Genomic DNA, 227,977 nt, shown 5'->3' on the forward strand with positions numbered 1-227,977 from the left:
GTCCTGGACGAGGTGATGGGTGAGGAGGCCGACGGGCGCCTCGGCCGGCGCGTCTGCGACATGGGCGGTGAGGCGGGCGAGAAGCTCCCCTTCGTCCGCGAGCCCGCGCCCGCCATGCCAATCGATGGGATCGCAGTGGGTATTGGCGATCACGAGGTTCGGCGCGCCGCCCTGACGGCCGAAGGTGGACAGGCCGCGATAGCCGAGTTCCGGCAGAACCGGGACCAGCGCCGGCGATACCCGGTTCCACGGCGGCACGAAAACCGGCACGAGCTGCTCCCCAAAGCCCGCCCGCAGGATCGAGAGGGCGGCGCTTGCGTCCGCCACTAGCGCGGCGAGGGGTCGATGCGGCCCGAACTCGGCCTTTTTCTCGCCCAGCGTTGCATGATTCTCGTGGCGAAGCCCGTGGACGAGCAAATCGACGGCCGGCTCGCCCTTCAGCCGCTCGGCCAGGGCAGGTTGCGCGGCAGCCGGGATCACGGCGAGCGCGAGCGGCAGGTGATAGCCCCTGGCCATGACGAGGAGGCGGTCGAGAGCTGGCGTCGGCGCGATGGCGTCGTCGTCGCGCCACCAGAAGCGAAGCGGCTGGCCGGCATCGGCGCGGGCCTTGAGCGCATCGTCGAGTTTTTGCCAGGCGCCGCTGCGCGCACCCTTGGCCCGTTGCGGGGCGCCACTGCCGGCTGCGATCGCCTCGATGAGCGTCACGCTGCGGGCGAGCCCCTGGCGGTCGATGGATGCGGCCGGCGGCGGCGGGGCCGCGAGTGCAGCGCGTATGGCGGCCGCCAAGGCCTCGGGGCTGAGGTCGGCCTGGGGAACGAGTGTCAACAGCCCCTCGCGGGCGAAGCGTTCGGCACGCAGCCGCTGCTCGGTCTCGCCTGCCTCCTCGAAGGGCACGACGACAGCGCGTGTGCCGGCGCGCAACAGGTCGACGGCGGTATTGTAGCCGAACTGGCTCACCGCGACGGCAGCCTGGCCGAGCAGCGCCGGAAAATCCGGCCGCGCGCGCTCGACCGTGACATGGGCTGGGGCATCGGCGCGGAGGTCGAGGAAATCGTTCTCGCTGACCCCGGCCCCGACCAGAATCCGCCAGCGGCGACCGGCGATCTCGCGTGCCGCGGCCACGGCGCTGCGGTAGAGCGGCAGGGAGGCGGCGCTGCCGCCGCCGGAGACGAGGATTTCGCCCGCTCCACCGGCTCCGGCGATTTCGGCCGCACGCCCATCGTCGATATAGCCGGTGTAGCGGAGGAGGGGGCGTAGGTCGTCGGCGATGGGCCAGCTCGCCTCGAGCGGCAGCACGGCTGGATCGCCATGCACGAGCACGGCGTCGTAAAAGGCGCGGAGGATGTCATGCGTCTCGGCGATGCGCTCCCGCTTCGACGAGGCGACCAGCACGTCGCGCACCGAGGCGAGCACGGCCGGGCGCGGGTTCATGCGCCTCGCCGCCGCAACGAGAGCGTGATTTTCCGCGGCGAGCGCCCGCCGCCCGAAGGGATAGAGCTCGGTGATCACCACCTTCGGCCGCGCCGTTTCGAGCGCGGCGAGAAGCGCCTCGCGCCGGCCCGCGAGATAGCTGGGCGAGGCGAGCTCCCCGTCCGGACTCAGAAGGCGCGAGAAGGCCGTGCCGGCGACCTTCACCGGCGGCAGCTGCACGAGGCGCACGTCGCCGGCCGCGAGCAGCGGCGAGGGCAGGCCGCCCGAGACGAGCGTGACCTCGTGACCCGCTTCCGCCAGGGCCCGCGCGATCGTCGCGGCGCGGTTCAAATGCCCCACGCCGAGGAGATGTGTGACGCTGAGGAGGACGCGGAGGCTCATGGTGCCCATGCCGTCGCGACGAACCGGGCCGCAACCAGCGGCGACAGGGTCTCGCGCAGGATCGCGGCCGCCCCTTCGAGCGACCGTTCCTGCCTGACGAAAGCGGCCGCAGTCCGGCCCATGACGCTACGGCGCTCGGGTGCGCCGAGAAGCGCGGCGACCGCCGCCGCAAAGGCGTCGACATCGCCCGGCGGCGTCAGAATGCCGGTCTCGCCGTCCTTTACGACGCCGGGGACGCCGCCGAAGGCCCCCGCGATCACGGGGCAGCCGGTGGCCTCAGCCTCCAGAAAGACCATGCCATAGGCCTCGTTGACCGCGGGCCAGACGAAAAGATCGGCCTTCGCATAGATCCTCGCGAGCACGGCCGGATCATCGACGGCGCTGGTCATCATCACGCGCTCGCCGAAGGGCGCGAACAGCCTCTCGACCTCGATCCGGGCCGGGCCGTCGCCGACGATCGTGAGGCGCCAGGGCAGGGGGGCGATCCGTTCCAGTGCGGCGGCGAGCAGGCGATAGCTCGCCAGTTTGTCGCCAGCCCGCATCATCGCCACCGTGAGAAGCTGCGGCTCATCGTTATCTCGGCGCGGATCGCGGGCGGCACAGTCGCCGGTCTCGATGAAGGGTGGCAGATTCGCGAGGCTCTGACCCGAAGGACGTGCCACTTCCAGGGCCGGCCTGTCGACCGCCGCCATCACGAAAACGATCTCGGCGGCATCGAGCGCGGCCTCCGTGCCGCGATGGCCGACGGCCCAGGGACCGCCGGCGCGTTTCGGCGCGCGCGTGCCCTCGGCCACGACATAGGGAATGCCGAGGGCGGCCGCGACCCGCGGGCCGATCCAGTCGGGCGCCTTGTAATAAACGTGGTAGGTGAAAAAGAGCCGCGGCCGTGCTTGCGCCGGTGCGGCCCGCCAGCGGACGATGAGGCGTTCGGCTTCGGCCTCGGCCGCCGCCTGCAGGGCGCGCTGCCGCTCTAGGTTGCCCGCGCCGTCGTAGCTTGTGAGGCGGCTCGCGAGCTCAGGCGCAAAGCCGGCCTCCGCGAGCGCTCTCATCAGAAGCTGCGCCATCCGTCGGTCGCCGGAGGGAACGGGATGATCCGGCGGCTTCAGCGGCGCATAGAAGGCGACCGGGATCGTCATTCCGCCATCGCTTCCTCCGTCGAGCCGGGCGCCGTCACCGCCGGGGACTGGCCGAGCGCCGCCTTCAGCTTCGCCGCGATGACGTCGATGCCGGCCTCCATCGAGAAGTCGCGCGTCAGCCGCTCGGCCGCAGCCGCCCCCAGCGCGGCGCGCTGGGCGGGGGCGCGGGCGAGCAGATTGATGGCATTGGCGAGGAGATCCCAGCGGCCGGGCGGCACGAGAACGCCCTCGCGCCCATCGCGGATGAATTCGGGAATGCCGGCGAAATCGCTGGCGATGATGGCGAGTCGCTGGCTCGCCGCCTCCATGATGACATTGGGTAGCCCGTCGCGATCGCCGGACGTCCCCTCCTTGGCCGGCAGCACGAAGAGATCGGCGTCGCGCATCAGCGTGATGATGTCCGGCTGCGCCTTGGGCCCGAGAAACACCACCTTTCCGGCGATCCCTTCCTGGGCGGCCTGCCGCTTCAAGGCGGGCAGCAATTCGCCGCCGCCGACATGGGCGAGCCGCCAATGCAGCCCGTCCGGCAGGGCCGCGAGTGCTGCAAGCAGGTCGTCGAAGCCCTTTTTCGCCACAGCCCGGCCCACGGTGACGAGGCGCAGGGGATCGGCGGGATCGGCGCCGTCGCGGAGCGGCCGTTCCGGCGGTGCGGGAAAGCGGCTCAGGTCGAGGCCGTGGTAGACGAGGGCGAGCCGTGCCTCCGCCTCCGGCGAGAGGTCGGTGAGACGTGCCTGACCGCCGCGCGTGCAGGTGACGCCCCAGAGACTGTCGGCGATCTTCTCGGTCAGTTCCCAGCCGGGCGTCGTCCAGATGTCCTTCGCATGGGCGGAGAAGCTCCAACTGAGCCCGCGCAGCATCGCCGCATAGCGCACGACCGAGGCCGGGGTGTGCAGGTAGTGCACATGGAGATGCCGGACATGGGCCGGCATCTCGCGCGCCAGCACGAAGGCCTGGCCAAGCCGGCGGCCGCGGTTCGGCGTCAAGTCGCGCTTCAGGTCGCGCCAGAAGGACGCCAGCATCGGCCAGGCGGACGGCTGACGCAGGCCCCACAGCACCCCCTTCAACACCCGCAGGGGCTCCTGGTAGAGATATTCCGGCAGGTAATGCGCCTTCGCCCGGATCTGCCTGTGCATGGGATGCACGGCCTTCTCGGTGGGATGGCGGAGCGACCAGATGTCAAGCGCCAGCCCACGCGCTTCGAGCGCCAGGATCTCCTGGGCGATGAAGGTCTCCGAAAGGCGCGGATAGCCCTTCACGACCACCGCGACGGACGGCTGCATCACTCGGCGGCCTGGCGCACAAGAGGTTCCGGACGCTCTTCGAGCCAGGCCGCGAACCGGCGCTGGATGACGTCGAGCCCACCGAGAAGCCCCGGTACGACGACGTCCGAGGGACGCTTCTGATGGGGAAGCTCGGAAATGGCGCGCGCCATGCATTCGGCGCTGCCGTCGCCCTGCACGAGCATGCGCAGCAGGCCGAGCCGCTCCGCCTGGGCCGCACGGATATATTGTTCGAGCCGCGGCGACATGCGCGGCACGATCAGCGCCGGCTTGTCGAGCGAAAGGAGCTCGCAGAAGGTGTTGTAGCCACCCATGGCGACGACGGCCGCAGCGCGGTCCATGAGGAGCTCGAGCTTCGAATCGAAGGTGATCGCGGCGAGTTTCGGATGCCGCGCGATGCGCGCCATGAAGCTGCGCCGCCGCTCGCGGTTGATGAAGGGGCCGAATACGATGAGCGCCGGGATATCCGGGCAAGAAGGCGATTCATAGGCGGCGATGGTCCAGTCGATGAGGTCGTCGCCGTCGCCGCCACCGCCCGTGGTGACCAGCACGAAGGGGCCGCGGGTGATCTTGGGGTAGTTCGTCAGGCCAGCTTCGCGCGGCAGCCCGCGGCGCAGATAGCCGGTGTAGAGGATGCGGCTCTCGACCTCCGGCGATAGTGGCAGGCAGGCGAGGGGCTCGTAGAATTCCTTGAGCCCATAGACCCAGATTTCGTCATAGAAGGCGGCGAGCGCCTCGAGCGCGCCCTTGCGCTCCCACTCGGGTTTCAGGAGCGCCGGCTCGTCCATGACATCGCGGATGCCGAGGACGAGGCGCGAGCCATGCCGCTTCAGAATGTCGAGCGCCGGCAGGATTTCGCCGCGAAAGCCGGTCGGCTCCTTGTCGACGATGACGAGATCGGGGCGGAATGTCTCAGCCGTCTGGGCGATGATCGCTGCCCTCAGCCGCGTTGTCTCCTCGATCCCGATATTGAGATTGAGGCTGCGATAGTCGCCATTGCGCAGTTTGACGACGCCGGGAACGCGCACATGGTCGACCCCCGGCCCGAACTCGAAATTGCCGATGACGGGCGAGCCTGAGATGATCACGACCGAGACGCCCGGCGTGTTGGCCGCGAGCGCGTTGGCAATTGCGCGCGAACGCCTGAGATGCCCCAGCCCGAAGGTATCGTGGCTGTAAATGAGCACACGGGCGCGCTCGCACGCGACCTCCTCCGGGAGGTCGCGCGCCAGAGCGTCGGCGCTGGCTACCCCGTCGTCGAAAAACGCTGCCGACATGGCAGCCTCCCGGCCCGTTGATCTCACGACCGGTGAGTTATGGAGTGTTTCGCCCGGTCCGTCCATCCGTCGAAAGGCTTGGAATGCCATTGTGGGGCGGGAACCCGGGACTAGCATCCGATGGTCGAACGTCCTATCTCTGCCGTTGCGTCGCAATACGGGCCGGATGCGTGGACAAAAGCCTTTTCCGCTATATCTGGAAGTTCTCCCAACGCGATCAGCTCGTCATTTTCGCGGTCATCATCGCGTCGCTACCTTTCTACTTTTGGTCGCTCGACCTGCCGAAGCGGATCGTCAACGACGTCATCCAGGCCGGCGCCTTCAAGGACGGCAAGACGAGCGCGGTCTTCATGGAGATCGGCTTCACGCCGCCCGCGTTCCTGGGCGGAGGGCCGCATGTCGTTCTCTTCCACGGCTTCACCGTCGATCAGCTCGGGCTGCTGTTCGGCCTCTCCAGCCTTTTTCTGCTGCTCGTCCTGATCAACGGGGCGTTCAAATACTGGATCAACGTGGCCAAAGGCGCGCTGGGCGAACGCATGCTCCGGCGCCTGCGCTTCGACCTCTTCGCCTTAACCCTGCGCTTCACGCCGGACACGCTGCGCACCGTCAAATCGTCCGAGACCGCCACGATCATCAAGGATGAGGTCGAGCCGATCGGCGGCTTCATCGGCGACGCCTTCGTCCAGCCGCTGCTGCTGGGCACCCAGGCGGCGACGGCGATGGCCTTCATCATGATGCAGAATATATGGCTCGGGCTGCTCGCCGGGGGCGTGGTCGGCGTGCAGTTCACCGTTATTCCGCGCATGCGCCGCGTCCAGCTGAGGCTTGGCAAGCTGCGTCAGATCGCCTCGCGGCGCCTCGCCGGGCGCATCGGCGAGATCGTCGACGGCATGGAGGCGGTGCATGTGCACAACACGACCCGCTGGGAGCGGGCCGAGATCGCCGAGCGGCTCTATTATCTCTTTGACCTGCGTTTCCGCATCTACAAGTGGAAATTCATGGTCAAGTTTCTCAACAACCTTCTCGCGCAGATCACGCCCTTCTTCTTCTACATGGTGGGTGGCTATCTCGCGCTGAAGGGGCGCCTCGACATCGGCCAGCTGGTGGCGGTGATCGGCGCCTATCGGGATTTGCCGCCGCCCCTGAAAGAGCTGATCGATTGGGACCAGCAGCGGCTCGATGTGCAGATCAAATACGACCAGATCATCCAGCAGTTCATCCCGGAGCGGCTTCTGCCGCAGGACGCGATCGACGCGCCCCTCGAGGAGGTGCCCTCGCTGCGTGGGCCTGCCAAGTTGAAGGACCTCCATGTCACGGACGTCCACGGCAGCGTTCTTCTCGACGGCGTGACGTTCGAGTGGCCCTATCCAGCTCGGGTGGCCCTGATGGGGGATGCGGGCCTGGCGCCGAGCGTCGCCGCCCGCGTGCTCGCGCGCCGCATCGTCGACTATACCGGATCGGCCAAGATCGCCGGGCTCGAACTGTCGCAACTGCCCGATCCCATCGTCGGGCGGCGGATCGGCTATATGGGCAGCGAAGCCGTGCTGTTCCCCGGCAGCTTGCGCGACAATCTCGTTTACGGCTTGCGCTACCAGCCGAACGGAACGACGCGTGACGAAGACAAGACCGAGGAGATCAGGAGACGCGAGGCCGAGCGCACCGGCAATCCGCTGGATCGTCCGGACGACGATTGGGTCGATTACGAGGCGGCCGGCGTCAGCGGGCCGGACGAGCTCGACGCGAGACTGATCGAGACGCTGACGCTGCTCGAACTCGCCGATGACGTCTACCGCTTCGGCCTCTCGGGGCTCGTCGATGTCGAACGTCAGCCGGAGCTCGCCGACGATGTCGTCAAGGCGCGCCGTCTCCTGCGTGAAAAGCTGCACGAGCACGGACTCGAGCGTCTCGTCGAGCCCTTCGACCAGAACCGCTACAACCGGCAGGCATCGATCGGCGAGAACCTCCTGTTCGGCGCATCCATCGCGTCGACCTTCACGGGCCGTGGGCTCATCGCCAATCCCTTGCTGCGCCAGACCCTCGACAGCGAGGGCCTGACCGATGACCTGATCGAACTCGGCGCGCGCATCGCCGAGACGATGACCGAGATCTTCCGCGATCTGCCACCCGGCCATCCCCTGTTCGACCAGTTCTCCTTCATCGCGGCCGAAGACGTGCAGGACTATGAGGAGATCCTGCGACGGCGGTCGGCGCGCGGCACGGGCGCGCTCAACCGCGAGCAGCGCAGCCGGCTGCTGGCGCTCCCGCTCGACTATATCGAGCCGCGCCATCGCCTCGGCTTCCTCGACGACAATCTGCGTGACCGCATCGTGGCGGCGCGACAAGTGCTGCGCGACCATCTGCTCGGCAGCATCTTCGCGGCCGATCTCGCCCTCTATGATCCGGATAAGCTGTGCCGCGCGGCGCCGCTGCGTGACAATCTCCTGTTCGGCCGGGTCGCCCATGACATTGCCGATGCGCAGGCGCGCGTCAGCAGCCTGATCGCAGAGGTCGTGGACGAGCTCGGCCTGCGCGAGGCCATCGAGATCGTCGGCCTCGATTATCAGGTCGGCCCGGCCGGACGGCTGCTGACGCCGCAGCAGCGGGCGGGCATCAGCCTCGCCCGATGCATCGTCAAGCGGCCGGATTACCTGATCCTGGACGGTGCATTGGCGGCCTATGGCGAAGCGCAGGCGCGCCGGCTGCTCGGGCGCTTACTCGACAGTCATCGCGATCGGTGTATCGTCGTGGTCATGCGGCAGGTGCGCACTGTCGAGGACTTCGACGTCATCGTCGAGTTCGAGGGAGACAAGGCGCGCGTGACGCGCATGCCGGAGGCGGCAGAGACCGTCCCGGCCGAGGCTGCGGACTCCGAAAAGGAGCCCGCGGCTGCTGATGAAAACGGACGTCGGGTGTCCGGTGGCAGGTAGGGGAACCGTGGTAAGACAATCATGACGCTGGAATCGGAAGTTCAATCCCTTCGCCAGGTGCCCATGTTCCGGGAAATCGACCCGGCGCGGCTGAAGCTCCTGGCTTTCACCAGCGAACGGGTGGGCTTTGCATCCGGTCAGCGCTTCTTCAGCCAGGGCGATGCCTCGGACGCCGCCTATGTCATCCTGTCGGGGCGCGCCCATGTGGTCCTCGATCTGCCGACGGGCGCCTTCAAGATCGCCGATCTCGGCACCAACGACATCGTCGGCGAGATGGGCATCCTTTCGGAAACGCCGCGCTCCGCGAGCGTCGTGGCCGAGGGAGAAGTCACGGCGCTCAGGATCGACAAGCGGGTTTTTCTCGAGCTTCTCGGCCAATTTCCGCAGATGTCGATCGCCGTGATGCGCGAACTCGCCAAGCGCCTCGAGCGCACCAATGCCCGTCTCGCCGAAAGCTCGACCTGAGCGTCAGGTCCTGGTGAGGAGCCATTCACCGTCCGGATAGGCGGTGCCGGCCGTCAGTTCCCGTGTGTTCTGGGGTTCGCCCGCGCCGGCATCGCCGATGCGGCGGGCCTGCCAGCCGGCGAAGGGCGCAAGTGCCGCACGGGAGAGGGCAGCGAGACTGTCCTGCGGCCGCGCCTCCGAGACAATCTGTGGATGGAACGACACGACCACCATTGCCGCGGGACGGGCGACGAGCGGCGCCAGCACCGGCAGAAGCTGATATTCCCCACCTTCGATATCCATCTTGATCACCGGCCGCTCCCGCGGCTTCACCATCGCGGCCAGTTCCGCCGGCGTCACCGTCTCGGCCGACCAGGTAACTGATGCCTCTGCCGCCAGGAGCGTGCTCGACATGGAGTCGCCGGGCTTCCGGCGCGCTCCGAAGGACACCGTGCCAGCTTGGGCATGCACCGCCCGCTCGAGCACCGTGATGCGATCGGCGAGCGTCGGATTGGCCGCGATATTCCGCCGCAAGGCGGTGAGGGCGGCGGGATCGGCTTCCACCGCGATCACCCGCGCGCCGCAGGCGGCGGCAAAGAGGCTCGTCGGCCCGATCCACGCGCCGAGATCAAGGAAGAGGGTGTCCGGTCCAAGCACTGCGGCCATGACGGCGAGCGTGCCGGGCTCCCATCGGCCCGCATCGGCCTTCTGCCAGAAGGTCGGGTAATCGTCGGCGACAGTGATGGCTGCCCCGCCGAGCCGGACGACGCGAGCAGTCTGGTCCATGGCCTCTACCGTCGGTCGAGTCTGATGGTCGCGCATGGGCCGACTGTAACCGGCAGCCGCGGCGCCGCAAGCATGGCTGATGCCGAGCCCCGAGAACTTGCCCCGAGAACTTGCCACAAGAACTCGCCGCGAGGGTTTTGCCACGAGAGCCTGTTTTGACAAGCTGCAGCGGGCGCGGCAGAGATCGCGTGGAGGTGCCCGATGAGCGATCCCGTTCTCGTCAATGTCTTTCGCGGCCGGCAGGTCGAGTCCCGCCACCATGGCGCTGTCGCCGTGCTCGACGCCGACGGTGAGGTCCTCCTCGCGCTCGGCGATATCGACAGGCCGGTATTCCCACGCTCGGCCGTCAAGGCGATCCAGGCGCTGCCCTTGATCGAAAGCGGCGCCGCCGACCGCTTCGGGCTGACATCGGCGGAGCTTGCGCTTGCCTGTTCCTCCCATTCCGGGGAACAGCGCCACACCGACGCCGCGGCCAGCATGCTGGCGAAATCCGGCCACGACTTCACCTGTCTCGAATGCGGCGCCCATGCTCCCATGGCAGCGGAGGCCGCCGCCGATCTGCTGCGTCGGGGCATCGATCCCACGGCGATCCACAACAACTGTTCTGGCAAACATGCCGGCTTCGTCTGCCTGTCGACGGCTTTGGACGTGGATGTCGCCGGCTATGTCGGCCCCGACCATCCCGTCCAGCGGGAGGTGAAGGCGGCGCTCGAGGACCTGACCGGCGTGGCCCATACCGACGCCATCCGCGGGACTGACGGGTGTTCCATCCCGACCTACGCCGTGCCGCTGCGCTCGCTCGCGCTCGCCTTCGCGCGTTACGGCACGGGACAGGGCCTCGGCTCGGCGCGAGCCGAGGCCGCAGAACGGCTGCGGCGGGCGGTCGCCGCCAATCCCTTCATGATCGCCGGTACCGGGCGGCTCGACACGCGGCTCACGGAGCTTTTCGGCGAGCGGCTTTTCCTCAAGACCGGAGCCGAAGGCGTCTATTGCGCGGCGCTGCCGGAGATCGGGCTCGGCCTCGCCGTCAAATGCGAGGACGGCACCAAGCGCGCGGCCGAGGTCATCCTGGCGGCGCTCGTCGCCCGCTTCCTGCCGCTCGACACGGCTGGCGAGGCTGCACTTCAGCCGCTCGTCCGGCCGGCGCTCACCAACTGGCGCGGCATAGAGGTCGGCTCGCTCGCGCCGGCTGATGCGCTCGCCTCATGAGCCGACGGCATTGCCCTCGACCCGGATACCGGAGGCGCGTTCGTCCGGCGCCTTTGTCAGATCGCCGGTGACCGCTTCCTCGTAGCGGAAGCCGACGACCGCACCTTTGGTCGCCCCGGCGATCACGTTATTGGCGATAAGTGCGTTGCGGACCTCCGGCACGATGCTGACGGAAATCCCGACGGGTGAGCCGCGCACCATATTGCCGGTGACCGCGAGATTGCGCATCGCATAGGACCAGCCTGCGCTGATCCCGATGTCGGAGGCGCCTTCCACCGCATTGCCCGCGACGGCGGCTTCTGCCTCCACATGGATGCCGACCCCGCCGCCCGGCTTGCCCGTATAGGGCAGGGGACGGCGGGTCGTGTTGCGCACGAGATTGCCGGAGCAGACGGCAAGCCGCCCGCCGTAGTCGAAATTCGTGATGGAGATGCCCGTCGCGGCATCGTCGATCACGTTATTGGCGATGATGGCGCCCTGGAAGGCGAATTCCGAATAAATCGCCATCTCGCCGGAGCGGGTGCAGCTATTGCCGATCATCTGGCAGTTCGCGCCGGAATTGTTGCGGATGGCCGTCAGGGCGCAATCGCGCACCACATTGCCCTCAATGAGCACGCCGCCTGCCCGGAAGACGCTGATGCCATTGCCGTTCTGGCCCGTGCCGCCGGCATCGAAGTGAATGTCGGAGACGCGGTTGCCGCGCACGATCGTGCGGTCTTCGCCGGCTGCCGAGCGCCAGATCTGGATGCCGTTGTTGCGGCAGGTCGCCACGACATTGTCGAGGATCGCAAGCCCGGTTGCGTCCAGTGTGAACAGTGCCGAAGACCCCATGTCGGTGAAGCGGCACCCGGTGACCTCTCCGCCGCTGCGCCGCATCACGAGGCCCGTGTCGCCGGCGGCCGTCAGCACGCAGCCGTCGATCACCGCATCGGCGGTGTCCTCCATCTCGGCGAGCCCGCGTCCGTCGGCGACCCGCCGCGCCATGCCGTCGAGAATGAGCGATTGCAGCCGCAGGCGCTTCAGGCCGCCGGCGGTGAGGATCGGGCCGTCGCCGGCTTGAACGAGACGCGCCTGATCGCCGAGCCCGATGAGCACGGTGCCGTCCATGAGTGGCACGGCGCTTGCGCGGTACCGTCCGGGGGGCAGCACCAGCGGTGCCTGCCGCCGCGCCGCCGCGACGATCGCCCGCCCGAGTGCCGCGCTCTGGTCGTCGGGGCTTCCCGGATTGAGACCGAAGGCCGTGGCGTCGAGCCCGAGATTGCCGGCCGGGCCGTTCGCGGGGCGGGACCTCCCGCGGTCCTGGGCAATGGCCGGCGCGATCCCGAGCGCGGCTGCGCCCAGAGTGGCAGCCCCCCCGGCGGCGCGGACGAGAACGGCGCGTCGGCTTTCATCCATGGTGGTCTCCCTCCGGCGGGTGCATTTGCGGCTTTGCTGCCATATCAGCGATGAAAAGCGAAGGGAAAGAGGTGGCGGCCCGTTACCGCCGCGCGATTGCCGCATTCGCCGAGCCTTATCAGCCCCCGTTTCATGGGTCGCCTGTCAACATGTCGTCCGATTCCAACATCTCCCGCCGTCTCTTCTTGCGTCTCGCCGCCGTCCAGGGCGGTGCATTGGCCTTGTCCGCCTGCGGCGGAGCCACGGCGGACTTTACGACCGCATCCGCCGGCGGTTCTCGGCGCGGCTTCATCGTCGACGCCGTTACCAACCGGAAGCCGGTGGACGGGGCCGATTCCTCGCCATGGTTCGGAAGCGAGCGCAGCGGTTCCGTGCGCGCGGTCAAGGTGGAGTTCGCGGCGCCGCCGACCTCCTTGTTCGGTCGGGCATCGGCCAGTCTGACCGGCCGCTGGCAGATCTCCGGCGTGGAGCCGAACGGCTCTCCGGATCCGATCGCCGGTATTGCCGCACGCGCCACGGGTCGCGACGTTCTGCTCTACATTCACGGCTACAACGAGTCCTTCGAGTCGGCCGTCATCAGCGCCGCCGAATTGTCCACCGGCATCAAGTTCCAGGGCCTGACGGTTGCCTTTTGCTGGCCCTCGAAGAGCGGTCTGCTCGACTATGTGTATGACCGCGAGAGCGCGCTGTGGTCCCGCGATGCGCTGCAGGACCTGCTCGAAGCGCTCGTGCGCAACGGCTCCATCGGCCGGGTGCATATCGTGGCGCACAGCATGGGCGGGCTGCTCCTTCTGGAGACGCTGCGCCAGATCTGGGCGATCGGCACCGCCGACATGGCAAGCCATTTCGGCGCCATCGTCTTTGCCGCGCCGGATGTGGACGTCGATCTCTTCGCGGCGAGCTTGAAGCGCATCGGCCCGCTTGCGCAGCACATCACCGTCATCACCTCGGCCGACGATCGCGCCCTCGGCGTTTCCCGGCGACTGGCGGGTGGCATCGCGCGTGTCGGTGGCGCTGATCGCACCATCCTGGAGCCGCTCGGGGTCAAAGTGGTCGACGCCACCGGCTACGGCTGGGGTGTGATCGGCCACGATGTCTTCTTGTCGAACAACGATGTGCGCGCCGTGATCGCCCGCGAGATCGAGCGCCACAGCGTCGTCGCGTCGAGGTAGCGCGCCCAAAGATAGAGCTCCCCAGACAAGTTGGGGTGACCCCAACTTGTCCATTTCGAGGCTATTCGTGCCCGCCGCCCCCTCCTTGAAGGGGGACCGGACGGCCATCGCTCGACGCGATCTGCGCTCTCAGTAGACCATCATGGGCGAGAGGCCCTTGGCCTGCTCGATCCAGCCCGCGACGACCGTCTCGGGCGGAAGAGCGCGGACGAGCTTTCTCTTCTCGTTCGCGGCGGCGAGCGCCAGGGTGAGATTGGCGGGGTTACGGTGCTTGAGCTCGTTGACCGTGTCGACGCCCGCGGCTTCGAGCAGCTCGGAATATTCCTCGCCGACGCCCCTGACGCGCATCAGATCGGCCATGTTGGCCCATTTGAGCACACGGCTTTCCTCGATCCCGGTGGTGGCCGCAAGTTCCTTGCGTCCTTTCGGATCCTTACCCCGTTCGAGCAGTTCGTCGGTGGTCTTGATCCCGACCTTCATGAGCTTTTCCGCCATGAGGGTGCCGACACCTTCGATCGAGATAATGGGATAAGATGCCATTCTTTCCTCCGCCTTTCGGCCTCGACGGGAATGTCGAGGCCTCCGTGACCTGAGTCGCGCTTTGCGATCAGACGAATTGAGCAAGTCCGGGAACGGAGCCGACAATCGGCCCCATCACATCCTCGCCGGCCTTTTCGCGGCCATAGGCGAAAAGCTCCCGGCCGAGCGTCTGCATCTGGCCCATCGAGAGACCAGCGGCCGTCAGCTCGCTGCCGAGCGCCATGATGCCACCTCCGCCCATCAGGCTTCCCAAGGAGGCGATGACACCGCCTGACGGCGCCGCTTGCGCCCCCGCGATGGCCTGGTCGGCACCGGGCAGGGCGGCAATGAGGGCATTGACCTCGTCGGTCGGCCCTTCGCGCTGCAGGAAGTCGAGGATGATGCCGATCGCGCGCTGAGCGAGCGCCGCGTCGATACCGACCTTCTGGCTGATCAGGGTGACGAGTTCGTCCATGATGGCTCCTCCATGGTCGGGTATTCTCTCACGCTTACGCTTGAGATCAACATGTTGCAGAAAAAAGACGCCGGTGGGTTGGGTGTAGCCGCTCTGGCAAGCTCAGTCAGCTCGCACTATGCTCGGGGCCGATGATTTCGGCGGAATCCTGGGTGACGCAATGACCGACGATGGCACGATCCTTATCGGGAAGAGCACCAAATTCGAAACGCTTCTGCTGCGTCTTGCGAATCGCCACGGCCTCGTGACCGGGGCGACCGGCACCGGCAAGACCGTCACCCTGCAGCGGCTGGCAGAGGGTTTCTCCAATGCCGGCGTGCCGGTCTTCGCCGCCGACGTGAAGGGGGATCTCTCCGGCATTTCGCAGCCGGGTGACAGCAAGCCGCCCTTCGTGAAACGCGCGAAGGACATCGGCATCGACTATGTGCCCGATCGCTTCCCCGTGACCTTCTGGGACGTCTTCGGCGAACAGGGACATCCCATTCGCGCGACCATCTCGGAGATGGGGCCGCTGCTGCTCGCGCGCCTGCTCGATCTCAACGACACGCAGGAGGGTGTACTCAACATCGCCTTCCGGGTCGCCGACGATCAGGGCTTGATGCTGCTCGACCTGAAGGACCTGCGCGCGCTGCTCACCTTCGTGGCGGACCAAGCGAGCGAGCTCACCACCCACTACGGCAATGTCTCCGTCCAGTCGATCGGCGCCATTCAGCGCCAGCTCCTCGTGCTGGAGAACCAGCAGGGCGAGAAGTTCTTCGGCGAGCCGGCGCTCGACATCAACGACCTCATCCGTACCGATCGCGACGGCCGCGGCATGGTCAATATCCTCACCGCCGACAAGCTGATGGCCAATCCGCGGCTTTATGCGACCTTCCTGCTCTGGCTCCTGTCGGAGCTGTTCGAGCAGCTGCCGGAGGTCGGCGATCTCGACAAGCCGAAGCTCGTCTTCTTCTTCGACGAGGCGCATCTCCTGTTCAACGACGCCCCGAAGGCGCTGCTCGAGGCGGTCGAGCGCGTCGTGCGCCTCATCCGATCGAAGGCGGTCGGCGTCTATTTCGTCACGCAGAATCCGCTCGACGTGCCCGACAGCGTGCTCGCCCAGCTTTCGAACCGGGCGCAGCATGCGCTGCGCGCCTTCACGCCGCGGGACCAGAAGGCGGTGAGGGCGGCGGCCGACACATTCCGCCAGAATCCGGCCTTCGACACGGCCAAGGCGATCCTCGAGCTCCAGGTCGGCGAGGCGCTCGTCTCCACGCTCGATGAGAAGGGCGCGCCGTCGATGGTCGAGCGCACGCTGATCGCGCCGCCCTCCGGCCGCGTCGGTCCCTGCACGCCCGAGGAGCGGCAGGCGATCATCGCGGCGAGCGCCATGCGTGGCAAATATGATCAGGAGATCGACCGCGAATCTGCCTATGAGGTGCTGGCCAAGCGCACGGCAGAAGCTGCAGCACCGGCCGACCAGGCCCAGGGCGGCTTGCTCGGCAGCATCGGCGGCATCGTCGGATCCGTGCTCGGCACCAGCACGCCGCGCGGTACGCGCCTGTCGACGACCCAGGCCATTGCCCGCGACGTGACCCGGAGCGTGGTCGGCAGCATCGTGGGTGGCCTCGCGGCCCAGATCGGGCGCTCCGTCGGCGGTTCGACCGGCGGGTCGGTAGGCCGTGCCATCGTGCGCGGCATGCTCGGCGGCATCTTGAGGCGATAAGAGGCCCCGGAACGGATGCTGGTGTGCCGGATGAACGCGCCGGTACAGGCGGTTGAACATGCTTCGCTTCTCGCTCCCGGGCACCGCATGAGTTCGGTTCGCAGATGCGACGTGGTGCTCCTCATAACGCGGCCGTGATCGGCCGCTGGGATGACCTTGCACCCAGGCTCGCTTAACCTTCGCTCCCGTCGGTAACGTCCGGGGTGATGGCCATGCTGAAGCCTTTCGTGTTTCTCGCCACTGCCGTTCTCATGGCATCGAGCGGCACGGCCGAGGCACGGGAGGAGGTCGATCTCGAACTTGTCCTGGCTGCCGACGGCTCCGGCTCGATCGACGCGGACGAACTCAGGTTGCAGCGCGAGGGCTGGGCTGCGGCGCTGACGAGCGACGAGGTCCTCACCGGCATTCGGGATGGCCTCACCGGCAAGATCGCCATTGCCTATGTCGAATGGGGCGGACCGTCGTCGCAGGTGACGATCGTCGATTGGCAGATCGTCTCGGATGCCGCGAGCGCCACCGCCTTCGCGGAGAAGCTGAGGACCCGCCCGCGCGGCGCCGAGGGCTACAATTCCATCTCCAACGCCATCGACTACTCCGTGAATCTTGTCGAAACGAACGACTTCGATGGCACGCGCAAGATCATCGACGTCTCGGGCGACGGCCCGAATATCGGCGGCCGGCCACTCGCAGCCGCTCGCGGCGATGCGCTCGCGAAGGGCTTCACGATCAACGCGCTGGCCATCCGCCGGCCGGGTGGGCGGCCCGGCGGGCCGGGCGGCATGGCGCTCGAAACCTACTATGCCGACGCCGTGATCGGCGGCCCCGGCTCCTTCGTCGAGATCGCCGACAGCGAGCGCCCGTTCGCCATCGCCGCCAAGCGCAAGCTCGTGCAGGAGATCGCGGGCCGCACGCCTGAGAGACCCGTCACGCGCCTGTCAACGATCCGTTAACGAACTGACATCGGCACGCGAGAGAACGAAGCCCTCACTTCTCGGAGGGTTCAGCCATGCGCGCGCTTGCTGCCGCACTTCTCGTCTCGGTCTTCGCCTCACCGGCGCTTGCCGACCAAAACTTCCCCGCGACGGTGCAGGGCCATGCCGTGCTGCCCGCGGCGACCTTCCAGAAGGCGCCGGCGGATGCACCTGCCTTCCTCGCGACCTCCGGCAAATTCGCGGGCGCGGCGCCGACACGCATCGAAGGCGTCGGCACCGTTCCGGGCATGGCCGGAGCGCGGCCCACGGGACTGTCGCTGCCCTTCGAGGGCCAGCCCGTGCAGGGCTTTTCCGGCATCGAGACGATGCCGGACGGAACCTTCTGGGTCCTGACCGACAACGGCTTCGGCAGCAAGGCTAATTCGCCGGACGCCATGCTGACGCTCGGACACTACCGCATCGACTTCAAGACCGGCGGCGTGGAGCGGATCGAGGGTATCTATCTGTCCGATCCGGACAAGAAGGTGCCCTTCCGCATCGTCACCGAAGCGACGGACGAACGCTATCTGACCGGTTCCGATTTCGACATCGAGTCCTTCCAGATCATCGGCGACAAGATCTGGTTCGGCGACGAATTCGGTCCCTATCTCCTGCGCGCCGACCGCTCCGGCAAGGTGGAGGCCGTGTTCGAAACCCTGGCGGACGGCAAGCCGGTGCGCTCGCCGGACAACCCGCTCGTCTCCACCCCGGCCACTCCTGACGGCAAGGTCGTGTTCAACGCCCGACGCTCCAAGGGTTTCGAGGGCATGGCGGCCTCGGCCGACGGCAAGCTCCTCTACGCGCTGCTCGAAGGCCCGCTGTGGGATACGCAGAAGGGCGCCTACGAGAACGACGGCGGCAAGCAATATCTGCGCATTCTGGAATTCGATGTGGCGGGTCAGAAGTGGACCGGCCGCTTCTGGAAATATCCGCTCGAGGCGAACGGCAACGCCATCGGCGACTTCAACATGATCGACGCCACCACCGGCCTGATCATCGAGCGCGATGACGGCGAGGGCACGGTCGACCAGGCTTGCCCGACGGGGCAGACGCGGGCCGACTGCTTTCCCACGCCGGCGAAGTTCAAGCGGGTCTATAAGATCGAGCTGAACGACGCCAATGCAGGCGCGGCGGTGCGCAAGGTCGGCCATATCGACCTGATGGCCATGCGCGATCCGGAAGGCATTGCCCGCCAGGGCGGCAAGGACGGCACGCTGACCTTCCCCTTCCAGACCATCGAGAACGTCGATGTGATCGATGCCACGCATATCATCGTTGGCAACGACAACAACCTGCCGTTCTCGGCCGGACGCCGGATCGACAAGGCCGACGACGGGGAATTCGTGCTGCTCGAGGTCGGCGACTTCCTGAAGGCGCGTTGATCACAGGCCATCGCGCCGGGAATTAAACTCCTGGCGCTGGCTCAGATCCGCCGGAGCGACAGCCTGAGCGCGCGGAAGGCGATCAACATCGCCGCGCCATAGACGATGCCGCCGACGAGCGCGTCGGCGGCAACAAGCGCCTCCGCATTCCAGCGCGGCAGGGTGGCGGTCCAGGGCGCGGCCATGCGATGGGTGGCGAGCGTCGCGACCGCAAGCGCCGCACAGGCGATGCCCGTGGCGAGAATGGCGCGCAACAGCTCCGTGCTCGGTGCCGTCCAGCCGCGCTTCAGGGCAATGCCGTAGAGGATCCCGACATTCGCCCAGGCCGCGATGGCGGTGGCGAGCGCCAGGCCCGAGGCGCCGAGATGCCGGGCGAAGACGATCTTCAACCCGACATTCACGGCAATGACCGACAGCGAGACGATCGCGGGCGTCGCCGTGTCCAATCGTGAGCGGAAGCTCGCGACCACGCTCGAGATGAGGACGATGGCGGGCAGGCCGACCGCATAGGCCGCCAGCACGGCGCCTGAAGCTTCCGCATCGGCGGCGGTGAAGGCGCCGCGCCCGAAGATCGCCGCCATGATCGGCGCGGGCAGCAGGAAGAAAGCGACGACACAGGGCGCCGACAGTGCAAGCGAGAAGATGAAGGCCCGGTTTTGCGCGCGATGGGCGGCGACCGTGTCGCCCGCCGAGATCCGGCGGCTCATCTCCGGCAGGAGTACCGTGCCGGCGGCGATGGCGATGACCCCGACGGGCAGCTGATAGAGCCGGTCGGCATAATAGATGGCGGCCACCGCGCCGGTCGGCAGCAGCGAGGCGATGATCGTGTCGGCGAAGACCGCGATCTGCACGCCCGCCGAGCCGATGACGGCCGGGGCGAGCGCCTTCAAGAAGACCTTCATGTCGGCGTCGAGCCGCGGCCGGACGAGGCGCGGGGCGACACCGGCCGCATGGGCATCGGCGAGAACGAGCAGAAGTTGCGCCAGTCCCGCGACGCTGACGCCCCAGGCGGCGGCATGGCCGGCGCTCGGAAAGAAGCCGGCAAGCGCCAGCGCCGCGATCATCGCCAGATTGAGCAGGATGGGCGAGGCCGCGGCGGCAGCGAAACGCTCGACCGAATTGAGAATGCCGCTGACCAGCGTCACCAGGGTGATGAAGAAGAGATAAGGGAAGGTGATGCGCGTCAGCGTGACGGCGAGCGCAAATTTCTCCGGCTCGTCCGAGAAGCCGGGCGCCAGCGCGGTGACGAGCCAGGGCATGCCGACGAGGGCGATGACCAGGATTGGCGCCTGGACGACAATCATCAGCGTCCAGACGCGGCTCGCGAAGTCGGCCGCCGCCGTCGGCCCGCCGGTCTCACGCAGGCGCGTGACGGACGGCACGAAGGCCTGATTGAAGGCGCCTTCGCCGAAGATGGCGCGGAAATGGTTCGGCAGCCTCAACGCCACGAAGAAGGCATCGGCGAGCGCGCCGGCGCCCATGACGGCCGCGGTCATGAGATCGCGCATCAGGCCGGTGAGGCGCGAGATCAGCGTGAAGCCGCTGACGGACAGAAGTTTCCTCAGCATGGAGACGCCGCCGGCGGGATGTCGCTGTCGGTCTTGTGAGGCACGGGCAAGGCCGACTGTTCCATGGGCATGATCAGTTTAACCGTGTGCCGCCATCAAGACGGCCTTTGACGGCGACGGCAAGGGAGGAGGGTGGCGAATCGCTGGCGATCAGAGAGACTGCACCGCAGAGCCTTTGCACCGGTTTGCGCGCACCGCGGGAGGCCCACTCGTCGCCGCCCGCAAAGGCATCCACAGCTTTCGGCGGATCGGCGACGCTTTCCCGAGCCGGCGTGGCGCTGCGACACCTCGCTTGACCGCGGATAAGAGAATGGGGCCGCAAGGGCCCCATCCGATAACGCCTGGGCGGTCGTGCCTCAGCGAGCAGCGCCGTAGAGCTCGGCCACATATTCCCAATTGACGAGATTCTCGACGAAAGCCTTGAGATAGTCCGGCCGGCGGTTGCGGTAGTCGATGTAGTAGGAGTGCTCCCAGACGTCGACGCCGAGAATGGGCGTGGCGCCGTGAACGAGCGGATTTTCGCCGTTCGGCGTCTTCATGACGACGATCTTGCCGTCCTTGACCGCCAACCAGGACCAGCCGGAGCCGAACTGGGTGACGCCGCCCTGAATGAAGTCTTCCTTGGCCTTCTCCACGGAGCCGAAGTCCTCGACGAGCTTCTTTTCGAGCTCACCGGGGATCTTGCCGCCGCCGTTCGGCTTCATCCATTTCCAGAAGTGGATGTGATTGAAGTGCTGACCGGCGTTGTTGAAGAGGGGCACGTTCTTGCCGTAGGCGCCCTTGACGACCTCCTCGACGGATTTCCCCTCGAACTCGCCGCCCTTCATAAGATTATTGCCGGTATCGACATAGGCCTTGTGGTGCTTGTCGTGATGATACTCGAGCGTCTCCTTCGACATATAGGGCTGCAGCGCATCATAAGCGTAAGGCAGATCGGGAAGTGAGAAGGACATCGCGGACTCCTTTTGCGTTGCCTGGATTGATGGTGCATCTCGACGGGATCGAGTAGCCGATCAGAGCCTTGGGGCCGGCTGAAGAGCGACTGTGAGACGTTTCGCTGCCCCGTTGTAGCAGCTTTGCGGCTCAATCATCTTCGCCATCCCTGCGGGATTCTGAGAGAACAATCCGACTGTTTCTAATTATGGCCCCGAAGGCTTGGCGGCAAGCGCGGGGTGGTCGGAATGCGGGAGTTGGCAGAACCGGCTGAAAACTCTAATCTAGCGGGCTCTTACCGACGATAGTGCAGAAGGAATTCGTCACCTGATGATCGTGATCTGCTTGCTTGTAGGCTGCCTGATGGTGGCCGGCGGCGTCACCGCGGTGACGACCGGAATGGGCATCATCGTCCTCGAACGCGGCTGGTCGATGGTCATCAGCGGGAGCGTCGTCGCCACGGGCGGCGCGCTTCTCATTGGAATCGCTCTTCTAATTCGCGAAATCCGCCGCCTCCCCACCCAGATCGCGACATTCGATCAGCAGGAGGAATGGGAGACGGCGGACGCCGAAGGCAGGCACCGCCACATCGGTCACCACCACCACGCGCCCGCACCGGTGGGCGAACCGGTTCCACCATCCAGGGAGGCACCGGCGCAGGCCCCAGCCGAGCAGCCGGTTGCGGCGGCCCCTGCCGCCTCGGCCATTGCGGCGGCGGCGGTTGCTGCTGCCTTCGATCTCAAGGCTTCGGCGCGGGACCAGGCGGACCGCACAGCGGCAGCACCCCCGCCGGCCGAGCCGGCGCATACAACGCCTGCATCCAACGATCTCGACCGTGCGCTCGCCTCCGTCGAGGAGGCGCTTGCCGCCAATTTCGACCTGACGGCGTCGCCCGCCAAGGACGAAGAAACGGAAATGCCGCAGGCGAGGGACTTTGCCTTCGACAGGCGACGCGACCGCGCCTTCGACGGGGAAGCGCCGGAGCCGCCGTCGCGCGCCCCGGACTTCGCCACGTCCTCCGGCGAGATGGCCGCCGAGTCGCAGGCACCGGCCGAGGCGCCAAAGCCGCGCTGGTTCTCGGAACGCTTCTCCCGCTGGTCCGGCTCCGCGCCGGTACCACAGGAGGAGGCGAGGGAAATGCCGCTCACCCCCGCCGAGCCCGCGTTCGAACGGGACGAGGAAACGCCGCCGGCTTCTGAAGAGAGAACCGCTCCTTCCTTCGCAGCCGAGCCGACGCTTTCACCCCAGGCTGCACCTGAGCCTGCCCCCGAGCCTGAGCCTGAGCCGGCGTCCGAGCTACGGGCTGAGCGGAGCGATGTCCCGCCTGCCTCGGTCGAGAAGACTGCCGAACAGGCGGCAGCCGAGCGCAAGGCGCGCTGGTCGCTGTTCCGTCGGCGTCCCGAGGCCGATGAACATCAGGAGACGGACGACGAGCGCGCCGCGCGGATTGCAGCCGCCGCGCTCGCCATTACGCCCAAGCCGCCGCAGCCGGACGAGAGGCCCGCACCCGACCTGGGCTTCGATATCTCCGGGCTGCGCCGCGGTGGCGATGACCGCTTCGCCAGCGCGGTGGGGGCGGCGGACGAGACTGCTGCGGCCGAACCCGCGGCGGCTGAGGACGAGCCGACCTTCGTCGGCTTCGAAGAAGCGCAGCAGCCGGCGGCCGCCGTGAGAGCGGAGGAGGACACCGAAGCGACGGGCGAGACGCGTGCCGGCTCGGCTCCAGAGATTGATGACGACGTTTTCTTCGCCGGCATCTCTCACCAAGAGGCCGTGGTGGAGACGGAGGCGATGGTGAAGACCGACACCGTGGCGGTGGCGGAACCCGAGCCGGCCGCCCCGGAGGCGGAGACCGAGATGGCGGACCTCGCGGTGGAGGAGGAGCCGGCCGCTTCGGAATTCATTCCCGATCCCGTGCCGACGGTGGTCGGCACCTACAGCGCCGGCGGCAATCTCTACGTGATGTTCTCGGACGGCTCGATCGAGGCGGAAACAAGCCGCGGAACCTTCCGCTTCCGCTCGCTCGACGAACTGAAGGCCTATGTGGCCGCGAGCGAGCAGGGGGGCACCGAGGAGCAGCCGCAGGCTGCCCCCGCGGAAGCCGAGAACGATCCCGAGGACGATCGTCAGCTGGAGCCTGAAGGCAGCGCCCCCTGGACGACGCCCAAGGCGAACCCGTAGCCGAGCGCCACTTCCTCCAGCCGGTCGAAGCGGCCGGCAGCGCCCCCGTGGCCGGCTTCCATATTCGTGCGCAGCAGAAAGGGCCCGCCACCCGTGGCAGTCGCCCGCAGCCGGGCGATCCATTTCGCCGGTTCCCAATAGGTGACGCGCGGGTCCGACAATCCGCCGAGGGCGAGGATCGCGGGATAGTGCTGTGCCTTCACCTGGTCATAGGGCGAGTAGGCGCGGATCGTCGCGAAGGCCTCGGGATCGCTGATGGGATTGCCCCATTCCGGCCATTCCGGCGGCGTGAGCGGCAGTTCGCCGTCCAGCATGGTGTTGAGCACGTCCACGAAGGGTACTTCGGCAAGGATCGCGGCGAAGAGATCCGGCGCCATATTGGCGATCGCCCCCATCAGCATCCCGCCGGCGCTGCCGCCATGGGCGACGATGCGGCCGGGACGCGTGTAGCCTTCGGCCACGAGATGCCGGGCGGCGGTGATGAAGTCCGTAAAGGTGTTCGGCTTCTTGCCGCGCTTGCCGTCGGTGTACCAGCGCCAGCCTTTTTCCGTTCCGCCGCGGATATGGGCGACGGCATAGACGAAGCCGCGATCGACCAACGACAGCCGATTGGTGCTGAAGATCGCCGGAATGGCATGGCCATAGGCGCCATAGCCATAGAGAAGGCAGGGGGTATCGGCGTCGAGCACAAGGTCGCGCCGATGCAGAAGCGAGATCGGCACGGTCTCGCCATCCGGTACGGCGGCAAAGAGCCGGCGGGTGACATAGGACGCCGGATCATGGCCTGACGGAATTTCCTGGCGCTTGCGCAGCACACGCTCGCGCCGGACCATGTCGTAATCATAGGTCTCGGACGGTGTCGTCATCGACGCATAGGTGAAGCGCAGGACGTCCGTGTCGAATTCGAGCACCTCCCCCAAGGACAGATGGTAGGCCTCCTCGGGCATGGCGATGGCGTGTTCCTCGCCGGTCGCGAGGGTGCGGATGACGATCCGCGGCAGTGCATTCTCGCGTTCCAGGCGCACATGCTGACGAGCAAGCACCAACTGGCCCAGCAGGAGAATGCCTGGCCGGTGCGGGACGACATCGCTCCAGCGGTCCCGGCCGGGTGACGCAAGCGGCGCCCTGACCAGCTTGAAGTCCTCCGCGCCATCCGCATTGGTCAGGATAAGGAGCTCTTCGCCGTGGTGCTCGACACTATAGCGGACGCCCGCCTCCCGCGCCGCGACGAGCCGCGGGACTGCGGAGACATCGGAGAGGTCGAGCAGATAGGCCTCCGACGTCTCGTGATCGCTGATGGAAACAATCGCGAATCGGCCGGACTGGCTGCGGTTGAGATTGATGAACCAGCCGGGATCGTCGCTCTCGAATATGAGGGCATCCTCGGCCGGATCCTGTCCCACCACATGGCGAAAGACCTGCGAGGGCCGGTGGTTCGCATCGAGCTTCACGTAGTAGAAGGCCGAGCTGTCGCTGGTCCATACGACGTCGTCGCCAGCCTGTTCGATGCGGTCGGCGAGGTCCTGGCCGGTCGCAAGATCACGCACGCGGATGATGTTGAATTCCGCGCCGGTCTCGTCGGCCGCCCAGGCGAGACGCTGATGGTCCGGGGCATGTTCGCTCGCGGCGAGATCGAAAAATGCCTTGCCGGAGGCGAGCGCGTCGCCGTCGAGGAGTATGGCCTCGGCGTCACCCTGCCGGCTGCTCCGGCAGATGAGGGGATGCTGCCCGCCCTCGCGATAGCGGCTGTAATAGGCGAAGGGGCCGTCGGGCGCCGGCACGCTGGCGTCATCTTCCTTGATGCGGCCACGCATCTCCTTGACCAAGGAGACCCTGAGGCTCTCGATGGGCGCAAGCACTTCCGCGGTGTAGGCGTTCTCCGCCTCGAGATAGCCGCGGATCTCGGCCGGGAGCGCGGTCGGGTCCGCCAGCACCTCCCGCCAATTATCCGCCTTGAGCCAGGCATATTCGTCGCGCAGCACCGAGCCGTGAACCGTGATTTCCCGCTGGCGCTTCGGAGCCGGAGGCGGCAGATGGGCGGGGGAGGGCTGTTGATCGGTCATAACTCGCCTTCGCGTTGCAAGCCGGCATGTCCGCGCTTTCTAGCGGGTTCGATCTGCCCGTTCGAGAGCAAATGACGCCGATGAGGCGCCGGTCTTCACCCGTGCCCTATCCACAACCGCCCGTGTCGTCGGCAAGCCGATAAAGGTCTGTCGGTCAGAACGGGCCGTTTCGGATGCTCTTGCGGAGCTGGCTGTCCGCTCGCCGGGCGCTATAGCTTATCGTGAGACGAGGGGAAGGCCAGAGCTTGGCACATGTCAGTATTGCGGGCCGGCCGGCTGGAACGCGCGACCGACGCCTGCCCGCTATGGCCGGGCCATGCGTAGGCTCGTCGTTTCCGATAATGCTGAGGCTAAGTCGACCCCTGCGCTTTGAACCGTGATACAAGCAACGTGGCGTGGATTGTTCTTGTTTCAGTGCGACATCACCCCCTATGCTAGGCGGTATCCTCTTCCGAAACACATGAAAGCCTTATTGAAACTGATCGTGAACGTTGTAAATAACCGCGTTTCTTGTATTGCATCGAGCAAAACTTTAGCATATTTGCTAGGGAAATGGATAGCGATTCCGCGAAGTGACGCATCCATAGTATGTTTTTTGAGGATGATTGATTGAGCTGGTCCGCCGCGGTGCGTCTTGAACAAACCGAGACGGAAGAAGGGAAGCCAAGCGTGATGAACGAGACCGACAACACAGCAAGCTATATTGAGCTCGCCGCCGATATCGTGTCGGCTTATGTGAGCAACAATTCCGTTCCATCCAATGAACTGGCCGCCATGATCGGCGATGTTCACGCTGCTCTGTCGCGGGTTGCCCAGGGCAATGTAGAGGCGCCGGCCGAGGCACCGAAACCCGCCGTTCCGATCCGCAAATCGGTAACGCCGGACTTCATCATCTGCCTCGAAGACGGCAAAAAGTTCAAGTCGCTGAAACGGCACCTGCGCACGCAGTACAATATCACGCCGGAGCAGTACCGCGAAAAATGGGGGCTGCCGCCGGATTACCCGATGGTCGCGCCCAATTACGCCAAGGCGCGCTCACAGCTCGCCAAGGACATGGGCCTCGGGCAACAGCGGCGCAAACGTCGCAACGCCCGCGCCTGAACAGTCCGGTCTTCAGGAACGTCCCGGTTACGGGACGTTCCTGCGGATCGAGCACCAGGGCGTGTCGAAGCCCATCAAGTGAATTCGCGTAATTGCAGCGTAGATGGGCAGCGGCCGGATTGGCCGTGTCCGACGCTTGACGGGTGACGCCGCCTCTCCGGGCCGATCGAGCGCGTGCTCTCGGCTCTCTGCCGTAAGCCGGCGCCTGTTTATCCCTGAAGATCTTGTCGCTGCCTCGCGCGACGTCTCCTTGCGACCGGCTGGAGCCTCGGAGCTCGCCCCGCACCTTCCCGATGTCCATCACTCCATGCTCAGCACCGACCGGATCACCCTGGATGATCCGGTCGGCCGAATTTGCTTGCAATTTACGCGTTAAGTATTTATTCCTATTCCCCTTGGCGCGGGTTTCCTCGCGCCCTCTCACTATAAGAACAAAACATGAACATTGCGACAGGTGAATGATGACGTTCGATCGCAGGTCTCAAGGAGGGTCGAGAGGAATGCCGGCGAGCAAAGCCGCCAGCCGCCTTCTCGCCCATCTCGCCCGGCCCGGCCACACGGCCCGGCTACTCCCCGAAATGCCAAATGATATCAATATTTTCGTGACTCGGAAGGGCATGACCTTGGGGGCGGGGCGGCTGCCGCTCTCCACCGCCGAGAAGCTCGTCGCCGCCGATCTCGCGGTGTGGGCGGGCGCCGGACCGCGCCGCACTCTGGAGATTACGGCGGCAGGGCGGGCGCATCTGCGGCGGGCGGAAGCTGCGCCCGGTGAAGCCTTCCTGGAGCAGCATCGATCTTCGCGCGACCGGCGCGTCACAATCGATGGACCCGAACGACCGGTGCGGGTGAACGAGGCGGAAAGCCCGCTCGCCTGGTTAAGATCCCGCCGCGACCGCTCCGGACAGCCTTATGTGGATGCGGCCGGCTTCGAGGCCGGTGAGCGGCTGCGCGCCGACCTCACGATCGCGCAGATGCTTCCCCGGGTGACCATGAGCTGGAGCCTCGGGCCGACCGGTTCGCCCGGCGCGCAGGGGCCAGCAGCCGCCTCCGACGCGATGATCGCGGCGCGCCAGCGCGCCCGCCGCGCCCTTCAGGCGGTGGGCGCGGATTTTGCCGGCCTTCTGATCGACGTCTGCGGCTTTCTCAAGGGACTCGAGACGATCGAGCGCGAGCGCGGCTGGCCGGCGCGTTCCGGCAAGGTCATCCTGCGACTGGCCCTGCGCCGGCTCGCCGAGGCCTATGGCCTGGCGGCCGAGGCGCGTGGACCGTCTCGGTCACAGACCGTCAGCGTCTGGCGTGCGCCGATCGATGCCGGCTGACGCATTCACGGCAGCTCCCTCCAGTACGCCGCGCGCATCGCTCTTGATGCGCTCGACCATGGACCGCAGGCCATTGGAGCGCTGCGGGGTGAGGTGTTCCCCAAGTCCGAGCTTCTGGAAAACGGCATGGGCGTCGGTCGCGAGAATGTCGGGCGCGGGCCGGCCGGAATAGATCGCAAAGGCGAGCGCGATCAGGCCGCGCACGATATGGGCGTCGCTGTCGCCGCGGAAAACGATGGCCGGCTCGCCCGAACGGCTGCGGTCGACTGTCGTTTCGAGCCAAACCTGGCTCGCGCAGCCGCGCACCTTGTTCGCCTCCGTATGCGCCTCCCCGGGCAAGGGATCGAGCATGCGACCGAGCTCGATCAGATAGCGGTAGCGATCGTCCCAATCGTCGAGGAACTCGAAATTGTCGAGTATCTCGTCGAGCGGCGGCTGCATCGGTCTCGTCCCTGGTTCCGGATCACCATGACCTCGGCGTGAAGATCCGCGGCCAAGTTCATGATGGTCCTCATATATATGCGCGGCCGCATGGGCAAAGCCGCACGCTGCCGCGCCAGCCCGCCATGCGACGGTTCACAGGGCATATGGGCCTTTTTGATGCAAAGGGCCAGCCCGGCGGGCGGTTATCGTGCCGATGGCGGAGATCCATCGGATCGATCGTCGGATTGCGCGCCAAGGAGCGAGTCGACGAGCTTATGGCGGGTTTTCGCATCGAGCGCCTTGAGAAGGCGCGCCGCCTGTTCGGCCATCGCCGGACCGCCGACGTCGAGCTTGTCCTTGTTGCGAAGGCTTCCGGTGATCACCGCCTCGAGCGATGCTCTGTCAGCCGCCGTCGCCCCCTCCGCGCGGCCGGGCTTCTGTGAGCTGGTCGAGACGGGGGAGAGCCAATAGACGACGGCGATGCAAAAAGCGCAGCGCAAGAAGAAGCTCACGGCGCATCCCCTGTTGCAAAATCGTCCAATGAAATGGCCGTCACCGCTTTTCGGCCCAATGCCCCGCCATTCTGCGCCGATTTCTTTCAAGACGGGTTAACCACGACCGCAGCGGGCGATGTCTCCGCCTGCCCGGCAGCGCGCCAGCGGCCGGATACGTCGCGCCGCCAAGGCCTTCTTAGCGTTCGTTTAAGCCGATCCTGGCATGGTGAGGTTATCGACTGCGGGGAGGCACGCTGCTGCGTGCGGCGGATGTGGCTATGTCGTTGTCAGGAGTGTTCATGCGAGAGCGTTTGGCCGGACTGGTCCATGCGTCCGTTGCCGATGACGATGAACGCGCCCGCCATGAGCATTTCATCGTCACCCGTCTGATCATTGCATTCGTGGCCCTGGCGGCCTTGCCGCTTTACCTGGCGATGTTCGGCGTTCCCTCTCTCACGCAGACCCTGGTGCTCGCCTTTCTCGCTGCGCCGCTCGGGGCGGTCGCAGTGCTGTCCCAGACCGGCCGGCTCGGGCTCGCCCATAGCCTATCCTCGGCGTCCTTCGCCGCGCTCATCACCATTCTCGCCTCGATCTCCGGCGGCGCCTCGTCCCCGGCCTTGATCGGCCTGGTCGCCCTGCCGGTGCAGGCTCTCTCGACGGGCTCGCCGCGCATGGTCGTCGGCGCGAGCCTCATGGGCATTGCCGGCGCCGTCATTGTTGCGGCGCTCCAGATGCTCGGCATCACGCCGGCGGCGGCCGCGCAATCGGCCTTGGTCGCCCCGCTCTGCCTGTCCGCGGCGATCGGCTATGTGGCGGCCGAGGTGCTCGCGGCGTGCCGCCGCGCCGCAGCCGGCAAGGCCGTCCTTGCGCGCTATGCGGCGCGCGATCAGGTGGTGCTGGAAACCATCGGCGATCTCGTCACCTGGCACGACCGCACCGGGGCGGTGGTCTTCGTCAGCGCGGCCGCAGAGACCTTGATCGGCGCGCCGGCGCGCTGCCTCGACGGTCGCGGCTTCTTCGAGCGCGTCAATGTCGCCGACCGTCCGGCCTTCATCAAGGCGCTGACAGATGCGGTGTTCTGTCCGGGGCCCGTCACCGTGCAGTTCCGCCTGAACGTTGCCGCGCGCAGCGCCGCTGCCGGCGAGCCGTCGCCTGAATTCATCTGGGTGGAAATGACCGTCAAGCGCGCTGCCGATGCAAACGGAGTGCTGTTCGACGAAAGCTGCGCCGTCGTGGCGGTGACGCGCGATATCACGCGCCTCAAGCAGCACGAGGCCGAGCTCGACCGCGCCATCGCGCAGGCCGACAGCGCCAACGAGGCCAAGAGCCGCTTCCTCGCCACCGTCAGCCACGAGCTGCGCACGCCGCTCAATGCCATCATCGGCTTTTCGGAAATCCTGGCGAGCCCGGCGCTTTCGCCGCTCGATCAGGCTCGCCAGCGCGAGTATGCCCATATCGTCCAGAATTCCGGGCGCCATCTCCTGGAGATGGTGAATATGCTGCTCGACATGTCGCGCATCGAATCCGGCAATTTCGAGCTGGAGCTCGAGCCTTTCGATGCGAGCGACGTTCTGAACGACTGCTGCGACTTGATGCAGCTCAAGGCCAAAGACGCTGAGCTCGAGCTGCGGCGGCAGTTCGATCGTAACGATCACCTGCTGGTCGCCGATCAGCGCGCCTGCCGCCAGATCGTGCTCAATCTCATCGCCAATGCGATCAAGTTCACGCCGGCCGGCGGCGACGTCTCCGTGACGGCGAAGGTCACCGCCAATACCTTCGTGCTCACGGTCGCCGATACCGGCATCGGCATTGCCCAGGAAGACCTGCCGCGGCTCGGCGCGCCTTTCTTTCAGGCGCGATCGTCCTATGATCGTCCCTATGAGGGCACCGGGCTCGGCCTGTCAGTGGTGCGCGGGCTGGTTGCGCTGCATCACGGCGCGATCACCATCGACAGCACGCCGGGGGAAGGCACATGCGTGACCGTGTCGCTCCCGCTCGACGGCAGGCGTCCGGACGCGTCGCCTGATGGGCGCGGTCTGGATATAAGAAGGGCCATGAGCCGTATAGCGCGTGGCAGTGCCGACTACGGAAAAGACAGTCGCGGCAGTGAGGTTGTGAAGCGTCGTGCGTGAAGTTCTTGCTCGTTCTGATCATGACGTGCGGGTCTATGAGGGCCCGCCTGCGCGCAAAAGGGCGCCTGCCCGTACGGGACGGGGGCGGGCGCCTGCCTCGGGCGTCGTCTGGCGTCTTGTGCGGGCGGCGGTCACGCCAGTTCTGCGCAAGCCGGCCACGGCGCTCGCGACCGTGCTGCTGACGGGATTTGCCGCAGCGATCGTCGTCAATGCGCTCACCCTCCAACCGCGGCGCCATCCGGCGCCGCTGTTCGGTGCGGATCGCGGCAAGGCGATGGACATGCCGGTGAGGCGGGCGCCGGATGCGGTGCGGACCGCAGCTCCTTCTCCCGCTCCGGTTTCGGCAGCGCCACCTGCCGTTCTGCCGCCGGCGCGGCCCGAACGGGAGGCACCGCCCGCGACCTCGGTTGCCCTGCCGCCGGCGCGCCCGGACCTGATCGGTGACCTGATCCGCGGCGGTGCGTCGCCGACGACGAGCCATCCGACAGGGCCGGCGCAGGCCTCGACCACCCTGCTCAACGTGCAGCGGGCACTGGTGAAGCTCGGCTATTCGCTGAAACCGGACGGAATGATGGGGCCAGAGACGCAGCATGCCATCGAGAGCTTCGAGCAGCGGTCCGGCCTGCCCGTCACCGGCGACCTCAATACCCGCATGCTGAAGAGCCTCGCCACGGCGAGCGGGATGCCGGTCGAGTGAGCGGCCGGTGAGGCTGCGCTCCGATATCTGGGTCGCGGCCTATCTGCGCCGCTGTACGGTCGAGGGCGCCTACGCCGTCCTGCGCCGGCGCGGCGCCGCAGAGGCGGGCTCTGTTTTCGTCAAGATCGATCCTCTCGACGGTTCCTGCAAACTCTTCGGCCCGGCCCCGCAAAGCTTGGCGGCTGACCAGCCGGAAGAGCGCTTTTTCGTGGCCGTGCCGCTTCCCGAGCCGACGCCACTCGCCGCGGAGGAACGCCTCAAGCGTGAGATCTCATTCGATCCCGATCTCTGGATCGTCGAGGTGGAAGACCGGGCCGGCCGTCATTTCCTCGACCTGGCCAAAGAGTAACGATCTGGCGAAGGATTAGCTTGATCGGGCTCAGCCGGTCTGGCGGTTGCGGCTGCGCTCCGCGGGCTGCTCGGCGGCATTCTCCTGCCGCGGCACGGGGCGCGCGCCCGTTCCGCTCGGCGCCAGTGCCGGGACATGCTGGCCTGTGCGACGCGGCGTGGCGATATCGTGCCCCACCACCGCCGAAGTGACGCGGCTGGCGGTTTCGCGCGATACGCTCCGGACGAGGGCGGCCAGGCTGAATACGCGCTCGACCGATTGCGCAATGACCGGATCGAGCGTCAGGAAGATCCGGATCGCATCGGTTTCGTCGATGCCGACGGCAACGAGCGCAAGCGCCAGGAGCTCACCGAGCGGGTCGGTGCAGAGGGGCAGGGCCTCTTCGGGGGAGACGCCGAGCGCCTGCGCCAGCACCTCGGCGAAGGATAGGCGGTCGCCGCAGGCGGCTGCGCCGATGGCGCGGTCACGGGCCGCAGCCTCGAGGAAGGCGGCAGTCCGGCGCCGGCCTTCGAGTGCCACGAAGCCTTCCACCTCATCGAGAATGGCGGCGCGCTGCTCCCGTGTCGCATAGCCGAACAGCGGCGCCTTATCCATGCCGGTGAGATCGGCACGGGCGACCAGGAGGCGCGCGAGCTCCGGCCGCGTCCGCGCCCGGCCGAGCAGCATATCGAGAGCTGGCCGGGATATGACAGCTGCGGGATTGGCCGCAAGCGCCTCGTCGACCTCTGCCTCGTTCCGATCGATGAGAAGCTCGACATGCCAGGGCGTGAGATCCGTCCGTCCGGCCACGGCGCTGGCATGGCGGGGGTCGGAGCCGACGGTGGCGGCCATGATCCAGTCCGGATTGATGTCGCGCGCCGACGCGAGAACGATGGCGCAGGCCTCGCCGCCCGCAGCATGCAGAGCCGTCAGGATGCCGCGCGGCGTATCGGGATGGGGCGCGAGCCTTTCCGCGATCTGGATGAGCGTTGCCGTGTCGACCACACCGATGAGCGCGGTCGCGAGCATCTCGAAATCGGCTTTGGCTTCTGGGGAGTGGGACGACGCGCTGAGAAAGAGCTCCGTCTGCGCCCGAAGCAGAACCGGCCGCAGATCGCCGACTCCACCGCGCGCCAAGTCCGCGAGGCTCGAGAAGTCGTCTGCGAGTTTGGGGAGGCCGGTTGAAAGGAGCTCGGTCATTGGCAATCGTCAGATGCGGCTATCCCCTCTCAATGACACATCGGCATTAGCGGAGGATTAACTCTGCTTTCTGCGATCGATCACGGCCGGGCCAACCGGTGACCGGCTGAGCGCCCTTTGATGTGTCCGATCGCCGGAAGTATCTGCAAATCATAGATCCCGGCCATTGATACAACTTATGGTTGAATTTTTGCGGATGCGATCACCCTCGACTTAAGGAACCTTTAACCATGCTGCGCGCTTCCTAAAGCCGGACGGGAATGGAATCGGCTTTGGCCCATATCCTGCTCCGAGGTGTAGACGCGATCACGCAGCCGCGCATTGATCCACGGATTCGCGCCTAACGTGATCGGAGCGGTGGTCGGAGACAGTCAGCTTCGGTGATCGCACGGAGACTGCCATGAACGATGTCGGTGAAGCCGTCTCGGCGAAAGTTGTTCAGCTGAAGGAAACGGCCGCATTCAAGCAGCGGATGCACCAGCCGACCCAACGGGTCGCTGGACACCGCGGCGAGGTCTTGCTGTTCACGGGTGTCCGTTACGAGCGTGATGGCGGACGACCGCGCGATGTGCCGGCACGCGGCTCGCGCCCGGATCGTGGACGGGCGCCCTCCCGCGGATGACGGAGCGTCTGCTCCGTTTGCCCTTACTCAGTTTTCCTCTGCTGTGGGCTGCGGCTCGCAGGTGAGGGACGATGCCGCCCGCTGGGCGCCGGGCATCTGACTCGGCCAAGCGGCGAGTGCCCGTATCACGACCAGCCCCTTGGTTGCCGGCGTAATAAAGCGCAGCGTGTCGGCCGAGGCCTCATCGGTGCCGCTCACATAATCATCGAAATAGGCTTGCGTCATCAAGGTCAGCGATATCTGGCCGCGGACGGCGGCCTCGTCCGTGACGGCATAATAGACGTGTCCTCTCCGGCCGTGCACGGACAGGGACGCGAAGCCGGGCTCTACATTCGCACGGACGATGACCGGGCCGTCGGTGACGTCGAATGCGCAGACCGCCACGGCGACCGCCGGATCGGGTTCGGGGAGTTCCGCTCGTCCTGCCTGGGCCGGGTAGAGCAGGGTGCTCTGACCCGTGGGCGGGCCAAACCGCGCATAGGCATTGCGGGTGGCGAGCTGCGGAATGGCAAAGATCGTCACGATATGAACGAGCACCCCGAGACACAGCCCAGCGACGATGACGAGGAGAAACGAACCGAGCTGGCGGCGCATCAGCAGGACACTCGGGTGAGGGCCGGCAGCGCCAGATTGCCGATGGGCCCCGATGTCGGCGAGAGCGACGTCTCGTAGAGACGGAGCACGACACTGAAGGTGGGCGTCTCCGGAAGCGGCAGCCAATTTCCGGGGGCCGCCTGGCGGGCGAGCGTGATGAGAACCGATCCGTCGGTGCCGCGGATGATCTCGCGCGCGGTGAAGCCGTTGCGATTGAGCGGATTCGGCTGGAGCTGGCCATTGCCGTCATAGATGACGAGCGTCCAGATCCGCGACGGCGGTATGACGCCGGCTAGTCTATAGGCGCAGCTGCTGTCGAGCGGCCGACCGGCGTCGTCGCTATGAGTGGTGAAGGCGACGCCTTCGCCGGAGGCGAGCGGCAGGCGTGCCGAGCGCGCCAGATTGGCGAGCGAATAGGGATCGATATTGGCTGTTCCCAAATTGGGCCAGGTCACCCATTGCCCGATCTGCACCGCGCCGAATACCGGCTCTCCTTCGACCGCGCGATAAGCCGAGCCGAGGCCAGTTGCGGCGCCGATGGCGAAAATCAAAGGCAGGGCGATGAATGAGCGCACGAGGGGGCGAATCCGGAGGATGGGCCGGCGACAGTTGCCGCCATCAAGATGGAAGCCCGCGGCGGGCGTCAACCCTGCCGCGACGGGTGGCAGAGGTAATGCATGCGGTCTGATTGTCACGGCTCCCCGACAAGGGTTTCGTTGAAGCGCCGCAGTACCCGTCGCGTCCGCGGGCCCGACCGGAGGCCGGTAACGGAGGCGAGGTGAGAGCTTGCGCGGCCGCACGCCGTATCATCAACAGGACCGCCGGTGACGTTCAGGGTAGAGCGATGGTCTCGGCCGCCGAACCGACCACGCTGATCCCCGGAAGGGCGTTGGGCGGCAGAGTGGCTGCCGTGCGCCGTGACGCCGGACCTGCGGCCTTGATCAGGTCGCTGACGCCGGTCAGCACCTCGTAGGAGCGGCGCGACAGCATCATCGGCGCCCGGCCGACCTCCGCCACTGGCGTATTTTGCGCCTCCGGCGGCTTTGCCGGAGTGCTCGGCTTCTGATCCAGGCCGAGGAGGGGCTTTTGCTCGACGCCCTGCACGAGCGGTAGCATGGCATCGTGCCAGATCTGCGCCGGCAATACGCCGCCGGTGAGATTGCGGGTCGAGGAATAGTCGTCATTGCCGAGCCAGACGCTGGCGACCAGATTGCCGGTGAAACCGACGAACCAGGCATCACGATAGGCATTGGTCGTGCCCGTCTTGCCGCCGACCGTAACGCCGGGGATTTGTGCCCGCCTGCCGGTGCCGCCCTCGACGACGCGGTTCAGCATGAAATTCATGTCGGCAATGACGGACGGAGCGACCACCTGCTGGGGCGGCCCTTCGTTGTCGTGCCGCCAGACGACCTCACCGCGGCCGTTGCGGATCTCGATTGCCGCATAGGGCTTGGCGCGCTTGCCGCCGTTGGCGAAGACCGAATAGCCGGATGCCATGTCGAGCACGGTGACGACGCCCGCGCCGATGGGCAGGGATGGCGTGTCCTCGAGATCCGTGGTGAGCCCCATGCGATGGCTCATTTCGATGATCTTGGCGCGGCCGACCTTCGAATTGCCTTTGCCGAGCGCAATCGACATCCGCACCGGGATCGTATTGATCGACTTGGCGAGGGCGGTGACGAGCGGAATGGCTCCCGCATAGGAGCGCCCGTAATTGTGAGGGCACCAGTTGCCGATACAGGTTGGGGCGTCGACGACGATGCTGTTCGGCTTGTAAAGCCCGGCCGAGAGCGCCGCCGTATAAACGAAGGGCTTGAAGGACGAGCCCGGCTGGCGCAGCGCATTGGTGGCGCGATTGAACTGGCTGGCGCCGTAGTCACGCCCGCCCACCATGGCGCGCACGGCCCCGTCCGGCTCCATGACGACCATGGCGCCCTGGCTCGCGTGGAAGCGTTTGCCGTCGCGGCGCAGATTATCCTCCAGCGAGCTTTCGGCGCTGTGCTGCGCGAAGACGTCAAGCCCGGTTTTGACGGTGAGCACACGATCGTCGCCGAGCTTACCCTCGTCGGAGAGATGCTTGACCTCCTCGAAGGCCCAATCGAGGTAATAGTCGGGGCTCATCTCGTGATGCCGGTCGATCGGCGTCGCCGGATTGCGCCGCGCCATCTCGGCCTGGCCCTCGCTCAGTACATTGGCTGCGACCATATTCGTCAGGACGTCGCTGGCGCGGGCCCGCGCCGCCGGCAGGTTCACGTGGGGCGCGTAGCGGGTCGGCGCCTTGAACAGCCCGGCGAGCATCGCCGCCTCGGGCAAGGTGATGTCCTTCAGCGGCTTGCCGAAATAGAAATCAGCGGCAGCGGCGACGCCGAAGGTGCTGCCGCCCATATAGGCGCGGTCGAGATAGAGCTTGAGGATCTCGTTCTTCGTCAGGCGCGACTCCAGCCACAGGGCGAGAAAGGCCTCCTTGATCTTGCGTTCCAGCGAGCGCTCGTTGTTGAGAAAGAGGTTCTTCGCCAGTTGCTGGGTGAGGGAGGAGCCGCCCTGCACCACGCCTTCAGCGCGAGCATTCGCGAAGGCGGCGCGAAAGGTGCCGACCACATCGATGCCGAAGTGGTCGTAGAAGCGCCTGTCCTCGGTGGCGAGGACCGCCTTGATCAGGATGTCCGGAATATCGTGGATCGAGAGCGTATCGTCATGCCGAATGCCGCGCTTGCCGATCTCGTTGCCGTAGCGGTCGAGGAACGTGACGGCGAGTTCCGGCTGCTTCAACCAGTCGTCGCTCGTTTGCCGGAAGGCTGGAATGGCAAGTGCAACCATCAAGACGCCGCCGGCGAGCCCGAGCGTCAGCCCCTCGCAGGCGAGCTCATTGGTGAGCCGCCACAGGCCGCGCGCCTTCATCCGGTCGGAATAGGCGCATATCCTGAGCCAGATTTCATTGAAATCCCGACCGGCGTCATAAAGTCCGGAATCGACTTTGGAATCGAATGCCAACGCCCGACGTCTCAAGCGTTTCCAAAAGGAGGTCCCACCGAACGACAGCACCCGACCCGCCCCTAAATATGTGTTACGCCCGATATATAGTAACGGGCTGAGAATAGCGCTTATTCCAGCCATACACGATGCAAAACACCGCTATGGTGGTGCAATAAGCGTCGCTTTCGATGCTGCGGTTAGCGCACGATAGCGACAACCGTTATACCCGCTACAAGTTTCCCGTCGGTTGCGGCAACACACACGAAAGTGCGGTAATATCCCAGCGGGTGTTGCACGCATGCCTCTGTCATCAGGGCAGGGCGTGATTGGAGGAGTGGACGATCATATCCGACGAAATGGATCCACCGCCGTTCTGGCGGACGAAACGGCTCGAACAGATGACCGAGGCAGAGTGGGAATCTCTCTGCGACGGCTGCGGCCGTTGCTGCCTGGTGAAGCTGGAAGACGAAGACACCGGAGAGATCCATTTTACCGATGTCGCCTGCCGGCTCCTCGACAGCACGACCTGCCGGTGCCGCGATTATGCGAACCGGCAGGCCCATGTGCACGATTGTATCCGCCTGACATCTGCGGAGGTGGGCCGGCTCTCCTGGCTGCCGCCGACCTGCGCCTATAGGCTCGTGCGCGAAGGATCCGACCTCTACTGGTGGCATCCCCTCGTCTCCGGCGACCCCGAGACGGTGCATATGGCCGGCGTGTCGCTGCGCGGCCGGGAGGTGACGAGCGAAGGCGACTTGCCCGTCGACCAGTTTCCTGAGCGGATCGTGCGCTGGCCGAACCGGGTGCCGAAGGCGGCGCGTCGCCGCGCTTAAAGGCGCTGGGTGCCGATCAGGCCTTGAGCACAACGACCTTGGTGCCGACGGGCACGCGCCCGTAGAGGTCGATGACGTCCTGATCGATGAGCCGGATGCAGCCCGAGGATACCGCATGGCCGATCGTCCAGGGCTCGATCGTCCCGTGGATGCGGTAGAGGGTGTCACGGTCGCCCTGATAGAGATAGAGCGCCCGGGCCCCGAGCGGATTATCCGGACCGCCCGGCATGCCGGAGGCATATTCCCTGAGCTCGGGCTGGCGCTTGATCATCTGGCTCGGCGGCGTCCACGTCGGCCATTGCGCCTTGCGGGCGACCCGGGCCGTGCCGTTCCAGCCGAAGCCCTCACGCCCGACGCCGATGCCATAGCGGATCGCGCGGCCGCCGGGACGCACGAGGTAGAGAAAGCGTTGGCCGGGATCGACGACGATCGTGCCCGCGGGCTGGGGCGTGCTGTAGTCCACCTCGCGACGGAGGAACTGCGGATCGATCTGTTCGAGATCGACGGCCGGCACGGGGAATGGCTCCGTGTCGATGGCGCCGTAGATACGCTCATAGGATGGGTCCCAGGCCGGCGCCAAGGATTGGGGGGGGCGAGTGACGCAGCCTCCCAGCGCCAGCAAACCGCTACCCATCACCATTCGGCGTGTCAAACCAACCATCATCGACCTCTGTTCGGGAAATCTGTGGGGGAAAGCGCGACTCCGCAGAGTGCGGTCACGTCTAGACGTATGAATACGGCGAAAAGTTCCTTGAGCGTGGCCGCACTGTGGCAAACGGTACTCACGGATGGGTGATGCTGACGAGTTTGTCGGGAGTGTGGCGTAAAGGACGCACTTATTCCGAGGCAGGCGAGCGTGCTGAGCGATCGGACTATAGGAATAAACTCCTTGACAACGTGACGCTGCGCAGCTAGAGTTTCCGCAGGCTCCAGAGTTGCGTCCGAGCGGGGCGCTCCAGGCATGCCGCTGGATAATCTGGATCGAGGCATGTTCAGGCCGACGTGAAGCGGATCGTGCATTGTAGATAGGAAAAAATTCCTTGACAGCGTGACGCTCTTCCTGTAGGGTTCAGTCATGCTCCAGAATTGGGATTGAGGCAGGAACATCGGTTCGAGCATTGCGCTCCGGCGGTGCCGGTTCGGCCTCATCCATTCGCTGACCACGGCCCCGTATCGGGGCCGTTTTGCTTTTCATGATCAGGATGACACGATGACCTCACCGACGCCGGACGAGGCGGCGGCCGTGCGCCGTCGCCGTGCCGAAGGGGCCTCCATCGCCCGCATCATGGCCGAGACCGGGCTTGGGCGGCGCGCCGTCGCCGCCATGCTCGCGGCTGCGGAGGAGGGCGCCGGGGCGCCGGCGCTCTCCACTGCTATCAAGAAGCGCGGCGCCACCGCGCGCAATCCGGCCGCGCGGACGCCGGCCGCGCCTAAGACCACGCGAAAGGCGACGGCTCTCAAGGCTGCCGCCCGCCAGGGGCCGTCTAAGGCGGCCGCGGTGAAAAGCCCGACCAGGAAGCCGGCTATGAACCTGGCCGAGAGCCCGACCCCGTCCGGCGACCGCGGCGCGCTCGTTTCGCGCCTGTGGCACACGGCCGAGGCGCAGCTGCGCGAAGTGGCCCGGCATCTGAAGGACGGCGTGGCTGAGCCGTCCGAACGCGAGAAGGACGCGCGCACGCTCGCCGTGCTCGTCAAGACCTTGCGCGAGTTGATCGCGCTCGAAGCCGAGCGACAGGCCGGAGCGGCGCCCAGCGAGGAGGAGAGCGATGTCCGCGACCTCGACGATTTCCGACGCGAGCTTGCGGAACGCATTGATCGCCTCCGCCAGGCAAGGGACGCTGACGGCGCTGCTGGCGACCTGTAACGAACCGCAGCTGACCTGGCTCATGCACCATTGGCCGCTCTATGCGCGGCCGGACCAGCTGCCGCCGGAGGTCAGCGGCGGCCGGAGCGACTGGACGGTCTGGCTGGTGCTCGGCGGGCGCGGTGCCGGCAAGACGCGCACCGGCGCCGAATGGGTGAGGGGGCTCGCCCTCGGTCATCAGCCCTTCGCCGCCGCACCGGCAGGGCGCATCGCGCTCGTCGGCGAGACGGCGGCGGATGTGCGCGATGTCATGATCGAGGGGGTCTCCGGCCTTCTCGCCATTCACCCGAAAGCCGAGCGCCCCACCTGGACGGCCTCCCGCCGGCGGCTCGAATGGCCGAACGGCGCGGTGGCCCAAGCCTTTTCCGCCGAAGACCCGGAGCAGCTGCGCGGGCCGCAATTCGAGGCGGCCTGGGCGGACGAATTGTGCAAATGGCGCCACGCCGAGGAGACCTGGGACATGCTGCAGTTCGGTTTGCGCCTCGGCGCGCGCCCCCGCCAGGTGGTGACGACCACGCCCCGCCCAATCCCCCTTCTGAAGAAGCTGATGGGCGATCCGCGCACCGTCGTGTCGCGGGCGGCGACGCGCGCCAATGCCTATCATCTGGCGCCGGCCTTTCTCGACGCGATCGTCGGCCGCTATGCCGGCACCCGGCTTGGCCGACAGGAGCTAGACGGCGAGATCGTGGAGGAGAGGGCCGACGCCTTGTGGAACCGCGGCATGATCGAGGCCGCCCGGGCGGAGCAGGCACCGCCCTTGGCCCGTATCGTCGTGGCGGTCGATCCGCCGGCCTCGTCGGGCCAGCGGGCCGACGCCTGCGGTTTGGTCGCCGCGGGCATCGATGCCGAGGGCCGGGTCTTTGTCCTGGAGGACGCGACGTTGGAGCGGGCCCGGCCTGCCGAATGGGCAGCGCGGGCAGTGGCGCTTTACCGGCGCCACCAGGCCGATGCGCTGGTGGTCGAAGTCAACCAGGGCGGTGAAATGGCAACCGCGGTCATCCGCGAGGTCGATGCGACCGTGCCGGTGACGAGCGTGCGCGCCACCCGCGGCAAATATCTGCGCGCCGAGCCGGTAGCGGCGCTCTACGAACAGGGGCGCATCCACCATGTCGGCAGCTTTCCGGCGCTCGAGGACGAGATGGCCGATTTTGGCCCGGGCGGTTTGTCGTCCGGCCGCTCGCCCGACCGGCTCGATGCGCTCGTCTGGGCGGTGACGGCGCTCGCGCTCACCGGCCGCGGCGAGCCGCGGGTGCGGCGGTTGTAGCCTTCGTTTTGATCGTTCGATTGCACCTTCCCCGTCATGGCCGGCCTTGTGCCGGCCATCCCGATCGGTAGGGCGCCGTGCCTTTCCAATCGGGATCCCCGGGACAAGCCCGGGGATGACGCTGCTGGATTGGCCGACGTCCCGACCTCCAGAGAGCATAACATGCCCAATTTCCTCAGCCGCCTGATCGGGCGTGCGGTGAGCGCCCCCGCGCGCGCCGCGTCCGACGCCCAGACCTTGGAAGAAAAAGCCTCGCGCGTCGGGCCGCTGCTCGCCCTCTACCAGGTCGGGCGGCCGGTCTGGACCCCGCGCGACTATCACGCGCTCGCCCGTGAGGGCTTTCAGCGCAATGCGGTAGTGCATCGCTGCATCAGGCTGATCGCTGAATCCGCCGCCTCGGTGCCGTGGATTCTCCAGGAGGGCGGGCGCGAGCTCGACGAGCACCCGCTGCTGCAACTGCTCGCCCGGCCGAACCTCCGCGAGGCCGGCACCGCCTTCCTCGAGGCGGTCTACGGCCATCTCATGGTGGCCGGCAATGCCTATGTGGAAGCGGTCAGCGTCGATGGCGAGCCGCGCGAGCTTTATGCGCTGCGGCCGGACCGCATGCGCGTCGTGCCCGGGCCGAGCGGCTGGCCGGAGGCCTATGATTATACGGTCGGCGGCGCGACGGTGCGCTTCCGCCAGACCGTGGAGGGCGTTCCGCCTATCCTGCATCTCGCGCTCTTCAACCCGCTCGACGACCACTACGGCCTCTCGCCCATGGACGCCGCAGCGGTGGCGCTCGACATCCACAATGCGGCGGGTGCCTGGAACAAGGCGCTGCTCGACAATTCGGCGCGGCCGTCCGGCGCACTCGTCTATGCCGGGCCGCAGGGCACTAATCTGACCGATGCGCAGTTCGAGCGGTTGAGGGAAGAGCTCGACGAGCAGTTCCAAGGCGCCGGCAATGCCGGGCGGCCGCTTCTGCTTGATGGCGGGCTCGACTGGAAACAGCTCTCGCTCTCCCCCAAGGACATGGATTTCATCGAGGCGAAGGCCGCGGCGGCACGCGAGATCGCGCTCGCCTTCGGCGTGCCGCCGCTGATGCTGGGGCTGCCCGGCGACAACACCTTCGCCAATTTCGCGGAAGCCAACCGTGCCTTCTGGCGCCAGGCGGTGATCCCGCTCGTCAAGCGCACGGCCCAGAGCATGGCCCAGTGGCTCGGCGCCGCCTATGAGGCGGATCTCACCTTGGTGCCGGACCTCGACAATATCGAGGCGCTGGCGAGCGAGCGGGAGGCGCTGTGGCGGCGCGTTGCCGCCGCCGACTTCCTCGACCGCGACGAGAAGCGCGCCGCCGCCGGCTATGGCCCCGCCGCGGGCCCCGCGCCGAGCGGCTCCTGAAGGAGACGGAGATGGGGAGCGTCACCGAGATCTTCATCACGCGTGGCGACCTCGCCCATCTCGCGCTTTTTCTCTGGGCGAGCGCCGCCTCGGCGCTGGCGCTCGGCCTCGTGCGTGAGCTCGCCGCCGCCAACCGCCGCTTCGATGCCTTCGTGCGGGAGCTCGCGCGCTTCAACCTCCGCCACATGGATGATGAAGGAGATGAATGACATGAGCCGATCATCCGGGGCCGCGCCTCCGCCGGCCCGGTCGAAACGAGGGCGTAGACGAAGCCCGCAATCCGACGAGGCGATCGCCACCTTCGTGCGCGTGCTGGAGCGGCTGGAGGCCAGCGTGGGCCAGGTGACGGCACGCTCCGGCCCGCCGCGGGGGGCGACGTCGTGAGCCTGCCGCAGCCTGCAGCGGGCGCCCGGCTCATCGATGCCGCGGCTGAGCCCGGCCTCTTCGAGGGCTATGCCAGCCTCTTCGGCGTGGCGGATCTCGGCCGCGACGTGGTCGAGCCCGGCGCTTTCCGCGAGAGCCTCGCCCGGCGCGGCATGCGGGGCATCAAGCTCTTGTGGCAGCATGATCCGGGTGAGCCGATTGGCCGCTGGCTCTCGCTCGCCGAGGACGCCCGCGGCCTGAAAGTCCGCGGCCAGCTCAACCTGGCGGTCGGCCGCGCCCGCGAGATCCACGCGCTCATGCGCGAAGGCGCCATCGACGGGCTCTCCATCGGCTTCCGTACCGAGCGCGCCCGCACCGATGTCAAAAGCGGTCTGCGCCGCCTCGCCAAGATCGACCTGTGGGAGATCTCGGTCGTCACCTTCCCGATGCTGCCGGGGGCCCGCGTCGGCGCCGTGAAGCGCACGGCGGTGCCGGCGCCCGATCCCGTATCTCAACTCGCCGACGCCGTGCGCGCCGCTACGGCCCGCCTCGCCGCGACCTTCTGATCCCTACCAACGAGGAATAGCTTTATGAGCATGGACCCTGTCACGCCCGAGACGAAGGCCGTCGGCACCGACGTCGCCAATGCCTTCACCGAATTCGCCTCGACCTTCGAGGCCTTCCGCGAGGCCAATGACGGCCGCATCGCCGAAATCGAGACCCGCCTCTCCGCCGATGTCGTGACCGAGGAGAAGGTCGCGCGCCTCAATGACGCCCTCGACGAGACCAAGCGCAAGCTCGATCGCCTGGTGCTCGACCGCAGCCGCCCGGCGCTCGGCGCCCCTGCAGGCCGGGACGGGGAGGAACCGGCGGCGCGCGAGCACAAGACGGCCTTCCTCGGCTATATGAAGAGCGGCGAGGCCGCCGGCCTGAAGCAGCTCGAGGAAAAGGCGCTGTCGGCGGGCTCCGGCCCCGACGGCGGCTATCTCGTGCCGACCACCATCGAGCGCGAGGTGCTGCGCCGGCTCGCGACGATCTCACCGATCCGCGCCATCGCCTCGCAGCGCGTGATTTCCGGCGGCCTCTACAAGCGCGCCTTTTCGACCACCGGGCCCGCCTCCGGCTGGGTAGCCGAAACCGCCGCGCGGTCCGAGACCACGGCGCCGGCGCTCGCCGAGCTCGCTTTCCCGGCCATGGAGCTCTATGCCATGCCGGCTGCCACCCAGACGCTGCTGGACGACGCCGTCGTCGACATCGAGCAGTGGCTGGCGGACGAGGTGGAGACGGTCTTCGCCGAACAGGAGGGCGCGGCCTTCGTCAACGGCGACGGCAACAACAAGCCGAAGGGCTTCCTCACTTATCCGACGGTCGCCGATGCCACTTGGAGCTGGGGCAATATCGGCACGGTCGCGACCGGCGCGGACGGTGCCTTCGCCGCCGAAAACCCTTCCGACGTGCTGGTCGATCTCGTTTATGCGCTGAAGGCCGGCTATCGCCAGAACGCCACCTTCGTGATGAACCGCAAGACGCAGAGCCTCATCCGCAAGTTCAAGGACGCCCAGGGGCATTATCTCTGGCAGCCGCCCGCGAGCGCCGGCCAGGCGGCGACGCTGATGTCCTTCCCCCTGGTCGAGGCCGAGGACATGCCCGACATCGCCGCCGGCAGCCTCTCGCTCGCCTTCGGCGACTTCCGCCGCGGTTATCTCGTGGTCGACCGCGCCGGCCTGCGCGTGTTGCGCGACCCCTATTCCTCCAAGCCCTATGTACTGTTCTACACGACGAAGCGCGTCGGCGGCGGCGTGCAGGATTTCGCCGCCATCAAGCTCCTGAAATTCGCGGCGAGCTGAGCAGCGACGCGCGTGAAGCGGTCGGCTTCGCCGGCCGCGTACTCGCTCGCTGCACTGCGCCTGTGGAACGTAGCTCAGCATTGGTCGTTATGTTTTAGAAGGAGAATTGCTATGCCTTTTGAACGGTTGGGCGATCAATCCGAGCATCCGGATCCGGATGCGCTTCAGCGGGCTGGTTCGTTTCTGCGAGAGCTAACCGATTTATCGCACAAATATCGGATTGGGATATCAGGCGCTCCTACCCTCTTCGTTATGGAAGAGGAGGATATACCGCTTCAGTACAAGATGGATCGCGAAAGTAACGTTACCTTCGGCTAAAGACTCAGTCTTGCGGTTAAGCCAGAATTAGGGCCAGGCGGCAGACCAAGAGCGGGCTCCATTCCGATTGCCTCTCTGAGGTCCCGAAGTACGGCTTCAGGGTTATACCTCTGTCCGATCTTGCTTTCGGAGTCTGGTCGTGGATTGACGACTGTCTTGCCTCGATAGATCTCAATTTCTTTGCCAGCTACTTGGGCTCTGCGGCACAGACCCCGCACATAGAATCGGTTGAACTCTCCCTCCGCTATCGTTTCGGGCGCGGTCGAGGGGATTCGATACGTTGTCATGCCGCCGGATGGTTTGCGCCGCTGGGCTTCAGTGTTTAGACGCCCGTACCTTCTCAACTCACTCGCAAGCCAGTCGTCAGTTTGAGTAGCCGCAGCCTCCCGTAAGAGATCTGTCCAGTCATCTTTTCCTCTATTGCTAAGCCAAGAGCTGATGTAAAGTTTCTCGCTGGCAATATCAATGCTTATCTCGTCAAGCATGTATTTGCGAGTTTCTGAATCAAGATTCTCATATAGAAGCCCCATAACCAATCCCCCAAATCGCGAGTCAGGCCATCGAATCACAGTTAAGGTGATGGTGTCTAGCTATCACATGTATTCATACTCACCCGTGCTGAGTTGCACTCGAATGGCGGCTCACCGCCTTCAATACGGCGCTCGCCTTCGATGACTTCCGCCGCAAATACAGCCCCACCTGCCCGCGTGCCGGCCGGCAATCCCGACGGCGGGCAATGGACCGACGTCGGCGGCGGAGGGGACGGCGCTTCACACTCGCGTCCGATGGTACGGCCGTCTTCGCCGACCGCTCTGGGAACTCCGACACATCCTCACCCCACCCCGGCTCGCTTATCGCTCGCCGACCCTCTCGAGGGGAGGGTAAGAAGACCCCTTTGCGACGCTGATCGCGATCAATGGCGGTTGGGCTAATCCCCTGCCCATTGCGCCTGGCGGCCCCAGCGGGCGAGCGTTCCATCGATGAAGGCGCGTTGCGGGCCGAGCAGAACGCCTTGGCTCACGAGCCCGCAGGCCTTGCGGCCCTGGCCCTTCGACCAGGTGCTGACGGCGATGACGGCGCCCGAGGACAGCGCGATCGGCCCGCCTGAATCGCCTTCGCAGGCGCCGGCGCCCGGCTTCTTGCCGAGGCCGCGCGGGTCGGCCGCCCAGACGAGAATGTGGCTCTGGCCATAAGGCTCGACCGCGACGAGCGAGGCCGTGCGGAAGGTGCCGCTGGAGCGGCCGTCGCCCTCGGCCGTAACGCCCCAGCCGCCGAGCACCAGCGTCGTGCCGGCCGGCGGCGAGGCTTCGGCCGGGGCGAGCACGGCTGGCGCAAAGCGGCGCGGAAGCGGCGTTGCAACCCGCACGAGCGCGAGATCGATCGAGCGCTGGCGGGTCTTCACCGCGTCGGCCCGATAGCCCGGATGAACGGCGATCCCCGCCGGCTCCAGTAGCACCGGCTGACCCGACGGATCGCGAAAATGCACGCGGAAAGCATCCGCGCCCGTCACGCAATGGGCGGCGGTCAGCACCACGTCGGGCGCGAGCACGACGCCGGAACAGACGCTGCCGCGGGAGCCGAGCACCATCAGGCTCACCGCTTCGAGCGCACCGCCCTGCCTGCCGCCGACCACGGCACGCGCTGCCTGCGGCAAGCCTGCCAGCGCTATTGCCACCAACGCCGGGGCGATCCGCCCGCGCACTAAACGAGCCTGCATTCCATGCCCTCCAGGGGCTTTCACGCATAAGCGCCGGCGCGGCGCAAGGAAAGAGCCGAGATGAGAGACAGAGCCATAGCCTCGGTGATGATCGAGGGGCCGGCGAGCGAGCCCGTATCGCTCGCCGAGGTGAAAAACTATCTGCGCGTCGTCGACGATAGCGATGACGACCTCATCGCGTCGCTCATTCAGGCGGCCCGCGCGGCCGTCGAGACGGCGACCGGGCGGCTGCTGATCCGCCAGACCTGGCGGCTCGTGCTCGACGCCTGGCCGGAACGCCGCATTCTGCGCGTGCCGCTCGCGCCCTTCGCAGGGCTCGCCGCGGCGCGGGTCGCCGATGCGAGCGGTGGGAAGGCCGACATCCCGCCCGGCTATTTTGTCGTCGACAGCCTGTCGGAGCCCGGGCGCATCGCCGCCGGCCCCCTGGTGCCGAGCCCCACTGCCGCCACAGCCGGCATCGAGCTCGATATCGTCGTCGGCTACGGCAGCGCGCCGGAGGCGGTGCCGATGCCCCTGCGCCAGGCCGTGCGCCAACTCGCCGCCGGCTTCTACGAGCGCCGCGGCGATGAAGCGAGCGCAGCGACGCTGCCGGCCGAGATCGCGGCGCTCGTCGCGCCCTATCGCCGCGCGAGGCTCTGACATGGCGACGATCGGACAGATGCGCCGCGCTCTCCGGCTGGAGGTCGCGGTCGATACACCCGACGACGTCGGCGGGATCACGCGCAGCTGGGCCGATCTCGGCCCTGTCTGGGCAGCGCTCGAGCGGCCCGGCGACGGCAGTGCCGAGCGCGACCACGCCGACAGGCGCGAACTCGCCACGAGCTACCGCGTGACCATGCGCTGGCGCGGCGACATCACCGGCAACCACCGCCTGCGCGAGGGCGAGCGCGTTTTTGCAATCCGCAGCGCTGCCGATCCCGATGGACGCCGGCGCCGGCTCGTCTGCACGGTCGAGGAGGTAACGCCATGAGCGACATCACCGCGGCGGAAGCGGCGAGCCCGGTGCTTGCGCTGCGCCGCGCCATCATCGCCCGCCTTGCGGCCGACGCCGAGCTCGTCGGGATCCTCGGCGGGCCGCGCATCTACGACCCCGTGCCGCGTGCGGCCTCCGGGGTCTATGTGGCCTTCGGCGATCTCAACTGCCGCGACTGGTCGACCGCGAGCGACCAGGGCCATCAACAGGAGGCGGCCCTCGTCGTCTGGTCGAAGACCGGCGGTGCCAAACCGGCGCTGGCTGCGGCGGCCCGCATCGCCGCGCTGCTGCACGATGCCGATCTCGCGCTTGTCGGCCACCGCCTCGTGAACCTGCGCGTGACGGCGACGGAAGCCCGCCGCGACGCGCGCTCCGACCTCGACCGCGTGACGCTGCGCCTCAGCGCCGTCACCGAAGTTCTTCCGGCCGCATAGGCCTGCAACAGGATGATGCAATGAGCGCTCAAAAGGGCAAGGACCTGATCCTGAAGGTCAATGACGGCACCGGCTTCGTGACGGTTGCAGGGCTGCGCAGCCAGCAAATCAGTTTCAATGCCGAGACCGTCGATATCACCCACGCGGAATCCGCCGGGCGCTGGCGGGAACTGCTCGCCGGAGCGGGCGTGCGCCGCGCCTCGGTCACCGGCTCCGGTGTGTTCAAGGACGAGGCCTCGGATGCCCAGACGCGTCAGATCTTTTTCGCCGGCGATATCATCGCCTGGCAGATCGTGATCCCGAGCTTTGGCACGATCGAGGGGCCGTTCCAGATCACCGCGCTCGAATATGTTGGCGAACATGCTGCCGAGGTGACCTTCCAGCTGACGCTCGAGTCGGCCGGCGCGCTCACCTTCGCCGCGCTGTGAGGCCCGTCATGGCCAATCGTCATCGCGGCGAGGTGGAAGCCGTCTTCGCCGACCGCCGCTATACCCTCTGCCTCACGCTCGGCGCCCTCGCCGAGCTCGAAACCGCCCTGGGCGCGGACGGCCTCGCTGGGCTCGGGGCGCGGCTCGGCGCAGGACTTTCGGCACGCGACGTGATCAGCATCCTCGCCGCTGGCCTGCGCGGTGGCGGCACGGCCGTGAGCGACGAGGAGGTCGCGCAGTTCCCGCTGGCCGATTTCGCCACCTATGCGGAGGCCGTGCGGGCGCTGCTCGCCGCCACCTTCGGGGAGAGCGGAGCATCCGAGAGCGAAGCAAACCCTTGACCGCCGCAGGACGCTTCGAGCCGCCGCCTTTTCCTTGGGCGGAGGTGATGGCCTTCGGGCTTGGCGTCCTGCGGCTCAACCCGCGCGAGTTCTGGGGGATGACGACCCGCGAGCTCGCGGCCGCGATCGACGGCGCATCGGGAAGGCGCGCGCGTGTGGCGCCGATGACCCGCGCGGATCTCGCGGCACTCATGCACGCCTTCCCCGACCAGAGCGGCGATTGCCAGTAGCCGAGCTCACGAATATGGTGAAGCATTGATATTTATTCTTATGCTGGACCTTTCATGCTTCGCCTTTTCATTCTCACGGTGGTCTTTTCTGGCCTTGCCGCGTGTCAGACGGCCACGCCGACGACAACTTTCGATGCGACCGCGGCGAGCCGGATCCTCAAGCAGGGGACGGGCCGCGTCGAGGGCAGCCTTTTCTTGCGGAGTTATCGCGGCCGCATCGTGCGCGGCGCTGGGGAGGAGGTCGAACTCGTCCCCGTGACGGCCTATGCCGAGGAGCGAATGGCTCTCATCTATGGGCGCGACAAGTATCGTCCGGTTCTTCTTGTTGGACGAACCACGCCGCCGGACCCAGTCTACGAGACATATAAGCGCAAGACGAAAGCCGATATCAAGGGCAATTTCGCCTTCGACCATGTGGCGCCCGGGGACTATTTCGTCGTTGGCTCCGTAACCTGGCCAGATCCGGACAGCTTGTTGCCAGGCGGTGGATTCATCTATGACCGCGTGACGGTGATGAATAACGAGACTTCGAAAGTGGTGCTGTCGGGCCACTAACCGCCGTCGCCGCTTCGGTCATTCTCATCAACTTGTCCAAGTTCCCGGCGCAAGCATGCCGTCGTGATCCACGACGGCCGAAGGCCGCTCAATGGCTCGTCAATGATGTTTATGGAACAAACAAAGAACAATTTCAGGAGATCGTGCTATGGCCGCAGACTTTGAGCCGATATCCGGGACCAATCTCGATGCCCAGGAAGAAAAGCTGAAAAGCATCACCGATCTGGCGCGCAAATTCGGCCAGTCCTTGTCGGATGCTTTCGTCAAAGGCACGACGAGCGGCAAGAGCTTCGACGGCGTGCTGCAGAGCGTCGGCAAGAGCCTGATCGGTTTTGCGACGAACCTCGCCTTAAAGCCTCTGGAGAAGACGATCACCGGTGGACTGGACACGCTGCTCTCCGGGCTCTTTTCGGGCGCGGGATCGAGCTCGGGGCTGTCTGGCCTTGGCGGCGGCTTCGGGGGGCTCTTCAAGAGCGCCAACGGCAATGTCTTCTCGGCGGGGCGCATACGCCCCTTTGCCAATGGCGGGGTGGTCGCGGCGCCAACCTTCTTTCCGATGACGAGCGGTCTCGGACTGATGGGGGAGGCGGGACCGGAGGCTATTATGCCGCTTGCGCGTGGGCCCGATGGTCGGCTCGGCGTTCAGGCCGGCGGCAATGCCCGGCCGGTCAATGTCACCGTCAATATCGCCGCCAATGACGCGGAGAGTTTCCGACGCTCGGAGGCCCAGGTTTCGGCTGCGCTGGCGCGTGCCGTGGCGCGCGGCCAACGCGCATTGTGAGCAAACACCATGCCCACCGACTTTCACGAGATCCGCTTTCCGCTCGATGTCGCGCTGGAAGCGAGCGGTGGTCCGGAGTGGCGCACCGACATCGTCGTGCTCGGCTCGGGCCGCGAGCACCGCAATGCCCGGTGGGAGCGCTCCCGCCGGCGCTATGACGCCGGCTATGGCGTGAAGTCGCTCGATGCGCTCGCCGCCGTCGTCGCCTTCTTCGAAGAGCGGCGTGGCCGCCTTTACGGCTTCCGCTGGCACGACCGGCTCGACGGCAAGTCCTGCGCCCCCTCCGCCGCCCCAGGACCAGGCGACCAGGCGATCGGAACCGGTGATGGAGCGAGGCGCGACTTCCAGCTCGTCAAGACCTATGGCGCGGCCCACGCGCCTTACCGGCGCGCGATCGCCAAACCCGTGGATGGCACGGTTCGCATCGCACTCGCCGGCGTCGAGCAGGTGGCCGGCACCCATTACACCTGCGATCCGACCACGGGGTGGGTGACATTCGCAACGGCACCGAGCTTCGGCGTGACAGTTACGGCGGGATTCGGATTCGACGTGCCCGTGCGCTTCGATGTCGACCAGCTCGACATAGACCTCGCCGCCTTCACCGCCGGGATCATCCCGAAAATTCCGCTCGTCGAGCTCATCGACTGACGAGGCCCTCCATGCGCACACTCGATCCCGGCCTTGCCACCCATCTCGGCGAAGGCGTCACGACCCTTTGCCATTGCTGGAAGCTCCTTCGCCGCGACGGCGTGGTGATGGGCTTCACCGACCACGACCGTGACCTCGGCTTCGCCGGCGTCGTCTTTCAGGCCGGCACCGGCCTCGAGGCGGCCGAAGTCGCCTCCGAGCTCGGCTTCGCCATCGGCGGCGGGGAGGTCTCGGGCGCGCTGACGGCCGCCAGCCTCACGGAAGACGACCTCGCCGCCGGCCTCTATGACGATGCCAATGTGGAGGTTTGGCTGGTCAATTGGGCCGATGCCGATCAGCGCCTCCTGCTCGAGGTCGGCTCCACAGGCGAAGTCAAGCGCAGCGAACATGCCTTCACGGCCGAGGTGCGCGGCCTCATGCATCGCTACAACGAGGAAAACGGCAGGATCTACCGCACGACCTGCTCGGCCGATCTCGGCGATGCCAAATGCCGGGTCAATCTCGCGGATCCGGACTTCTCCGCGACCGTAACGGTGACGGTAAGCGACGGCCATCTCGGCTTCGGCGCCGAGGGCATCGCGTCCTTCGCCGACGACTGGTTCACGGCGGGGCAGGTGACATGGCTCTCAGGCACCAATACCGGCTCGGCCGTCGATGTGAAGGCGCATCGCGCCGTTCCAGGCCGCGGCGAGATCATGTTGTGGCAGCCGCTGTCGCGCGCCATTGCGGTTGGCGACAGCTTTCGCATCACGGCCGGCTGCAACAAGCGTTTCGACACATGCCGGGCGAAATTTGCCAATGGCGCGAATTTCCGCGGTTTCCCGCATATGCCCGGCAACGATTTCGTCGTGCGCTATCCGCTCTCGGGTGAGCCCGGCTTCGACGGCGGCAGCTTCTTCCGATGACCTTGGCAATACTGGCACGACGCGAGGTGGTTGCGGCCGCCCGCGCCTGGTGCGGCACGCCCTATCGCCATCAGGCCTCGCGACGCGGCATCGGCACGGATTGCCTCGGCCTGGTGCGCGGCCTGTGCCGCGATCTCTTCGGTTGCGAGCCGGAGGCGCCGCCGCCCTATGCGCCCGACTGGGCCGAGGCTGGCCGGCGCGAGATGTTGGCCGAGGGGCTCGGCCGGCACTTCGGGGCGATCGACCCGGCGGCTTTCGGCGCCGGCGACGTGCTGCTCTTCCGCTGGCGGGCGCATCTGCCGGCAGGTCATCTCGGCATTGCCACCGGCGCGGGGCGGATGGTCCACGCCCACGCGGGGGCTGCCGTCGCGGAAGTCGCGATCGGCCGTTGGTGGTCTCGCCATCTCGCTTTTGCCTTTTCCTTTCCGGGGATATCCGACTAATGGCCACACTCGTGCTCCAGGTTGCCGGCGCCACCTTGGGTGGGATCATCGGCGGGCCGATCGGCGCCATCATTGGTGGGGCCATCGGCGGCCTTGCCGGTTCCGTTGTCGATAACGCCGTCCTGTCCTCGATGAGCGGGAGCCGCCATGTCGAGGGGCCGCGCCTTTCCGACATGCAGGGGCTCGCCTCGACGGAAGGGGCGGGCGTGCCGCGCGTGTATGGCCGGGCGCGGGTGGGCGGTCAGCTCATCTGGGCGACGCGGCTCGAGGAGCTCGTCAATGTCAGCAAGTCGAGTTCCGGTGGCGGCAAGCTCGGTGGCGGCGGTGGTACCGTCACGACGAATTACAGCTATTCCGCCAATCTGGCTGTCGGCCTCTGTGAAGGGCCGATCGCCTTCGTGCGCCGCATCTGGGCCGATGGCCGCGAGCTCGACCAGAACAATTTCGTCATGCGCGTGCACAGCGGCGGGGAGGACCAGGAGCCGGATCCGCTGATCGTCGCCAAGGAGGGCGCGGAGAATGCGCCCGCCTATCGCGGCCTCGCCTATGTGGTCTTCGAGCACCTGCCGCTCGCCGATTTCGGAAACCGCATTCCGCAATTCTCCTTCGAGGTGGTGCGGCCGGTCGCCGGGCTGGGCGAGGCGGTGCGCGCCGTGGACCTCATCCCCGGCGCAAGCGAATTCATCTACGAACCCTCGCCCGTCACGCAGATGCTCGCCCCCGGCGTGACGCGCCCGGAAAACAGGCACCAGCTCTTTCGGGCGAACGACGTCATCGCCTCCCTCGACGTGCTGCAGGCGCTCTGCCCCAATCTCGCGCGCATCGCGCTCGTCGTCAGCTGGTTCGGTGACGACCTCAGGGCCGGCGAATGCACCGTCGCGCCCCGGGTCGAGAACCGAACGAAGAGGACGCAGCATCTCCCGACGCAGTATCTTCCCTGGTCGGTCGCCGGCCTGACCCGAGCGATCGCCCGGGAGGTGAGCCAGGTCAACGGCCGGCCGGCCTATGGCGGCACGCCGGCCGATGCCGCCGTGGTCCACCTGATCAGGGAGATCAAGGCGCGTGGCATCCAGGTGGTGCTCTATCCCTTCGTGATGATGGACGTGCCCGCCGGCAACGGCTTGCCCAATCCCCTGACCGGGGACGCCGGCCAGCCGCCCTATCCCTGGCGCGGTCGCATTACCTGCGACCCCGCGCCGGGCCGGGCCGGGTCGCCGGATGGAACCGAGGCGGCGGCGGAGCAGGTCGCTCGTTTCTTCGGCAGCGCCGCGCCCGGTCAGTTCAGCCGCCTGGGCGAGACCGTCGTCTATAGCGGGCTGCCGGAATGGACCTTCCGTCGCCAGATTCTCCACTATGCCAATCTTGCGGTGGCGGCCGGCGGCGTCGACGGCTTCATCATCGGCTCGGAATTCGTCGGCCTGACGCGCGTGCGTCGCGGCGCTGGCCTCTATCCCGCCGTCGAGCAATTCGTGGCGCTTGCGTCCGACATACGCAGCGTGCTCGGGGCTGGCACCAAGATCCTCTATGCCGCCGATTGGACCGAATACGGCAGCCACGTCATCGGCGATGAACTGCGCTTTCCGCTCGATCGGCTGTGGGCTTCGCCCGCCATCGATGCGGTCGGCATCGACTACTATCCGCCCTTCACCGATTGGCGCGACGGTACGAGCCATCTCGATGCCGCCGAGGCCTATGCGATTTATGACCCGGCCTATCTCGAAAGACGCGTGACGGCTGGCGAGGCCTTCGACTGGTATTATGCGAGTGACGCCGATCGCACGGCCCAGAACCGGACACCGATCACCGACGGCGCCTATGGCAAGCCATGGACCTACCGCCCCAAGGACCTCGTGGGCTGGTGGTCGAACGCGCATGTCGAGCGGGTCGGAGGTGTGGAAACCGCTGCGACCGCGTGGATTCCCGGCTCCAAGCCGATCTGGCTGACGGAGATCGGCATTCCCGCAGTCGACAAGGGCACCAACGGGCCGAATGTCTTCCCCGATCCGAAGTCGGCGGAATCGGCCTATCCGCCCTTTTCGCGCGGCATGCGCGACGATCTCATCCAGCGGCGCGGGCTGGAGGCGATCCTCCGCCACTTCACGGCGGGCGGGGTGGAAGCCAACCCGATGTCACCGGTCTATGGCGGCGCGATGATCGATCCGACGACGATCTTCATCTGGGCCTGGGACGCGCGGCCATTCCCTGCCTTTCCCGACCAGGACGACATCTGGGCGGACGGTGCCAATTGGGAAACCGGTCACTGGCTGACGGGCCGGCTCGAAGGTGTGCCGCTCGACGGGCTCATCGCCAGGGTGCTCGACGACTTCGGCGTGGCGCCGGCATCCGAAATCACCGTCGACGGCTTTGTCGACGGCTATGTGGCGGACCAGCCGATGAGCCTGCGGGCGGTCATCGAGCCGCTCGCGCAAGTCTTCGGATTCGATGCGGTGGCGAGCGGCAGCGCTGTGCGCTTTCGCAGCTCCGGCCGCTCCACGCCAATTGCCATCGCCGCCGACGAGCTCGTGCCGAACGAGGACGGCACGGGCATTGCGCTGCGGCGCCTGCAGGAGACCGACCTGCCGCGGGAGTTCCGCATCGGATTCACCGACGGCGAGCGCGACTATCGCCGCAGCGCGGCCGCGTCGCGGCGCCTCAGCGCCGGCAGCCGACGCGAGAACGGCCTGGACCTCGCCCTCGTGACGCGCGAGGCGGAGGCGCAACGCCTCGCCGATCTGACCTTGCAGGACAGCTGGGTGGCCCGCGAGACCGCCGAGCTTTCCTTGAGCCCGCGGCGGGTCCCGGTCGAGGTCGGCGATCTCCTGTCGCTTCATCTCGGCAGTGGGACGCGCATCTATCAGGTGACGCGTATCGCGGACGGCCCGCAGCGGCAGCTCAGCCTGCGCTCCATCGAGCCGACCCTGCACGACGTGCCGGCGCCCGCCTTGCCCCGGCAGGGCAAGCCCTCTCCGGCGATCGCCGGGCCGCCCGCGGCGGTCGTTCTCGACCTGCCGATGGTAACCGCGACGCCGCCCGTACTGCAGCATATGGCCGTCTTCGCCGATCCCTGGCCAGGCGGCGAGGCCGTGTGGCGATCGGCCGACGGGGCATCGTTTGCCCTCGAGGCGACCGCTGACATGGCCGCCACCATGGGCGAGACTTTGGAGCCCTTGCCGGCTGGGCCGCTCTGGCGATGGGACCTCGGCAACAGCGTGACGGTGCGGCTGAATGGAGGCTTGCTCACAAGCGTCGACGACCTGCAGGCGCTCGGCGGCGCCAATGCCCTAGCGCTATGCGGCGCCGACGGACAATGGGAAATCCTGACGGCGGCGAATGTCGAGCTGGTGGACAGCGGCGTCTTCCGCCTGCGGCGGCTCATTCGCGGCCTTGCCGGGTCGGAGGACGCAGCGCGCCGGTCGGCACCCGCCGGGGCGACCATCGTCGTGCTGAACAGGGCGGTCCTGCCGCTGACCGACGCCGTCGGCGATATGGGGCGGGCGTGGCGCTATCGCATCGGTCCGGTGGGCCGCGACCATGGCGATCCCGCCGCGATCGAACTGACCGCCACCGTCCAGCCCGTCGCCCTGTTGCCGCTGGCGCCGGTGCATGTGAAGGCGCGCCGCGGACCGGACGGCATTGCGATCAGCTTCATTCGTCGCAGCCGTGTCGGCGGCGACGCCTGGGATCTCCTTGAGATCCCGCTGGGTGAGGACAGCGAAGCCTATCAGGTCGACATCCTCGACGGCGCGGAGCTTCGTCGCACCCTGGCCAGCAATACGCCTTCAGCACTCTATCCGGACGCCGACGAACTCGCCGACTTCGGAGTTGCCCAGGCAACGCTTTCGCTGGCCGTCGCCCAGGTGAGCCCGGTGGTCGGCCGCGGCTTCACGACCCGGGTCACCGTTCCCATCCTCTGAGCGAGGTTCCTATGAGCGAAACACCCAATCTGGCGCTGCCGCTGCTGGCGGCCGCGCAGGCGCAGAAGCACGTCACCCACAACGAGGCGCTGCTCAGGCTCGACGTCCTGATCCAGCTCGTCGTGATTGATCGCAATCTGGCGAACCCGCCGGCATCGCCCAGCGACGGTCAGTGCTGGATCGTCGGCGGCTCTCCGTCGGGCGCCTGGGCGAACCATGCCGGTGAAATCGCCGCCTTCCAGGATGGCGCCTGGATGTTCTACGAGCCACGTCCGGGCTGGAAGGCCCGCGTGCTCGGCGACGGCAGCGATGTGATCTGGACAGGCAGCACCTGGGAGGAGGCCGGCGGGGGTGGGGGAGGCAGCAGCCTGCCGACCGCTCCGCACGGTGCCAATATCGGTTTGGGCGTCGTGGAAGAAGAACTCACGCTGTCCGGCGCGAGCGTTCAGTCCACGATCGCCATTCCGGACCGGGCGATCGTCTTCGCAGTGACGGAAAGGGTGACGGCCACCGTAACGGGAGCCTCGTCCTTCTCCGTCGGAATTGCCGGAGAGGCGACGAAATTCGGCAACCAGCTCGGGCTCTCGGTCGGTTCCGTCAATATAGGCGTGATCGGTCCGACTGCTTTCTATCAGGACACGCCGATCGTCGTGGCAGCTATCGGCGGGGATTTCACAGGCGGCAAGGTGAGGATCGCGATCCACTACGCGACCTTCGCCGCGTCAACCTCCTGACAGCCACGCTTCGATCAGTAGCGCGGCTGGCCGAAGCTGTCGGACGCGCGCTGGCGCGTCTGCACCTGGACATATTCCGGCACTTCCCCAGCCCGTTGTTCTCGGCGCAACGCATCGGCCTGCGGGTTGGCGCAGGCGGCGACGGCCCAGGAGGCGACAGCGGCGCCGAGCGCCAGGACGATTTTCAGCATTCTCGAACCTTCACGGTGGTGCGGCGCATCCGCGCGTACCGATCCAGCGCAGACCGACTCGGGGAGCGCCGAAAGGGCGAGCCTATTTAGGGGGCCCCGATCATGGTGGCAATCAACTTCAGCCGCTGCGTAGACCTCATTCTCGCGAATGAGGGCGGCTATGTCGACGATCCGCAGGATCTGGGTGGGGCGACCAATCTCGGTATCACGCGCGCCACCCTCTCTGCCTACCGGGGACGCGCCGTCACCAAGGACGAGGTGCGCGCCCTGCGTATCGGTGAAGCCAAGACCATCTATCGCCGGAACTATTGGAATGCGGTCAGCGCCGATGACCTGCCCGCCGGGCTCGATCTCGCCGTCTTCGACTGTGCCGTGAACTCCGGCGCCAAGCGCGCCGCTCTCCTGCTGCAGCAGGCACTCGGCGTGAAACAGGACGGCATCATCGGCCCGATTACCCTGGAGGCGGCCGCTGCGGCTCGCCGGGTCGTGGAGACGATTGCCCGCTACGACGAGCTGCGTCTCGCCTTCCTCGCAAGGCTCCCGACCTTCCCGAGATTTGGCAAGGGCTGGCGCAAACGCGTCGAAACCGTCGAACGCGAAGCGCTCACTCTCGCCGCATCCGGGCCCGCATCTGCGGGCTCACCATCCCCAATGCCGCAAAGGAGCGGAACCTTCATGATCGACCTCAAGAAGATTCTCCTGAACCGCCCGATCTGGGCCAATCTGGTAGGGCTCGCTTCGATCGGGCTCTCCCTGTTCGGCATCGACACGAGCGGGCTCGATACCGCCGGCTTGTCCGATTCGATCCTGCAGGTCGTGGCGGGCGCGAGCTTCATCGTCTCGAGCGTTCTCCATTTGCGCCAGCGCACATCCTGACGCAGCGATTGCACGGCGGCATCGAGGCGTGAGATGAAAGGGCATTCAGGCGGTGTTCACTGCGGTCCCGCGATGTTGGAGCCCATGCCAATCTTGTCGAGCCGCTTGTCGCCGGCCCTGCTCATCGTGCTTATCGCCCTTTTCGGAGGGCCGCCGGCTGCCGCCGCGCAGCCGGCCGCCTGTCTCTCGCCCAGGGAAACGCGCGAGACGGTGGCCCGGAAACTCGTAATGCAGCCCGCGGCCGCTCTGCGCGCGGCCCGCGCGACGGCGGGAGGCGGTCAGGCCCTGCAGGCGCGGCTCTGTCACGGTGAGGGTGGTTTAGTTTATCACTTCGCCATCTTGCGACCGGATGGCAAGGTCGTGCGCCTCACGCTCGATGCCGTCACGGGAAAGGTCCAGCGGCGGCAAGAAGGCGCTGGGCCGAGGCGAATAGACCGGGCCATGCCCGGGCAGTCCGAGAGGCAAGGAGCTGCCGGGCAGGTCCGGAGAGGACATTTCTGAGCCTGAGCTGCGGCTGCCTGGGATAGGAAAACGTGCGCATTCTGATCGTTGAAGACGACAAGGACATCAACCGCCAGCTTGCCAATGCCTTGACGCAGGCCGGCTATGCCGTCGACAGGGCCTTCGATGGTGCCGAAGGGCAGTTTCTCGGCGATACCGAACCCTATGACGCGGTCGTTCTCGACATGGGGCTGCCGACCATGGACGGCATTGCCGTGCTCCAGTCCTGGCGAACGGCAGGCCGCACCATGCCCGTTCTCATACTCACCGCTCGCGATCGCTGGAGCGACAAGGTGCAGGGTTTCGATGCCGGCGCGGATGATTATGTCGCAAAGCCCTTCCACATGGAGGAGGTGCTCGCGCGGCTTAGGGCGCTGCTGCGCAGGGCTGCCGGCCACGCAACCAGCGAGCTGATTTGCGGCCCTGTGCGGCTGGACACGCGTTCGGGCCGGGTGGTGGTGGACGGCGCTGCCGTGAAGCTGACCTCGCACGAGTATCGTCTCCTGTCTTATCTGATGCACCACACCGGTCGCGTGATCTCGCGGGGCGAACTCGTGGAGCATCTCTACGATCAGGATTTCGACCGTGATTCGAATACGATCGAGGTGTTCATCGGCCGGCTGCGGCGCAAGCTCGGGGTCGATGTCATCCATACGGTCAGAGGCCTCGGCTACAGGATCGATGCGCCGGAAGCTGGGTGAGCTTCGATGAGCGGCGATTCGAGCATGTTGCAGGCGGGGCGGGGCGACCGGCGATGGTGACGCGTTTCGCCGCCTTTCGGCAGCTCGCGCCGCGGTCCATCGCGACGCGTCTGCTCGTATCGGGCGGGCTGCTGAGCATCATTATTCTGCTCCTCGCCGGACTTGTTCTGTCCGCCCTCTACCGTCGAACGACGGAGGGCGGCTTCGATGAGCGCTTGAACGTCTATCTCACCGATCTCGTCTCCGATCTCGCCGTGGCGGGACCGCTCGAGCGCAAGGACTTGAGCGTACAGGCGGAGCCGCGGTTCGATCTGCCGCTGTCGGGCTGGTATTGGCAGGTCGTGCGTCTCGGTGCCGAGGGCGAGATCAGAACCTCCCGTTCGCTGTTTGGCGGACAGCTGGCTGAGCTTCCACCGGGTAAGGGCGACAATCCCGGCGCGATCCGCAAATCCTACATGGTCGGTCCCGACGATCGCGAGCTCAGGATGATCGAGCGTGTGATCGATGTGGGCGAGGAAGGGCGTTATCGGGTCACCGTTGCAGCGCCGGCCGATGAAATCGATGCCGAAACCCGCCGCTTCAGCATCACGCTTGCCGTGACCTTCGTCTCGCTCGGCCTGGCGCTTGCGCTCGTCACCTTGGCGCAGGTGCGGTATGGTCTGCGGCCGCTGGCCCGCTTGCGCAGCGCCGTTGCCGACGTCTGGAGGGGGGATGCCGCCCGCATCGAGGGGACGTTCCCCCGCGATATCGCCCCGCTCGCCGACGAGCTCAATCTCCTCATCGAAGCCAACCGCGAAATTCTCGAACGGGCGCGCACCCACGTCGGCAATCTCGCCCATGCCTTGAAGACGCCGCTCAGCGTCATCCTCAACGAAGCCGATTCGACAGGCGGGCCTCTGGCCGAGAAGGTACGCGATCAGGCGACCGTCATGCGCGACCAGATCAACTACTATCTCGACCGCGCGCGTGCCGCGGCCGTCGCCGGTGCCTTGGGTTCCCTGACCGATGCCGTCGGCGTCGTCGACGGGTTGCAGCGGGCGCTGGAGCGCATCTACCGCCAGCGCGCCATAACCATCACCACCTCCCTGCCGGCGGGCGTGCGGTTCCGTGGCGAGAAGCAGGACTTCGAGGCGATGGTCGGCAATCTCCTCGACAACGCCTGCAAATGGGCCGAGTCAACCGTCGTGCTGCGCGGCGACGTCGAGCCGATCGGCGACCGGTCCGTGCTCGTCCTGACCATCGACGACGATGGCCCCGGGCTCGTGCCGGAGGCGCGCTCGGAGGTGTTGCGCCGCGGCCGCCGGCTCGACGAATCGAAACCCGGCTCGGGCCTCGGACTCGCTATCGTGGTGGAGCTCGTCGGGCTCTACGATGGATCGCTCCAACTCGATGCGTCGCCGCTCGGCGGGTTGCGAGCGGTGCTGCGTCTCCCCGCTCTCGCTGCCGCGCCCCAATGAGGCGGAGGACAAGCCGATGCGGTTCGGCTGCGTACCTGGACCGCTCCGATGAAAGACTTGCCGAATGGCGGCCGAGCTCAACTTTCCATGATTAAAGGCGCCCTCCGGCACGGTTTGTCGTCGCTCGCTGCCGATCAGGGAGGTGAATGCGACGATGTGTACAGAATAAGATCTCGATAAGACCTGCAAAGGCGGTACGAGCGGCCGCCGCGGCCCCGCCGCACAGCCCCGTGCAGCGCATTTCGAGCTTTGCTAAATCACTGAGAACAAGGAAAAAATTTTCCGCGACAGTATGTCGCCCGCCGCCGCCATGAAGTAGGCTCTTCTTCTGCGGTAGAGATGGACACATGGCGCTTTGGGTTTTCTTTGCCTTGATGACGGGCGCGGCAGTCTTTGCCGTGCTGTGGCCGCTGTCGCGGCCAGCGCTGGCGGTCACGCCGGCGGCGGACGATCGCGCCTTCATCAAGGATCAGATGGCCGAGATCGAGCGCGATGTGTCGCGCGGCCTTCTCTCCCCTGCGGAAAAAGACGCCGCGCTGGCGGAGATCGCCCGACGGTTCCTCAGGGCGGTCGGCCATGCGCCTGCCGGGGCACCCTCGCAAGGCGAACCGGCGTTGCGGCGCCGACGGGCGGCCGCCACCGTCGCACTCTCGATGATTCCGCTCATTGCCCTGGCCATCTACGGTGCGCGCGGCTCGCCCCATCTGCCGGCGACGCCTTTTGCGGAGCGCATGGCGAACTCCTCGCGCATGGATATCGCGCAAGCCATCGCGCAGATCGAGGGGCATCTCGCCAAGACGCCGGAGGACGGGCGCGGCTGGGAAGTCATCGCGCCGATCTATATGCGTCTCGGCCGGGCCGATGATGCCGTGCGTGCCTATGCCGCGACGCTCCGCCTGCTCGGGGAAGCGCCTGCGCGGCGGGCCGACTACGCCGAGGCGCTGGTCGCCGCGGCGAACGGCCTCGTGACCTCGGAAGCGCTCGCGAGTTTTCGCCGTGCCGCGGAGGCCGATCCCAACCTGCCGAAGCCGCAGTTTTACCTGGCCCTTGCCGCAGAGCAGGACGGACGGCGCGCGGAAGCGCTCGACCTCTACAAGAAGCTGCGCGCATCCGCGCCTAGCGACGCGCCCTGGGCGGCGATGGTCGATGCGCGGATCGCAGGACTCGAAGGCACCGACCAGGCGGGTGCGATCGCCAATATGCCGGCGGATCAGCGCAACGAGGCCATCCGTGGCATGGTCGCCGGTCTTGCAGCGCGGCTGGAGACCAATGGCCATGATCTCGATGGCTGGTTGCGGCTCATCCGCTCCTATATCGTGCTGGGATCGAGACAGGAGGCCGAGGCGGCACTTGCAAAGGCACGGACGAATTTCGCCGGTGACCAGACAGCCTTGGCCCGTCTCGACGGTCTCGCCGAGGATCTGAAAGGGGCTGCGACGCCCCCGGCAACGACCCCATGAAGCAGCCCAGCCGATGACACGCAAGCAGCGCCGCCTCACCTTGATCCTCGTTGGACTTGCCGTCCTGGCGGTCGCGCTCGGCCTCGTGCTCTTCGCGATGCGCGACACCATCGTCTTCTTCCGTGCGCCGAGCGATGTGGTTGCGATGGACATCAAGCCGGGCACGCGGCTGAGGCTCGGCGGGCTGGTCGCGGAGGGTTCGGTGGTGCGCGAACCCGGACAGAAGGTCGTTTTTGTTGTGAGGGACGCCCATCACGCCATCACCGTTCACTACACGGGCCTGCTGCCGGACCTGTTCCGGGAAGGGCAGGGCGTGATCGCGGAAGGGGTGCTCGAGGGAGCGGGCAGCTTCGCCGCCGATAGCGTGCTTGCCAAGCACGACGAGCGCTACATGCCGCGCGAGGTCGCCGACGCCTTGAAGAAGCAGGGTCTTTGGCAGGAGGACGGCGCCGCGTCCAAAGAGGGGCCGACGCAATGATCATCGAGCTCGGCCATTATGCGCTCACTCTCGCGCTGGCATTGTCGCTCGTGCAATGCATCCTGCCGGCCTGGGGTGCGCGCGCCGGCGATACGGCCCTGATGAGCGTTGCGGCGCCCGCGGCTCTTGCGACCTTCGTGGCGATCGCCTTCGCCTTCCTGGCGCTCGTCTATGCCTATGTGACCTCCGATTTCTCCGTGCTCAACGTGGTGGAGAATTCGCACTCGCTGAAGCCGATGCTCTACAAGGTCACCGGTGTTTGGGGGAACCACGAGGGCTCGATGCTCTTGTGGATCTTCATCCTGGCGCTGTTTGCGGCTTTGGTCGCGCTTGCCCGGCGCTCGGTGCCGCTGCGTCTGCAGGCGCTGACCTTGAGCGTTCAGGCCCTGATCTCCAGCGCCTTCCTTCTCTTCATCCTGATCGCCTCCAATCCTTTCGTGCGCGTGGATCCGCCGCCCTTCGAGGGCCAGGATCTCAACCCGATTCTTCAGGACATCGGTCTCGCCATTCACCCGCCGCTGCTCTACCTCGGCTATGTCGGCATCTCGATCTCCTTCTCCTTCGCTGCCGCCGCTCTCATCGAGGGCCGCATCGATGCGCTCTGGGCTCGGGCTGTGCGTCCTTGGACGCTGACGGCCTGGATTTTTCTTACACTCGGCATCGCGATGGGCTCCTACTGGGCCTATTACGAACTCGGCTGGGGCGGCTGGTGGTTCTGGGATCCGGTCGAGAACGCGTCACTGATGCCGTGGCTCGCGGCCACTGCGCTTCTCCACTCGACGATCGTCATGGAAAAGCGGGACGCGTTGAAGGTCTGGACCATCATGCTGGCGGTCCTTGCCTTCTCGCTCTCGCTGCTCGGCACCTTCCTGGTCCGCTCGGGCGTGCTGACGTCGGTGCATACTTTCGCGACCGATCCGACGCGCGGCATCTTCATCCTGGCGATCCTCGTTTTCTTCATCGGCGGGGGCTTTGCGCTCTTCGCCTGGCGGGCACCGCTGCTGCGCCCCGGCGGGTTGTTCGCGCCGATCTCGCGCGAAGGCGCGCTCATTCTGAACAATCTCTTCCTGGCGACGGCCTGCGCGACGGTCTTGATCGGCACGCTCTACCCGCTCGCTCTCGAGGCCGTGACCGGCGAGAAGATTTCCGTCGGCGCGCCCTATTTCGAGGCGACCTTCCTGCCGCTCGTGCTGCCGCTGATTGCGCTCGTGCCGTTCGGCCAGTCGCTGGCCTGGAAGCGCGGTGATCTCCTGGGCGCCGCGCAACGGCTGATGAGCGCCTTCGCGCTGGCGATCGTCGCCACGGTCGCGATCATCGCCGTCACCGAAGGCGGACCGGTGCTCGCCGCGCTCGGTATCGGGCTCGGGTTCTTCGTCCTTCTCGGCGCTCTCGTCGATATCATCGGCCGGTGCCGGCCAAAGGGAACCACGTGGTCGGTGGCTTTGCGGCGTGCCGCGGGACTGCCGCGCTCGGCCTGGGGAACCGCCATGGCGCATGCCGGCATCGGCGTTCTCGTCATCGGCGTCGCAGCCTCGGCCTGGAGCGCGGAACGCCTCGTCGTTCTGAAGCCTGGAGAGAGCACAACGGTGGGGCCATACAGCCTCAAGCTCGACGGGATTTTTCCACGGGCCAATAACAACTACCGCGAAGACGTGGCTCGGATGTCCATCTCGCGATTCGGCACTCCCATCGGCGTCGTCGAGCCCTCCAAACGGCTCTATACGACGCGGGAGACGGCGACGACGGAAGCCGGCATCAAGACGATCGGGCTCGGCCAGCTCTATGTGAGCCTTGGCGAGAGCCACAGCGACGGCTCGGTTGGTTTGAGGGCTTATTGGAAGCCCTATGTCACGCTCATCTGGCTCGGCGCTCTCGTCATGGCGGCGGGGGGCGGCTTGTCACTCACGGATCGCCGCATTCGCGTCGGTGCGCCGCGTCAGCGCATGCCGGCCGTGCCTGTGCCGGCGGAGTAAGGGGCATGCCGGATAGGCTCGGACCTGCATCGGCTGGCAGGCCGTCCCGCTCCAGGTGGCGGATGCCGCTCGGCGCTGCCTTGCTCGCGCTTGCCATGGCGCTTGCGCCCAGCCTTGGCCATGCCGTCGAGCCGGACGAAGTTCTCCCCGACAAGGCGCTCGAATCGCGTGCGCGGGTCATTTCCGAAGGTTTGCGCTGCCTCGTCTGCCAGAATCAGTCGATCGACGATTCCAATGCGCCCCTCGCGCGCGACCTGCGCATTCTGGTCCGTGAACGTTTGAAGGCGGGCGACAGCGACGAGGCAGTCCGCGACTTCATCGTCGCCCGCTATGGCGAATTCGTTCTTCTCAAGCCGCCCTTTACGATCACCACTGTCCTGCTGTGGTGGGGGCCCTTCCTCATCCTCCTGGCTGGGGGCGGCGCGATTGTCGCAGGGGTGCTTCGCCGCCGCAGGCTCGACGCGCCCAAGCCGTTGACGGACGAGGAAAAGGCGCGATTGGCAGCGTCGCTGGACGGCGACTGAGCCGCCGTCACCGTCGAAAATTACGAAGATTTCATGCGGTCGTGAGAGCGCCGTAAGGCGACATCCACCATCTTCCATTCCAACGAAAGGGCGCATGTTGCGCCGCGTGAATGGAGATGGTCATGTTCGATATCCTTCCGCCTTCCGACAAGAAGACGGCGCAGAATGCTTCCGGTGACCGCCTGAGCCGCTTTGCCCGGCGCAAGTCGCTGCTGCTCGGTGCCGTCGCCCTTGCAGCCGTCACCTCCGTCGGCGTTCTCGAGGGTGTCGCCATTCCACCCTATAAGGAGGCCTTCGCGCAGCAGATCACGCCGGCGCCGAACGCCAATGTCGCCGCGCTGCCGTCCTTCGCCGACCTGGTCACCCGGGTGAAGCCCGCGGTCGTCTCCGTTCAGGTAAAGATCGCCGTGGACAACGCCAGCAGCAGGATGCCCGATATGGAGCAGTTCGGGATCGAGCCGGGCAGCCCCTTCGAGCAGTTCTTCCGCCGCTTCGGTGACCAGAATCGCGGGCAGCAGCAGCCCCGTCGCTTCGGAGAGGCGCAGGGTTCGGGCTTCTTCATCAGCCAGGACGGCTACATCGTCACCAATAACCACGTGGTCGAGAAGGGCACGAAGGTTCAGGTCAAGACCGACGATGGCCGCACGCTGGATGCCAAGGTCATCGGTACGGACCCCAAGACCGATCTCGCGCTCCTCAAGGTCGAGGGTGACTCCTTCCCTTACGTGCCGCTGGCCAGCGCCATGCCCCGCGTCGGCGACTGGGTGATGGCCGTCGGCAACCCCTTCGGCCTCGGCGGAACGGTGACCGCCGGCATCGTCTCGGCCCGCGGCCGTGATATCGGCGCCGGTCCCTATGACGATTTCATCCAGATCGACGCGCCGATCAACAAGGGCAACTCGGGCGGCCCGACCTTCAATCTCGCCGGTCAGGTGGTCGGCGTGAACACCGCCATCGCTTCGCCGTCGGGCGGCAATGTCGGCATCGCCTTCGCGATCCCGTCGGAAACAGTGCAAACGGTGGTTGCGCAGCTCAAGGAGCATGGTTCGGTGCGGCGCGGCTATCTGGGCGTCCAGATCCAGCCCGTTACCCCCGACATCGCGGCGAGCCTCGGCCTGGAGAAGTCGGAAGGCGCGATCGTCGCGCGGGTTGAGGGCGATGGTCCGGCGGGTGATGCCGGTATCAAGACGGGCGATGCGATCATCGCGATCGAGGGCAAGCCCGTGTCCGATGCCCGCTCCCTGTCACGCGAAGTGGCGGCGCATGCGCCTGGCTCCAATCTGTCGCTGACGGTCTGGCGCGATGGCAAGACTGAGACGATGACCGTCAAGCTCGCGAACATGCCCGGCGACAAGACCGCCTCGGCCGATGACGACGCCGCGCCGAGCAAGGAAGCCAGGCTTGGCCTGCAGCTCGCGCCTGCATCGAGCATCGATGGTGCGGGCAAGGATGGCGTGGTGGTCGTCGGCGTCCAGCCGGGCAGCCCCGCCGACGAGCGTGGGCTGAAGTCGGGCGATGTCATCGTCGAGGCCGCGGGCCAGAAGGTCGAGAGCCCGTCCGACGTGGTCAAGGCCATCTCGGAAGTCCGGAAGAACGGGCGCAAGGCGGTGCTCTTCCGCCTCAAGACGCAGGACGGCACGCGCTTCGTCGCGCTTCCCCTCGCGTAATGGTTTGACCGTCGGCGATCTATTGCCCCGCGTAGCCGGCGGTCGGGGGAGGCGGCAGGCTGGAGCCCATCATCCAGCCTGCCGTTCTTTTTTTGTCGGTGAGGTCGCGAGCGGTGCTGAACTTGATCTTGGCTGCCTCGTTGACCGGAAAAACTTTGGTTCTAAAGTCATGGACATGCGGATTCTCGTTGTCGAAGACGATCAGGAAGCGGCGGCCTATCTCGTGAAGGCCCTGCGTGAGGCCGGCCATATGGCCGACCACGCCCCCGATGGGCTCGAAGGCTATGCCTTGGCACGGGAGGGGAACTACGACGTCTTGGTCGTGGATCGCATGCTGCCGAAGCTCGACGGGCTGTCCGTCATCCGTTCCCTGCGGGAGCAGGAGATCGACACGCCCGCGCTGATCCTGTCGGCGCTTGGGCAGGTGGACGACCGGGTGAAGGGGCTGCGTGCCGGCGGCGACGACTATCTGCCCAAGCCCTATGCCTTTTCGGAGCTCCTGGCGCGCATCGAAGTGCTCTCACGCCGCCGGGCGGTGCCGGCCGGCGAGCCGACGAGCTATCGTATCGCCGACCTCGAGCTCGATCGCCTGTCGCACCGCGTAACGCGCGGCGGCCAGGAGATCGTGCTGCAGCCGCGGGAATTCCGGCTGCTGGAATATCTCATGCGTCATGCCGGGCAGGTGGTGACGCGCACCATGCTGCTCGAAAATGTCTGGGACTACCACTTCGACCCCCAGACCAATGTCATCGATGTCCATGTCTCGCGTCTGCGCTCGAAGATCGATAAGGGGCATGAGCGGCCGCTGATCCAGACGATCCGCGGCGCGGGATACATGGTTCGTGACGGCGCTCACTAAGCTTTTCCAGGCGACTGCCTTCCGCCTTTCGGTCGCTTATCTCCTCGTCTTCGCGCTCTTCGCAGGTTTCATTCTGGGCTATGTCGCCTGGAATGCCCGCCAGGTGCTCGACGACCAGATCCAGGGCACCATTGAGGCCGAAATCACCGGCCTGAACGAGCAGTACCGGATCGGGGGGATCAGGCGCCTGGTCGGCGTCATCGAGCGGCGCACGCGCGAGCCGAGCGCCTCCCTCTATCTCGTCACCACCTTTAACGGCGAACGCCTGGCAGGCAATGTCGGCGCGCTGCCCACGGGTGTGCTCGACGATCCCGGCGTGCGCGAAACCGATTATCGCCAGAACGAGCCCGATGCGGCCACACGCCGGGCGCTCGTGCGCGTCTTCGTGCTCCCCGGCGGTTTCCGCCTGCTCGTCGGGCGCGATGTCGAGGAACGGGAGAGGCTGAGCGAGGTCATCCGCCGAGCGCTCGGGCTGTCGCTCGCTCTCGTCACGATTCTCGCCTGCCTCGGCGGCTGGTTCGTCACTCGCCGTGTCCTGAAGCGCGTCGATGCCATGACGGAAACGACCCGCACCATCATGGCCGGTCATCTTGACGGTCGGCTCGCGGTCGCCGGCAACGGCGACGAACTCGATCGGCTCGCAGTCAATCTCAACGCCATGCTCGACCGCATCGGCGAGCTCATGTCCGGGATGAAGGAGGTCTCGGACAACATCGCCCATGATCTGAAGACGCCTCTGACACGGCTGCGCAACCGCGCCGAGGACGCCCTGCGGACTGCGAAATCGCCCGACGATTATGCCCGCGCGCTGGATGCCGTCATCGACGAATCGGACGGTCTCATCCGCATCTTCAATGCCCTTCTGATGATCGCGCGGCTGGAGGCGGGCAATGCATCCGCGACGATGTCCGATTTCGACGTGGGGGAGGTCGCCGCGAGCGTCGCTGAACTCTATGACGCGGTGGCGGACGAGGCCTCGATTCCGCTGGAGGTGGCGGTCGAGCCCGATCTGACCATCACCGGCAACCGCGAGCTGATCGGCCAGGCGCTCGCCAATCTCGTGGACAATGCCCTCAAATACGGAACCGCCAACGGGGAGGCCGAAGTCGAGCCGTCCATCGTCATGGCCGCCAAGCGGGCGGGCAATGGTGTGGAGATCTCGGTGGCAGATCGTGGTCCCGGCATTCCCGAACACGAACGCGGCCATGTGCTCGAACGTTTTACGCGCCTGGAAAGCGCGCGCTCGCGCCCGGGCTTTGGCCTGGGGTTGAGCCTCGTCGCGGCCGTCGCGCGCCTCCACGGAGGCGAATTGCGCCTCGAGGACAATTCTCCCGGACTGAAAGCCGTGCTAGCTCTGCCCGTCAAGACGGGGTGAGGAGCGGCAAGGACAGGCTTCATGGGCAAAGGAAAAGCCGGCGCAACGGCACGGGTTGCGCTCGGCGCACGCATCGCGCCGGGCGCCCTGCCGCTCAAGCAGCGTCAAGCCGCCGGGCGGCTCAAGGACCTCCTGGCCGAGGATAATGCGGCGGCGCCGCTCGCCTCCTATCTCGAAGCCCGGCCGGCCGTCCGCGACCTCCTGCTGGCATTTGCCGATCACTCCTCCTTCCTCTGGGGGCTCGCCGCCGCCGACCCGGCGCGGCTCCACGCCCTTCTCGATGCGGATCCGCAGGCGAGCCGCGCCCGCCTGGAAGTGGCGGCTCGCGACGGCTGGCGTGAGGCGGCGGATCAGGCCGAGTTGATGCAAGGGCTCCGGCAGTTGCGGGGCGAGTATGCTCTGCTTGTCGCACTCGCCGACTGCGGCGGCGTCTGGACGCTCGAAGAGACCACCTCTGCGCTAACGGCTTTCGCCGATGCGGCCGTCGGGGCGACGGTGCGGTTCCTCTTGAAGGAAGCGGGCGAAGCCGGCCGGCTCACGCTCGCTGAGCCCGACGACCCCGAAAAGGGGTCCGGCTTCGTCGTGCTCGCGCTCGGCAAGCACGGTGCCGGCGAGCTCAATTATTCCAGCGATATCGATCTCGTTGTTTTCTACGACCCCGAGAGGATGCCGGTTGCGGGGCGGGCCGAGCCGCCGGCGCTTGCCGTCCGGCTCACGCAGAACCTCGTGAAGATCCTGCAGGAACGGACCGGCGACGGCTATGTCTTCCGCGTCGATCTGCGCCTGCGCCCGGACCCGGGCTCGACGGCGGTGGCCGTCTCGCTGCCGTCCGCCTTCACCTATTACGAGACGGTCGGACAGAACTGGGAGCGCGCCGCCTTCATCAAGGCGCGGCCGGTGGCCGGCGATCTTGCCCTCGGCACGCGCTTCCTCGAAGAGCTCACCCCCTTCGTCTGGCGCAAATATTTCGACTTTGCCGCCATCGCCGACGTCCATGCGATGAAGCGCCAGATCCACGCGGTGCGCGGCCATGAGACGATTGCCGTGGCTGGCCACGACATCAAGCTCGGCCGCGGCGGCATTCGTGAGATCGAATTCTTCGTCCAGACCCAGCAACTCGTCTTCGGCGGCCGCAGGCCTGCGCTGCGCGGCCGGCGCACGCTCGACATGCTCGACGCCCTCGTCGACGAAGGCTGGATCACCGCCGGCGCGCGGGACGATCTCGGCAAGGCCTATCGCTTCCTGCGCATGATCGAGCATCGCCTGCAGATGGTGGCCGACGAGCAGACGCAGCGCCTGCCGCGCGAAGCCGAGGATCTCGCCCATATCGCCGCCTTCGCGGGCTTTGCGAGCACCGAGGCCTTTGCCGAGGCTCTGACACGCGAGGCCGAGGCGGTGCAGAAGCACTATGCGCTGCTGTTCGAGGAAGGGCCGGAACTGGCGACCGACATCGGCAGCCTCGTCTTCACCGGCACGAGCGACGATCCCGAGACGCTGGAAACGCTGCAGCGGCTCGGCTTTCATGATCCGGCGCGCACGGCCGAGACGATCCGCGGCTGGCATTTCGGGCGGCGGCCGGCTGTGCGCTCCGCCCGCGCCCGCGAAGTCCTCACCGAACTAACCCCCGCTCTTTTGACTGCGCTCGGCCGCACGGCCGATCCCGATAGCGCGCTCGCAGCCCTCGACCAGGCCTTCGGCCATATGCTCGCGGCGGTCGAACTCCTCTCCATGCTGAAGTCGAGCGAGCGGCTGCTGACGCTCTTCGCCGATCTCCTCGGTAGCGCGCCACGGCTTGCCGATGTGGTGGCGTCGAGCCCCCATGTCCTCGACGCCGTCATCGATCCCGCCTTCCTCACGCCGAGCCGCGACGAGGCGGCGGTCGCGGCCCGGCTCGCGGCGCTCGTCGGCGAGCCGGCGTCCTTCGAGGATTTCCTCGACCGCATCCGGGGGGCTGCCCGCCAGGAAAACTTTCTCGTCGGCGCGCAATTCCTCACCGGCATTCTCTCGCCCGAGGAGGTCGGCGAGGCCTATGCGGCCGTGGCGCAAGCGGTTATCGGCCTCAGCCTCGATGCGGTCGAGTCGGAGTTCTCAGCCCAACACGGCCGCGTGCCCGGTGGCCGGGCGGTCGTGCTGGGGCTCGGCCGGCTCGGCGCCCGCGAGATGACGGCCACCTCCGATCTCGATCTCATCGTTCTCTACGATTTCGAGGAGAACGCCATGAGCGACGGACCGCGCTCGCTCGAAGCGGTCGTCTACTACACGCGCCTCACGCAGCGGCTGGTGAGCGCGCTGACCGTACCGACCCGGCGCGGGCGCCTCTACGACGTGGACATGCGGCTGCGGCCGTCCGGCAGCAAGGGCCCTGTCGCGACCCAGTTCCGCAGCTTTCTGGCCTATCACGACGGTGATGCTGAGACCTGGGAGCGCATGGCCCTGACCCGCGCGCGGGTCGTTGCCGGCCATGCCGAATTTGCCCAAGAGGTGGAGGCGGCGATCGCCGGCATCCTGCAGCGCCCGCGCGCCGCGCGAGAGGTCGCGGCCGATGTCGTTGCCATGCGCAGCCTGATCGCCGAGGAGAAGGGCGATGCCGGGCCCTGGGATCTCAAGATGGCGCCGGGCGGCCTCGTCGATCTCGAATTCATCGCGCAGTATCTGGTGCTCGCCCATGCCGCCGCCCATCCGGATATCGTGGATGGGATCGGCACCCGGCGTGTTCTGGCCTATGCGGCCACCAAGGGACTTCTCGCGAAAGAGGAGGGGGCGGCGCTACGCGCGGCCTGCGCGCTCCTGTCGGACGTCTTCCACTGGCAGCGTCTGACGGTCGAGGGCCCCTTCGATCCCGCGACCGTTGCGCCCGCCGTGGTCAACCGCATCGCGACCGCCCTCGGCATGCCCGATGCGAAGGTGCTGGCGAGCGATCTCAAGGAAACCCGGGCGCGCGTGCGCGCGGTCTTCGGGAAGCTGCTCGGCCCCGTGCACAAGGCCAAGGCGAAGGCCTGAGGCGACTTCGGCTTACCTCTTCCTCAGCAACTGGAAGAAGGGAGGCAGGTGGGCTGCGGAGACAACCTCAAGCGGCGCGGCGCATTTCCTGCAGCGGCAGGTGGACGAGCACGATCGTGCCGGCCCCGACATTCGAGCGGATGCGCAGCGAACCGCCGTGCAGCTCGGCGAGCGACCGCGCAATGGCGAGTCCGAGGCCCGAGCCCTTGTAGCTCTTCGAAAGCTCCGTCTCGACCTGTTCGAAGGGTCGGCCGAGCTTCTTGATCGCCTCGCCCGGGATGCCGATGCCGTTGTCCTCGACATAGATATTGACCGCATCGGCGGCGAGCCGGGCGCGGACCGCGACGCGCCCGCCATCCGGCGTGAACTTCACCGCATTGCGCAACAGATGGATCAGCATCTGGTGCATGGCGCGGCGGTCGGCATGGAGCGCGATGCCGGGCAGGGGCTCCATCTCCACCACGATACCCTTGGCTTCCGCATCCTGCAGGACGGCCTGCGCGGCATCGGTGACCATATCTTCGATGCTGAGATCTTCCTTCTCCAGGCGCAGCCGTCCGGCTTCGATCCGCGCCATGTCGAGAACATCGGTGATGACGTTGAGCAGATACTGCCCGCTCGTGCGGATGTCCTGGCAGTATTCGGTATATTTCTCGCTGCCGAGCGCTCCGAAGATCCCGCTCTCCATGATCTCGGAGAAGCCGATGATGGCATTGAGCGGCGTTCTCAGCTCGTGGCTCATATTGGCCAGGAACTCGGATTTGGCGCGGTTGGCGCTTTCGGCGGCCGCCTTCTGCTCGAGATAGCGCTCGGCGAGGTCGGCGAGTTCCTTCGCCTGGGCTTCGAGCTTGTGGCGCGAGCGGCGCAGATCCGAGACGGTCTGCAGCAGCCGGCGCTCGGAATCCATGAGCCGCTCTTCATGGCGCTTCAGGTCGGTGATGTCCGTGCCGACGGAGACGTAGCCACCGTCCTTGGTGCGGCGCTCGTTGATCTGCAGCCAGCGTCCGTCGGCGAGCTGGGCCTCGAAGGAACGCGCGCCGATCTCGCCCGGCGCCTCGGCCAGAAGATGGGCCTGCATCGGCGGCGGATTGCTCGCCGCCATGAGCTCTTCATAGGCCATGCCGATGACGGTCGCCTCAGCCGGCAGTCCGCGCAGCCTCTGGAACTTCGAGTTGCACATCACGAGCCGGTTGTCCGCATCCCACAGGACGAAGGCTTCCGAGATCGTCTCGATGGCGTCGCGCAGGCGCATGTCGGCGGTGGCGGTGCGCTCGGCGAGGCGCCGCTGCTCGGTGATGTCGACGGCAATGCCGACGAGATGCGGGCCTTCGCCCTGCTCGCCCTCGACCAGTTCGGCGCGAGCCTTGATCCAGACCCAATCCCCGGCGGCGTTGCAGATGCGGAAGTCATGGTCGATCGCCGTGGCGCGCGAGGACGCGAGCATGTCGGCGAGGCCGTAGAGGTTGGTGTCTTCGGGATGGACGAGCCGGTTGACCTCGCCGAACGATAGAAACTCGTTGCGCCGTTCGTAGCCGAGGATGGAATACATCGAATCCGACCAGTAGATCCGCCCCCGGGCGATGTCCCAGTCCCACAGCCCGCAGCGGCCGCGGTTGAGGGCCGCGTCCACCCGGTCCTTGACGCGCTCACAGACATCGTCGGCGGCGCGCGCCCGCTCGGCCTGCATGAAATAGGCGAGCGCGATCGAAATGAGCACGAAGGCGGCCGCGGCGAGCAGCGTCGCCTGGCCGTAGAGCCGCGTCTTCCAGTTCGCGAGCACACCGGACATCGGCTGGATGATGGCGATCTGCCCGACGGAGGGCACGTTGCGCACGGTCGCGAGAACGTCATGGCCGCTGGGCAAGGTGACGCGCATGACGCCGGCGCGGTCGGCAAAAGTGGTGAGCGGCTGGCCTGGGCCGATGAGATCGACGAGCGAGGTCCCTTGGCCCGCCCCTTCGGGCAGGGATGCAACGATCCGCCCGTCCATATCGGCGACGAGAACGATTTTCTGGGCCGCGATCACATGTTCCGGGATGGCCGCGAGCACGGTCCGGGCGGTGGCTGAGAGGTCGGACGCGCCGGCGGCATGCCGTGCGAGCTCGCTCTCGGCGAGCGCCGCCACCGTGTCGACGGTGCGGATCGCCTCGGTGACGGTGTCTTGGCGGCTGTCGAGGGCCTGCAGGACGGCCCCGGTAATCAGCGAAGTGAGAAAGACGGCGAGAAGCGCTGGCACCGCTAGACGAAGCCAAGGCTCCATCGTTGCAAGGTGCCGGTAGGCGGGATTGGCGATTGATCGCGCTATCCCCAATATCGTGCCCGCGCGCGCGGGCACGCACGTCGCGTCGACGCGCGCCATGCCTTGCCCCTCCGGAATCCAAACGTCGCTTCGGTTCGACGTGCCGCATCTCTCCGAATCAGGACCATCTGAATCCTCTCTGAAGGATTTGTCCAGAGTCTTGATGAAGGGTTTACGCGAAATAAAAAAAGCCCGGGGTGGAGCCCCGGGCTGCTGTGCCATTCTGAATCAAGGTCGCTATTGCAGCGATCGTCCGGCGATGTCCGCGACGTCCGGGGACAGACTCGGGCTGGCCGCGACCTGCCGCAGCGCCGCCTCGGCTTTTTCGCGCCGGCCAGCTTCCAGCATGCGCCAGGTGCGGAAAGCCGTGAGCAGACGGGCCGCGATCTGCGGATTGCGGCGGTCGAGGGTGATCACGGTCTCGGCGATCAGGTCGTAGCCCTTGCCGTCGGGGCGGTTGAACTGCGTGGCATTAGTCATGGCGAAGCTGCCGAGGAGGGCACGCACGCGGTTCGGATTGCCCATGGAAAAGGCCGGATGGCGCATCAGGTCCTTGATCCGCTCCAGTGTCTCCGCCTCGGGGATCGAAGCCTGCAGGGCGAACCACTTGTCGAGGACGAGCGGATCGTCCCTGTAGCGGGCGGCGAAGGCGGCGAGCGCTTCCTCGCGGCCCGAGCCCGGGATGAGCGCGAGCACCGCCAGCGCGCCGAAGCGCTCGGTCATGTTGTCGGCATCTTTGAATTGCGTCCCCGCGAGCTTTTCGCCCGCGGCTGGATCGCCGGCGGCGATCAAGGAGAGCGCTGCATTGCGCAGGGCCCGTCGGCCTGCACTTGCCGCATCGGGGCTGTAGGGCGCAGACGAATGCAACTTGGCATAGAGCGCTTCGAGGCGTTCCCCGAGTGCCGCGCCGATGCGGCTCTTGACCATCATATGGGCGTCGAAAATGGCAGCCGGGTCGATATCGCGGCCGATCTCGCGCGCGATGTCCGCTTCGCTCGGCAGCGCGAGCACCTGCGCTGCAAAGGCCGGGTCGCTCTCGGCCCGCTGGTCGAGGAAATGGACGAGCGCCTCGGTGAAACGCGCGTCCACATCGTCACGTGCGCCGCGCACGGCCTCCAAAATGAAGCGCGTCGCCAGCGTCTGCGAAGCCTGCCACTGGTTGAAGCCGTCGCTGTCGTGGCGGAAGAGCACGAAGAGATCGGCCTCGGCGAGGTCGGTCTCGAGCTTCACCGGCGCGGAAAAGCCGCGCAGCAGCGAGGGGACCGGCCGCTCGTCGACGCCGGTGAAGGTGATGCTTGCCGAGGCACCGTCCAGAACGAAGAGGCCGTTTTCGATCAAGTTGCCCTCGGCGGTGGTGAGAGTAAGCTCCCGTCCGCTCTCGCCGATGAGGCCGAGGGCGATCGGGATGACCATGGGCTGCTTCTCCGCCTGGCCGGGCGTCGGGGGCGTCTTCTGCGTGAGGTCCAGGCGAAAGCTTCGGGCGGCGGGGTCATAGTGGCCGGCGGCAGTCACCACCGGCGTGCCCGCCTGCTCGTACCACTGTGCGAAATGCGTGAGGTCGCGGCCGCTCGCCTCGGCGAAGCAACCGAGGAAATCCTCGATCGTTGCCGCCGTGCCGTCGAAGTGCGCGAAATAGAGGTCCATGCCGCGGCGGAAGGCGTCGGCGCCGATCAGCACGCGCAGCATGCGCACGATCTCCGCGCCCTTCTCATAGACGGTCGCCGTATAGAAATTGTTGATCTCGCGGTAGCTGCGCGGGCGGACGGGGTGGGCGAGGGGGCCTGAATCCTCCGCGAACTGCTGCCGACGCAGGCCCCGCACATCGGCGATGCGCTTGACCGGGCGCGAACGCTCGTCGGACGAGAACTCCTGGTCGCGGAAGACGGTCAGGCCTTCCTTCAGGCACAACTGGAACCAGTCGCGGCAAGTGATTCTGTTGCCTGTCCAATTGTGGAAATATTCGTGGGCGATCACCGTTTCGATGCCGGCATAATCGGCGTCGGTCGCGGTATCGGAGCTGGCGAGAACATATTTGTCGTTGAAGACGTTGAGACCCTTGTTCTCCATCGCCCCCATGTTGAAATCCGAGACGGCGACGACATTGAACACGTCGAGGTCGTATTCGCGGCCGAAGACGCGCTCGTCCCAGCGCATGGAGCGCTTCAGGGCATCGAGCGCATAAGCCGCCCGGTCGCGCTTGCCCGCCTCGACATGGATCGCCACCTCGACCTCGCGGCCGCTCGCCGTGATGAAGGTCTCGGCGAGCGTATCGAGCCGCCCGCCGACGAGCGCGAACAGATAGGAGGGCTTGGGGAAGGGATCGTGCCAGACGGCGAAATGCCGGTTGGTGCCGGCGATTTCGCCCCGCTCGATGAGATTTCCGTTGGCGAGAAGAAGCGGCGCATCGTCCCGGGCGGCTTCGATCCGTGTCGTATAGACGGAGAGCACGTCCGGCCGGTCGAGGAAATAGGTGATGCGGCGGAAGCCCTCCGCCTCGCATTGCGTGCAGTATATGCCGCTGGATCTGTAGAGCCCCATCAGCTTGGTATTGGCCGAGGGGTTGATCTCGGTTTCGATGGTGAGCGTGAAGGCCTCCGGCAACGGCGCTTCGATAGCAAGCCCCTGCGGGTCGGCCTTGTAGCGATTTGGCGCCAGCCGCTCGCCGTCGAGCGATATCGCCAGGAGCTTGAGCTCATCGCCCTGCAGCACCAGGGGGCTTCCCGGTCGCCCGGCCGGATTGCCGCGGACCGCAAGCACCGCGGTGACGCGGGTCGCCGTCGGCTCGAGAACGACGTCGAGCGAGACCTTGTCGATCAGGAAGTCGGTCGGACGATAGTCCTCGAGCCGGATGACGGGGGCATTCTCTGTGCGCATCATGATCGCGAGGTCTCTTTCGAGGGGCTGACGGTCGGGCGGTCGCTGAGCTTATTCATGTCGGCATCGGCCGTCCCGCCGGCAATAGGTCGGGCAGCAAGGGCTCGGCATGGCCGACCATCCGGCAGATCTCCGGATGATCCTCCCGCACCAGACGGTCCAGCAGATCCACCTGGTCGTGCACGTCGGCCACATTGAGCGAGGGATCGGCGCGGCAATGATAGTTGACGACGAGGCCGGCCGGCGTCTCGCGGACGCGCACGCTGTGCACGCCGCGAATGGCGCTGGTCGCCGTGGCCTTGGCAGCGAGCGCCAGCGCGATGCGTGCGACCGTCTCCGCACCCGCCTCCCGCCCGTCCAGAGGTGGTACGAGCGGCTCGATATGGCTTTCCACCTCGACCTGCGGCCCGAGCTCGTTACGAATGGCGCTCTCCACCCGGCTCGCGATGGCATGCGCCGCCCCCAGCGTCAGGCCCGCGTCGACCTCCAGGTCGAAGCTGACCGACAGGCGATGCGACAGACTTTGCACGGTGACATGGTGGAGCTGCACGTGCAGCCGCGCGGCGATCAGCATGACGCGCTCGAGGATCGTCTCGTCGTCGAGCTGCACCGGGCTCGTCGTGATCGTGAATTCCGATCCGGGGTGGTCTTCCCGCAGCGTGTCCTGGATCCGATCCTTCAGCGCCTGCACGCCTTCGAGCGGCAAGGTGCGGGAGACACGCACGCCGACTTCCCCGATGACATGAGCGCCGGCCGGGCGCACGCGCACCCGGTCCACCGAGACGACGCCGGGCAGGGCGGCGACATTCGTGGCGATGGTCTCGCCGACGCCCTGCGGCGCGGTGTCGAGCAGGGTGTTGATCGTCTTGCGCGCCAGCCGGAAGGCGGCGATGGCGATGAAGACCGAAACGCCGATTGCAATGAGCGGATCGGCTTGCGGATAGCCCATATAGGCCGCGCCCAGCGCGATCAGCACGAAAATCGAATTGACGAGGTCCGAGGAGAAGTGGAGCGCATCGGCCGCCAAGGCCTCGCTGCCGGTCTCTCGCGCCACTTTCTTCAAAGTCCACCAGCGCCAGCCGTCGACGAGGATCGAGCCGATGAGGATGGCGATCGCCAACCAGGAGAAGGTGATGGCCGACTGGCCTGTGGACAGCCGACGCACGCCTTCAAAGGCGACCGCCCCGGACAGAAGGAAGAGAAAGGCCGTTTCGATGAGCGCCGACAGGGATTCGAATTTGCCGTGGCCGTAGTGATGCTCGGCATCGGCGGGCTTATGTGCGGTGCGAATGGCAAGCCAGGTCATCGTCGTCGCCGCGACGTCGAGCAGGCTGTTGGCCGCATCCGAGAGGAGCGACAGCGACCCCGTGGCGAGCCCCGCACCGCCCTTCGCGATGGTCAGAAGCGCCGAGACGAGAATGGAGACGAAGGCAACGCGTTCCTTGCGCCTTTCGCCGGCGCGCAGCGGGTCGCCGTCCAGCCGACGTTCGGTCCGTGGGGAGTTCCCAGTCGCCGCGTTCATGGCACCTATACCCGTGAGGAGTTTGACAGAAAGCCCTCGAAACTGATCCTGTGCGCACAATCAGGCGGAGGACGGCACGATGCGGTATGTCCATACAATGGTTCGGGTCACGAACCTCGACGAGGCCCTCGACTTCTATTGCACCAAGTTCGGGCTGGTGGAAACCCGCCGAACGGAGAACGAAAAAGGACGATATACGCTGGTCTTCCTGGCCGCGCCGGAGGACGTCGAGGCGGTGCGTGAGAAGCGCGCGCCGGAGCTCGAGCTGACATATAATTGGGACCCGGAGACCTATACCGGCGGTCGCAATTTCGGGCATCTCGCCTACCGCGTGGAGGACATCTACGCGTTCTGCGATCGGCTGATGAAGGCCGGTGTGACCATCAACAGGCCGCCGCGCGACGGCAATATGGCCTTCGTGCGCTCGCCGGACGGCATTTCCATCGAAATTCTCCAGGAAGGCGAGGCTCTGCAGCCGCGGGAACCGTGGATCTCGATGCCGAACACGGGTAGCTGGTGAACTGTCGGGCGTCCGGCCGCGGGCTGGACGTGCAATGAAAACATGTGCGTAGAGGGGGGCTGATGTCCGTCAGACAATTCGGCGAGATTGACGGCGTGCCGGTGTGGGAAGTCACGATTCATTCCTCGGCCGGCGCGGAAGCGAAGATCCTGAACTGGGGAGCGGTGGTCCGCGATCTGACCCTGCCCATCCATACGGGCGAAGCCCAGCGCGTCGTCCTCGGCCTGAACAGCATAGAGGACTACGTCCGGCACTCCGCTCATTTCGGCGCCATTGCCGGCCGCGTCGCCAACCGCATCGGCCAGGGCCGCTTCACCCTGGGTGGCCGAACCTATGAGCTCACGCGCAACTTTCGTGACAAGCACACGCTGCATGCGGGCAATAGCACGGGCAAGAATCTCTGGCAGCTTGCCCATCACGACGCCTCCAGCGTCACGCTGACCTATCTCTCGCCTGATGGCGACAGCGGCTTTCCCGGCAATCTGCTTATTGCCTGCACCTACCGCCTCACCGAGCCGGCGACGCTTCGCGTGGAACTCACCGCGACGACGGATACCCCGACGCCGGTCAATCTCGCCCAGCATTCCTATTTCAACCTGGACGGCTCGGCCTCGATCCTCGATCACCGGCTGACGGTTTCGGCGGATTTCTACACGCCTGTCGATGCGGACCTCATCCCCACCGGGGAGATCCGCTCCGTCGAGGGCACGCCTTACGATTTCCGCACCAACCGCAGTGTGCGCTTCCCCGACGCCGAGACCGGCGCGGCCTACCACTACGACATCAATTTCGTGCTCCGCCGTCAGCGTCTGGAGGCGTCGGGCGTGCCCGGTCTCGATCTCGCCCACGCGGCGAAGCTCTCTTCCCAGCGCAACAAGCTCGCGCTCGACGTCTGGACGACGGAGCCGGCGGTCCAGCTCTATGACGGGCAGAAGCTCGACGTGCCCGTGCCCGGGCTAGACGGCACCTTCTACAAGGCGAGTGCTGGCCTCTGCCTGGAGACCCAGCACTTTCCCGACAGTCCGAACCGGCCGCATTTCCCATCGACGATCTTGATGCCAGATGCGGTCTACCGTCAGATTACCGAATACCGGTTTCTGACGATCTAGGCGCTTCGACTGTTGGCAATGACCGGCCGCATGCCTTAAGAGCCTCCGCCGGAGGGATCACGATGACAGCCTCGACGAGTGGATCGCTGGATATTCTCGCTTTCGGTGAGCCGCTGATGGAATTTGCGGAAACCGAACGCGCCGGCGAGCCGCTCTATCTGCCGGGCTTCGGCGGCGACACGTCCAATGTTGCGATCTCCGCCGCACGCCAGGGCGCCAAGGTAGGGTTCTTCACCGCGCTGGGCGACGATGCTTTCGGGACGAATTTCCTGAAGCTATGGGATGCTGAGGGCGTCGATCGGTCCCATGTTACTATGCGACCCGAGACGCGCACCGGCATCTATTTCATCAGCTATGGCCCGGAAGGTCATATTTTCAGCTATTTCCGCGCGGGCTCCGCGGCGAGCCTCGTGAAGCCGGCCGACCTGCCGCTCGATCTTGTGGCCTCTGCCAAAGTGCTGCACGTCTCCGGTATCAGCCAAGCGATTTCGTCCTCCGCGACCGATGCCGTCTTCGCGGCCATCCGCCATGCCAGGCAAAATGGCGTCACGGTGAGCTACGACACCAATCTGAGGCTGAGCCTTTGGCCGCTCGACCGGGCGCGGGCCACCATCCACGCGGCGGTCGCCATGTCCGACATCGCCCGCCCCGGTCTCGACGATGCCCAGAAGCTCACCGGTCTCGAAAAGCCCGACGACATCTGCGACTTCTATCTCGGCCTCGGTTGCCGCATCGTCGCGCTCACACTCGGCAAGGAAGGCACAATGATCGCCGTGCCCGGCGAGCGCCGCATCGTGCCGGCGAAGCCCGTTCAGGCGGTCGATGCAACCGGCGCGGGCGATGCCTTCGGGGGCGCCTTTCTGGCGGAATGGCTGAGATGCGGCGATCCCTTCGCGGCCGCCGTCTACGCCAATGCGGCGGCCGCATTGTCCACCCTCGGCAAAGGTGCCGTGGCGCCCCTTCCGCGCCGCGCCGCGGTCGAGGCTTTTCTCAAGGATGGAACGCTTCCGGACTGAACGCCCCACCCACCACTTCCCGCGTGGCGATGTGATTGTCGTCGCGATCTCGGACAACCGAACAAGGACAGGCGGCACAATGATGAAGGATCTTGCAGGCAAACGTGTTCTCATCACCGGTTCGAGCACCGGCATCGGTGCGGCAGCGGCCAAGGGCTTCGCCGAGGTCGGCGCGCGGGTCGTCGTGCACGGCAACGCCAGCCGCGAGGCAGCCGAGGCTGTCGCCGCCGATATCCGCAAGACCGGCGGCGAGGCGCATCTCGTATTCGGCGACGTCAGCCGCACGAGCGAGGCGCACCGTGTGGTCCAGGAGGCGGTCGCGGCGCTCGGTGGGCTGGACGTGCTCGTCAACAATGCTGGGGCGCTCATCCGCCGGTCGCCCCTGGCTGAGGTCGAGGATGAACTCTTCGACGCCGTCATGGACCTCAATGTCCGCTCGGTCGTGATGGCGACCCAGGCGGCCATCCCGCATCTGCGGCAGGCCGGTGGCGGCTCCGTCATCCATACGAGCTCGATCGCCGCGCGCCATGGCGGCGGCCCGGGCTCCGTCCTTTACGGCGCCGCCAAGGCTGCGGTCTCGAACATCACGCGCAACATGGCCAAGGAATTCGCGCGCGAGAACATCCGCGTCAATGCGGTGGCTCCCGGTGTGATCCTTACGCCTTTCCACGAGCGCTTCTCGACCGCGGAGCAGTTGGAAGCCATGCGCCAGACCGTGCCCATGGGCCGGCTCGCCGCGCCCGAGGAATGCGTCGGCGCCTTCCTCTTCCTCGCGTCGCCCGCCATGAGCGGCTATGTCACCGGCCAGGTGATCGAGGTCAACGGCGGCCAGCTGATGCCTTGAGGCCTTTACCCTTCCCTCAAGGGGGAGGGTGGCCCGCGGGGCCGGGTGGGGTGGGGCGCAGAGCCCTGTCCCCCAACACCGCCTCGCTTATCGCTCGCCGGCCCTCCCTCTCGCGGGGAGGGTTGCGGGGCGTATTACGCCGCGCTTTTCAGCCCGCCTTTGCGCTCGATGAAGCCGGCGATCTCGGCCACGCCCTGACCGGCGCGCAGATTGGTGAAGACATAAGGCCGCTCGCCGCGCATTCGCTGCGTGTCGCGCTCCATGACGGCGAGGTCGGCCCCCACATGCGGGGCAAGATCGATCTTGTTGATGACCAGCAGGTCCGAGCGCGTGATGCCCGGCCCGCCCTTGCGCGGGATCTTCTCCCCGCCCGCCACATCGATGACATGGATCGTGATGTCGGCGAGTTCCGGCGAGAAGGTCGCCGCGAGATTGTCGCCGCCCGACTCGATGAGCACCAGGTCAAGGCCCGGAAAGCGCTGGTTCATCGTCTCGACTGCGGCCAGATTGAGCGAACAGTCCTCGCGGATCGCCGTATGCGGGCAGCCGCCGGTCTCAACCCCCATGATGCGCTCGGGCGGTAGCGCGCCGGTGCGCGTCAGGATCTCCGCATCTTCTTTGGTGTAGATGTCGTTGGTGATGGCGCAGAGATTGTAGCTGCCGGCAAGCGCCTTGCTCAGCGCCTCCATCAGCGCGGTCTTGCCGGAGCCGACGGGGCCGCCGATGCCGACCCGAAGCGGGCCATGGGGGGAGGATGCGCGCGTCATGAGCGAAAGAGCCTCGTATACTGGGTTTCATGGCGAAGGGAGGCGAGATCCGAGCGAAAGGCCGCGCCGCGGATATCGTCGAGCGTAGCAGCCGCGGCAGCCTTTGCGACCTTGGTGACCTCGGGCAAAAGCCCGGCGATGACCCGCTGCCCGTCGGTCTGGCCGACGATTGAAAGTCTCACCGCAGCCGAGACGAGATTGCCGACGACGGCGAGCACGAAGGCGTCCAACGCCGGTTCCAGCGGCAAGCCGTGGCCGCCCGTGGCGGCGCCCACCGCGACCGGATAGGCGATGTCGCCATCCCATGTGGCGCGCACCGTCTTGAAGGCCTCGCAAGGCGAGACCTTTTCGAGCGTCGCCAGGAAGGCATTGCCCTGCGTGACGGCTTCGAGCCGCCGCTCGCGGCTGCCGGCGAGCGCGAGTGCCAGTTCCGCGACGGCGGCAAGTCGGCTGCCGTCGCCCTCGGCGGCCGCGCGATGGGCTTCCGCCATCAGGATGGCGTCATTGCGCGGTGCGCCGAGATCGAGGAGTGCAGTGAGCCAGCCGCTCAGCGTCTCGGCACCGGTCAGGTCGCCGGCTTCGGCCGCCCATTCCAAACCATGGCTATAGGCGAAGGCCCCGACCGGAAAGGCCGGCGACAGCCAAACCAGCAGCGGAAGAGGCATAGACGGCGTCATGCCGAGACGGCCCGCAGGATCGAAGCTGGGATCCGGAGGCGATGTCCGAGGTCGGCTTGCCGCGATCCCGGGCAGCGTTCGCCGCGTTCCGGCGCTGGCCGGCATGCCACCTCAGCCGTGCTTGTGGCCATGGTGGTGATCGTGGTCATGCCCGTCGTGATTATGGTCATGGCCGCAGGCCTGGCGATGCGCATGCTCATGTCCATGCGCAGGGTGTTCATGGCCGTGATGATCATGTTCGTGATGGTGTCCATGGCCGTGATCGTGTCCATGGTCATGCCCGTGATGATGATCACCATGATCGTGGTGATGGCCGTGGTGATGATCATGGCCGCAGTCGTGATCATAGGCGCCGCGCTCGGGCCGGAAGGCGCGGGTCACGGCGGCAAGGCTGCAGCCCTGGCCGCGCACCATCTCGGCGATCACGTGGTCGTCTTCGATATAGATCGCCTCGGCGGTGATCTCGGCCGGCGTATGGCGGTTGCCGAGGTGCCAGGCGATCTTGAGCAGCCGGAGCGGATTCTCGGCGCGGACCTCCAGGAGCTTTTCCTCGGCCGCCTTGATGGCGATGAGCCCGCCGTCTTCGAGCTTCAGGGCGTCGCCGTCGTTGAGGACGGTCGCCTTCTCGAGATCGATCAGCACCTCGAGACCGCCGTCGGCCGTCAGCGCCACCCGGCGGCGCTGGCGGCCTTCATGGTCGAGAGTGAGCGTGTCGACGACGCGCTCGGGCTTGACGGCGGCCTTGCGGACAACGGCTATGGCGCGCGGCATGGGCTTTCTCCAAACGATCGGGTGATGGCCGAAACGACCAGGTTAGTAGCAGAAACCGGCATTTGTGCTACTAACCCCTGTCCACCTCAGCTGCTACGGCCGTCGAAGGGCGCCGGGCTGAGGCTCGCGACGTCCACTCCGTCGAGGCAGCGCACATTGACGGCGCGCACGGGCGTGCCGTCCGGCATGGAACCCTCGCCGAACGTCTCGACGCCGCAGCTGCCGCAGAAGCGGTGGCGGATGCGCATGGTGTTGAAGCGGTAGTCCTTCAGCGCGTCTTCACCCGCCGCGAGCGTAAAGCGCTCAGCAGGCACGAAGGTGAGCAGAAGGCCGTGCTTGGAGCAGATGGAGCAGTTGCAGGAGATTACCTGCGCGAGGTCGGCTTCCGCAGAAAAGCGCACGGCGCCGCAATGGCACTGCCCGTCGTAACGCCTCGTTTCATTCGCCATGATGCACCGGGTTAGATGTCAAAACAGAAAATAGCGTTGCGCCATAGGTAGCACGCTGGCCGGCTCGCAGACCAGGAGCTCGCCGTCGGCGGTCACCGCATAGGTCTCAGGGTCGACGGTGATCTCCGGCGTCGCGCCGTTATGGACCATCGACGCCTTGGAGATGCCGCCGCGGGTGTTCTCCACCGCCACGAAGTCCTTGGCGCAGCCGAGCCGGTCCTTGAGGCCGTTCTCGACGGCGGCCTTTGAGACGAAGGTCACGGAGGTCGCGGTGAGCGCCTTGCCGAAAGCGCCGAACATGGGCCGGTAATGCACCGGTTGCGGCGTCGGGATGGAGCCGTTCGGGTCACCCATGGCAGCCGCCACGATCATGCCGCCCTTGAGAACGATGTCGGGCTTCACGCCGAAAAAGGCCGGCGACCACAGCACGAGATCGGCGAGCTTGCCCACCTCGACCGAGCCGATATGCCGTGAAACGCCATGGGCGATCGCCGGATTGATCGTGTATTTCGCCACATAGCGCTTGGCGCGCAGATTGTCGTTGCTGCCTTCTCCGGGAAGGGCGCCGCGCTGCACCTTCATCTTGTGCGCGGTCTGCCAGGTGCGGGTGATGACCTCGCCGAGCCGCCCCATGGCCTGGCTGTCCGACGACATCATCGAAAGCGCGCCGATGTCGTGCAGGATGTCCTCCGCCGCGATCGTTTCCTTGCGGATGCGGCTCTCGGCGAAGGCGAGGTCTTCCGGAATCGAGGGGTCGAGATGATGGCAGACCATGAGCATGTCGAGATGCTCGTCAATGGTGTTCACCGTGAAGGGTCGGGTCGGATTGGTGGAGGAGGGGAGCACGTTGGGGAGCCCCGCCACCTTGACGATATCGGGCGCATGGCCGCCGCCGGCGCCCTCCGTGTGGAAGGCGTGGATGGTGCGGCCCTTGAAGGCGGCGACGGTATCCTCGACGAAGCCGGATTCGTTCAACGTGTCCGAGTGGATCATCACCTGAATGTCGTGCTCGTCGGCGACGGACAGGCAATTGTCGATCGCCGCGGGCGTCGAGCCCCAGTCCTCGTGCAGCTTCAAGGCGCAGGCGCCCGCCTCGACCTGTTCCACCAGTGCGCCGGGAAGCGACGCATTGCCCTTGCCCGCGAGCCCGATATTGATCGGCAGCCCGTCAACAGCGCGAAGCATCATCTCCATATGCCAGGGGCCGGGGGTGCAAGTGGTGGCCTTGGTGCCTTCGGCCGGGCCGGTGCCGCCGCCGAGCAGGGTCGTGACGCCCGACATCAGCGCGTCGTCCACCTGCTGCGGGCAGATGAAGTGGATGTGGGAATCGAAGCCGCCGGCCGTGAGAATCCGGCCTTCGCCGCCGATGACCTCCGTGCCCGGCCCGATGATGATCGTGACGCCCGGCTGGATGGCCGGATTGCCCGCCTTGCCGATGGCCGCGATGCGCCCGTCCTTCAGCCCGATATCGGCCTTCACGATCCCCCAGTGGTCGAGGATCAGCGCATTGGTGATGACGGTGTCCATCGCGCCCTCGACGCGCGTCAGTTGCGACTGGCCCATGCCGTCGCGGATCACCTTGCCGCCACCGAATTTCACCTCCTCGCCATAGATGGTGAAGTCCTTCTCCACCTCGATCACGAGCTCGGTATCGGCGAGGCGCACCTTGTCGCCGGTGGTCGGGCCGAACATGTCGGCATAGGCGGAACGGGGAAGGCGGGCGGGCATGGGCTGATCCTTCAATCGAGGCTGGTGAAGGAGGGACACTTGGCGGCATCGCGGTCGAACGTCACTGTTGTCGTGCAGCCAGCGGCGAGATTCATCTCAGCGATGAGATAGTCGGCGAAGTCGGCCGGTCCGATCCCGTACAACTCGACGGCACGTTCCGTAGCCTCCGGAAATGGCACGACGAACTCCGGGGCCTGAACCACTCCTTGCAAACGCCGGTGAATCGCGGCGCGGTCGAGCTTGTACGTCTGTTTCAAGGTCCAGGCGAATTCCGCCAGGACGACCGGACCGATAAACACGGGCGACTGATCACGGAGGAGCTTTTGCGCTGCGGAGACCTGCGCTGCATCGTCATCGCTGGAAAAAATGCGCAGTAGCACATTGGTGTCCAGGCCGATCACCGTCGACCCCGCCGGCCGGTCGAGGTGGCTTTCTCGAGCCGTTTCACTTGCTCATCCATGGCTTGACCGACAGCGTCGTCGATGTCGCCTTGGGCAAGGGGGCGGCCCAGCGAGGGTAGCTTCAGGCTGTCGAGTTGGTCGAAGATGCTGCGCCTCGGGCGTGGCTCCACGCTGAGCTTGCCCGAGTCGCTGAGCTTGAACCGCAGCTTGTCGCCGGGCCGCAGATCGAGCCGCTCCCGAATTTCCGCGGGTACGGTCACCTGCCCCTTCGAGGTGATCGTCGTTTCTATGTCGTAAGGCATGTTGGTGCCTCCTTACATCTGACGATCATGCTACTCTTGGCGGCCGAAAGGAGCAATCACAGCCGCCCCATCACCTTCTGCTGGAAGCCGTAGACCACGCGCTCACCGGTCAACGCGACCAGCGTCACATCGCGGGTCTGGCCAGGCTCGAAACGCACGGCCGTGCCGGCGGGAATGTCGAGGCGCATGCCGCGCGCCTTGTCGCGCTCGAAGGAAAGCGCCGCATTGGCTTCGTAAAAATGGTAATGCGAACCTACCTGGATCGGCCGATCGCCGGTATTCGAGACCGTGAGCGTCACGGTCTCGCGGCCTTCGTTCATCACGATCTCGCCGGGCTTCGTTTCCACCGCGCCTGGCGTGAGGCTGCCTGTTGCACCGCGGATCGGATGATGCACCGTCACGAGCTTCGTGCCGTCGGGAAAGGTCGCCTCCACCTGCACGTCCGGGATCATCTCGGCAATCCCGTCCATCACCTGGTCGGGGGTGAGCACATGCGCACCCGCTTCCATGAGCTCGGCCACGGAGCGGCCGTCGCGCGCGCCTTCCACGACGAAATCCGTGATGAGCGCCACCGCTTCGGGGTAGTTCAGCTTCACGCCACGTTCGAGGCGACGGCGGGCGACCATGGCGGCCATGGCGACGAGCAGCTTGTCCTTCTCGCGCGGGCTCAAATTCATCGAGTTCCTCTCCCTGTTACCAACTGCGCGGCATAGGCCGCATACGGAAGCCTTCGAGAAAGCGGACGAGATCCCGGCGCAGCACCGCCGCATCCTGCGCGAGGAAGCGCAGGACGAGAAGCCCGTCCCAGGCGCTGGCCCCGCATTCGCTGCCGGCCGTCTCCAAGAGCGCGCGTGCATCCTCCAGCCGCGCCTCGGCATCCGGCGTGATGTGCAGCACGGTGGCGACCGCCCGCGCGCCTTGCCCGACAGCCGGCCGGGCGAGCGTCGCCGCAATGTCCCGTGCGAGGCTGACGCGCTCCTCCCAGATGAGCCGGCCGTCGCGGCGGATCGACCAGCGATCGCGGAAGGTGCCGGAGGCCAAGCTCTCGCCCATGGCGCTGCGGCCGAAAAAGACCGTTTCGGCGAGCGTCAGCGAGGCGCGGCCCGCCATATCGACCGACAGTTGCCGCTCAACCGCCGCACCGTCGAAAAGGATCGTCTCCTGCGGCAGCCAGGCGAGCCGGCTTTCCGGGCCGATATCGAGTGAGACTGAGATCGTCGTAGGCAGGTCTTGCGCGCGATAGATCTTTTCTGCCGCCTGCGTCGTGACGACCGCCTCGGCGCCTGCCGCCAGCGAAATGTCGATTGCAAGCCGGTCGCCGCCGGCCATGCCGCCGCCCGTATTGATGAGCACGGCCTCGCATTCCTCGCTGCGCGGAAAGCGCGCGCGGTAGCCGCCGCTTTCGGCGATTCGCATCGCCTGCGTCCGGCGGCCGACAGGGGCGAAGTCAAGGCGCACGCCCCCCGCCGCCCGGATAAAGGCGGGGAGTGACGCTGGGGCCGTCGCGAGATCACACGGAGAGATGGCGCCTAACTTCACTGTCGACCATCGCCTCCCGCGTGCCGGCCAGCACGATTTGCCCGCGTTCCATGACGGCGAAGTTATCGCACAGATCGCGTGCAAATTCGAAGTACTGTTCAACGAGCAGGATGGCCATGTCGCCCTTGCGCCGGAGATAATCGATGGCGCGGCCGATATCCTTGATGACGGAGGGCTGGATGCCCTCGGTCGGCTCATCGAGCACGAGGAGCCGCGGTCGCGTGACGAGCGCCCGGCCGATGGCGAGCTGCTGCTGCTGGCCGCCGGAAAGGTCGCCGCCGCGCCGGTGCAGCATGTCCTTCAGCACCGGAAAGAGATTGAAGACCTCTTCCGAGATCGTCTGGTCCCGGCGCTTCAGCGGCGCAAAGCCCGTTTCGAGGTTTTCCCTCACGCTGAGCAGAGGAAAGATTTCCCGGCCTTGCGGCACGAAGGCGATGCCGCGCCGCGCCCGGTCGTAGGGCGGCAGGCGCTTGAGGTCCTTGCCGTCGAAGCTGATGGCGCCGCGCGAGATCGGCTGCTGCCCGACGATGGCGCGCAAGAGCGAGGTCTTGCCGACCCCGTTGCGGCCGAGCACGCAGGTCACCTTGCCGGGCTCGGCGGTGAGCGAGACGCCGCGCAGTGCCTGCGCCGCGCCATAGTGGAGATCGATGGCGTCAACGGTGAGCATGAGGGGACTCCGCCCCTCCCCCTTGTGGGGATGGGTAGGGGGTGGATGAAAAAGTAGGGGCCGAAGGCAGGAAGCGAATAGTGCCGCGACCGCGCATGAGCACGTCAGCAAACGCTTTTGGTCCGCGGACCCCCACCCCTGACCCCTCCCGACAAGGAGGAGGGGCGCCGGCGCGTTTCGGCTGGAGGCAGGACATCATCTCACCGCCCCAGATACACTTCGATCACCCGCTCGTTGGCGGAGACCGCGTCGATGGAGCCTTCGGCGAGCACGGAGCCCTCGTGCAGCACCGTGACCTTGCAGCCGAGGTCGCGCACGAAGGCCATGTCGTGCTCGACCACAACGACCGTGTGATCCTCGGCGATGGCGCGCAGGAGGCGGGCGGTTTCCTCGGTCTCGGCGTCGGTCATGCCGGCGACCGGCTCGTCGACCAGCAGGAGCTTGGGGTCCTGGGCGAGCAGCATGGCGATCTCGAGCCATTGCTTCTGGCCGTGGCTGAGATCTGCCGCGGGGCGGTCGCGGTGGTCGGTGAGGCGCACCGTCTCCAGCACCGCGTCAATCCGCTCGCGCGCGATGCGGTTGCGCGCGCCGAATAATGCCGACCAGGGGCCACGCTCGTCCTTCAGCGCGAGTCGGACATTGTCGGCGACGGTATGGTTTTCGAAGACCGTCGGCTTCTGGAACTTGCGGCCGATGCCAAGCTCGGCGATGGCCGCTTCGTCGAGCGCGGTAAGATCGACCGTCCCGTCGAACATGACGTCGCCTTCATCCGGCCGGGTCTTGCCGGTGATGACGTCCATCATGGTCGTCTTGCCCGCGCCGTTCGGGCCGATGATGGCGCGCATCTCGTTCGGCGCGATGGCGAGCGAGAGGTTGTTGAGGGCGCGGAAGCCATCGAAGGTGACATTGACGCCGTCGAGATAAAGCAGGGCGCTCGTCAGGGCCGCTTGGGTCATGGCGTCACTCCGCCGCCGTCTGGGGGAGGGCGCCGTCGGCTTGCGGCTGTGTCGGTGCCGGCTTGCGGCGCATGAGCCGCCCCTCCAGCGTGCCGACGATGCCCTTCGGCAGATAGAGCGTGACAACCACGAAGAGCGCGCCGAGCGCGAACAGCCAGATCTCCGGTAAGGCGCCTGTCAGCCAGGTCTTGGCAAAGCTGACGACGACCGCACCGAGCGCTGCGCCCACGAGCGTGCCACGGCCGCCGACCGCCACCCAGATCACCGCTTCGATGGAATTCGCGGGCGCGAATTCCGATGGATTGATGATGCCGACCTGCGGGACGTAGAGCGCGCCGGCGATGCCGGCCATCATCGCCGAGACGGTGAAGGCGACGAGCTTGTAGCGCTCGACGCGATAGCCAAGGAACCGCGCCCGCGATTCCGCGTCGCGGATGGCGACGAGCACCTTGCCATAGGTGGAGGTGACCATGACGCGCGCCACGAGATAGCCCACCGCAAGAGCGGCCGCACTCAGCGCGAAGAGCGTCACGCGCATACCCTGCGCCTGCACGTTGAAGCCGAGGAGATCCTTGAAATCGGTGAGGCCGTTGTTGCCGCCGAAACCCATGTCGTTGCGGAAGAAGGCGAGCATCAGGGCAAAGGTCATGGCCTGGGTGATGATCGAGAGATAGACGCCCGTGACGCGCGATCGGAAGGCGAGCCAGCCGAAGAGGAAGGCGAGAAGCCCCGGCACGACGACGACCATCAGAAGCGCGAAGGGAAAGGAGGAGAAGCCCCACCAGTACCAGGGCAGCTCCTGCCAGTTCAGGAAGACCATGAAATCCGGCAGGACGGGATTGGCATAGACGCCGCGCGCGCCGATCTGGCGCATGAGATACATGCCCATGGCATAGCCGCCGAGCGCGAAGAAGGCGCCGTGCCCGAGCGAGAGGATGCCGCAATAGCCCCAGACGAGATCGAGGGCCAAGGCGAGCAGACCATAGCAGAGATACTTGCCCATCAGCGACACGGCATAGGTCGGCACATGGAGCGCCGAGGTCTCGGGCAGGGCGAGATTGCTGAGGACGATGGCCGCAGTCGCAACAGCCAGCACGGCAAGGAAGATGCGACCCTTGCCGTCGAGGAGCGAGAGGAGGATAGGTCGGCGGCTCATCGGTCCGCTCCGGTGGTGCAGGGCGGCCGCGCGATCCTTCTCCTCAACGGGAAGTTTGTCGCATCCACCGGGCGGGACGCCTTTTCACCTCTCCCCGGCGGGGAGAGGTCGGCTGCGGAGCAGCCGGGTGAGGGGAATTTTTCGGTCAGAGTGCAACGGTCATCCCCCTCACCCTGTCCCTCTCCCCGTCGGGGAGAGGGGAAGACCGAGCAAGCAGACGCGATAGCGCTGCGCTCGGAAGGCAAAGAGACGCCGGAGGTCCGGCAGATCGCCGAGGCCATTTCCATCGTCATGCCTCCACCGACCGGCCCTTGAGGGCGAAAAGCCCGCGCGGCCGTTTCTGGATGAACAGGATGAGGAGCACGAGGATGAGGATCTTGCCGAGCACCGCCCCGGCGTAGGGCTCCAGGAACTTGTTGGCGACGCCGAGCGTCAGCGCGCTGACGAAGGTGCCCCAGAGATTGCCGACCCCGCCGAAGACCACGACCATGAACGAGTCGATGATGTAGCTCTGGCCGAGATTGGGCGAGACATTGTCGATCTGCGACAGCGCCACCCCGGCGATGCCGGCGATGCCGGAGCCGAGGGCGAAGGCCAGCATGTCGATGCGCGGCGTGCGGATGCCCATGGCGGACGCCATGCGCCGGTTTTGCGTCACGGCGCGCATCCGAAGGCCAAAGGGCGTGAGCTTGAGCACGGCGAGCAGGCCGAGGAAGACCGAGAGGCTGAAGACGATGATCCACATCCGGCCATAGGTGATCGTCATGCCGCCGAGATCGAAGGCGCCCGCCATATAGGAGGGGGCACCGACCTCGCGGTTCGACGGGCCGAAGATGGAGCGCACGGCCTGTTGCAGGATGAGGCTGATGCCCCAGGTCGCGAGCAGCGTCTCCAGCGGCCGGCCGTAGAGATGGCGGATGACGAGCCGCTCGATCAGCGCGCCGATGCCGCCCGCCACGAGAAAGGCCAGCGGAATGGCGACCGGCAGCGACCAGTCGAACAGCGCGGGAAAGCGTGTCCGGCAAAGCTCTTGCACGACGAAGGTCGTGTAGGCCCCGATCATCACCATCTCGCCGTGGGCCATGTTGATGATGCCCATGACGCCGAAGGTGATGGCGAGGCCGATGGCGGCGAGCAGCAGCACCGAGCCGAGCGACAGGCCGTACCAGACGTTCTGCAGCATGGCGGCGATTTCGAGCCGCCGCTCGATGCCCTTGATCGCCGTCTCCGCCGCGAGCTTCACAACGGGCGAGCCGCGCTCGGCCGCCTGCCGCAGGATAGCGAGCGCATCCGGGTCGGCGCGCTCTGCGACCACGGCGACAGCCGAGATCCGGTCGGAATCGGCCGCCCCGTCGCTCGTCAGCTGGATGGCGGCTTGCGCTTGCGCCAGCACCGTCTTGACCTGCGGATCGCCCTCGGCGGCGATTGCCTTGGAGAGTACCGGCAGGGCGGCCGCGTCGCGCGCCTTGAAGACGGCGTCGGCAGCTGCGAGGCGCTTGGCAGGATCCGGCGACATCAGCGTCAGCGTGCCCATGGCCGCCTCGACGGCGCGCCGGACGCGGTTGTTGAGGCGCACGGGCTTCAGTCCCGTCGGCGCGGGCTCGACCGCAGCGCCGGTCCGCGCATCATGGAAGACGCCCGCCGCATCCTTGTAGAACAGGGCCTTGTCGGATGGACGATAGGCGAGGCGGTTGTCGCCGAGCGCTGCAATCACCGCTTCGGCCGTCGGCGCGCCGCTTTCGGCGACGGCCGCCACGCCCTTCTCGATCGCCGCGTAATTGTCGGTCGCGAGTTGGGCGAAGGCATCATCCTGCGCCGCCGCCGGTTGAGCGAGAGCAGCGAGCACGAGGCCGAGGAGCGACAAAAGCCTGATGAATGCGAGCATGAAAACGGGGCCTTTTCACCCTCCCCTTGAGGGAGGGGCAATCGCCTGGTGAGTTCGGGTCCCCTCTCCCCATTGGGGAGAGGGACAGGGTGAGGGGGAGGATGTCTATAGGAAAGGACCTTCCCCCTCACCCGGCCGCTCCGCGGCCGACCTCTCCCCAGGGGGGAGAGGTGAGCGGGCCGTCCGCTGGTCACAAGCGGTACCTCTCCCCTTCGAGGGGAGGGGCGCAGGCGTCGCACCCGTTTACTTGGCTGCGGCTTGCTGGCCCTGGCCGCCGCATTTGCCGGTCTTGACGTTGAAGTTCCCGCAGGAGAGCGGCGCCCGCCAATCGGAGATCAGATCCTTCGAGCCTTCGAGATAATCGGACCATTCATCGCCCATCACGAGGCCGGGCGTCTGCGACACGATGTTGAACTGGCCGTTGTCCTCGATCTCGCCGATCAGCACGGGCTTCGTGATGTGGTGGTTCGGCATCATCGTCGAATAGCCGCCGGAGAGATTGGGCACGGAGACGCCGACGAGCGCGTCAATCACCTTGTCCGGGTCCGTCGTGCCGGCTTTCTCAACCGCCTTCACCCACATGTTGAAGCCGATGTAATGGGCCTCCATCGGGTCGTTGGTCACGCGCTTGTCGTTCTTGGTGAAGGCGTGCCACTTGGCGATGAAGTCCTTGTTCTCGGGCGTGTCGACGGATTCGAAATAGTTCCAGGCCGCCAGATGCCCGACGAGCGGCTTGGTGTCGATGCCAGCGAGTTCCTCCTCGCCCACCGAGAAGGCGATGACGGGAATGTCCGTCGCCTTGATGCCCTGGTTGGCGAGCTCCTTGTAGAAGGGCACATTGGCGTCGCCGTTGATCGTCGAGATCACCGCGGTCTTCTTGCCCGTGGAACCGAATTTCTTGATGTCGGCGACGATCGTCTGCCAATCGGATTGTCCGAAAGGCGTGTAGTTGATCATGATGTCGTCTTGCTTGACGCCTTTCTGCTTGAGATAGGCCTCGAGGATCTTGTTGGTCGTGCGCGGATAGACATAATCCGTGCCGGCGAGCACCCAGCGCTCGACCCCCTCGTTCTCCATCAGGTAATCGACGGCAGGGATCGCCTGCTGGTTTGGAGCCGCACCCGTATAGAAGATGTTGCGCGAGGATTCCTCGCCCTCATACTGTACGGGATAGAACAGGAGGCCGTTCAATTCCTCGAAGACGGGCAGGACGGATTTGCGGGAAACGGAGGTCCAGCAGCCGAAGACGGCCGCGACCTTGTCCTTGGTGAGAAGCTCGCGCGCCTTTTCTGCAAACAGCGGCCAATCGGATGCCGGATCGACCACGACCGCTTCGAGCTTCTTGCCGAGCACGCCGCCTTTCTTGTTCTGCTCGTCGATGAGCATCAGCATCGCGTCCTTCAGCGTCGTCTCGCTGATCGCCATGGTGCCGGACAAGGAATGCAGGATGCCGATCTTGATGGTGTCGTCCGCGGCCCGGGCGGCGCCTCCCGAGACGGTAAGCCCGGCCGCGAGGGCCAGCGCTGTGCAGGCGCATCTCAAACCCATTGTCATGTTTGGCGTCTCCCATCCTCTGCAAATGTTGGCCTGCAAGGCCTCGCAAGGCTTGTGCCAGGGCGAAGCTGGAGGTGGGGACGGAGGTTCAGCCCCGGCAGCCGCCGGGTTTTGCCGGTTTTTCGGGACTCGACCGACGAGGCTCCGGCAGAGGCAGTTCACACTGACCAAGTTTCGGGCACCGGGTCTGCCTAAAATGACGGCACGCTCGCGAAGGGCCGGCCCTTCTGCTCGCCGATCGAGCAGTAAGGCTACTGGCGCGGCATTTTCCGGGAGCAAGAGTGCGGCGACAGGTGCAATCACTCAAAATTGAGCGCTCCCCGTCGACCGGCGATGCCGGGATCGCCCATCCGCAATTGGGGCTGCATACCGCTTCGGCGAGGTCTGCATCTGCCGGACCGCACGTCTGTAGTTTTAGTTTAGAATAAACAAAAACTGGAACTATTCTATTGTTTCGCGCCTGCATTGCCTTCTTCTGCAAAATATGACCAAGAGAAATCGGCCGCGGTCGTTTCCTGCGGCGGCAAGGAGGTGCTCATGACCATCGCTCGACTTTTGCGCATGGCCTGTCTCATCGGCATGGCCGGCTTCCCGACCCTCGCCTCGGCGGCCGAAGAGGTGACGCTGTACACCACCCGCGAGCCGGGCCTGATCAAGCCGCTGCTGGACGCTTTCACGGAAAAATCGGGCGTCAACGTCCGCACGCTGTTCGTCAAGGACGGGCTCGCCGAACGCGTGGCGGCCGAGGGTGCCAATTCACCGGCCGACGTGCTGATGACGGTCGACTTCGGCAATCTCATCGACCTCGTCGACAAGGGCGTCGTTCAGCCCGTGAAGTCGCCGGCGCTCGAGGCCGCAGTCCCCGCCAATCTCCGCGATGCGGAAGGGCGCTGGTTCGCGCTGTCCCTGCGCGCGCGCGTTCTCTACGCGTCGAAGGAGCGAACGAAGCTCACCAGCTTTACCTATGAGGAGCTTGCCGATCCCAAGTGGAAGGGCAAGGTCTGCATTCGCTCCGGCCAGCATCCCTACAACACCGCCCTCATCGCCAATTACATCGCCAAGCACGGCGAGGCGAAGACGGAAGAATGGCTCAAGGGCGTCAAGGCCAATCTGGCGCGCAAGGCCGGCGGCGGCGACCGCGAGGTGGCTCGCGACATCCTCGGCGATATCTGCGATATCGGCATCGGCAATTCCTATTATGTCGGGCTGATGCGCTCCGGCAAAGGCGGCCCCGACCAGGTGAAATGGGGCGAGGCGATCAATGTGGTTCTGCCCACCTTCGCCGGCGGCGGCACGCATGTGAACATCTCGGGCGCCGCGGTCGCGAAGAATGCGCCCAATGCGGACAATGCCGTGAAGCTTCTCGATTTCCTCGTCTCCGACGAGGCTCAGGAGCTCTATGCCAAGGTCAATTTCGAATATCCGGTGAAGGCGGGCGTTCCCGCCGACCCGATCATCGCGAGCCTCGGCACGCTCACGGTCGATCCCTCCGAGCTCACGGCCATCGGCCGCTATCGCAAGGTCGCGAGCGAGCTCGCCGACAAAGTCGCCTTCGACGACTGAGGAGCTCGGCCTTTTCACCTCTCCCCGCTTGCCGGGAGAGGTTGGCCGCAAAGCGGCCGGGTGAGGGGGATATCTTGCCATTTAAGAATCACACACCTCACCCTGTTCCTCTCCTCGCAGGGAAATCGGATATATCCGACTTCCTGACGGAAAAAGGCGCAATTCGGAGCCCCCGAATTGCGCCGGGGAGAGCGGACGCCAGCGCTTCGCCGTGACTAAGTCCGCGACGTTCCGTTCGGTCGGCCCGCGCCGGCCGCGGCAGGCTGCCGCCGGTTGGCTCGCGGCCTCCGCGGTCATTGCGCTTCTCGCGGTGGCGCCGCTTCTGGCCGTCCTGCTGGTGGCGAGCGGCAGTTCGGACGGCCTGTGGCCGCATCTTCTGGCTTATGTGCTGCCGGAGGCTGCCCGCCAGACGGTCATCCTCCTTCTCGGTGTCGGCATTCTCGTCACGGTCATCGGCACGGGCCTCGCATGGCTCGTGGTCGCCTATGATTTCCCCGGCCGTCGCTTCATGGAATGGGCGCTGCTGCTGCCGCTCGCCATGCCGACCTATATCGTGGCCTTCGCCTATCTCGACCTTCTCCATCCGATTGGGCCGGTTCAGAGCCTGCTGCGTGCCGTGCTCGGCCTGTCGAGCCCGCGTGACCTCAATTTTCCGGACATCCGCTCCATGCCGGGCTGCATCCTGCTGCTCAGCTTCGTGCTCTATCCTTATGTCTATGGAACGGCACGGGCGGCATTCCTGCTTCAGGCGCGCGGCGTGATCGAGGCCGCCCATTCGCTGGGGGCAGGGCGCTTCGCTACCTTCGTCCGTATCGCCGCGCCGCTCGCCCGCCCAGCCGTTGCGGCCGGCGTGAGCCTCGCCCTGCTGGAGGCGCTCAACGACATCGGTGCATCGGAATTCCTGGGCGTGCGCACGCTGACAGTGTCGATCTACGCCACCTGGGTGAACCGGTCGAGCCTTGCCGGCGCGGCGCAGATTGCGCTCTTCATGCTCGCCTTCGTCATCATCCTCATGTTTCTCGAACGCGGGCTGCGCCGCAACCGCCGCTATGCGGACGCCGAGCCCGGCCGGCTGGTGCCGAAGCGCCTCCACGGCATGGCCGGCGTGCTCGCCGCCACCATCTGCGCGCTGCCGATCATCATCGGCTTCGCGGCACCTGCGCTCCACCTCGTCAACGAGGCGCGCAAGCGCCTGCAATTCGCCGGGCTGTCACCGAGCCTCGTCGAGGCCATCGGCAACACCGCCTCGCTCGCGGCGGTTGCGACGCTGGTTACCCTGCTGCTCGGTCTCTGTATCGCGGCGACCCTGCGGCTTGTCGGCGGCCGCCTCGCCGCCGCCCTCGCGCGCACCGCGAGCCTCGGCTATGCGGTGCCCGGCACCGTGCTCGCCATCGGCCTGATGATGCCGCTTGCCACCGTCGACAATGCCGTCGATAGCTTCATGCGGGCGACATTCGGTTTCTCGACCGGGCTGCTTCTTTCCGGCACGGGCGGTGCTCTCGTCTATGCCTATGTCGTGCGCTTCCTGCCGCTCGCCGCCGGCGGCCTGGAGGCGGGCTATGCCAAGCTGCCGAAAACGCTCGACGACGCCGCGCTGACGCTCGGCGCTTCCTCCGGCGGGCTCGTCGCGCGAATCCATCTGCCGCTGCTCTGGCCCGCTCTTCTCTCGGCGGCCGCGCTCGTCTTCGTGGACTGCGTCAAGGAGCTCTCGGCGACGCTTCTTCTGCGGCCGCTTGATTTCGAGACGCTCGCCACCCAGCTTTACGCGGAAGCCTCGCGCGGCACCTACGAGGACGGCGCCATCGCGGCGCTCCTCATCGTCGCCGTCGGCTTCCTGCCGGTGATGCTGCTCGCCCGGCTCGGGCGTGAGGGTTGGCGGCGTGAGCGCGAAGCCACTGCCGCCGTGATACCGGAGATGCCGGATAGCAGTGGATTTCCGGCCGCTCGCGAAGGAGTGCTTTGACTTCTCGACCGTTTCAAGTAGCTTGCCGGCCTGCCACAGCGGGAGAGACTCGGGGCTTAACGTCCCGGGCGCCGAAGGAGCAACCGCCCCGGAAACTCTCAGGCAGAAGGACCGCTGTGGAGAATGACATCTGGAGAGAGGCGCGAGCTCGAGAGCTCCGGCGCCCGCCGACGGGATAACACTCTCAGGCAAACAGACAGATGGGGCGCATAACGGAGGCCGCGATGGCCGAAGGAAGCGTGCCCGTTGCCATGCCCGGACGTGACGTCCGGCTCGCCCGCCGACAACCATGTCTGCGGCGGGTGGTGGCGCGTGGCTTGCTTCCGGCGGACATGCGGATCTCCGTTCCGAGCCGGTCTCCGGCGTCGCGCGTACCCCTGCTGCCAGATGGTGCCTCCGATGACTGATCTGAACTCCCTTCTCGGCCGGACCGGGTCCGGTTTCGCGCGGCGCCATATCGGCCCGTCGGCGACGGACGTCGTCGCCATGCTGCAGGCGGTCGGCACGCCCGATCTCGACGGCCTGATCGCCGAGACGGTGCCGCGCGCCATCCGCCAGGCGGAGCCGCTGCCCTTCGGCCGCGGCCTCACCGAGAGCGAGGCGCTCGCCGAACTCGGCCGGATCGCCGGGCAAAACGAGGTCTTCACCTCGCTCATCGGCCAGGGCTATTACGGGACGGTCACGCCGCCCGTCATCCAGCGCAACATCCTGGAAAATCCAGCCTGGTACACGGCCTATACGCCCTACCAGCCCGAGATCAGCCAGGGCCGGCTCGAGGCGCTCGTCAATTTCCAGACCATGGTCGCCGATTTGACCGGCCTCGACGTCGCCAATGCCTCGCTTCTCGACGAAGGCACCGCCGCCGCCGAGGCGATGACCATGGCCAAACGTGTCGCCAAATCCAAGGCGACGGCCTTCTTCGTTGATGCCGGCTGCCATCCCCAGACGATTGCCGTGGTGCGCACCCGCGCCGAGCCGCTCGGCTGGACGGTCGTGGTGGGCGATCCCGAGCGTGATCTCGACGCCAGCGCCGTCTTCGGCGCGCTCTTTCAATATCCAGGCAGCGAGGGCCATATCCGTGACCTCGCCAAGCCGATCGCCGCCGTGAAGGCCGCCGGCGGCATCGCCTGCGTTGCCGCCGATCTCCTCGCCTTGACGCTTCTCGCCTCGCCGGGTGAGCTCGGCGCGGATATCGCCGTCGGATCGAGCCAGCGCTTCGGCGTGCCGATGGGCTTCGGCGGCCCGCATGCCGCTTTCATGGCGACGCGCGACGCCCATAAGCGCTCGCTCCCCGGCCGCCTCGTCGGTGTCTCGGTCGATGTGCGCGGGGCGCCCGCCTACCGGCTCGCCCTGCAGACTCGCGAGCAGCATATCCGGCGCGAGAAGGCGACCTCCAACATCTGCACGGCGCAGGTTCTGCTCGCCGTCATCGCCTCCATGTATGGCGTCTATCACGGCCCTGAGGGCCTGACCGCCATCGCCGGCGATGTGCATGCCAAGACGGCACGGCTTGCGGCCGGCCTCGCCAAGCTCGGCTTCCCCGCCGAGCAGAAGACTTTTTTTGATACGCTCACGGTTTCGACGGGCGCCCGGCGCGACGAGATCGTTGCGCGCGCCGCGGCAAGCCGCATCAATCTCCGCGTCCTGCCTGGCGAGGGCGGCCGGCTCGGCATCTCGCTCGACGAGACAACGACCGAGGCGAATGTCGAGGCTGTCTGGGCGGCCTTCGGCGGCGCGCTGCGCTACGGCGAAGTCACGGCCGAGAGCGCGCTGCCGGAGAACCTGCGCCGCCGCTCCACCTTCATGACGCATCCCGTCTTCCACCGCTATCGCTCGGAAACGGAGATCCTGCGCTATATGCGCCGGCTCGCCGACCGCGATCTCGCGCTCGACCGCGCCATGATCCCGCTCGGCTCCTGCACCATGAAGCTCAATGCGACCGCCGAGATGATGCCGATCACCTGGCCCGGCTTCTCGTCGCTCCATCCCTTCGCGCCGGCCGAACAGGCCAACGGCTATGCGGCGCTGATCAAGGATCTGGAAGACAAGCTCGCGGTCATCACCGGCTATGACGCCGTGTCGCTGCAGCCGAATTCCGGTGCCCAGGGCGAATATGCGGGGCTTCTCGCCATCCGCGCCTATCACCTCAGCCGCGGGGAGGGCCACCGCCGCGTCTGCCTCATCCCATCCTCGGCGCATGGCACCAATCCCGCCTCGGCGCAGATGGTGGGCATGGAGGTGGTGGTCGTTGCCTGCGACCAGTCCGGCAATGTGGATCTCGCCGATTTGCGCGCCAAGGCGGAAGCCCATGCGGGCGATCTCGCGGCGATCATGATCACCTATCCCTCGACGCATGGCGTCTTCGAGGAGGAGATCCGCGACATCTGCGACATCGTGCATGCCAACGGTGGCCAGGTCTATCTCGACGGCGCCAATCTCAACGCCCAGGTCGGCATCGCGCGGCCGGGCAAATACGGCGCCGATGTCAGCCATCTCAACCTGCACAAGACCTTCTGCATTCCGCATGGCGGCGGTGGTCCGGGCGTCGGGCCGATCGGCGTGAAGGCCCATCTCGCCCCCTTCCTGCCGGGCCATCCCGAGCGGCCAGAACTGGGCTCCGTCGTCGGACCGGTTTCGGCGGCCCCCTTCGGGTCGGCGTCGATCCTGCCGATTTCCTACGCCTATATGCTGATGATGGGGGCGGACGGGCTCGAACTCGCGACCAAGGTCGCGATCCTCAATGCCAATTACATCGCCGCCCGGCTCGGCCCCTATTATCCCGTGCTCTATGCCGGCCGGAACGGCCGGGTGGCGCATGAATGCATCCTCGACCTCCGGCCGCTCAAGGAGACCTCGGGCGTCACGGTGGACGACGTCGCCAAGCGCCTCATCGACTTCGGCTTCCATGCGCCGACCATGAGCTTCCCCGTGCCGGGCACGCTCATGATCGAGCCGACGGAATCGGAATCGAAGGCCGAGCTCGACCGCTTCATCGACGCCATGATCGCCATCCGCGCCGAAATCCGCGCGGTGGAGGAGGGGCGCTGGCCGGTGGAGCAGAGCCCGCTGCGGCATGCGCCGCACACGGTGCACGACCTTGCGGACGACAATTGGAACCGGCCCTACAGCCGCGCCGAAGGCGCCTTCCCGCGCGGTGCCCAGCGGCAGGACAAATACTGGTCGCCGGTCAACCGCGTCGACAATGCCTATGGCGACCGCAACCTCATGTGCTCCTGCCCGCCGATGGAGGAATACCAGCAGGCGGCGGAATAGGGGCGGGGGGGATCCATCGAGCGCCGGATCGTTCTGTGGTCATCCCGGAACGGCCGAAGGCCGTGTCCGGGATCCAGAACCGATGCGGATCAACGATTGAACGCGTTTCCGAGCGACTGAGCCAGCGACGAGCGACATCGTTTCTGGATCCCGGACGCCTCACTCCGCTCGGCTCCGGGATGACGGCGTGAGCGTTTCACCCCCGGCTCTTCAGCGTGAAGCCGACGAGCCCGCCCATGACGGCGGCAAGGCCAAGCCAGCCGAGGAGGTTGGGCGCCGGCGCGCCGAGCCAGAGCATCTCACCCAAGAGCGCAAAGCCCACTTCGCCCGACTGCGTCGCATCGACGGCGGCGATCCGGTAGGGATCGCGCGAGAGATTGCGCGCATAGAGGAAGAGCGTCGTCGCGAGCCCGCCGGCGACGAGCGCGATGACCGCCGTGCTGGCGATCTGGCCCGTGCTCGGCGGCGGTGGCAGGGTCACTCCGACGAGCACCGCGAAGAAGGGGAGCGAGCCGAGCGTCAGCAGCAGCACGGCCGCCACCGGATCGGCGAGGAGGGCGCCATCGGCGCCGCCGGCGTGCTTGGCGCGGTTCAGAAGCTGGTTGCCGACGGGATAGGCGACGGCCGCGACCAGCATCGGCAGGACGCCCGCGATAATCTGGTGCGGTTCGGCGCCACGGGCGATCTGGTTGAGATTGATGATGACGATGCCGGCGAAGATCACGACGAGAAAGATGATGCCGCGCAGCGGCACGCGCTCGCCGAAGGCGCGCAGCACGAAAGGCGTGGCGAGGATCGTGCACTGCCAGGTGGCGGCGATGATCCAGCCCGGCGCGTGGTCGGCGGCGAAGCAGCAGGCGGCGTAGAAGACGCCGAAGCCGATGCCGCCCGCCACCAGCCAGAACTTGAGCCGCCGCCAGAAAAGCCGAAGCACCTCGGCGAGATAGCCCGGCCCGCGCCGCACGAGCAGAAAGCCGCCGAGCAGGATCGCCATGTCGAGATAGCGCAGCGAGGCGCTCCACACCCAATGGCCTCCATCCAGGCTCATGGCCCGGTTGAGGACGAAGGTGACCGAGAAGAACGCGGCGGCGGCGAGCCCGAGTCCGATGAGCCGCGGCATGCGCGGCTCGCCGGTCGCCATCGCCGGCACGCTATCGGTGGTGGAGACCATGAAAACCGCTCCCGCCCAGGGCGCGTCAGTTAAGCGCGATTCCGTGCCGGGCGGAAATGGGCGATGTCACCCCAGGGCCGAGCGAAGCGAGGCGCCCGGGATGACTTAGCCTCACCGCATCGTTGGGATGGAGAACTCCGCGCCCTCCTTGACGCCGGAGGGCCAGCGCGAGGTCACCGTCTTCGTCTTCGTATAGAAGCGGAACGAGTCCGGCCCGTGCTGGTTCAAGTCGCCGAAGCCGGAGCGCTTCCAGCCGCCGAAGGTGTAGTAGGCGAGTGGCACCGGGATCGGCACGTTGATGCCGATCATGCCGACCTCGACCTTCGAAGCGAAGTCGCGCGCCGCATCGCCGTCGCGCGTGAAGATGGCGACGCCGTTGCCGTATTCGTTCTCGCTCGGCAACCGCAGCGCCTCGGCGTAATCCTTGGCGCGCACCACCGAGAGCACCGGACCGAAGATCTCATCCTTGTAGATGCGCATGTCCGGTGTCACCTCGTCGAAGAGGCAGCCGCCGAGGTAAAAGCCGTTCTCGTAGCCCTGCAGCTTGAAGCCGCGGCCGTCGACGAGGAGCTTGGCGCCTTCCTCCACGCCGAGGTCGACATAGGCTTTGACCTTGTCGAGATGGGCGCGGGTGACCAGCGGGCCGTAATCGGCGGTTGGATCGGTCGAGGGGCCGATCTTCAGGCTCTCGACCCGTGGCACGAGCTTTTCGATGAGCCGGTCGGCGGTGGCCTGGCCGACGGGGACCGCGACCGACACGGCCATGCAGCGCTCGCCGGCCGAGCCGTAGCCTGCGCCGATCAGCGCATCGACCGCCTGGTCCATGTCCGCGTCGGGCATGATGATCATGTGGTTCTTGGCGCCGCCGAAGCATTGCACGCGTTTGCCGTTCGCCGCCGCACGCCCGTAGATATATTCGGCGATCGCCGAGGAGCCGACGAAGCCGACCGCCTGGATGTCGGGATCGTCGAGAATGGCGTCGACCGCTTCCTTGTCGCCGTTGACCACATTGAAGATGCCAGGCGGCAGGCCGGCCTCCAGGAAGAGTTCGGCGAGCCGCATCGGCACGGACGGGTCGCGCTCCGACGGCTTGAGAATAAAGGCATTGCCGCAGGCGATCGCCGGGCCCGCCTTCCACAAGGGGATCATGGCCGGGAAGTTGAAGGGCGTGATGCCGGCGACCACCCCGAGCGGCTGGCGGATGGAATACATGTCGATGCCGGGCCCGGCGCCTTCGGTGAATTCACCCTTCATGAGATGCGGCACGCCGCAGGCGAATTCCACGACTTCCAGGCCGCGCTGGATATCACCCTTGGCGTCGGGGATCGTCTTGCCGTGCTCGCGGGCGAGCAGCTCGGCCAGGGAGTCGTATTCCTGGTGGACGAGGTCGAGGAACTTCATCAGCACGCGCGCCCGGCGCTGCGGATTGGTTGCGGCCCAGGCCGGCTGCGCCGCCTTGGCATTCTCGACGGCGGCCCGCAGGTCGGCCTTGGAGGCGAGGGCGACCCGGGCGCGCACCTCGCCCGTCATGGGCTCGTAAACCTCGCCGCTGCGGCCGGAGGTGCCTGGGACGGTGTTGCCGCCGATGAAATGGCCGATGTCGCGCATGGTGGTCCTCCCGGATCTTGCTTTATGGACTGAACTCCATTTATGGCTGCACATCAACGAGCAGGAATTCGCAATCGGATTGCAGATTTTGGCGTAAGCTTTAACCTCCGAGGCTGAGCATCGGCCCACCTCCCCCTCGAGGGGGGAGGTCGACGCGGCTTTGCCGCGTCGGGAGGGGGTGATGAGGAAGTCAGCCAACACCACCGCACCCCACCCCGGCTCGCTGAGCGCTCGCCGACCCTCCCCCTCAAGGGGAGGGTAAGCCTTTGAAAACGCCGACGAAACGTCAAATCGATTGCTGCTGGACCCCTAGGCCGCCCCGGGATGACGGCGGGAGGAGTTGACCTGCATGGACTGGGACCACGCCCGCGTCTTTCTCGCCGTCGCCCGCTCCGGGCAGATGCTCGCGGCCGCGCGCAAGCTCGGGCTCGATCATGCAACCGTCAGCCGGCGGCTCGCGACGCTCGAGGCCTCCCTCAAGGCGAAGCTCGTGGAGCGCAGCACGGCCGGCTGCGTGCTGACGCCGGCGGGAGAGCATTTCCTCGCCGCCGCCGAGCGCATCGAGCACGAGATGCTGCAGGTGCAGACCTCCCTCGGCAATGCCGATCTTGCGCTCGCGGGTGCGGTCCGGGTCGGCGCACCCGACGGCTTCGGCAGCTATTTCCTCGCGCCGCGCTTCGGCGCCTTCATTGCGCGCCATCCCGATCTCACGATCCAGCTCGTGCCGCTGCCGCGCACCTTTTCGCTCTCGCGGCATGAGGCCGACATCGCCGTCACGCTGGAGCGGCCGGAGAAGGGCCGCCTCGTCTCCCGCAGCCTAACCGACTATCGGCTCAGCCTCTATGCCTCGCGCGACTATCTTGCGAGCGCGCCGCCGCTCGCGAGCAAGGAGGATCTGCCGCGCCATACCCTCGTCACCTATGTCGACGACCTCATGTTCAGCCGCGCACTCGACTATGGCGCGGAGCTTGCAGCCCTGATGCCGCGCCGCTTCGAATGCGCCGGCGTCACGGGCCAGGTCGAGGCGGTGAGGGCAGGGGTCGGCATCGGCATTCTGCATGACTATGCCGCCCGGTCCTATCCCGACCTTCAGGTGGTGCTGCCCGACGTCACCTTCACCCGCAGCTATTGGCTCGTCATGCATGCCGAGGGCCAGAAGCTGAGGCGGGTCACGGCGGTCGCCGATTTCATCGCGGGAGAGGTGCGCGCCAACCGCAGGTTGTTCTCCTGAGCCGTAACGTGATCTAGGCGGGTGGATTGTGACAACTGCTTCGGCCAGATTACCGCCCGATGCCGGCCGGGGGCAGGGAACGAGCGATGCTGGATCAAAGCCCGACGCTGGCGTGTGGCTTACCGAGCGAGGATGCCTTCCGGCTCCTGGCGGGGCGCTGTCTTGCCGCCGTCGAGACGGAGGCCGAGGCCTTCGTGGCGACCGAACAGCCGGACGCGCTGCATCGCACGCGCGTCGCGCTGCGGCGTGTGCGGGCCATTCTCTCCCTGTTCAAGGAGCTGGTGGGCGGCGAGGACGCCGATGCGGTGCGGCGCAGGCTGGGCGAACAGGCGCGGATCTTGGGCGTGGCGCGCAATTGCGATGTTTATCTCGCCGAGACGCTCGCGCCCGTTCAGGACGCCTATGACGATCTACCCGGCCTCGCCGGTTTGGAGGAGAGCGTCCGTGCACGCCGGCAGCAGGCCTATGATGCCGCCCTCGACGGACTGCGTGGCGGGGCGCTGACTGAAGCGCTCGCCGAATGCCGCGCCTGGCTCTTGGGCGGCGCCTGGACCTTCGATCCTGAGCGGGCCGATCTGCGCGCCGAGCCGGTCGAGGCCTTCGCCGCCCGTGTGCTCAGGCGCTGGCGGCGACGCATCCGCCGCAACGGCCGCCATCTCGCCGGCATGGACGGAGACACGCGCCATCGCCTGCGCATCGCGGCGAAGAAGCTGCGCTACGCCGCCGAGCTTTTCGCGGAGCTCTTTCCGGGCCGTGAGGCCCGCAGCCGTTATCGGGCGTTGGTGACGGCGCTACGCAATGTCCAGGATCATCTCGGCAGGCTCAACGACACCGTTGTGGCCTATCGCGAGGTGGATGCCCTGATCGGCGACGCCAGCGGACCCCACAGCTTTGCGGCGGGTTTCGTTGCCGGCCGCAAGACGCGCGGCGACGAGACCCACCTCACGAAAGCCCTGGCCGCCTACGAGCGCTTTGCCGCGACCAAGCCGTTCTGGAAGGCGTGACGCCGCGCGGATCGCGGGCCTTCTTGAATTTGAATCAGAACCGCAAGATCGGCCGCCAAGGGGCTGGCGCGATTCCGAAATGTGCCCGCGTTCGTCAGCCTGTGAGCAGCTCGGCGGTTCAGAAAGAGCGCTTTCCAGTGACGCCCGTCATGGCCGGGCTTGTCCAGGCTGATTGGCAATAACGTGCAACTTTTCGGTTGCGCGTGAGGCGGGATTGCGCGATGGTATGCGCAACCAGGAGGTTGCGAAAATGACCGATCGTATCGAAAAGACCATCGACCTGAAGGCGCCGATCGAACGTGTCTGGAAGGCACTGACCGACCATGAGGAGTTCGGCACCTGGTTCCGGGTGAAACTCGAGGGTCCCTTCGTGCCGGGCGAGGTCTCGACCGGAAGGATCACCATTACCGGCTACGAGCACGTCAAATGGAACGCCCGGGTGAAGGCTATGGATGCGCCACGCTATTTCGCCTTCACCTGGCATCCCTATGCCGTCGATCCTGATGTCGACTATTCCGGCGAGACGCCGACGCTCGTCGAGTTCCGGCTCGAGCCGACGCCGGCCGGCACGCGCCTGACGGTTACCGAATCCGGCTTCGACGCGCTGCCGCCGCATCGTCGGCCGGATGCCCTGCGCATGAACACCATGGGTTGGGAGGGGCAGGTGAAGAATATCCAGGCCCATGTTGAGCGCTGAAGCCCGCGCCGCCGATCCGGCGCCTGTCTTTGCCGCGCTGGGGGACCGGACGCGTCTGTCGCTGCTCCGCAAGCTCAGCGATGGCCGGCGCCGTTCGATTACGGCGCTGTCGGCCGACACGAGCCTCACGCGCCAGGCCGTCACCAAGCATCTCCGGGTGCTCGAAGACGCAGGGCTCGTGACGATGAGCCGCGTCGGCCGCGAGAGCCATTTCGCCTTCCGCCCCGAGCCGATCCTCGCCGTCAGGTCCTATCTCGACGAGGTCTCGGCGCAATGGGACGATGCCTTGGCACGGCTGCAGTCTTTCGTGGAGCGGTGAACACCCCGGCATCGGTGCTGCCACGCTGAATCAGGATGGCAGCACCGGGCCGCAAGTCATCGGTAGGACTCGCGAAATAGCGGCGGGAACCCCCGGTTTCGGAGAATGGTTCATCCGCGGGAGCTATGCCCACCGCCCATTGCCATCGAGATACTTCAAATCTAAAATAATTACCGTCGATCGGAGGCGGGCGATGAAGATCACCGTGGTGGGCGGCGGACCGGGCGGCCTCTATTGCGCGCTCCTCGCCAAGAAGGCGCGGCCGGACTGGACGGTCGAGGTCTTCGAGCAGAACCGCGCCGACGACACCTTCGGCTTCGGCGTCGTCTTCTCCGATGACACGCTGGAGGAATTCCTGGCACGCGATCCCCAGTCCTATGCTCGCATCCGCGATCATTTCGCCTACTGGGACGACGTCGCCATCCACTACAAAGGCGAGGAGATCCGCTGCGCCGGCAACGGCTTCTGCGGCATCGCCCGCAAGGAGCTGTTGGCCGTTCTGCAGGGGCGGTGCCGCGAGGCGGGGGTGGCGCTCACCTTCTCGGCCCGCATCGATCCGGCCGAGCTCGCCACGCGCTTTGCCTCGTCCGATGTCATCGTTGCGGCCGACGGCATCAATTCGCCCATCCGCGAGCATTTCCGCGAGGCTTTTCGCCCAGCTCAGTCGCTGAAGTCAAACCGCTTCTGCTGGATGGGCTCGACCCGGCCGATGGACGAGTTCAACTATTTCTTCCGCGAGACGCCGCATGGCGTCATCTGCGCGCATACCTACCAATACGCGCCCGGCCGCTCGACCTGGGTCTTCGAAATGGACGAGGCCTGCTGGCAGGGCCACGGCTTTTCGGAATTCGACGAGGAAGGCTCAAAGGCCAAGCTCGAAGCGATCTATGCCGAGGAGCTCGATGGCCATCCACTCCTCCTCAACCGCTCGCATTGGCGCCGCTTTCCGCGGATCTTCTGTGAGCGCTGGTGGCACGGCAAGATCGTGATGCTCGGCGACGCCAAGGCCTCGGCGCATTTCTCCATCGGCTCCGGCACCAAGCTCGCCATGGAATGCGCCATCGGGCTGGCCGATGCTCTCCTCGCCCATGCGGAGACGAGCGTAGAAGCGGCCTTCGAGGCCTATGATCAGGCACGGCGCACTCCCTGCCAGATCGTTCAGCACAATGCCGATGTATCGCTCGCCTGGTTCGAGCACATGAACCGCTCCTTCGACATGGAGCCCATGCAATTCGCCATGACGGTGATGTGCCGGGCGAAGTCGATCACCTACGACAACCTTCTCGTCCGCGATGCGCGCTTCGTCGAGCGCGCCGATACGGAGTTCTACGAGCGGCTCTATCGCGAGACCGGCGATGACTACCGCCGGACCCGGCCGACGCCGATGTTCACGCGATTCCGGCTGCGCGGCATGGAGCTCGCCAACCGGGTCGTCATGGCGCCGATGGCGCAATATATGGCCGACCCGAACGGCAATCTGACGGATTGGCATTTGGTCCACTACTGCTCCCACGCCCTGGGCGGGATGGGGCTCATTTTCGTCGAGATGACCTGCCCGTCGGCGGACGCGCGCATCACGCCGGGTTGCCCCGGGCTCTGGACGGATGAGCACGAGGCGGGGTGGGCGCGTATCGTCGAATTCGTCCACAGCCATTCCAAGGCGAAGATCGCCATGCAGCTCGGCCATGCCGGGCGCAAGGGCTCGACCCAGCGCGGCTGGGAGAAGGCCGAGCACCCGCTGGAGGAGGACAATTGGCCGCTCGTCTCCGCCTCGGCGCTGCCCTGGCTCGATGGCGTCAGCCAGGTGCCGGCCGAAGTCGACCGCGCCATGATGGACAGGGTCAAGGCGGATTTCGTCCAGGCCACCCAGCGCGCCGCGCGGGCCGGCTTCGACATGCTCGAGCTCCATTGCGCGCACGGCTATCTGCTCGCCTCCTTCCTCTCGCCGCTCACCAACCAGCGCAGCGACGCCTATGGCGGCTCCATCGAGAACCGCCTGCGTTATCCGCTCGAAGTCTTTTCCGCGATGCGGGCGGTCTGGCCGGCGGAGCGGCCGATGTCGGTGAGGATCTCCGCTTGCGACTGGAAGGAGGGCGGCATCTCCGAGGCCGAGACCTTCGCCATCGCCGAGGGGTCTCGCGAGGCGGGCTGTGACCTCATCAGCGTCTCCGCCGGCCAGACCGTGCCGGACCAGGCGCCGGTCTATGGCCGCATGTTCCAGGTCGGCTTCGCGGAGGCCATCCGCAACGTGCCGCAGATGGCGACGATGGCGGTCGGCGCCATTACCGAGCCGGGCCAGGTCAATACCATCCTGCACACGCGCCGCGCCGACCTCGTGGCGCTCGCCCGGCCGCATCTGTGGAACCCCTATTTCGCGCATCAGGCGGAAGCCTGGTACGGCGCGCGCAACCAGGGCTGGCCCGATCCCTATCTCGCCGGGCGCAACCAGGCCCATCGCGAGATGGAGAAGATGCGCGAGAAGCAGATGGCGCTGCAGGTGAAGGCACGGCCTGCCCGCCACGCACCGCATCTGGCGGCGGGCAAGCTGGCAGCGGAGTAGGATGGCGGCGGAGTAGGGCAGGCACGGCGCAATCCCCTCTCCCCGGCGGGGAGAGGGTTAGGGTGAGGGGGCCGCGGCGGCTCTCACCCTCACCCGCGCCTTCAGCGCGACCTCTCCCCACAGGGGAGAGATAGGTGGTCGACCTTTATAACTGTCAGCCCCCTGTCAGCCTTCCGCCAGCGTCTGCCGGGCGATGATGACTTTTTGCACCTCGCTCGCGCCCTCGTAGATGCGCAGCGCCCGCACGTCGCGGTAGAGCTCCTCGACCTTCGATCCCGTGCGCACGCCGTCGCCGCCGTGGAGCTGCACGGCCGCGTCGACGACCCGCTGGGCGGCCTCGGTCGCGACGAGCTTGGCGAGCGCTGCTTCACGGGTGATGCGCGCGGCACCGGCGTCCTTTGTCCAAGCGGCGCGGTAGACCATGAGCGCGGCGGCCTCCACATCGGCCACCATATCGGCGATCGTTCCCTGCACCATCTGCAGGTCGGCCATCGGCCCGCCGAAGAGCTGCCGGCGGGTGACACGTCCCAGCGTCTCATCGAGTGCCCGGCGGGCAAAGCCGAGTGCCGCCGCCCCGACGGTCGAGCGGAAGACGTCGAGCGTCGCCATGGCGATCTTGAAACCCTCGCCGGGGCCGCCGATGCGATTGGCGACCGGCACGCGGCAAGCATCGAAGGCGAGGCGGGCAAGGGGATGCGGCGCGATGGTCTCGAGCCGCTCTGCGATGGTGAAGCCGGGCGCGCCGGCGTCGACCACGAAGGCGGAGATGCCCTTGGTGCCCGGAGCCTCGCCCGTGCGGCAAAAGACGACGTAATGGTCGGCGATGCCGCCGTTGGAGATCCAGGTCTTTTCGCCGGTGAGCCGCACATGGTCCGGTCCGTCGGGCTCGGCCGATGTGACGAGCGCCGCGACATCCGAGCCGGCCTCCGGCTCCGTTAGGGCGAAAGCCGCGAGCGCCTTGCCTGCCGCCACCGGCGGCAGATACCGCCGCTTCTGATCCTCCGTCCCGAACAGGGTGATCGGCCCGGTGCCGAGCCCCTGCATGGCGAAGGCGAAATCGGCGAGGCCGGCGTGGTAGGCGAGCGTCTCCCGAATGAGGCAGAGCGCGCGCAGGTCGAGCCGCGCGGCATTGCCGCCATGCGGGGCGATCACCGCATGGCGCAGGATGCCGGCATCGCCGAGGGCAGCCACCAGGCGCCGACAGGCGCCGTCGACGTCGCGGTGGTCGATGAGCCCGGCCAAGGCCTCCGCGGCGAAGGCGGCGACCTCCGCATGCAGCGCGCGATGGTCGGGGGTAAAGAACGGCCAGTCGAGAAAGCGCGTGTCGGCCATCTCAATTGCCCTGGAATATCGGCTTTTCCTTCGCCGCGAAGGCGCGATAGGCCCGGGCGAAATCCTCCGTCTTCATGCAGAGCGCTTGGGCGACCGCCTCGGCCTCGATGGCGTCGTCCACACTCATCGCCCATTCCATATGAAGCATGCGCTTCGTCATGGCATTGGCGAAGGTGGGGCCGGCGGCGAGCTGGGCTGCGAGCCCCGCGGCGTCCGCGAGCAGGCCGTCCCGGGCGACGATGCGGCTGAAGAAGCCCCAGCGCTCGCCTTCCTCCGCCGTCATCGCCCGCCCGGTGAAGAGAAGTTCGCTCGCCCGACCCTGGCCGATGATGCGCGGCAGGATGGCGCAAGCGCCCATGTCGCAACCGGCGAGCCCGACGCGGTTGAAGAGAAAGGCGACCTTGGCCTCGGGCGAGGCGAGGCGCAGGTCCGAGGCCATGGCGATGATGGCGCCGGCGCCGGCGCAGACGCCGTCGACAGCGGCGATGATCGGCTGCGGGCAGGCCCGCATGGCCTTCACGAGATCGCCGGTCATTTCTGTGAAGCGCAGCAGCTCGACCGTCGACATGCCGACGAGCGGCCCGATGATCTCGTGCACATCGCCGCCGGACGAGAAATTGCCGCCGGCGCCGCTGACGACGAAGGCCTTCACGCTCTCGTCCGTACGCGCCGCGCGGAAGATGCCGGTCAGCTCCGCATAGGATTCGAAGGTCAGCGGGTTTTTGCGCTCTGGCCGGTTCAGGGTGAGATGGGCGACGCTGTCCGCCACATCGAACAGCAGATGCCGTGCCGCATAGGCGGCGAGGGGGCCTGTGACGGTCATTGCTTGTCTCCCCGTTCGATCCCGTCCCTCACGGATGCCTTGAGCTTGGCGAGAAGCCTCATCAGGCCGTCTATATCGGCGGGGGTCAGCCCCTCGAACATCAGGCCGATCCACTCGCCGTGTTCCTCCGCCATCTCCTTGAAGGCGGCGCGCCCGGCCGGCGTCATGCGCACGATCTGTGTGCGCCGGTCCTGCGGAGCGGCGGTGCGGGTGATATGGCCGCTGTCGAGCAACCGCTCGACGATCGCCGTCACATTGCCGGCCGAGACCATCAGTCGCTTGGAGACTTCGCCGAGCACCAGCCCATCCTCGGCCTTGTCGAGCTGGGCGAGCAGGTCGAAGCGCGGCAGCGTGAAATCGAAGCGCTCACGCAGGCGGCTGCGGATCTCCGTTTCGATCAAGTTCGAGCAGGTGAGGAGCCGGAGCCACAATCGCAGTTCCGCCCGGTGGTCGGCGGGCGCCTCGGCGACCTTGGTTTCGGCGTCGATCCACGCTTCGGCGTCCGCCATGCTCACAATTCTCCTCCCGCGACGACGATGGCCTGGCCTGTGACCGCCGCCGCACCCTCGCCGGTGAGCCAGAGCACGGCGTCCGCCACCTCCTGCGGCCTGATCAGCCGGCCGAGCGGGTTCGACCGCTCGAAATGGGCGCGCGCCTCCACCTCCGAGCGTCCCGTCTTGGCGACGATGCCGCGCACGCTCTCGGCGACGAGATCGGTGTCGGTATAGCCCGGGCAGACGGCGTTCACCGTCACCCCGCTTTTTGCCACTTCGAGCGCGACCGAGCGCGTCAGCCCGACGAGGGCATGTTTGGCGGCCGCATAGGCCGAAGCATAGGCATAGCCCTTGAGCCCCGCGGTGGAGGCGACATTGATCACGCGCCCGAAGCCGCGCTCGATCATGCCGGGCAGGGCCGAGCGCATGGCCTCCGCCGCACTCTCCACATTGAGCGCCAGCATGCGCCGCAGCAGATCGCGGTCGCTCTTGAGAAAGGCCGCGGTGGCCGCACCACCGGCATTATTGACGAGGATATCGAATGGGCGTGCGCCAATAAAGGCCGACAGGGCGTTCGCGTCGGTGACGTCGATGGCTTCGGCTTCGACGGCGACTCCGTCCCGCAGCGCCTCGCCCAGGGGCCCCGGATCGCGGCCGAGGATGGTCACCCCATGCCCGGCATGGGTCAGCGTAGCCGCAATGGCCCGGCCTATTCCCCGGCTGCCGCCGGTCACAAGCGCGCGCAGAGCGGCCATGGCACTTTCATCGTCTGAGCCGTCGCAGGGTGCCGGATAGTAAGCGGGCCAGCAGTGGCTCGCAAGAACGTTTTAAGCTCAAAATATTTCGCTGCGGTCTTGCTGAAGCTGGCGCAAACCTGGTTGCGCCCCATATCATGAAAAGGTATCACCGACCCGAATCTTAGGTGCAACCGGCGGGGCAGCTGGCATGAGCGCGACGACCATCGGCGTGAAAGTGAACGACGAGCTCAAGGCACGGCTCAAAGCAGCTGCCGAGGCGATCGGGCGCTCGCCCCATTGGCTCGTCAAGCAGTCGCTCGTCGCCGCAATCGAGCGCATCGAGCGCGGCGAGACGCGCGACCTTGTGCCGGACGGGCCGCTGGCGGTCGATGTGGTCGAGAATGCCGACGAACCCGAGCCTCGGCCCTTCATCGCCTTCGCGCAATCGGTGCAGCCGCAGAGCGTGCTGCGCGCCGCCATCACCGCGGCCTATCGCCGGCCGGAACAGGAATGCCTGCCGGCGCTCATCGCCGGCGCGAGCCTGCCGGCGTCCGCGAAGGAGAAGGTCCGCGCCCGGGCGCGGGATCTGGTCCTGGCCCTGCGCGCCAAGAACGGCGGCGGCGGCGTCAAGGCGCTGATCAACGAATATTCCCTGTCGAGCCAGGAGGGCGTCGCCCTCATGTGCCTCGCCGAGGCGCTGCTGCGTATTCCCGACCGGCCGACGCGCGATGCGCTGATCCGCGACAAGATCGCGGCGGGCGACTGGCAGACCCATGTCGGCCATAGCCCGTCGCTCTTCGTTAATGCGGCGACCTGGGGCCTCGTCGTCACCGGTAAGCTGACGGCGACGACGAGCGAGAGCGGCCTGTCGAACGCGCTGACGCGCCTCATCGGCCGCGGCGGCGAGCCCCTGGTCCGCGCCGGCGTCGACATCGCCATGCGGATGATGGGCGAGCAATTCGTCACCGGCCAGACGATCGCCGAGGCGCTCGCCAACAGCCGCGCGATGGAAGCCAAAGGCTTCCGCTATTCCTACGACATGCTCGGCGAGGCGGCGACAACGGCCGCCGATGCCGCCCGCTATTATGCCGATTACGAGCAGGCCATCCGGGCCATCGGTAAGGCCGCGAACCGCCGCGGCATCTATGAGGGACCGGGCATCTCCATCAAGCTCTCGGCGCTTCATCCGCGCTACGGCCGCGCCCAGGCCGAGCGCGTCATGAGCGAGCTCCTGCCGCGCCTGAAGGCGCTCGCGGTGCTGGCACGCGAGCACGATATCGGCCTCAATATCGACGCCGAGGAAGCCGACCGGCTCGAGCTCTCGCTCGATCTCCTCGAAGCGCTCTGCTTCGACCCCGATCTCGCCGGCTGGAACGGCATCGGCTTCGTCGTCCAGGCCTATCAGAAGCGCTGCCCCTTCGTGATCGACTATCTTGTCGATCTCGCCCGCCGCAGCCGCCGCCGCCTGATGGTTCGCCTCGTCAAGGGCGCCTATTGGGATTCGGAGATCAAGGCGGCGCAGGTCAATGGGCTCGAAGGCTTCCCCGTCTTCACCCGCAAGGTGCACACGGACGTCTCCTATCTCGCCTGCGCCCGCAAGCTTCTGGCCGCGCCGGAGGCGGTTTTCCCGCAATTTGCGACCCACAATGCCCAGACCGTCGCCGCGATCATGGCCATGGCCGGCGAGAACTATTACGCTGGGCAATACGAATTCCAGTGCCTGCACGGCATGGGCGAGCCGCTGTACGAGGAGGTGGTCGGGCCGCAAAAGCTCAATCGACCTTGCCGCATCTACGCCCCGGTCGGCACGCACGAGACGCTGCTCGCCTATCTTGTCCGCCGGCTCCTCGAGAACGGCGCCAATACGTCCTTCGTCCATCGCATTGCCGACCCCGCCGTTCCGGTCGAGGAGCTGATCGCCGATCCCGTCGAGGTGGCGAGCGCCATCGAGCCCTTGGGCGCCCCGCATCCCAAGATCGCCCTGCCGCGCGAGCTCTACGGCAATCGGCCGAATTCGGCCGGCCTCGATCTCTCCAACGAGCAGCGGCTCGCCTCGCTGTCGGCCGCGCTCTTGGCGAGTGCCGAGACGGAGTGGACCGCCCGGCCGATGCTCACTGAAGGCGAGGGGGAGGGGACCTCCCGGGCCGTGCTCAATCCCGCCGATCATCGGGACCGCGTCGGCACGGTGATCGAGGCCGACCCCGAAACCGTAGCGCACGCCTGTGCGGCAGCCGCCTCTGCTGCACCCATCTGGGAGGCGACGCGCGCCGAAGAGCGCGCCGCGGCGCTCGAACGCGCCGCCGACCTCATGGAGAGCCGCATGCCCGTGCTCATTGGCGTGATGGTTCGCGAGGCCGGCAAGTCCTTCACCAATGCCATCGCCGAGGTGCGCGAGGCGGTCGATTTCCTGCGCTATTACGGCAGCGAGGCGCGGCGCCTGCTCGATGACCGCCACCGCCCTCTCGGGCCGGTTGCCTGCATCAGCCCGTGGAATTTCCCGCTGGCGATCTTCACCGGCCAGGTGGCGGCGGCGCTCGCCGCCGGCAATCCGGTGCTCGCCAAACCCGCCGAGGAGACGCCGCTGATCGCCGCCGAGGCGGTCAGGATCCTGCGCGCCGCCGGTGTGCCGCATGCGGCATTGCAGCTCCTGCCCGGCGACGGCAAGGTCGGCGCCGCCCTCGTCGGCGATGCCCATATCCGCGGCGTCATGTTCACGGGCTCGACCGAGGTTGCGCGGCTCATCCAGCGCGTGCTCGCCGAGCGGCTCCTGCCGGACGGGCGGCCGATCCCGCTCATCGCCGAGACCGGCGGCCAGAACGCGATGATCGTCGATTCCTCCGCCCTCGCCGAGCAGGTCGTGCTCGACGTGCTGCAATCGGCCTTCGACAGCGCCGGCCAGCGCTGCTCGGCGCTACGCATCCTCTGCCTGCAGGAGGACGTCGCCGAGCGCACGCTCACCATGCTCAAGGGGGCCCTGCGCGAGCTCGCCATCGGCAATCCTGACAGGCTCTCGACGGATGTCGGCCCGGTGATCACGGCGGAGGCACGCGACAATCTTCGCGCCCATATCGAGGTGATGCGCGCCCGCGGCCATCGCGTCGAGGAGGCGCCACTGCCGGAGGAGACAAAGCACGGCACCTTCGTTCCGCCAACCATCATCGAGATCGCAGAGGTTTCCGATGTCGAGAGGGAAGTCTTCGGCCCGGTGCTGCATGTGCTGCGCTACCGCCGCGCCAAGCTCGACCGGTTGATCGCCGACATCAACGCGACCGACTACGGCCTCACCTTCGGACTGCACACGCGCATCGACGAGACGATCGCACGTGTGACGAGCCGCATCGAGGTGGGCAATATTTACGTCAATCGCAACGTCATCGGCGCCGTCGTCGGCGTGCAGCCTTTTGGCGGCCGCGGCCTCTCCGGCACCGGGCCGAAGGCGGGCGGGCCGCTTTACCTGACACGGCTGCTCGCGGTGCGGCCGGAGGCCCGGCCTCTCGAGGCCAAACCCTCCGAGCAGGCGATCGCGCCCGCCCGTGCCTTTCGCGATTGGCTCGCGAGCCATGGCCGCGCGGCCGAGGCGGAGCGGGTCTCGGCCTATCTGGCACAGTCGACCGTGGGCGGCACGACCGAACTCACCGGCCCCGTCGGCGAACGCAATGTCTATACGGTGAGGCCACGCGGCCGCGTCGCCGCACTCGCGCAAACCGAAGCCGGGCTCCTCATCCAAGTCGGCGCGATCCTCGCCACCGGCAATTCGGCGATCCTGCCGAAGGGCGCGCAAACGGCCGCTTTCAAGGGCCTGCCCGAAACGGTTGCCAGGCATATCGAGACGGTCGAGGATTGGGCCGCCGGCCCGCTCGCTGCTGTGCTCTTCGAGGGCGATAGCGACGCCCTGCGCGAGATCAACCGCAAGCTCGCGACCCTGCCGGGCCCGGTTGTCGCGCTACAGGGGGCTTCCACCGCCGGGCTCGCCTCGGGCAGCGAGGACTATTGCCTCGATTGGCTCATCGAGGAACTCGCGATCAGCACCAACACCGCTGCTGCCGGTGGCAATGCCAGCCTGATGAGTGTCGGATGAGCCAAGACAACCAACACAAACAAGACAATCGGGACGCTTTGCCGCTCTGGAATGATCGAATGCGGGCATGATCCGTTAGGTCGATAAGGATAAACTTGTTCGACCTCACAACCACGCCCGAAGAACATGACCGACACGCCACCGCCTAACGACGCGCAAATCAAATCACCCTCCTATCGCATTGCCGCGCTCGACCAGGACTTTCTGCTCGGCGATTCCATGCGCGGCGTGCGCTTCCTGCTGGAATATGCCAAGGCCGAACAGGCGCTGCGCGCCTGGAGCGTGAATTCCACGATCGTCGTCTTCGGCAGCGCGCGGGTGCACGAAAACGGCCCCGGCCGGCACGCCTATTGGTATGAGCAGGCGAGGGCCTTCGCCCGGCTCGCCTCCGAGCGCGGCGGAGCGCTGAAGCCGCACGGCAATATCCGCGACAATGTCATCGCGACTGGCGGCGGGCCAGGGATCATGGAGGCCGCCAATCGCGGCGCGGCGGAGGCCGGTGCGCCCTCCATCGGCTTCAACATCACCCTGCCGCACGAGCAGGAGCCCAATGCCTATTCCACGCCGGATCTCACCTTCCGCTTCCATTATTTCGCGATGCGCAAGATGCATCTCGCCATGCGCGCTAATGCGCTCGTCGTCTTTCCCGGCGGCTTCGGCACGCTCGACGAGCTCTTCGAGATCCTGACCCTGCGGCAGACCCAAAAGGCGCCGCTGGTGCCGACCGTGCTCTTCGACAGAGGCTATTGGGAATCGGTCATCAATTTCGATGCCATGCAGGCAGCGGGAACGATTTCCCCGCAGGACCGTGAGCTCTTCGGCTTTGCCGACGACGCGGAGGAAGCCTGGGCGACGCTCCTGGAACATGGCCTCGCCGTGGCGACGGCCACGCGCCCCTCCGACGATCTCAGTTGACGTTGCCGGGCTGGTCGCGGGCGAGGCCTGTGCTAAGTATTCGCAGGAGGCGGGGGCCTTGCGCTCATCGTCGGACCTGTAGACCGTTCCGCCAGACAACATCGTGAGGAGTTGATCCATGGCCAGGGCATCCGCCAAATCCGTCGCCAAGCCAGCCGCAAAGACCCCAACCAAGTCACCCGAGAAGGCGGCTGCGCCTGCCGCAGCCAAGCCGAGCCGGGGAACGGCGGGCGCGCTCGACACGCCGACCGATCTGTCGCAAGGCGCAATCGCCGCAGTATCGGAGGCCCTGAACGGCGTCTTGGCCGATGCCTTCGCGCTTTATCTCAAGACCAAGAACTTCCACTGGCACGTCAGCGGCCCGCATTTCCGCGATTATCATCTCATGTTCGAAGAGCAGGCGGCCGAGATCATCGGCGTGACCGACGAAGTTGCCGAGCGCGTGCGCAAGATCGGCGGCACGACGCTGCGCTCCATCGGCCATATCGGCAAGCTGCAGCATATTGCCGACAACGACGCGCCCTTCGTCTCGGCGGCCGACATGCTGCGCGAGCTCATCGCCGACAATAAGGCGATGGTCACGTCGTTGCGCGCCGCCCATGACGTTGCCGACGAGCATGACGACGTCGCTACCGAGAGCCTCCTTGAGAACATCATCGATGCGACCGAAAAGCGCGTCTGGTTCCTCTTCGAGGCGAGCAGGGGCGCTGACAGCACCGGCCACTGACGGTCGCAGAGCGCGGCTTGCACCGCAGGCATGGAGGGGAGGCGCCCTGCGCAGTTGCGCGATGAGGGGCGCCGTCCCATCTGCCTAGATCGAGATCGGCTCCAGCCGATCTCCGTCCGCGCCCAGGAGACCGATATGCCGAATTTTTCCGTCCTCGATCTCGCCCCCGTTTCCGAGGGCGCGACACCTGCCGATGCACTGCACAATTCGCTCGACCTCGCTCAGCATGCCGAACGCTGGGGCTATCGGCGGTTCTGGGTGGCCGAACATCACAATATGATCGGCATCGCGAGCGCGGCGACGGCGGTGGTCATCGGTTATATCGCCGGCGGCACCAAGACGATCCGCATCGGCTCCGGCGGCATCATGCTGCCGAACCACTCGCCCTTGGTGATCGCCGAGCAGTTCGGCACGCTCGAATCGCTTTATCCCGGCCGCATCGATCTCGGCCTCGGGCGCGCGCCGGGCACGGACCAGCGCACCGTGCGGGCGCTGCGGCGCGATCCCGCGGCAGCCGACACCTTTCCGCAGGACGTGCTGGAGCTGCAGGCGTTGCTCGGGCCGCTGCAGCCGGGCCAGGTGGTGCGGGCGGTGCCCGGCACCGGGCTCGATGTGCCCTTGTGGATTTTGGGCTCCAGCCTCTTCGGCGCGCAGCTCGCCGCGATGCTCGGGCTTCCCTACGGCTTCGCCTCGCATTTCGCCCCTGAGGCGCTGATGGACGCGCTCGCCGTCTATCGCGAGCGGTTCGAGCCCTCGGCGCAGCTCGACAAGCCCTATGCCATGGTCGGCGCCAATGTCTTCGCCGCCGAGACCGATGCCGAGGCGCGGCGGCTCTTCACCTCTGCCCAGCAGCGTTTCACCGATATGTTCCGCGGCACCCGCGGGCTCCTGCCGCCACCCATCGACGATATCGAGACCTATTGGACGCCGGCGGAAAAGGTGCAGGCCTCGCGCATGCTCGCCTGTTCCTTCGTCGGCTCGCCGGAGACGATCCGCCAGGGCCTCGAGCGCTTCCTCGCGGAAACGCAGGCCGATGAGGTCATGGTCTCGGCGATGATCTACGACCACCAGGCGCGGCTCAGGTCCTACGAGATCCTTGCGGATGTCACCAAGCAGTTGCAAACAACGGCGCAAGCGGGCGGCAGGGGGCCGGGCGCGGCAGCGGCGGGAACGACGGCATGAATGACGAGAGCGATCGGATCCTGCCCGAAACGAAACTGACCACCACCAAGCAGCGCTGGGCACGCGAGGGCAAGTTCCTGACCGGCCGCGTCACACGGCCGGAATCCGAGCGCCTGCCGCCCGGCCAGCATCTCGTGAAGGACTGGCCGGTGCTCGACCTCGGCATCCAGCCGACGGTCGCGCGCGAGACCTGGCGCCTCGACGTGACCGGCGCGATCGACAATCCCGTCAGCTGGGACTGGAAGGCCTTCATGGACCAGCCGCAGACGCGGGAGGTGACCGACATCCACTGCGTCACCACCTGGTCGCGCTACGACAACGGCTGGGAGGGCGTACTCACGCGCGATCTGCTCGCCCTGGTCGAGCCGAAGGCCGACGTCCACTTCGTCATGCTGCACAGCTTCGACGGCTACACGACCAACCTGCCGCTGGAAGATTTCGCCGCCGAGGATGCGATCCTCGCCCATAGCTGGAACGGCGCGCCCCTGCCGCGAGAGCACGGCGGGCCGATGCGGCTCGTCGTGCCGCATCTCTATTTCTGGAAGAGCGCCAAATGGCTGAAGCGTATCGACTTCAGGCCCGCCGACCAGCGCGGCTTCTGGGAAGAGCGCGGCTATCATGATCGCGGCGACCCCTGGACCGAAGAGCGCTATTCGCAGGACTGAAGGCAGGGTGCTGCTTCAGGGCTGACATGCTTCGCTGAGCTCCTTCCCCTCCGCGGGGAAGGACGGGGCATGTCATCACCCGGCCTGCGACGGCCACCGATCGCTTGTCGCGACGGTGCGCCAGATAGCGCACGCCGCCCCACCATCTTCGCCAACGGCAACCGGCCCGAGCCGCGCAACCTCCAGGTCGCGGCTATCGGCATTGCTGCATCCACAGCGCCAATATCAATATCATAGTATCTATTGACATTCCGTCGATCCGCCGGCTCAATACTGTTGCATAAGCCAGAAACGAGCTTCGCTGCGCCCGGCGTGATCACCGGAATGCGCCCAAGACCTGCCGTGTGGCAGTCGACTTCAGAATAACGGCCCGTTCAAAGCGGCCGATCGAGGGAGGAAAATCGAATGTTTCTCAGAACCATATCCGCCGTGGCGGCGGCGCTGTTGCTGTCGGTCTGCATGGCTGCCGGGGTACAGGCCGGTGAGGTGCTCAACCGGGTGATTTCGAGCGGAAAGCTCCGCGTCGCGGTGATGGGCAGCCTGCCGCCCTACACCAACATGAAACCCGACGGCGAGATGGAGGGCTATGACATTGATCTTGCCAGGAAATTCGCCGAGGCCCTGAAGGTGACACCGGAATTCGTTGTCGTGGATAGCGCCGGCCGCGTCGCAGCCCTGCAGACCGGCAAGGCGGACGTGACGATTTCCGGTTTTGCCCGCAACGTACAGCGCTCGCTGACGATCGCCTTCTCCGATCCTTATCTCATCGTGCCCGGCCGCATTCTCGTAAAAACCGAAAGCCCGCTGCAGAAGGTCGAGGATGTCAACGATCCCAAATACAAGCTGTCGCTCAACCGCGGCGGGAACTCGGAACCGATCATCGCGGCGAAGTTCCCGAACGTGCAGCGCATGCGTTTCAATACTAATGCCGACGGCCTCAATGCGCTCATGTCCGGCCAGGTCGACGCCATGGCTCAGGATGCCTTCTACCATGCCGAGCAGATCGCGAAGCATCCGGGTCAGCTGCGCATGTTGGATGGCAGCTATTCCCGCCAAGAAGATGCGATCGGCGTGCCGGCCGGCGATCCGGACTGGCTCCGCGTCGTCAATTTATGGTTGGAACAACTGAACGCCACCGGTGAGAACAAGGAACTGTTCAAGAAGTGGTTCGGCTTCGATCCTCCGAAGATCAACGCCGACTTCTGAACGCACGGCGGACAGCTGGCATCGCGACGCCGCTGTCCGCCGATCTCTGCGGCCGCGCCTGCGCAGTCATCCCAGATCGGCATCCATGAACTCGTATAACTTCAGCCTCAGGGCCATCGTGCCCTATTTGGGCGACCTGAAGATCGCGGTGGTCGGCACCATCACCATGTCGCTCGCGACGATCGTCGTCAGCCTCGTGCTCGGTCTCTTCTTCGCAATTCTGCGGCAGAGCCGGTCTCGTCCGCTGCGCTTTCTGGCGACGAGCTATGTCGAGTTCTTCCGCAATACGCCGTTGCTGGTGGTTCTTTACTTCGCCTATTTCATGATGCCGGTGGTCGGGCTGCGGATGTCGCCCTTCCAGTCGGGCCTCGTCGGGATGTCGCTGCATTTCGGCGCCTATATGACCGAGATCCTGCGCGCCGGGCTGATCGCCGTGCCCCATGGCCAATATGAGGCCGGTCATTCGCAGGCCATGACCAATATGCAGATCCTGCGTCACGTGGTGCTGCCGCAGGTCTTTCGCACGATCTATGCGCCGCTCGGCAACCAGCTGATCAATGTCATCCTCGGCTCGTCCCTGACCTCGGCCATTGCGGTGAACGAGATCGCGTCCTGGATGCAGACCGCCGGTTCCGACACCTTCCGCTATTTCGAGACCTTCCTGGTGGCGGCGATCGTCTATGCGGTGTTGTGCCAGACCATCAATATCGCGCGCATCTATGCTGGTCGCGCCCTGTTTCCGGACAATCGGTGACCGCATGTACAGTCTGATGGACTATATGCCTTCCGTTTTTCGGGCGCTCGGATTGACGATCTGGTTGAGCTGGCTATCGCTCATCATCGGCGCTTTCGGCGGGCTGCTCTTAGCCTTGATGAGAACCTCGAATGTCCGCGTACTGCGCCTGATCGCGCTGTTGTATACGGAGTTCTTCCGCTCGGTCCCCATCCTAATCGTGCTGTTCTTCTTCTTCTACGGGGCGCCGCTCGCCTTCGACATCAATCTGTCGGCCTTCGCGGCGGCGACTGCGGCGCTCTCCGCCCATGCCAGTGCGCTGATGTCGGAAGTCATTCGCGCCGGCATCGAAAGCGTGGGCCGCGGCCAGTGGGAAGCAGCTCATTCGAGCGGCCTGACCAATGCCCAAGTGATGCGTCATGTGGTCGGCCCGCAGGCGATGCAGGTCATCCTCCCACCCTCGGTGAATATCTACATCATGATCCTCAAGGAATCGTCGATCGCCTCGATCATCGGCTATGTCGAGCTCACCGCGACCGGCCTGTTGATCCGCGAAGCGCATGGCGGCGGATTCGCTATCCTCGGCATCGTCGCGCTTCTCTATTTCATCGTCTGCTACGCGATTTCGCTCGCCGGCGGTCTGCTCGAGCGCAGGATGAAAGTCTCCGGAACCGGCTTGCAAATGGACGGCCTCACATGACCGCCGCGCCCATCCTCACGATCAAGAGCCTGGTCAAGCGGTTTGGCACCCGCACCATCATCGACGGCATCTCGATGGATGTCCTCCCCCAAGAGATCGTCTGCCTCGTCGGCCCGAGCGGTACCGGCAAATCGACGCTTTTACGTTGCGTCAACGGGCTCGAGGACATCGAGGGCGGCGAGATCCGCTTCGAGGATCGGCTGGTTCGCGCGCGCGCCAAGGACATCATCACCACACGCAAGCGCGTCGGCATGATCTTCCAGCAGTTCAACCTGTACCCGCATCTGACGGCTCTGCAGAATGTTATGCTGGCCCCGATCGTGGTCCATCGCGAGCCGCGCAAGCGCGTCGAGGAGCGCGCGCGCCAGCTGCTCGCGCGCGTGCGGCTGTCGCACCGCATCGATGCCTATCCCTCCCGGTTGTCCGGCGGCGAGCAGCAGCGCGTGGCGATCGCCCGTGCGCTCGCCACCAATCCGCAGATGCTGATGTTCGATGAGCCGACCTCGGCGCTCGATCCGGAGACTGTCGGCGAGGTCCTGGCGGTGATGCGCGACCTCGCCCAGGAGGGCCGTACGATGCTCGTCGTCACGCACGAGATGCGCTTCGCCGCCGACGTCGGCACGCGCATGGTGTTCATGGACCAGGGCAAGATCGTCGAGGAGGGGCCACCGCGAGAGCTGCTGGCCCGGCCCAAGACCGAACGGGCCCAGCGCTTTCTGCAGACGATACACGGCGCCTGATGAGCGCGTCGTCCCCTCTCCCAGCGAGGAGAGGGGATGCAAAACGCTACCCGTCACCCGACCGGGAACGGGTTGCGCTCGGGGAAGCCGCGCTGATGCCAATAGGGATAGGCCGGCTCGCGCCAGCTCGCCGCATCGAGCTTGGCGACCTGCTCGGGTGTCAGGTTCCAGCCGACCGCGCCGAGATTCTGCCGCAGCTGCTCCTCGTTGCGCGCGCCGATGATGACCGACGAGACGGTCGGGCGCTGCAGGAGCCAGTTGAGCGCAACCTGCGGCACCGTCTTGCCGGTTTCGGCGGCAACTGCGTCGAGCGCGTCGACCACCTTGTAGAGGTATTCCTCCTCGACCTGCGGGCCGCGATCGGCGGTCTTCGGCAGGCGGCTGTCGGCCGGCAACGGCTGGCCGCGGCGGATCTTGCCGGTAAGGCGCGCCCAACCCAGCGGGCTCCAGACGACCGCGCCTACGCCTTGGTCGACCCCGAGCGGCATCAGCTCCCATTCGTAGTCGCGGCCGACGAGCGAGTAATAGGCCTGATGCGCCACATAGCGCGGCAGATTGTAGCGGTCGGCGACGGCGAGCGATTTCATGAGATGCCAGCCGGAAAAGTTCGAGCAGCCGACATAACGAATCTTCCCGGCCCGGACGAAGTCGTCGAGCGTCGATAGAACCTCCTCGACCGGCGTGTAGGCATCGAAGCCGTGCAGCTGGAAAAGATCGATGTGATCGGTCTGCAGGCGCTTCAGCGAGCCGTTGATCGCTTCCGTCAGGTGAAAGCGCGAGGAGCCGACATCATTGGGACCTTCGCCGGTGCGAAAGGTCGCCTTGGTCGAAATCAGCACCTGGTTGCGGCGGCCCTTGATGGCCTCGCCGAGAACCTCTTCGGCACCGCCGCCGGAATAGGCATCGGCGCTGTCGAACATCGTGAGCCCCGCATCGAGGCAGATGTCGATGAGGCGGCTTGCCTCCTTCACATCTGTTGCCCCCCAGGCGGCGAAAAACTCTCCGCGGCCGCCGAAGGTGCCGGTGCCCAAACTCAAGACGGGAACTTTGAATCCGGAGTTGCCGAGACGCCTGTATTCCATCGTCCACTCCTCGTCATGCGCGGTTCGCGCCGGAAAAGCCGTTGCAGCTGAAACCGTTGCGGCGGCTCAGCTTCAGGTCGGTGCCGACCGAACATAGGCCGTTGATCGGCACGGAAAAGAGCGGCATTTGCAAGGCTCGTCCCACCGTAGCGCAGAGCGCCTCCCGCCGCTCGTCGAGCAGCGTTCACCTTGTCGCGCGGGGCTTGTTGTTGTCCAATGGAAGGGCAGGCGTGAACCGAGCATAAACGGCAGCGCGGCAGTTGACGTTGAATTGAGCCGGACCCGGGCAGGGACAAGGCCTTAGCAAAGGACCTCAACGAATGACGCGTTGGCTCTTTCTCGTCTCGGCGATTCTCGGCTTTACCGCGAGCGGCGCGGGAAGTTCCGCCCAGGCCGCCAGTTTCGACTGCGCAAAGGCGAAGGCGGCGGACGAGATTGCCGTCTGCAAGCTGCCGGAACTGTCGGAGCTCGATACCAAAATGGCGGCGCTCTGGTTCGCCTACAGCAAGTTTCCCTTCCTCATGGGCGCCAACGGCGCCCGCCAGGACGAGGCCGACGCCTTTCTCCGTCAGCGTTCCGCCTGCGGCAACGAGGTCGCCTGTCTCAAACGGGTTTATCAGGCCCGCATCAGCCAGCTCGAGGACGGCATCACGCGGGCCATGAACGATGTGCGTCGGCAGAGCGGATCCGTCGGACCGGGCTCCCTGCTTCCGGCCGGCATCGAGGCGCGGGTCGCCGACTACGGCGACCAGTGCCGCAAGCTCGGCGGCACGATGACCGGCTCGAACCAGCCCCTCATGCTGTCGGGCGACATCGACCGGGACGGCAAGCCGGACTATGTCCTCAATCCGATCAATCTTCGATGCAGTGCCGCCGCCACCGCCTTCTGCGGCAACGGCGGCTGCCAGATCAGCATCGCGCTGTCGAGCAACGAATACACGAAGCCGGTGACCGCCCTCGGCGGCGAGCCGACGCTGGCGCAGCGCCCGAGCGGCACGGAGCTCGACCTGTGGGTGGACCGGCTCAATTGCAAATCGGCCGATTTCAAGCAGGCCTGCTGGGCGACCTATGCCTGGAAGGATGGCAAGCTGAGCGAGAGCTATAGCGCGCGGCCGATCTCCGCGAACTGAGCCTCAGGCCGCCGGCGTTGCCGTGCCGGCAATGCCGTATGTCGCATGTTCGATGGCCCGGCTGACGCCACGCAGCTCCGCCAGGCCCTTCAGGCGCCCGATCGTCGGATAGCCGGGTTGCGCCTGCCGCTTGAGATCGTCGAGGATGTCCTGGCCGTGGTCCGGGCGCATGGGGATCTGCCGGTCGCGGCGGCCCTCCGCCTTGCGGCGGTTCTCTTCCCGCACGATCTCGGCGATGAGCGCGACCATATCGGTGTCGCCCCCGAGATGCTCGGCCTCGTAGAATGAGCCCGCCACACTGGTGCCGTCGCGCTTCACATTGCGCAGATGCAGGAAATGCACGCGCGGACCGAGCCGGCGCATCATGCCGGGCAGATCATTGTCCGGCCGCGCGCCGAGCGAGCCGGAGCAGAGCGTCACGCCATTGGCCGGGCTGTCCACCGCTGCGAGGATCTGCCGGTAGTCGTCTTCCGTGGACATGATGCGCGGCAGGCCGAGAAGATCGAACGGCGGATCGTCCGGATGGCAGCACAGCCGCAGGCCGAGCTTATCCGCCACAGGCACGACTTCCGAGAGGAAGTCGATGAAATGCCGGCGCAGCTTCTCCCGCGAGATACCCGCATAGGCGGCTAGATGGTCGCGCACGTCCTCGATGGTCAGGCTCTCGGTCGATCCCGGCAGGCCCATGGTGACGTTGCGGGCGAGCCTCTTCTTGGCATCGTCACTGAGGCCCGCATGGCGCCGCGCAGCCTCCTCGACCACCTCCGGCGCATAATCGGCCGCCGCCCCCGGCCGAGCCAGGATGTGGATGTCAAAGGCCGCGAAATCGTTGATGTCGAAACGCATGCAGGTGCCGCCGTGGGGCAAGCGCCAGCTCAGATCGGTGCGCGTCCAGTCGAGCACCGGCATGAAATTGTAGCAGATGACCTCGATGCCGGCTGCCGCGAGGTTTTCGAGGCTCGTTTTGTAATTGGCGATATGCGCGCGCCAGTCCCCGACCTGCTTCTTGATGTCCTCGGAGACGGGCAGGCTTTCCACCACGTCCCAGGCGATGCCGGAGGGCGAGCCGTCCTGCCGCTGCGCCACCTGCTTCTGGCGGGCGGCGATGTCTTCCGGCGACCACACGATGCCGTTCGGCACATGGTGCAGGGCGGTGACGATCCCTTGCGCACCCGCCTGCAGGATGTCGTCGATGCTGGCCAGATCCTTCGGCCCAAACCAGCGCCATGTCTCACGCATCGGTACTCTCGCGCAGATATATGCCCAGAATGAGCCTGCGGCAGGCGCCGCCGGGCTCGTCAGGCAGGAACACCATGATGCCGATCAGCGCAAGAACCGTGACGAGAAAAAAGCCGCAGCTAGCCGGTGGTCTGGGTTTCAGTCATACGGTCCCGCACGAAGTCGCGCAGCTGCCGACGACGCAGCCCGAGATCATGGAGTTCATGATCGGTCAACGCCTGAAGCTGACGAAGATGGCGGCGGTAGCTTCTCCATCGCGACCATTTGGCCAGAATATAGGCAGCAATCAACGCGGAGCCTCCGTAAGGTCATGTCTCCGGGTGGCGTAGGCGCTGGATATGAAAGGGATATGACAGCGCGAGCCGTGCCGGCCTCTCGTGCCAAGCACAGGCCGTGCCACTTTGCCCCAGGCGTCGGCGGCAGGGACAGCGGCTCGTGCAATAGCCTTGGGCCGCATCGCTTGCGTTCGCCGCGTCCGGTGCCGATCTCCTTCATGTCCGCGTCCCAATCCTCTATAAGCGCAAACGTCTCGGCGCTGTTGATGGCGCGGGATGTGCGACACCACCGATGTGCGAGAGAATGAGCTACCAGCCGCCGACGTTTTCCATTGCCCCGATGATGGACTGGACGGACCGCCATTGCCGGGCGTTCCATCGCATCCTCACGCGGCATGCGCTGCTCTATACGGAGATGGTGACGACCGGCGCCGTCATTCACGGCGACCGCGAGCGGCTTCTCGGCTTCAGCCCGGAGGAGCATCCGGTCGCGGTGCAGCTCGGCGGCAGCGATCCTGGGGATCTCGCCACCGCGGCGCGCATCTGCGCCGATCTCGGCTATGACGAAATCAATCTCAACGTCGGCTGCCCCTCCGATCGCGTGCAGAACGGCCGCTTCGGCGCCTGTCTCATGCGCGAGCCGGTGCTCGTCGGCGAATGCGTGGCCGCCATGAAGGCCGCCGTGGCCGTCCCCGTCACGGTGAAATGCCGCATCGGCGTCGACGACCAGGACCCGGAGGAAGCGCTCGATTCGATGGCGCGGGTTGTGGTGCAGGCTGGCGTCGACGGCCTCACCGTCCACGCCCGCAAGGCCTGGCTGCAGGGGCTGTCGCCGAAGGAGAACCGCGACGTTCCGCCGCTCGACTACGGCCGCGTGCGCCGGCTGAAGGCCGCCTATCCCCATCTCCCGGTGATGCTCAACGGCGGGCTTGCCGATATCGCCGCCGGCCTCGCCGCAATCGAGCATCCGGAGGGGCGGCTCGACGGCATGATGCTCGGCCGGGCCGCCTATCAGAACCCGGAGGTGCTGCTCGCGGTGGACCCCGTGCTCTACGGCGAGCCGGCCCCCGTTGCCTCAGCCGAGGAGGCGATCGAGGCCTTCATTCCCTATGTCGAGGCGCGGCTCGCGGAAGGCCTTCGCCTCAACCAGATGACGCGCCATCTCCTCGGGCTCTTTCCAGGCCGTCCCGGCGCGCGCCTCTACCGCCGCCATCTCGCGACGGAGGCGGTGAAGCCGGGCGCCGGCGTCGACGTGCTGCGAGCCGCTGTCGCCGAGGTCACGCGGGCGAGTACCCGCGCCAGGGAGGCCGCCTGAGGCCCGTCAGCTGCGCGGGCGCATGATCAGCCGGTCACCGCGGATCTCATAAGCGGCGAGGCGCTCCAGGAAGGACATCCCCAGCAGGTTCTGAAAGAGGCTTCCCGGCCGCGCCACGAGTGCCGGCACGCGCCGTTCCACAATCGGCCCGACGGCGAGCGTGTCGAGCGTCACGGCCGCGGCTGTCGTCGAGCCGTTCGCCGTACGTACGGGCCGCGAGAAGGAGAGGCGTTCGACATCGATGCCGATGCGAGCGGCGGTTTCGCTGGTGAGCACAACGACACTCGCCCCCGTGTCGAGAATGAAGCGGGCGCCACGGCCGTTGACCTCCGCATCCACCACGAAGCTGCCGCCGCCCGAGCGTACCACCGAGACCTCGCCGCTCGGGCCGGGCACGACGGTGCCCGGGCTCAATTCGCCGAGAATGCGGTTGCCGAAGACCGTGATCTCATCGCGGTAGCTGTAGAGGCCGACGAGCATGACGAGCGCCGCCATCCAGAAGGCGAGCGCCTGGACGGCGCGCGTCCACTGTCCGCGAAACATCCCCAGCATCGAGCCGAAGATGACGATGGCGAAGGCCGCCAAGCCCGCGAATTGCGCGAGCTGCTCCGGCGCCATGCCCAGGATCCGCTCTTCGCCGGGGAAGAGGAGCAGCAGGGCCAGTGCGCCGCCGATGATGGCGAGGGGAATGGCGAGGCGCATCAGATGGCTTGCCGTTCGGACGCGCAGACGGGCTGCGGGGTGACTTGGGGGCGGGGCGGCATGGCTGTCACGGCGACACCTGTGCGCTTGCGGCGAGAAGACCCAGCAGGAAGGCGATCTCGGCGATTTGCTGCGCGGCCCCGGCAATGTCGCCGGTATGACCGCCGATTTTGCGTCGAGCGATGACCGTGATGCCCCAGGCGCCGACGACGGCCGCGAGACAGCCGGTGACGATCGCCGTCAGCGCAAGATCGCCGATGATGCCGGCGACCGCGGCGATGAGGAGCGCCAGAAGCGTCGCGAACCGCAGGGCCGCAGGTTCCGGCCGGCCGACGCTCATGGCCGCCCCGTCCGATCGCGCGGGCGTAAGCCGCACGAGCGGCAGGAGGCCGGCCGTGCGCGACGCGGCCGCCGCTGCGACGATCGCCATGGCGACGCCCGCCATGCCGCCACGGCCGGCAATCTCGGCGATCAGCGCTACGCGCAGGAAAAGACCGAGACAGAGCGCCGCCGCGCCGAAGGCACCGATACGGCTGTCGCGCATGATGGCGAGGCGCCGTTCCGGCGTCGTCCCGCCAAAAAGGCCGTCGGCGGTGTCGGCGAGCCCGTCTTCGTGCAGCGCCCCTGTCGCGGCGAGAAGCGCCGCCACCGCCAGGATCGCTGCCGGCAGCGTGCCGAGCCCGAGCTCCAGCGCCGCTGCCATGACCAGCGCGCCGACGGCGCCGATGATCGCGCCGGCAATCGGCAGCGCCCGAACGCTGGTCGCAAAGCGTGGCGCCGCCCCATCCGCCATCCCGCGCGGCAGCGGCAGGCGCGAGTAGAAGCCGAGGCAGGCGGCGGTATCCGCCATCAAGCGCGCGAGCGGGCGGGCGGCCTTTGCCCCGCTTGCGCCCTTTCCCCCGCTTGTGCCGTCCTCGTGCTCCATGGTCTTCACGCCCGGCTCCGTCACCGATATAGCTCCTCGCCAGATCCTATATCTGCACTTAGGCATTGTCCGCGTTCAGGACAAACCCGATCGCGCGTTCATGATGGAGCCTTTGATGGACATGTCGGCCTCCGGCCTGCCGTTCGACGACGTGCGTCGGCTTTTCGATCTCATGCCGGGGCCGGACGAGGAGGCGGTCGCCGCGGTGAAGACGCGCGACGCCGATCTCACCAAGCCGGCAGGCTCGCTCGGGCGCCTGGAAGATATGGTGGAATGGCTCGCCGCCTGGCAAGGCAAGGCGCCGCCGGAGGTGCGGCGGCCGGTGGTCTGCGTCTTCGCCGGCAACCACGGTGTGGTGAAGCACGGCGTCTCCCCCTATCCGCAGAGCGTGACGCGCGAGATGCTGGAGAATTTCGCCGCCGGCGGCGCTGCCATCAACCAGATCTGCGCGGCCTACGATCTCGGCTTCAAGGTCTTCGATCTCGCGCTCGACCTGCCGACCGGCGATATCACGCAAGAGCCGGCGCTGGACGAGAAGGCTTGCGTCGCCACCATGGCCTTCGGCATGGAGTCGGTCGCCGGCGGCACGGACCTCCTCTGCCTCGGTGAGATGGGCATCGGCAATACGACCTCGGCCGCCGCCATCTATGCCGCGCTCTACGGCGGGCCGGTAGCGCGCTGGGTCGGTCGCGGCACGGGGCTCGACGACACCGGGCTCGCCCGCAAGCGCACGATTGTCGAGCAGGCGCTCGCCACCCATGCCGGGCATCTCGACGACCCGCTCGAAGTGCTGCGCCGGCTCGGCGGGCGCGAGGCAGCGGCTGTCGCCGGCGCCATCCTCGCCGCACGGCTGCAGCGCATCCCCGTGATCCTCGACGGCTATGTGGTGACGGCGGCTGCCGCCGTGCTCAAGGCGCTCGATCCGCGCGCGCTCGACCACTGTCTCGCCGGTCACCGCTCGGCCGAAGGCGCGCATGGCGAGGTGCTGGAGCGGCTCGGCCTGGAGCCTGTGCTCGATCTCGGCATGCGGCTGGGGGAAGGGACGGGGGCTGCACTCGCAGCCGGGGTGGTGAAGGCTGCGGTTGCCGTTCACACCGGCATGGCGACCTTCGAGCAGGCCAAGGTCGCCCGCGGCCCGACGAGCTGAGGCGTGCGCCGCATCCATGGCAGGCCATTTCGTCCGCGGCAGATGCCCTCGGACCCGGCGAAGCTGGTGGTCTTCTTGGCCCTGCTGGGGCTTGGCGCCGTCGCACTCTGGCAGCGCGTGGGAGAAACCGTGACGGGCACGGCCCATGCCATCGACGGGGATTCCTTGCGCCTTGCCGGGCGCGAGCTGCGCCTTCTCGGCATAGACGCTCCGGAGCTACATCAGACCTGCGAGCGCGACGGCCGCAGCTATGCCTGCGGCCGAGTGGCGCAGGAGGCCCTAGCCGACTTCGTCGCACGCGGTTCCCTGACCTGCCACATCGGCGAGAACGACCGCTATGGCCGGGGCCTCGCCACCTGCAAATCAGGCGAGGTCGATATCAACGCAACCCTTGTGCGCGAAGGACTGGCCGTCGCCTACGACGGCTATGATGCCGAGGAAGACGAGGCCCGCGCCGGGCGGCGCGGCGTCTGGGCCGGCACCTTCGAACGGCCGGCCGACTGGCGCCGTCGCCATCCACGCTGAAGCCTATGCGTGATTCGCATGTGCTGTGGCGCACGCGAGCGCCACGAAAGCCGGCCTATATAGAAAGCCTACGGATTTTCCTCCGAGACCCCGACTTCTCAGCGGCGCCCATGCGGCGCCGCTTTTTTATTGCCGTTCATCCCATGCGCAAATGGCGGGTCAGCCTGCGCTCCGCGCGATCCCACAGGCGGCGGACGATCTCGACCATTGCGAGATAGAGCACGGCCGCCCAGAGATAGACCTCGAAGTTGTAGGAGCGGGCGAAGACGAGCCGCGTCACCCCCATGAGGTCGTAGACGGTGATTAGCGCGGCGACGGCGCTCGCCTTGATCATGAGGATGAACTCGTTGCCGAGCGGCCTGAGGCCCGTGATCAGGGCCTGCGGCAGGATGATCTTCAGGAAGATGACGCCCCGGTGCAGCCCGAGCGCCTGTGCGGCTTCCCGCTGGCCACGCGGCACGGCCTGGATACCGCCGCGGAAGATCTCCGCCTGATAGGCCGCCGTATTGAGCGTGAAGGTGAAGAGCGCGCAGTTCCAGGCGTCGCGGAAGAACCACCATAGGCCGATGGCTTCGATCTGCGGGCGCAAGGCGCCGCCGCCGTAATAGATGAGGAACAACTGGGCGAGCAGCGGCGTGCCGCGAAAGAAATAAACATAGGCATAGGCGAAGCCGCGCCCGACGTAGCTGCGCGACAGACGCATCAAGCCGATGGCGAGGCCGAGCGCTCCGCCGATAATGAAGGAGAAGGCGACCAGCTCGAGCGTGACGACGACGCCATCGACGAAGCGCCAGCCGTAGCGATCGAGAAGGTCGACATCGATGACGAGGCCGAGAAGGCGGGTCAAATCCATCAATGGCCACCCAGTCCCGGCATACGGGCGGAGCCGCGGTTGGCGCGCCGCTCGAGGGCGCTGAAAACGCCGCCCGATATCATCGAGAACACGAGATAGATCAGGCAGGCCAGGAGATAGAAGGGCAGGGGCTCTTTCGTCGCGCCGACGGCGAGATTGGTCTGGCGCATGAGATCGACGAGCGCGATGGTCGAGACGAGCGAGGTGTCCTTGAGCAGCGCCAGCCAGTTGTTGGAAAGGCCGGGCAGGGCCACTCGCATGAGCTGCGGAAACACGACGAGCAGGAAGGCCTGCGCGCGCGTCAACCCCAGCGCGGATGCAGCTTCGCGCTGGCCGGCGGTGATCGCATTGAGCGCCCCAATCCAGACTTCGCTCGAGAAGGCGGCAAGCACGAGCCCGAGCGCGATGACGCCGGCGAGGAAGGCATTGATCTGCAGGTCGCCGTAGCCCAGCGGGGCAAGCACCTTCCGCAGCAGGATCGCGCCGCCGTAATAGACGATGAACAGCGTGAGCAGCTCCGGCAGGCCGCGGAACACGGTGGTGAACAGGGTGGCGAAACGCCGGGCCCAGACGCTCTCCGACCGGGCGGCGAGCGCGACGCCGAGCCCCAGCGAGAGCCCGACAGGCACCGTGGCGAGCGCCAGGCTGATGGTGACGAGGGCGCCCGCGGCGAGCGCCGCTCCCCAGCCGCCCTCGCCGAAGGAAAAGAGCGCGAGGGTTTCGCTCATGCGCGGCCGCTTTCCTCAGGGCCCGGCGAACCCTGCGCCGCAAAGGCGCCCGGCGACTTGCGCTGGCCGCCTCGGGCGACCGAGATGATCGCAATCATCGCGCGTCGTCGACAGGCTGTGCTCAATAGACCGTGAAGTCGAAATACTTCTTCTCGATCTTCTCGTAGGTGCCGTCCTTGCGCACTTCGGCAATGGCCTTGTTGAACATCGCCTTGAGGTCGGCGTCTTCCTTGCGCACGGCCCCGCCGACGCCCTCGCCGAAAAAGTTCTTGTACTTCACCACGTCGATGTCGCCGACGAGCTTGCAACAGTCCTTCCCGTCCTTCTTCAACCATTCGACGAGCACGACCTTGTCGGCAACGATCGCGTCGAGCCGGCCGGACGACAGGTCGAGATTGGCCTCGTCCTGGGTCGGATAGAGCTTGATCGAGGCGCCCTGCTTGGCGAGCACCTCTTCGGCATAATTGGAATGGATGGTGGACGACTGCGCGCCGACCGTCAGGCCTTTGTAGGAGGCGGGGTCGACATTCGTCAGCTTGCTGTCCTTGGGCACAGCGATCGAGGCGGGCGTCTGATAATACTTATCGGTGAAATCGACCGTCTTCTTGCGCTCATCCGTGATCGACATGGAAGCCATGATCACGTCGTATTTATTGGCGAGGAGGGCCGGAATCATGCCGTCCCAGTCCTGCGCCACGATGGTGCAGGTCACCTTTATTTTCTCGCAGAGGGCATGGGCGAGGTCGATTTCGAAGCCCTGAAGGGTGTTGCTGGAATCGACGAAATTGAAGGGCGGATACGCGCCTTCGGACGCAATGCGGACCTCCTTCCATTCCTTGGCGGAGGCGCCGCCGAGGGGTAGGGCAATCGACGCGGCGAGCGAGACGGCGGCAAGGGTGAGTGAAAGACGCATGATGACCCCCTGGTGACATTCTGCTGGCAATTGCCAGTCGCGGCGCGCTCGGTCAACGGCCGCACTGCCGCCCGAATGTTTTCATGATTGGGGCGCCCCCGCAACCGCATCGCTGCCTCGTGAAGCCGTGTCCCCCTGCACCGAGGTTGACCATTGCGGCGCAACGCCACATACCGCTGAATAGGCGCTGACCTCTACGGAGGTGCGAGGACCGAGAGAGACCGCCATGATCACGAGAGACGACGTTCTGGCGCGGCTGTCGGAGCTGACCGGCCCTGATGGGCGGCCGCTCGCGCAATCGGCAGCGCTGTCCGAGGTGATCGTGAGCGGCAGCAAGGTTTATTTCTCCATTGCCATCGATCCCTCCCGGTCTGCCGAATTCGAGGAATTGCGTGTGCGCGCCGAAGGTCTCGTGAGGGATCTGCCCGGCGTGGAGAGCGTCATCGTGACGCTGACGGCCGAGGCGCCTGCGGGGGCCTCGGGGACAGCGCGACCGCAGACCGCGCCGGAGCGGCCGGTCGGTCCGCGGGCGGCTGCGGCACGCACGCCCGCGGGCGTGCCCGGCGTCCGGCACATCGTCGCGGTGGCGAGCGGCAAGGGCGGCGTCGGCAAGTCGACGGTCGCCTGCAATCTCGCGCTGGCGCTCGCCCGGCAAGGGCTGAAGGTCGGGCTGCTCGACGCTGATATCTACGGCCCGTCCGTGCCGAAACTCCTCGCCCTCACCGAGAAGCCGGAGGTGATCCCCGGCCGGCGCATTCTTCGGCCGCTCGTCGCCCACGGCGTGAAGGTCATGTCGATCGGCTTCCTCGTCGACGAGCAGGCGGCGATGATCTGGCGTGGGCCGATGGTCATGTCCGCCATTCAGCAGATGCTGCGCGAAGTGGAATGGGGCGAACTCGACATTCTGGTGGTCGACATGCCGCCCGGCACGGGCGATGCCCAGCTCACCATGGCGCAGAACGCAGCACTTGCGGGCGCGGTCATCGTCTCGACACCTCAGGACCTTGCGCTGATCGATGCGCGCCGGGGGGTTGCCATGTTCCGCCGGGTCGAGGTGCCGATCCTCGGGATCGTCGAGAATATGTCGACCTTCATCTGCCCGCACTGCGGCGGGCGATCGGACATCTTCGGCCACGGCGGCGCGCGCCACGAGGCGGGCGCCCTCGGCGTGCCCTTCCTCGGCGAGGTGCCGCTCACCATGGCGTTGCGGGAATCCTCGGATGGCGGACGGCCGATCGTCGTGAGCGATCCCAGCGGCGCCGAGACGGCAACTTTTCTCGATATCGCCGCCCAGCTGATGGCGGCCCTCGGCAATGCGCCCGCGGAACGCCAGCCGCCGCGCATCGTCGTCGAGTAGTCGGTGCGGCAGATGCCCGTCCGGGAGGCGGCATGCGGGTTGCGAAGGGGTGAACGCTAACCCTAACGCTATTCGACCAATGGACGATTCTGCAGCTGCGCGTCATGGTTGCGGTTGGCTGTGGAATATGTCTCTGTCACCTCATTCGCGCGGATTTTCACCGCGCAGGCAGCACCGTTCGACGGGAGGGAAGGTAAAAATGAAACGTCGTCAGTTTTTGCAGACGTCAGGCTTGGCCGTGGCGGGAGCTGGGGCCATCGCCGCGCCTGCGATCGCGCAGTCGGCACCGGAGATCAAGTGGCGGCTCGCCTCGAGCTTTCCGAAGTCGCTGGACACGATCTATGCCGGCGGCGAGGTCATGGCCAAGATGGTCGCCGAGCTCACGGACAACAAGTTCCAGATTCAGGTCTTCGCGGCGGGCGAGATTGTGCCCGGTCTGCAGGCGCTCGACGCCACGCAGAACAATACCGTCGAGATGTGCCACACCTGCGCCTATTACTATGTGGGCAAGGATCCGACCTTCGCCATCGCGACCGCCGCGCCCTTCGGCCTCAATGCCCGGATGCAGAACTCCTGGCTTTTCGAGGCCGGCGGCAACGACCTCTTCAACGAGTTCTTCAAGAAATACAACGTTTTCGGCATGCCATGCGGCAATACCGGTACGCAGATGGGCGGCTGGTTCCGCAAGGAGATCAAGACGGTTGCCGACATGTCGGGCCTCAAGATGCGCATCGCCGGCATCGCCGGCCAGGTGCTGCAGAAGGTCGGCGTCGTGCCGCAGCAGATCGCCGGCGGCGACATCTATCCGGCCTTGGAGAAGGGCACCATCGATGCGGCCGAATGGGTCGGCCCCTATGACGACGAGAAGCTCGGCTTCGCCAAGGTGGCGCCCTACTACTACTATCCCGGCTGGTGGGAGGGCGGCCCGACCATTCACTCTTTCGTGAATCTCGATCGCTGGAATGAGCTGCCGAAGCACTACCAGGCCGCGCTCATCGCGGGCTCGACCTACGCCAACACCATTATGCTGGCGCGCTACGACAAGGTGAACCCGCCGGCCATCAAGCGTCTCGTCGGCGCGGGCACGCAGCTCAAGCCCTATCCGCAGGAGGTGATGGAGGCCTGCCTCACGGCCACCAACGAGCTCTATGCCGAGATCAGCGCGAAGAATCCCGACTTCAAGAAAGTCATCGACGCGATGGTCGCCTATCGCGGCGAGGAATATCTCTGGTGGCAGGTGGCCGAATACACCTTCGACAACTTTATGATCCGTTCCCGCTCGCGCGGGTAAGAAGCGCTACGCCTGAACAGAAGCCCCGGAGAACATCTCCGGGGCTTTTTTGTTGGTCTGAGGGCTGGCTTGGCCGCCTATTGGAAGTTGAGAGGCGGCGGCTGCATATTGGTGTCGGGCGCGGGGGCAAGTTCCCTCAGCTGCTCTTCGATCTGCTGCTGGTTCATCTGTACCGCGCCATGTTTGTAATGGGTCACCATCTGCGGGAAGAGGACGATGAGCGCGACCATGACGAGCTGGATGATCACGAAGGGCACCGCGCCCCAGTAGATCTGCCCGGTGGTAATGGGGGCTGTGCGCTTACCGGTGATGCGGTCGATATAACTTTTCCTCGGCGCGACCGAGCGCAGGAAGAACAGTGCGAAGCCGAAGGGCGGATGCATGAAGCTCGTCTGCATATTCACCGCGAGCATCACACCGAACCAGATGAGATCGATCCCGAGCCGGTCTGCCACAGGTGCGAGCAGCGGGATGATGATAAAGGCGAGCTCGAAATAGTCGAGGAAGAAAGCAAGAAAGAAGATCAGGATATTGACGAAGACGAGGAAGCCCACCTCGCCGCCGGGCAGGGCGAGCAGCAGTTCCTCGACCCATTTATGTCCGTCGACCCCATAGAAGGTGAGCGAGAAAACCCGCGCGCCGATCAGGATGAAGATGACGAAAGCCGAGAGCTTCGCTGTCGATTCCGTCGCCTGCCGCAGCAGGCTGAAGCTCAGGCGCTTGCGGGCGAGCGCCAGGATCACGGCGCCGGCCGCGCCCATGGCGCCGCCTTCGGTCGGCGTGGCCAAGCCGATGAAGATCGTGCCGAGCACCAGGAAGATGAGGCCGAGCGGCGGCACCATGACGAAGGTGACCTGCTCGGCCAGCCGCGAGATGAGACGCCGGCCGGTGAACCGCTCGAGAAGGCCGGCGACGAGCGCATAGAGCGTTCCGGCGATCAGCGCTTCGCTGAGCAGGGCGAGATCGGCGTGGCCGCCGTTCTGCAGGGTGACATAGCCGGCGACGAGGGCGGCCGCGATGACGATGGTCAGAACGAGCCGCTTTGCCCCGAGCAGCCGGTTGAAAGCCGCCGACAGGAAGGCGACGATGACTGACACCGACATGGTGAGCACGACGAAGTCCGCGCCGGAGCGCACCTCGGTCTGGCTCATCACATAATAGCCCGTAAGCGCCGAGAAGACGACGAGCACGAGCAGGTGCCAGGCCCCGCGGCTGCCGTTGGGCTCCTGGAAGCCGATCGCCTCCGGCGGGAGGCCGGGCGCGCTTTTCGGGCTGAAGATCGCCACCAGCGCGATATAGCCGGCATAGAGGCCGCTCAGGATGAGCCCGGGAATGAAGGCGCCCTCGTACATGTCGCCCACGGAGCGGCCGAGCTGGTCGGCCATGACGATGAGGACGAGCGACGGCGGAATGATCTGGGCAAGCGTTCCGGACGCGGCGATGACGCCGGTCGCGACCCGGCGGTCGTAGCCGTAGCGCAGCATGATGGGCAGCGAGATGAGGCCCATCGAAATGACGGAGGCGGCCACCACGCCGGTCGTCGCCGCAAGCAGCGCCCCGACGAAGACGACGGCGAAAGCCAGACCGCCCCGCACCGGCCCGAACAGCTGGCCGATGGTGTCGAGCAGGTCCTCCGCCATTCCCGATCGTTCGAGAATGAGCCCCATGAAGGTGAAGAACGGGACCGCGAGCAGCACCTCGTTGTTCATGGTGCCGTAGACGCGTTCCGGCAGCGCCTGCAGGAAATTGGGATTGAAAAGGCCCAGCTCGATCCCGATCCAGCCGAAGATCAGGCCGTTGGCTGCGAGCGCGAAGGCGACCGGATAGCCGAGCAAGAGGAGAACGATGAGCGCCGCGAACATCAGCGGCGCCATATTGTGAATAATGAACGCGGTCATCGGGCTGTCTCCGGAGCGGTCAGGCGCGATGAGCCGGTGTTTCGGGGTGGTCAAGCAGCTGTTCGACCTCCGCCTCCGCCATATGGCCGCTGCCGGTATGCGGGTCCTCCATGTCGCCCCGCAGAATGGCGATGCGTTTGATGAGCTCGGAGACGGCCTGCAGGAAGAGGAAAACGAAACCGACAAGGATCAGGAACTTGGCCGGCCATTGCGGTAGTCCGCCGGCGCTCGATGACTGCTCGTTGATCGCATAGGAGCGTTCCGCGAAGGGCGCGGAGGTCACGATCATCACGATCGTGAACGGCAGCAGAAAGACGACATGGCCGATGATGTCGATCCAGTCGCGAACACGCTTCGACAGCTGTCCGTTGATGATGTCGATGCGGATATGCTCGTTCGAGAGCAGGGTCCACGGCGAGCACATGAGGAAGACGACGCCGAACAGCACCCATTGCAGCTCGAGCCAGCTGTTCGACGAGATATCGAAGAGCTTGCGCACGATTGCATTGAGGGCGGACACGACGACCGCCGCGAGGATGAGCCAGGCACACCACCGGCCGAGGCGGCTGTTCACGGCGTCGATGGCACGGCTGATTGCAAGAAGCGCGGACATGTCCACCTCCCTCTGGAAGGACTTCTCTTTAAGGAAGTCTGGTCGAAGAAGATTCTCAGGAAATCACGAGGCGAAAGCTGATCGGATCCAAAGGCGAGCTATGCCGCGGGTCCTAACCCATCGCTGCCGACCCTACAAGGAGCGCCCCATCTTCCGTCCCAGGCGAATAGCGCATTCGCGACGGTCGAGCTTCTAGACTTTGGTTGTAGGACGCTGCGGGGCGCGAGGCATCAGCCGCCGGTCACGCTCATGTGACGCCCGACCGCGGGGCGCGACCGGCGCCGATCGATCACGAAGTCATGGCCGCGCGGCTTGCGGGTGATCGCCTCGGCGATGGTCTGTTCGAGCAGCGCATCGCTTTCGCTCGCCCGCAGCGGGGTTCTGAGATCGGCTGCGTCCTCCTGGCCAAGGCACATATAGAGCGTGCCCGTGCAGGTGACGCGCACGCGGTTGCAGCTCTCGCAGAAATTATGAGTCATCGGCGTGATGAAGCCGAGTCGCCCCCCCGTTTCGTGTAGCCGCACATAACGCGCCGGCCCGCCCGTGCGATCGTCGATCTCGTCGAGCGTATAGCGCTGCTTCAGCTGTGCGCGCACGAGCGACAGCGGCAGGAACTGGTCGATGCGCCCCGGCTCGATCTCGCCGAGCGGCATCACCTCGATGAGGGTGAGGTCCATGCCGCGGCCATGCGCCCAATCGATGAGCTGCGGGATCTCCTCCTCGTTCACGCCTTTCAGCGCGACCGTGTTGATCTTGACGGCAATGCCCGCCGCCTGCGCAGCGTCGAGGCCTTCCATCACACGGCGGAGATCGCCCCAGCGGGTGATCGTGCGGAATTTCTCGGGATCGAGCGTGTCGAGGGAAACGTTGATGCGCTTGACCCCGCATTGGGCGAGATCGGCCGCGTGGCGTGCGAGCTGCGTACCGTTCGTCGTTAACGTGAGCTCATCGAGGGCGCCGCTGTCGAGATGGCGCGAGAGCCCCCGGAACAGTTGCAGGATGTCGCGGCGCACCAAGGGCTCGCCGCCGGTGATGCGCAGTTTGCGCACGCCGCGCCGGATGAAGGCGCTGCACATGCGATCGAGCTCCTCGAGTGACAGCAGGTCGCGCTTGGGCAGGAAATGCATGTCTTCCGACATGCAATAGACGCAGCGCAAGTCGCAGCGGTCTGTCACCGACACCCGCAGATAGGTGATGGCCCGGCCGAAGGGATCGATGAACGGCACTGCCGCGCTTTGCTCGATTTGCTCTGTCGGCACGGATATGGACCTCACGCCTTGCGTCTTCCGGCGGTATCCGCACGATGGGCTTTTGCCGTCGCGGGCACCAGCGCTAATTTAAGCGTTATTCCGTGGCGATCAATCCCACCGGATATATCGGCGACAGCTCAGGCCGGAAGCCTCGGTTTGCCGGGGCGGCGAAGCTGGGCTAAGCCTGCCACGACCTTCTGAGCGCGCCCGGAGATCCCCCATGGCGACTGTGCATTGGCCGAGCGAATTGCGGCTCTCCGCCGATAAACGGGTGTTCACTGTGTCTTTCGAGAGCGGCGAACTCTTCTCCCTGCGCGCCGAATATCTGCGGGTGATGAGCCCCTCGGCGGAGGTGCGCGGGCACTCTCCCAGCGAGCGCAAGACCGTGGCCGGCAAGAAGGATGTGACCATCGCAGCCGTCGAGCCCGTCGGCCGCTACGCGGTGCGGCTCGTATTCAGCGATGGGCACGACACCGGACTCTTCACCTGGGACTACCTGCACGAGCTCGGCGCGACCGAGGCCGAGACCTGGGCTGCCTATCTAACCGAGCTGAAGGATAAGGGGCTGTCGCGAGGTTGATCTCGACCCTGCACAGCAAAAAGGCCGGGCAAGACCCGGCCTGAATGGCGCCGCGTGGATCCGCAGCCTTTTATCAGCGCTGCACGACGACTCGGGTGCCCACATTGACCCGGTCATAGAGATCGATCACGTCCGCATTCATCATGCGAATGCAGCCGGAGGAGACGGCCTGGCCGATGGTGTCGGGCTCGTTGGAGCCGTGAATCCGGTAGAGCGAGGACCCGAGATAGAGCGCGCGGGCGCCAAGCGGGTTATCGGGGCCGCCGACCATATGGCGCGGCAGATCGGGTCTGCGCTTCAACATCTGCGGCGGAGGCGTCCAGCCGGGCCACTCGCGCTTCTGGGTGATCGTCTTGGCGCCACCCCAAGCGAATCCGGGGCGTCCCACGCCGATGCCGTAACGGATGGCGATACCGCCGGGTTGAACCAGATAAAGCCGCCGCTCGCGCGTCGATATCACGATGGTGCCCGGCTTATAGGGCCCGTCGTAGTGCACGACCTCGCGCGGAATGCCGGAGGCTTGCGGTCTGAAGCTGTCGGGCTGGACGTCGAGAGGTTGGCGGGTCAGAGGGTCGATCTGATAGGCACTTGCGGGGGTGGCGATAACGGCAGCGCAGAAAGCACCCGCGATAGCAAGAAGCTTCGCACTCATATTTGCCTCGAAGTTCGGCGGAAGACCAAAACGGCGGCTCCGCCCGTTAATTTAGGCGTTTATCTGGCAATAACTTGTCTAAAGAATGCGTAACCCGCAACCGCCAAACCTTGGGCTTTGGTGCACATCGGCGTGATCGTCGAGACGCGTGGCGGCGGCGCAACAGTTGATGCTACCGCAGCTTACCGCAGCGCAGCACAACATCGGCGCTGGTGGCGTTGACCGGCGCACAGACCCGCATCGGCCGATTCCGTCGCCAATCCCGGTGCCTTACGAGGGGCGTGTCTGCTTTTCGAGCTCGCGCTTTTTCTGCGGATAATGGGCGGGATCGTTGTAAGCTTCGTGCGTCGCCTCTTCGGTGATCGCGTCATTGGCGCGATTGCGCGTCCGCGACTGCCGCACGCCCCAGATCAGCGCGATGAGGAGCAGGACGGTCCCGACACCCCACAGAATTTCAGGTGAATTGAACATGTCGTTTCCAGCTCGCCGTTCGCCGACGGTCATGCCTCGCCAGATAAAAGGGGCGAGGCGCCGTCATCAGTCGAACCGCCTGGGGAGCGAGATGTTCCGCCCCGAACTCGTGGTGAGGCGTCAGCGCTACAGCCGCGTTGCTGGTGGGCAGATCCGGATCATCGGAGCCTCGCCCCTGATCAGCGTCGGCTCGCGGCAGGACTGACCGGTCGTCAATCGCAACGGGATCGCCGGTGATCGATATAGACGCGCCAATAGGCGACCGCGTCGAAATCCGGATGCGTGCTGACGCGGCTCTCAGGGTCAACCGCCCTGAGAAGCGCTTGGCCGTCCGGCACGGCGCCTGACGAGGCACAGGCAAGCTCATCGGCGCGCGTCCACACCTCATTCGTCAATCGCATCTCGTCCAGCGGGCGGAGATTGTAGAGATATGTCGTTCCCGATGCGACCCCTAGGGAAACGGCGAGAACCGCCCGCATGGCTCGGCCGAAACGCAACAGCCAGCCGCAGAGTGCAGCCGTGGCAGCGCCCAAGCCGAGGAACGCCGTTCGGGTGTCGATATAGGCGCATCGCTTTAAGCTGTCCCCGCACCACTCCTGATATTTCGTCACAATCGCGACCGGAGCCGTTACGTAGAAGCTGAACAGCAAGGCGACCACGGCGATCAACAGCCAAGGCCGGTCCATTTCCATGTGCTCGAGCGCTCGCCATGCAACCGCGGCTGTCACAATGAGAAGGCCAGCCGATATCACAAGCGCCTCAGGCGAGGCCTTGGTGAAGTCGGTCGGCCTGACATTGAGTAGCGCCGTTCCATTCAGCACGTGGAAGAACGCAGTCCGGAGCACGGCATCGATGCTTCGCCACCCGTCCGGCACGTTGCCGGTGTAGCCGGACGGATGGAGATGCCGAAAGCCCAGGTAGAGCGCCAAGGCGGCCGTAAGGACAGCTGCATCGGCCACGAGTCCGCTGGACTTCAGCCGCGCGATCCCTTCGGCTCTCCCCGCGCTGAAGCCGGCGAGATATTCACAACTCACGAGCCCTAAGCCGAGCACGAACGCGAACTCGTTGATGATGAGGCCGAGAAAGAAGACGGCGGCAAGCGAGAGCCGGACGAGCGGCGATTGGCCCTCCCTCCGGAGGAGCCTAGCGGCAAAGATCAACACGAAGGGGATGGTGTTCTGAAGAGGGTAACTGTTCGGCGGCATATGCTCGAAGCCAAGCCGCTGGCAAGTTGCCAGGACAAGGAAAGTGAGCAGCGCAGCCGATCTCGATCGGCACAGACGCCCGACCCAAAGGCCGGCCAGTAGCAGAAGCCCATACCACGCGCCGACCGCCACAACTCTGAACCATATATCTGGCGCGAGATAGCTCGCCACGAGATTGATGGGCGTGACGAAGAAGTGGCCGATGCGCCCCTGACCTTGCGCCGCAGCACGAGCCAGCTCCACGACGCCGCTGAAGCTGTTCGTCAGCATCTGATAGTGAGACTGGATGTCGTCAGCGGTGAGAAGGTAGCCGGGAACGAACAAGCGCGCGTGCAACGCTGCCGCTGCCAACGCACCAAGCCAGAGCAGAGCGGGACTTCGCCTGAAACGCATAATCGCCGCCCGGGGCAACCCAACAGGGCCTAATAGGTCGTGGTCGGAAATGCCTCGCAATAATGGTGGGTGCGACAGGGATTGAACCTGTGACCCCTGCCGTGTGAAGGCGGCTGCCCCCTGCCAAACAATTGATTTCTCCATGTTTGTCGCACAGGAGCACTGTCTATAGTTCTAGAGCCGAGGCAGCTTTGCGCAAGAACCCAGGAGAGAACCAGGCGTAGATCCGGTAGGTAATTCGCGGGTCCGAATGACCCAGGTATTGGGCTATCTCCTCCATCGAGACCCCGGACTCAGTCATCCATACTGCGGCGGTATGACGCAGCGCATGAGGCGGCGGGTCAGACAACCCGGACTTCCGCACGGCTGTCCGCGTCACAAACGCTCGTTGAGGGTAACTCTGGTGGAGGTGGTCAGGCCAGCCGCTCCTCGGCCACGGTCTCGAATAGCAGCGATGTCGTGTTCTGTGTCAACATCCAGGTGGCAGGTGGCGGCAATGCTTCCGCCTTTGACGGTGGTGGCAACACCAACTGCCAGTTGAATAGCTGGGGGATCATTAACGAAATCTAGTCAACTGCCGCAGTTTCCTAAGCGGCGCAGTGATCCTCCAGGACGTTGAGTGATACACTTCATCCAACACCCTGTTAGGCCTCTCTGTCTCTGATACTGGCCATTTGGCTGGGCGACGGGCCTGCTTGGTCGCGAAGACCTCGAAAAGCCACCCGTCCCTCAACCCCACGCTATCCACGTGAAGCCCAGAGCTGCTAAGGTGCCGGGCTAAGCTCGAGGCCGTGAAGCCGGCCAAGTGGTAGTCCCCCGTGTAGGCTTGGGTGCCGTAGAATAGGTGAATGATCTTCTCCGCTTCCTCGGCGCCGGCCCCTTCGGCTTTAACCAGGAGGTCTGCCATGTGAAGCAGCGAGGGGACGCGGATGAACAAGATGCCGGTGGGGGATAGCAGCCGGGCCCACTCCTGGAGAGCTGCCTGGGTCTTTCCCCGCTCGAAGTGCTCCAGTACGTCCTGAGCCACAATCTCCTCGAAATAGTCTGCGGGGAGCATGGGGAGGTGCGTAACGTCGGCCACAAGGTCCGGCGAGTGGTGGGGTGCGAAATCCACGTTGAGGTAGCCCTCACGCACGTCGTATCCGCAGCCCAGGTTAAGCTTCCTTGGCAGGGGGGATGGCAGACTATCCGACCCTCGGCGCGCCATTTCACTCGTAGCATTCACCGCAGGCTCTCCCCCTCAATGTTGCCTTGGCCTTGCCGGTCTTGAAGTTCCCTAAGCAAATTCGCATGCACGGTGGCAAGCATGTCCATCATTTCCCCATGATGAGGCAAAAGCACCTTAAAGGCGGCAATTTATACACCCACCAGATCGTAATGCAACAACGTCATAAACATGGCAGTAGACCGGACACTATTCTTCAATCAGATACGTAAAAACCTGTTCAGAAACCATCTCAATCAAGACCAAGTCGACAGCATCAACACCATTATCGACGAATGGGACAAGAGAAAGCTCACGGATATTCGATGGCTCGCCTACGTTCTGGCGGCCCCCTACTACGAGACTGCCAAGGAGATGCAGCCGATCACTGAATACGGCAGTACCTCTTATTTCACTAAGGTTATGAGGGCCGAGCGGATCTCGGGAACACGCAGCGAGGCGACGGCGCTCGCTACCACGGCACGGGCTTTGTCCAGATCACCGGTAGGACCAACTACGCCAAGGCAGGCAGCGCATCGGTGCCGATCTGGTCAGCAATCCCGACCTCGCCCTCAAGCCCGAGTACGCCGTCCTCATCCTCTTTGAGGATTGATTGAGGGCTGTGCACGAGCCACAAGCTCTCCGATTTACGCAAAGCCGGGGGCTTCTGGACAGGTCCTAATGACCGATCGCCTGTTTGGGACTATCGATGTCTGTTCGACGAGTTCGCATTTCTGTGCGCGGGTTCCCCCAACACAACCGATGGCGGTTCCTGCTGTATAGGGTGCCGCTATAGGTTGCAATTATCAACAAAAAGAATAACCTCATGGGTGCAGTTGCACCTGGGGAAAATGTCCTAGAGGTCTCTAAGTTGTTGATTATGATGGTGGGTGCGACAGGGATTGAACCTGTGACCCCTGCCGTGTGAAGGCAGTGCTCTCCCGCTGAGCTACGCACCCATCAATGGTGCATTCAAAAGCATAGGCGCCGGCCGATGGCAAGCCTCATGCTGTCGATTGGCTCTGAGCGGGGGAGGGCGCGAAGCCATCAAGCCCGGCCACCGCATCCCACAGCTCGTCGAAATGGGTGATGATCCGATCCGGGTCGAGTTGGTCGACCGGTATTTCCGTATAACCGAAGGGCACCGCAATCACCGGGATCCCGGCGGCCTTAGCGGTTTTGATGTCGGTCAGCGAATCGCCGACCATGATCGCGCGCGCCGGATCGCCGCCGGCCTTCTCGATCGTCAGCGTCAAATGGCGCGGGTCCGGCTTGTAATAATCGAAGCTGTCGCGGCCGCAGATGGCAGCGAAGCGGTCGGCCGCGCCCAGCAGTTCGAGCAGGCGAACGGCGTGCCGCTCGATCTTGTTGGTGCAGACTGCAAGCAGCCAACCGGCATCGGCAAAATGCCGCAGGGCGTCTTCGACACCCGGGAAAAGCCGGCTCAGATCCGCGATGTGATCGTGATAATGGCGCATGAAATGCGCGTAGAGCCGCTCAGTCTCGTCCGCGCCGGAGGCCCGCCCGCTGAGCGCCAGCCCCCTTTCCAGAAGCGCCTTGGCGCCTGCGCCGATGAGATCGCGCGCCTGTTCCAGGGGCAGCGGCGGCAACCCCTCATGCGTCAGGACGACATTGAGGGTCCCGATGAGATCGGGGGCCGTATCGGCGAGGGTTCCGTCGAGATCGAAGACGAGAACGGGAGGGCGATGCTTGTTCATGGTTATGGGCTACCGAAATCGGGGTGGAGAGGCAAGCATCGTGCGGGAATGAAGCCTTTGGGCGATATGCGATGATAATATCCGGCCATGATTCGGGACGAGTGCCCGAACCGCACCTTGGACGCGTCAGGAACCATCTATGATCACATCACCGTCCTTGCTCGCAAGGCGCATCGGCCTCGGGATTTTCGCCGGTGTCGTGCTCGCCGGCGCCGCTCCCTTCGAATTCGTACCCGCGCCGCAAACCGATCTCAACCGCATCTATCGCATCGATCGTGTCACGGGCGAGGTGAGCGCGTGCCAGTACGGCCTGAAGGAAGGCACGATCGGCGTGACCTTCTGCTACCCGGCGGGTGAGGGGGCTAGCAAGCAGACGCCCGGTGAATACGGCCTCGTCGCTTCTCACCACGAGCGGGAAGGCGGCGTCTTCCGCGTGAACTACCGCACAGGGGAGATGAGCGTCTGCTACGTCTTCAACGAGCAGGTCGTCTGCACGCCACAGGCAACGACCAGTGCGGCGCAGCCGACAGCCCCGCTGTCGGGCCCGACCGAGGGCCAGAGCCCGCACTAGCCGCGCGGACCCAAGCCGACCGGGCGTTGCCTCTGGCGGCGGCATCCGACCAAAAATGAAGGCCCTCGCCGGGGAGGCGAGAGCCTGGTGCTTTGGGGAGAGCATCCGGCGCAAGAGGCCGGGCGGACTTAGAATTTCAAGGCGAGATCGACACCGGCGCCGCGCGGATCGACGGTGCCACGCGCAACCTCCTCCAGGATGATGCGTCGCGTTTGCTGCTTGAAATCGCCCCAGGTGCCAAGGCTCGTGCCGCATCCGGAGCATCTGACGAGGCTATGATCGGTTAAATCGTCGGGAAGCATGATGGCAGAACAGTCGCAGGCGTCACATGCAAACTGTGAGGTCAAGGCAAAACCGCCCATTTTCGGAGATCCTGTTCTTCTTGTTCCGGGGCGATAACCCGCCGGGCTCGCGTTGGTTCCCACCGGAGCCGTTGCCGTGCGGCCGAGCGGCCGATGTCATGTCCAAGCTTCAGGACGGCTGATGCTGGACTTTCCGCTCGCCTCTTCGCGTGATAGAGACGGGCACCTTCCCGATTGATCCACGAGGCCGAATGATGCAGCTCAGCGCTTCAAGTCTGTCCGTCGAGCCCTGTCTCGTCGGCGGCGCTTGGGCCGGCAAGGCGCGGCCGCTGGCCGAGCCCCAAGTCATGCTTCCTTCCGGACTGAATCCATGAGCCTCGATCAAGAAAAGCGGGCGGCGGCGGCGCGAGCGGTCGAACTCGTGGAAGACGGCATGCGCCTTGGCCTCGGCTCCGGCTCGACCGCGCAGCATTTCGTGGCGCTGCTCGGCGAGCGTGTCAGGGCCGGTCTCAGCGTGGTCGGGGTGCCGACCTCCGAGCGCACCCGCATCCAGGCGGAGGCCGAAGGCATTCCGCTGACCGATCTCGACACCCATCCTGAGCTCGACCTCACCGTCGACGGCGCCGACGAAATGGACGGGGAGTTGCGGCTCATAAAGGGGGGGGGCGGAGCGCTGCTGCGCGAGAAAATCGTGGCGGCGGCGAGCCGCCGCATGGTGGTCATCGCCGATGACAGCAAGCGCGTGGCCGTGCTCGGACGCTTTCCCCTACCGATCGAGGTCGTGCCTTTCGGCCTCGGTGCAACCCAGCGCGCCGTAAGCGAGGCCGGCGCGCGCGCCGGCTGCCGCGGCGATATCCGGGTGCGCCGAGCGGCCGGCGGCGAGCCCTTCGTCACGGACGGCGGGCATCTGATCCTCGACGCCGCCTTCGATGCGATCGCCGACCCGCAGAGCCTCGGCGAGGAGCTTCTGGCGATCCCCGGCGTCGTCGAGCACGGCCTGTTCATCGGCCTTGCAACCGGCGCGATCATCGCCTCGCCGGACGGCCTCAGCATCTATGGTGATCTCACACGGGCGCGTATGTCGCCGAGGAGTTCAACGTTATGAAACGCCCCGCACACCTCTTTGCGGCAACCGCCCTGGCTTTTGCACTCACTTTCGGCACCGCTGCATTCGCGCAGCAGGCGGCGCAGAGCCCCGAGGTCGGGCCCTCCGCATCCAATCTGACGCCAAAGCAGGTGGATCTTGCCCGCTCGGTCGTGCTGGGCTCGGGCATGGGCCGGTCCTTCGAGGCGCTCGTACCAACTTTTGCCGATCAGATACGGCAGCTCTATGTTACCCGTCCCGAGATCCAGAAGGATCTCGATACGGTGCTCGAGCAGATCAGGCCGGAGATCGAAAAGCGGAAAGACGAGCTCATCACGGCTGCCGCTCGGACCGTGGCCACCCACCTGAACGAGGCCGATCTCACCCAGATAGACGCCTTCTTCAAGTCGCAGGCCGGGCAGCGCTATGTGGCGGCTCAGCCGCTCGTGCTCGACGACATCTTCAACGAGATGCGCCAGTGGACGAGCCAGACGGCGGATTTCGCGCTGGCACGCGTCCGCGAGGAAATGAAGAAGAAGGGTCACAACGACCTCTGACGAGGGCTGGCCGTCTCGGGAGACCCTGCTCGGGGGCCCCGGTGACCGGCCGCGCAGAGCCCAAAAGACCTGCCATCTTCTGTCGATCATAAAGGGCGTCAGAGCGTCTGCTCCGGCGCCCGCAATCCGTGGGGGCTGCTCGATGTGAGCGCAGCACGGATCGCGACCTTTCCTGCGGAGCGAACCAGAGCGTTTCAATTGGCGCGGGTGCTCTGCCCCCATAAGTGTCCTTATGCGAGAGCGCGCCGATCCCTATGGATCCGGCCTCATCCGATCGTCGCAACTTGGGACATCGACGCCTCCACGCTGAACGGCACGGCCGAGGCTGCGGCCGCGGCGGCATTTTCACCTGCCTCGATGCTGAGGCGCGTCAGGCCGCGCGATCAATCACCTCGATGGGGCGGTCTCTCGCATTCGGTGGTCATCCGGCTGGCGGTTGCCGGACCGAGGGGGGCGAATGGAAGAGCGCGACAGACAATCCGGCATGGGTGAGACGATAAGGAATGCGTCCGTGCCGAGCTCCGAGGACATGGGGCGCATCATCGACCTGTCCGGGGCCGTGGGCACGCGCACGGTGCTCATCCGGGATTTGCCGGAGGCGGTAACCTTCGATCATGTCCCGCTCGGCGCCCGTCTCCACCTGAACAATGCCGCACAGAGCACCACGGTCCGCTTCGACGGGGCGGAAGGCGCGGACGACCGGGCGACGGTGGAAGTTCTCGGCAAATGCGGCCGCCTCAGCCTCGCTCAGATCGAACATGTGAGGATCGAGGCGAACGCAAGCGGGCGCATTGTCCTGGACGCGGATACTCTACGCACCCTCACTATCGACGCTCGCCGCCCGCTCACGATCGATCTTTCGGGCACCCTGGCTCCTCTGGAACGGGTCGATGCATCGGCAAGCCAGGGCCGTATCCATTTCACCGCCGCCGAGGCCGAGCCGCTCGATCTCACCGGTGGCAGCGGCCCGGATATGATCAAGCTTTCCGGTGGCCGGGACAACCGCGTTGCCACAGGCGCTGAGGTCGACGATGTCGCCACGGGATCCGGGAATGACTTCATCGATCTCGGCGCGGGTGACGATAAAGTGGATGCTGGCGGTGGTCTCAATGTGATTACGACGGGCCCGGGCCGCGACACCATCGTCATCGGCGCTGCCGGCAACTCGTCCCTCGCTGAAGGCGCTGGCCTGACCACCGTCACGGATTTCGACGGCGAGGGTGGCGACAAACTCTGGTTCAAATTCGCATCCGACGGGCGCTTGGCCGATGAGGACGCGCTGGCCGCCATCGAGACGAGGATCGCCGCGCTCAATGCGTCTGCCGGCCTGCGCGACGCCCTTCATGCCGCACGGGAATTGACCGCCGGGGGGGATGCCGGTTGGTTCGTATGGCACGGCTCGACTTATGTCTTCGTCGACCATCCCAGCGATCCGCTGGTCCACCTGCAGAGCACCGTCCCCCTCTCCGCCGAGAATTTCGTCTGGGGTGAGTGACCTCGGATACCACGCCGCGATGATACAGAAGAGAACTCGATAGTTTACTCCTGCATTGCAGTGCTGCCGCGCCTCATAATTTTTCAAGTTTACGGCTTATTCCCGTGCGATTTTGCCGATCTCAGGCACTTTTATTGCAATCAATACTGTGCACATGCCAGCATATCGGCTGCGCAAAGTAGCATATCAAGCTGCTTGATCGCTTACGGCACATGGCTTCTGTGTATTCATGGCACATACACGCCAATACACGGCAATTGCGGACCGGGGCCGAGAGTCTTCCCGCCCTTGGCTTGGGTTCGCGGACAGAAGGAGCGGCGGCTTTGCGTGAGGGCAATCTAACCGCGATAGAGCAGGGAACATCGGCGCTCCCAAATGTGGCGCATATCGCGGATCCCCCACCAAGCCGGGACGCGAGATCATGACCCATGGCCATAGGACAAGGCCTCAGGAGAGTGCTGCCCATCAGCGTGGACCAAGCAAGAAGCTGCGCATCGAGGTCGAGGCTGCCGACGATGGCGTGGACGAGGGGGACAGCACCGCGCGGTCAGGCGCCTCTTGCGTCCTCTCCGAGCCGGAGGGCCTTCCGCTCGAAGGGCTGATTCTGCAAGGCCGTCCCGAGCCGACCGTGCTGCGCGCCTGGATGGGTCCGGGACGCGCCACGCCTCATCTGACGGATATCGAATATCTCCGCGTGACAGCGAAAGCCTATGGAGTACCGCGGACTCACGATGCCGGGTCTCCCTTGCCCACTGCCATCTACGACGCGTCTCAGAGCCATGGCCTGATGATGGTGTCCGTCCTCGCGGCCGAGACGGATATCGTCCTTGATCACATGCCGCTCGGCACGACAATCAGCCTGAAATGCCTGGCGCGGACAACGACGATAGCCTTCACGCAAGCAGCGGGGCCGGAAGACCGAGCCGACATCTTCGTCACCGGTAAGGCCCGCCTCCAGCTGCCGGATATCGAGCATCTGCGCTTGCGTACTTTCCGCGGCAGCACCATCGAGCTCGATGCGCCGGATGTCGAGATCTTGAAGATCGAGGGCGAGAGCGCGCGCGTGGTGGTGCAGCACCCATCGGTCCAGTTGCATGAAATCGATGCACACTGGGTCGCTGGGGATTTCGAGCTCCTGTTCACGGCATCTCACGACTTCGCCGTTTTCGGCGGAGGCAGCAAGAATAACATCGTCGTCCCCGGCACCGGGATGAGATTGGTCGCGACCGGAAATGATGACGACGTCGTGCGGACCGGTGACGGTGACGACCTGATAGGCGTGGGAGCCGGGGACGATCGTGTCGAGGCTGGCGGAGGCTTCAACTGGATCACGCTCGGCAGGGGAGCCGATCGAGTGATTATTGCCGATCAAGGCGACAGTGTCGCCTCGCCTCACCGCGGCATTACGACGGTCACCGACTTTAGCATGGACGACGACGACGCCATCGTCTTTGCCTTCGCGCGGCCGGACAGGGACATGAAGGCACCGCATAAGCATCTGATCGAAGAGGGGAGCGCGCGCAGCCTCGAGGAGGTGCATCGTGATGCGCTCGGGGCCAGCGACAGCGCGGCATTCTGGTTCCACAAGGACGGCGACACCTATGTGGGATGCGGAGAAGCGCTGGTCCGGCTGCTCGGACAAATCGAGCTCGCCGAGAGTGCGATCAACTGGGTCGAGCATTGATCCTGGCGAGCCTCTGCGTGTCCCTGCATGAGATCGCGGTGGAAACGGTGAGATCCTGTCGGCCGCACCACTGAGAGTAGTTGTTCCGTCGACATTGGAGTTTGGCTGATGGCGTCTCTACCTAAGTCATACAACGAAAGACTGGTGCTCAGAAAAGCGTCGGCCGAAATGGAAGGCAGCTCCCTCGACAAGCCGCTTTGGATATTGGGACAAAAGGTCAGCGTCTTCATAAAGGGCTCTCCGCCCACGGACGCCGTCATCGACGCGCGGGCGGTGGAAAAGCGCTTTGCGCTTACGATCGTGGCCTTATCAGATGAGCGGCAGGACGATACTCGGGAGAGGCCCCTGGTCATAGGAAGCGCCTACGGAGATAACCTCATCGACGTGAGGGACAACGCGCCTTATGCGATCGTGACCTTTCACGGCGACGATGAAATTTATCTCGGACCTGGCGGCGGCGGTGTCACGCCAGGCGCCGGCAAAAACGTCGTTCATGCGAACAGCGGGCCCGATAAGATCGCGTTCTATGCGGCGGAGAAGTCACGCTACGAAGGGGGCTCCGAAGCTTGCCTCACGACCATTCGCAATTTCACGCCTGGGCAGGACGTGATCGAACTAAATTTTTCGTCGACCCTCGCCCTGGTCTCTCCCGAGGTCCAAAACGAAATCGATCGGGTGGTCGCGGCCTTGGGCCCAACAGCAACCCTCGGCGAGGCGCGCCGCGCAGTCTTAGGCGTCGACGGAGTGGAGGACGGCCAAGTTTTCCGGTTCTGGCATCTCGGCGACACCTATATCGGCGCTGATAATGCCGAACGCACCACAATCAGGCTGACCGGAATTCTCGATCTGTCGCCGGCGGATTTCGACCTGGAGCCGTTTTTGATCGGCTCGTAACCTAACAACCTTTCGACCGGCGCTAATCCTCGTCGGCGCGGAAGCGGTCTAAGCCCTTCACCACGAACGGCGCGGTGAGGGCGACGAGGGCAAGCCCGAGCAGCACGGCGGCGAGCGGGCTCTCGACCAGGGCGATGGGATCGCCGAGGCTGATCGACAGCGCGCGTCTCAACTGTTGTTCCGCCATCGGTCCGAGAATGAGGCCGATGACCACAGGCGCGATGGGATAGTCGAAGCGCCGCATGAAAAAGCCCAGGACGCCGAAGACGAGCAGCATCATGAGCTCGACGACCGACGGCTTGGCGGCGATGGTGCCCATCGTGGCGAAGACCAGAATGCCCGCATAGAGCCAGTGCTGGGGAATGGCCAGCAGCCTGACCCAAAGCCCGACGAGCGGCAGGTTGAGCACCAGTAGCATCGCATTGGCGATGAAGAGGCTGGCGATCAGGCCCCAAACGAGTTCCGGATGCTCGGCGAAGAGAAGCGGACCGGGATTGAGATTATATTGCTGGAAGCCCGCCAGCATCATGGCGGCGGTCGCCGAGGTCGGCAGCCCCAGCGTGAGGAGCGGCACCAGCGTGCCGGCAGCGGAGGCGTTGTTGGCGGCCTCGGGCCCCGCGACGCCCTCGATGGCGCCCTTGCCGAATTCTTCCGGGTATTTCGTCAGCTTCTTCTCGGTTGCGTAGGACAGGAAGGTGGGGATTTCCGCGCCGCCCGCGGGGAGGGCGCCGATCGGGAAGCCGAAGAGCGTGCCGCGCAGCCACGGCCCCCAGGAGCGCTTCCAATCGCTCTTGGTCATCCACAGGGAGCCGCGCACCGGCTCCAGCGTCTCGGGCGCATGCTTGTGGCGCGAGGCGACGTAGAGCGCTTCGCCTACTGCGAAGAGCCCGACGGCGAGCGTCGTCACCTCGATGCCGTCGAGGAGGTCTGGCACGCCGAAATGGAGCCGCGCCTGGCCCGACAATTCGTCGATGCCGACGAGCCCGAGCGCGAGCCCGATGAAGAGGCTGGTGAGACCGCGTAAGGGCGAGGCGCCGAAGGTCGCCGACACCGTGACGAAGGCGAGCACCATCAGCGCGAAATAGTCGGCCGGCCCGAATTCGATGGCGATCTGCACGAGCCAGGGCGCGAGAAAGGCGATGCCGAGCGTAGCGATCGTGCCCGCGACGAAGGAGCCGATGGCGGCGGTGGCGAGAGCCGGCCCGCCGCGGCCGGCTTTGGCCATCTTGCTGCCCTCGATGGCGGTGGCGAGCGAGGCGCTTTCGCCGGGTGTGTTGATTAGGATGGCGGTCGTCGAGCCGCCATACATGCCGCCATAATAGATGCCGGCGAACATGATCAGCGAGCCCGCGGGATCGAGCTTGTAAGTAACGGGCAGGAGCAGTGCGACCGTGAGCGCCGGGCCGATGCCCGGCAGCACGCCGACGGCGGTGCCGAGAAAGACGCCGACGAGCGCGAAGAGGAGGTTCAGCGGCTGGATCGCGACGCTGAGCCCGTGCAGGAGGGCGGGAAAGGATTCCATCAGCGGCTTTTTTCAGAGGAGATTTTCGAGCGGCCCGCTCGGCAGGGAGAGCGCGAGGAGCTTCGCGAAGGCGAGATAGGTGACGAGCGCGAGGATGAAGCCGATGGCGAAATCGACCGCGAGCGCCTGCCGGCCGAAGGCGCGCGACGTGGCGGCAAACAAGACGGCGCTCGCCAGGATGAAGCCGCCGCCGAAAGCGATGATGAGGATAAGCCCGATGAGACCGCCGAGAATGATCAGCACCGGCGGCCAGTCGGCCGGCTCGGCCTTCGCCGTCAGTCCGCGCCAGGCTGCGAAGGCGGTTGCCGCGGCGAGCACGAGCAGCCCGAGCGCCACGACATTCGGCGCCGCCTCCGGCCCGATGCGCGCATAGGCAGGCGCGGCCTGCATGCGGCTCGCGTCGATGCGGAGGACGAGCGCCAGCACCGCCAGGCCGACGGCGATGATCAGGCCGCTGATATCGAAGCGCCGCCGTTGCCTGTCATTCATGCATGGATCCTAAAACTGCGGCCGGCGGGCGCTGCCCTGCCGGCCTGTTCTGCGGCGATCAGATCGCCATGGTCACTGGACGAGGCCGATCGACTTCAGCACGTCGGTGACGCGGGTCTGCTCGTTCTTGAGGAAATTGGCGAAGGCGTCACCCGAGAGATAGGCATCGTCCCAGCCCTTGGCCTTCAGCTGTTCCTGCCAGGCCTTCGATTTCGCGAGCTTGTCCATGAGCGACACGAGTTCCGCCGTCTGCTCTTTGGTCAAGCCGGGCGGTGCGACGACCGAGCGCCAGTTGATGAGCTCGAGATCGATACCCTGTTCCTTGAGCGTCGGCCCGTCGATATAGGCGACGCGTTCGGGGGCGGCGATGGCGATGAGGCGCAGTTTCCCCGCCTTGATCTGGCCTTCGAACTCGCTGTAGCCGGAGACGCCGGCCGTCACTTTCGCGCCGAGGATCGCCGCCAGCGCCTCGCCGCCGCCGGAGAAGGGGATGTAGTTGATCTTGGTCGGATCCACGCCGACCGTCTTGGCGAGGAGTCCGACGAGGAGGTGGTCCGTGCCGCCGGCCGAGCCGCCTGCCCAGGTCACTTTGGCTGGATCGGCCTTGAGCGCCGCCACGAGGTCCTGCGCGTTCTTGATCGGCGAGGAGGCCGGCACGACGATGGCCTCGTTCTCCGCCGTCAGCCGCGCAATCGGCGTCGTCTGGTCGAGGGTGACCGGCGACTTGTTCGTCAGGATGGCGCCGACCATCACTAGGCCATTGACCATGAGCTGCGAGGGGTCGCCCTTGGCGCTGTTGGCGAATTGCGCAAGTCCCACGATGCCGCCGGCGCCCGGCACATTGACGACCTGCGCACCCTTGACGAGGCCCTCCTCCGTTAGGGACGCCTGAAGCGATCGCGCCGTCTGGTCCCAGCCGCCGCCCGGGGCAGCCGGCGCGATAATCTTGAGCTCGGTCTGCGCCGAAGCGGCACCGGTCAGCCCGAAGGCGAATGCCGCCGCGGCAAGGCCCAGAATGGCGCGTCTTGGCGCGCCAGCGCGCAGAAATCGGCCTGATTCGACCACGGAAGTCCTCCCTCGTCCTTGCTCGCGGCTGCCTGCCGCCGACGAAATAACGGTAAAGCCGGGACATTTTGCGAGCAAGTCGTCACCTATCAGCCTTATTGTCTAGGCGCGTGCGCCGCCGCATGTCCTGCAAGGCCCGGCGGGAGGATTCTGTTCGGCTCGCGCTTGGCGGTTGCACGCGTGGCGCGCGTCGGCCAAAAGGGGCGGCCGGCGGTGAGGAGAAGGGTGAGGCCATGGCCATGGGCGATTTCGATGTGGATCTCTTCGTCATCGGCGCCGGCTCCGGCGGCGTGCGGGCCGGGCGGATCGCCGCCGGCTATGGCGCGCGGGTGGCGATTGCCGAGGAATCACGTGTCGGCGGCACCTGCGTCATTCGCGGTTGCGTGCCGAAGAAGCTCTATGTCTATGCGAGCCGCTTCCCCGACCATTTCGCCGATGCCGCGGGCTTCGGCTGGAACGTGCCCAAGGCGACCTTCCACTGGCCGACGCTCGTCGCCAACAAGGAAGCCGAGATCACCCGGCTCGAAGGCATTTATCGGCGCAACCTCGCCAATTCCGGCGTCGAGATCATCGATAGCCGTGCCGTCGTCGAGGATCCGCATACGGTGCGCATTCTGGCGACCGGAGCGCGCATCACCGCCCGCGTCATTCTGATAGCGACCGGTGCGCGACCCATTTTGGAGCCCGCCATCCCGGGTGGCGAGCTCGGCCTCATCTCCGACCAGATCTTCGACCTTGCCGCGCTGCCGGAGCGGCTGCTCGTCATCGGCGGTGGCTATATCGCTGTCGAATTCGCCGGCATCTTCTCCGGCCTCGGCGTCGAGACGACCCTGCTGCACCGCGGCCCGCATCTCCTGCGCGGTTTCGACGAGGATCTTCGCGTCGGCCTGGAAGAAGCCTATCGCGAACGCGGCATAGAGCTCTTGCTCGAGCGCACCATCGAGCGCCTCGACCGTAACGGCGAGGGTGTCCTGGCCACCTTGTCCGACGGGACCCGCCGCAGCTTCTCGCATGTGCTGGTGGCCACGGGCCGTTGGCCTCACACGCGCGGGCTCGGACTCGAGGCGGCGGGAGTTGCCCTCAACGCCAAGGGCGCGGTCGTGGTCAACGATTATGGCGCGACCAATGTGGCCTCGATCTTTGCCGTCGGCGACGTCACGGACCGGGTCAATCTGACCCCGGTCGCGATCCGCGAGGGCCATGCCTTCGCCGACACGATCTTCGGCGACAAGCCGACGACTGTCGACCACGCCACCATCCCGACCGCCGTTTTCTCCACGCCCGAACTCGGCACCATCGGGCCGAGCGAGGCCGCGGCGAGGGCGCTCTACCCCGACCTCGTCGTCTACCGCACGCGCTTCCGCGCCATGAAGTCGACGCTGTCTGGCCGCAACGAGCCGATGATGATGAAGATCCTGGTTGATCCCGCGACGGACAAGGTCATCGGCGTCCACATCCTCGGGGAGGGGGCCGGCGAGATGATCCAGGTGGTCGGCATCGCCGTGACCATGGGCGCCACGAAGGCCGACTTCGATCGCACGATGGCTGTGCATCCAACGGCGGCCGAGGAACTCGTCACGCTGCGCACGCCGGTGGCTTGAGCCGTAAGCCGACGGCGCATCAATTCGGAGCGCTCCGTGAAAAGCGTTGCGCACTCAGCGGCTTGTCACCGTCTCCGGAATCGATTTCGCAACCCTCTGCACCGCTTCACGTGGTCTGCGGCTCGACCTGCCCAAGCGGTTGGCCGAGCGGCTGCACCTCCTGGTCGAGAGGCGGCGGCGCCTTGCGTTTGATGCGCCAGATCACATAGAGGCCAAGCAGCAGATGCGCGATGGCATTGTGCAGGAAGAGCGCGCCATCGCCCAATCGCGCCATCAGGAACGAGGCCAGCGTCGGGCCGGTGATGGCGCCGAGGCAGTAGAGAAAGAGCAGCGTGCTCGATAGATGCACGGCGCCTGCTTCGTTGCGACGGTCGTTGGCATGCGCAGCGATCAGCGGATAAAGCACGGGAACGAAGAAGCCCATGCCGAAGGCGAGCGGATAGAGAAGCCAGGCGGCGGGATTTGTGGAGACCGCCAGCAGGGCGAGCTCGACGAGGACGGCGCAGCCGCAGATGACCGCGATCATCCACCGCCGGTCGACCCTGTCCGAGAGTCGTCCGAGCGGAAAGGGGCTGCCGGCCGAGCCGATGATAAGAACGGTCATGAAGGTGGCGACCACTGTCGTGCCGAGGCCGGTGCGCTCCACGAAGGCCGGCACGAGGCTCCACAGGCTGCCGTTGGCGAGGCCGACGAAAACGGCCCCCACCACGGCGATGGGGCTGCGGCGGGCGAGGCCGATGATGTCGAGGCGCCCCTTTGCCGGCAGGGGCGGCGGTTCGGCCCGCGTCAGCGCCATCGGTACGAGGGCCAGCACCACGAACATGGCCGCGGTCGAAAACAGCGTGAAGGAGCGCGGCGAGGCGATGTTCAGGAATTGCTGGCCGGTCGCGGAGCCGGCAAAATTCATGACATTGTAGAGGCCGAGCATGCTGCCGCGGTTGCGGTCGCTCGCCTTGGCATTGACCCATCCTTCGATCACGGCATAGAGCACGCCCAGGCAGAAACCCATGATGCAGCGCAGCGCGACCCACAGGATGGGCTCGACCGCGAGCGCAAAGCCGAGGATGGCGCTGGCGGCCACCGCCGCGAGCGCGGCAAAGGCCCGGATATGCCCGGCATAGCGGACGATCCCCGGTGCGAGCCAGGTGCCGCCGAGCATGCCGACGAAATAGGCCGAACCGATGATGCCGATCGTGGCGGGCGAGAATCCCTCGATCACGCCGCGCAGCGGCACCAAGGTGGTGACCAGCCCGTTGCCGATGATGAGGATGAAGACGGTGACGAGGACCGGCGCGACTGCGGCAATGGAGGCTGACACGGACATCAACACGAGCGAGGGGAAGGCGCGACTTCGATCTCATCCGATCACGGCGAAGTTACGGCTGCAATCGCCCATCGCGTGATTTTCGGCGTGATCTGCGGCCAAAAATGCAGGGCAGATGCCTATTAGGTGCATGGCTGCCGTTGCCGGCATCCCAAAAGCGGTTGACGCTCGCTTTTGATAGGAGTGTTCGTGTATAAGCCGCAAACTTCCCGCAAGGAGGAGCTGGTGGCCACTTGGGCTGCCGGTAGGGTCGTCAGGAGTGACTGCGATGAGCGAGCGTTGGACACCGTCGAGCTGGAGGTCGAAGCCGATCCAGCAGGTGCCGCTCTTTAACGATGCCGCCGCGCTGGCGAGCGTCGAGGAGCAGCTCGCCACCTTTCCGCCGCTGGTTTTTGCAGGCGAGGCGCGCAAGCTCAAACGGACGTTGGGCAAGGTCGCGGCCGGCGAGGCCTTCCTGTTGCAGGGCGGTGACTGCGCCGAAAGCTTCGCTGAACATTCGGCCGACAATATTCGCGATTTCTTCCGGCTGTTCCTGCAGATGGCCGTTGTGCTCACCTTCGCGGGCGCCTCGCCCGTGGTGAAGGTCGGGCGTGTCGCCGGCCAGTTCGCCAAGCCGCGTTCGGCGCCGAACGAGACGATCGATGGCCTGGAACTGCCGAGCTATCGCGGCGACATCATCAACGGCATCGACTTCACGCCGGAGAGCCGCGAGCCCGATCCGCGCCGCCAGCTGATGGCCTACCGCCAATCGGCGGCGACGCTCAACCTGCTGCGCGCCTTCGCTTCGGGCGGCTATGCCAATCTCGACAATGCCCATCGTTGGATGCTTGGCTTCGTCAAGGATAGCCCCCAGTCCGGGCGCTACCAGGAATTGGCCGATCGCATCACCGAGGCGCTGGATTTCATGCGCGCCTGTGGGATCGATCCGGAATCGCATCCGGAGATGCGCACGACCGATTTCTACACGAGCCACGAAGCACTGCTGCTCGGCTATGAGCAGGCGCTGACGCGGGTCGACTCCACATCCGGCGACTGGTACGCGACCTCCGGCCATATGATCTGGGTCGGCGATCGCACGCGCCAGCTCGACCATGCCCATGTGGAATATTTCCGCGGCATCAAGAACCCCATCGGGCTGAAATGCGGGCCTTCATTGAAGCCGGAGGAGCTTGTGAAGCTCATCTCCGTGCTCAATCCGGAAAACGAGCCGGGGCGGCTCACGCTTATCTGCCGTTTCGGCTCGGAGAAAGTCGCCGATCATCTGCCCGGTTTGGTTCGTGCCGTGAAGGCCGAGGGCCAGACGGTCGTCTGGTCCTGCGATCCGATGCACGGCAATACGGTGAAGGCGGGTTCGGGTTACAAGACGCGACCCTTCGAGAAGATCCTCTCCGAGGTGAAGCAGTTTTTTGCCGTCCACCAGGCCGAAGGCACCTATGCCGGTGGCGTGCATCTCGAGATGACCGGCAAGAACGTCACCGAATGCACCGGTGGCGCGCGCGCCATCACCGATGCCGACCTGCACGACCGCTATCACACCCACTGCGATCCCCGTCTCAATGCGGAGCAGGCGATCGAGCTCGCCTTCGTGGTGGCCGAGATGCTGAAGCAGGAACGGGCGGGCAAGCTGCGCGAGCACCACGCCGACGCGGCGGAGTAAGGCCGTTGGCGCAATTCGCGTGACGTTGCGCCGTGAATCATCACTGCCCGCTAATACCCGATAGCGAAAAAGTTCCGGTACCAATTCCCATCGAAGCGAGCCGCCCGGAGGCTTCCGGGCGGCTTTATTTTTACTTCATGCTCCGCATGGTATTTTGAATAGTTCCGCTGTAGGTCTGATCTTGTCCCCGCGAGCGTGAGCTGCCTTCAGGGTAGACTTCTGTTCATCGGAGATATGGGAGCTCGTCTTGTAAATTGTTCCACAGGAGTGGCTCCTGGTGAGCAAGTTATGATAGACTCTTGCCGTGTCATCGTAAAATTCCGTCACGACACCGATCTTGCCGCCACCGACCCAAGCCGTCTCACTTCCATCGAGTGGTTTCATTCCGAAGTCCTCCGCACGTGAAATAGCCTGTATAGGCTACAGTTACCTGAATAAGGATAGCATACATATATCATGGTCCATGTAATAAAGGATCGCATGGCCCGTATGTGATAACGTAAGTGGTGCTAATACCGAGAATATTTTGAATATACTTCGTATTCAAGTATGTTCGCGACAGGTTCATCAGTGCCGACGCCGCGGAGTAAAGTCCCCGTTGCTGGTAAGCCGCCCTCGGCCGCGATTACCTCAGGCCCGGGTTTGTCATTGCTTCGACGGATGAATGTTAGGCACACAGCGGGCCTCGTTTTAGCCGAAGCCGGCTCTCACCGATTCCGGCTCTTGTGTTCCGGAAGGGGCGGCTGCATTTGCCGAGAACTGCGACGCGAGCTTCAAACGCGGAACACTGATAGGGGAGGCTCAACACGCCACGCCGATCTGTGCCGCTGCGGCGCAGATCGAGCCATAGGTGCGAGTCGTGCTTCTGATCGTTTCAGCCTGATCCTTTGTAATTGGTACGCTTTTATCGATATTGGTGCCTAGCTTGTAGGTTGGATCGGACAGATTGTCTCGATAGTCTTTATATATTTTTGTCCCGGCATCGTCCTTGAAAAATACAGGAACCATAAATTTCCCTCCGCTCACGACAGTGTTCTCGCTCTCGTTGAGTGTCCGCATGTTATACATCACATTGAACGTTTGATACGTTGTGCACGTTAGTGAATTGGCGGGAGATCTGCAAAAACTATTGCTAATATTTTAGCGGTGATGCTTATATGACATTGGAGAATGTTGATTGGTAGACGCTAACGATCTGAGTTGATGCATCGATGGGGCGGGGCTCGCAAAACCACGCTGGGCGCGCGTGTAGCGAACGAGCAAACCAGATCGTGTCGGGAGTGTTCCTCGGGCTCAAGCGAGATGCATCCTTCAGCCCACATTGCCACCCGGGCAAGCGCACGCTAAATCGTGGACATGAGCCAGTCCGATCGTCTCCGCCTCGCCCTTGCCCAGCTCAACCCGACGGTTGGCGATGTCGCCTATAATCTCGCCAGGGCGCGCGAGGCCCGTGCCCAAGCGCAGATGCTCGGCGCCGATGTCGTGATGTTTTCCGAGCTCTTCCTGTCGGCCTATCCGCCGGACGACCTCGTGCTGAAGCCGGCTTTCCAGGACGCCTGCCGCCAGGCTTGCGAGGCGCTCGCCCGCGAGACCGGCGACGGCGGTCCGGCCGTTCTGATCGGCCTGCCCTGGGCCGAGGACGGCAAGCTCTACAATGCTTATGCGCTGTTGGATGAAGGGCGCATCGCCTCCGTCCGGTTCAAGGTGGACCTGCCGAACTACGGCGTCTTCGACGAAAAGCGCGTTTTCGTGCCCGGCTCCATGCCCGGCCCGGTGGTCGTGCGCGGCTTCCGTGTCGGCATTCCGATCTGCGAGGATATCTGGGGGCCCGATCCCGCCGAATGCATTTTCGAGACGGGCGGCGAGGTGCTCCTCGTACCGAACGGCTCGCCCTACCGCCGGGGTGTCGTCAACGAGCGGCTCAATGTGGCGGTGGCGCGGGTCGCCGAAACCGGCCTGCCGCTCGTCTATCTCAACCAGGTCGGCGGACAGGACGAGCTCGTCTTCGAGGGCGCCTCCTTCGCGCTGAACGGCGACGGTTCGCTCGCCGCCCAGCTCCCCGCCTTCCGCGAGGCCATCGAACTCGTCACCCTGACGCGTGGGGACGCCGGCATCGTCATCGGCTCCGACAGCCGTGCGGTCATCGAGGAGGGCGACGAGGCCGACTATGCGGCCTGCATGCTCGGCCTGCGCGACTATGTGGAGAAGAACCGCTTTCCCGGCGTGGTGCTGGGCCTGTCCGGCGGCATCGACTCCGCGCTCTGCGCCGCCATGGCCGTCGACGCGCTCGGCTCGGAACGAGTGCATGGGGTGATGCTGCCCTATCGCTTCACCTCTGAGGAGAGCCTGGGAGACGCCGCCCGATGCGCCGAGGCGCTCGGCCTGCGCTACGACATCCTGCCGATCGCCACGGCCGTCGAGGGGATGGAGGTAGCGCTTGCGCCGCTCTTCGCCGGCCGCCCGCGCGACACCACCGAGGAGAATATCCAGAGCCGCGTGCGCGGCACCATTCTCATGTCGATCTCCAATAAATTCGGCCCGATGGTGGTGACGACCGGCAACAAGTCGGAGATGTCGGTCGGCTACGCCACCCTCTATGGCGACATGAACGGCGGCTTTAATCCGGTGAAGGACCTCTACAAGACGGAGGTCTATCGTCTGGCCGCGTTGCGCAACCGCTGGAAGCCCGTGGGCGCTCTGGGGCCGGATGGCATTGTCGTGCCGCCCACCATCATCACCAAGGCGCCGACCGCCGAGCTGCGCGAGAACCAGACGGACCAGGATTCGCTGCCGCCCTACGACGTGCTCGATGACATCCTCGAAGGGCTCATCGAGCACGAGCTGCGTGTCTCCGATATCGTCGCGCGTGGCCACGATCTCGAGACCGTCCGCAAGGTCGAGCGGTTGCTCTATATCGCCGAATACAAGCGGCGGCAGGCTGCCCCCGGCGTGAAGGTCACGGTCAAGAGTTTCGGCCGCGACCGCCGTTATCCGATCACCAACCGCTTCCGCGACAACGGCGCCACCGCCCACAAAACCGATGCTGCGATTGCGCCGAAAGCCGGCACTGCCCAGAACATCGACGTCTGACGTCGCGCAGCAGATTCATGGCGAGCCCAATGGCAGCGAATTCCCAGCCCGTCGTCCGTTTCGCACCATCGCCGACGGGCTATCTGCATATCGGCAATGCGCGGCCGGCGCTCCTCAACTGGCTGTTTGCGCTGCGCTATGGCGGGCGTTTCGTGCTCCGTCTCGACGATACCGATCGGGCCCGCTCCACCGAGGAATTCGCCGAGGCCGTCGTTGCCGATCTCGCCTGGCTCGGCATCGAGCCGGATCTCATCGTCCGACAGTCGGATCGGCTGGCGCTCTATGATGCTGCTGCGGACAAGCTCAAGGCGGCTGGTCTCCTCTATCCCTGCTATGAGACGCCCGACGAGCTGGAGCGCCGGCGCAAGCGCCAGCTCGCCCGCGGCAAGCCACCGATCTACGACAGGTCTGCCCTCAAGCTGACGGACGCCGAGAAGGCGGCTTTCGAGGCCGAGGGCCGCAAACCGCATTGGCGTTTCCTGCTCGACCATCGCAGCGTCCGATGGACGGATCTCGCCCGCGGCGAGATCGAGGTCGATACGGCCTCGCTCTCCGATCCGGTGATGCGCCGGGGCGACGGCACCTATCTCTATACCTTCACCTCGGTGGTGGACGATCTCGACCTCGGCATCACCCATGTCATCCGCGGCGAGGACCACATCACCAATACCGGGGTGCAGATCCTGCTGATCGAAGCGCTAGGGGGCGCTATCCCGGCCTTTGGCCATACCAATCTCCTGACGACCGCGAGCGGCGAGGGGCTTTCCAAGCGCCTCGGCCATTTGTCGCTGCGCGGTCTCAAGAAGCAGGGGATCGAAGCGATGGCGGTCGCCTCACTCGCCGTGCTCGTCGGTTCCGCGGAGGCGGTGCGCCCTGTCGCCTCCATGGAGGAACTCGCCAAGCTCGTCGATCTCGCGCGGCTGTCGCATGGTGCCGCCAAATTCGACGAGGCCGAGCTCGAAGGGCTCAATGCCAAGCTCCTGCACGGCTTTTCCTTCGGAGCGGTGCAGCCGAGGCTCCGCGCGCTCGGCATCGAGGGCGGGGAGGCTTTCTGGCTCGCCGTGCGCGGCAATCTGGAGCGCTTCGCCGATGTCGTCGAATGGTGGCGCGTGGTGGAGGGGCCGATCGATCCGGTCATCGAGGATCATGCCTTCACGGCCACGGCAGCCGATCTACTGCCGCCCGAGCCGTGGACCGCCATGACGTGGAAGGCATGGACCGACGCCTTGAAGGCAGCGACCGGCAAAAGCGGGCGCGCGCTTTATATGCCGCTGAGATTAGCGCTGACAGCCCATGACCACGGGCCCGAACTGGCCGCCCTGCTGCCGCTCATCGGCGGTGTGAAGGCAACGGCACGGCTGCGCGGCGAGCGCGCCTGACATGTCGGCCGGGTCGCGGAGAGCTATTTTTCCACAATGGCTTAGCCGATTTCTCGGAATCAAGCTGTGAACAGCCAAATGACTTGAGCGGCGCTGTCGGGTGTAAAGCTCTAGTTGCTGGCACTGCCCCGGCGGGGATCGATCAAGGTGGCGTTCTGCGGGCCGGCGACGAGATAGGGCGCGACGATCCGAACCTTTCGCCGCTGGCCGTCCGGGCCGACTTCTTCCCGCGTCGTGCCCTGACCGCGGTCCATCGTCGCCTCTCCGGCGATCGACTGCGGGCCGATACCCGAGGAGTCGCCGCTCGCGGTCGGCACCGCGGAGGGATCGCTCGGCGCTTCCGAATCCGGCTCGGCCTCGTCCGGCTTGGTGGCCGCACTGGCCTTGCCCTTCGTCGCGGCTGTCGCTTTCGGGCGGGAGAGCTCCTCGGCCTTTTCTGCGGTCACGATGATATCGCTCTTGCGCCCATCGAGCAGCAGTTCGGCGCCTTGCAGCGCCTGGGCCCATGACTGGCCAGGCGGCCGGCAGGAGACCTCCCGGTTCAGGGTGCGCTCGTATTGGGCCGCGTTCGGCAAGTCGATATAGGGGCGGCCGGTCGCGCTCACCGCCTGTTCGATATTGCCGGCCGGCGACATGAAATAGAGTTCCGTGGGTGAGCCTGGGCACTGCGCCTGGCACAGCTCCTGGGCGCCGCCGCGTCCCGACGCCGGCCCGCCGAGCGGGAAGAAATAGCCGTCGGCCAGACGCACGCAGACCGCACGGGAGCCACCAAAGCGCTGCCGTTCGCCATCCGGCTGGCGCGAAGGCGGCACCTGCCCGTCGAGATCGGCTCCGGGCGGTGGTTCCTCCGGTCGGCCGCCGCCGAAAAGCAGCTCGAAAAAGCCGCGCTGACGGGCAGCCGTGCGCGGCGCACAGGCCGATGCCATGGCGGCGGCGAGTTCCCGCCTGCGGCCTTCCAGCTGCGGGTCGGATCCGCTCGCCCGTGCCCGCAGCATGTCGAGATTGGCCTGCATTTGCTGCATGCGCGACTGGAGGCCACCGCATTCGGCGGGACGACCGCCGCCGAAAAAGCCGCCGCGGTCGCAGCCGAGCTGCTGGTAGTAGCCGCGTGTCCGGTCGAGTTCGCTGCGCTGACGCCGCGCGGCGGCTGCATAGCGCTGCGAATTGGGGCTGCCCCGCTGCAGGGCCGAGAGTTCGGCGCGATACTGCTGGCAGGCGGCTGGCGCCGCGACTTCCTGCGCCTCAGCATTCCCGCACGCCAAAACCGTGCATAAGACAATTGCAGCGATGCCGTAGCCCGCCGGCCGGCTGATCATGCTCGTTCCCGTCGTTTCCGTCGGCCCGCTCGATGGCGGATCTATACGCCTCACCGTGACTAAACTGTGTCGCGATTCCCCGGAAGGGAGAAGTTAAAATCGCCGAACAAAAGCTCGGGACTCAGTCACGCGGCTCGGCCCCCAGGGGACACCGCCCACCCGTCTCACATATCCATTTCCGGCGGCGTGTCGACGGAAATGCCCGAACGCTGCATCAAAATTTCGATGACGCGCTCGAAAGTGGCGAGCTCTTCGGCGGGAATCCCGTCGGTCAGCTGTCCGGCATAGGTGAGAGCGATCGGCACCACCTGCGCATAGACGGCGCGGCCATCGACCGTGAGCGACAGGAAAGCTTCCCGCCGGTCCCGCTCATTCGCGCGGCGCTCGATGAGGCCGCGCTGCTCAAGTGCCGCCGTCGCTCGCGAGACCTTCGTCTTATGCATGCGGGTGTGGACGCCGACGTCGCGGGCGGTCATCTCTTCGGACTCCCCGAGAAGCGCAATGATCCGCCATTCGGGAATGCCGAAGCCGAAGCGTTTCGCGTAGATCCGGCCGAGACCTTCCGCAACGACCTGGGCGAGCACATTCAGCCGGTAGGGCAGAAAGCGTCCCAGGATGAGCTTCATCTCGCCCATGTCCTCGGCAGAGGAAACGGCGGGGGCAGCTTCAGTGGGCGATGGACCTGCGCGGTTTGAAGGAGGTGACATGAGAGATCGGTACCATGGAATGCGACGCGGCGAAGCCTTGGACCTCGGCGGTCTCGGCGTCGCTATCTATCACAACTGCGCTTCGCCAGGTCCAGAGCGGATCTCGTCCAGCGTGGATGGTCGGCGCCCTATAGGCGCCGGGCCCGTCGACGAGGCAGGCAGCGCTTTCCGCGTGGCCGGTGTTCGCAGCGATTATGGGGCTGCGAGGGCGCTGACAGCCTTAAGGGGCCGTGGGGTCCCCGGAGCCTGCGTTATCCCGAGAAGGGCGAAGAGGCTCACGCCCAAGCACAGGATGAGTTCGGTACGCGTAACCTGGCGCATGGGCCGGTCGAAATGAAGGAGGCGCATACGGTCATCCACCTGTCGTCGCAAACTGACCGCACGAAACGGCCAGCCGGCTCTCGTTGATCCCGAATCTTCATGCCGGTCGCACGGCATCAATGCCGATACCACTATTGCCGATAAAAACGCAACGAAAACAGTAGTTTAGAGATGTTCTGAGCTGCCTTGCATATCGTCCAGCTTAAGCCATGCGCGCGGTTCGGCAGTGGCGCGGAACGCCGAATGTGTCGCAGATGAAGCATAGTGTGGACGCCCGTGGGCCGCGTGATTCCAAGGTAATCGCCGCTCAAGGGCGACCCCGGGGGCGGATTTCCGCTCCTGTCCACCTATATGTCCCGCAGGTCACCTCCACGCGCAGAGGATGGGAGAGAGCGATGATAGGTCGCACGGTATCCAGAGTTTTCATCGCGGCCGTCATCGGCGCGCTCGGCATGCTGGCGCCGGCCGGGATAGTGCATGCCGAAGGCCCCGATCTGATTTTCCGCAAATCCACCGTGTGGAAGATGCTGACGCCCGATGACACGCTCGCCGTCTACGGCATCGATGATCCGGTCGCCGAGGGTGTCGCCTGCCATTACACCTTGCCGGAACGGGGCGGGATCAAGGGCATGTTCGGCGTCGCCGAGGAGGTGTCGGATGCCTCGCTCGCCTGCCGCCAGATCGGGCCGATCCATTTCAAGGAGAAATTCGCCCAGGGCGACGTCGTCTTCAGCGAACGCCGCTCGCTCGTGTTCAAGCGCGTGCAGATCGTGCGCGGCTGTGACGTCCGGCGCAACGTGCTGGTCTATCTCGTCTATTCCGATAAGCTGATCGAGGGCTCGCCCAAGAATTCAACCTCGAGCGTGCCGATCATGCCCTGGGGCGCCAATGCGGAGGTGCCGAAATGCGCCGATTGGGTGAAGCAGTAGATCGCTGCTTCAGTTGTCGCAGGTAATGACGACGGCGTTGCGCGCGCGCCGGGGCAGGGCGCCCGTCGAGCTCGTCACGTCGGAGGCGGGGTGGAAGCCGCTGGCCTGGCGATAGCCCTGGGCGACGCACCAGGCATTGGCGACGCCATTGGCGCAGTCGCCGCCGGTCGCCAGACAATCGGCGACGCCATAGCCGTCGCTCGCCGGAATGACGAAGGTCGATTCCGCGGCTTTGGCGCTAAGGCTGGGAGAGACGAGAGCGAAGGCGCTGAGGAGGATGGCTGAACACGAGAGAACGGAAACGCGACGCATGGCCTGCAACACTGTTCGAGTTCGGGAGACTGCCCAACGCAATCTCGACTGTTCCCGTAAATAAATTGCGAAACAGGGAGTTCCGCAGTGTGCCTGCACACAGGATGGCACCGGGCGCATGCTCTTGACGGATTCGTGCGGAGAAGGCAATGATCCGCCCCATGATGGCAACCGTCCGCGCTATTCGGATCAGGATTATTTGCAGCTAGCTCGATCGCTGGCTGACGCCGTCTTGTCTTTCCCTTCGAGATTGATCAGAGCGAGCCGATAGCCAGGGGCCGGGACTCTGCGCAGGCACGCCGCCTCATTGGCCGAAAGGCGAGGGCGGCGCGGGGATGCTGAGGGGTAGGACATGCAAGACGCCTTGGACAGAGGCCCCGATAGGGGCCTCAGGCTCTACAACACGCTGACGCGATCGAAGGAGGCTTTTCGCCCCATCGATCCCCGCCATGTGCGCATGTATGTCTGCGGGCCGACCGTCTACGACTATGCCCATATCGGCAATGCCCGGCCGGTCATCGTCTTCGACCTCTTGTTCCGCGTGCTACGCCACCATTACGGCGCAGATTGCGTCACTTATGTCCGCAACATCACGGACGTGGACGACAAGATCAACGCACGCGCCGCCCGGGACTATCCGGACCTGCCCCTGAACGAGGCCATAGCCCGGGTCACGGCCGCGACGGAGGAGCAGTTCCACCGCGACGTTGCAGCGCTCGGCGTGCTGCCCCCGACGGAGGAGCCCCGCGCCACGGCGCATATCCCGGAAATGCGGGCGCTTATCGAGCGGCTCATCGCCCGCGGCGTCGCCTATGTCGCCGAGGAGCACGTGCTCTTTTCGGTCGACGGCATGGGGCGTCAGCCCGGCCAGCCACGCTACGGCGGGCTCGCCCGTCGCTCGCTGGACGAGATGCTGGCCGGCGCCCGCGTCGATGTCGCGCCCTACAAGCGCGATCCCATGGATTTTGTCTTGTGGAAGCCCTCCAAGCCCGGCGAGCCGGCCTGGGAGAGCCCCGCCGGCATCGCGACGCCGGGCCGCCCTGGCTGGCATATCGAATGCTCCGCCATGTCCATGGCCAAGCTCCTTGCGCCCTTTGGCGGTGGGCTTGCCTGCGATGACCCTGTCAAGAACACCTTCGACATCCATGGCGGCGGCATCGATCTGGTCTTTCCCCACCACGAGAACGAGATCGCCCAGTCCTGCTGCGCGCTCGGCACGCCGGTCATGGCGCAGGTCTGGATGCACAATGGCTTCCTCATGGTGGAAGGCGAGAAGATGTCGAAGTCGCTCGGCAATTTCGTCACCATCAACGAGCTGTTGGAAACCGACACCTTCGGCGGCCGCTCCTGGCCGGGCGCAGTGCTGCGCCTCGCCATGCTCAAGACCCACTACCGCCAACCGATCGACTGGACGGCGGCTGCGCTCGAAGAGAGCGAGACGGTTTTGCGCGACTGGTGGGAGGCCTGCCGCGATGCCGCGCCGGCCATCACGCCTCCCGCCGAACTCATCGAGGCGCTCGACGATGACCTGAACCTGTCGGAAGCCATCGCCGCGCTACACCAGATGAAGCGGACGAAGCGCTTTGCCGATCTGCGCGCCGCGCTCGCCTTCATCGGCTTCGACGAGATCGCCGAGGCAGCCCTTGGGGCAGGTGCGCGCGGAGCCGTGACGGGCTCCGGCGATGTGCTTGTCGAGGCCGGCGATCTCGACGCGGCTGCTCGGCGGTTGCTGGTGAACCGCGCCGCTGCCCGCACGGCGAAAAACTGGGCCGAGTCCGACCGCATCCGCGACGAACTCGCCGCCATGGGCATTCAGTTGAAGGACGGCAAGAACGCCTCCGGCCAGCCCGTGACCACCTGGGAGATGAAGCGCTGATGGCCCAGACCATGCCCCAACCCGCGCTGCGGCCCTATCTGCCGTCCGATCTCGATATCCTCGTTGCGATCTTCCAGGACAGCATCGAGGAACTGACCGAGGAGGACTATGGCGAGGCCCAGCGCGCCGCCTGGGCGGCAAGGGCCGACGAGCCGGATTTCGGTGCGCGGCTCGCCAATGCGCTCACGCTGGTCGCGACCATCGGCGGCTCGGCGGTCGGCTTCGCCTCGCTCAAGGGCAAGGACCATATCGACATGCTCTATGTTCACCCGAGCTTCGCCCGGCAGGGCATAGCCACCATGCTGTGCGACGCCCTCGAAAAGCTTGCTGCCGCGCGCGGCGCAAGGCGCCTGACGGTCGACGCGAGCGACACGGCGCGCCCGTTCTTCGAGGGGCGAGGCTTTGAGGCCGAGAGCCGCAACACGGTGACCGTCGGCGACGAATGGCTCGGCAATACCACCATGGCGAAAGTGCTGCCCTTTTCCGAAGAGCCGAAACCGTGAGCGCCCGCGAACGCCTCTATCTCTACGACACGACCCTGCGCGACGGCGCGCAGACGACCGATGTCGATTTCTCCCTCGCCGATAAGCAGCTGATCGCCCGGCTTCTTGACGAACTCGGCATCGACTATGTCGAGGGCGGCTATCCCGGCGCCAACCCGCTCGACACCACCTTCTTCGCCGAGAAGGCGACCAAGCGCGCGCGTTTTGCCGCCTTCGGCATGACCAAACGTGCCGGGCGCTCCGCCGCCAATGACCCCGGCCTTGTCGGGCTCCTCGAGGCGAAGGCCGACGCCATCTGCTTCGTCGCCAAGTCCTGGGATTATCAGGTGAAGGTGGCGCTGGAGGCGACGCTCGAGGACAATCTCGCCGGCATCCGCGAGAGTCTCGAGGCGGTGCGTTCCGCCGGCCGCGAGGTGATGCTGGATTGCGAGCATTTCTTCGACGGCTACAAGGCCAATCCCGATTACGCGCTCGCCTGCGTCACGGCGGCCTATGAGGCCGGCGCCCGCTGGATCGTGCTCTGCGATACCAATGGCGGCACCTTGCCCGACGAGGTCGAAACCATCGTCGCCGAGGTTGCGCGCCGCGTTCCCGGTGATCACCTCGGGATCCACGCCCATGACGACACGGGCTGTGCCGTCGCCAACTCGCTGGCGGCAGTGCGGGCCGGCGCGCGGCAGATCCAGGGCACGCTGAACGGCCTCGGCGAGCGCTGCGGCAATGCCAATCTCGTCAGCCTCATCCCGACGCTCGCCTTGAAGGCACCCTATGCGGAACGCCTGGAGATCGGTGTGGACACCGATGGCCTCAGCCGTCTCACGCAAGTGTCGCATGCCCTCGACGAGATCCTGAACCGGGCGCCCAACCGCCATGCGCCCTATGTCGGGGCGAGCGCCTTCACGACGAAGGCCGGCATCCATGCCTCGGCCGTGCTGAAGGATCCTCGCACATACGAACATGTGGAACCGGAGGCGGTCGGCAACCAGCGCCAGCTTCTCGTCTCTGATCAGGCGGGCAAGTCCAATCTCATCGCCGGCCTGGCGCGGGTCGGGCTCGCCGTCGACAAGGACGATCCGCGCCTGTCGCGGCTTTTGGCGGTGGTGAAGGAGCGCGAGGCGCAAGGCCATGCCTACGAGGCCGCCGATGCCTCTTTCTTCGTGCTCGCCAAGGGCGTGCTCGGAGAAGTGCCGACCTTCTTCACGGTCGAGCGTTTCAGCGTCAACGTCGAACGGCGCTACAACGCCATCGGCGAGCTCGTGACCGTGGCCGAAGCCATCGTCAAGGTGGAGGTCGACGGCGAGACGATGATCTCGGCGGCGGAGGGCAACGGTCCGGTCAATGCGCTCGATCTTGCCTTGCGCAAGGATCTTGGCAAATACCAGCGCTTTATCGAAGGCATCCACCTTATCGACTTCAAGGTGCGCGTCTTCCAGGGCGGCACGGATGCGGTAACGCGCGTCTTGATCGAATCCGGCGACGAGACCGGTGCGCGCTGGTCGACGGTCGGCGTCTCGCCGAACATCATCGACGCCTCCTTTCAGGCCCTGAGCGATTCAATCATCTACAAGCTGGTGACGAGCGGGGCGTAAGCGCACCGGTCATCCCGGGCGACGGAGCCGGAGCCCGGTATGACTGCTCCGCTCAGAACTGCGTGACGATGGCGGTTTCCTCGCGCGGACGGCCGATGATTTCCATCGCCGCGACGAGTTGCGGGACGGCATCCGCCGCCTGGTCCGCCACGAGATAGCGCACTTCGAGGCCCGGCCGGATGAAGCCCGACCGACCCATGTGGTCGAAGAGGTCAAGCAGCGGCCGCCAGAAGTTCAGCGTATTGAGGAGCAGGATCGGCTTGGTATGCCGGCCGAGCTGCGCCCAGGTCAGCTGCTCCACGAGCTCTTCCAGCGTGCCGATGCCGCCGGGCAGCGCGATGAAGGCGTCCGCCCGTTCGTACATGATCTGCTTGCGCGTATGCATGTCCGGCACGACGATCGTCTCCTGGGCGTCTTCCAGGAGAACCTCGCGGTCCTTCAGGAAGGACGGGATGACGCCCGTGACTTCGCCGCCGGCATCGAGCACGGCACGCGCCACCGTGCCCATCAGCCCGATATTGCCGCCGCCATAAATGAGCCTGATCCCGGCATCGGCCATCGAGCGCCCGAGCGCAGAAGCCTCTTCTGCGAAGATCGGGTCGATGCCGGGAGCTGAACCGCAATAGACACAGACAGATCGGATGAAGGTCATGAAAATGGATGTGGCTCGCAGCCGCGCGGCCGTCAAGCCCGGGCTAGGCGCGGTAGGCTGAATTCGGGTTGCGCTGGGTTTTCCGTTCAAAAGCCCGCGTATGTCACCGCAATGTCGCATTCTTCTGCGCAAGCGCTCTGGCCGCAGCCCACGGAAATGAGTAGCGTCGTGCTGACGGGCTCATCAGAAAGGCCTTGGATTGTTGGGGAACATGGGCACGCGGGGGATCCAGGCTGCAATCGCGGTCGTCGGGGTGGTGATCCTGGCGATTGGAATCTATGTGTGGGGCGTGCCGCAGCGGCATGAGCCCGAGACGCCGCAAGCGCCGGTTGCCGCGGCACCATCCGAGACGCCTGCGCCCAATGCGGCAGCGCCTGCGCCGGGTCCGGTGCCAAATGCACCAAATGCGCCCAACGCGCCGACGAGCCAGCAGGCCACCACGCCGTCTACACCGCCAGCGTCGCCGCCGGCGCAGGGCGCTCCGCCCGCCGATCCCGCCAAACAGCCGCCCGCTTTCGATGTCGTGCGTGTGGAGCCCGATGGCTCCTCGGTGGTGGCCGGAAGGGCGCCACCCGGGGCGAAGGTGGAGCTCTTGCGCAACGGCCAGCCTGTCGGCGAGGCGACGGCCGATCCCTCCGGCGCCTTCGCCATGACGCCACCGGCGCTGCCGCCCGGCACGCATGAACTGTCGCTGCGCGTCTCCTCCAACGGCCGCGAGGCAAAATCGGGAGAAGAGGTCACGGTCGTCGTCGCCGACGATCGCAAGACGGCCCCGATCGTCGCCCTGACCGCACCCGATAAGCCGACGGTCGTGCTGTCGAAGCCGGAAGGCGCAGCCGCCGCGACAGGCGCCCCGCCCGCTACTGGCCAGGCGGCCGGGCAGAGCGCGATTGCGCAAAGCCAGAACGGGCCGGCGATCGCGCCGGTGCCGGCGGCGCTTCGCCCCTCCATCGTCATCGAGACCGTCGAGGCGGATGCCGGCCGGATGTTCGTCTCCGGCCGCGCTGCCGCCGCGGCGACGATCCGGCTCTATCTGAACGACACTTATCTCGCCTCGGCACGCGCCGCCGCCGACGGGCGGCTGTCCTTCACCATCGCCAAGGGGCTCGCCCCCGGAGATTACAGGGTGCGCCTCGACGACGTCGAACCGCAGACCGGCAAGGTGCTGTCGCGGGCCGAGGTGGCTTTCACCATGCCGGTCGGAGCCGTTGCCTCTGCCGCACCGCTGGTCGCCGCCGACCGGCCGGCGAGCGCTTCCCCATCGCCGTCACCTGTTCCGCAGATCGCGACCAATGCCGGATCGGCGCCGGCCGCTCTGGGGCCGCAAGCACCGCCCGCCGTGCCGGGCATGCCGGCTCCGCCGCCGGGCGTCGAGACGGGCGGGTCGGCCTCCGCCGTCGTCATCCCGGAGGTGCAGACCGCGACAGTCACGCGCGGCGACAGCCTGTGGCGCATCAGCCGTCGTACCTATGGGCGCGGCGCGCGCTACACGGTCATCTACGATGCCAACCAGGATCAGATCCGCGATGCCGATCTGATCTACCCCGGTCAGGTTTTCGTGCTGCCGAACGAGCAGAGGACGGGCGCACGCGCGCAGTGACGGGTCTGGATTGCGTGCCAAGGGGCTGCACGCAGGGGGGACCGGCCCTATATAGGGTCGGTCTCAACGATCTGGATTGTCAAACATGTCAGTGCTGTCGTCCGAGGGGGAAAGCCAAGAACCTCGCTCGGACAAGCCGGCCTCGGCTTTCGCCGCCACCCTGGAACGTCTCTGGCCTTATCTGTGGCCGCATGACCGCGCCGATCTGCGGATGCGCATCTACATGGCCTTCGGGCTGCTCCTGGTGGCCAAGGCCATCACTATTCTCATGCCCTACAGCTATAAATGGGCTGTCGATGCGCTGACCATGGAGATCGATCCGGCGCGCGCCGGGCAGGCGACCGGCCCGCTCTGGGCGGGGGCGATCGGGCTGACGATGCTCTACGGAGCCATGCGCATCGCCATGGCGCTCTTCACCCAGGCGCGCGACGGGCTCTTCGCCTCGGTGGCGATGAATGCGGTGCGGCGCTTGGCGCTGCAGACCTTCGACCACATGCACCGGCTGTCGCTGCGCTTCCATCTGGAGCGCAAGACCGGCGGCCTGACGCGCGTGCTCGAACGCGGCCGCAACGGCATCGAGGAGCTCGTGCGCCTCACGGTGTTGCAGCTTCTGCCGACGATCCTCGAATTCGTGCTCGTGGTCGGGATTCTCTGGTGGCAGTTCGACTGGCGCTTCGCCGCGGTCGTCGTCGTGATGATCGTGTTTTATCTCGGCTATACCTACCAGGCGACGAAGTGGCGGATCGATATCCGCCGGCGCATGAACGACTCCGATTCCGACGCCAATACCAAGGCGATCGACTCGCTTCTCAATTACGAGACGGTGAAATATTTCGGCGCCGAGCAGCGTGAGGCCGCGCGCTACGACGTCTCCATGGAACGCTACGAGCGGGCGAGCACCCAGACCTATACGTCGCTCGCCGTGCTCAACGCCGGCCAGGCGGTGATCTTCACGCTGGGGCTCACGGCGGTCATGGCGCTGGCAGTTGGCGATATCCGCCAGGGCAAGGGCACGATCGGCGATTTCGTCATGGTCAACGCCATGCTGATCCAGCTCTACATGCCCTTGAACTTCATGGGCATGCTCTACCGGGAGATCAAACAGGCGCTGATCGACATCAGCGAGATCTTCTCGATCCTCGGCCGCGACCCGGAGATCCGCGACCGGCCGGGCGCATCGCCGCTCGTCGTCAAGGAAGGCGCCGTCACCTTCGAGGACGTGCATTTCGCCTATGATCCGCAGCGGCCGATCCTCAAAGGCGTGAGCTTCACCGTACCGGCCGGCAAGACGGTTGCCATCGTCGGGCCGTCGGGGGCGGGCAAGTCGACCTTGTCGCGGCTGCTCTTTCGCTTCTACGAGCCGAGCAAGGGGCGCATCCTCATCGACGGCCAGGACATCGCCGAGGTGCAGCAGACCTCCATACGGGCCGCTATCGGCATGGTCCCGCAGGACACCGTGCTCTTCAACGACACCATCGGCTACAACATCCGCTATGGGCGCTGGAACGCCACCAACGAGGAGGTCTTCGAGGCCGCGCGCCTAGCCCAGATCGACGGCTTCATCCGCAGCCTTCCCGAAGGCTACGACACGCCCGTCGGCGAGCGCGGCCTGAAGCTCTCCGGCGGCGAGAAGCAGCGCGTCGCGATCGCCCGCACCATCCTGAAGGGCCCTCCGATCCTCGTCCTCGACGAAGCGACCTCGGCGCTCGACAGCTTTACGGAGCGGGAGATCCAGACGGCGCTCGAACGCGTGAGCCGCGGGCGGGCCACCCTCGTCATCGCCCACCGCCTGTCGACGATCGTCGGGGCCGATGAGATTCTCGTGCTCGACCAGGGCCGCATCGTCGAGCGCGGCCGCCATGCGGCGCTGATCGCCAAGGGCGGCCTTTATGCCGCGCTTTGGAACCAGCAGCGCGAAGCCGAAGAGGCGCGCGAGCGGCTGCGGCGGGCCGAAGCCGAACCGACGAGCGGAGAGCTCGATGCGGCCGAGTGAGCGCTGCGGGTTGACGCTGGCGGGCCTTGCTGGCATCCGGATGGGTCTGCCGGGTCGATGCGGCTTGTCCCGTCGCTGCGCCTGAGCTGGAGGAACGCCTTGTCCGTCTACGATTCGATCCGCAGCAGCCTCACGCCCATCCACAAGGAAGGCTATCCCTTCATTGCGATTGCCGTCGTCGCCTCGCTGGTGCTCGGCCATCTCTGGACGCCCTTCGGCTGGCTCGGGGCCATCATCACCGTCTGGATGTGCTTCTTCTTCCGCGATCCGGAGCGCGTGACGCCGATCGGCGAGGACCTCGTGATCGCGCCTGCCGACGGGCGCGTCAGCGGCATCGCGACCGTCCTGCCGCCCGCCGAGCTCGGCCTGTCCGACGTGCCGATGACGCGCATCTCGGTCTTCATGAATGTCTTCGACTGCCATGTGAACCGCAGCCCGGTCGGTGGCATCATCGAGCGCATCGTCTATACGCCTGGCATCTTCATCAACGCCGACCTCGACAAGGCGAGCGAGGACAACGAGCGCAACGGGCTCGTGATCCTGCACGGGGACCTGCGCGTCGGCGTCGTGCAGATCGCGGGGCTGGTCGCGCGCCGCATCGTCTCCTTCGTGCGCGAGGGTGACAGCCTCCTGGCCGGCGAGCGCTTCGGCCTGATCCGCTTCGGCTCGCGGGTCGATGTCTATCTTCCGGCGAGCGTCACGCCGCTCGTCGGTGTCGGCCAGCGCACCGTTGCGGGCGAAACGGTGATGGCCGATCTCTCCGTGAAGGGCGAAGCGCGCCTTTACCGGCAGAACTGATGCGATACGGCCCGTCGGCAATCCGGGAACGGCGATGAGCGATCTCTTTCCACCTTTCCAGCCGGACCCGGACGAGCCCAAGCGCCGGCTGTTCAAGCCGGTGCCGTTGCGCCTGCTCGCCCCGAATGTCATCACGCTGCTCGCGCTCTGCCTTGGGCTGACCGCGATCCGGCTCGCCATCGAGGGGCGCTTCCACCTCGCCATCTTCGCCATCGCGGTCGCGGCCGTGCTCGATGGCCTCGATGGGCGCATCGCGCGCATGCTCAAGGGCACGTCACGTTTTGGCGCCGAGCTCGACTCTCTGTCGGATTTCGTGAATTTCGGCGTCGCGCCGCCGCTCGTCCTCTATATCTTCAACCTGCGCGAGCTGCGTTCGCTGGGCTGGATCGCGGCGCTCGTCTTCGCCATCGCCGCCGCGCTCAGGCTGGCGCGCTTCAATGTGATGCTCGACGATCCCAGCCGGCCGGAATGGCAGAAGAACTTCTTCGTGGGCATGGCGGCACCGGCGGGCGCCGTCACGGTGATGCTGCCGCTTTACCTCAATTTCCTGGGCGTGCCGATCGGCGGTTTCGCGGCGCCTTTCGTCGCGATCTATGTCATTGCCATCGCCTTCCTGATGGTGAGCCGCATCCCGACATTCTCGGGCAAGGCCTTCGGCAGCCGCGTGCCGCGGGAATGGGTGCTGCCGCTGTTCGTCCTGGTGGTGCTGTTCGCGGCGCTTTTCGTGAGCTTCACCTTCGAGGTTCTGGCAGTCTGCACGCTGATCTATCTCGGCCTCCTGCCGGTTGGGTTGATGCGCTACAGGGCGATGGAGCGGGCGGACGAGGCGCAGAAGGCCGCGATGCTCGGCACCGATGCCGAGGCAGCGCAGCGCGACGGCGAAGGAGCCGCGCGCCCGTGAAGGACGTCCGCGTCAGGGCTGTGCATGACGGGGCGACGACGGTTGTCCCGGTTGCGCGGCCCGTTGCATTCACCCGCTGGTAGGGCCATCTATGGAAAGGTGCCTCGCGCGAATGGGATGATTCGCGCGATATTTGGTGCGGGGCACACATCCTATCTTATGTTCACAATGTGACGGGTTTCGAGTAGGGTCCGCGCGTTCCCTCGTGACCATAGTGACTGCAAGGAATGGCATGTCGAAAGAAGAACTCCTCGAGTTCCCGGGAGTCGTAACGGAACTGCTGCCCAACGCGATGTTTCGCGTCAAGCTCGAGAACGACCATGAGATCGTCGCCCATACGGCCGGCAAGATGCGCAAGAACCGCATCCGCGTGCTGACCGGCGACCGCGTTCTCGTCGAGATGACGCCGTATGATCTGAGCAAAGGCCGGATCACCTATCGTTTCAAGTAATTGATCTGATACCGCTGCGCCGCCCGACGGGAGAGCCGCCCCTTGGTTTCCATTCTCGACGCATCTCTGTCGGCGAGTTGGCGCCCCAAACTGGTCCTGGCCTCGGCCTCGCCGCGCAGGCTTGCGCTTCTGCAGCAGGTCGGCATCGAGCCCGACGCGTTGGTGCCTGCCGACGTCGACGAGACGCCGCTGAGAGGCGAGAAGCCGCGCGACCTCGCCCGCCGCCTGGCGCGCGACAAGGCGGAAGCCGTTCACAAGATGATCGAGCGGCGTGAGGAGCTCGCGAGCGCCTTCGTTCTTGCCGCCGACACGGTGGTCGCCGTCGGCCGGCGTGTGCTGCCCAAGGCGGAGACCGTCGAAGAGGCGGCGCAATGCCTCAGGCTCCTCTCCGGCCGCGGACATCGCGTTTATTCGGCCGTGCATGTCATCACTCCGCGCGGCAAGCACCGCCAGCGGGGCGTCGAGACGCGCCTGCGCTTCAAGAATCTTTCGCAGGACGAGATCGAGAGCTATCTCGCCTCCGGCGAATGGCGCGGCAAGGCGGGCGGCTATGCCATCCAGGGATTGGCCGGCGCTTTCGCCGTCAAGCTGGTGGGATCCTACACCTCGGTGGTTGGTTTGCCGTTGTACGAAGCCGTCAATCTTCTAGCCGGGGAGGGCTATCCGGTGCGCCTCACCTGGCTCAATGCGGCATGAGGCATCTCATGGGTCCGGTCGCCGTCAACGACAACAGCGCACGCGCAAAGCCTTGCCCCATCTGCGGCAAGCCCTCGGAGGCGCATTGGCAGCCGTTCTGCTCCAAGCGCTGTGCGGATGTCGATCTCAACCGCTGGCTGTCCGGCCGCTACGCCATTCCGGCGCACGACGACGATCCCGATAACGGCGCGGCCGATGCCGATCCGAGCGACGACGAACCGCGTCGCCCGCCCGAGGGCTGAGCGCCTGTCGGCCGCCCGGTCTCACGATTGCCCGATCAAAAAAGCCGGCGGTCTCGGACCGCCGGCTTCGTCATAAGGAGGAGCTGAGATCGGCGCCCGGTACCGTGCTCACCCGCCGTTCTTCACGCCCTGCAGGCGGATGAGGCCGTCAGGATAGGGCACGAAGCCGGTGACCGGCTTCCGCACTGCCCACAGCGACTTGTAGTGGTAGAGCACGATATGCGGCAGGTCGGTGAGATAGATGTCCACGGCCTGATTGTAGAGTTTGGCGCGCGCCGCATCGTCGGTCGTCTGCCGGGCGGCCACCAGGACCTTGTCCAGCTCGGGATTGCAGTAGCGCCCCCAGTTCAGGAATCCGTTGCACGACGCCCAGGGCGAGACATTGGCGTCGGGGTCCGGACGGCCGCTCCAGATGGCCAGTGAGGCCTGATAATCTCCGCTATTGGATTTCGCCGCGAGCGTCGCCGATTCCACCGCCTGGATGTCGACCTTGAATCCGGCCTCGCCGGCCATGCTCTGAATGAGCTGGGCTACCTGCTGCTGCACGGGGTTATTGGCCGTGTAGAGCGTGAAGCTCGGACTGGTCACGCCTGCTTCGGCGAGCAGTGCCTTCGCCTTTTCCACATCGCGTTTGGGCACCGGATGGGCGCTGTCGTAGAAACGCGAGCCCGGCAGCTCATGTTGGTTGCTGGGCGCGAAGGCGCCCTCATAGGCGACCTGGTTGATGGCGTCGCGATCGAGCGTGAGCTCGAGCGCCTGCCGGACCTTCGCTTCCTTGCCGAGCGGATTGTCGGCCTTGTCGCCATGGGCGACATTGATCGAGATGATGTCGTAGGCGATCGACGGGCTCTCCACGAGGGTGAGATCGGCTGCGCCCTTGACGGTCGCGATGTCGGTCGGCGCGAGGCGTTCGATCATGTCGAGGTCGCCAGAGCGCAGGTTCAGCAGCCGCACGCTGTCGTCCGGGATCGGCACATAGGTGACGCTGTCGAGAAAGACCTGGTCCTTGTTCCAATATTTATCGAAGCGCTTGAGGGCGATGCGGTCCTGGGGCACGCGCTCCACGAATTCGAAGGGGCCGGCGCAGACGGGATGCCGGCCGATCTCCGCACCCGCCTTGCTGATCGCAGTCGGCGACATCATCATGCCCGCGCGGTCGGACAGCACGCTGATTAGCGGCGCATAGGGCTCCTTGAGATTGATCTTGACCGTCTGCGGATCGACGACGTCGACGCTCTCGACCGGCGCGAGCTCGCTCTTGCGGCGTGAGATCGGGTCGGATCGGTAGCGCTCGAGATTGGCCTTCACCGCCTCGGCGTCCATAGGCGTGCCGTCGTGGAAAACGACCCCCTCGCGGAGCTTCAGGGTGAGCGACTTGTTGTCCGTCGACCATGTCCATTGCGTCGCGAGCTGCGGTCGAAAGCCGCCCTCGGCGCTCGTGTCGATCAGCTTGTCGCAGAGCGCCGCGAAGATGACGCGCCCATAGACGGAGGTGCCCTGTGCCGGATCCAGAATATCCGGATCGGCTCGCATCCCGATGCGCAGACCGGCTGCAGATACCGGGCCCGCCACGAGAGCGAAGGCGAGCAATGCGGACCAGCGCGCAACACGCTTCTTCGATGGAGACATGTGGTCTTTCCCTCCGTTGGCCCATGGTTTCGGCCGCTCAGCCTGCCCGGACCGATGAATGTCTGGATAAAGAATAGGCTGTTCTAACACGGAGTAACGAAGCTCCTCAACGCGAGGAAGCGCCTAGAATCTGCGCAGCCGATGAAAATCTCCGGCGCAGCCTTGATATTTTCTGCTGAAACGATGGGCAGGACCGTGGAAGCTCTTTCCCCACAGCTGCCGGTGAGCGGTCTTGACAGGTGGTCCCGCATCGCCCGTTATAAGTTGCTAGAACGGTTGCAAAACGGCGAAGATCTGAATTGCCGATCGGCGGGGGACGCTCCGGATTGTCCGGACATTGCTCACAATGCGCAAGACATGCGCCCGATGCAGATGCCGGCCTAAGGCCGGCATCTGGCGCGGTGGAAGGGCTGCGTCAGCGCAGCGCAGTCCAGGTTCCGGTCGGGGCAAGGATCTTGCAAGGCCGACCGGCATGACACCGATTTCCAGAGGGGTGGAAGGCTTGCAGCGATGACCGAAACGGATCCCGTCCTCCGCCTCAGCGATTTTTCCCTCCGCTTCGGGCCGGGAAAGAACCTCGTCGACGGGGTGGGTTTCGAGGTGCGGGAGGGGGAAACCCTTTGCATCGTGGGCGAATCCGGATGCGGCAAGAGCGTCACCTCGCTGGCGCTGATGGGGCTTTTGCCGACACCGCCCGCTGAAATCGTCTCGGGGCGGGCGATCTTCGAGGGCCGCGATCTCTTCAGCCTGTCGGACCGCGAGATGTCGGATCTGCGCGGCAACCGCATGTCGATGATCTTTCAGGAGCCGATGACGTCGCTCAATCCGGCCTTCACGATCGGCGACCAACTCATGGAGACCGTTGAGCGGCATCGGCGCGTATCGCGGGCCGAGGCCCGCGCGGCGGCCCTGGACATGCTGCAGAAGGTGCGCATTCCCGCGCCCGAGAGGCGGCTGAAGAACTATCCCCACCAGCTGTCCGGCGGCATGCGCCAACGCGTCATGATCGCCATGGCGCTGGCCAATTCCCCCAAGCTTCTGATCGCCGACGAGCCGACGACGGCGCTCGACGTGACGATCCAGGCGCAGATTCTGGCCCTGATCAAGACCCTGCAGCGCGAGACCGGCACGGCCGTCGTCCTCATCACGCATGACCTCGGCGTGGTCGCCGAAACGGCCGATCACGTGGTGGTGATGTATGCGGGGAATGTCGTCGAGGCCGGCCCCGTTGACGCGGTCTTCGACGATCCGCAGCATCCCTATACCATCGGCCTCGTCGGGGCGATGCCGTCGCTCGGGCGCCGCTCCGGCAAGCTCGCGACCATCACCGGCACGGTGCCGTCGATCGAGCGCATGCCGCAGGGCTGCCGTTTCAGGCCGCGCTGTCCCTTCGCGCAGGCGCGATGCGTCGCACCGCCGCCGCTCGCGCCCATCGGGCCGGCGAACGATCGCCATCGGGCCGCCTGCTGGTATGCGCCGCTCGAAACCACTTTCGCGGAGGCCGGTTGATGGCAGCGCCCACGCCCATTCTCGAGACCGTCTCCCTCGTCAAGCAGTTCGGCGGAGGGCGCCAGCTCTTCACCCGCGCGCCCGTCGTGCAGGCCGTCAACGGTGTTTCCATCAAGGTCATGGACGGTGAGACCTTCGCCGTCGTCGGCGAATCCGGCTGTGGAAAATCGACCCTCGGCCGGCTCATGATCCGCCTGCTCGATCCGACCTCCGGCGACGTCGTCTACCGCGGCCGCAATCTCGCGGGTCTTTCGGCGGAACAGATGCGCAAGCTTCGGCGCGAGTTGCAGATCATTTTCCAGGATCCCTTCGCTTCGCTCAATCCGCGCATGACGGCCGCCCAGATCGTCGGCGAGCCGATCTGGCTGCACGGGCTTGCCGCCGGCGGCGAACGACGGGATCGAGTGCTCGAGATCTTCGATCTGGTCGGCCTGCGGCCCGACATGGCCGAGCGCTATCCGCACGAATTCTCCGGCGGCCAGCGCCAGCGCATCGGCATAGCGCGGGCGCTTGCCGGCCAGCCGCAGCTCATCCTCGGCGATGAGCCGGTCTCGGCGCTCGACGTGTCGATCCAGGCGCAGATTATCAATTTGCTCGAGGAGCTGAAGGAGCGGCTGAAGCTCACCCTCGTCGTCATCGCCCATGACCTCGCCGTCATCCGCCATATGAGCGACCATGTCGCGGTCATGTATCTCGGAGAGGTGGTGGAGCTTGCCGAGACGGAGGAGCTCTTCGAGGCGCCGCTCCATCCCTATTCGCAGGCCCTTCTCGAGGCGATCCCCATCCCGAACCCGCGCGGGCGTCGGGTGCGCATGCCGCTGCAGGGCGACATTCCGAGCCCGACCAATCCGCCGTCCGGTTGCCGCTTCCACACGCGCTGCCCGCATGCACGGCCCGTCTGCGCCGAGGAGCGCCCGGTGCTCACCGGCGTCGGCGGCAGTGGCCGGCAAGTGGCTTGCCATTTCTGGCAGGAGATCCAGGCGGCGGGGGCAAGCCCGCGCCTTGCGGTCGCCGACAGCCCGGCGCTTTCCGCGCGGCTTGCCTTGTATCGTGCCCGCCAGGCCGGCACCGCCGTCGGCCTGGTGGGGGAGGGAGCGGCCGGCTCGAATTCGCTGCAGCCGGACATGCCGTGATCATCGGAAGAGGGGAGACATGATGAGAGCGATCAAGATGGTGGCGCTTGCCGCCGGACTACTGGCCAGCTCGGCGGCCTTCGCCCAGACGCTCAGGGTCGGGCTCAACGAAGATCCCGACGTGCTCGACCCGCATCGCGCCCGCACCTATGTCGGGCGGATCGTCTTCACCTCGCTCTGCGACAAGCTCGTCGACATCTCGCCGGATCTGCAGTTCGTTCCGCAGCTCGCGACCTCCTGGTCGTGGAGTGCCGACCAGAAGGCGCTCACCTTCAAGCTGCGCCAGGGCGTCACCTTCCATGACGGCACGCCCTTCGATGCGGCGGCGGTGAAGGCCAATATCGAACGCGCGCTGACGCTGTCGGATTCCAACCGCAAGAGCGAGCTCACCTCCGTCGCAGCGGCCGAGGTGGTCGATCCCTCGACCGTTGTGATCAAGCTGAAGCAGCCGGACGCCACGCTGCTCGCGACCCTGTCGGATCGCGCCGGCATGATGCTGTCGCCCGCGGCCTTCGGCAAAAGCGGCGACTTCTCCCAGAATCCGGTCTGCTCGGGCCCCTATAAATTCGTTCGCCGCGTGCAGAACGACCGGATCGAGCTCACGAAATACGACGCCTATTGGGACGCCGCGAGCTATCCGATCAAGAACGTTACCTTCATCTCCATTCCCGATACGACCGTGCGTCTCGCCAATTTGAGGGCAGGCGATCTCGATATGCTGGAACGGCTCGCGCCGTCTGATGTGCCGACGGTCAAGAGCGACCCGAAGCTCAATTTCGTGCCAGTCACCGGGCTCGGCTACGTGTCCATGCGCATCAATGTGGCCAACGGCCCGCGCGCCAAGAATCCGCTCGGCCAGGACAAGCGCATCCGCCAGGCCCTGCAGCTGGCGATCGGCCGCAATATCATCAACGAGGTCGTCGGCGCCGGCATCCTCCCGCCTGCCCAGCAGCCCTTCCCGCCGGCGAGCCCCTTCCACAGCGACAAGTTCCCCTTGGTGGAGCGCGACGCGGAAAAGGCGAAAGCACTTCTGGCCGCGGCGGGCGTGCCCAATCCGTCCTTCGAGATGGTCTTTGGCAACAGCAGCACCACCCAGCAGATCGCCGAGCTCATCCAGGCCATGGCCGGTGAGGTCGGTTTCAAGATCACGCTGCGGCCGACAGAATTCGCCGCCATGCAGCAGGAGATGGAGCAGGGCAATTTCGATGTGTCCATCATCGGCTGGTCCGGCCGCGTCGATCCTGACGGTAACATCCACCAGTTCGCGACCTGCAAGGGCAATCTGAACGATTCCAGATACTGCAATGCCGAGGTCGACAAATATCTTAATGAGGCCCGGCAAGTCACCGATGAGGGCGCCCGCAAGGAGATCTATGATAAGGCGCAGGCCATCCTGCTCGACGACTTGCCGACCATTTATATCTACTACCAGCCCTGGCCCTTCGTCCTTGCGAAGGACGTGACGGGCTTTCAGCCCTATCCCGACGGCATGATCCGTTTGAAGGGCATGAAGGTCGGCGGGTAGCATATGACGATTCTGGCCCAGAACATACGGAGGGCTCGGCGGGATTGCTCTCCCTCAGCGGTGCATGCGGCCAGCGGGCCGCTGGGTTACCTCTCCCCGCGGGCGGGGAGAGGTCGGCTGCGAAGCGGCCGGGTGAGGGGGGATTTGTCGATCAGCGCCCATGCCCCTCACCCTGTCCCTCTCCCCGCAGACGGGGAGAGGGGACGAAACCTGGCCACGGATTGCGCTCGGCTCCCGATGCGCGTGAAGGATGGTCCATGACACAAATGATCCTGCGCCGTTTCCTCGTCGCCATCCCGACCATCATCATCGTGTCGATGCTCGTCTTCGGCCTGCAGAAGCTTCTGCCGGGCGATCCCGTGCTCGCCATGGCCGGCGAGGAACGGGACCCCAAGGTCATCGAATTCCTGCGCGAGAAATACCACCTGAACGACCCGATCCCGGTGCAATACGGTGCCTGGGTCGGGCGGGTGCTGCAGGGCGATTTCGGCATTTCCCTGCGCACCGACGTGCCTGTGACGACGCTGATCGCTCAGAAGCTGCCGGTCACCATCCAGCTCGCCATCATGGCTATGATCATCGCCGTCGTGATCGGCGTGCCGACCGGCATCCTGTCGGCCGTGCGCAAGGGTACGGCGACCGACTATGTCGCCAATGTCGTGGCGCTGTCGGGCTTATCAATCCCGAACTTCTGGCTCGGCATTCTCCTTATCTTCCTGGTCTCGGTTCGGCTTGGCTGGCTGCCGGCCTCGGGCTATGTGCCGCCGGGACAGGACTTCTGGCTGTCTATCAAGACGATGCTGATGCCGGCCTTCGTGCTCGGCACGGCGCTCGCGGCAAGCCTCATGCGCCACACCCGCTCGGCCATGATCGGCATCCTGCGCTCGGACTATATCCGCACGGCCCGCGCCAAGGGGTTGCGCCAGGGGAAGGTCGTCTACAAGCATGCGTTGCGCAACGCACTCGCGCCGATCGTGACCTTGATGACGCTGCTCTTCGGCGAGCTTCTGGGCGGGGCCGTGCTGACCGAGCAGATCTTCACGATTCCGGGCTTCGGTAAGCTTATCGTCGATGCCGTCTTCACTCGCGATTACGCCGTCGTCCAGGGCATCGTGCTGTGCACGGCGATAGGCTTCATCGCCATGAACCTTCTCGCCGACGTCCTCTACATCCTGATCAATCCGCGATTGAGGGGGAGCTGATGAATTCCTTGGCAGTCAGCGACGCGGATCGAAAAGAGGAAAGCCGCGCCACGGCGACGACCGCTGCCACCATGGTCGGGGTCGAGCCGCTGGACGAGGTGCCGCCGCAGCGCGGCGGACGTGCGCTCGCTAAATTCCTGGCGAACCGCGCCGCGATCTTCGGCGGCTGCGTCGTAGCGCTCTTCGTGCTGGTCGCGATTTTCGCGCCGCTCGTCTCGCCCTATGATCCGTTGGCGACGAGCTTCACGGCCATCCGCAAGGCGCCCTCGGCGCTCCACTGGTTCGGCACCGACGAGCTCGGCCGCGACATCTTCAGCCGCATGGCCTATGGCGCGCGCACCTCTTTGATGGCCGGCGTCATTTCCGTCGCCATCGCTGTCTGCGTCGGCGTGCCCTTCGGCCTGCTGGCGGGCTTCTTCGGCGGCTGGACGGATATGGTCATCTCCCGCGTCATCGATGCGAAACTGGCCATTCCCTTCCTCATCCTGGCGATTGCGCTCGCCTCCTTCCTCGGGCCGAGCCTCACCAATGCGATGATCGCCATCGGCCTCTCGGCGACGCCGATCTTCGCGCGGCTTGCCCGCGGCCAGACCCTGATGATCACCGCGGAAGACTATGTCGAGGGCGCCCGCGCCATCGGCTTGCCCAACCGCTGGATCATCATCCGCTATATCTTTCCCAATATCATGCCGCCGCTGATCGTGCAGGCGACGCTGACGGTCGCGACCGCCATCATCGCCGAGGCGAGCCTGTCGTTCCTCGGCCTCGGGCAGCAGCCGCCGGATCCGTCCTGGGGTTCCATGCTCAACACGGCCAAGAATTTCATGAGCCAGGCGCCCTGGATGTCGCTCTTCCCGGGGGCCGCGATCTTCCTGCTCGTCCTCGGCTTCAATCTGCTCGGCGACGGCCTGCGCGACGCGCTCGACCCGCGCGAGAACTGAAAGCGGTGCGGCCGCGCCGGCCCGCGCTAAAAAATGGATCGGGGAGATGGCGCAACGGGAGAGCCATTCGCAACTGAGCGCCTCAATGGCGCGCCTTGGGGGAACATGCGCATGAGAAAACTTCTGGTGCTGTCGGTCGCCGCACTTGCCCTGTCGGGGATGAGCGCCTCGGCGAGCGAGTTCAAGATCGGCCTGCAGGACGACGTTGACGTTCTTGATCCAGCCCGATCGCGCACCTTCGTCGGCGAGGTGGTGTTCGAATCCCTCTGCGACAGCCTCGTCGCGGTCGGCCCGGACTTGCAGGCCAAGCCTGAGCTCGCCGAGAGCTGGACATGGAACGACGATCACACCGTGCTAACGATGAAGCTGAAGGCCGGCCTCAAGTTCCACGACGGCACCCCGATCGACGCTACGGCCGTGAAGGCCAATATCGAGCGGGCGATGACGCTGCAGGACAGCATGCGCAAGAGCGAGCTGCAGTCCATTGCGTCGGTCGAGGTGGTCGATCCCGCGACCTTCGTGATCAAGCTGAAGCAGCCCGACCCGACGCTGCTGCCGCAGCTCTCCAATCGTGCCGGCATGATGCTGTCGCCCGCAAGTTTCGACACGGCCGGCACCAAGCCCGTCTGTTCCGGTCCGTATAAATTCGTAGACCGCCAGCAGAATTATCGCATCACCTTGGAAAAATTCGCCGATTATCGCGACGCCAAAGATTATAGCTTCGACAAGATCACTTTCTATCCTATTCCCGACACCACGGTGCGGCTCGCCAATCTGCGCGCAGGCGATCTCGACATGCTCGAGCGGCTCGCGCCATCGGACATTCCCGTCGTGCGCGACGATGCCAATCTGCAGCTCGCCCTCGTGACCAGCGTCGGCTACCAGGGCATCACTATCAATGTCGGCAAGCCGCGGGGGGATTCGCCACTCGCCAAGGACAAGCGCGTGCGCCAGGCGCTGCAGCTCGCCATCGACCGCAACGCCATCAACGAGGTGGTCGGTTCCGGCACCTTCAAGCCGGCCCAGCAGCCGATCAGCGACACCAATCCCTATTTCGACAAATCCTTGCCGGTGACGACGCGCGACGTCGAAAAAGCCAAGGCGCTGCTCGCCGAGGCGGGCTACAAGCGCGTGCCCTTCAAGCTGCTCTTCACGAATTCCACGACGAGCCAGCAGATCGCCGAGCTCATCCAGGCGATGGTCGCCGACGCCGGCTTCGACGTGAAGCTGCGCGCCGTGGAGTTCACCACCATGCTGCAACAGATCCAGTCCGGCGATTTCGATACGGTGCTGCTCGGCTGGTCCGGCCGCTACGATCCGGACGGCAACATCCACCAGTTCGTGACCTGCGGTGCCGGGCTGAATTATGCGAAATACTGCAACAAGCCGGTCGACGATCTGCTCAACAAGGCCAAGGTGACGCCCGACGTTACCGCGCGCAAGAAGCTCTATGATGATGCGCAGGCCATTCTGCAGGACGACCTGCCGCTCATCTACCTCTACTACCAGCCCTGGCCTTTCGTGCTGTCGAAATCCGTAAAAGGCTTCACGCCGTTGCCGACGGGGCTCATCAGCCTGAAAGGCGTGACGAAGGGCTAGGTTCTCCGCCTTTGGGCGAGACGACCCCCACCCCTTACCCCTCCCCACGGAAATCGGGTTTACTCGATTTCCGCATGTCGAAAGGGCCACTCGGATCGATCCGAGTGGCCGGGGGAGGGGCACGGTGAGCGTGCCGCCACAATCACGGTTGCCGTCGCGTCTCGCGGAGCCGGCGAACCGGCGCCGATCCCTCCCCGCGCAAATTGGGTGCTCCCGATTTGCGCATCGATGAGAGTGCAACTCGGATGAATCCGAGTTGCACAGGGAGGGTGGATTCGAGCGAAGCTCGAAGACGGGTGGGGTCAAATTCGCGGCTGTGTCCCCCTCCGGCGCCACTTGCGTGGCGCCACCTCCCCCTCCAGGGGAGGATCAGAGCCGCACCGATCGGCATATGCGATAGCCCCGCCCTCGTCAGGAGGGGTGGGGGCGGATAAAAGCCGCCGCCTAATCCACCAGGCTCTTCGCCATCATCATATGCACGCCCTTGCAGCCATTGACCGTCTGCGTGATGCGGAGGTCGCCGGCGAGGCTGCACAGCGTATAGGCGTCCTCGCGCGACAGTCCGGCCTTCTCGCTGAGAAGCACGATCATGTCGCGCAGGGCCATCACCGCACATTGGTCGAGATCCGGGTCCATGCCCATGGTGATGTAGTGGGTCGGCGTTTCCGCGCGTGGATAGGTGAGGGACAGGTCCTCGCGCAGGATGAGGCGGAAGGTGCCGCGGAGCGCCGTTTCGATCGCCGTGATGCAGACCTCGCCGTCGCCCTGCGCGCCATGGCCGTCGCCGCAGGAGAACAGCGCGCCCTCGTTGAAGATCGGCAGATAAAGGGTCGTGCCGGCGACGAGCTCCTTGTTGTCGATATTGCCCGCATGGGCGCGCGGCATGATGGAAGAAATCCGCCCCCAGTTCGGCGGCGGGGCCACGCCCATGACGCCGAAGAAGGGGTGAAGCGGCAGGTCGAGCCCCCAGGGCAGGCGGGCGACCCCGGCCTGCGCGTCGAGCGGGATGTTGAGAAGGCGCGCTGCCTCGAAGTCATAAGGAAGGGTACCGGCGAGCGGGCGGATGGAATTGTAGCCCCAGTCCTGCCGCAGCTCGACCGCGTCGATCCGCACCTCCAGCACCTGGCCGGGCTTGGCGCCGCGCACGGCGACCGGGCCGGTGAGAATATGGCCGGGCATCTCCTGCTTCAAGCGCGCATGGATCTCGCGCAGTTCCGGCGGCACATGGAAGGACTCGGGCGGCAGCACCTCCGGCCCGCCCGAAACCGTCTCGACGACGACCGTGTCGCCGCTGTCGACGGTGAGCACCGGCCCGCGCTTCGGGTCGAAATAGCCCCAGGCGCAGGTGTCGGGAGAGGCGGGAAGGTGATGTTGCATGGTGCTTGTCCCCAGGTCCGGTCGAGCTTTACGTCAAGGCAGGCGGGCGATAGCCATCGAGCGCCGCTTCCACTGCCCCGGCAATCGAGAGGAGGCGCGCGTCGTCGCCGAGACGGCCGGTGAGCTGTAAGCCGACAGGCAAATGACCGGCGAAACCGCAGGGCAGGCTGAGCGCGGGATGGCCGGTCATATTGACGAAGCCGCTCGCCAGCATCTCGCCGTCGTAGTCACCTTCCACGAATTCCGGGTCTTCGACCGGCGCGACGAAGGGCACGGACGGGCTCAGGAGCACGTCGACCTCCGCGAACGCCGCTTCGACCGCATCACGCAGCGCGGCCCGATAGCGCTGCGCCCGCACATAGTCCGTCGCCTTCGCGGCAAAGCCCGCTTCGATCTGTGCCCGGGTGGCAGGCGCATAGCCGGCGGCGTTCCGGGCGTGGAGATCGGCGTGGATGAGCGCCGCCTCCGGCAGGAGGATATGCAGGAGCTCACGATTAACAGGCGCGAGGTCGGGGATCGTGACGGCAGTGACCGCAGCCCCTTTGGCCGTCAGCTGTGCGACCGCCGCCTCGACGGAAGCTCCCACGTCCGCCGTTACCGCCGGATGATCGAAGTGATGGCGAATGAGGCCGATCCGCACGCCGGCGAGACCGACGGGCGCAAGCGGCACCGGAGCGTCGGTCAGGGCCGCGAGCGCGAGTGCGGCGTCCTCGACGGTGCGGGCGAGCGGGCCGGCATGGTCGAGTGTCCAGGAGAGGGGGAAGACGCCCTCGGTCGGCACGAGCCCATAGCTCGGCTTCAAGCCGACGATGCCGCAATAGGAGGCGGGAATGCGAATGGAACCGCCGGTATCGGTGCCGATGGCGATCGGCACGATGCCAGCCGCGACGGCCGCTGCCGAGCCACCGCTCGATCCGCCGGATGTGCGCCCCAGGTCGTGCGGATTATTCGTCTGCCCGACCTCGGGATGGGCGATGCCATAGGCATATTCGAGCAGATTGGTCTTGCCGAGGATGACGGCGCCGGCGGCACGCAGCCGGGCGACCAGCGGCGCATCGGTCGATGCCGTGACGGGCGTGCAGACTCGGCTCCCATAGCCAGTCGGCGTGCCGGCAACCTCGATCAGGTCCTTGATGGCGACTGGAATGCCGTGCAGCGGCCCGCGATCTTGACCCGCTGCAAGCTCGGCCGCGCGCTGCCGGGCTTCAGCAAGCGCAAACTCGGCCATCGGATCGGCGAAAGCGTTGAGCTTGGGGTCCAGCCGCTGGATCCGCGCAAGCGCCGCCTCGACCACCGCGACGGGATCGAGCGAGCCATCGCGATAGCGCGCCGCGAGCTGCTGGATGCCCGCGAAAGCCGTGTCCTCCACCGGCACCTCCTCGTCAGTGAGCCGGTTTGGCCAAGCGGTCGAGCAGCCGCGCCCAGGCGACCAGGCCCGTGCGGAAGCTCGACAGGCGGAAGAACTCGTTCGGCGCGTGGTAGTCCTCGTCCGCCGTGGAGAAGGAGAAGAAGATCGCCTCGACCTCGAGATGCTTGCGGAAGGCAGCGCCGATCGGAATGGTCGCGCCCATTGCAACGCGCAGCGGCTTCTGCCCGAGAAGCTCGCCGAGCACGGCTTCGGCTTGCGCGAGCGCCGGCAGATCGGGATCGATGAAGAAGGCCTGGCTGCCCGGTCCGCGCTGCATCACGGAAACGGCGAAACCCTTCGGTAGTCGCGCTTCGAGATGACTGGCAATGGCCGCAGTGACCTCGGCCGGCGTCTGCCCCGCCACCAGCCGGCAGGAGATCTTGGCGCTCGCCGTCGACGGAATGACCGTCTTTCCGCCGGCGCCCTGATAGCCGCCGGAGATGCCGTTGAATTCGAGCGTCGGCTCGAGCCATTGGCGGGTCAGGAGCTCGCGGCCGTCGGTGATCGGGTCGGGTTTCGGCGAGCCGATCGAGCGGTAATAGGTCTCCGCATCGAATTGAGCCGCCTCGATGGCCGCGATGATGCGCGGATCCGGCGGCTTCGCGCCGTCCTTGAAACCCGCGACGATCACACGACCCTCGGCGTCGTGCATGGCGCCGAGCATCTGCACGAGCGCGCGGATCGGGTTCTGCGCGCTGCCGCCGTGCCGACCGGAATGGAGGTCCTTGCTGGGGCCCGTCACGGTGACTTCGAGCGCCACCTGGCCGCGGCTCGCGACGGTGACGGAGGGCAGATCCGGCCGCCACATTGCGCCGTCGGCCGACAAGACGAGATCGCAGGCGAGCCGGTCGCGATGGGTGGCGAGCAGCGGCTCGAAATTTGGGCTGCCCGATTCCTCCTCGCCCTCGACCAGGAACTTGATGTTGAGCGGCAGGCGGCCTTCCGTTTTCAGATAGGCCTCGGCGACGAGCACGGGGATGAGAAGCGGTCCCTTGTCGTCGGAGACGCCGCGACCGTAGATGCGGTCGTCGCGGATGGTCGGCTCGAAGGCCGGTGTCAGCCATTTGTCGAGCGGATCCGGCGGCTGCACGTCGTAGTGGCCGTAGACGAGCACCGTCGGCGCGGCGGGATCACGGATCAGCTCGGCGAAAACCGCCGGATGGCCGGCCGTTTCCAGGACCTCGACCGTGGGAAAGCCGGCGCGCCGCAGGCGATCCGCCAGAAACGCGGCCGCCTCACGAATGCCGCCGTGAAAGGCGGGATCCGTGCTGACGCTCGGGATTCGGCAGAAGGCTTTGAGATCCTCGATGCCTTCCTCGATATGGGCGAGGAGATAGTCCTCGACGGCGCTCATTTGCCACCGTCCACGCTGATGATCTGGCCGCTGATCCAGCCAGCGTAATCGGAAGCAAAGAATAGGACCATATGGGCGATGTCCTCGGGCGTCCCGAGGCGCTTCAGGGCGATGTTCTGGATAAGTTTCGCCTGGCCGTCCGCGCCCATGGCCTCCCACTGCCGCTCGGTTGTCGGATTGGAACGCACGAAGCCGGGCGCGACATTGTTGACGGTAATGTTCCAGGCGCCGAGCTCATGGGCGAGCTGGCGCGTCAGCCCGATCTGCCCGGCCTTCGCCGCGGCATAGGCCTGGATGCCGGTGAGGCTGATGCCGAGCCCGGCACCGCTCGAAATATTGATCACGCGTCCGTATTTGGCTGTCTTCATGGCAGGCGCCACGGCCTGCGTCATGAAGAAGGCGCCGGAGAGATTGACGTCGAAGATCGTCTGCCATTCGGCTTCCGTGATCTCCTCGATCGGCCGGCCGACCTGGCCGCGCACGCCGCCGGCATTGTTGACGAGAATGTCGACGGTGCCATGGTCGGCGATGATCTTGGCGACGGTCGTCTGCACCGCCGCGCGGTCGCTGACGTCGAGGTGATGAGCTGTCGCCGCCGGTCCGCAGAGCTCCGCCGTTTCGGCAAGGCCCGTGTCATTGACGTCGCAGATATGGACCGTCGCGCCCCGCTGGGCGAAGCCGAGCGCGATCATCCGGCCGAAGCCGTGGGCCGCGCCGGTGATGATGGCCACCTTGCCGGAGAAATCGATATTCATGCTTCAGCCCCTGCAGCTGCGCGGGCGCTTCCCGCGAGATCGTCGAGATTGGCGAGATCGAGCGAACGCCGGCCGTCCTCGATATCGTGGATGAGTTCCACAAGACGGGCGGTAAGCGGCGTCGGCACGCCGAGCGACCGTGCTTTCTCGACGATGGGCACGATTTGCGCATCGACCTCGGTCTTGCGCTTGCGCACCGCGATATCCCGCCAGATGCCGGAATGCGATTTCGTCGAGCGGCGGTTGTGGGCGACCATTTCGTCGAAGGAGCGGGTGGTCTCGGCCGCCGGCGCACCCGGCGCAAAGGCTGCGGGATCGAAGCCGTCGAAGGCCTCCGGCTTGATGCCGGCGGCATTCGCCACGGCGCCGACCTCAAGCGCGAGTTCCGTCAGCATCGGCCGGTAGCGGGCATTGGCGAGCACGTCGGCGATGCTGTCGTCGGTCAGCGCCGTCGCGAAGAGCAGCGTGCCATAAATCAGCTTGCCCCAGAGATAGCCCCAGATGTTGTCGGTGAGGACGGCGCGCGGCTCGAACTCGCGCATCAGCGCGTGGATTGCCGTGATGCGCTCGGTCGTCGTGCCGTCGAGCTCTCCTACGACCACCGCGCCGCGGCCGCTGTAATGGACGACACCCGGCTCGAGATAATCGGCGCCGAAATTTACGAAACAGCCGACCACCCGCTCGGCGCCGACAGCCTCGGCGATGACCGGCTCGTTCAGACCGTTCTGGGCGGAGACCACGTAGCCGTGGTCCGCCACATGCGGCGCGAGCGCCCGGCTTGCGGCCGCGGTGTGATGCCCCTTCACGCAAAGGAAGACCCGCTCGAAACGGCCTTGCAGCTCATCGGGCGTGAAGGCTTTCGCCGTCACGGTGTCTTCGAAGATGGGACCGGCGATCCTGAGGCCATGGGCATTGATCGCCGCCACGTGATCCGCGGCCACGTCGACGAAGACGACCTCATGGCCGGCCCGGATGAAGGCGGCGCCGAGCGAGCCGCCGATGGCGCCTGCGCCCCAAACGAGAATGGGTCCGCTCATGCCCAGGGGCCCTCCAAAAGCTCACGTGTCTCTTCGACGGCGAGCTGCCAGATCGCCAGCATGTCGGCGTCGGGCCGCTCGTAATAGCCGCCGAAATTGCCGTCCCCGAGATAGGCCCTGACGGCCTCGGGCGCCATCACGCGCATGCGCGCGAGGTCGATCATCGGCTTCTGCTGTGTGGGCTGTTTCACGCCGGCAAGCCGCGTCCAGGGGAAGTTCTCCATCCAGGAGGCATGCGAGGCGACGGTGTCGATCTCCTGCACCTTGGCGAAGGTCTTCGGTGCGTTCCACCAGTTGTGGAACTTGACGGCGACGTCCGGATTGTCGGCCATCCATTCGATGGCGAAGCTGCCGGCCGCCTGGTTGCCGCCATGGCCGTTGACGATGAGGATGCGGCGGAAGCCCTGAAGCTTGAGGCTGTCGAGAATGTCGCCCACGAGCCGGATATAGGTCTCGATCCGCAGGCTGACGGTCCCGGGATAGGCCTTGAAATAGGGGGTCAGCCCATAGGCAACGACCGGGAAGACGGGAATGCCGAGCGGCTCGGCGGCCTCTACCGACACGCGTTCCGACAGGATCGAATCCACCGAAAGAGAAAGTCCCGCATGCTGCTCGGTGCTGCCGAGCGGCAGGATGGCGCGGTCGTCTTTCTTCAGATAGGCCTCGATCTGCTGCCAATTGGCCTCTGCGATCTTCACGTTGCTTCCCTTTCTTCCTCCGCCGCGACGACCGGGGCGCCCATGGGCAATTCGCCGGCCGACCGGATGATGGGCACGATGATGCGGTCGATGTCTGCGGTATTCGGCGTGTGGCGATATTCGATGGCCTGGACGCCGCCCGGCAGCCGCCCGACGATGGATTCCGCTCCTGTGGCGTAGACGACGACATTGGCTTTGGCGACGATCTTCGCAACTTCGGGAGTGTCCAAGGTCGCTCCGGCCGTCTCCTGCACATGCGAGGCGAACCGCTGGACGCCGGCCATCATGATCGGCAGGAAATCGGGAAAGCGCGAGATGATCGCGACCCGCGAGAGGGGATCGAGCGCGGCCAGCGCCATGCGCGTTTCTTCCGACGGAATGAAACTGATGGCCACCACCTTGGTATTCGGCACGAGCGCCGAGACCTCGCGGTAGCGGTTGACCAGAGTGATCACGAGATCGGCGGAATTGGCACGTGCCCGCGCCTGAGGGGTCCGCTCGATATCGGAGACCGTGAGAGGCTCGACGGTGACGCTGTTGCCCAGCCGGCCGGCGATGAACTTCGCATAGCTCGCGGTGGCGTCGGGGAACACGCCGATCATGACGATATGCATGCGCCGGCCGATGCTGTCGCGATAGAAGACGCGTGAGCTGACGAGGGACACGAGCTCGGCGGAGCGGATGCCGAGCGCTTGGGATTCGTCGATCAGCTGGTCGATGCGGCGGTGGAGGAGGGCGGTCTCGGGGCGGTTAGCGAGCCGCGCCTGCAGGCTGTTGGTGACATAGGTCCCGGCACCCGGCCGCGTCTCGATGAGACCCGCCGCTTTCAGGTCCGCATAGACCTGGCTCACCGTCATCGGCGCCACGCCGACCTTTTCCGCAAGGTCACGGACGGACGGCAAGAGCTCTCCGGGCACGAGCTCGCCACAGGCGATGCCGTATTCGATGAGCCCCTGGAGCTGCGTGCGGAGGGGGACCGGCAGCTGCCGGTCGACGAAGAATTCCATGCGACCCGATCGTGGCGTCTGTTCTATGCCAATAGAACGATTATACCTCCGATCGGACGCACACAAGCCTTGAGAGAGCCGGCCATGTGGACATTGGCGGCCGCTCCCATAAAGGCGTTGACACCGTTCCCTTCACTGTGGAAACGTTCTATTCAATAAGAACAGTTGGCCTTCTGGAGAAAGGGAACTCGCATGAAGACGATGATGAAAGCGGTCGCCGCCGCCGCGCTTCTGCTCAGTACGAGCCTCCCGGTCCTTGCCGTCGAGCGGGGAGGGGTTATGACCTACGGCCGCTACGCCGACAGCCTTTTCCTCGATCCGGTGCTCAACGACGCCAATGTCGATATCTGGATCCTGACCAACCTTTACGACACGTTGCTCCAGCCGACGCCGGACGGCAAGGGCGTTGTGCCGGGCCTGGCGACCGCCTGGAAGGTGTCCGAGGACGGCAAGACCGTCACGCTGACCATGCGCGACGGCATCAAGTTTTCAGACGGATCGCCGATCACGGCGGAAGACGTCATCTGGTCGCTGAAACGTGCGGCCAATCCGAAGAACGGCATCTGGACCTTTCTCGTCGCATCGATCGACGATGTGGTCGCCGAGGGCGACAAGACCATCGTCGTCAAGCTGAAGCATTCCGATCCCGCGATCCTTCCGGCGCTGACGGTGTTCAACACCGCGATCCTGCCGAAGAAGGCCTTCGAGGCCGCGCCCGGCGCGACCGACGAGGAGAAGGCCAGGAACTTCTCCCAGCATCCGATCGGCTCCGGTCCCTTCGTGCTCCAGTCGTGGGATCGCGGCTCGAACATGAAGCTCGTGCGCAACGAGCACTATTGGGCCAAGGGCGAGGACGGCAAGCCGCTGCCCTATCTCGACGGCGTCAATTTCGAAGTGATCCCGGACGACGCGACCCGCATCCTGAAGCTGCAGTCGGGCGAGCTCGACGGGGCGGAGTTCATTCCCTATTCGCGTGTCGCCGAGCTCAAGGCCGCGGCCAACATCAATATGGAGCTCTTCCCATCGACGCGCGTGACGAACGTCACCATGAACGTGCGCCCCGAGCTCAACGGCAAGCCGAACCCGCAGTCCAACCCCAAGGTGCGGGAGGCCATGAAATATGCGGTCAACAAGGATGCCATCATCCAGATCGTGACCCATGGCGTTGGCAAGCCGCTGACCTCCTACATGTCGTCGGCGACGCCGCTGCACACGGGCGACACGCCGCTCTACCCCTACAATCTGGAGAAGGCGAAAAGCCTGATGAAGGAGGCTGGCTTCGAAAAGGGCTTCGAGACGAGCATCCTGGTGCTCGCCGGCAATCAGGACGAGATCGGCATCGCGACGGCGCTGCAGCAGATGTGGTCGCAGATCGGCATCAAGCTCACCCTGCAGCAGGTCGATAACCCGACGCGCACCCAGCAGTATCGCGACGGCACCTTCACCATGCGCGTATCGCCCTGGACCGACGACATCGCCGATCCGAACGAGATCACGTCCTATTTCGTCTATTCGCCGACGATCGACGCGCTGCACAGCGGCTGGAAGAGCGAAGAAGCCGACAAGCTCTTCGAAGCCTCCCAGCGCGAGATGGATCCGAAGAAGCGCGCCGAGCAATATGCGCGCATGCAGGAGATCTTCAACGGCGACGGGCCGTCCGTTCCGCTCTACGAGACGCCCTATCCGGTCGCGCTCAACAAGAAGGTGCACGGCTTCCTGCAGATCCCGCTCGGCAACAACATCTTCGTCGGGGCCTGGCTGGACAAATAGGCCGGCGTGCGGCGGACGTGAGCAGCTCGCGCCCGCCGCACTGCGACGTGATGCTCGATAGGAACGGACGTGATCTCGGTTTAGAGCATGATGCAGAGGACACCTCCCCCTCAAGGGGAGGGTGAGGCGCACGTCAGCGGATGGTCGAGGTTGATTGGCCGGAGCTGATCCTGCGCCCGCGGCCGAGGCTTGCGGTCGTTATGCTGCTGGCACGGGGCCTATGGGGTCGCTGGCAAAGGGTTGAAGTCCATATTCCTGGACGAGATCGGGGCTTGGCTTGTCGCTTTTTACTTTCATTCTTCGCCGCATTCTCCAAATGCTGCCCACGGTGGCGTTCATCCTCGTCGTCACCTTCGTTCTGGTGAGGTTGCTGCCCGGCGATCCGGCCAGCGCCATGCTCGGCGACCGGGCGCGCGACGCCGATGTGGCGCGCATCAATGCGAGCCTCGGGCTCGACAAGCCGCTGCCGGTGCAGTTCGTTTATTTCGTCGAGCGCGTCTTCAGGGGTGATCTCGGCACATCCATTGGCTTGCGCGTGCCGGTGGTGCAGCTCATTGCCGAGCGCCTGCCCGTGACGCTGATGCTGACCGCCATGGCGGCGGTGATCGCGCTCGTCCTGTCCGTGCCGCTCGCCTTCCTGGCGGCCGTGCAGCGGGAGCGCGCCGCCGACACCGTCATCCGCGGCGCCTTCCAGGTGGGCCTGTCGATGCCGGTGTTCTATCTCGGCATCCTTCTCCTCACGGTCTTTGCCGCGCAGCTCAAATGGTTTCCGGTGGGCGGCTATGGCGATACCTGGGGCGACCGCCTCTATCACCTCTTCTTGCCCGCCGTGACGCTCGCGCTGAGCCTCGCGGCCGTGCTGATGCGCAATCTGCGGGCTGCGATCATCGGCGTCGTCGATGCCGAATATGTGGACTTCGCCCGCGCCAAGGGGCTGCGGTCGCGCATCATCATGATCCGGCACGTGCTGCGCAACGCCCTCATTTCGACGGTCACGCTCTTCGGCCTGTCGATCGGCACGCTGCTCGGGGGGGCCGTCATCACCGAGAGCGTCTTCGCCGTTCCTGGCGCCGGCCGGCTGATGATCGACAGCATCTACGGCCGCGATTATCCGGTGGTGCAGGGCCTCACCATCGCGCTCGCTGTGCTCGTGTCGCTGACATTCCTCGTCACGGACATCGTCCAGGCCTGGCTCGACCCGAGGATCGCGCGATGAGCGTGCTCGCCGAAGACAAACCGATCGAGCGACGAAGCACGCTTGTCCTGCCGCGTACCCTGATCGCCGGCCTCGTCATCTTGGGCCTCAGCCTGCTGGTTGCCGTCTTCCCCTCCGCCTTCGCGCCCTACGACCCCATTGCCTTCGACTACAACGCGATCCTGCAAGGGCCGAGTCTCGCCCACCCCTTCGGCACGGACAGCTTCGGCCGCGACGTGCTCTCGCGCGTCATCCACGCCTATACGGTGGATATGCAGATCGCCATCTTCGCCACCGTCGGCCCCTTCATTTTCGGGACGATCGTCGGGGCGCTCATCGGCTATGTCGGCGGCGTGGCGGAGGCGATCTTCGGCCGGATCGTCGACGCGGTCATCACCTTTCCCTTCCTGGTCCTCGTCATCGCCATCGTCTCGGTGCTCGGGCCGGGCTTGGTCAATATGTATATCGCCGTCGGCGTCGTCGGCTGGGTGTTCTATGCGCGGCTCGTCGCGGCGGAGGTGAAGGTCGAGAAGCGCCTGGACTATGCCGATGCCGGGCGTGTCATGGGCTATACGCCGGCGCGCATCGTCTTCCGCCACCTCCTGCCCAATGCCATCACCCCGGCCATCGTCTACTGGATGACGGACATGGCGCTCGCCATCCTGCTAGGCTCGAGCCTCGGCTATCTCGGCCTTGGCGCGCAGCCTCCCATCGCCGAATGGGGCGTGCAGATCGCCGACGGCAAGAATTTCATGACGACCGCCTGGTGGATCGCGGTCTTCCCCGGCATCGCCATCGTGATCACCGGCCTCGGCTTCAGCCTCGCCGGCGACGGCCTGGCCGAGCTTCTGAGAACGAAACGATGAGAGCGGCGAGGGACATGTCCGCCGGATTGCGGGTGAGGGGGCTGACGACCACCTTCGAGACGTCGCGCGGCAGGGCTGTCGCGGTGGCCGACGTCGATCTGGACGTCGCCCCCGGCGAGATGCTCGGCATCGTCGGCGAATCCGGCTCCGGCAAGAGCGTCACGCTCCGCTCCATCATGCGCCTCGTGCATCCGCCCGGCCGCGTCACCGGCCAGGTCGAGTGGCAGGGGCGGGATCTCATCGCCATGCCGCCCGAAGAGCTGCGCCGCGTTCGCGGCGGCGAGATCGCCATGATCTTTCAGGAGCCGATGACGGCGCTCAATCCCGTGCTGCCGGTACGGCTGCAGATCGAGGAAAACCTCGTCGCACATACGGCGCTCAACGGCCGCGAGCGGCGTGCACGGGCGGTCGAGCTGATGAATCTCGTGGGTATTCCGGCCGCGGAACGGCGGCTCGACGATTATCCGCACCAGTTCTCGGGCGGCATGCGCCAGCGCGCCATGATCGCCATTGCGCTCGCGAGTTCGCCGAAGCTGCTGCTCGCCGACGAGCCGACCACAGCGCTCGACGTGACCATCCAGGATCAGATCCTGAAGCTCCTGCTGGAGCTGCGCGACCGCATGGCGATGAGCGTCGTGCTCGTCACCCACGATCTCGGCGTCGTCGCCGCCACCTGCGACCGCATGGCGGTGATGTATGCGGGGCGGGTCGTCGAGACCGGTCCGGTCGCCGAGGTCTTTGCCGGACCTCGGCACCCCTATACGCGCGGGCTCCTCGGATCGGTGCCGCGGGGCGGCGCGGAACGCACGCTGCTGCGCTCCATCGAAGGCACGCCGCCGAGCTTGACCGACATGCCGGCGGGCTGCGCCTTTCATCCGCGCTGCAGTTTCGCGATCGAGCGCTGCCGACAGGAGCGGCCGGCGCTCACAGCGACATCGGGGACCGGGCAGGCGGCCTGCTACCGGCAGGATGCGCTCGCCGAAGCGGAGCCGATCCTATGAGCACGGCGGTCCCCATCCTCTCGGTCGAGAAGCTCGCCAAGCGCTTCGCCGTGCCGCGTTCTCTGACGAGCCGCATCATGGGCGAGCCGCCACTCGCCGTGCATGCACTGAACGGCGTCAATCTCGACGTGCACCGCGGCGAGACCCTCGGCATCGTCGGTGAATCCGGCTGCGGCAAGTCGACCCTCGCCCGCTGCCTGGTGCGGCTGCTCGACCCCGACCAGGGCGTCGTGCGCTTCGAGGGTAAGGATATCGCGACCTTCCGCCAGGCCGAGCGCCGCGCCTTCAACAGGCGCGTGCAGATGATCTTCCAGGATCCACGCGGCTCGCTCAATCCGCGCATGACGGTGCGGCAGACGCTGACGGAGGCGCTTTCCGTCCATGCCATGCGGCCCAAGGCCGAGATCCCCGCGCGGGTGATGGAGCTGCTCGACCTTGTGCGCCTCCCGGCTGACGCGGCCGGGCGCTATCCGCATGAGTTTTCCGGTGGCCAGCGCCAGCGCATCGGCATCGCGCGGGCGCTCTCCGTCGAGCCCGAGGTCATCGTCGCCGACGAACTCGTCTCGGCCCTCGACGTCTCGGTGCAGGCGCAGGTGATCAACCTCCTGCTTGACCTGCAGGAGCGGCTCAGTCTTACGGTGATTTTCGTCGCCCATGACCTGCGCCTCGTGCGCCATATCTCGCACCGTGTCGCCGTCATGTATCTCGGCCAGGTGGTCGAGATCGCGCCGGTCGAGGCGCTGTTCACCGCCCCGCAGCATCCCTACACGCGGGCACTGCTCGATGCCGCGCCGGAGCTCGACCCGACCCGCCGCAGCCGCAAAGCGGCGGCGCGCGGCGAATTGCCGAGCCCGCTGCATCTGCCGCCCGGCTGTCCCTTCGCGAGCCGCTGCCCGTATGTCTTCGACCGCTGCCGCGTCGAGAACCCGCTTCTCACGCCGCGGGGCGCCGGACACCGCGCGGCCTGCCATCTCGACGCGCTCCCGAAGCCTGTCATTTCGAGCCCCGGCGTTCTAGCTGAATCCATCGCGGTCAGCAGGGAGTGAACAGATGACCTTCAGCGCCTTCGAGGCGGAGATCGCGAAAGTCAACGACATCCTCTGCGCCGTGAACCTGCTCACCTGGGATTCACGCACCATGATGCCGCCGTGCGGCGTCGAGGCGCGCGCCAAGCAGATCGCGACCCTCACCGGCCTCGCCCGCGATCTCGCGACGGGCGAGGCGATGCTGAGGGCGATCGAAGACGCGCGCCGGAGCGATGAGCCCGACCCGGATGGGCTGCGTGCGAAGGCGGTGGCGGAGGCAGCGCGCCAGATCGGCATTCTCGCGCGCATTCCGGCGAAGCTCGTCGCCGAGGCCACGGAACTGAAGACCAATGCTCAGGCCGCCTGGGTCGAGGCGCGTGCCGAGAACGACTTTGCCGGCTTCGCGCCCTGGCTCGAACGCACGCTCGATCTGCAGCGCGAGACGGCCGCGGCCATCGGCTATACCGAGCATCCCTATGACGCGCTCGTGTCGAGCTACGAGCCGGATATGACCTGGGCACGGCTCCGGCCGCTCTACGACGCCCTCAAAGCCGCGCTCCTCCCGCTGAACGAAGCTGCCCGCAGCCTTCCGCCGATCCGGATGGACTTCCTGGAGCGCGCTTTTCCGGTCGACAAGCAGCGCGCCTTCGCCGTGACCATGGCGCGGCGCATGGGCTACGACTTCGATCGCGGCCGTCTCGACGACACCGTGCATCCCTTCGAAATCTCTTTCACGCGGGCGGATGTGCGCATCACCGGCCGCTTCCGCGAGACATGGCTGCCGGTCGGGTTGTTTTCGGTTTGGCACGAGGCCGGCCACGGCATCTACGAGCAGGGCGTCGATCCGCGTTTCACGCGCTCGATCTTCGCCATGGATCTCATCAATCTCTATGCCGTCGGCGGCGCGAGCTTCGGCCTGCACGAATCCCAGTCGCGGCTGTTGGAGAATCGCGTCGGGCGCTCGCGGCGCTTCTGGGAGCTCCATTTCGGCGAACTGCGCGCGGTCTTTCCGGACCAGCTCGGCGATGTCTCGGCGCATGAATTCTGGCGGGCGGTGAATGCACCGCGCCCGAGCCTCGTCCGCGTCGAAGCCGACGAGCTCACCTATGACGCCCATATCATCCTGCGCTCGGAGATCGAGGCGGGGCTCATCGCCGGTGAAATCCGCGTCGCCGACCTGCCGGCGATCTGGGCCGAGAAGATGAAGGGCTATCTCGGCCTGGACGTGCCGAGCGACACGCTGGGCGTCCTGCAGGACGTGCACTGGTCGTCGGGCATGATGGGCTCTTTCCCGACCTATACGATCGGTAACATCATGGGCGCGCAGCTTTATCGCGCGGCTTGCGCCGATGCCGCAGTGGCTGGTGGGCTCGACCGCGGCGACTACGCGCCGCTCACCGCCTGGCTCGGCACGCATGTGCATCGCCACGGCCGCTCGCTGACCCCGGCCGATATTCTTCGCGCAGCGACCGGTAAGCCGCTCGCCGTCGACGACTATGTCGCCGCGCTCCGGGCGAAAGTGACGGACCTGGCCGCTTGACCGCCTCAAAAGGGCAGCGGCAGGCGGATGAGAAGCAGATAGATGATCGTGCCGATGCCGAGTGCCCAGTAGGGGCGCAGGGTCGTCCGCCATGAGAGAAGGACGACGACTGCCGAGGCGATGACGGCGACGAGGCCGCCCTCGGCGCGGCTCAGGAGCAGAAGGGCGCTCGACAGCGTCAGCCCGCCGGCGATCGGGATGAGCCCGCGGATCACCGCCCGCTGCCAGAGCGCCGGCTTGCCCATATGCCAGAGATGGGCCACCCCATAGGTCAGCACGGACGACGGCAGGAAGATCGCCAGGCTGGCGACGAGCGCCCCGCCGAAACCCGCCACATGCCAGCCGATCAGCGTCACGATCAGCGTGCCCGGGCCCGGCGCGACGCGCGACACCGCGAAGGTGTCGAGAAACTCTTTCTGCGTGAGCCAGCCGTGGTTGAGCACGACCTCACGCTGGACGTCACCCAGAATGCTGATGCCGCCGCCGACCGCCATCAGCGACAGCGGCGCGAAGAGGAGCGCGATGGCGAGGAGCGAGCTGTCCTTATTCATGGCGCAGCTTGAGATAGGCGAGGCCGATGCTGATCGGCGCGGCCACGGCGAAGATCAGGAGGATCGACACGTGGCAGAGGCCGGCGACGATCGTGGCGGCCAATATGATGACCGATGCGATATCGGGAAAGGCGCGGCGCGCCACGATGAGCCCCATGTTGAGCGAGAGGCCGGTGGCGGCGGCCGCAACGCCCGCGAGCGCAAGGCCGATCAGCGGATAGCGCGTGAGCTCGGCGATGATGGCGCCGACCAGGATGATGATGATCGCCGACGGCACGACCACGCCGAGCAGCGCCACCAGCGCCCCGAGCGAGCCTCGCAGGCGATAGCCGATCCAGATCGCGAGATTGGTGATGTTGACCCCGGGCAGGGCCTGCGAGAGCGACAGCCCGGCGATGAATTCCGTCTCGGTGATCCACCGCCGAGTGCGGACGAACTCGCCATGAACGATGGCGCTGACGCCCCCGCCGAAGCTCGTCATGCTGATCTGGGCGAAGGCGATGAAGAGCGCGAGAAGCCCGGGCGGGGCATTCGGGCGCTCGGCCTCGTCATTGTCGGTCATGGGAGCCTCGTCGGACGACGGGCGCCCGCCGGCGCACCGCAGGCGATCTGATACCGCGGCGTGTCGATTGTTGGCAATCGGAGTACTGGCAGAGCCGAGATGCGGCCGGCGCAGGGCAGGGGGGCGACTGATTTTGACCCCGGTCTCCTTCCACCCCACCCCGGCTCGCTCACGCTCGCCGGACCCTCTCCATCGAGGGGAGGGTCGAACGGTGCCCCTCTGCTCAATAGAGCTATTAATCGCCGGGTTGTTGGGCTCGGCATCTATATCGCCCCTCCCCCTCGTGGGGAGGGGTAAGGGGTCGGGGTAACAACGCTCTACGGCGGCTCGCTTCGTGGCGATGGTGAGCGTACGAGCGCGCTGCTTGGGCGGCAGTTGCTACCCTAACGCCCGGCTGAGCACGCGCCCGAGGCGGTCGGCGAAGCTTTTCGGGTCTTCGGGACGATCGCCGTCGAGAATGCGCGCTTCGTCGAGAAGCAGCGCCACCGCGTCCTCGCGAAAACCCTTGTCCTCCTCGCTGCGCTCGGCAAGCGCCATCACCAGCCCATGCGTCGGGTTGATCTCGAGGATCGGCTTGGCAGCCGAGCCGAGGCGGCCGGCGCCTTGCAGAATACGCTCGAGCTGCCGGTCCGGGCCGTGGTCGGCCGCGACGAGGCAGACCGCGCTTTCCGTCAGGCGGTCGGATGCGCGCACATCCGCAACGGCCTCGCCGAGCGTCGCCTTGGCGAAGGCGATGAAATCGGCCACCGCCTGCGACGTCTCCGCCGAGGGCTTGTCGCCCGCATCGAGCCGCGGGATCGCGGCCAGGTCGGCTGCGCCTTGCGTGACCGACTTGAATGGCTTGCCCTCATAACCCTGTGAGGTCGTCACCCAGAAGTTATCCACCGGATCGCTCAGAAGCAGAACCTCGATGCCGCGGGCGCGGAACCCTTCGAGATGCGGCGAGGCCTTGAGCTGGTCGAGATCGTCGCCGGTGATGTAGTAGATCGCGGTCTGGTTCTCCTTGAGCGCCTCGACATAGTCCTTGAGCGAGCGCCAGCCCTCGCCCGAGGCCGTCGTGCGGAAGCGCGCGAGCCCGAGCAGCTGCTCGCGGCGTTCGAAATCCTCGTAGAGGCCTTCCTTGAGCACACCGCCGAAGGCGTCCCAGATCTTGGCATAGGCCTCGGCATCGGATTGGGCGAGCTTCTCGAAATCGGAGAGCAGGCGGCCCGTGACCCCCTTGCGGATCGCCGCAAGGATCGGGCTTTCCTGGATCATCTCGCGCGAGATGTTGAGCGGCAGATCGGCGCTGTCGACGAGGCCGCGCACGAAACGCAGATAGCGCGGCAGAAGCTCCGCCTCGTCGGTGATGAAGACCCGCTTGACGTAGAGCTTCATGCGGCCCTTGCGCTCGGCGTCGAAGAGGTCGAAGGGGCGGGCGCTCGGCACGAAGGCGAGCACCGTATATTCGTGCCGGCCCTCGGCGCGGTAATGCACCGTCATGGCCGGCTCGTCGAACTGGCCGGCGACGCTGCGATAGAACTCCGTGTAGTCGCTCGCCGAGATCTCGGCTTTGGGCTTGGCCCATAGCGCCGCGCCGTCGGCAATCTGCGCGGGCTCGGCATCCGGCTTATCCAGGATCGAGATCGGCACCGGTACGTGGCCGGACTGCGCCTTGACGATCCGCTCCAGCGTGTAGCGCTCGGTATAGGACTTGGCGTCCTCCAGGAGGTGGAGAATGATGCGCGTGCCGCGGGACGGCGCCTCCGCCAGGGCTGCGGGCGCCACCGCATAGCTCCCCTTGCCGTCCGACGACCAGAGCGTCGCCTCTTCCGTCCCGGCGCGCCGCGAGAGGACCTCGACGCGGTCGGCGACCATGAAGGCCGAATAGAAGCCGACGCCGAACTGGCCGATGAGCTGGGCGCCCTCCTTGCCCTGTTCAGCCTCGACGCGTTCAATGAAGGCCTTGGTGCCCGAACGGGCGATGGTGCCGAGCGCCTCGACCATGTCGTCGCGGCTCATGCCGATGCCGTTGTCCTCCACGATGAGGCGGCGCTGATCGGCATCGACGGTGAGGGTGATGCGCAGCTTCGCGTCGTCGCCCAGAAGTGCGGGTGCGGCGATAGCCTCGTAGCGCAGCCGCTCGCAGGCATCGGCCGCGTTCGAGATCAGCTCGCGCAGAAAGACATCCCTGTCGGAATAGACGGAATGCACCATGAGGTGCAGGAGCTTGGCGACATCCGCTTCGAAGGCGCGGTTCTCAGTGGATTTCACGTCGGCAGTCGTCATGGGAGCGATGGAAGCCTCCTCGTCGTTATCCGGCCAACGAAATGGCGGAACGGCCTCACGAATTCAAGAGCCGTAGCGCGGGCGCGGCCCGTCTCTACCATTCGGCTGCCGCGTCTTCGAGATGAGGCGTGATGCCTCGCGAACAAAGGCGAGCCGTGGCCGTTTGCATAGAACAGTCCCGAAGGAGGATCACCATGTCATTCGACCCACGCATCGCCGCCGGCCTGGCGCTTGCGCTCACCCCTTTTATCGCCGCACCGGCTTGGGCGCTCGACAATTCCGTCTCCCCGCCCGTCACGGGGCAACACGGGCCGATCGCCAAGGCTCCTCACGTCCTCCTCGCCCAGGCCCAGAGGCCCGCACCCACGAGCGCGCAGCCCGCACCGGGCCCGCTGCCGCAGGTCGGCTTCGTCACCAGCCAGAAACAGAATGAATGGCGCGTCACCGAGCTCGATGGCCTCGATGTCTATGATTCCAACGGCGAAGAGGTCGGTGAAATCGAAGATGCTCTTGTCGACGACAGCGGGCGGATCGGGACCGTCGTCATCGAGATCGGCGGCGTCGCCGGCATTGGCGGGCGCCTGATCGGCGTGCCCTTTGACAAGATCCAGTGGAATACCAGCGCGGTGGGATCGAGCGACGCCTCGACCAATATGGACGCCAACCGCGCCCCGCCGGCGAGCCCGGCCGGCAGCACGGCACGGGGGAATGCCGATGCTTTCATCACCACCGGCGGGATCCCGCGACGCCCGACGCTGCCGCTCTCCAAGGCCGACATCGATAAGGCGCCCGCCTTCGCCTATGCCGGACGGACGCAGCCCAATCCCAGCCAGCCCGGCGCCTCCCAGGAGAATACCGGCGGCAATCGTCTGGCGCCGCCCTCCCAGCCGCAGCGTTAATCGCCGGACAACACGGCGCCGGCGCCGTGCGGGGCGAGTTCCATGATGTAAAATCATGGCTCGCCTCCCAGCCCGGCGGCACAGAATGGGCACTTCTGCGTTTCCATGGGCCGGCAGGCGGCATATGCGCGCTCGCCTGCCGCGTCGATGGGAGTGGATGGTCCTGATTTCCTTGAGAAAACTGACTTGGCCCTGGTGGGCGGCGGGGGCCGTCGCCCTGTCCTTTTGGGCTCAGAGCGCATCCGCAGCGGAGGCGGGGAACGGCACCCAAGCCTCGATTGCCGTCTTCCTCCTCCAGATCATCGTCCTCATGCTGGTCGGCCGGCTGATCGGGGAGGGGCTGCAACGGTTCGGGCAACCGAATGTCATGGGCCCGTTGATCGGCGGCCTCATCCTCGGCCCGTCCGTTTTCGGCGCGCTATGGCCGGAACTGCAGCAGCAGCTCTTTCCGGCGGCCGTCGAGCAGAAGGCCATGCTGACGGCCGTCTCGCAGATCGGCATTCTGCTCCTGCTCTTTCTCGCGGGCATGGAGACGGACATCGGGCTCATCCGCCGGGTCGGGCGCGCCGCGCTCAGCGTCTCGGCCACCGGCATCATCGTGCCCTTCGCCTGCGGTTTCGCGCTGGGTGAGTTCTTGCCGGCCTCGATGCTGCCGGACCCCAATCAGCGGATTATCACCTCGCTCTTTCTCGGCACGGCGCTGTCCATCTCGTCCGTGAAGATCGTCGCCATGGTGGTGCGCGAGATGGGCTTCGTGCGCCGCAATCTCGGCCAGATCATCCTGGCTTCGGCGGTCATCGACGACACGATCGGCTGGGTCATCATCGCCGTCACCTTCGGATTGGCGGGCGCGCAGACGCTCAATCTCGCCTCCCTCGGCGGCACCGTCTTCGGCACGCTCCTCTTCCTCGCCCTCAGCCTCACCATCGGGCGGCGCATCGTCTTTCGCATCATTCAGTTCGTGAACGACCATTTCGTCAGCGAGGTACCGGTGATTTCCGCCGTCCTCCTCATCATGATGAGCATGGCCCTGATCACCGATTTCATCGGCGTGCACGATGTACTCGGCGCCTTCGTCGCCGGCATTCTGGTCGGCCAGTCGCCGATCATGGTGCGCCAGATCGACGACCAGTTGCGCGGCATCACGACGGGGCTCTTCATGCCGATCTTCTTCGGCTTGTCGGGGCTCGGCGCGGATCTCACCATCCTTGCCAATCCGACATTGCTCGCGCTGACGGGCGGGATCGTGTTGATCGCCAGCGTCGGCAAGTTCGGCGGTGCCTTCCTCGGGGCGGCGCTCGGCCGGCTCAACCGGCACGAGGCGCTGGCGCTCGGCCTGGGCATGAACGCGCGCGGCTCGACGGAGGTGATCGTCGCCACCATCGGCCTGTCGATGGGCGCCTTGACCCATGACCTCTTCACCATGATCGTCGCCATGGCGATCATCACGACGATGATCATGCCGCCGACACTGCGCTGGGCGCTGCGGCGCCTGCCGCTCACGCCCGACGAGGAGAAGCGGCTGGCGCAGGAGGAATTCAAGGCGACCGCCTTCCTGGGCCGGCTCGAGCGCTTCCTGCTCGCCGTGGACGACAGCCCCAAGGGTCTCTTCGCCTCGCGCATCGCGGGGCTTCTCGCCGGCCCCGGCGGCAAGCCGGTGACAGCCCTGAGCATTCCGACGAACAACGGCGCTTCCGCCGATGCGGAGCCGCAGGTCATCGTGGCGGAAGGCGCAGCGCGCAGCCGCCAGGCCACTGTCGGCGACGCCTTTTCGATGGTCCCCGAGGTCGACGTCACCGCGGTCAAGGCGGTGGACCTCGACGAGGAGACCGTCGCGAGCGAGGCGAAGAAGGGCTACGACCTCCTGATGATCGGGCTCGATCCGACGGTTGGGACCAAGGGCGGCTTCAGCCGCAAGGTGGCGCGGGCGGCGCGCGGCTTCGCCGGCCCCCTCATCATCGCCTCTGCCCAGGGCATCCACAGCGACGATCCGCTCGGCGGTCCGCTCGACATCCTCTTGCCGGTCACAGGGACAGCGGCGACTGGTGCTGCCGCCGAAATCGCCTTCGCGCTCGCGCAGGCGAGCGGCGGATCCGTCATGGCGCTCTATGTCGCGCCGCCGCGCGGCAACCGCACCTGGAATCCCGTCTCGGAACAGCGGAGACGGGTTCGCGCCCTTTTGCGCGACCTCGACAGAGTGGCACAGCACCATAGCATTCCGCTGCGCTGCAACGTGCAGACGAGCCGCAACCCCGAGATTGCCATTCTGCGGCAGGCCCGCCGGGGCCGGCACACCCTCATCGTGATGGGGGTCAACCGGCGTACCGGCGACGTGCTCTCCTTCGGCGAGACGGCACAGCTCGTGATCGAGACGGCCGACCGCTCGGTGCTGCTGGTCTCGACAGGCGTCTGACCCCAGCCGCACGGCCGATGTTGCTTCAATCCAGCTGGCGGGCCGCCGCTACGTCCGCTGGCGTGAGGATCGACTGTTTGCCGCCGAAATGGCCGATCACGTAATTCGCGACGGCCGCGAGCTCCACATCCGTATAGGCCGCGCCGAAGGGCGGCATGAAGACGTCGCCTTCGTTGGTCTTCATATGCGTGCCGTGGATGAGCACCTGCAGGAGGTTGGTGCCTGCGGGATCGTTCACGCTTTGCGAGCCGACGAGCGCCGCATGCGGGTGCTGCAGGCCTTCGCCGTTCCAGCCGTGGCAGCTCGCGCAGGCGCTCTGGAAGATGCCGAGCCCCACCGCATTGGCATTCGTCTCGTCCGGGGGAGGCGTGAAAGCGGTCGAGGCTTTGACCGCCGGCGGCTCGGGATTGATGGGCGGTTCATCGCCCGTGTTCTGAGGCGCGACGCTGCGCAGATAGGTCACCATCGCGCGGATATCGTCCGGGCTGAGATGGCGCAGGCTGTATTCCACCGCCTCCGCCATGCTGCCCGAGGCGGCGCCATGTCCATGGGCGAAGCCCTGGGAGAGATAGCTCGCGACCGCATCGTCCGACCAGCCGCCGATGCCCACCTCTTTATCCGAACTGATGTTGTAGGCCTTCCAGCCGGCGGTGACGGCGCCGGCGAATTTTTTGCCGTTGTCGAGCCCATAGAGCAGGTTGCGCGGAGTGTGACATTCGCCGCAGTGGCCGAGCGCTTCGACCAGATAGAAGCCGCGGTTCCATTCGGGCGGGCGTTGCGCGTCCGGGGCGAAGGGCTCGCCCGGCACGAACAGGAGCTTCCAGGCCCGCATCACATAACGCTGGTTATAGGGAAAGGCGAGGTCGTTGGCCGGCGTCTCGGCGCGCACCGGCTCCAGGCTGAAGAGATAGTCTTTGATGGCGAGCGCATCCTCTGTGCTCATCAGCGCATAGGAGGCATAGGGGAAGGCCGGGTAGAGATCTTCGCCGTCGCGGCCGACGCCGTGATGCAGCGCGCGCACGAACTCGGCGTCGCTCCAATTGCCGATGCCGGTCTCCTTGTCCGGCGTGATGTTCGTTGCGTAGATCGTGCCGAAGGGCAGCTTGAAGGGGAGGCCGCCCGCATAGGGCTTGCCGCCCGCCAGCGTATGGCAGGCGGCGCAATCGGCCGCCTTGGCCAGATATTCGCCGCGGGTGATCGAAGCCTGGCCGGCCGGCGTCCGCGCGCGCGCCTCGCTCACGTCCTCGAGGCCGGCGGGCCAGAAGAAGAAGGCGGCCGCCCCCAGGGCGACGACGACGATGAGGGCGAGGAGGATTGAGATCCAGCGACGCATCGGGAGCCTTTGCGTTCAGTTGGTTATGTTCAGTTGGCCGGGGGAGCCTCGCGCGTCAGCGCGGCGAAGGACGCTCCTTGTTGCGGAGCGGCAGAGGCCGATCGGGCGCCGACATCCGGCGACATCAGCTGGCGCCGGTCGAAGGGATAGCGGCGCAGGCGCTTGCCGGTCGCGGCAAAGATCGCATTGCCGAGCGCCGGCGCGGCGGAGACTGTGCCGGTCTCGCCGATGCCGCCGGGATTTTCGCTGTTGCGGATGTGATAGACCTCGATCATCGGTGTCTCGTTCATCCGCATCATGCGGTAGTCGTGGAAGTTGCTCTGCTCGACACGCCCGTTCTTGAAGGTGATGTCGTTGTAGAACGCCGCCGAGAAACCGAAGATAAGGCCGCCTTCGATCTGCGCCGTCACCGTGTCGGGATTGACCGTGAAGCCACAATCGATCGCCGCCACGACGCGCGTGAGCCTGATCTCACCCACGGGTGAAACCCTCACTTCGGCGATGACCGCGAGATGGCTGCCGAAGGCATTATGGAGGCAGACGCCGCGCCCGCTGCCGGCCGGCAGGGCCTGCCCCCAGCCGGCTTTTTCCGCCGCCAGGTCGAGCGCGGCGCGCGAGCGCGGATTGTCGTCGAGCAGCGCGCGGCGATACTCGACCGGATCGCGGCCGGCGGCATGGGCGCATTCGTCGAGGAAACTCTCGACGACGAAGACATTGTGGGTCGGCCCCACCCCGCGCCACCAGGTAATCGGCACGGGCGGGTCGGCGCGCACCCAGTCGACATGCACGGCCGGGAAGCCATAAGGCGTTTCCTTGGCGCCCTCGACCGCGTCCTCGTCGAGCTTGCCTTCCGGCAGCCCGCCGGGGATGTAGTGTCCCATCACCGAGCCGCCGGTGACGTGATCGACCCAGGCGATCGGCAGCCCGTCCGGCCCGAGGCCGGCGGAGATCCGGTCGTAGTAGGCGGGACGATAGAAATCGTGCTGGATGTCTTCCTCGCGGCTCCAGACGACCTTCAGGGGATAAGGGACCTGGCGCGAGAACTGGGCCGCCTGCTCGACCGATTCCGCCACGAGCCGCCGGCCGAAGCCACCGCCGAGATACTGGTTGTGCACGAAGACCTTCTCGACGGGCAGGCCGGTCGCCTCGGCGGCGAGCCGCTGCGCGACCGTCGGCACCTGCGTGCCCACCCAGATGTCGCAGCGGTCGGGCTGCACATGCACGGTGGTGTTGATCGGCTCCATGGCGGCATGAGCCAGGAAGGGCAGCTCATAGGCAGCCTCCACCCGCTTGGCCGCGCGGCTGATGGCGCCGTCCACATCGCCGTCATGGCGTGCCGGTACCGGCTTGATGCGCCCATAGGCATTGCGCAGATCACGCACCAGGTCGGCGCTCGACATGCGCGCGTTCGGACCCTCGTCCCAGGTGATGTCGAGGGCGTCGAGCCCTTGCTTGGCGGCCCAGTAATGGTCGCCGACGACGGCCACTGCATTGTCGATCTTGAGCACGTCGCGTACGCCGGGAATGGCGCGGGCTGCTTTGTCGTCGACGGCCTTCAGCTTGCCGCCGAAGACCGGGCAGGCCGAGACGGCCGCGACCTTCATGTCGGGTAGGCGGATGTCGATGCCGAAGATGGCAGTGCCGTCGACCTTCGCCGGCGTGTCGACCCGGCGCTGCGTCTTGCCGATCAGCTTCCAGGCGTTGGGGTCCTTGAGCGGCACGTCCTGGGGCACAGGCTGCTGCACGGCCGCCTCGACGAGCTCGCCATAGGAGAGCCGACGTCCGGTCGGCCCGTGGGTGACGGCGGCGCGCTCCGCCGTGCATTCACCGGGCGGCACGTTCCATTGGTGGGCTGCGGCATTGATGAGCATGACGCGGGCGGCGGCACCCGCTTGCCGGAGCGGCACGAAGGCGCCCCGCACGGAAGTCGAGCCGCCGGTCGATTGCGATTTCAGCAGCGGCTGCTTGTAGAGATCCTCGTTGGCCGGTGCCGCCAGGACGCGCACCTGGTCCAAGCCGACCTCGAGCTCCTCGGCGATCAGCATGGCCTCGGCGGTATAGATGCCCTGGCCCATTTCGACATTCGGCGCGATCAGGTCGATGCTCCCGTCGGGCCCTATACGGATGAAGCCGCCCGGCGCGAAGCCCTGAAAGGCATCGCCCGTGTCGCCGCCACCCGTCGTATTCTGGATGGAGAGGAGGCCGGGCTGCTCGCCGGCCGCATGCGCCTTCGTCCGGCCGAAGGCCGCGAAGGCGAGGAGCAAGCCACCCCCCTGCAGCAAGCGGCGACGGGAGGTCAGCGTCAGCATCTCGGCATCGATGCGGGCGTAGGAGGGGCCGCTTTTCAGTGGCGTCTGGTCGCGATCTCGGGTCATGCCTTCGCCGCCTCCTTGATCGCCGCGCGGATGCGCGGATAGGTGCCGCAGCGGCAGATATTGCCGGACATGGCGGAATCGATGTCCCTGTCCGTTGGGGCGGGCTTGGCCGCAAGCAGGGCAGCCGCCGACATGATCTGGCCGGACTGGCAATAGCCGCACTGCACCACTTCGAGGTCGAGCCAGGCCTTCTGGACCTTCTGCCCGGCCGGCGTGCGGCCGATAGCTTCGACCGTCGTCACCTGCCGCGTTCCGATGGAGCCTACCGGCAGAATGCAGGAGCGCGTCGGCTTGCCGTCCACATGGACGGTGCAGGCGCCACACTGGGCGATGCCGCAGCCGAATTTGGTGCCGGTCAGGCCGATGACGTCGCGCAGGACCCAGAGCAACGGCATGTCCGGCGGGACTTCGACGCTGCGGCTTTCACCATTGACCGTGAGCTGGATCATCAGGAGACCTCCGCCGTGGAGCCGCGGTGCGGGTTGGACTGAAGTAAACGCGCGACGCGAGGAAAGGTGCGTGCGGCGCATCCGTTTTTTCGGCGGGCGCTAAGAGCCTGCCTCGACCTGCGCGCGGTTTTCGGCGAGCAGGGCAACGACCTCCTCGTCCGTCGTCTGCGCGAAGTCGCGGTAATATTGGCCCACCGCCCAGAAGGGCTCGGGGGTGGCGAGGCAGACGATCTCATCGGCCTCGCCCGTGAGGTCGGCGATCGATTGGGGTGCGGCGACCGGCACCGCCAGGATGACATATTCCGGACGGGTCTGACGCAGCGCCTTCAGCGCCGTCGTGACCGTCCCGCCGGTCGCGATGCCGTCGTCGACGAGAATGACGGTCCGGCCGTGCGTCGGCAGTGGTGCGCGGTCGCCGAGATAGACGCGCCGGCGTCGTTCTATCTCCACGAGCTGGCGCGCGATCTCGGCTTCGATATAGCTCCGGGGTGCCAGGACGGCGGCGATGGCCTCGTCATTCAGGACGATCTGCGGCTCGGTGCCGTCGACGACCGCACCGAGCCCGAATTCCTCGTGGCCGGGTGCGCCGATCTTGCGCACGATGAGCACTTCGAGCGGGGCGCCCAGCACCTTCGCCACCTCGAAGCCGACGGGAACGCCGCCGCGCGGCAGGGCGAGCACGATGGGATCGGCCGTCGCGAAGCGCCGCAGGGCATGGGCGAGCTTCATCCCGGCGTCGCGCCGGTTCCTGAGGCTTTCGCTCTCCCCAATCATTTTGAGCCTCCTTGGCGTGCTCGCGGCCGCGACGAGAGGCGAGTGCCCTCGCCTCAGCCTCTAGGCTGAGGTGTCGTCGGCGTCGTGGGAATCTCCGGAGGCGTCGTCGGCGGCACACCGACCGGTTCGTTTCCGGGAGGTATCTGGTCGGGTGGCGTCGGCGGCACCCCCGTCGGCACGTCGCGATCCGGCACCTCGGAGGGGGAGGGCGGCCGTGCCGGCGCCGGATTGGGCTGCCCCGGGCTCGGATGCGGATCGTTGGGATCGCTGTTGGACTGTTGCATAGGGTCTCCTCAGCCTGCCGGCGTCACACACCGAACGGATAGGTTTCCGGCACGCCCTTCGGCCGGGCGCTCGGCAGCGGCGTGACGGCGCGGGTTTCCTCGAACCAGACATAGGCATCGAACTGCTCCGGCAGCACGGCCTCGAAATAGTGGCTGTAGTATTCGTTCTCCGGCCGATAGATGACGCCGATGGCCCGCTCGAGCCGCGGCTTAGCCAGAACGTCGACGACGTCGCGATGGCGCGGATCGCGCAGGTCCGTCAGCGAGCGGGCGATGCCGGTCTGGCGGAAGACGCGCTCATAGGAATCCGGCCGCGACGGCACGACCGTCTTGATGCGCATCTCCGCATCCCAATCGTCGGCGGCCGCCACCGTGCCCCGGTCCGTGCCGAAGCCGATGAGCACCGCCTCCTCGCCATAGGCCGTCTTGCAGAGCTCGCCGATATTGAATTCGCCCTGCCAGCCCATGGCGGTGGCCGCGGCATTGCCGATATGTGAATTATGCGCCCACACGACGGCCTTGGCGCCGGGGCCACGCGCCTCCAGCACGTGCTGGAGCGTGTCGTACATGTGCCGGTCGCGCAGGTTCCACGACTCCGTCGAGCCGCGATACATGATGCGGTAGTAGTGCTCGGCGGCCCGCACCACCCGGGCATTCTGGGCGGCATCGAAATAGCCATCGCCATCCTTGGCGAGATAGTCCAGACGCTTCTCGAGGATTTCCCGGAGCTGCGCCACCACAGCTTCCTCGCAGGTGTCGCGATCGCCGCGCATCACGGCCCGACCGTACCAGGACGGCTCGCCCTGCCAGGGTGTGAGGCAGCCGTAGCGCTGCCGCGCGGTCTTCGCGCCCTCGGGATCGACCCGGTCGAGATAGGCGAGCACGGCGGCGATGGAGCTGCGCAGCGAGTAGACGTCGAGGCCGCGGAACTCGACGCGCTGCGCAGCGCTGAGACCCTCGTTGTGCTGCCGCAGCCAATCGACGAAGGCCTCGACCTCGAGATTGCGCCACATCCACGTCGGGAAGCGCGCGAAGGCCTCTTCGTCATACTGGCCGGCGCCGCGGTGCCGTACATGCCGGTCGATCCGGGCCGCATCGGGCCAGTCGGCCTCGACAGCGACGATAGTGAAGCCATGCCGCTCGATCAGCCGCCGCGTGATCGCCGCGCGTGCGCTGTAGAATTCCGATGTCCCATGGCTCGCCTCGCCGAGCAGCACGACGCGGGCCTCGCCGAAGTGATCGAACAAGGCGCCGAAGTCTTCTGCGCGCTCAGGGGCTGGCAGATGCTTCGAGGCATGGCGAATGGCGCGCGCGGCTTCGTCGGCATCCGCTGTGCGGAAGCGTTGGGAGATCTCGACGTCGCCCATTGGCATTCCTCCTCGGTTTGCCGGCCGGATGGGCTCAGGCCCTATAGGTGCCCGTCAGCTCCGTCTCGGCCAGGACGTGATCGCGCGCCGCGTCCCAGATGTCGCCGGCATAGGGGCGCTCATCGACCGGCAGCTTCGGTATGCCGAGAGCCGCAAGCCGGAAGCGATAAGTGTGAGGCGGGTCGCCCTCCGGCGGCTGTGGCCCGTCATAGCGGTTGTTGCCGAAATCGTTGAAGCCGTGCGGCAGGTCCTCGGTATGCGCGGCCGAGCTGCGACCCGGCGCGAGATGCTGCCGGGTTGCCGGAATGTCGTAGACCGCCCAATGCCGGAAGGTGGCCGATGGCGCGTCCGGATCTTCCATGATGAGAAGGAAGCTCTGCGTGCCCTCCGGCGGATCGCTCCAGTCGAGCTGCGGCGAAAGATTGTCACCGCGGCGCGCGTGTCGGTCTGGGATCGGTTTGCCGTTCTCGATGGTCGGGCTCGTCAGCCGAAAAGCCATAGGGTTCCTCCGCGCATGTCGTCCCCGCGAGGCAAGGATTTGGGCGATGAATGGCCGGGGCGCGCTTTGGGCGCGTCCGTGGAAGGGTCAGCCTTTGGAATGAGCGTCCTCGGCCGATCCTCCCGCGAGGGCGACTTCGAGGTTCTGGACGATCAACTCCACATTCTCGCGGGTCGCTTCGATCTCGAACACCTCGCCGGCATCGTCGATGATGTGGATCACCAGCCCCGTGCCGCTTCGTTGGGCGGCGAAACCGGCGAGCTTTTTCCTGTCTGCCATAGTCTTCGCCCGGCTCAGCTCTTGCGGCCGGGTTCGTGATAGCGGGTGTCGAAGCTGTCGGACCCGCAATGCGGGCACTTCGGGATCTTATGACCCTTCGTCACATGCACCTGCTGGTGGCAGCGCTCGCAGCGGAAATCACCCGTCTCGCGTGCCGTTTCGCCTGCCTTTGCCGCCATGGATCCCTCCTGCACCTGCCGGACGAACGTGCGGACCGGGACATCGTTCCAGCGCTTCGCGCATGGCACATTGCAAGTCACTGCAGGGCGACGGCCTCCGGGTTCACCTCCTGCTTGGCGACCTTGGTGAGAAGCTCGTCCGTGCGCCGCTCCTCTTCGAGCGTCTGATGCAGGATCTTCTGGTCGTCGCGAAGTTCGAGCTGGCCGGCGAGCGCCGCGGCCGTGCCATAGGCGGCGATTTCGTAATGCTCCACCTTCTGAGCGGAGGCGATGAGGGCCGCGTCGCGCAGTTCGTTGCCCTGGACCATGGACATCATCTTTTCGGTCTCGTGCACCAGCGCCTGCATCGACTGGTCCTCATGGGCGTTGGCGCTCACGCCATGACGCTGAAGGATATCTTCGAGGCGCTGCTGATGGACCAGCGTTTCTTCCCGGTGACGCATGAAGCCGTTCTTCAGCGTCGGATTCGACGCCATTTCGGCCATCTGCTCCAACGCCCTGGCGAGCTGCACCTCCACGCTGCGCAGTTCCTGCAGTTCGGAAACATACATGTCGCGGAAATTGGTGATCTGCATGACAGGCTCCTGCCGGTTGCCACAAGGCGGCGCTCGCACCCGTCGTCAGGCGCGGCCGCGCCGTCGAAGCCGCGCCTTCTCGGAGAGCTGGACTCGATCCGATGACCAACGAACGCAGGCCGGCAGCGAGGGTTCCGGCGCAAAGGCCGTCCTCGCAGAAAAGCCCGCCGCGTGTCGCCGGGCGCCTTCGATCAGACTGTGGGAATACCGGCAGCAGCGGCCTGCGGCGCGGCCGCGCGCGGCAGGATGAAGGTCTCGATCGCAAGCGCCACGCCGTCCTCCTCATTGGAGGTCGTGACGAAATGCGTGCGCTCCTTCACCTCCGGCGCGGCGTTGCCCATGGCGATGGCAAGCCCCGCTTGCGTAAGCATCGGCAGGTCGTTGACCATGTCGCCGATGGCCGCCACTTCCTCGATAGGCACGCCCCAATGGGCGGCGAAAGCCTTGAGGGCATAGCCCTTGTCGGCCGTCGGATGGGTGAGGTCGAGATAGTAGTTCTGCGAGCGGCGCGCCGAGGCGGTGGTGCCGAGCAGCGCCTGCAGCTCGGCCTCGCAGCGCGCTAGCAGATCGAAGTCGCGCGAGGAGCCGACGATCTTGCCGGCGCGGTCGAGGTAGGGGCCGAGGTCATCGACAACGGTCGGCTCGAACTGCACCGTGATCCGCTCGCGCGGCACATAGGCGCCGTCCGGGTTGGTGATGATCCACTGATTGTCGGCGAAGACCCAGATGTCGGCGCCAGCGCGCTGCATCGCCTCGACGCCGATGCGTGCCGCCTCGAGCGGCACGAAATGCTGCTCCACCACGCTGAAATCGGAGCGCATGATGGCTGACCCGTTGAAGCCGCCGAAAATGTCGAGCGCGAGCGGCTCGACCAGCATGCGCATGCCGCGCGGCGGGCGGCTGGATACGGCGGCAAAGCCGATGCCGGCCTCGCGCAGGCGCTTGGCCGCGGCGATCGTGGCGGGCTTCAGCTCCTTGTCGTGGGTGACGAGCGTGCCGTCGACATCGGAAACGACGAGGGAGATGCGCTCCGCCGGCGCATGTAGTTTCGCGTTCACACCCGTCTCCATCACGAAACGCCGCCGTCGAGCGGCAGCCATTGAAAACCGTCACGCGCCAGGAGGGCGTCGGCCGAGGCCGGCCCGCTCGTCCCCGCCGCATAGGCGTCGAGTTCGCCGAGCCCGCCAGCCCAGCCCTGAAGCAGCGGCTCGACGGCCGCCCAGCCGGCCTCGATATTGTCGGCACGCTGGAAGAGCGTCGCATCGCCGATGAGGCAATCATAGATCAAGGTTTCATAGCCGGTCGACGGCGCGGCCTTGAAATAATCCGTGTAGCGGAAGTCCATGTTGACGTCGGAAAGCCGCACCCGCCGGCCCGGCACCTTCGCGGCGAAGCGCAACGAAATGCCCTCGTCCGGCTGGACATGGATGACGAGCATGTTCGGCTGCATTTCTCCCGCACCCGTCTCGCGGAAGAGAACGCCCGGTGCGCGCTTGAACCGGATGGCGATCTCGGTGCGTCGCACTGCGAGCGACTTGCCGGTGCGGATATAGAAGGGCACGCCCTCCCAACGCCAATTGTCGATCCGGCACTTCAGCGCGACATAGGTCTCGGTGCGGCTGTCCGGCGCGACGTCCGGCTCGTGGCGATAGCTCGAAACAGGCTTTCCGCGCACCGTGCCGGCGCTGTACTGGCCGCGCACAGCGCAGGCGACCGCTTCCTCCTGCGAGGCGTAGCGGATCGCCTCGATGACCTTCGCCTTTTCGCTGCGCACCGCATCGGCCGCGAAGGAATTCGGCGGCTCCATGGCGGCGACGGCGAGCAGCTGGAACATGTGGTTCGGCACCATGTCACGCAGCGCGCCGGTCGCGTCATAGAAGCGCCCACGGCTCTCGACGCCGACAGTCTCGGCCGCCGTGATCTGCACATGGTCGATGAATTCGCGCCGCCAGATGGGCTCGAATAGGCCGTTGCCGAAGCGAAAGGCCATGACGTTCTGGACCGTTTCCTTGCCGAGGAAATGGTCGATCCGGTAGATCTGCTGCTCGTTGGCAGCCTTGAGGAGCTCCGCGTTGAGCGCCTTGGCGGAGGCGAGATCGCTGCCGAAGGGCTTTTCGACCACGAGCCGGCGGAAATTCCTGCCCTCTTCCCGGAAGAGCCCGGCGGCACCGAGACGCTCGGCAATGGGGCCGAAAAACCGTGGCGCTACCGCAAGATAGAAGACGGCGCTCGCGTCGCCTGTCACCTTGGCGCGCGCGGCGAGCCGCTCGCCGATCAGGTCATAGGTATGCGGATCGGCGAAATCGCCGGCGATATAGCCTATGCGTGCGACGAAATCCGTCCAGACCGCTTCGTCGATGGAGGCGGTACCGGTCGTGCTCGCGGCGATGAGTTCGTGAACCGCTTCCGTTAGAAAGTTGCGGAAGTCTTCCTCGCTGCGCTCCACGCGGTCGATGCCGACGATGGCGAAGTCGGGATCGAGCGCGCCTTCCTGGGCGAGGTTATAGAGCGCCGGCATCAACAGGCGCTTGGTCAGATCGCCCGAGCCGCCGAAGATGAAGAAGGTGGAGGGCGGAGCGGCCGGCACATCCGCCGGAAGCCTGGGCTGGCCGAGGGTCGTCTCCACCATGGGATCAGCCGGCCTTCGGTTTTTCGACGTGACCACCGAACTCGAAGCGCATGGCCGACAGGATCTTGTCGGCGAAATCGGCATTGCCGCGCGAGCTGAAGCGCTCGTAGAGCGCCGCCGACAGCACATGCGCCGGCACGCCCTCGTCGATGGCGGCCATCACCGTCCAGCGGCCCTCGCCGGAATCGGAGACCCGGCCGCCGAAGTTCGAGAGCTGCGGGTCCTTCACAAGGGCATCGGCCATGAGGTCGAGCAGCCAGGAGGCGACGACGCTGCCGCGCCGCCAGACCTCGGCAATGTCGGTCAGGTTGAAGTCGTATTGGTAATATTCGGGATTGCGCAGCGGCGTCGTCTCGGCGTCCGCCTTCTGCTCCTTCGTGCCGGCATTGGCGGCGCGCAGCACATTCATGCCCTCGGCATAGGCGGCCATGAGGCCATATTCGATGCCATTATGCACCATCTTCACGAAATGGCCGGCGCCGTTCGGCCCGCAATGCAGATAGCCCTGTTCAGCCGTGCCGCCGACCTCCTCGCGCCCGGGCGTGCGCGGCGCGGCGTCCATGCCGGGCGCGAGTGCGAGGAAGATCGGGTCGAGATGCTGGACGACATCCTTCTCGCCGCCGATCATCATGCAGTAGCCGCGCTCCACGCCCCAGACGCCACCCGAGGTGCCCACATCCACATAGTGGAGCCCCTTGGGTTTCAGGCGCTTCGCCCGCTCGATGTCGTCGCGGTAATAGGAATTGCCGCCGTCGATGATGATATCGCCGGGCTCGAGTACCTCGATGAGCTTGTCGATGGTGTCGTCGACGATCGCCGCCGGCACCATGATCCACACCGCCCGGGGCTTTGCCATCTTGGCGGCGAGATCCGGGATCGATGAACTCGCCACCGCCCCCTCGCGCGCGAGATTGCCAATGGCCTCGGGGCTCACGTCGAAGACGACGCATTCGTGCCCTTGCCGCACGAGGCGCCGCACCATATTGGCGCCCATCCGGCCGAGGCCGATCATCCCTAGCTGCATCTCATCTCTCCCGGATCATGAGTGTCAGGCGAGCGCCCGTTCGACCGCCTGCGCCAGCCGCGTCAGGCCCGCCTGCACGTCTTTGCCGAGGTGGATGCGCAACGCCCGGCGCCCGCGTTCGGCGAGCACTTCGAAGTCACCGCGCGCCTGCGCCTGCTTCACCACGCTGAAACCGAAGCGGTGTCCCGGCACGGCGAGATCCCGGGCGTCGTCGGCCGTGATCTGCAGGAAGACGCCGGAATTCGGTCCGCCCTTGTAGGCCTGGCCCGTCGAATGGAGGAAGCGTGGGCCGAAGCCGACGCAGGTCGCGACCTTTCGCCGGTCGCGGATGAGCTTGCGCAAGGCCGTGAGCGCGGCCGTATGGGCGCCGTTGCGCTCGATATAGGCGAGGAGGGCAGCATAATCGCCGGTGCCGAGACGTGCGAGATGCGCCGCGATATAGGCGTCGAAGGTCTTTTCGCGCGCCGCGGAGGCGATCGCCTCCGCATTGCGTGAATCGGCATAGAGCGACATGCCCTCGGCGCTGAAGAACGGCTCCTCCGCCGGCAGGGCGCCGGATTTTTCGTAGGCGTCGGTCAGTTCGCGCGTCTTGATCTTGCTCGCCTCGACGTCGGGCTGGTCGAAGGCATTGATGCCGATGATGGCGCCGGCGACGGCGGTCGCCACTTCCCAGCGGAAGAACTCCTGCCCGATCTGCCGGGGGTCGCTGACCGTGATGCGCACGACCGGCTGTCCGGCCTTCTCCAGCGCCGCGACGGCGGCATCCTGGGCGGTGTCGGGCGCCGTCTCCAGCCGCAGATAGGCGAAGATCCGGTCTTGGCCGTAGACCTCCGGTCCGCCGAGCGGCTCGGAATCGACAGGCACGATCCCCTTGCCCTGCTTGCCGGTGGATTCGGCGAGGAGCTGTTCGAGCCAGGCGCCGACATCGGCGATGCCGGGGGAGGCGACGATCGTAACCTTGTCGCGCCCGACCGTCTGTCCGACGCCGAGGATCGTGCCGAGCACCGCGCCGGGATTATCGGCCGGCGGCGCCGCGGCGCCGCAGCTCCTGACCATCACAGCGGTCGCCTCGATGAAGGCGTTGAGGTCGAGCCCCATGACGGCGGCGGGCACGAGGCCGAAGTTCGACAGCACCGAATAGCGCCCGCCGATGCCGGGATCACCGAAGAAGATATGGCGGAAGCCGTCCTGCTCCGCGACCTTCTGCATCTGCGAACCGGGATCCGTGACCGCCACGAAATGGCTGCCCGCCTTGCCCTGGCCGAGCGCCTCCTCGGCGCGGGCGAAGAAATAGGCCTTCAGGATATTAGGTTCGAGCGTCGAGCCCGACTTGCTCGACACGATGAAGAGGGTGCGCGCGACGTCGATCTTCGCCTCGAAGGCGGCGAGTTGCGCGGGATCGGTCGAATCGAGCACGTGGAGCTCGGGGAAGCCCGCCTGCTTGCCGAAGGTTTTTGCCAGCACCTCCGGCCCGAGGCTCGATCCGCCCATGCCGAGCAGCAGCGCATGGGTGAAGCCCTCGGCCTTCACCTCGGTCTGGAGGTCGAGGAGGTGCTGCAGCTCGGCCGCGTCGTCGCCGATCACGTTGAGCCAGGCGAGCCATTTCGCCTCGTCCGTATTGGTCCACAGGCTCGCATCGCGCGCCCAGAGGCGGCGAATCCGGCCCGTCTTGCGCCCTTCGTCGAGCCGCTCCTTGACCGTCTTGTCGAAGTCGGCCGGCAGGCTCACCGTCGCGCCGTTGAGGCGTGATTTGAGGAAATCGGTGCGGCGGCGCGCGACAGTCGACAGGAGATCGTCGAAGGAATCCGAGAACAGCTTCACGCCGTCCTTCAAGAGCGCGCCGGTGATCTGATCGAGATCGACCCCGAGCCGCTGGGCGGTGTCGAGCTGCGCGCGTGCCTCCTCGACATTCTCGGTGATGCTCGTGCGCGGCCTGCCGTGATCGCGGAAGGCGTCCATGGTCGGAACCGGCATGGTATTGACCGTGTCCGGCCCGATCAGTTCCTCCACATAGAGCACGTCGCTATAGGCCGGGTTCTTGGTGCCGGTGCTCGCCCACAGCAGGCGCTGCGGCCGCGCGCCCTTGGCGGCGAGAGCCTTAAAGCGATCGCTTTCGATCAAGGAGAGATAATGCTGATAGGCGAGCTTGGCATTGGCGATGGCGATCTTGCCCTTCAGCCCGGACAAGGCTTCGGCCTCGCGGTCGCCGGCGGCGATGCGCTGGTCGATGATCTTGTCGGCGGCCGAATCGATGCGGCTCACGAAGAAGCTCGCGACGCTGGCCACGCGCCCGGGGTCGCCGCCCTTGGCAGCAAAGGCTTCGAGCCCGTCGAGATAGGCTTGCGCCACCGTCGCATAGGCATCACGTGAGAAGAGAAGCGTCACATTGATATTGATGCCGTCGCCGATGAGCGTGCGAATGGCCGGTACGCCGGCCGGCGTGCCCGGCACCTTGACCATCAGGTTGGGCTTGTCGACCGCTGCCCACAGGCGCCGCGCCTCGGCAATGGTTTCCTCGGTCTTGTCGGCGAGATAGGGCGAGACCTCCAGGCTGATGAAGCCGTCGCGCCCGCCTGCCGCGTCATAGACAGGCCGCAGCACATCGGCGGCGGCCTTGATGTCCTCGATCGCCAGCGCATCGAAGATGTCGAAGACGTCGACGTCGTTCTTGCCGAGCAGCGCCGTGAAGGCTTCGTCGTAGTCGTTGCTGCCGCCGATTGCCTTTTCGAAGATGGACGGGTTGGAGGTCACGCCCTTCAAGCCGTCCTCGTCGACGAGGCGCTTCAGCCCGCCGCTCGTGATCAGGCTGCGACGCACGTAATCCAGCCACACCGACTGGCCGAGATCGCCAAGCCTCTTCAGCGGATTGCCTGTGCCCGCTGCCGAATGACCTGCCGTTGAGACCTCTGCGGTCATCAATCTCTCCCTTTAACTCTATCGACCGGCCTGCTGCCGCGCTGCGGCGAGC

Annotated in this window: 205 protein-coding genes, 1 tRNA gene and 1 riboswitch (2 of these 207 running past the window's edge); of the genes, 109 read left to right on the forward strand and 97 right to left on the reverse strand. The window is 66.0% G+C overall.

Annotated features, from left to right (window positions below; genetic code table 11):
- The 4 genes in view from ACFQU1_RS20750 to ACFQU1_RS20765 are tightly spaced (each overlapping or abutting the next) and all read right to left on the reverse strand, a layout consistent with a single transcriptional unit that may run on beyond the window.
- Positions 1–1,812 carry the 5' portion of a glycosyltransferase gene (locus tag ACFQU1_RS20750; RefSeq protein WP_378136221.1) on the reverse strand. It extends 105 nt beyond the left edge of the window, so the window shows 1,812 of its 1,917 coding nt (coding positions 1–1,812); it begins with the start codon at positions 1,810–1,812; its stop codon lies beyond the left edge, outside the window.
- Positions 1,809–2,948 (reverse strand): glycosyltransferase family 4 protein, encoded by a 1,140-nt coding sequence (locus ACFQU1_RS20755; protein ID WP_378136223.1) that lies wholly within the window; start codon positions 2,946–2,948, stop codon positions 1,809–1,811. The genes ACFQU1_RS20750 and ACFQU1_RS20755 overlap by 4 nt, the downstream gene beginning before the upstream one ends.
- Positions 2,945–4,228: a glycosyltransferase gene (locus ACFQU1_RS20760; RefSeq protein WP_378136225.1), complete on the reverse strand. Its 1,284-nt coding sequence runs from the start codon at positions 4,226–4,228 to the stop codon at positions 2,945–2,947. The genes ACFQU1_RS20755 and ACFQU1_RS20760 overlap by 4 nt, the downstream gene beginning before the upstream one ends.
- The gene (locus tag ACFQU1_RS20765; RefSeq protein ID WP_378136227.1) at positions 4,228–5,505 is read right to left on the reverse strand and encodes a glycosyltransferase family protein; all 1,278 of its coding nucleotides are present in this window, start codon (positions 5,503–5,505) and stop codon (positions 4,228–4,230) included. The genes ACFQU1_RS20760 and ACFQU1_RS20765 overlap by 1 nt, the downstream gene beginning before the upstream one ends.
- 170 nt (positions 5,506–5,675) lie before the next feature.
- Between ACFQU1_RS20765 and ACFQU1_RS20770 the strand changes: the two genes are divergently transcribed.
- Both ACFQU1_RS20770 and ACFQU1_RS20775 read left to right on the forward strand, forming a co-directional pair.
- Positions 5,676–8,432 carry an ABC transporter transmembrane domain-containing protein gene (locus tag ACFQU1_RS20770; RefSeq protein ID WP_378136229.1) on the forward strand — a complete coding sequence of 919 codons (2,757 nt, stop codon included), beginning with the start codon at positions 5,676–5,678 and terminating at the stop codon, positions 8,430–8,432.
- A 21-nt stretch (positions 8,433–8,453) separates the two neighbouring features.
- On the forward strand, positions 8,454–8,897 hold the full coding sequence (locus ACFQU1_RS20775) for a Crp/Fnr family transcriptional regulator (protein WP_378136231.1): 444 nt from the start codon (positions 8,454–8,456) through the stop codon (positions 8,895–8,897).
- A 3-nt stretch (positions 8,898–8,900) separates the two neighbouring features.
- Here ACFQU1_RS20775 and ACFQU1_RS20780 read toward each other — a convergent pair whose 3' ends face one another.
- On the reverse strand, positions 8,901–9,662 hold the full coding sequence (locus ACFQU1_RS20780; protein WP_378136233.1) for an FkbM family methyltransferase: 762 nt from the start codon (positions 9,660–9,662) through the stop codon (positions 8,901–8,903).
- A gap of 201 nt (positions 9,663–9,863) precedes the next feature.
- On the opposite strand from ACFQU1_RS20780, the gene ACFQU1_RS20785 reads away from it, so the two are divergent.
- Entirely contained in the window at positions 9,864–10,871 is a 1,008-nt protein-coding gene (locus tag ACFQU1_RS20785) for an asparaginase (RefSeq protein WP_378136235.1), read from the forward strand.
- Here ACFQU1_RS20785 and ACFQU1_RS20790 read toward each other — a convergent pair.
- A complete protein-coding gene (locus tag ACFQU1_RS20790; protein ID WP_378136237.1) occupies positions 10,866–12,266 on the reverse strand; it encodes a TIGR03808 family TAT-translocated repetitive protein in 1,401 nt (466 codons plus the stop codon). The genes ACFQU1_RS20785 and ACFQU1_RS20790 overlap by 6 nt on opposite strands.
- A 149-nt stretch (positions 12,267–12,415) precedes the next feature.
- Between ACFQU1_RS20790 and ACFQU1_RS20795 the strand changes: the two genes are divergently transcribed.
- Complete coding sequence (locus tag ACFQU1_RS20795; protein ID WP_378136239.1) at positions 12,416–13,438, forward strand: alpha/beta hydrolase; 1,023 nt, start codon at positions 12,416–12,418, stop codon at positions 13,436–13,438.
- 129 nt (positions 13,439–13,567) lie between these two features.
- On the opposite strand, the gene ACFQU1_RS20800 is transcribed toward ACFQU1_RS20795, so the two are convergent.
- Positions 13,568–13,978, reverse strand: coding sequence for a DUF4332 domain-containing protein (locus ACFQU1_RS20800; protein ID WP_378136241.1), 411 nt, complete (start codon positions 13,976–13,978; stop codon positions 13,568–13,570).
- A gap of 67 nt (positions 13,979–14,045) precedes the next feature.
- Complete coding sequence (locus ACFQU1_RS20805) at positions 14,046–14,432, reverse strand: DUF2267 domain-containing protein (RefSeq protein WP_378136243.1); 387 nt, start codon at positions 14,430–14,432, stop codon at positions 14,046–14,048.
- Positions 14,433–14,592: 160 nt separating this feature from the next.
- Between ACFQU1_RS20805 and ACFQU1_RS20810 the strand changes: the two genes are divergently transcribed.
- The 3 genes from ACFQU1_RS20810 to ACFQU1_RS20820 all read left to right on the forward strand — a co-directional run bounded on the left by ACFQU1_RS20810 (position 14,593) and on the right by ACFQU1_RS20820 (position 18,490).
- Positions 14,593–16,137 carry a helicase HerA-like domain-containing protein gene (locus tag ACFQU1_RS20810; RefSeq protein ID WP_378136245.1) on the forward strand — a complete coding sequence of 515 codons (1,545 nt, stop codon included), beginning with the start codon at positions 14,593–14,595 and terminating at the stop codon, positions 16,135–16,137.
- A gap of 212 nt (positions 16,138–16,349) precedes the next feature.
- The gene (locus tag ACFQU1_RS20815; protein ID WP_378136247.1) at positions 16,350–17,087 is read left to right on the forward strand and encodes a DUF1194 domain-containing protein; all 738 of its coding nucleotides are present in this window, start codon (positions 16,350–16,352) and stop codon (positions 17,085–17,087) included.
- A gap of 56 nt (positions 17,088–17,143) precedes the next feature.
- Complete coding sequence (locus ACFQU1_RS20820) at positions 17,144–18,490, forward strand: esterase-like activity of phytase family protein (protein ID WP_378136249.1); 1,347 nt, start codon at positions 17,144–17,146, stop codon at positions 18,488–18,490.
- Between the two features lie 41 nt (positions 18,491–18,531).
- On the opposite strand, the gene murJ is transcribed toward ACFQU1_RS20820, so the two are convergent.
- Both murJ and ACFQU1_RS20830 read right to left on the reverse strand, forming a co-directional pair.
- A complete protein-coding gene (gene murJ, locus ACFQU1_RS20825; RefSeq protein WP_378136251.1) occupies positions 18,532–20,058 on the reverse strand; it encodes a murein biosynthesis integral membrane protein MurJ in 1,527 nt (508 codons plus the stop codon).
- 356 nt (positions 20,059–20,414) lie between these two features.
- Positions 20,415–21,011, reverse strand: a complete 597-nt coding sequence (locus ACFQU1_RS20830) for a superoxide dismutase (RefSeq protein WP_378136253.1) — start codon at positions 21,009–21,011, stop codon at positions 20,415–20,417.
- 310 nt (positions 21,012–21,321) lie between these two features.
- Between ACFQU1_RS20830 and ACFQU1_RS20835 the strand changes: the two genes are divergently transcribed.
- Positions 21,322–23,172 carry a hypothetical protein gene (locus tag ACFQU1_RS20835; RefSeq protein ID WP_378136255.1) on the forward strand — a complete coding sequence of 617 codons (1,851 nt, stop codon included), beginning with the start codon at positions 21,322–21,324 and terminating at the stop codon, positions 23,170–23,172.
- Here ACFQU1_RS20835 and ACFQU1_RS20840 read toward each other — a convergent pair.
- Entirely contained in the window at positions 23,118–25,235 is a 2,118-nt protein-coding gene (locus tag ACFQU1_RS20840; RefSeq protein WP_378136258.1) for a S9 family peptidase, read from the reverse strand. The genes ACFQU1_RS20835 and ACFQU1_RS20840 overlap by 55 nt on opposite strands.
- Before the next feature lie 672 nt (positions 25,236–25,907).
- On the opposite strand from ACFQU1_RS20840, the gene ACFQU1_RS20845 reads away from it, so the two are divergent.
- Both ACFQU1_RS20845 and ACFQU1_RS20850 read left to right on the forward strand, forming a co-directional pair.
- Entirely contained in the window at positions 25,908–26,336 is a 429-nt protein-coding gene (locus tag ACFQU1_RS20845; RefSeq protein WP_378136805.1) for a MucR family transcriptional regulator, read from the forward strand.
- 500 nt (positions 26,337–26,836) lie between these two features.
- On the forward strand, positions 26,837–27,655 hold the full coding sequence (locus ACFQU1_RS20850) for a DUF6456 domain-containing protein (RefSeq protein ID WP_378136260.1): 819 nt from the start codon (positions 26,837–26,839) through the stop codon (positions 27,653–27,655).
- Here ACFQU1_RS20850 and ACFQU1_RS20855 read toward each other — a convergent pair.
- Both ACFQU1_RS20855 and ACFQU1_RS20860 read right to left on the reverse strand, forming a co-directional pair.
- The gene (locus ACFQU1_RS20855; RefSeq protein WP_378136262.1) at positions 27,611–28,096 is read right to left on the reverse strand and encodes a SufE family protein; all 486 of its coding nucleotides are present in this window, start codon (positions 28,094–28,096) and stop codon (positions 27,611–27,613) included. The two genes, ACFQU1_RS20850 and ACFQU1_RS20855, sit on opposite strands and share 45 nt — an antisense overlap.
- A 185-nt stretch (positions 28,097–28,281) precedes the next feature.
- Positions 28,282–28,590 carry a hypothetical protein gene (locus ACFQU1_RS20860; RefSeq protein WP_378136264.1) on the reverse strand — a complete coding sequence of 103 codons (309 nt, stop codon included), beginning with the start codon at positions 28,588–28,590 and terminating at the stop codon, positions 28,282–28,284.
- A 281-nt stretch (positions 28,591–28,871) separates the two neighbouring features.
- Between ACFQU1_RS20860 and ACFQU1_RS20865 the strand changes: the two genes are divergently transcribed.
- From ACFQU1_RS20865 to ACFQU1_RS20875, 3 genes are read left to right on the forward strand one after another with little or no spacing between them, the layout of a single operon-like run.
- Positions 28,872–30,704 (forward strand): ATP-binding protein, encoded by a 1,833-nt coding sequence (locus tag ACFQU1_RS20865; RefSeq protein ID WP_378136266.1) that lies wholly within the window; start codon positions 28,872–28,874, stop codon positions 30,702–30,704.
- Positions 30,705–30,729: 25 nt separating this feature from the next.
- Positions 30,730–31,401 carry a peptidoglycan-binding domain-containing protein gene (locus ACFQU1_RS20870; protein WP_378136268.1) on the forward strand — a complete coding sequence of 224 codons (672 nt, stop codon included), beginning with the start codon at positions 30,730–30,732 and terminating at the stop codon, positions 31,399–31,401.
- Between the two features lie 7 nt (positions 31,402–31,408).
- Positions 31,409–31,750 (forward strand): DUF1491 family protein, encoded by a 342-nt coding sequence (locus tag ACFQU1_RS20875; protein ID WP_378136270.1) that lies wholly within the window; start codon positions 31,409–31,411, stop codon positions 31,748–31,750.
- Between the two features lie 30 nt (positions 31,751–31,780).
- Here the strand turns inward: ACFQU1_RS20875 and ACFQU1_RS20880 are convergent, their stop codons facing one another.
- Complete coding sequence (locus ACFQU1_RS20880) at positions 31,781–32,929, reverse strand: DUF2336 domain-containing protein (protein WP_378136272.1); 1,149 nt, start codon at positions 32,927–32,929, stop codon at positions 31,781–31,783.
- A 400-nt stretch (positions 32,930–33,329) separates the two neighbouring features.
- On the opposite strand from ACFQU1_RS20880, the gene ACFQU1_RS20885 reads away from it, so the two are divergent.
- Positions 33,330–33,551 (forward strand): hypothetical protein, encoded by a 222-nt coding sequence (locus ACFQU1_RS20885; protein ID WP_378136274.1) that lies wholly within the window; start codon positions 33,330–33,332, stop codon positions 33,549–33,551.
- A gap of 27 nt (positions 33,552–33,578) precedes the next feature.
- Here ACFQU1_RS20885 and ACFQU1_RS20890 read toward each other — a convergent pair whose 3' ends face one another.
- The 3 genes from ACFQU1_RS20890 to ACFQU1_RS20900 form a co-directional block, all read right to left on the reverse strand.
- Positions 33,579–34,145: a hypothetical protein gene (locus ACFQU1_RS20890; RefSeq protein WP_378136276.1), complete on the reverse strand. Its 567-nt coding sequence runs from the start codon at positions 34,143–34,145 to the stop codon at positions 33,579–33,581.
- Positions 34,145–34,720, reverse strand: a complete 576-nt coding sequence (locus ACFQU1_RS20895; RefSeq protein WP_378136278.1) for a DUF1214 domain-containing protein — start codon at positions 34,718–34,720, stop codon at positions 34,145–34,147. The genes ACFQU1_RS20890 and ACFQU1_RS20895 overlap by 1 nt, the downstream gene beginning before the upstream one ends.
- 256 nt (positions 34,721–34,976) lie before the next feature.
- Positions 34,977–37,136, reverse strand: coding sequence for a transglycosylase domain-containing protein (locus tag ACFQU1_RS20900; RefSeq protein ID WP_378136280.1), 2,160 nt, complete (start codon positions 37,134–37,136; stop codon positions 34,977–34,979).
- A gap of 338 nt (positions 37,137–37,474) precedes the next feature.
- Here ACFQU1_RS20900 and ACFQU1_RS20905 point away from each other — a divergent pair, with 338 nt between their 5' ends.
- The gene (locus tag ACFQU1_RS20905; RefSeq protein ID WP_378136282.1) at positions 37,475–37,951 is read left to right on the forward strand and encodes a YcgN family cysteine cluster protein; all 477 of its coding nucleotides are present in this window, start codon (positions 37,475–37,477) and stop codon (positions 37,949–37,951) included.
- Positions 37,952–37,967: 16 nt separating this feature from the next.
- On the opposite strand, the gene ACFQU1_RS20910 is transcribed toward ACFQU1_RS20905, so the two are convergent.
- Positions 37,968–38,585: a L,D-transpeptidase gene (locus tag ACFQU1_RS20910; RefSeq protein ID WP_378136284.1), complete on the reverse strand. Its 618-nt coding sequence runs from the start codon at positions 38,583–38,585 to the stop codon at positions 37,968–37,970.
- A gap of 576 nt (positions 38,586–39,161) precedes the next feature.
- Here ACFQU1_RS20910 and ACFQU1_RS20915 point away from each other — a divergent pair.
- The 7 genes from ACFQU1_RS20915 (at position 39,162) to ACFQU1_RS20945 (ending at position 44,672) form a co-directional block, all read left to right on the forward strand.
- A complete protein-coding gene (locus tag ACFQU1_RS20915) occupies positions 39,162–39,815 on the forward strand; it encodes a hypothetical protein (RefSeq protein WP_378136286.1) in 654 nt (217 codons plus the stop codon).
- Entirely contained in the window at positions 39,718–41,079 is a 1,362-nt protein-coding gene (locus ACFQU1_RS20920; protein WP_378136288.1) for a DNA-packaging protein, read from the forward strand. Before ACFQU1_RS20915 ends, ACFQU1_RS20920 begins: the two co-directional genes overlap by 98 nt.
- Positions 41,080–41,241: 162 nt before the next feature.
- Positions 41,242–42,462 carry a phage portal protein gene (locus ACFQU1_RS20925; protein WP_378136290.1) on the forward strand — a complete coding sequence of 407 codons (1,221 nt, stop codon included), beginning with the start codon at positions 41,242–41,244 and terminating at the stop codon, positions 42,460–42,462.
- 11 nt (positions 42,463–42,473) lie between these two features.
- A complete protein-coding gene (locus tag ACFQU1_RS20930; protein ID WP_378136292.1) occupies positions 42,474–42,671 on the forward strand; it encodes a hypothetical protein in 198 nt (65 codons plus the stop codon).
- Between the two features lies 1 nt (position 42,672).
- Positions 42,673–42,846, forward strand: a complete 174-nt coding sequence (locus ACFQU1_RS20935) for a hypothetical protein (RefSeq protein ID WP_378136294.1) — start codon at positions 42,673–42,675, stop codon at positions 42,844–42,846.
- The gene (locus ACFQU1_RS20940; RefSeq protein ID WP_378136296.1) at positions 42,843–43,391 is read left to right on the forward strand and encodes an HK97 family phage prohead protease; all 549 of its coding nucleotides are present in this window, start codon (positions 42,843–42,845) and stop codon (positions 43,389–43,391) included. Before ACFQU1_RS20935 ends, ACFQU1_RS20940 begins: the two co-directional genes overlap by 4 nt.
- A 30-nt stretch (positions 43,392–43,421) precedes the next feature.
- Positions 43,422–44,672, forward strand: a complete 1,251-nt coding sequence (locus ACFQU1_RS20945; protein ID WP_378136807.1) for a phage major capsid protein — start codon at positions 43,422–43,424, stop codon at positions 44,670–44,672.
- Positions 44,673–45,918: 1,246 nt separating this feature from the next.
- On the opposite strand, the gene ACFQU1_RS20950 is transcribed toward ACFQU1_RS20945, so the two are convergent.
- A complete protein-coding gene (locus ACFQU1_RS20950; protein ID WP_378136298.1) occupies positions 45,919–46,707 on the reverse strand; it encodes a S1 family peptidase in 789 nt (262 codons plus the stop codon).
- A 60-nt stretch (positions 46,708–46,767) separates the two neighbouring features.
- Here ACFQU1_RS20950 and ACFQU1_RS20955 point away from each other — a divergent pair, with 60 nt between their 5' ends.
- The 13 genes from ACFQU1_RS20955 to ACFQU1_RS21015 all read left to right on the forward strand — a co-directional run bounded on the left by ACFQU1_RS20955 (position 46,768) and on the right by ACFQU1_RS21015 (position 57,093).
- Positions 46,768–47,346, forward strand: coding sequence for a head-tail connector protein (locus ACFQU1_RS20955; protein ID WP_378136300.1), 579 nt, complete (start codon positions 46,768–46,770; stop codon positions 47,344–47,346).
- A 1-nt stretch (position 47,347) separates the two neighbouring features.
- Positions 47,348–47,677, forward strand: a complete 330-nt coding sequence (locus ACFQU1_RS20960; protein WP_378136302.1) for a head-tail adaptor protein — start codon at positions 47,348–47,350, stop codon at positions 47,675–47,677.
- Positions 47,674–48,114 carry a DUF3168 domain-containing protein gene (locus tag ACFQU1_RS20965; protein WP_378136304.1) on the forward strand — a complete coding sequence of 147 codons (441 nt, stop codon included), beginning with the start codon at positions 47,674–47,676 and terminating at the stop codon, positions 48,112–48,114. Before ACFQU1_RS20960 ends, ACFQU1_RS20965 begins: the two co-directional genes overlap by 4 nt.
- 20 nt (positions 48,115–48,134) lie before the next feature.
- Complete coding sequence (locus ACFQU1_RS20970; RefSeq protein WP_378136307.1) at positions 48,135–48,542, forward strand: phage major tail protein, TP901-1 family; 408 nt, start codon at positions 48,135–48,137, stop codon at positions 48,540–48,542.
- An 8-nt stretch (positions 48,543–48,550) separates the two neighbouring features.
- Positions 48,551–48,883 (forward strand): gene transfer agent family protein, encoded by a 333-nt coding sequence (locus tag ACFQU1_RS20975; RefSeq protein ID WP_378136309.1) that lies wholly within the window; start codon positions 48,551–48,553, stop codon positions 48,881–48,883.
- A complete protein-coding gene (locus ACFQU1_RS20980) occupies positions 48,880–49,113 on the forward strand; it encodes a rcc01693 family protein (protein ID WP_378136311.1) in 234 nt (77 codons plus the stop codon). Before ACFQU1_RS20975 ends, ACFQU1_RS20980 begins: the two co-directional genes overlap by 4 nt.
- A gap of 54 nt (positions 49,114–49,167) precedes the next feature.
- Positions 49,168–49,668, forward strand: coding sequence for a carboxypeptidase regulatory-like domain-containing protein (locus ACFQU1_RS20985; protein ID WP_378136313.1), 501 nt, complete (start codon positions 49,168–49,170; stop codon positions 49,666–49,668).
- Between the two features lie 148 nt (positions 49,669–49,816).
- Positions 49,817–50,449, forward strand: coding sequence for a phage tail tape measure protein (locus tag ACFQU1_RS20990; protein WP_378136315.1), 633 nt, complete (start codon positions 49,817–49,819; stop codon positions 50,447–50,449).
- Positions 50,450–50,458: 9 nt separating this feature from the next.
- On the forward strand, positions 50,459–51,097 hold the full coding sequence (locus tag ACFQU1_RS20995; RefSeq protein WP_378136317.1) for a TIGR02217 family protein: 639 nt from the start codon (positions 50,459–50,461) through the stop codon (positions 51,095–51,097).
- 11 nt (positions 51,098–51,108) lie between these two features.
- The gene (locus tag ACFQU1_RS21000) at positions 51,109–52,002 is read left to right on the forward strand and encodes a DUF2163 domain-containing protein (protein ID WP_378136319.1); all 894 of its coding nucleotides are present in this window, start codon (positions 51,109–51,111) and stop codon (positions 52,000–52,002) included.
- Entirely contained in the window at positions 51,999–52,445 is a 447-nt protein-coding gene (locus ACFQU1_RS21005; protein ID WP_378136321.1) for an NlpC/P60 family protein, read from the forward strand. Before ACFQU1_RS21000 ends, ACFQU1_RS21005 begins: the two co-directional genes overlap by 4 nt.
- The gene (locus ACFQU1_RS21010) at positions 52,445–56,359 is read left to right on the forward strand and encodes a glycoside hydrolase/phage tail family protein (RefSeq protein WP_378136323.1); all 3,915 of its coding nucleotides are present in this window, start codon (positions 52,445–52,447) and stop codon (positions 56,357–56,359) included. The genes ACFQU1_RS21005 and ACFQU1_RS21010 overlap by 1 nt, the downstream gene beginning before the upstream one ends.
- Before the next feature lie 11 nt (positions 56,360–56,370).
- A complete protein-coding gene (locus ACFQU1_RS21015) occupies positions 56,371–57,093 on the forward strand; it encodes a DUF2793 domain-containing protein (protein ID WP_378136325.1) in 723 nt (240 codons plus the stop codon).
- Positions 57,094–57,107: 14 nt separating this feature from the next.
- Here the strand turns inward: ACFQU1_RS21015 and ACFQU1_RS21020 are convergent, their stop codons facing one another.
- Entirely contained in the window at positions 57,108–57,284 is a 177-nt protein-coding gene (locus tag ACFQU1_RS21020) for a hypothetical protein (RefSeq protein WP_378136327.1), read from the reverse strand.
- Between the two features lie 102 nt (positions 57,285–57,386).
- On the opposite strand from ACFQU1_RS21020, the gene ACFQU1_RS21025 reads away from it, so the two are divergent.
- From ACFQU1_RS21025 to ACFQU1_RS21075, 11 genes are all read left to right on the forward strand, one after another.
- On the forward strand, positions 57,387–58,160 hold the full coding sequence (locus ACFQU1_RS21025; protein ID WP_378136329.1) for a glycoside hydrolase family 108 protein: 774 nt from the start codon (positions 57,387–57,389) through the stop codon (positions 58,158–58,160).
- A gap of 533 nt (positions 58,161–58,693) precedes the next feature.
- Positions 58,694–59,362 carry a response regulator transcription factor gene (locus tag ACFQU1_RS21030; protein WP_378136331.1) on the forward strand — a complete coding sequence of 223 codons (669 nt, stop codon included), beginning with the start codon at positions 58,694–58,696 and terminating at the stop codon, positions 59,360–59,362.
- 53 nt (positions 59,363–59,415) lie between these two features.
- Positions 59,416–60,819, forward strand: coding sequence for an ATP-binding protein (locus ACFQU1_RS21035; protein ID WP_378136333.1), 1,404 nt, complete (start codon positions 59,416–59,418; stop codon positions 60,817–60,819).
- Between the two features lie 347 nt (positions 60,820–61,166).
- Positions 61,167–62,279 carry a c-type cytochrome biogenesis protein CcmI gene (ccmI, locus tag ACFQU1_RS21040; protein WP_378136335.1) on the forward strand — a complete coding sequence of 371 codons (1,113 nt, stop codon included), beginning with the start codon at positions 61,167–61,169 and terminating at the stop codon, positions 62,277–62,279.
- Between the two features lie 13 nt (positions 62,280–62,292).
- On the forward strand, positions 62,293–62,757 hold the full coding sequence (gene ccmE / locus ACFQU1_RS21045; RefSeq protein WP_378136337.1) for a cytochrome c maturation protein CcmE: 465 nt from the start codon (positions 62,293–62,295) through the stop codon (positions 62,755–62,757).
- Entirely contained in the window at positions 62,754–64,730 is a 1,977-nt protein-coding gene (locus ACFQU1_RS21050; RefSeq protein ID WP_378136339.1) for a heme lyase CcmF/NrfE family subunit, read from the forward strand. The genes ccmE and ACFQU1_RS21050 overlap by 4 nt, the downstream gene beginning before the upstream one ends.
- Positions 64,731–64,792: 62 nt before the next feature.
- Positions 64,793–65,254 (forward strand): cytochrome c-type biogenesis protein CcmH, encoded by a 462-nt coding sequence (locus ACFQU1_RS21055; RefSeq protein ID WP_378136341.1) that lies wholly within the window; start codon positions 64,793–64,795, stop codon positions 65,252–65,254.
- Between the two features lie 122 nt (positions 65,255–65,376).
- On the forward strand, positions 65,377–66,921 hold the full coding sequence (locus ACFQU1_RS21060) for a Do family serine endopeptidase (RefSeq protein WP_378136343.1): 1,545 nt from the start codon (positions 65,377–65,379) through the stop codon (positions 66,919–66,921).
- A gap of 175 nt (positions 66,922–67,096) precedes the next feature.
- Positions 67,097–67,780, forward strand: a complete 684-nt coding sequence (locus ACFQU1_RS21065) for a winged helix-turn-helix domain-containing protein (protein ID WP_378136345.1) — start codon at positions 67,097–67,099, stop codon at positions 67,778–67,780.
- A complete protein-coding gene (locus ACFQU1_RS21070; RefSeq protein WP_378136347.1) occupies positions 67,764–69,155 on the forward strand; it encodes an ATP-binding protein in 1,392 nt (463 codons plus the stop codon). The genes ACFQU1_RS21065 and ACFQU1_RS21070 overlap by 17 nt, the downstream gene beginning before the upstream one ends.
- 21 nt (positions 69,156–69,176) lie before the next feature.
- Complete coding sequence (locus ACFQU1_RS21075; protein WP_378136349.1) at positions 69,177–72,155, forward strand: bifunctional [glutamine synthetase] adenylyltransferase/[glutamine synthetase]-adenylyl-L-tyrosine phosphorylase; 2,979 nt, start codon at positions 69,177–69,179, stop codon at positions 72,153–72,155.
- Positions 72,156–72,222: 67 nt separating this feature from the next.
- On the opposite strand, the gene ACFQU1_RS21080 is transcribed toward ACFQU1_RS21075, so the two are convergent.
- The 3 genes from ACFQU1_RS21080 to ACFQU1_RS21090 all read right to left on the reverse strand — a co-directional run bounded on the left by ACFQU1_RS21080 (position 72,223) and on the right by ACFQU1_RS21090 (position 78,850).
- Positions 72,223–74,514: an ATP-binding protein gene (locus tag ACFQU1_RS21080; protein ID WP_378136351.1), complete on the reverse strand. Its 2,292-nt coding sequence runs from the start codon at positions 74,512–74,514 to the stop codon at positions 72,223–72,225.
- 177 nt (positions 74,515–74,691) lie between these two features.
- Positions 74,692–77,328 (reverse strand): aminopeptidase N, encoded by a 2,637-nt coding sequence (pepN, locus tag ACFQU1_RS21085; protein ID WP_378136809.1) that lies wholly within the window; start codon positions 77,326–77,328, stop codon positions 74,692–74,694.
- Between the two features lie 55 nt (positions 77,329–77,383).
- Positions 77,384–78,850 (reverse strand): cation diffusion facilitator family transporter, encoded by a 1,467-nt coding sequence (locus ACFQU1_RS21090; protein WP_378136353.1) that lies wholly within the window; start codon positions 78,848–78,850, stop codon positions 77,384–77,386.
- Positions 78,851–78,929: 79 nt separating this feature from the next.
- Here ACFQU1_RS21090 and ACFQU1_RS21095 point away from each other — a divergent pair, with 79 nt between their 5' ends.
- The 4 genes from ACFQU1_RS21095 (at position 78,930) to ACFQU1_RS21110 (ending at position 82,339) form a co-directional block, all read left to right on the forward strand.
- The gene (locus ACFQU1_RS21095) at positions 78,930–79,370 is read left to right on the forward strand and encodes a VOC family protein (RefSeq protein ID WP_378136355.1); all 441 of its coding nucleotides are present in this window, start codon (positions 78,930–78,932) and stop codon (positions 79,368–79,370) included.
- Between the two features lie 62 nt (positions 79,371–79,432).
- The gene (locus ACFQU1_RS21100; RefSeq protein WP_378136357.1) at positions 79,433–80,479 is read left to right on the forward strand and encodes an aldose epimerase family protein; all 1,047 of its coding nucleotides are present in this window, start codon (positions 79,433–79,435) and stop codon (positions 80,477–80,479) included.
- 62 nt (positions 80,480–80,541) lie between these two features.
- Positions 80,542–81,495 carry a sugar kinase gene (locus ACFQU1_RS21105; protein ID WP_378136359.1) on the forward strand — a complete coding sequence of 318 codons (954 nt, stop codon included), beginning with the start codon at positions 80,542–80,544 and terminating at the stop codon, positions 81,493–81,495.
- 79 nt (positions 81,496–81,574) lie between these two features.
- Positions 81,575–82,339, forward strand: coding sequence for an SDR family NAD(P)-dependent oxidoreductase (locus ACFQU1_RS21110; protein WP_378136361.1), 765 nt, complete (start codon positions 81,575–81,577; stop codon positions 82,337–82,339).
- A gap of 134 nt (positions 82,340–82,473) precedes the next feature.
- Here ACFQU1_RS21110 and ureG read toward each other — a convergent pair whose 3' ends face one another.
- The 14 genes from ureG to urtA form a co-directional block, all read right to left on the reverse strand.
- Positions 82,474–83,106, reverse strand: coding sequence for an urease accessory protein UreG (gene ureG, locus ACFQU1_RS21115; RefSeq protein WP_378136363.1), 633 nt, complete (start codon positions 83,104–83,106; stop codon positions 82,474–82,476).
- Positions 83,103–83,771 carry an urease accessory protein UreF gene (locus ACFQU1_RS21120; RefSeq protein ID WP_378136365.1) on the reverse strand — a complete coding sequence of 223 codons (669 nt, stop codon included), beginning with the start codon at positions 83,769–83,771 and terminating at the stop codon, positions 83,103–83,105. The genes ureG and ACFQU1_RS21120 overlap by 4 nt, the downstream gene beginning before the upstream one ends.
- 123 nt (positions 83,772–83,894) lie before the next feature.
- Complete coding sequence (locus ACFQU1_RS21125) at positions 83,895–84,554, reverse strand: urease accessory protein UreE (protein WP_378136368.1); 660 nt, start codon at positions 84,552–84,554, stop codon at positions 83,895–83,897.
- 86 nt (positions 84,555–84,640) lie between these two features.
- Positions 84,641–85,003 (reverse strand): GFA family protein, encoded by a 363-nt coding sequence (locus ACFQU1_RS21130; RefSeq protein WP_378136371.1) that lies wholly within the window; start codon positions 85,001–85,003, stop codon positions 84,641–84,643.
- Between the two features lie 18 nt (positions 85,004–85,021).
- Positions 85,022–86,731 (reverse strand): urease subunit alpha, encoded by a 1,710-nt coding sequence (gene ureC / locus ACFQU1_RS21135; RefSeq protein WP_378136373.1) that lies wholly within the window; start codon positions 86,729–86,731, stop codon positions 85,022–85,024.
- Between the two features lie 11 nt (positions 86,732–86,742).
- Positions 86,743–87,132: a PIN domain-containing protein gene (locus ACFQU1_RS21140; RefSeq protein ID WP_378136375.1), complete on the reverse strand. Its 390-nt coding sequence runs from the start codon at positions 87,130–87,132 to the stop codon at positions 86,743–86,745.
- Positions 87,129–87,434 carry an AbrB/MazE/SpoVT family DNA-binding domain-containing protein gene (locus tag ACFQU1_RS21145; RefSeq protein WP_378136377.1) on the reverse strand — a complete coding sequence of 102 codons (306 nt, stop codon included), beginning with the start codon at positions 87,432–87,434 and terminating at the stop codon, positions 87,129–87,131. The genes ACFQU1_RS21140 and ACFQU1_RS21145 overlap by 4 nt, the downstream gene beginning before the upstream one ends.
- A 56-nt stretch (positions 87,435–87,490) precedes the next feature.
- On the reverse strand, positions 87,491–88,111 hold the full coding sequence (locus ACFQU1_RS21150) for an urease subunit gamma (protein ID WP_378136379.1): 621 nt from the start codon (positions 88,109–88,111) through the stop codon (positions 87,491–87,493).
- A 16-nt stretch (positions 88,112–88,127) separates the two neighbouring features.
- Complete coding sequence (locus tag ACFQU1_RS21155; protein WP_378136381.1) at positions 88,128–88,850, reverse strand: urease accessory protein UreD; 723 nt, start codon at positions 88,848–88,850, stop codon at positions 88,128–88,130.
- 94 nt (positions 88,851–88,944) lie between these two features.
- The gene (urtE, locus tag ACFQU1_RS21160; RefSeq protein WP_378136383.1) at positions 88,945–89,640 is read right to left on the reverse strand and encodes an urea ABC transporter ATP-binding subunit UrtE; all 696 of its coding nucleotides are present in this window, start codon (positions 89,638–89,640) and stop codon (positions 88,945–88,947) included.
- 200 nt (positions 89,641–89,840) lie between these two features.
- Complete coding sequence (urtD, locus tag ACFQU1_RS21165; protein ID WP_378136385.1) at positions 89,841–90,596, reverse strand: urea ABC transporter ATP-binding protein UrtD; 756 nt, start codon at positions 90,594–90,596, stop codon at positions 89,841–89,843.
- Between the two features lie 4 nt (positions 90,597–90,600).
- On the reverse strand, positions 90,601–91,752 hold the full coding sequence (gene urtC / locus ACFQU1_RS21170; RefSeq protein ID WP_378136388.1) for an urea ABC transporter permease subunit UrtC: 1,152 nt from the start codon (positions 91,750–91,752) through the stop codon (positions 90,601–90,603).
- A gap of 289 nt (positions 91,753–92,041) precedes the next feature.
- Complete coding sequence (gene urtB, locus ACFQU1_RS21175; protein WP_378136390.1) at positions 92,042–93,637, reverse strand: urea ABC transporter permease subunit UrtB; 1,596 nt, start codon at positions 93,635–93,637, stop codon at positions 92,042–92,044.
- Positions 93,638–93,880: 243 nt separating this feature from the next.
- Positions 93,881–95,185: an urea ABC transporter substrate-binding protein gene (gene urtA, locus ACFQU1_RS21180; RefSeq protein WP_378136811.1), complete on the reverse strand. Its 1,305-nt coding sequence runs from the start codon at positions 95,183–95,185 to the stop codon at positions 93,881–93,883.
- A 567-nt stretch (positions 95,186–95,752) separates the two neighbouring features.
- Here urtA and ACFQU1_RS21185 point away from each other — a divergent pair.
- The 3 genes from ACFQU1_RS21185 (at position 95,753) to gcvP (ending at position 101,990) form a co-directional block, all read left to right on the forward strand.
- Complete coding sequence (locus ACFQU1_RS21185) at positions 95,753–96,754, forward strand: extracellular solute-binding protein (protein WP_378136813.1); 1,002 nt, start codon at positions 95,753–95,755, stop codon at positions 96,752–96,754.
- A 211-nt stretch (positions 96,755–96,965) separates the two neighbouring features.
- Complete coding sequence (locus tag ACFQU1_RS21190) at positions 96,966–98,717, forward strand: ABC transporter permease (protein ID WP_378136392.1); 1,752 nt, start codon at positions 96,966–96,968, stop codon at positions 98,715–98,717.
- A gap of 29 nt (positions 98,718–98,746) precedes the next feature.
- Positions 98,747–98,841: riboswitch (glycine riboswitch) on the forward strand.
- Between the two features lie 263 nt (positions 98,842–99,104).
- On the forward strand, positions 99,105–101,990 hold the full coding sequence (gcvP, locus tag ACFQU1_RS21195) for an aminomethyl-transferring glycine dehydrogenase (protein ID WP_378136394.1): 2,886 nt from the start codon (positions 99,105–99,107) through the stop codon (positions 101,988–101,990).
- Between the two features lie 196 nt (positions 101,991–102,186).
- Here the strand turns inward: gcvP and ACFQU1_RS21200 are convergent, their stop codons facing one another.
- Positions 102,187–103,161 (reverse strand): multidrug resistance efflux transporter family protein, encoded by a 975-nt coding sequence (locus tag ACFQU1_RS21200; protein ID WP_378136396.1) that lies wholly within the window; start codon positions 103,159–103,161, stop codon positions 102,187–102,189.
- A 111-nt stretch (positions 103,162–103,272) separates the two neighbouring features.
- The gene (locus tag ACFQU1_RS21205; protein WP_378136398.1) at positions 103,273–104,769 is read right to left on the reverse strand and encodes a CoA-acylating methylmalonate-semialdehyde dehydrogenase; all 1,497 of its coding nucleotides are present in this window, start codon (positions 104,767–104,769) and stop codon (positions 103,273–103,275) included.
- Positions 104,770–105,118: 349 nt separating this feature from the next.
- Between ACFQU1_RS21205 and ACFQU1_RS21210 the strand changes: the two genes are divergently transcribed.
- The 5 genes from ACFQU1_RS21210 to ACFQU1_RS21230 all read left to right on the forward strand — a co-directional run bounded on the left by ACFQU1_RS21210 (position 105,119) and on the right by ACFQU1_RS21230 (position 110,580).
- Positions 105,119–106,000, forward strand: a complete 882-nt coding sequence (locus tag ACFQU1_RS21210) for a LysR family transcriptional regulator (RefSeq protein WP_378136400.1) — start codon at positions 105,119–105,121, stop codon at positions 105,998–106,000.
- An 86-nt stretch (positions 106,001–106,086) separates the two neighbouring features.
- Positions 106,087–107,004, forward strand: coding sequence for a CHAD domain-containing protein (locus tag ACFQU1_RS21215; protein ID WP_378136402.1), 918 nt, complete (start codon positions 106,087–106,089; stop codon positions 107,002–107,004).
- A gap of 250 nt (positions 107,005–107,254) precedes the next feature.
- Positions 107,255–107,701 (forward strand): SRPBCC family protein, encoded by a 447-nt coding sequence (locus tag ACFQU1_RS21220; RefSeq protein WP_378136404.1) that lies wholly within the window; start codon positions 107,255–107,257, stop codon positions 107,699–107,701.
- The gene (locus tag ACFQU1_RS21225; RefSeq protein ID WP_378136406.1) at positions 107,688–108,020 is read left to right on the forward strand and encodes an ArsR/SmtB family transcription factor; all 333 of its coding nucleotides are present in this window, start codon (positions 107,688–107,690) and stop codon (positions 108,018–108,020) included. The genes ACFQU1_RS21220 and ACFQU1_RS21225 overlap by 14 nt, the downstream gene beginning before the upstream one ends.
- Before the next feature lie 193 nt (positions 108,021–108,213).
- Positions 108,214–110,580, forward strand: coding sequence for an FAD-dependent monooxygenase (locus ACFQU1_RS21230; protein WP_378136409.1), 2,367 nt, complete (start codon positions 108,214–108,216; stop codon positions 110,578–110,580).
- Between the two features lie 165 nt (positions 110,581–110,745).
- Here ACFQU1_RS21230 and ACFQU1_RS21235 read toward each other — a convergent pair whose 3' ends face one another.
- The 4 genes from ACFQU1_RS21235 to ACFQU1_RS21250 are packed head-to-tail and all read right to left on the reverse strand — an operon-like array spanning position 110,746 to position 113,984.
- Positions 110,746–111,912 carry an acyl-CoA dehydrogenase family protein gene (locus tag ACFQU1_RS21235; RefSeq protein WP_378136411.1) on the reverse strand — a complete coding sequence of 389 codons (1,167 nt, stop codon included), beginning with the start codon at positions 111,910–111,912 and terminating at the stop codon, positions 110,746–110,748.
- 1 nt (position 111,913) lies between these two features.
- Positions 111,914–112,735, reverse strand: a complete 822-nt coding sequence (locus ACFQU1_RS21240; protein WP_378136413.1) for an enoyl-CoA hydratase family protein — start codon at positions 112,733–112,735, stop codon at positions 111,914–111,916.
- On the reverse strand, positions 112,732–113,244 hold the full coding sequence (locus ACFQU1_RS21245) for a MarR family winged helix-turn-helix transcriptional regulator (RefSeq protein ID WP_378136415.1): 513 nt from the start codon (positions 113,242–113,244) through the stop codon (positions 112,732–112,734). The genes ACFQU1_RS21240 and ACFQU1_RS21245 overlap by 4 nt, the downstream gene beginning before the upstream one ends.
- 2 nt (positions 113,245–113,246) lie before the next feature.
- Positions 113,247–113,984, reverse strand: coding sequence for an SDR family NAD(P)-dependent oxidoreductase (locus ACFQU1_RS21250; RefSeq protein ID WP_378136418.1), 738 nt, complete (start codon positions 113,982–113,984; stop codon positions 113,247–113,249).
- 190 nt (positions 113,985–114,174) lie between these two features.
- Between ACFQU1_RS21250 and putA the strand changes: the two genes are divergently transcribed.
- The 9 genes from putA to ACFQU1_RS21295 all read left to right on the forward strand — a co-directional run bounded on the left by putA (position 114,175) and on the right by ACFQU1_RS21295 (position 124,912).
- Positions 114,175–118,044 (forward strand): trifunctional transcriptional regulator/proline dehydrogenase/L-glutamate gamma-semialdehyde dehydrogenase, encoded by a 3,870-nt coding sequence (gene putA, locus ACFQU1_RS21255; protein WP_378136420.1) that lies wholly within the window; start codon positions 114,175–114,177, stop codon positions 118,042–118,044.
- Between the two features lie 126 nt (positions 118,045–118,170).
- Positions 118,171–118,959 carry an LOG family protein gene (locus ACFQU1_RS21260; protein ID WP_378136422.1) on the forward strand — a complete coding sequence of 263 codons (789 nt, stop codon included), beginning with the start codon at positions 118,171–118,173 and terminating at the stop codon, positions 118,957–118,959.
- A 118-nt stretch (positions 118,960–119,077) separates the two neighbouring features.
- Positions 119,078–119,686 (forward strand): Dps family protein, encoded by a 609-nt coding sequence (locus ACFQU1_RS21265; RefSeq protein ID WP_378136424.1) that lies wholly within the window; start codon positions 119,078–119,080, stop codon positions 119,684–119,686.
- Between the two features lie 135 nt (positions 119,687–119,821).
- A complete protein-coding gene (locus ACFQU1_RS21270; protein ID WP_378136426.1) occupies positions 119,822–120,868 on the forward strand; it encodes an LLM class flavin-dependent oxidoreductase in 1,047 nt (348 codons plus the stop codon).
- Positions 120,865–121,533, forward strand: a complete 669-nt coding sequence (locus tag ACFQU1_RS21275) for a sulfite oxidase-like oxidoreductase (protein ID WP_378136428.1) — start codon at positions 120,865–120,867, stop codon at positions 121,531–121,533. Before ACFQU1_RS21270 ends, ACFQU1_RS21275 begins: the two co-directional genes overlap by 4 nt.
- A 429-nt stretch (positions 121,534–121,962) precedes the next feature.
- Positions 121,963–122,739 (forward strand): transporter substrate-binding domain-containing protein, encoded by a 777-nt coding sequence (locus tag ACFQU1_RS21280; protein ID WP_378136430.1) that lies wholly within the window; start codon positions 121,963–121,965, stop codon positions 122,737–122,739.
- An 85-nt stretch (positions 122,740–122,824) separates the two neighbouring features.
- On the forward strand, positions 122,825–123,493 hold the full coding sequence (locus ACFQU1_RS21285; protein ID WP_378136432.1) for an amino acid ABC transporter permease: 669 nt from the start codon (positions 122,825–122,827) through the stop codon (positions 123,491–123,493).
- 4 nt (positions 123,494–123,497) lie between these two features.
- Positions 123,498–124,172: an amino acid ABC transporter permease gene (locus tag ACFQU1_RS21290; RefSeq protein ID WP_378136435.1), complete on the forward strand. Its 675-nt coding sequence runs from the start codon at positions 123,498–123,500 to the stop codon at positions 124,170–124,172.
- Positions 124,169–124,912: an amino acid ABC transporter ATP-binding protein gene (locus tag ACFQU1_RS21295; RefSeq protein ID WP_378136438.1), complete on the forward strand. Its 744-nt coding sequence runs from the start codon at positions 124,169–124,171 to the stop codon at positions 124,910–124,912. Before ACFQU1_RS21290 ends, ACFQU1_RS21295 begins: the two co-directional genes overlap by 4 nt.
- 53 nt (positions 124,913–124,965) lie before the next feature.
- On the opposite strand, the gene ACFQU1_RS21300 is transcribed toward ACFQU1_RS21295, so the two are convergent.
- Positions 124,966–125,994, reverse strand: coding sequence for an aldo/keto reductase (locus tag ACFQU1_RS21300; RefSeq protein WP_378136440.1), 1,029 nt, complete (start codon positions 125,992–125,994; stop codon positions 124,966–124,968).
- 320 nt (positions 125,995–126,314) lie between these two features.
- On the opposite strand from ACFQU1_RS21300, the gene ACFQU1_RS21305 reads away from it, so the two are divergent.
- Positions 126,315–127,124 carry a lysozyme inhibitor LprI family protein gene (locus ACFQU1_RS21305; RefSeq protein WP_378136442.1) on the forward strand — a complete coding sequence of 270 codons (810 nt, stop codon included), beginning with the start codon at positions 126,315–126,317 and terminating at the stop codon, positions 127,122–127,124.
- A 3-nt stretch (positions 127,125–127,127) separates the two neighbouring features.
- On the opposite strand, the gene uxuA is transcribed toward ACFQU1_RS21305, so the two are convergent.
- Both uxuA and ACFQU1_RS21315 read right to left on the reverse strand, forming a co-directional pair.
- The gene (gene uxuA, locus ACFQU1_RS21310) at positions 127,128–128,363 is read right to left on the reverse strand and encodes a mannonate dehydratase (protein ID WP_378136444.1); all 1,236 of its coding nucleotides are present in this window, start codon (positions 128,361–128,363) and stop codon (positions 127,128–127,130) included.
- 119 nt (positions 128,364–128,482) lie between these two features.
- A complete protein-coding gene (locus ACFQU1_RS21315; RefSeq protein ID WP_378136446.1) occupies positions 128,483–128,653 on the reverse strand; it encodes a DUF1127 domain-containing protein in 171 nt (56 codons plus the stop codon).
- A 289-nt stretch (positions 128,654–128,942) separates the two neighbouring features.
- Between ACFQU1_RS21315 and dusA the strand changes: the two genes are divergently transcribed.
- Positions 128,943–129,953: a tRNA dihydrouridine(20/20a) synthase DusA gene (gene dusA, locus ACFQU1_RS21320; protein ID WP_378136449.1), complete on the forward strand. Its 1,011-nt coding sequence runs from the start codon at positions 128,943–128,945 to the stop codon at positions 129,951–129,953.
- Between the two features lie 6 nt (positions 129,954–129,959).
- On the opposite strand, the gene ACFQU1_RS21325 is transcribed toward dusA, so the two are convergent.
- Both ACFQU1_RS21325 and cobS read right to left on the reverse strand, forming a co-directional pair.
- Entirely contained in the window at positions 129,960–130,655 is a 696-nt protein-coding gene (locus ACFQU1_RS21325) for a TIGR02281 family clan AA aspartic protease (protein ID WP_378136451.1), read from the reverse strand.
- Between the two features lie 67 nt (positions 130,656–130,722).
- A complete protein-coding gene (cobS, locus tag ACFQU1_RS21330; RefSeq protein WP_378136454.1) occupies positions 130,723–131,604 on the reverse strand; it encodes an adenosylcobinamide-GDP ribazoletransferase in 882 nt (293 codons plus the stop codon).
- Between the two features lie 91 nt (positions 131,605–131,695).
- Between cobS and cobT the strand changes: the two genes are divergently transcribed.
- Both cobT and ACFQU1_RS21340 read left to right on the forward strand, forming a co-directional pair.
- Positions 131,696–132,727: a nicotinate-nucleotide--dimethylbenzimidazole phosphoribosyltransferase gene (cobT, locus tag ACFQU1_RS21335; protein ID WP_378136456.1), complete on the forward strand. Its 1,032-nt coding sequence runs from the start codon at positions 131,696–131,698 to the stop codon at positions 132,725–132,727.
- A gap of 3 nt (positions 132,728–132,730) precedes the next feature.
- Entirely contained in the window at positions 132,731–133,252 is a 522-nt protein-coding gene (locus ACFQU1_RS21340; RefSeq protein WP_378136458.1) for a thermonuclease family protein, read from the forward strand.
- A 136-nt stretch (positions 133,253–133,388) separates the two neighbouring features.
- Here ACFQU1_RS21340 and ACFQU1_RS21345 read toward each other — a convergent pair whose 3' ends face one another.
- The 3 genes from ACFQU1_RS21345 to ACFQU1_RS21355 all read right to left on the reverse strand — a co-directional run bounded on the left by ACFQU1_RS21345 (position 133,389) and on the right by ACFQU1_RS21355 (position 135,746).
- A complete protein-coding gene (locus tag ACFQU1_RS21345) occupies positions 133,389–134,105 on the reverse strand; it encodes an ABC transporter permease (RefSeq protein ID WP_378136460.1) in 717 nt (238 codons plus the stop codon).
- A complete protein-coding gene (locus ACFQU1_RS21350) occupies positions 134,105–134,833 on the reverse strand; it encodes an ABC transporter permease (RefSeq protein ID WP_378136462.1) in 729 nt (242 codons plus the stop codon). The genes ACFQU1_RS21345 and ACFQU1_RS21350 overlap by 1 nt, the downstream gene beginning before the upstream one ends.
- A gap of 121 nt (positions 134,834–134,954) precedes the next feature.
- Positions 134,955–135,746 (reverse strand): ABC transporter substrate-binding protein, encoded by a 792-nt coding sequence (locus ACFQU1_RS21355; RefSeq protein ID WP_378136464.1) that lies wholly within the window; start codon positions 135,744–135,746, stop codon positions 134,955–134,957.
- Positions 135,747–135,972: 226 nt separating this feature from the next.
- Here ACFQU1_RS21355 and ACFQU1_RS21360 point away from each other — a divergent pair, with 226 nt between their 5' ends.
- Positions 135,973–137,103, forward strand: a complete 1,131-nt coding sequence (locus ACFQU1_RS21360) for a P-loop NTPase (protein WP_378136466.1) — start codon at positions 135,973–135,975, stop codon at positions 137,101–137,103.
- Positions 137,104–137,302: 199 nt separating this feature from the next.
- A complete protein-coding gene (locus ACFQU1_RS21365; protein ID WP_378136468.1) occupies positions 137,303–138,394 on the forward strand; it encodes a TRAP transporter substrate-binding protein in 1,092 nt (363 codons plus the stop codon).
- Positions 138,395–138,471: 77 nt separating this feature from the next.
- Here ACFQU1_RS21365 and ACFQU1_RS21370 read toward each other — a convergent pair whose 3' ends face one another.
- The 3 genes from ACFQU1_RS21370 to moaA form a co-directional block, all read right to left on the reverse strand.
- Positions 138,472–140,292 (reverse strand): TRAP transporter large permease subunit, encoded by a 1,821-nt coding sequence (locus tag ACFQU1_RS21370; protein ID WP_378136470.1) that lies wholly within the window; start codon positions 140,290–140,292, stop codon positions 138,472–138,474.
- Positions 140,293–140,311: 19 nt separating this feature from the next.
- On the reverse strand, positions 140,312–140,905 hold the full coding sequence (locus ACFQU1_RS21375; RefSeq protein ID WP_378136472.1) for a TRAP transporter small permease subunit: 594 nt from the start codon (positions 140,903–140,905) through the stop codon (positions 140,312–140,314).
- Positions 140,906–141,135: 230 nt separating this feature from the next.
- Complete coding sequence (moaA, locus tag ACFQU1_RS21380; RefSeq protein ID WP_378136474.1) at positions 141,136–142,164, reverse strand: GTP 3',8-cyclase MoaA; 1,029 nt, start codon at positions 142,162–142,164, stop codon at positions 141,136–141,138.
- A gap of 211 nt (positions 142,165–142,375) precedes the next feature.
- Here moaA and ACFQU1_RS21385 point away from each other — a divergent pair, with 211 nt between their 5' ends.
- The gene (locus ACFQU1_RS21385; protein ID WP_378136476.1) at positions 142,376–142,735 is read left to right on the forward strand and encodes a gamma-butyrobetaine hydroxylase-like domain-containing protein; all 360 of its coding nucleotides are present in this window, start codon (positions 142,376–142,378) and stop codon (positions 142,733–142,735) included.
- Between the two features lie 73 nt (positions 142,736–142,808).
- Here the strand turns inward: ACFQU1_RS21385 and ACFQU1_RS21390 are convergent, their stop codons facing one another.
- The 7 genes from ACFQU1_RS21390 to gph all read right to left on the reverse strand — a co-directional run bounded on the left by ACFQU1_RS21390 (position 142,809) and on the right by gph (position 148,378).
- Positions 142,809–143,387: a L,D-transpeptidase gene (locus ACFQU1_RS21390; RefSeq protein ID WP_378136478.1), complete on the reverse strand. Its 579-nt coding sequence runs from the start codon at positions 143,385–143,387 to the stop codon at positions 142,809–142,811.
- 270 nt (positions 143,388–143,657) lie between these two features.
- Positions 143,658–143,858, reverse strand: coding sequence for a hypothetical protein (locus ACFQU1_RS21395; RefSeq protein ID WP_378136480.1), 201 nt, complete (start codon positions 143,856–143,858; stop codon positions 143,658–143,660).
- A gap of 212 nt (positions 143,859–144,070) precedes the next feature.
- Positions 144,071–145,399: a hypothetical protein gene (locus ACFQU1_RS21400; RefSeq protein WP_378136482.1), complete on the reverse strand. Its 1,329-nt coding sequence runs from the start codon at positions 145,397–145,399 to the stop codon at positions 144,071–144,073.
- 223 nt (positions 145,400–145,622) lie between these two features.
- Entirely contained in the window at positions 145,623–145,835 is a 213-nt protein-coding gene (locus ACFQU1_RS21405; protein ID WP_378136484.1) for a tyrosine-type recombinase/integrase, read from the reverse strand.
- Positions 145,836–146,012: 177 nt separating this feature from the next.
- The gene (locus ACFQU1_RS21410) at positions 146,013–146,591 is read right to left on the reverse strand and encodes a class I SAM-dependent methyltransferase (protein WP_378136486.1); all 579 of its coding nucleotides are present in this window, start codon (positions 146,589–146,591) and stop codon (positions 146,013–146,015) included.
- Between the two features lie 953 nt (positions 146,592–147,544).
- Positions 147,545–147,619 (reverse strand) — tRNA-Val (locus ACFQU1_RS21415).
- Positions 147,620–147,664: 45 nt separating this feature from the next.
- Positions 147,665–148,378, reverse strand: a complete 714-nt coding sequence (gene gph, locus ACFQU1_RS21420; RefSeq protein WP_378136488.1) for a phosphoglycolate phosphatase — start codon at positions 148,376–148,378, stop codon at positions 147,665–147,667.
- Between the two features lie 139 nt (positions 148,379–148,517).
- On the opposite strand from gph, the gene ACFQU1_RS21425 reads away from it, so the two are divergent.
- Positions 148,518–148,949 (forward strand): hypothetical protein, encoded by a 432-nt coding sequence (locus ACFQU1_RS21425; protein WP_378136490.1) that lies wholly within the window; start codon positions 148,518–148,520, stop codon positions 148,947–148,949.
- Positions 148,950–149,077: 128 nt separating this feature from the next.
- Here ACFQU1_RS21425 and ACFQU1_RS21430 read toward each other — a convergent pair whose 3' ends face one another.
- Positions 149,078–149,251 (reverse strand): hypothetical protein, encoded by a 174-nt coding sequence (locus ACFQU1_RS21430; RefSeq protein WP_378136493.1) that lies wholly within the window; start codon positions 149,249–149,251, stop codon positions 149,078–149,080.
- A gap of 370 nt (positions 149,252–149,621) precedes the next feature.
- On the opposite strand from ACFQU1_RS21430, the gene rpiA reads away from it, so the two are divergent.
- The 5 genes from rpiA to ACFQU1_RS21455 all read left to right on the forward strand — a co-directional run bounded on the left by rpiA (position 149,622) and on the right by ACFQU1_RS21455 (position 154,965).
- Entirely contained in the window at positions 149,622–150,356 is a 735-nt protein-coding gene (rpiA, locus tag ACFQU1_RS21435) for a ribose-5-phosphate isomerase RpiA (protein WP_378136495.1), read from the forward strand.
- A complete protein-coding gene (locus tag ACFQU1_RS21440; protein WP_378136497.1) occupies positions 150,353–150,892 on the forward strand; it encodes a DUF2059 domain-containing protein in 540 nt (179 codons plus the stop codon). Before rpiA ends, ACFQU1_RS21440 begins: the two co-directional genes overlap by 4 nt.
- A gap of 511 nt (positions 150,893–151,403) precedes the next feature.
- Positions 151,404–152,387: a hypothetical protein gene (locus ACFQU1_RS21445; protein ID WP_378136499.1), complete on the forward strand. Its 984-nt coding sequence runs from the start codon at positions 151,404–151,406 to the stop codon at positions 152,385–152,387.
- Between the two features lie 421 nt (positions 152,388–152,808).
- A complete protein-coding gene (locus tag ACFQU1_RS21450; protein WP_378136501.1) occupies positions 152,809–154,071 on the forward strand; it encodes a calcium-binding protein in 1,263 nt (420 codons plus the stop codon).
- Between the two features lie 108 nt (positions 154,072–154,179).
- A complete protein-coding gene (locus ACFQU1_RS21455) occupies positions 154,180–154,965 on the forward strand; it encodes a hypothetical protein (RefSeq protein WP_378136503.1) in 786 nt (261 codons plus the stop codon).
- A 22-nt stretch (positions 154,966–154,987) separates the two neighbouring features.
- On the opposite strand, the gene ACFQU1_RS21460 is transcribed toward ACFQU1_RS21455, so the two are convergent.
- The 3 genes from ACFQU1_RS21460 to ACFQU1_RS21470 form a co-directional block, all read right to left on the reverse strand.
- Positions 154,988–156,487 (reverse strand): tripartite tricarboxylate transporter permease, encoded by a 1,500-nt coding sequence (locus ACFQU1_RS21460; protein ID WP_378136505.1) that lies wholly within the window; start codon positions 156,485–156,487, stop codon positions 154,988–154,990.
- Positions 156,488–156,499: 12 nt separating this feature from the next.
- Positions 156,500–156,976 carry a tripartite tricarboxylate transporter TctB family protein gene (locus ACFQU1_RS21465; RefSeq protein WP_378136507.1) on the reverse strand — a complete coding sequence of 159 codons (477 nt, stop codon included), beginning with the start codon at positions 156,974–156,976 and terminating at the stop codon, positions 156,500–156,502.
- Between the two features lie 72 nt (positions 156,977–157,048).
- A complete protein-coding gene (locus ACFQU1_RS21470) occupies positions 157,049–158,041 on the reverse strand; it encodes a Bug family tripartite tricarboxylate transporter substrate binding protein (RefSeq protein WP_378136509.1) in 993 nt (330 codons plus the stop codon).
- Between the two features lie 239 nt (positions 158,042–158,280).
- Between ACFQU1_RS21470 and gor the strand changes: the two genes are divergently transcribed.
- Positions 158,281–159,642 carry a glutathione-disulfide reductase gene (gor, locus tag ACFQU1_RS21475; protein WP_378136815.1) on the forward strand — a complete coding sequence of 454 codons (1,362 nt, stop codon included), beginning with the start codon at positions 158,281–158,283 and terminating at the stop codon, positions 159,640–159,642.
- A gap of 106 nt (positions 159,643–159,748) precedes the next feature.
- Here the strand turns inward: gor and ACFQU1_RS21480 are convergent, their stop codons facing one another.
- Positions 159,749–160,966 carry an MFS transporter gene (locus tag ACFQU1_RS21480; protein WP_378136510.1) on the reverse strand — a complete coding sequence of 406 codons (1,218 nt, stop codon included), beginning with the start codon at positions 160,964–160,966 and terminating at the stop codon, positions 159,749–159,751.
- A 268-nt stretch (positions 160,967–161,234) separates the two neighbouring features.
- Between ACFQU1_RS21480 and ACFQU1_RS21485 the strand changes: the two genes are divergently transcribed.
- Complete coding sequence (locus tag ACFQU1_RS21485; protein WP_378136512.1) at positions 161,235–162,623, forward strand: class II 3-deoxy-7-phosphoheptulonate synthase; 1,389 nt, start codon at positions 161,235–161,237, stop codon at positions 162,621–162,623.
- 801 nt (positions 162,624–163,424) lie between these two features.
- Here ACFQU1_RS21485 and ACFQU1_RS21490 read toward each other — a convergent pair.
- Complete coding sequence (locus tag ACFQU1_RS21490) at positions 163,425–163,682, reverse strand: hypothetical protein (protein ID WP_378136514.1); 258 nt, start codon at positions 163,680–163,682, stop codon at positions 163,425–163,427.
- A gap of 297 nt (positions 163,683–163,979) precedes the next feature.
- Between ACFQU1_RS21490 and ACFQU1_RS21495 the strand changes: the two genes are divergently transcribed.
- The gene (locus ACFQU1_RS21495) at positions 163,980–165,713 is read left to right on the forward strand and encodes an NAD+ synthase (RefSeq protein ID WP_378136516.1); all 1,734 of its coding nucleotides are present in this window, start codon (positions 163,980–163,982) and stop codon (positions 165,711–165,713) included.
- A gap of 29 nt (positions 165,714–165,742) precedes the next feature.
- Positions 165,743–167,092, forward strand: a complete 1,350-nt coding sequence (gene gltX, locus ACFQU1_RS21500; protein WP_378136518.1) for a glutamate--tRNA ligase — start codon at positions 165,743–165,745, stop codon at positions 167,090–167,092.
- 110 nt (positions 167,093–167,202) lie between these two features.
- On the opposite strand, the gene ACFQU1_RS21505 is transcribed toward gltX, so the two are convergent.
- On the reverse strand, positions 167,203–168,408 hold the full coding sequence (locus ACFQU1_RS21505; protein ID WP_378136520.1) for a DUF2865 domain-containing protein: 1,206 nt from the start codon (positions 168,406–168,408) through the stop codon (positions 167,203–167,205).
- Between the two features lie 164 nt (positions 168,409–168,572).
- Positions 168,573–169,034, reverse strand: a complete 462-nt coding sequence (locus tag ACFQU1_RS21510; protein ID WP_378136522.1) for a MarR family winged helix-turn-helix transcriptional regulator — start codon at positions 169,032–169,034, stop codon at positions 168,573–168,575.
- Between the two features lie 854 nt (positions 169,035–169,888).
- Here ACFQU1_RS21510 and ACFQU1_RS21515 point away from each other — a divergent pair.
- Complete coding sequence (locus ACFQU1_RS21515; RefSeq protein ID WP_378136817.1) at positions 169,889–170,365, forward strand: CreA family protein; 477 nt, start codon at positions 169,889–169,891, stop codon at positions 170,363–170,365.
- 9 nt (positions 170,366–170,374) lie between these two features.
- Here the strand turns inward: ACFQU1_RS21515 and ACFQU1_RS21520 are convergent, their stop codons facing one another.
- A complete protein-coding gene (locus ACFQU1_RS21520; protein ID WP_378136524.1) occupies positions 170,375–170,677 on the reverse strand; it encodes a hypothetical protein in 303 nt (100 codons plus the stop codon).
- Between the two features lie 352 nt (positions 170,678–171,029).
- Between ACFQU1_RS21520 and cysS the strand changes: the two genes are divergently transcribed.
- Genes cysS through cimA form a run of 3 tightly spaced genes read left to right on the forward strand, consistent with a single transcriptional unit; the run spans position 171,030 to position 174,645 of the window.
- On the forward strand, positions 171,030–172,553 hold the full coding sequence (gene cysS, locus ACFQU1_RS21525) for a cysteine--tRNA ligase (protein WP_378136526.1): 1,524 nt from the start codon (positions 171,030–171,032) through the stop codon (positions 172,551–172,553).
- Positions 172,553–173,056 carry a GNAT family N-acetyltransferase gene (locus tag ACFQU1_RS21530; RefSeq protein WP_378136528.1) on the forward strand — a complete coding sequence of 168 codons (504 nt, stop codon included), beginning with the start codon at positions 172,553–172,555 and terminating at the stop codon, positions 173,054–173,056. Before cysS ends, ACFQU1_RS21530 begins: the two co-directional genes overlap by 1 nt.
- Positions 173,053–174,645: a citramalate synthase gene (gene cimA, locus ACFQU1_RS21535; protein WP_378136530.1), complete on the forward strand. Its 1,593-nt coding sequence runs from the start codon at positions 173,053–173,055 to the stop codon at positions 174,643–174,645. Before ACFQU1_RS21530 ends, cimA begins: the two co-directional genes overlap by 4 nt.
- Positions 174,646–174,697: 52 nt before the next feature.
- Here cimA and ACFQU1_RS21540 read toward each other — a convergent pair whose 3' ends face one another.
- Complete coding sequence (locus ACFQU1_RS21540; protein WP_378136532.1) at positions 174,698–175,297, reverse strand: TIGR00730 family Rossman fold protein; 600 nt, start codon at positions 175,295–175,297, stop codon at positions 174,698–174,700.
- A 211-nt stretch (positions 175,298–175,508) separates the two neighbouring features.
- Here ACFQU1_RS21540 and ACFQU1_RS21545 point away from each other — a divergent pair, with 211 nt between their 5' ends.
- The 7 genes from ACFQU1_RS21545 to yacG all read left to right on the forward strand — a co-directional run bounded on the left by ACFQU1_RS21545 (position 175,509) and on the right by yacG (position 181,978).
- Positions 175,509–176,897: an Ig-like domain-containing protein gene (locus ACFQU1_RS21545; RefSeq protein ID WP_378136534.1), complete on the forward strand. Its 1,389-nt coding sequence runs from the start codon at positions 175,509–175,511 to the stop codon at positions 176,895–176,897.
- A gap of 85 nt (positions 176,898–176,982) precedes the next feature.
- Positions 176,983–178,890: an ABCB family ABC transporter ATP-binding protein/permease gene (locus ACFQU1_RS21550; RefSeq protein ID WP_378136536.1), complete on the forward strand. Its 1,908-nt coding sequence runs from the start codon at positions 176,983–176,985 to the stop codon at positions 178,888–178,890.
- Positions 178,891–178,989: 99 nt separating this feature from the next.
- Complete coding sequence (locus ACFQU1_RS21555; RefSeq protein ID WP_378136538.1) at positions 178,990–179,688, forward strand: phosphatidylserine decarboxylase; 699 nt, start codon at positions 178,990–178,992, stop codon at positions 179,686–179,688.
- A 34-nt stretch (positions 179,689–179,722) separates the two neighbouring features.
- A complete protein-coding gene (gene pssA, locus ACFQU1_RS21560; protein WP_378136540.1) occupies positions 179,723–180,589 on the forward strand; it encodes a CDP-diacylglycerol--serine O-phosphatidyltransferase in 867 nt (288 codons plus the stop codon).
- Positions 180,590–180,821: 232 nt separating this feature from the next.
- On the forward strand, positions 180,822–181,040 hold the full coding sequence (infA, locus tag ACFQU1_RS21565) for a translation initiation factor IF-1 (protein ID WP_378136542.1): 219 nt from the start codon (positions 180,822–180,824) through the stop codon (positions 181,038–181,040).
- A gap of 66 nt (positions 181,041–181,106) precedes the next feature.
- On the forward strand, positions 181,107–181,736 hold the full coding sequence (locus ACFQU1_RS21570; RefSeq protein WP_378136819.1) for a Maf-like protein: 630 nt from the start codon (positions 181,107–181,109) through the stop codon (positions 181,734–181,736).
- Positions 181,737–181,744: 8 nt separating this feature from the next.
- Positions 181,745–181,978, forward strand: coding sequence for a DNA gyrase inhibitor YacG (gene yacG, locus ACFQU1_RS21575; protein ID WP_378136544.1), 234 nt, complete (start codon positions 181,745–181,747; stop codon positions 181,976–181,978).
- Between the two features lie 108 nt (positions 181,979–182,086).
- Here the strand turns inward: yacG and ACFQU1_RS21580 are convergent, their stop codons facing one another.
- The gene (locus ACFQU1_RS21580) at positions 182,087–183,607 is read right to left on the reverse strand and encodes an ABC transporter substrate-binding protein (RefSeq protein ID WP_378136546.1); all 1,521 of its coding nucleotides are present in this window, start codon (positions 183,605–183,607) and stop codon (positions 182,087–182,089) included.
- A gap of 510 nt (positions 183,608–184,117) precedes the next feature.
- On the opposite strand from ACFQU1_RS21580, the gene ACFQU1_RS21585 reads away from it, so the two are divergent.
- The 6 genes from ACFQU1_RS21585 to ACFQU1_RS21610 all read left to right on the forward strand — a co-directional run bounded on the left by ACFQU1_RS21585 (position 184,118) and on the right by ACFQU1_RS21610 (position 191,516).
- Positions 184,118–185,116, forward strand: a complete 999-nt coding sequence (locus ACFQU1_RS21585; RefSeq protein ID WP_378136548.1) for an ABC transporter ATP-binding protein — start codon at positions 184,118–184,120, stop codon at positions 185,114–185,116.
- Positions 185,116–186,249: an ABC transporter ATP-binding protein gene (locus ACFQU1_RS21590; RefSeq protein WP_378136550.1), complete on the forward strand. Its 1,134-nt coding sequence runs from the start codon at positions 185,116–185,118 to the stop codon at positions 186,247–186,249. The genes ACFQU1_RS21585 and ACFQU1_RS21590 overlap by 1 nt, the downstream gene beginning before the upstream one ends.
- 22 nt (positions 186,250–186,271) lie before the next feature.
- Positions 186,272–187,774: an ABC transporter substrate-binding protein gene (locus ACFQU1_RS21595; protein ID WP_378136552.1), complete on the forward strand. Its 1,503-nt coding sequence runs from the start codon at positions 186,272–186,274 to the stop codon at positions 187,772–187,774.
- A gap of 257 nt (positions 187,775–188,031) precedes the next feature.
- On the forward strand, positions 188,032–188,976 hold the full coding sequence (locus ACFQU1_RS21600) for an ABC transporter permease (RefSeq protein WP_378136554.1): 945 nt from the start codon (positions 188,032–188,034) through the stop codon (positions 188,974–188,976).
- Between the two features lie 71 nt (positions 188,977–189,047).
- Complete coding sequence (locus ACFQU1_RS21605) at positions 189,048–189,917, forward strand: ABC transporter permease (protein ID WP_378136821.1); 870 nt, start codon at positions 189,048–189,050, stop codon at positions 189,915–189,917.
- Between the two features lie 105 nt (positions 189,918–190,022).
- Complete coding sequence (locus ACFQU1_RS21610) at positions 190,023–191,516, forward strand: ABC transporter substrate-binding protein (protein ID WP_378136556.1); 1,494 nt, start codon at positions 190,023–190,025, stop codon at positions 191,514–191,516.
- A gap of 444 nt (positions 191,517–191,960) precedes the next feature.
- Here the strand turns inward: ACFQU1_RS21610 and ACFQU1_RS21615 are convergent, their stop codons facing one another.
- Genes ACFQU1_RS21615 through ACFQU1_RS21645 form a run of 7 tightly spaced genes read right to left on the reverse strand, consistent with a single transcriptional unit; the run spans position 191,961 to position 199,152 of the window.
- The gene (locus tag ACFQU1_RS21615; protein WP_378136558.1) at positions 191,961–192,893 is read right to left on the reverse strand and encodes an acetamidase/formamidase family protein; all 933 of its coding nucleotides are present in this window, start codon (positions 192,891–192,893) and stop codon (positions 191,961–191,963) included.
- A 28-nt stretch (positions 192,894–192,921) separates the two neighbouring features.
- On the reverse strand, positions 192,922–194,262 hold the full coding sequence (locus ACFQU1_RS21620) for an amidase (protein WP_378136560.1): 1,341 nt from the start codon (positions 194,260–194,262) through the stop codon (positions 192,922–192,924).
- Between the two features lie 13 nt (positions 194,263–194,275).
- Entirely contained in the window at positions 194,276–195,655 is a 1,380-nt protein-coding gene (locus ACFQU1_RS21625) for a dipeptidase (RefSeq protein ID WP_378136562.1), read from the reverse strand.
- Positions 195,652–196,410 (reverse strand): SDR family NAD(P)-dependent oxidoreductase, encoded by a 759-nt coding sequence (locus ACFQU1_RS21630; protein ID WP_378136564.1) that lies wholly within the window; start codon positions 196,408–196,410, stop codon positions 195,652–195,654. The genes ACFQU1_RS21625 and ACFQU1_RS21630 overlap by 4 nt, the downstream gene beginning before the upstream one ends.
- The gene (locus ACFQU1_RS21635) at positions 196,407–197,447 is read right to left on the reverse strand and encodes a ketopantoate reductase family protein (RefSeq protein ID WP_378136566.1); all 1,041 of its coding nucleotides are present in this window, start codon (positions 197,445–197,447) and stop codon (positions 196,407–196,409) included. Before ACFQU1_RS21635 ends, ACFQU1_RS21630 begins: the two co-directional genes overlap by 4 nt.
- A complete protein-coding gene (locus tag ACFQU1_RS21640; protein ID WP_378136568.1) occupies positions 197,444–198,145 on the reverse strand; it encodes a creatininase family protein in 702 nt (233 codons plus the stop codon). Before ACFQU1_RS21640 ends, ACFQU1_RS21635 begins: the two co-directional genes overlap by 4 nt.
- Entirely contained in the window at positions 198,142–199,152 is a 1,011-nt protein-coding gene (locus ACFQU1_RS21645; RefSeq protein WP_378136570.1) for a GntR family transcriptional regulator, read from the reverse strand. The genes ACFQU1_RS21640 and ACFQU1_RS21645 overlap by 4 nt, the downstream gene beginning before the upstream one ends.
- A 192-nt stretch (positions 199,153–199,344) precedes the next feature.
- Between ACFQU1_RS21645 and ACFQU1_RS21650 the strand changes: the two genes are divergently transcribed.
- The 6 genes from ACFQU1_RS21650 (at position 199,345) to ACFQU1_RS21675 (ending at position 206,549) form a co-directional block, all read left to right on the forward strand.
- Positions 199,345–200,922, forward strand: coding sequence for an ABC transporter substrate-binding protein (locus ACFQU1_RS21650; protein WP_378136572.1), 1,578 nt, complete (start codon positions 199,345–199,347; stop codon positions 200,920–200,922).
- Positions 200,923–201,199: 277 nt separating this feature from the next.
- A complete protein-coding gene (locus tag ACFQU1_RS21655) occupies positions 201,200–202,138 on the forward strand; it encodes an ABC transporter permease (RefSeq protein ID WP_378136574.1) in 939 nt (312 codons plus the stop codon).
- Complete coding sequence (locus ACFQU1_RS21660) at positions 202,135–202,983, forward strand: ABC transporter permease (protein WP_378136576.1); 849 nt, start codon at positions 202,135–202,137, stop codon at positions 202,981–202,983. Before ACFQU1_RS21655 ends, ACFQU1_RS21660 begins: the two co-directional genes overlap by 4 nt.
- Before the next feature lie 14 nt (positions 202,984–202,997).
- Positions 202,998–203,984: an ABC transporter ATP-binding protein gene (locus ACFQU1_RS21665; protein WP_378136578.1), complete on the forward strand. Its 987-nt coding sequence runs from the start codon at positions 202,998–203,000 to the stop codon at positions 203,982–203,984.
- Complete coding sequence (locus ACFQU1_RS21670; RefSeq protein WP_378136580.1) at positions 203,981–205,030, forward strand: ABC transporter ATP-binding protein; 1,050 nt, start codon at positions 203,981–203,983, stop codon at positions 205,028–205,030. Before ACFQU1_RS21665 ends, ACFQU1_RS21670 begins: the two co-directional genes overlap by 4 nt.
- Positions 205,031–205,034: 4 nt before the next feature.
- Entirely contained in the window at positions 205,035–206,549 is a 1,515-nt protein-coding gene (locus tag ACFQU1_RS21675; protein ID WP_378136582.1) for a carboxypeptidase M32, read from the forward strand.
- 5 nt (positions 206,550–206,554) lie between these two features.
- Here the strand turns inward: ACFQU1_RS21675 and ACFQU1_RS21680 are convergent, their stop codons facing one another.
- From ACFQU1_RS21680 to htpG, 3 genes are all read right to left on the reverse strand, one after another.
- Positions 206,555–207,100, reverse strand: a complete 546-nt coding sequence (locus tag ACFQU1_RS21680; protein WP_378136584.1) for a chromate transporter — start codon at positions 207,098–207,100, stop codon at positions 206,555–206,557.
- Entirely contained in the window at positions 207,093–207,662 is a 570-nt protein-coding gene (locus ACFQU1_RS21685; RefSeq protein WP_378136586.1) for a chromate transporter, read from the reverse strand. Before ACFQU1_RS21685 ends, ACFQU1_RS21680 begins: the two co-directional genes overlap by 8 nt.
- A gap of 378 nt (positions 207,663–208,040) precedes the next feature.
- Positions 208,041–209,930 (reverse strand): molecular chaperone HtpG, encoded by a 1,890-nt coding sequence (gene htpG, locus ACFQU1_RS21690; protein WP_378136588.1) that lies wholly within the window; start codon positions 209,928–209,930, stop codon positions 208,041–208,043.
- Between the two features lie 194 nt (positions 209,931–210,124).
- On the opposite strand from htpG, the gene ACFQU1_RS21695 reads away from it, so the two are divergent.
- Complete coding sequence (locus ACFQU1_RS21695) at positions 210,125–210,829, forward strand: PRC-barrel domain-containing protein (RefSeq protein WP_378136590.1); 705 nt, start codon at positions 210,125–210,127, stop codon at positions 210,827–210,829.
- A gap of 172 nt (positions 210,830–211,001) precedes the next feature.
- Positions 211,002–213,242, forward strand: a complete 2,241-nt coding sequence (locus tag ACFQU1_RS21700) for a cation:proton antiporter (protein WP_378136592.1) — start codon at positions 211,002–211,004, stop codon at positions 213,240–213,242.
- Between the two features lie 25 nt (positions 213,243–213,267).
- Here the strand turns inward: ACFQU1_RS21700 and ACFQU1_RS21705 are convergent, their stop codons facing one another.
- The 15 genes from ACFQU1_RS21705 to tkt all read right to left on the reverse strand — a co-directional run.
- Positions 213,268–214,575 (reverse strand): c-type cytochrome, encoded by a 1,308-nt coding sequence (locus ACFQU1_RS21705; protein ID WP_378136594.1) that lies wholly within the window; start codon positions 214,573–214,575, stop codon positions 213,268–213,270.
- A gap of 29 nt (positions 214,576–214,604) precedes the next feature.
- Positions 214,605–216,950: a molybdopterin cofactor-binding domain-containing protein gene (locus ACFQU1_RS21710; protein ID WP_378136596.1), complete on the reverse strand. Its 2,346-nt coding sequence runs from the start codon at positions 216,948–216,950 to the stop codon at positions 214,605–214,607.
- On the reverse strand, positions 216,947–217,399 hold the full coding sequence (locus ACFQU1_RS21715; RefSeq protein ID WP_378136598.1) for a (2Fe-2S)-binding protein: 453 nt from the start codon (positions 217,397–217,399) through the stop codon (positions 216,947–216,949). The genes ACFQU1_RS21710 and ACFQU1_RS21715 overlap by 4 nt, the downstream gene beginning before the upstream one ends.
- A 99-nt stretch (positions 217,400–217,498) precedes the next feature.
- Positions 217,499–218,173 carry a phosphoribosyltransferase gene (locus ACFQU1_RS21720; protein WP_378136600.1) on the reverse strand — a complete coding sequence of 225 codons (675 nt, stop codon included), beginning with the start codon at positions 218,171–218,173 and terminating at the stop codon, positions 217,499–217,501.
- Between the two features lie 53 nt (positions 218,174–218,226).
- Entirely contained in the window at positions 218,227–218,457 is a 231-nt protein-coding gene (locus ACFQU1_RS21725; protein WP_378136602.1) for a hypothetical protein, read from the reverse strand.
- 23 nt (positions 218,458–218,480) lie between these two features.
- A complete protein-coding gene (locus tag ACFQU1_RS21730) occupies positions 218,481–219,824 on the reverse strand; it encodes an erythromycin esterase family protein (protein WP_378136604.1) in 1,344 nt (447 codons plus the stop codon).
- A 34-nt stretch (positions 219,825–219,858) separates the two neighbouring features.
- A complete protein-coding gene (locus ACFQU1_RS21735) occupies positions 219,859–220,323 on the reverse strand; it encodes a YbhB/YbcL family Raf kinase inhibitor-like protein (protein WP_378136606.1) in 465 nt (154 codons plus the stop codon).
- 87 nt (positions 220,324–220,410) lie between these two features.
- On the reverse strand, positions 220,411–220,602 hold the full coding sequence (locus ACFQU1_RS21740; protein ID WP_378136608.1) for a hypothetical protein: 192 nt from the start codon (positions 220,600–220,602) through the stop codon (positions 220,411–220,413).
- A gap of 14 nt (positions 220,603–220,616) precedes the next feature.
- On the reverse strand, positions 220,617–220,781 hold the full coding sequence (locus ACFQU1_RS21745) for a hypothetical protein (RefSeq protein WP_378136610.1): 165 nt from the start codon (positions 220,779–220,781) through the stop codon (positions 220,617–220,619).
- A 77-nt stretch (positions 220,782–220,858) separates the two neighbouring features.
- The gene (locus ACFQU1_RS21750) at positions 220,859–221,356 is read right to left on the reverse strand and encodes a ferritin-like domain-containing protein (protein ID WP_378136612.1); all 498 of its coding nucleotides are present in this window, start codon (positions 221,354–221,356) and stop codon (positions 220,859–220,861) included.
- A gap of 191 nt (positions 221,357–221,547) precedes the next feature.
- On the reverse strand, positions 221,548–222,414 hold the full coding sequence (locus tag ACFQU1_RS21755) for an HAD family hydrolase (protein ID WP_378136614.1): 867 nt from the start codon (positions 222,412–222,414) through the stop codon (positions 221,548–221,550).
- Between the two features lie 11 nt (positions 222,415–222,425).
- Complete coding sequence (gene zwf, locus ACFQU1_RS21760) at positions 222,426–223,985, reverse strand: glucose-6-phosphate dehydrogenase (protein ID WP_378136616.1); 1,560 nt, start codon at positions 223,983–223,985, stop codon at positions 222,426–222,428.
- A 4-nt stretch (positions 223,986–223,989) separates the two neighbouring features.
- Positions 223,990–225,009 carry a phosphogluconate dehydrogenase (NAD(+)-dependent, decarboxylating) gene (gnd, locus tag ACFQU1_RS21765; protein WP_378136618.1) on the reverse strand — a complete coding sequence of 340 codons (1,020 nt, stop codon included), beginning with the start codon at positions 225,007–225,009 and terminating at the stop codon, positions 223,990–223,992.
- Positions 225,010–225,033: 24 nt separating this feature from the next.
- On the reverse strand, positions 225,034–227,925 hold the full coding sequence (locus tag ACFQU1_RS21770) for a bifunctional transaldolase/phosoglucose isomerase (RefSeq protein WP_378136620.1): 2,892 nt from the start codon (positions 227,923–227,925) through the stop codon (positions 225,034–225,036).
- Between the two features lie 18 nt (positions 227,926–227,943).
- A protein-coding gene (gene tkt / locus ACFQU1_RS21775; RefSeq protein WP_378136823.1) for a transketolase crosses the window boundary here: on the reverse strand, positions 227,944–227,977 show its 3' end. 2,042 nt of this gene lie beyond the right edge of the window; 34 of the gene's 2,076 nt are visible here — the last part of the coding sequence; its start codon lies beyond the right edge, outside the window — the gene reads right to left on this strand; the stop codon is at positions 227,944–227,946.

The sequence above is a fragment of the Chelatococcus sp. GCM10030263 genome, from assembly GCF_042666455.1.
Taxonomy (GTDB): Bacteria; Pseudomonadota; Alphaproteobacteria; order Rhizobiales; family Beijerinckiaceae; genus Chelatococcus.

Bases quoted from the DNA above. Each gene is read 5' to 3' on its own strand.
- ACFQU1_RS21545 (WP_378136534.1), top strand. From the start codon at position 175,509: ATGGGCACGCGGGGGATCCAGGCTGCAATCGCGGTCGTCGGGGTGGTG.
- urtC (WP_378136388.1), bottom strand. From the start codon at position 91,752: ATGAGCCGCCGACCTATCCTCCTCTCGCTCCTCGACGGCAAGGGTCGC.
- ACFQU1_RS20815 (WP_378136247.1), top strand. From the start codon at position 16,350: ATGCTGAAGCCTTTCGTGTTTCTCGCCACTGCCGTTCTCATGGCATCG.
- ACFQU1_RS20955 (WP_378136300.1), top strand. From the start codon at position 46,768: ATGAGAGACAGAGCCATAGCCTCGGTGATGATCGAGGGGCCGGCGAGC.
- rpiA (WP_378136495.1), top strand. From the start codon at position 149,622: ATGAGCCTCGATCAAGAAAAGCGGGCGGCGGCGGCGCGAGCGGTCGAA.
- ACFQU1_RS21630 (WP_378136564.1), bottom strand. From the start codon at position 196,410: ATGAATATCGATTTCTCCGGCAAGGTGGCCATCATCACCGGCGCGGCC.
- ACFQU1_RS20970 (WP_378136307.1), top strand. From the start codon at position 48,135: ATGAGCGCTCAAAAGGGCAAGGACCTGATCCTGAAGGTCAATGACGGC.
- ACFQU1_RS21210 (WP_378136400.1), top strand. From the start codon at position 105,119: ATGGACTGGGACCACGCCCGCGTCTTTCTCGCCGTCGCCCGCTCCGGG.
- ACFQU1_RS21745 (WP_378136610.1), bottom strand. From the start codon at position 220,781: ATGGCGGCAAAGGCAGGCGAAACGGCACGCGAGACGGGTGATTTCCGC.
- ACFQU1_RS20790 (WP_378136237.1), bottom strand. From the start codon at position 12,266: ATGGATGAAAGCCGACGCGCCGTTCTCGTCCGCGCCGCCGGGGGGGCT.
- ACFQU1_RS21225 (WP_378136406.1), top strand. From the start codon at position 107,688: ATGTTGAGCGCTGAAGCCCGCGCCGCCGATCCGGCGCCTGTCTTTGCC.
- ACFQU1_RS21485 (WP_378136512.1), top strand. From the start codon at position 161,235: ATGAGCGAGCGTTGGACACCGTCGAGCTGGAGGTCGAAGCCGATCCAG.
- ACFQU1_RS20960 (WP_378136302.1), top strand. From the start codon at position 47,348: ATGGCGACGATCGGACAGATGCGCCGCGCTCTCCGGCTGGAGGTCGCG.
- gph (WP_378136488.1), bottom strand. From the start codon at position 148,378: ATGAACAAGCATCGCCCTCCCGTTCTCGTCTTCGATCTCGACGGAACC.
- ACFQU1_RS21550 (WP_378136536.1), top strand. From the start codon at position 176,983: ATGTCAGTGCTGTCGTCCGAGGGGGAAAGCCAAGAACCTCGCTCGGAC.
- ACFQU1_RS21265 (WP_378136424.1), top strand. From the start codon at position 119,078: ATGGCCAGGGCATCCGCCAAATCCGTCGCCAAGCCAGCCGCAAAGACC.
- ACFQU1_RS21370 (WP_378136470.1), bottom strand. From the start codon at position 140,292: ATGACCGCGTTCATTATTCACAATATGGCGCCGCTGATGTTCGCGGCG.
- gcvP (WP_378136394.1), top strand. From the start codon at position 99,105: ATGGTGCCTCCGATGACTGATCTGAACTCCCTTCTCGGCCGGACCGGG.
- ACFQU1_RS21680 (WP_378136584.1), bottom strand. From the start codon at position 207,100: ATGAATAAGGACAGCTCGCTCCTCGCCATCGCGCTCCTCTTCGCGCCG.
- ACFQU1_RS20890 (WP_378136276.1), bottom strand. From the start codon at position 34,145: ATGCGCCGCCAGCTCGGTTCGTTTCTCCTCGTCATCGTCGCTGGGCTG.
- ACFQU1_RS21010 (WP_378136323.1), top strand. From the start codon at position 52,445: ATGGCCACACTCGTGCTCCAGGTTGCCGGCGCCACCTTGGGTGGGATC.
- ACFQU1_RS21050 (WP_378136339.1), top strand. From the start codon at position 62,754: ATGATCATCGAGCTCGGCCATTATGCGCTCACTCTCGCGCTGGCATTG.
- ACFQU1_RS20990 (WP_378136315.1), top strand. From the start codon at position 49,817: ATGGCCGCAGACTTTGAGCCGATATCCGGGACCAATCTCGATGCCCAG.
- ACFQU1_RS21615 (WP_378136558.1), bottom strand. From the start codon at position 192,893: ATGCAACATCACCTTCCCGCCTCTCCCGACACCTGCGCCTGGGGCTAT.
- ACFQU1_RS21100 (WP_378136357.1), top strand. From the start codon at position 79,433: ATGTCCGTCAGACAATTCGGCGAGATTGACGGCGTGCCGGTGTGGGAA.
- ACFQU1_RS20840 (WP_378136258.1), bottom strand. From the start codon at position 25,235: ATGACCGATCAACAGCCCTCCCCCGCCCATCTGCCGCCTCCGGCTCCG.
- dusA (WP_378136449.1), top strand. From the start codon at position 128,943: ATGAGCTACCAGCCGCCGACGTTTTCCATTGCCCCGATGATGGACTGG.
- ACFQU1_RS20785 (WP_378136235.1), top strand. From the start codon at position 9,864: ATGAGCGATCCCGTTCTCGTCAATGTCTTTCGCGGCCGGCAGGTCGAG.
- ACFQU1_RS21650 (WP_378136572.1), top strand. From the start codon at position 199,345: ATGAAGACGATGATGAAAGCGGTCGCCGCCGCCGCGCTTCTGCTCAGT.
- ACFQU1_RS21770 (WP_378136620.1), bottom strand. From the start codon at position 227,925: ATGACCGCAGAGGTCTCAACGGCAGGTCATTCGGCAGCGGGCACAGGC.
- putA (WP_378136420.1), top strand. From the start codon at position 114,175: ATGAGCGCGACGACCATCGGCGTGAAAGTGAACGACGAGCTCAAGGCA.
- ACFQU1_RS21515 (WP_378136817.1), top strand. From the start codon at position 169,889: ATGCTGGCGCCGGCCGGGATAGTGCATGCCGAAGGCCCCGATCTGATT.
- ACFQU1_RS21460 (WP_378136505.1), bottom strand. From the start codon at position 156,487: ATGGAATCCTTTCCCGCCCTCCTGCACGGGCTCAGCGTCGCGATCCAG.
- ACFQU1_RS21020 (WP_378136327.1), bottom strand. From the start codon at position 57,284: ATGCTGAAAATCGTCCTGGCGCTCGGCGCCGCTGTCGCCTCCTGGGCC.
- ACFQU1_RS21055 (WP_378136341.1), top strand. From the start codon at position 64,793: ATGCCGCTCGGCGCTGCCTTGCTCGCGCTTGCCATGGCGCTTGCGCCC.
- ACFQU1_RS21385 (WP_378136476.1), top strand. From the start codon at position 142,376: ATGGCGACTGTGCATTGGCCGAGCGAATTGCGGCTCTCCGCCGATAAA.
- ACFQU1_RS21465 (WP_378136507.1), bottom strand. From the start codon at position 156,976: ATGAATGACAGGCAACGGCGGCGCTTCGATATCAGCGGCCTGATCATC.
- infA (WP_378136542.1), top strand. From the start codon at position 180,822: ATGTCGAAAGAAGAACTCCTCGAGTTCCCGGGAGTCGTAACGGAACTG.
- ACFQU1_RS21205 (WP_378136398.1), bottom strand. From the start codon at position 104,769: ATGCGCGACATCGGCCATTTCATCGGCGGCAACACCGTCCCAGGCACC.
- uxuA (WP_378136444.1), bottom strand. From the start codon at position 128,363: ATGCGTGAGACATGGCGCTGGTTTGGGCCGAAGGATCTGGCCAGCATC.
- ACFQU1_RS21015 (WP_378136325.1), top strand. From the start codon at position 56,371: ATGAGCGAAACACCCAATCTGGCGCTGCCGCTGCTGGCGGCCGCGCAG.
- ACFQU1_RS20765 (WP_378136227.1), bottom strand. From the start codon at position 5,505: ATGTCGGCAGCGTTTTTCGACGACGGGGTAGCCAGCGCCGACGCTCTG.
- ACFQU1_RS20920 (WP_378136288.1), top strand. From the start codon at position 39,718: ATGTCCGCGACCTCGACGATTTCCGACGCGAGCTTGCGGAACGCATTG.
- ACFQU1_RS21105 (WP_378136359.1), top strand. From the start codon at position 80,542: ATGACAGCCTCGACGAGTGGATCGCTGGATATTCTCGCTTTCGGTGAG.
- ACFQU1_RS21130 (WP_378136371.1), bottom strand. From the start codon at position 85,003: ATGGCGAATGAAACGAGGCGTTACGACGGGCAGTGCCATTGCGGCGCC.
- urtA (WP_378136811.1), bottom strand. From the start codon at position 95,185: ATGGGTTTGAGATGCGCCTGCACAGCGCTGGCCCTCGCGGCCGGGCTT.
- ACFQU1_RS20995 (WP_378136317.1), top strand. From the start codon at position 50,459: ATGCCCACCGACTTTCACGAGATCCGCTTTCCGCTCGATGTCGCGCTG.
- ACFQU1_RS21605 (WP_378136821.1), top strand. From the start codon at position 189,048: ATGGTCGGGGTCGAGCCGCTGGACGAGGTGCCGCCGCAGCGCGGCGGA.
- urtB (WP_378136390.1), bottom strand. From the start codon at position 93,637: ATGCTCGCATTCATCAGGCTTTTGTCGCTCCTCGGCCTCGTGCTCGCT.
- ACFQU1_RS21730 (WP_378136604.1), bottom strand. From the start codon at position 219,824: ATGGGCGACGTCGAGATCTCCCAACGCTTCCGCACAGCGGATGCCGAC.
- ACFQU1_RS21290 (WP_378136435.1), top strand. From the start codon at position 123,498: ATGTACAGTCTGATGGACTATATGCCTTCCGTTTTTCGGGCGCTCGGA.
- ACFQU1_RS21600 (WP_378136554.1), top strand. From the start codon at position 188,032: ATGACACAAATGATCCTGCGCCGTTTCCTCGTCGCCATCCCGACCATC.
- ACFQU1_RS21260 (WP_378136422.1), top strand. From the start codon at position 118,171: ATGACCGACACGCCACCGCCTAACGACGCGCAAATCAAATCACCCTCC.
- ACFQU1_RS21220 (WP_378136404.1), top strand. From the start codon at position 107,255: ATGACCGATCGTATCGAAAAGACCATCGACCTGAAGGCGCCGATCGAA.
- ACFQU1_RS21000 (WP_378136319.1), top strand. From the start codon at position 51,109: ATGCGCACACTCGATCCCGGCCTTGCCACCCATCTCGGCGAAGGCGTC.
- ACFQU1_RS21450 (WP_378136501.1), top strand. From the start codon at position 152,809: ATGACCCATGGCCATAGGACAAGGCCTCAGGAGAGTGCTGCCCATCAG.
- ccmE (WP_378136337.1), top strand. From the start codon at position 62,293: ATGACACGCAAGCAGCGCCGCCTCACCTTGATCCTCGTTGGACTTGCC.
- ACFQU1_RS21495 (WP_378136516.1), top strand. From the start codon at position 163,980: ATGAGCCAGTCCGATCGTCTCCGCCTCGCCCTTGCCCAGCTCAACCCG.
- ureC (WP_378136373.1), bottom strand. From the start codon at position 86,731: ATGCCCGCCCGCCTTCCCCGTTCCGCCTATGCCGACATGTTCGGCCCG.
- gnd (WP_378136618.1), bottom strand. From the start codon at position 225,009: ATGCAGCTAGGGATGATCGGCCTCGGCCGGATGGGCGCCAATATGGTG.
- ACFQU1_RS21590 (WP_378136550.1), top strand. From the start codon at position 185,116: ATGGCAGCGCCCACGCCCATTCTCGAGACCGTCTCCCTCGTCAAGCAG.
- pepN (WP_378136809.1), bottom strand. From the start codon at position 77,328: ATGCGCACAGAGAATGCCCCCGTCATCCGGCTCGAGGACTATCGTCCG.
- ccmI (WP_378136335.1), top strand. From the start codon at position 61,167: ATGGCGCTTTGGGTTTTCTTTGCCTTGATGACGGGCGCGGCAGTCTTT.
- zwf (WP_378136616.1), bottom strand. From the start codon at position 223,985: ATGGTGGAGACGACCCTCGGCCAGCCCAGGCTTCCGGCGGATGTGCCG.
- ACFQU1_RS21480 (WP_378136510.1), bottom strand. From the start codon at position 160,966: ATGTCCGTGTCAGCCTCCATTGCCGCAGTCGCGCCGGTCCTCGTCACC.
- ACFQU1_RS20965 (WP_378136304.1), top strand. From the start codon at position 47,674: ATGAGCGACATCACCGCGGCGGAAGCGGCGAGCCCGGTGCTTGCGCTG.
- ACFQU1_RS21345 (WP_378136460.1), bottom strand. From the start codon at position 134,105: ATGGATTTGACCCGCCTTCTCGGCCTCGTCATCGATGTCGACCTTCTC.
- ACFQU1_RS21360 (WP_378136466.1), top strand. From the start codon at position 135,973: ATGATCACGAGAGACGACGTTCTGGCGCGGCTGTCGGAGCTGACCGGC.
- urtD (WP_378136385.1), bottom strand. From the start codon at position 90,596: ATGACCCAAGCGGCCCTGACGAGCGCCCTGCTTTATCTCGACGGCGTC.
- ACFQU1_RS21490 (WP_378136514.1), bottom strand. From the start codon at position 163,682: ATGCGGACACTCAACGAGAGCGAGAACACTGTCGTGAGCGGAGGGAAA.
- ACFQU1_RS21660 (WP_378136576.1), top strand. From the start codon at position 202,135: ATGAGCGTGCTCGCCGAAGACAAACCGATCGAGCGACGAAGCACGCTT.
- ACFQU1_RS21305 (WP_378136442.1), top strand. From the start codon at position 126,315: ATGACGCGTTGGCTCTTTCTCGTCTCGGCGATTCTCGGCTTTACCGCG.
- ureG (WP_378136363.1), bottom strand. From the start codon at position 83,106: ATGACGCGCGCATCCTCCCCCCATGGCCCGCTTCGGGTCGGCATCGGC.
- ACFQU1_RS21390 (WP_378136478.1), bottom strand. From the start codon at position 143,387: ATGAGTGCGAAGCTTCTTGCTATCGCGGGTGCTTTCTGCGCTGCCGTT.
- ACFQU1_RS20820 (WP_378136249.1), top strand. From the start codon at position 17,144: ATGCGCGCGCTTGCTGCCGCACTTCTCGTCTCGGTCTTCGCCTCACCG.
- ACFQU1_RS21270 (WP_378136426.1), top strand. From the start codon at position 119,822: ATGCCGAATTTTTCCGTCCTCGATCTCGCCCCCGTTTCCGAGGGCGCG.
- ACFQU1_RS21425 (WP_378136490.1), top strand. From the start codon at position 148,518: ATGATCACATCACCGTCCTTGCTCGCAAGGCGCATCGGCCTCGGGATT.
- ACFQU1_RS21695 (WP_378136590.1), top strand. From the start codon at position 210,125: ATGTCATTCGACCCACGCATCGCCGCCGGCCTGGCGCTTGCGCTCACC.
- ACFQU1_RS20830 (WP_378136253.1), bottom strand. From the start codon at position 21,011: ATGTCCTTCTCACTTCCCGATCTGCCTTACGCTTATGATGCGCTGCAG.
- ACFQU1_RS21295 (WP_378136438.1), top strand. From the start codon at position 124,169: ATGACCGCCGCGCCCATCCTCACGATCAAGAGCCTGGTCAAGCGGTTT.
- ACFQU1_RS20950 (WP_378136298.1), bottom strand. From the start codon at position 46,707: ATGCAGGCTCGTTTAGTGCGCGGGCGGATCGCCCCGGCGTTGGTGGCA.
- ACFQU1_RS21585 (WP_378136548.1), top strand. From the start codon at position 184,118: ATGACCGAAACGGATCCCGTCCTCCGCCTCAGCGATTTTTCCCTCCGC.
- ACFQU1_RS21715 (WP_378136598.1), bottom strand. From the start codon at position 217,399: ATGATCCAGCTCACGGTCAATGGTGAAAGCCGCAGCGTCGAAGTCCCG.
- ACFQU1_RS21185 (WP_378136813.1), top strand. From the start codon at position 95,753: ATGGCCTGTCTCATCGGCATGGCCGGCTTCCCGACCCTCGCCTCGGCG.
- cysS (WP_378136526.1), top strand. From the start codon at position 171,030: ATGCAAGACGCCTTGGACAGAGGCCCCGATAGGGGCCTCAGGCTCTAC.
- ACFQU1_RS21735 (WP_378136606.1), bottom strand. From the start codon at position 220,323: ATGGCTTTTCGGCTGACGAGCCCGACCATCGAGAACGGCAAACCGATC.
- ACFQU1_RS21355 (WP_378136464.1), bottom strand. From the start codon at position 135,746: ATGCGTCTTTCACTCACCCTTGCCGCCGTCTCGCTCGCCGCGTCGATT.
- htpG (WP_378136588.1), bottom strand. From the start codon at position 209,930: ATGACGACTGCCGACGTGAAATCCACTGAGAACCGCGCCTTCGAAGCG.
- ACFQU1_RS21250 (WP_378136418.1), bottom strand. From the start codon at position 113,984: ATGGCCGCTCTGCGCGCGCTTGTGACCGGCGGCAGCCGGGGAATAGGC.
- ACFQU1_RS21350 (WP_378136462.1), bottom strand. From the start codon at position 134,833: ATGAGCGAAACCCTCGCGCTCTTTTCCTTCGGCGAGGGCGGCTGGGGA.
- ACFQU1_RS21685 (WP_378136586.1), bottom strand. From the start codon at position 207,662: ATGACCGACAATGACGAGGCCGAGCGCCCGAATGCCCCGCCCGGGCTT.
- ACFQU1_RS21215 (WP_378136402.1), top strand. From the start codon at position 106,087: ATGCTGGATCAAAGCCCGACGCTGGCGTGTGGCTTACCGAGCGAGGAT.
- ACFQU1_RS21645 (WP_378136570.1), bottom strand. From the start codon at position 199,152: ATGGAATTCTTCGTCGACCGGCAGCTGCCGGTCCCCCTCCGCACGCAG.
- ACFQU1_RS20795 (WP_378136239.1), top strand. From the start codon at position 12,416: ATGTCGTCCGATTCCAACATCTCCCGCCGTCTCTTCTTGCGTCTCGCC.
- ACFQU1_RS20925 (WP_378136290.1), top strand. From the start codon at position 41,242: ATGCCCAATTTCCTCAGCCGCCTGATCGGGCGTGCGGTGAGCGCCCCC.
- ACFQU1_RS21150 (WP_378136379.1), bottom strand. From the start codon at position 88,111: ATGAATTTGAGCCCGCGCGAGAAGGACAAGCTGCTCGTCGCCATGGCC.
- ACFQU1_RS21235 (WP_378136411.1), bottom strand. From the start codon at position 111,912: ATGGCCGACACGCGCTTTCTCGACTGGCCGTTCTTTACCCCCGACCAT.
- ACFQU1_RS21080 (WP_378136351.1), bottom strand. From the start codon at position 74,514: ATGGCGCGCGTCGACGCGACGTGCGTGCCCGCGCGCGCGGGCACGATA.
- ACFQU1_RS21675 (WP_378136582.1), top strand. From the start codon at position 205,035: ATGACCTTCAGCGCCTTCGAGGCGGAGATCGCGAAAGTCAACGACATC.
- ACFQU1_RS20865 (WP_378136266.1), top strand. From the start codon at position 28,872: ATGCGAGAGCGTTTGGCCGGACTGGTCCATGCGTCCGTTGCCGATGAC.
- ACFQU1_RS21375 (WP_378136472.1), bottom strand. From the start codon at position 140,905: ATGTCCGCGCTTCTTGCAATCAGCCGTGCCATCGACGCCGTGAACAGC.
- ACFQU1_RS21510 (WP_378136522.1), bottom strand. From the start codon at position 169,034: ATGAAGCTCATCCTGGGACGCTTTCTGCCCTACCGGCTGAATGTGCTC.
- ACFQU1_RS21325 (WP_378136451.1), bottom strand. From the start codon at position 130,655: ATGCGCCTCGCCATTCCCCTCGCCATCATCGGCGGCGCACTGGCCCTG.
- ACFQU1_RS21395 (WP_378136480.1), bottom strand. From the start codon at position 143,858: ATGTTCAATTCACCTGAAATTCTGTGGGGTGTCGGGACCGTCCTGCTC.
- ACFQU1_RS21240 (WP_378136413.1), bottom strand. From the start codon at position 112,735: ATGACCGTCACAGGCCCCCTCGCCGCCTATGCGGCACGGCATCTGCTG.
- ACFQU1_RS20985 (WP_378136313.1), top strand. From the start codon at position 49,168: ATGCTTCGCCTTTTCATTCTCACGGTGGTCTTTTCTGGCCTTGCCGCG.
- ACFQU1_RS20810 (WP_378136245.1), top strand. From the start codon at position 14,593: ATGACCGACGATGGCACGATCCTTATCGGGAAGAGCACCAAATTCGAA.
- ACFQU1_RS21520 (WP_378136524.1), bottom strand. From the start codon at position 170,677: ATGCGTCGCGTTTCCGTTCTCTCGTGTTCAGCCATCCTCCTCAGCGCC.
- ACFQU1_RS21665 (WP_378136578.1), top strand. From the start codon at position 202,998: ATGTCCGCCGGATTGCGGGTGAGGGGGCTGACGACCACCTTCGAGACG.
- ACFQU1_RS21720 (WP_378136600.1), bottom strand. From the start codon at position 218,173: ATGATTGGGGAGAGCGAAAGCCTCAGGAACCGGCGCGACGCCGGGATG.
- ACFQU1_RS21440 (WP_378136497.1), top strand. From the start codon at position 150,353: ATGAAACGCCCCGCACACCTCTTTGCGGCAACCGCCCTGGCTTTTGCA.
- ACFQU1_RS21300 (WP_378136440.1), bottom strand. From the start codon at position 125,994: ATGGAATACAGGCGTCTCGGCAACTCCGGATTCAAAGTTCCCGTCTTG.
- ACFQU1_RS20935 (WP_378136294.1), top strand. From the start codon at position 42,673: ATGAGCCGATCATCCGGGGCCGCGCCTCCGCCGGCCCGGTCGAAACGA.
- ACFQU1_RS20975 (WP_378136309.1), top strand. From the start codon at position 48,551: ATGGCCAATCGTCATCGCGGCGAGGTGGAAGCCGTCTTCGCCGACCGC.
- ACFQU1_RS21670 (WP_378136580.1), top strand. From the start codon at position 203,981: ATGAGCACGGCGGTCCCCATCCTCTCGGTCGAGAAGCTCGCCAAGCGC.
- ACFQU1_RS21125 (WP_378136368.1), bottom strand. From the start codon at position 84,554: ATGCCGCGCGCCATAGCCGTTGTCCGCAAGGCCGCCGTCAAGCCCGAG.
- ACFQU1_RS21285 (WP_378136432.1), top strand. From the start codon at position 122,825: ATGAACTCGTATAACTTCAGCCTCAGGGCCATCGTGCCCTATTTGGGC.
- urtE (WP_378136383.1), bottom strand. From the start codon at position 89,640: ATGCTCACCGTTGACGCCATCGATCTCCACTATGGCGCGGCGCAGGCA.
- ACFQU1_RS21145 (WP_378136377.1), bottom strand. From the start codon at position 87,434: ATGCCTTACGACATAGAAACGACGATCACCTCGAAGGGGCAGGTGACC.
- ACFQU1_RS21075 (WP_378136349.1), top strand. From the start codon at position 69,177: ATGGGCAAAGGAAAAGCCGGCGCAACGGCACGGGTTGCGCTCGGCGCA.
- ACFQU1_RS21595 (WP_378136552.1), top strand. From the start codon at position 186,272: ATGAGAGCGATCAAGATGGTGGCGCTTGCCGCCGGACTACTGGCCAGC.
- ACFQU1_RS20835 (WP_378136255.1), top strand. From the start codon at position 21,322: ATGATCGTGATCTGCTTGCTTGTAGGCTGCCTGATGGTGGCCGGCGGC.
- ACFQU1_RS21365 (WP_378136468.1), top strand. From the start codon at position 137,303: ATGAAACGTCGTCAGTTTTTGCAGACGTCAGGCTTGGCCGTGGCGGGA.
- gor (WP_378136815.1), top strand. From the start codon at position 158,281: ATGGGCGATTTCGATGTGGATCTCTTCGTCATCGGCGCCGGCTCCGGC.
- ACFQU1_RS21455 (WP_378136503.1), top strand. From the start codon at position 154,180: ATGGCGTCTCTACCTAAGTCATACAACGAAAGACTGGTGCTCAGAAAA.
- ACFQU1_RS20780 (WP_378136233.1), bottom strand. From the start codon at position 9,662: ATGGACCAGACTGCTCGCGTCGTCCGGCTCGGCGGGGCAGCCATCACT.
- ACFQU1_RS21540 (WP_378136532.1), bottom strand. From the start codon at position 175,297: ATGACCTTCATCCGATCTGTCTGTGTCTATTGCGGTTCAGCTCCCGGC.
- ACFQU1_RS20945 (WP_378136807.1), top strand. From the start codon at position 43,422: ATGGACCCTGTCACGCCCGAGACGAAGGCCGTCGGCACCGACGTCGCC.
- ACFQU1_RS21710 (WP_378136596.1), bottom strand. From the start codon at position 216,950: ATGACCCGAGATCGCGACCAGACGCCACTGAAAAGCGGCCCCTCCTAC.
- ACFQU1_RS20880 (WP_378136272.1), bottom strand. From the start codon at position 32,929: ATGACCGAGCTCCTTTCAACCGGCCTCCCCAAACTCGCAGACGACTTC.
- ACFQU1_RS20775 (WP_378136231.1), top strand. From the start codon at position 8,454: ATGACGCTGGAATCGGAAGTTCAATCCCTTCGCCAGGTGCCCATGTTC.
- ACFQU1_RS21530 (WP_378136528.1), top strand. From the start codon at position 172,553: ATGGCCCAGACCATGCCCCAACCCGCGCTGCGGCCCTATCTGCCGTCC.
- ACFQU1_RS20905 (WP_378136282.1), top strand. From the start codon at position 37,475: ATGGATCCACCGCCGTTCTGGCGGACGAAACGGCTCGAACAGATGACC.
- gltX (WP_378136518.1), top strand. From the start codon at position 165,743: ATGGCAGCGAATTCCCAGCCCGTCGTCCGTTTCGCACCATCGCCGACG.
- ACFQU1_RS20915 (WP_378136286.1), top strand. From the start codon at position 39,162: ATGACCTCACCGACGCCGGACGAGGCGGCGGCCGTGCGCCGTCGCCGT.
- murJ (WP_378136251.1), bottom strand. From the start codon at position 20,058: ATGCTGAGGAAACTTCTGTCCGTCAGCGGCTTCACGCTGATCTCGCGC.
- ACFQU1_RS21155 (WP_378136381.1), bottom strand. From the start codon at position 88,850: ATGCGAATCGCCGAAAGCGGCGGCTACCGCGCGCGCTTTCCGCGCAGC.
- yacG (WP_378136544.1), top strand. From the start codon at position 181,745: ATGGGTCCGGTCGCCGTCAACGACAACAGCGCACGCGCAAAGCCTTGC.
- ACFQU1_RS21095 (WP_378136355.1), top strand. From the start codon at position 78,930: ATGCGGTATGTCCATACAATGGTTCGGGTCACGAACCTCGACGAGGCC.
- ACFQU1_RS21430 (WP_378136493.1), bottom strand. From the start codon at position 149,251: ATGCTTCCCGACGATTTAACCGATCATAGCCTCGTCAGATGCTCCGGA.
- ACFQU1_RS20845 (WP_378136805.1), top strand. From the start codon at position 25,908: ATGAACGAGACCGACAACACAGCAAGCTATATTGAGCTCGCCGCCGAT.
- ACFQU1_RS21060 (WP_378136343.1), top strand. From the start codon at position 65,377: ATGTTCGATATCCTTCCGCCTTCCGACAAGAAGACGGCGCAGAATGCT.
- ACFQU1_RS20800 (WP_378136241.1), bottom strand. From the start codon at position 13,978: ATGGCATCTTATCCCATTATCTCGATCGAAGGTGTCGGCACCCTCATG.
- ACFQU1_RS21090 (WP_378136353.1), bottom strand. From the start codon at position 78,850: ATGAACGCGGCGACTGGGAACTCCCCACGGACCGAACGTCGGCTGGAC.
- ACFQU1_RS20755 (WP_378136223.1), bottom strand. From the start codon at position 2,948: ATGACGATCCCGGTCGCCTTCTATGCGCCGCTGAAGCCGCCGGATCAT.
- ACFQU1_RS21230 (WP_378136409.1), top strand. From the start codon at position 108,214: ATGAAGATCACCGTGGTGGGCGGCGGACCGGGCGGCCTCTATTGCGCG.
- ACFQU1_RS20885 (WP_378136274.1), top strand. From the start codon at position 33,330: ATGAACGATGTCGGTGAAGCCGTCTCGGCGAAAGTTGTTCAGCTGAAG.
- ACFQU1_RS20805 (WP_378136243.1), bottom strand. From the start codon at position 14,432: ATGGACGAACTCGTCACCCTGATCAGCCAGAAGGTCGGTATCGACGCG.
- ACFQU1_RS21245 (WP_378136415.1), bottom strand. From the start codon at position 113,244: ATGGCGGACGCCGAAGCGTGGATCGACGCCGAAACCAAGGTCGCCGAG.
- ACFQU1_RS21705 (WP_378136594.1), bottom strand. From the start codon at position 214,575: ATGCGTCGCTGGATCTCAATCCTCCTCGCCCTCATCGTCGTCGTCGCC.
- ACFQU1_RS20760 (WP_378136225.1), bottom strand. From the start codon at position 4,228: ATGCAGCCGTCCGTCGCGGTGGTCGTGAAGGGCTATCCGCGCCTTTCG.
- ACFQU1_RS21750 (WP_378136612.1), bottom strand. From the start codon at position 221,356: ATGCAGATCACCAATTTCCGCGACATGTATGTTTCCGAACTGCAGGAA.
- ACFQU1_RS21505 (WP_378136520.1), bottom strand. From the start codon at position 168,408: ATGATCAGCCGGCCGGCGGGCTACGGCATCGCTGCAATTGTCTTATGC.
- ACFQU1_RS21120 (WP_378136365.1), bottom strand. From the start codon at position 83,771: ATGCCTCTTCCGCTGCTGGTTTGGCTGTCGCCGGCCTTTCCGGTCGGG.
- ACFQU1_RS21725 (WP_378136602.1), bottom strand. From the start codon at position 218,457: ATGCAACAGTCCAACAGCGATCCCAACGATCCGCATCCGAGCCCGGGG.
- ACFQU1_RS21610 (WP_378136556.1), top strand. From the start codon at position 190,023: ATGCGCATGAGAAAACTTCTGGTGCTGTCGGTCGCCGCACTTGCCCTG.
- ACFQU1_RS21065 (WP_378136345.1), top strand. From the start codon at position 67,097: ATGCGGATTCTCGTTGTCGAAGACGATCAGGAAGCGGCGGCCTATCTC.
- ACFQU1_RS21740 (WP_378136608.1), bottom strand. From the start codon at position 220,602: ATGGCAGACAGGAAAAAGCTCGCCGGTTTCGCCGCCCAACGAAGCGGC.
- ACFQU1_RS21200 (WP_378136396.1), bottom strand. From the start codon at position 103,161: ATGGTCTCCACCACCGATAGCGTGCCGGCGATGGCGACCGGCGAGCCG.
- pssA (WP_378136540.1), top strand. From the start codon at position 179,723: ATGAGCGATCTCTTTCCACCTTTCCAGCCGGACCCGGACGAGCCCAAG.
- cobT (WP_378136456.1), top strand. From the start codon at position 131,696: ATGGACATGTCGGCCTCCGGCCTGCCGTTCGACGACGTGCGTCGGCTT.
- ACFQU1_RS21025 (WP_378136329.1), top strand. From the start codon at position 57,387: ATGGTGGCAATCAACTTCAGCCGCTGCGTAGACCTCATTCTCGCGAAT.
- ACFQU1_RS21005 (WP_378136321.1), top strand. From the start codon at position 51,999: ATGACCTTGGCAATACTGGCACGACGCGAGGTGGTTGCGGCCGCCCGC.
- ACFQU1_RS21110 (WP_378136361.1), top strand. From the start codon at position 81,575: ATGATGAAGGATCTTGCAGGCAAACGTGTTCTCATCACCGGTTCGAGC.
- ACFQU1_RS20910 (WP_378136284.1), bottom strand. From the start codon at position 38,585: ATGGGTAGCGGTTTGCTGGCGCTGGGAGGCTGCGTCACTCGCCCCCCC.
- ACFQU1_RS21625 (WP_378136562.1), bottom strand. From the start codon at position 195,655: ATGAGCGCCGTCGAGGACTATCTCCTCGCCCATATCGAGGAAGGCATC.
- ACFQU1_RS21035 (WP_378136333.1), top strand. From the start codon at position 59,416: ATGGTGACGCGTTTCGCCGCCTTTCGGCAGCTCGCGCCGCGGTCCATC.
- ACFQU1_RS20930 (WP_378136292.1), top strand. From the start codon at position 42,474: ATGGGGAGCGTCACCGAGATCTTCATCACGCGTGGCGACCTCGCCCAT.
- ACFQU1_RS20855 (WP_378136262.1), bottom strand. From the start codon at position 28,096: ATGCAGCCGCCGCTCGACGAGATACTCGACAATTTCGAGTTCCTCGAC.
- ACFQU1_RS21275 (WP_378136428.1), top strand. From the start codon at position 120,865: ATGAATGACGAGAGCGATCGGATCCTGCCCGAAACGAAACTGACCACC.
- ACFQU1_RS21635 (WP_378136566.1), bottom strand. From the start codon at position 197,447: ATGAGCGGACCCATTCTCGTTTGGGGCGCAGGCGCCATCGGCGGCTCG.
- ACFQU1_RS20850 (WP_378136260.1), top strand. From the start codon at position 26,837: ATGCCGGCGAGCAAAGCCGCCAGCCGCCTTCTCGCCCATCTCGCCCGG.
- ACFQU1_RS21580 (WP_378136546.1), bottom strand. From the start codon at position 183,607: ATGTCTCCATCGAAGAAGCGTGTTGCGCGCTGGTCCGCATTGCTCGCC.